General features: G+C 71.2%; 208 protein-coding genes, 1 tRNA gene and 1 pseudogene. 83 read left to right on the top strand and 127 right to left on the bottom strand.

Going from position 1 to position 229,360, the window contains the following annotated elements:
- Positions 1-148 precede the first annotated feature (148 nt).
- Positions 149-3,823, bottom strand: a complete 3,675-nt coding sequence (locus tag EDF53_RS10880) for a S8 family serine peptidase (RefSeq protein WP_185021012.1) — start codon at positions 3,821-3,823, stop codon at positions 149-151.
- Between the two features lie 161 nt (positions 3,824-3,984).
- Between EDF53_RS10880 and EDF53_RS10875 the strand changes: the two genes are divergently transcribed.
- The 3 genes from EDF53_RS10875 to EDF53_RS10865 are packed head-to-tail and all read left to right on the top strand — an operon-like array spanning position 3,985 to position 7,639.
- Complete coding sequence (locus tag EDF53_RS10875) at positions 3,985-4,650, top strand: TetR/AcrR family transcriptional regulator (RefSeq protein WP_123293842.1); 666 nt, start codon at positions 3,985-3,987, stop codon at positions 4,648-4,650.
- Complete coding sequence (locus tag EDF53_RS10870) at positions 4,647-5,408, top strand: hypothetical protein (RefSeq protein ID WP_123293588.1); 762 nt, start codon at positions 4,647-4,649, stop codon at positions 5,406-5,408. Before EDF53_RS10875 ends, EDF53_RS10870 begins: the two co-directional genes overlap by 4 nt.
- Positions 5,405-7,639, top strand: a complete 2,235-nt coding sequence (locus EDF53_RS10865; RefSeq protein WP_123293587.1) for a YhgE/Pip family protein — start codon at positions 5,405-5,407, stop codon at positions 7,637-7,639. Before EDF53_RS10870 ends, EDF53_RS10865 begins: the two co-directional genes overlap by 4 nt.
- A 92-nt stretch (positions 7,640-7,731) precedes the next feature.
- Here EDF53_RS10865 and EDF53_RS10860 read toward each other — a convergent pair whose 3' ends face one another.
- Complete coding sequence (locus EDF53_RS10860; RefSeq protein WP_173169786.1) at positions 7,732-8,412, bottom strand: endonuclease domain-containing protein; 681 nt, start codon at positions 8,410-8,412, stop codon at positions 7,732-7,734.
- A gap of 472 nt (positions 8,413-8,884) precedes the next feature.
- Between EDF53_RS10860 and EDF53_RS10855 the strand changes: the two genes are divergently transcribed.
- Positions 8,885-9,880, top strand: a complete 996-nt coding sequence (locus EDF53_RS10855; protein ID WP_123293585.1) for a LacI family DNA-binding transcriptional regulator — start codon at positions 8,885-8,887, stop codon at positions 9,878-9,880.
- Positions 9,881-9,971: 91 nt separating this feature from the next.
- Here EDF53_RS10855 and EDF53_RS10850 read toward each other — a convergent pair whose 3' ends face one another.
- The 4 genes from EDF53_RS10850 to EDF53_RS10835 all read right to left on the bottom strand — a co-directional run bounded on the left by EDF53_RS10850 (position 9,972) and on the right by EDF53_RS10835 (position 12,635).
- Positions 9,972-10,619, bottom strand: a complete 648-nt coding sequence (locus tag EDF53_RS10850) for a TrmH family RNA methyltransferase (RefSeq protein ID WP_123293584.1) — start codon at positions 10,617-10,619, stop codon at positions 9,972-9,974.
- A gap of 87 nt (positions 10,620-10,706) precedes the next feature.
- Positions 10,707-11,573 carry a hypothetical protein gene (locus EDF53_RS10845; RefSeq protein ID WP_123293583.1) on the bottom strand — a complete coding sequence of 289 codons (867 nt, stop codon included), beginning with the start codon at positions 11,571-11,573 and terminating at the stop codon, positions 10,707-10,709.
- Between the two features lie 19 nt (positions 11,574-11,592).
- On the bottom strand, positions 11,593-11,889 hold the full coding sequence (locus EDF53_RS10840) for a DUF4190 domain-containing protein (protein ID WP_123293582.1): 297 nt from the start codon (positions 11,887-11,889) through the stop codon (positions 11,593-11,595).
- A gap of 50 nt (positions 11,890-11,939) precedes the next feature.
- Positions 11,940-12,635, bottom strand: a complete 696-nt coding sequence (locus EDF53_RS10835; protein WP_123293581.1) for a TetR/AcrR family transcriptional regulator C-terminal domain-containing protein — start codon at positions 12,633-12,635, stop codon at positions 11,940-11,942.
- A gap of 182 nt (positions 12,636-12,817) precedes the next feature.
- Between EDF53_RS10835 and EDF53_RS10830 the strand changes: the two genes are divergently transcribed.
- Together EDF53_RS10830 and EDF53_RS10825 are read left to right on the top strand one after the other, a co-directional pair.
- Positions 12,818-13,615 (top strand): HAD-IIA family hydrolase, encoded by a 798-nt coding sequence (locus EDF53_RS10830; protein WP_111086157.1) that lies wholly within the window; start codon positions 12,818-12,820, stop codon positions 13,613-13,615.
- Positions 13,616-13,617: 2 nt separating this feature from the next.
- Positions 13,618-14,430: a methyltransferase domain-containing protein gene (locus EDF53_RS10825; RefSeq protein WP_123293580.1), complete on the top strand. Its 813-nt coding sequence runs from the start codon at positions 13,618-13,620 to the stop codon at positions 14,428-14,430.
- Between the two features lie 76 nt (positions 14,431-14,506).
- On the opposite strand, the gene EDF53_RS10820 is transcribed toward EDF53_RS10825, so the two are convergent.
- A complete protein-coding gene (locus tag EDF53_RS10820) occupies positions 14,507-15,385 on the bottom strand; it encodes a CPBP family intramembrane glutamic endopeptidase (protein ID WP_185021011.1) in 879 nt (292 codons plus the stop codon).
- 37 nt (positions 15,386-15,422) lie between these two features.
- On the opposite strand from EDF53_RS10820, the gene EDF53_RS10815 reads away from it, so the two are divergent.
- Complete coding sequence (locus EDF53_RS10815; RefSeq protein ID WP_123293578.1) at positions 15,423-16,112, top strand: metal-dependent transcriptional regulator; 690 nt, start codon at positions 15,423-15,425, stop codon at positions 16,110-16,112.
- A 407-nt stretch (positions 16,113-16,519) separates the two neighbouring features.
- On the opposite strand, the gene EDF53_RS10810 is transcribed toward EDF53_RS10815, so the two are convergent.
- Entirely contained in the window at positions 16,520-17,164 is a 645-nt protein-coding gene (locus tag EDF53_RS10810; RefSeq protein ID WP_123293577.1) for a HEAT repeat domain-containing protein, read from the bottom strand.
- Positions 17,165-17,274: 110 nt separating this feature from the next.
- Between EDF53_RS10810 and EDF53_RS10805 the strand changes: the two genes are divergently transcribed.
- Complete coding sequence (locus tag EDF53_RS10805; RefSeq protein WP_123293576.1) at positions 17,275-18,228, top strand: aldo/keto reductase; 954 nt, start codon at positions 17,275-17,277, stop codon at positions 18,226-18,228.
- Between the two features lie 229 nt (positions 18,229-18,457).
- On the opposite strand, the gene EDF53_RS10800 is transcribed toward EDF53_RS10805, so the two are convergent.
- Together EDF53_RS10800 and pyrE are read right to left on the bottom strand one after the other, a co-directional pair.
- Positions 18,458-20,776 (bottom strand): septum formation family protein, encoded by a 2,319-nt coding sequence (locus EDF53_RS10800; RefSeq protein WP_123293575.1) that lies wholly within the window; start codon positions 20,774-20,776, stop codon positions 18,458-18,460.
- Entirely contained in the window at positions 20,773-21,324 is a 552-nt protein-coding gene (gene pyrE, locus EDF53_RS10795) for an orotate phosphoribosyltransferase (protein WP_071404348.1), read from the bottom strand. Before pyrE ends, EDF53_RS10800 begins: the two co-directional genes overlap by 4 nt.
- Positions 21,325-21,410: 86 nt before the next feature.
- Between pyrE and EDF53_RS10790 the strand changes: the two genes are divergently transcribed.
- From EDF53_RS10790 to EDF53_RS10765, 6 genes are all read left to right on the top strand, one after another.
- Positions 21,411-23,078, top strand: coding sequence for a hypothetical protein (locus tag EDF53_RS10790; protein WP_148058323.1), 1,668 nt, complete (start codon positions 21,411-21,413; stop codon positions 23,076-23,078).
- A gap of 64 nt (positions 23,079-23,142) precedes the next feature.
- On the top strand, positions 23,143-24,489 hold the full coding sequence (locus EDF53_RS10785; protein ID WP_123293573.1) for a M23 family metallopeptidase: 1,347 nt from the start codon (positions 23,143-23,145) through the stop codon (positions 24,487-24,489).
- A gap of 142 nt (positions 24,490-24,631) precedes the next feature.
- The gene (locus EDF53_RS10780) at positions 24,632-26,455 is read left to right on the top strand and encodes an alpha/beta hydrolase (protein ID WP_123293572.1); all 1,824 of its coding nucleotides are present in this window, start codon (positions 24,632-24,634) and stop codon (positions 26,453-26,455) included.
- Between the two features lie 17 nt (positions 26,456-26,472).
- On the top strand, positions 26,473-27,132 hold the full coding sequence (locus EDF53_RS10775; RefSeq protein ID WP_173169797.1) for a hypothetical protein: 660 nt from the start codon (positions 26,473-26,475) through the stop codon (positions 27,130-27,132).
- A 73-nt stretch (positions 27,133-27,205) separates the two neighbouring features.
- Positions 27,206-27,793, top strand: a complete 588-nt coding sequence (locus EDF53_RS10770; RefSeq protein WP_148058321.1) for a hypothetical protein — start codon at positions 27,206-27,208, stop codon at positions 27,791-27,793.
- A 3-nt stretch (positions 27,794-27,796) separates the two neighbouring features.
- Positions 27,797-28,465 carry a hypothetical protein gene (locus EDF53_RS10765; RefSeq protein WP_123293569.1) on the top strand — a complete coding sequence of 223 codons (669 nt, stop codon included), beginning with the start codon at positions 27,797-27,799 and terminating at the stop codon, positions 28,463-28,465.
- Between the two features lie 29 nt (positions 28,466-28,494).
- Here EDF53_RS10765 and EDF53_RS10760 read toward each other — a convergent pair whose 3' ends face one another.
- Genes EDF53_RS10760 through EDF53_RS10735 form a run of 6 tightly spaced genes read right to left on the bottom strand, consistent with a single transcriptional unit; the run spans position 28,495 to position 31,497 of the window.
- The gene (locus tag EDF53_RS10760) at positions 28,495-29,259 is read right to left on the bottom strand and encodes an aminoglycoside 3'-phosphotransferase (RefSeq protein WP_260215428.1); all 765 of its coding nucleotides are present in this window, start codon (positions 29,257-29,259) and stop codon (positions 28,495-28,497) included.
- Between the two features lie 10 nt (positions 29,260-29,269).
- Positions 29,270-29,872 carry a hypothetical protein gene (locus EDF53_RS10755; protein ID WP_123293567.1) on the bottom strand — a complete coding sequence of 201 codons (603 nt, stop codon included), beginning with the start codon at positions 29,870-29,872 and terminating at the stop codon, positions 29,270-29,272.
- Complete coding sequence (locus tag EDF53_RS10750; protein ID WP_123293566.1) at positions 29,869-30,471, bottom strand: hypothetical protein; 603 nt, start codon at positions 30,469-30,471, stop codon at positions 29,869-29,871. Before EDF53_RS10750 ends, EDF53_RS10755 begins: the two co-directional genes overlap by 4 nt.
- The gene (locus EDF53_RS10745; RefSeq protein WP_123293565.1) at positions 30,468-30,839 is read right to left on the bottom strand and encodes a hypothetical protein; all 372 of its coding nucleotides are present in this window, start codon (positions 30,837-30,839) and stop codon (positions 30,468-30,470) included. Before EDF53_RS10745 ends, EDF53_RS10750 begins: the two co-directional genes overlap by 4 nt.
- Positions 30,836-31,027, bottom strand: coding sequence for a DUF2273 domain-containing protein (locus EDF53_RS10740; RefSeq protein ID WP_123293564.1), 192 nt, complete (start codon positions 31,025-31,027; stop codon positions 30,836-30,838). Before EDF53_RS10740 ends, EDF53_RS10745 begins: the two co-directional genes overlap by 4 nt.
- Complete coding sequence (locus EDF53_RS10735; RefSeq protein WP_123293563.1) at positions 31,024-31,497, bottom strand: Asp23/Gls24 family envelope stress response protein; 474 nt, start codon at positions 31,495-31,497, stop codon at positions 31,024-31,026. The genes EDF53_RS10740 and EDF53_RS10735 overlap by 4 nt, the downstream gene beginning before the upstream one ends.
- 120 nt (positions 31,498-31,617) lie before the next feature.
- On the opposite strand from EDF53_RS10735, the gene EDF53_RS10730 reads away from it, so the two are divergent.
- Positions 31,618-32,457, top strand: coding sequence for an exodeoxyribonuclease III (locus EDF53_RS10730; RefSeq protein ID WP_123293562.1), 840 nt, complete (start codon positions 31,618-31,620; stop codon positions 32,455-32,457).
- Between the two features lie 113 nt (positions 32,458-32,570).
- Positions 32,571-32,819, top strand: coding sequence for a nuclease (locus tag EDF53_RS10725; protein WP_123293561.1), 249 nt, complete (start codon positions 32,571-32,573; stop codon positions 32,817-32,819).
- 9 nt (positions 32,820-32,828) lie between these two features.
- On the opposite strand, the gene EDF53_RS10720 is transcribed toward EDF53_RS10725, so the two are convergent.
- Both EDF53_RS10720 and EDF53_RS10715 read right to left on the bottom strand, forming a co-directional pair.
- Complete coding sequence (locus tag EDF53_RS10720; protein ID WP_123293560.1) at positions 32,829-33,236, bottom strand: aldehyde dehydrogenase; 408 nt, start codon at positions 33,234-33,236, stop codon at positions 32,829-32,831.
- 222 nt (positions 33,237-33,458) lie between these two features.
- Positions 33,459-34,382: an AEC family transporter gene (locus EDF53_RS10715; RefSeq protein ID WP_123293559.1), complete on the bottom strand. Its 924-nt coding sequence runs from the start codon at positions 34,380-34,382 to the stop codon at positions 33,459-33,461.
- A gap of 73 nt (positions 34,383-34,455) precedes the next feature.
- On the opposite strand from EDF53_RS10715, the gene EDF53_RS10710 reads away from it, so the two are divergent.
- From EDF53_RS10710 to EDF53_RS10700, 3 genes are all read left to right on the top strand, one after another.
- On the top strand, positions 34,456-35,052 hold the full coding sequence (locus EDF53_RS10710; RefSeq protein WP_111086179.1) for a nitroreductase family protein: 597 nt from the start codon (positions 34,456-34,458) through the stop codon (positions 35,050-35,052).
- Between the two features lie 70 nt (positions 35,053-35,122).
- The gene (locus EDF53_RS10705) at positions 35,123-35,536 is read left to right on the top strand and encodes an acyl-CoA thioesterase (RefSeq protein WP_123293558.1); all 414 of its coding nucleotides are present in this window, start codon (positions 35,123-35,125) and stop codon (positions 35,534-35,536) included.
- Between the two features lie 100 nt (positions 35,537-35,636).
- Positions 35,637-36,395 (top strand): HAD-IIB family hydrolase, encoded by a 759-nt coding sequence (locus EDF53_RS10700; RefSeq protein WP_111086181.1) that lies wholly within the window; start codon positions 35,637-35,639, stop codon positions 36,393-36,395.
- 37 nt (positions 36,396-36,432) lie between these two features.
- Here the strand turns inward: EDF53_RS10700 and EDF53_RS10695 are convergent, their stop codons facing one another.
- Together EDF53_RS10695 and EDF53_RS10690 are read right to left on the bottom strand one after the other, a co-directional pair.
- Positions 36,433-37,056 carry a phosphoribosylanthranilate isomerase gene (locus tag EDF53_RS10695; RefSeq protein WP_123293557.1) on the bottom strand — a complete coding sequence of 208 codons (624 nt, stop codon included), beginning with the start codon at positions 37,054-37,056 and terminating at the stop codon, positions 36,433-36,435.
- Between the two features lie 49 nt (positions 37,057-37,105).
- A complete protein-coding gene (locus tag EDF53_RS10690; protein WP_123293556.1) occupies positions 37,106-38,158 on the bottom strand; it encodes a serine/threonine-protein kinase in 1,053 nt (350 codons plus the stop codon).
- Between the two features lie 201 nt (positions 38,159-38,359).
- Between EDF53_RS10690 and EDF53_RS10685 the strand changes: the two genes are divergently transcribed.
- Positions 38,360-38,563: a DUF2945 domain-containing protein gene (locus tag EDF53_RS10685; RefSeq protein ID WP_123293555.1), complete on the top strand. Its 204-nt coding sequence runs from the start codon at positions 38,360-38,362 to the stop codon at positions 38,561-38,563.
- An 11-nt stretch (positions 38,564-38,574) separates the two neighbouring features.
- Here EDF53_RS10685 and EDF53_RS10680 read toward each other — a convergent pair whose 3' ends face one another.
- Both EDF53_RS10680 and EDF53_RS10675 read right to left on the bottom strand, forming a co-directional pair.
- A complete protein-coding gene (locus EDF53_RS10680; RefSeq protein ID WP_248704974.1) occupies positions 38,575-39,333 on the bottom strand; it encodes a DedA family protein in 759 nt (252 codons plus the stop codon).
- A gap of 51 nt (positions 39,334-39,384) precedes the next feature.
- Positions 39,385-40,560 (bottom strand): ROK family transcriptional regulator, encoded by a 1,176-nt coding sequence (locus EDF53_RS10675; RefSeq protein WP_185021010.1) that lies wholly within the window; start codon positions 40,558-40,560, stop codon positions 39,385-39,387.
- Positions 40,561-40,596: 36 nt separating this feature from the next.
- Between EDF53_RS10675 and EDF53_RS10670 the strand changes: the two genes are divergently transcribed.
- Both EDF53_RS10670 and EDF53_RS10665 read left to right on the top strand, forming a co-directional pair.
- Positions 40,597-42,342, top strand: coding sequence for a beta-N-acetylhexosaminidase (locus EDF53_RS10670; RefSeq protein WP_123293553.1), 1,746 nt, complete (start codon positions 40,597-40,599; stop codon positions 42,340-42,342).
- 62 nt (positions 42,343-42,404) lie between these two features.
- Entirely contained in the window at positions 42,405-43,439 is a 1,035-nt protein-coding gene (locus EDF53_RS10665) for a UDP-N-acetylglucosamine 4,6-dehydratase family protein (RefSeq protein WP_123293552.1), read from the top strand.
- Between the two features lie 308 nt (positions 43,440-43,747).
- Here the strand turns inward: EDF53_RS10665 and EDF53_RS10660 are convergent, their stop codons facing one another.
- The 18 genes from EDF53_RS10660 to EDF53_RS10580 all read right to left on the bottom strand — a co-directional run bounded on the left by EDF53_RS10660 (position 43,748) and on the right by EDF53_RS10580 (position 64,761).
- Positions 43,748-45,814, bottom strand: coding sequence for a fructose-specific PTS transporter subunit EIIC (locus tag EDF53_RS10660; RefSeq protein WP_123293551.1), 2,067 nt, complete (start codon positions 45,812-45,814; stop codon positions 43,748-43,750).
- An 81-nt stretch (positions 45,815-45,895) separates the two neighbouring features.
- Positions 45,896-46,891, bottom strand: a complete 996-nt coding sequence (locus EDF53_RS10655) for a 1-phosphofructokinase family hexose kinase (RefSeq protein WP_123293550.1) — start codon at positions 46,889-46,891, stop codon at positions 45,896-45,898.
- Positions 46,888-47,676: a DeoR/GlpR family DNA-binding transcription regulator gene (locus tag EDF53_RS10650; RefSeq protein ID WP_123293549.1), complete on the bottom strand. Its 789-nt coding sequence runs from the start codon at positions 47,674-47,676 to the stop codon at positions 46,888-46,890. Before EDF53_RS10650 ends, EDF53_RS10655 begins: the two co-directional genes overlap by 4 nt.
- Positions 47,677-47,967: 291 nt before the next feature.
- Positions 47,968-48,771 (bottom strand): carbohydrate ABC transporter permease, encoded by an 804-nt coding sequence (locus tag EDF53_RS10645; protein WP_260215420.1) that lies wholly within the window; start codon positions 48,769-48,771, stop codon positions 47,968-47,970.
- 122 nt (positions 48,772-48,893) lie between these two features.
- The gene (locus EDF53_RS10640; RefSeq protein WP_123293548.1) at positions 48,894-49,937 is read right to left on the bottom strand and encodes a carbohydrate ABC transporter permease; all 1,044 of its coding nucleotides are present in this window, start codon (positions 49,935-49,937) and stop codon (positions 48,894-48,896) included.
- Positions 49,938-49,940: 3 nt separating this feature from the next.
- A complete protein-coding gene (locus EDF53_RS10635) occupies positions 49,941-51,266 on the bottom strand; it encodes a sugar ABC transporter substrate-binding protein (protein ID WP_123293547.1) in 1,326 nt (441 codons plus the stop codon).
- A 283-nt stretch (positions 51,267-51,549) separates the two neighbouring features.
- Positions 51,550-52,749 (bottom strand): ABC transporter permease, encoded by a 1,200-nt coding sequence (locus EDF53_RS10630; RefSeq protein WP_221181208.1) that lies wholly within the window; start codon positions 52,747-52,749, stop codon positions 51,550-51,552.
- Entirely contained in the window at positions 52,746-53,489 is a 744-nt protein-coding gene (locus tag EDF53_RS10625; RefSeq protein WP_123293546.1) for an ABC transporter ATP-binding protein, read from the bottom strand. The genes EDF53_RS10630 and EDF53_RS10625 overlap by 4 nt, the downstream gene beginning before the upstream one ends.
- The gene (locus tag EDF53_RS10620) at positions 53,486-54,547 is read right to left on the bottom strand and encodes a peptidoglycan-binding protein (RefSeq protein WP_148058320.1); all 1,062 of its coding nucleotides are present in this window, start codon (positions 54,545-54,547) and stop codon (positions 53,486-53,488) included. Before EDF53_RS10620 ends, EDF53_RS10625 begins: the two co-directional genes overlap by 4 nt.
- Entirely contained in the window at positions 54,544-55,053 is a 510-nt protein-coding gene (locus tag EDF53_RS10615) for a hypothetical protein (protein WP_148058319.1), read from the bottom strand. The genes EDF53_RS10620 and EDF53_RS10615 overlap by 4 nt, the downstream gene beginning before the upstream one ends.
- Positions 55,054-55,156: 103 nt before the next feature.
- A complete protein-coding gene (locus EDF53_RS10610) occupies positions 55,157-56,314 on the bottom strand; it encodes a HAMP domain-containing sensor histidine kinase (RefSeq protein ID WP_123293543.1) in 1,158 nt (385 codons plus the stop codon).
- A complete protein-coding gene (locus EDF53_RS10605) occupies positions 56,311-56,964 on the bottom strand; it encodes a response regulator transcription factor (RefSeq protein ID WP_123293542.1) in 654 nt (217 codons plus the stop codon). The genes EDF53_RS10610 and EDF53_RS10605 overlap by 4 nt, the downstream gene beginning before the upstream one ends.
- A 7-nt stretch (positions 56,965-56,971) precedes the next feature.
- Positions 56,972-57,109, bottom strand: coding sequence for a hypothetical protein (locus EDF53_RS19350; protein ID WP_173169830.1), 138 nt, complete (start codon positions 57,107-57,109; stop codon positions 56,972-56,974).
- Positions 57,110-57,168: 59 nt separating this feature from the next.
- The gene (locus tag EDF53_RS10600) at positions 57,169-57,729 is read right to left on the bottom strand and encodes a DUF2231 domain-containing protein (protein ID WP_123293541.1); all 561 of its coding nucleotides are present in this window, start codon (positions 57,727-57,729) and stop codon (positions 57,169-57,171) included.
- Positions 57,730-57,818: 89 nt separating this feature from the next.
- On the bottom strand, positions 57,819-59,987 hold the full coding sequence (locus EDF53_RS10595; RefSeq protein ID WP_123293540.1) for an ATP-dependent Clp protease ATP-binding subunit: 2,169 nt from the start codon (positions 59,985-59,987) through the stop codon (positions 57,819-57,821).
- Positions 59,988-60,040: 53 nt separating this feature from the next.
- On the bottom strand, positions 60,041-61,441 hold the full coding sequence (locus EDF53_RS10590; protein ID WP_123293539.1) for an MFS transporter: 1,401 nt from the start codon (positions 61,439-61,441) through the stop codon (positions 60,041-60,043).
- 115 nt (positions 61,442-61,556) lie between these two features.
- A complete protein-coding gene (gene tatA, locus EDF53_RS10585; RefSeq protein ID WP_123293839.1) occupies positions 61,557-61,844 on the bottom strand; it encodes a twin-arginine translocase TatA/TatE family subunit in 288 nt (95 codons plus the stop codon).
- Between the two features lie 172 nt (positions 61,845-62,016).
- Positions 62,017-64,761, bottom strand: coding sequence for a glycoside hydrolase family 2 protein (locus EDF53_RS10580; protein WP_123293538.1), 2,745 nt, complete (start codon positions 64,759-64,761; stop codon positions 62,017-62,019).
- Between the two features lie 313 nt (positions 64,762-65,074).
- Here EDF53_RS10580 and EDF53_RS10575 point away from each other — a divergent pair, with 313 nt between their 5' ends.
- Together EDF53_RS10575 and EDF53_RS10570 are read left to right on the top strand one after the other, a co-directional pair.
- Positions 65,075-65,494, top strand: a complete 420-nt coding sequence (locus tag EDF53_RS10575; protein ID WP_123293838.1) for a pilus assembly protein CpaE — start codon at positions 65,075-65,077, stop codon at positions 65,492-65,494.
- Positions 65,495-65,567: 73 nt separating this feature from the next.
- A complete protein-coding gene (locus EDF53_RS10570; protein WP_123293537.1) occupies positions 65,568-66,398 on the top strand; it encodes an aldo/keto reductase in 831 nt (276 codons plus the stop codon).
- A gap of 102 nt (positions 66,399-66,500) precedes the next feature.
- Here the strand turns inward: EDF53_RS10570 and EDF53_RS10565 are convergent, their stop codons facing one another.
- Positions 66,501-68,903: a M60 family metallopeptidase gene (locus EDF53_RS10565; RefSeq protein ID WP_123293536.1), complete on the bottom strand. Its 2,403-nt coding sequence runs from the start codon at positions 68,901-68,903 to the stop codon at positions 66,501-66,503.
- 107 nt (positions 68,904-69,010) lie between these two features.
- A complete protein-coding gene (locus EDF53_RS10560; RefSeq protein ID WP_248704963.1) occupies positions 69,011-70,159 on the bottom strand; it encodes a class I SAM-dependent methyltransferase in 1,149 nt (382 codons plus the stop codon).
- A 107-nt stretch (positions 70,160-70,266) separates the two neighbouring features.
- Between EDF53_RS10560 and EDF53_RS10555 the strand changes: the two genes are divergently transcribed.
- Entirely contained in the window at positions 70,267-72,297 is a 2,031-nt protein-coding gene (locus EDF53_RS10555; RefSeq protein WP_123293534.1) for a hypothetical protein, read from the top strand.
- A 138-nt stretch (positions 72,298-72,435) separates the two neighbouring features.
- On the opposite strand, the gene EDF53_RS10550 is transcribed toward EDF53_RS10555, so the two are convergent.
- Positions 72,436-73,794 carry a right-handed parallel beta-helix repeat-containing protein gene (locus tag EDF53_RS10550; RefSeq protein ID WP_185021009.1) on the bottom strand — a complete coding sequence of 453 codons (1,359 nt, stop codon included), beginning with the start codon at positions 73,792-73,794 and terminating at the stop codon, positions 72,436-72,438.
- Between the two features lie 224 nt (positions 73,795-74,018).
- Here EDF53_RS10550 and EDF53_RS10545 point away from each other — a divergent pair, with 224 nt between their 5' ends.
- Positions 74,019-75,944, top strand: a complete 1,926-nt coding sequence (locus tag EDF53_RS10545; RefSeq protein ID WP_148058318.1) for a hypothetical protein — start codon at positions 74,019-74,021, stop codon at positions 75,942-75,944.
- A 73-nt stretch (positions 75,945-76,017) separates the two neighbouring features.
- Here EDF53_RS10545 and EDF53_RS10540 read toward each other — a convergent pair whose 3' ends face one another.
- The 4 genes from EDF53_RS10540 to dnaK form a co-directional block, all read right to left on the bottom strand.
- The gene (locus EDF53_RS10540) at positions 76,018-76,428 is read right to left on the bottom strand and encodes a heat shock protein transcriptional repressor HspR (protein ID WP_123293837.1); all 411 of its coding nucleotides are present in this window, start codon (positions 76,426-76,428) and stop codon (positions 76,018-76,020) included.
- Between the two features lie 124 nt (positions 76,429-76,552).
- Positions 76,553-77,563 (bottom strand): DnaJ C-terminal domain-containing protein, encoded by a 1,011-nt coding sequence (locus EDF53_RS10535; RefSeq protein WP_123293531.1) that lies wholly within the window; start codon positions 77,561-77,563, stop codon positions 76,553-76,555.
- Positions 77,564-77,586: 23 nt separating this feature from the next.
- The gene (locus tag EDF53_RS10530; protein ID WP_123293530.1) at positions 77,587-78,246 is read right to left on the bottom strand and encodes a nucleotide exchange factor GrpE; all 660 of its coding nucleotides are present in this window, start codon (positions 78,244-78,246) and stop codon (positions 77,587-77,589) included.
- 2 nt (positions 78,247-78,248) lie between these two features.
- A complete protein-coding gene (gene dnaK / locus EDF53_RS10525; RefSeq protein WP_123293529.1) occupies positions 78,249-80,114 on the bottom strand; it encodes a molecular chaperone DnaK in 1,866 nt (621 codons plus the stop codon).
- A 646-nt stretch (positions 80,115-80,760) separates the two neighbouring features.
- Between dnaK and EDF53_RS10520 the strand changes: the two genes are divergently transcribed.
- From EDF53_RS10520 to EDF53_RS10490, 7 genes are all read left to right on the top strand, one after another.
- Positions 80,761-83,271, top strand: a complete 2,511-nt coding sequence (locus EDF53_RS10520) for a hypothetical protein (RefSeq protein ID WP_148058317.1) — start codon at positions 80,761-80,763, stop codon at positions 83,269-83,271.
- A 75-nt stretch (positions 83,272-83,346) separates the two neighbouring features.
- Positions 83,347-83,775 (top strand): DUF3060 domain-containing protein, encoded by a 429-nt coding sequence (locus EDF53_RS10515; RefSeq protein ID WP_123293527.1) that lies wholly within the window; start codon positions 83,347-83,349, stop codon positions 83,773-83,775.
- A gap of 146 nt (positions 83,776-83,921) precedes the next feature.
- Positions 83,922-85,751: a hypothetical protein gene (locus EDF53_RS10510; protein ID WP_148058316.1), complete on the top strand. Its 1,830-nt coding sequence runs from the start codon at positions 83,922-83,924 to the stop codon at positions 85,749-85,751.
- A 119-nt stretch (positions 85,752-85,870) separates the two neighbouring features.
- Positions 85,871-87,229: a polysaccharide biosynthesis tyrosine autokinase gene (locus tag EDF53_RS10505; protein WP_148058315.1), complete on the top strand. Its 1,359-nt coding sequence runs from the start codon at positions 85,871-85,873 to the stop codon at positions 87,227-87,229.
- Positions 87,230-87,250: 21 nt separating this feature from the next.
- On the top strand, positions 87,251-87,928 hold the full coding sequence (locus tag EDF53_RS10500) for a sugar transferase (protein ID WP_123293524.1): 678 nt from the start codon (positions 87,251-87,253) through the stop codon (positions 87,926-87,928).
- Positions 87,925-89,205 carry a glycosyltransferase family 4 protein gene (locus EDF53_RS10495; protein ID WP_123293523.1) on the top strand — a complete coding sequence of 427 codons (1,281 nt, stop codon included), beginning with the start codon at positions 87,925-87,927 and terminating at the stop codon, positions 89,203-89,205. Before EDF53_RS10500 ends, EDF53_RS10495 begins: the two co-directional genes overlap by 4 nt.
- 41 nt (positions 89,206-89,246) lie before the next feature.
- Positions 89,247-90,389 carry a glycosyltransferase family 4 protein gene (locus EDF53_RS10490; RefSeq protein WP_123293522.1) on the top strand — a complete coding sequence of 381 codons (1,143 nt, stop codon included), beginning with the start codon at positions 89,247-89,249 and terminating at the stop codon, positions 90,387-90,389.
- Positions 90,390-91,773: 1,384 nt separating this feature from the next.
- Here EDF53_RS10490 and EDF53_RS10485 read toward each other — a convergent pair.
- Genes EDF53_RS10485 through EDF53_RS10455 form a run of 7 tightly spaced genes read right to left on the bottom strand, consistent with a single transcriptional unit; the run spans position 91,774 to position 99,725 of the window.
- Positions 91,774-93,183, bottom strand: a complete 1,410-nt coding sequence (locus EDF53_RS10485) for a right-handed parallel beta-helix repeat-containing protein (RefSeq protein ID WP_185021008.1) — start codon at positions 93,181-93,183, stop codon at positions 91,774-91,776.
- Complete coding sequence (locus tag EDF53_RS10480) at positions 93,180-94,358, bottom strand: glycosyltransferase (protein ID WP_123293520.1); 1,179 nt, start codon at positions 94,356-94,358, stop codon at positions 93,180-93,182. The genes EDF53_RS10485 and EDF53_RS10480 overlap by 4 nt, the downstream gene beginning before the upstream one ends.
- Positions 94,359-94,399: 41 nt before the next feature.
- Positions 94,400-95,689, bottom strand: coding sequence for a lipopolysaccharide biosynthesis protein (locus EDF53_RS10475; RefSeq protein WP_185021007.1), 1,290 nt, complete (start codon positions 95,687-95,689; stop codon positions 94,400-94,402).
- A 4-nt stretch (positions 95,690-95,693) separates the two neighbouring features.
- Positions 95,694-97,001 carry a nucleotide sugar dehydrogenase gene (locus EDF53_RS10470; RefSeq protein ID WP_123293518.1) on the bottom strand — a complete coding sequence of 436 codons (1,308 nt, stop codon included), beginning with the start codon at positions 96,999-97,001 and terminating at the stop codon, positions 95,694-95,696.
- Positions 96,998-98,014, bottom strand: coding sequence for a Gfo/Idh/MocA family protein (locus tag EDF53_RS10465; protein ID WP_123293517.1), 1,017 nt, complete (start codon positions 98,012-98,014; stop codon positions 96,998-97,000). Before EDF53_RS10465 ends, EDF53_RS10470 begins: the two co-directional genes overlap by 4 nt.
- The gene (locus EDF53_RS10460; protein WP_123293516.1) at positions 98,011-99,108 is read right to left on the bottom strand and encodes a DegT/DnrJ/EryC1/StrS aminotransferase family protein; all 1,098 of its coding nucleotides are present in this window, start codon (positions 99,106-99,108) and stop codon (positions 98,011-98,013) included. Before EDF53_RS10460 ends, EDF53_RS10465 begins: the two co-directional genes overlap by 4 nt.
- Positions 99,105-99,725: an acyltransferase gene (locus EDF53_RS10455; RefSeq protein WP_123293515.1), complete on the bottom strand. Its 621-nt coding sequence runs from the start codon at positions 99,723-99,725 to the stop codon at positions 99,105-99,107. Before EDF53_RS10455 ends, EDF53_RS10460 begins: the two co-directional genes overlap by 4 nt.
- 157 nt (positions 99,726-99,882) lie before the next feature.
- Here EDF53_RS10455 and EDF53_RS10450 point away from each other — a divergent pair, with 157 nt between their 5' ends.
- Positions 99,883-101,097: an ankyrin repeat domain-containing protein gene (locus EDF53_RS10450; RefSeq protein WP_148058314.1), complete on the top strand. Its 1,215-nt coding sequence runs from the start codon at positions 99,883-99,885 to the stop codon at positions 101,095-101,097.
- Between the two features lie 13 nt (positions 101,098-101,110).
- On the opposite strand, the gene EDF53_RS10445 is transcribed toward EDF53_RS10450, so the two are convergent.
- The 7 genes from EDF53_RS10445 to EDF53_RS10415 all read right to left on the bottom strand — a co-directional run bounded on the left by EDF53_RS10445 (position 101,111) and on the right by EDF53_RS10415 (position 110,098).
- On the bottom strand, positions 101,111-102,301 hold the full coding sequence (locus EDF53_RS10445; RefSeq protein WP_123293513.1) for a glycoside hydrolase family 1 protein: 1,191 nt from the start codon (positions 102,299-102,301) through the stop codon (positions 101,111-101,113).
- Between the two features lie 12 nt (positions 102,302-102,313).
- Complete coding sequence (locus EDF53_RS10440; RefSeq protein WP_123293512.1) at positions 102,314-103,183, bottom strand: alpha/beta fold hydrolase; 870 nt, start codon at positions 103,181-103,183, stop codon at positions 102,314-102,316.
- Complete coding sequence (locus tag EDF53_RS10435; protein WP_243692485.1) at positions 103,180-104,973, bottom strand: ABC transporter ATP-binding protein; 1,794 nt, start codon at positions 104,971-104,973, stop codon at positions 103,180-103,182. Before EDF53_RS10435 ends, EDF53_RS10440 begins: the two co-directional genes overlap by 4 nt.
- Complete coding sequence (locus EDF53_RS10430) at positions 104,970-105,914, bottom strand: ABC transporter permease (protein WP_123293511.1); 945 nt, start codon at positions 105,912-105,914, stop codon at positions 104,970-104,972. Before EDF53_RS10430 ends, EDF53_RS10435 begins: the two co-directional genes overlap by 4 nt.
- Complete coding sequence (locus EDF53_RS10425) at positions 105,911-106,891, bottom strand: ABC transporter permease (RefSeq protein WP_111085432.1); 981 nt, start codon at positions 106,889-106,891, stop codon at positions 105,911-105,913. The genes EDF53_RS10430 and EDF53_RS10425 overlap by 4 nt, the downstream gene beginning before the upstream one ends.
- Entirely contained in the window at positions 106,888-108,645 is a 1,758-nt protein-coding gene (locus EDF53_RS10420) for an ABC transporter substrate-binding protein (protein WP_228505606.1), read from the bottom strand. The genes EDF53_RS10425 and EDF53_RS10420 overlap by 4 nt, the downstream gene beginning before the upstream one ends.
- Positions 108,646-108,997: 352 nt before the next feature.
- Positions 108,998-110,098 (bottom strand): LacI family DNA-binding transcriptional regulator, encoded by a 1,101-nt coding sequence (locus tag EDF53_RS10415; protein WP_254067118.1) that lies wholly within the window; start codon positions 110,096-110,098, stop codon positions 108,998-109,000.
- 227 nt (positions 110,099-110,325) lie between these two features.
- Between EDF53_RS10415 and EDF53_RS19345 the strand changes: the two genes are divergently transcribed.
- Positions 110,326-110,478 (top strand): hypothetical protein, encoded by a 153-nt coding sequence (locus tag EDF53_RS19345; protein ID WP_159570996.1) that lies wholly within the window; start codon positions 110,326-110,328, stop codon positions 110,476-110,478.
- Between the two features lie 194 nt (positions 110,479-110,672).
- Here EDF53_RS19345 and EDF53_RS10405 read toward each other — a convergent pair whose 3' ends face one another.
- On the bottom strand, positions 110,673-111,374 hold the full coding sequence (locus tag EDF53_RS10405; RefSeq protein ID WP_235035805.1) for a GntR family transcriptional regulator: 702 nt from the start codon (positions 111,372-111,374) through the stop codon (positions 110,673-110,675).
- A 90-nt stretch (positions 111,375-111,464) separates the two neighbouring features.
- Between EDF53_RS10405 and EDF53_RS10400 the strand changes: the two genes are divergently transcribed.
- On the top strand, positions 111,465-112,667 hold the full coding sequence (locus tag EDF53_RS10400) for an MFS transporter (protein ID WP_123293508.1): 1,203 nt from the start codon (positions 111,465-111,467) through the stop codon (positions 112,665-112,667).
- Positions 112,668-112,753: 86 nt separating this feature from the next.
- On the opposite strand, the gene EDF53_RS10395 is transcribed toward EDF53_RS10400, so the two are convergent.
- Positions 112,754-113,917: a hypothetical protein gene (locus EDF53_RS10395; protein WP_123293507.1), complete on the bottom strand. Its 1,164-nt coding sequence runs from the start codon at positions 113,915-113,917 to the stop codon at positions 112,754-112,756.
- Positions 113,918-114,104: 187 nt separating this feature from the next.
- On the opposite strand from EDF53_RS10395, the gene EDF53_RS10390 reads away from it, so the two are divergent.
- The 4 genes and pseudogenes from EDF53_RS10390 to EDF53_RS10375 all read left to right on the top strand — a co-directional run bounded on the left by EDF53_RS10390 (position 114,105) and on the right by EDF53_RS10375 (position 120,524).
- Complete coding sequence (locus tag EDF53_RS10390; RefSeq protein WP_123293506.1) at positions 114,105-115,463, top strand: sugar ABC transporter substrate-binding protein; 1,359 nt, start codon at positions 114,105-114,107, stop codon at positions 115,461-115,463.
- Positions 115,460-116,380: pseudogene (locus EDF53_RS10385) on the top strand (carbohydrate ABC transporter permease); the annotation flags it as partial. The gene EDF53_RS10390 and the pseudogene EDF53_RS10385, both read left to right, overlap by 4 nt.
- Positions 116,381-116,547: 167 nt before the next feature.
- Positions 116,548-117,483, top strand: coding sequence for a carbohydrate ABC transporter permease (locus tag EDF53_RS10380; RefSeq protein WP_111085425.1), 936 nt, complete (start codon positions 116,548-116,550; stop codon positions 117,481-117,483).
- A complete protein-coding gene (locus EDF53_RS10375; protein ID WP_123293504.1) occupies positions 117,480-120,524 on the top strand; it encodes a glycoside hydrolase family 2 TIM barrel-domain containing protein in 3,045 nt (1,014 codons plus the stop codon). Before EDF53_RS10380 ends, EDF53_RS10375 begins: the two co-directional genes overlap by 4 nt.
- An 86-nt stretch (positions 120,525-120,610) precedes the next feature.
- On the opposite strand, the gene EDF53_RS10370 is transcribed toward EDF53_RS10375, so the two are convergent.
- On the bottom strand, positions 120,611-121,036 hold the full coding sequence (locus EDF53_RS10370) for a DUF3151 domain-containing protein (RefSeq protein ID WP_123293503.1): 426 nt from the start codon (positions 121,034-121,036) through the stop codon (positions 120,611-120,613).
- A gap of 272 nt (positions 121,037-121,308) precedes the next feature.
- On the opposite strand from EDF53_RS10370, the gene EDF53_RS10365 reads away from it, so the two are divergent.
- The gene (locus EDF53_RS10365; protein ID WP_123293502.1) at positions 121,309-122,880 is read left to right on the top strand and encodes an ABC-F family ATP-binding cassette domain-containing protein; all 1,572 of its coding nucleotides are present in this window, start codon (positions 121,309-121,311) and stop codon (positions 122,878-122,880) included.
- A gap of 7 nt (positions 122,881-122,887) precedes the next feature.
- Here EDF53_RS10365 and EDF53_RS10360 read toward each other — a convergent pair whose 3' ends face one another.
- The 11 genes from EDF53_RS10360 to EDF53_RS10315 all read right to left on the bottom strand — a co-directional run bounded on the left by EDF53_RS10360 (position 122,888) and on the right by EDF53_RS10315 (position 132,437).
- On the bottom strand, positions 122,888-123,583 hold the full coding sequence (locus EDF53_RS10360) for an SDR family oxidoreductase (protein ID WP_123293501.1): 696 nt from the start codon (positions 123,581-123,583) through the stop codon (positions 122,888-122,890).
- Between the two features lie 10 nt (positions 123,584-123,593).
- Entirely contained in the window at positions 123,594-124,085 is a 492-nt protein-coding gene (locus EDF53_RS10355) for a DedA family protein (RefSeq protein WP_123293500.1), read from the bottom strand.
- Between the two features lie 42 nt (positions 124,086-124,127).
- On the bottom strand, positions 124,128-125,159 hold the full coding sequence (locus EDF53_RS10350) for a YihY/virulence factor BrkB family protein (protein ID WP_123293499.1): 1,032 nt from the start codon (positions 125,157-125,159) through the stop codon (positions 124,128-124,130).
- A gap of 4 nt (positions 125,160-125,163) precedes the next feature.
- Complete coding sequence (locus tag EDF53_RS10345) at positions 125,164-125,679, bottom strand: hypothetical protein (protein ID WP_123293498.1); 516 nt, start codon at positions 125,677-125,679, stop codon at positions 125,164-125,166.
- A 157-nt stretch (positions 125,680-125,836) separates the two neighbouring features.
- Positions 125,837-126,880, bottom strand: coding sequence for a Gfo/Idh/MocA family protein (locus EDF53_RS10340; protein ID WP_123293497.1), 1,044 nt, complete (start codon positions 126,878-126,880; stop codon positions 125,837-125,839).
- 246 nt (positions 126,881-127,126) lie between these two features.
- Positions 127,127-128,065, bottom strand: coding sequence for a prenyltransferase (locus EDF53_RS10335; RefSeq protein WP_123293496.1), 939 nt, complete (start codon positions 128,063-128,065; stop codon positions 127,127-127,129).
- Entirely contained in the window at positions 128,062-128,478 is a 417-nt protein-coding gene (locus EDF53_RS10330) for a lycopene cyclase domain-containing protein (RefSeq protein ID WP_185021006.1), read from the bottom strand. The genes EDF53_RS10335 and EDF53_RS10330 overlap by 4 nt, the downstream gene beginning before the upstream one ends.
- Positions 128,475-128,807 (bottom strand): lycopene cyclase domain-containing protein, encoded by a 333-nt coding sequence (locus EDF53_RS10325; RefSeq protein WP_111085416.1) that lies wholly within the window; start codon positions 128,805-128,807, stop codon positions 128,475-128,477. Before EDF53_RS10325 ends, EDF53_RS10330 begins: the two co-directional genes overlap by 4 nt.
- Complete coding sequence (gene crtI / locus EDF53_RS19340) at positions 128,807-130,447, bottom strand: phytoene desaturase family protein (RefSeq protein ID WP_243692360.1); 1,641 nt, start codon at positions 130,445-130,447, stop codon at positions 128,807-128,809. Before crtI ends, EDF53_RS10325 begins: the two co-directional genes overlap by 1 nt.
- On the bottom strand, positions 130,444-131,382 hold the full coding sequence (locus tag EDF53_RS19335) for a squalene/phytoene synthase family protein (protein ID WP_260215394.1): 939 nt from the start codon (positions 131,380-131,382) through the stop codon (positions 130,444-130,446). The genes crtI and EDF53_RS19335 overlap by 4 nt, the downstream gene beginning before the upstream one ends.
- A complete protein-coding gene (locus EDF53_RS10315; RefSeq protein ID WP_123293494.1) occupies positions 131,379-132,437 on the bottom strand; it encodes a polyprenyl synthetase family protein in 1,059 nt (352 codons plus the stop codon). The genes EDF53_RS19335 and EDF53_RS10315 overlap by 4 nt, the downstream gene beginning before the upstream one ends.
- 21 nt (positions 132,438-132,458) lie before the next feature.
- Between EDF53_RS10315 and idi the strand changes: the two genes are divergently transcribed.
- From idi to EDF53_RS10285, 6 genes are all read left to right on the top strand, one after another.
- A complete protein-coding gene (gene idi / locus EDF53_RS10310) occupies positions 132,459-133,001 on the top strand; it encodes an isopentenyl-diphosphate Delta-isomerase (RefSeq protein ID WP_111085474.1) in 543 nt (180 codons plus the stop codon).
- Between the two features lie 337 nt (positions 133,002-133,338).
- Positions 133,339-134,403, top strand: a complete 1,065-nt coding sequence (locus EDF53_RS10305; protein ID WP_123293493.1) for a magnesium and cobalt transport protein CorA — start codon at positions 133,339-133,341, stop codon at positions 134,401-134,403.
- A gap of 161 nt (positions 134,404-134,564) precedes the next feature.
- Complete coding sequence (locus EDF53_RS10300) at positions 134,565-135,584, top strand: LacI family DNA-binding transcriptional regulator (protein ID WP_123293492.1); 1,020 nt, start codon at positions 134,565-134,567, stop codon at positions 135,582-135,584.
- Positions 135,585-135,951: 367 nt separating this feature from the next.
- Complete coding sequence (gene mmsA, locus EDF53_RS10295; protein WP_123293834.1) at positions 135,952-137,475, top strand: multiple monosaccharide ABC transporter ATP-binding protein; 1,524 nt, start codon at positions 135,952-135,954, stop codon at positions 137,473-137,475.
- Positions 137,472-138,764 carry a multiple monosaccharide ABC transporter permease gene (mmsB, locus tag EDF53_RS10290; RefSeq protein WP_123293491.1) on the top strand — a complete coding sequence of 431 codons (1,293 nt, stop codon included), beginning with the start codon at positions 137,472-137,474 and terminating at the stop codon, positions 138,762-138,764. Before mmsA ends, mmsB begins: the two co-directional genes overlap by 4 nt.
- 52 nt (positions 138,765-138,816) lie before the next feature.
- A complete protein-coding gene (locus EDF53_RS10285; protein ID WP_123293490.1) occupies positions 138,817-139,920 on the top strand; it encodes a sugar-binding protein in 1,104 nt (367 codons plus the stop codon).
- 163 nt (positions 139,921-140,083) lie between these two features.
- On the opposite strand, the gene EDF53_RS10280 is transcribed toward EDF53_RS10285, so the two are convergent.
- The 3 genes from EDF53_RS10280 to dcd form a co-directional block, all read right to left on the bottom strand.
- Positions 140,084-140,431 carry a DUF86 domain-containing protein gene (locus tag EDF53_RS10280; RefSeq protein WP_123293489.1) on the bottom strand — a complete coding sequence of 116 codons (348 nt, stop codon included), beginning with the start codon at positions 140,429-140,431 and terminating at the stop codon, positions 140,084-140,086.
- Positions 140,428-140,943 carry a helix-turn-helix domain-containing protein gene (locus EDF53_RS10275; protein WP_165932432.1) on the bottom strand — a complete coding sequence of 172 codons (516 nt, stop codon included), beginning with the start codon at positions 140,941-140,943 and terminating at the stop codon, positions 140,428-140,430. Before EDF53_RS10275 ends, EDF53_RS10280 begins: the two co-directional genes overlap by 4 nt.
- 121 nt (positions 140,944-141,064) lie before the next feature.
- Complete coding sequence (gene dcd, locus EDF53_RS10270) at positions 141,065-141,652, bottom strand: dCTP deaminase (RefSeq protein ID WP_111085408.1); 588 nt, start codon at positions 141,650-141,652, stop codon at positions 141,065-141,067.
- Between the two features lie 89 nt (positions 141,653-141,741).
- Between dcd and EDF53_RS10265 the strand changes: the two genes are divergently transcribed.
- The 3 genes from EDF53_RS10265 (at position 141,742) to EDF53_RS10255 (ending at position 145,712) form a co-directional block, all read left to right on the top strand.
- The gene (locus EDF53_RS10265; protein WP_123293487.1) at positions 141,742-142,836 is read left to right on the top strand and encodes a GNAT family N-acetyltransferase; all 1,095 of its coding nucleotides are present in this window, start codon (positions 141,742-141,744) and stop codon (positions 142,834-142,836) included.
- A gap of 9 nt (positions 142,837-142,845) precedes the next feature.
- Positions 142,846-143,544, top strand: a complete 699-nt coding sequence (locus tag EDF53_RS10260; protein ID WP_148058313.1) for a DUF6882 domain-containing protein — start codon at positions 142,846-142,848, stop codon at positions 143,542-143,544.
- Positions 143,545-143,651: 107 nt separating this feature from the next.
- Complete coding sequence (locus EDF53_RS10255; protein WP_123293485.1) at positions 143,652-145,712, top strand: cytochrome c oxidase assembly protein; 2,061 nt, start codon at positions 143,652-143,654, stop codon at positions 145,710-145,712.
- A 73-nt stretch (positions 145,713-145,785) separates the two neighbouring features.
- Here EDF53_RS10255 and EDF53_RS10250 read toward each other — a convergent pair whose 3' ends face one another.
- From EDF53_RS10250 to EDF53_RS10240, 3 genes are all read right to left on the bottom strand, one after another.
- Entirely contained in the window at positions 145,786-148,770 is a 2,985-nt protein-coding gene (locus tag EDF53_RS10250; RefSeq protein WP_123293484.1) for an Ig-like domain repeat protein, read from the bottom strand.
- 232 nt (positions 148,771-149,002) lie between these two features.
- Positions 149,003-149,350, bottom strand: a complete 348-nt coding sequence (locus EDF53_RS10245) for a hypothetical protein (protein ID WP_123293483.1) — start codon at positions 149,348-149,350, stop codon at positions 149,003-149,005.
- The gene (locus tag EDF53_RS10240; RefSeq protein WP_123293482.1) at positions 149,340-150,488 is read right to left on the bottom strand and encodes a DUF6177 family protein; all 1,149 of its coding nucleotides are present in this window, start codon (positions 150,486-150,488) and stop codon (positions 149,340-149,342) included. Before EDF53_RS10240 ends, EDF53_RS10245 begins: the two co-directional genes overlap by 11 nt.
- Before the next feature lie 198 nt (positions 150,489-150,686).
- On the opposite strand from EDF53_RS10240, the gene EDF53_RS10235 reads away from it, so the two are divergent.
- The 10 genes from EDF53_RS10235 (at position 150,687) to EDF53_RS10190 (ending at position 161,436) form a co-directional block, all read left to right on the top strand.
- A tRNA-Gly gene (locus EDF53_RS10235) sits at positions 150,687-150,760 on the top strand.
- 14 nt (positions 150,761-150,774) lie between these two features.
- On the top strand, positions 150,775-151,392 hold the full coding sequence (locus tag EDF53_RS10230; RefSeq protein ID WP_123293481.1) for a GntR family transcriptional regulator: 618 nt from the start codon (positions 150,775-150,777) through the stop codon (positions 151,390-151,392).
- A gap of 181 nt (positions 151,393-151,573) precedes the next feature.
- Positions 151,574-153,022, top strand: coding sequence for an MFS transporter (locus EDF53_RS10225; protein WP_260215385.1), 1,449 nt, complete (start codon positions 151,574-151,576; stop codon positions 153,020-153,022).
- Positions 153,023-153,102: 80 nt separating this feature from the next.
- The gene (locus tag EDF53_RS10220; RefSeq protein WP_123293480.1) at positions 153,103-154,005 is read left to right on the top strand and encodes an ABC transporter substrate-binding protein; all 903 of its coding nucleotides are present in this window, start codon (positions 153,103-153,105) and stop codon (positions 154,003-154,005) included.
- The gene (locus EDF53_RS10215) at positions 154,002-155,012 is read left to right on the top strand and encodes an ornithine cyclodeaminase family protein (protein WP_123293479.1); all 1,011 of its coding nucleotides are present in this window, start codon (positions 154,002-154,004) and stop codon (positions 155,010-155,012) included. Before EDF53_RS10220 ends, EDF53_RS10215 begins: the two co-directional genes overlap by 4 nt.
- A 26-nt stretch (positions 155,013-155,038) precedes the next feature.
- Positions 155,039-156,013 (top strand): class A beta-lactamase, encoded by a 975-nt coding sequence (gene bla / locus EDF53_RS10210; RefSeq protein ID WP_123293478.1) that lies wholly within the window; start codon positions 155,039-155,041, stop codon positions 156,011-156,013.
- 101 nt (positions 156,014-156,114) lie between these two features.
- Positions 156,115-157,383, top strand: coding sequence for an FAD-binding oxidoreductase (locus tag EDF53_RS10205; protein WP_123293477.1), 1,269 nt, complete (start codon positions 156,115-156,117; stop codon positions 157,381-157,383).
- Positions 157,380-158,516 carry an FAD-dependent oxidoreductase gene (locus EDF53_RS10200; protein WP_123293476.1) on the top strand — a complete coding sequence of 379 codons (1,137 nt, stop codon included), beginning with the start codon at positions 157,380-157,382 and terminating at the stop codon, positions 158,514-158,516. Before EDF53_RS10205 ends, EDF53_RS10200 begins: the two co-directional genes overlap by 4 nt.
- Positions 158,513-160,072, top strand: a complete 1,560-nt coding sequence (locus tag EDF53_RS10195; protein ID WP_165918715.1) for an ABC transporter substrate-binding protein — start codon at positions 158,513-158,515, stop codon at positions 160,070-160,072. The genes EDF53_RS10200 and EDF53_RS10195 overlap by 4 nt, the downstream gene beginning before the upstream one ends.
- Entirely contained in the window at positions 160,069-161,436 is a 1,368-nt protein-coding gene (locus tag EDF53_RS10190; protein WP_260215380.1) for a M20/M25/M40 family metallo-hydrolase, read from the top strand. The genes EDF53_RS10195 and EDF53_RS10190 overlap by 4 nt, the downstream gene beginning before the upstream one ends.
- 18 nt (positions 161,437-161,454) lie before the next feature.
- On the opposite strand, the gene EDF53_RS10185 is transcribed toward EDF53_RS10190, so the two are convergent.
- From EDF53_RS10185 to EDF53_RS10160, 6 genes are all read right to left on the bottom strand, one after another.
- On the bottom strand, positions 161,455-165,060 hold the full coding sequence (locus tag EDF53_RS10185; RefSeq protein ID WP_123293474.1) for an HtaA domain-containing protein: 3,606 nt from the start codon (positions 165,058-165,060) through the stop codon (positions 161,455-161,457).
- A gap of 70 nt (positions 165,061-165,130) precedes the next feature.
- Entirely contained in the window at positions 165,131-165,706 is a 576-nt protein-coding gene (locus tag EDF53_RS10180) for a hypothetical protein (protein WP_111085395.1), read from the bottom strand.
- 56 nt (positions 165,707-165,762) lie between these two features.
- Positions 165,763-166,758, bottom strand: a complete 996-nt coding sequence (locus EDF53_RS10175) for a hypothetical protein (RefSeq protein ID WP_123293473.1) — start codon at positions 166,756-166,758, stop codon at positions 165,763-165,765.
- The gene (locus EDF53_RS10170; RefSeq protein ID WP_123293472.1) at positions 166,755-167,558 is read right to left on the bottom strand and encodes a heme ABC transporter ATP-binding protein; all 804 of its coding nucleotides are present in this window, start codon (positions 167,556-167,558) and stop codon (positions 166,755-166,757) included. Before EDF53_RS10170 ends, EDF53_RS10175 begins: the two co-directional genes overlap by 4 nt.
- Positions 167,555-168,658 carry an iron ABC transporter permease gene (locus tag EDF53_RS10165; RefSeq protein ID WP_395873461.1) on the bottom strand — a complete coding sequence of 368 codons (1,104 nt, stop codon included), beginning with the start codon at positions 168,656-168,658 and terminating at the stop codon, positions 167,555-167,557. Before EDF53_RS10165 ends, EDF53_RS10170 begins: the two co-directional genes overlap by 4 nt.
- Positions 168,655-169,782 (bottom strand): hemin ABC transporter substrate-binding protein, encoded by a 1,128-nt coding sequence (locus EDF53_RS10160; protein WP_123293471.1) that lies wholly within the window; start codon positions 169,780-169,782, stop codon positions 168,655-168,657. Before EDF53_RS10160 ends, EDF53_RS10165 begins: the two co-directional genes overlap by 4 nt.
- Before the next feature lie 118 nt (positions 169,783-169,900).
- Here EDF53_RS10160 and EDF53_RS10155 point away from each other — a divergent pair, with 118 nt between their 5' ends.
- Positions 169,901-170,938, top strand: coding sequence for a glycerate kinase (locus EDF53_RS10155; RefSeq protein ID WP_123293470.1), 1,038 nt, complete (start codon positions 169,901-169,903; stop codon positions 170,936-170,938).
- 114 nt (positions 170,939-171,052) lie between these two features.
- Positions 171,053-172,099 (top strand): NAD(P)-dependent alcohol dehydrogenase, encoded by a 1,047-nt coding sequence (locus EDF53_RS10150; RefSeq protein ID WP_123293469.1) that lies wholly within the window; start codon positions 171,053-171,055, stop codon positions 172,097-172,099.
- Between the two features lie 78 nt (positions 172,100-172,177).
- On the opposite strand, the gene EDF53_RS10145 is transcribed toward EDF53_RS10150, so the two are convergent.
- From EDF53_RS10145 to EDF53_RS10130, 4 genes are all read right to left on the bottom strand, one after another.
- Positions 172,178-173,620, bottom strand: a complete 1,443-nt coding sequence (locus EDF53_RS10145) for a hypothetical protein (RefSeq protein ID WP_148058312.1) — start codon at positions 173,618-173,620, stop codon at positions 172,178-172,180.
- Positions 173,610-174,464 (bottom strand): TIGR03943 family putative permease subunit, encoded by an 855-nt coding sequence (locus EDF53_RS10140; RefSeq protein WP_123293467.1) that lies wholly within the window; start codon positions 174,462-174,464, stop codon positions 173,610-173,612. The genes EDF53_RS10145 and EDF53_RS10140 overlap by 11 nt, the downstream gene beginning before the upstream one ends.
- On the bottom strand, positions 174,451-175,470 hold the full coding sequence (locus tag EDF53_RS10135) for a permease (RefSeq protein ID WP_123293466.1): 1,020 nt from the start codon (positions 175,468-175,470) through the stop codon (positions 174,451-174,453). The genes EDF53_RS10140 and EDF53_RS10135 overlap by 14 nt, the downstream gene beginning before the upstream one ends.
- 221 nt (positions 175,471-175,691) lie before the next feature.
- Positions 175,692-176,270 (bottom strand): TetR/AcrR family transcriptional regulator, encoded by a 579-nt coding sequence (locus EDF53_RS10130; RefSeq protein WP_165901146.1) that lies wholly within the window; start codon positions 176,268-176,270, stop codon positions 175,692-175,694.
- Between the two features lie 96 nt (positions 176,271-176,366).
- On the opposite strand from EDF53_RS10130, the gene EDF53_RS10125 reads away from it, so the two are divergent.
- Together EDF53_RS10125 and EDF53_RS10120 are read left to right on the top strand one after the other, a co-directional pair.
- The gene (locus tag EDF53_RS10125) at positions 176,367-176,681 is read left to right on the top strand and encodes a multidrug efflux SMR transporter (RefSeq protein ID WP_123293830.1); all 315 of its coding nucleotides are present in this window, start codon (positions 176,367-176,369) and stop codon (positions 176,679-176,681) included.
- A 1-nt stretch (position 176,682) separates the two neighbouring features.
- The gene (locus EDF53_RS10120) at positions 176,683-177,054 is read left to right on the top strand and encodes a multidrug efflux SMR transporter (RefSeq protein ID WP_123293464.1); all 372 of its coding nucleotides are present in this window, start codon (positions 176,683-176,685) and stop codon (positions 177,052-177,054) included.
- A gap of 231 nt (positions 177,055-177,285) precedes the next feature.
- On the opposite strand, the gene EDF53_RS10115 is transcribed toward EDF53_RS10120, so the two are convergent.
- Positions 177,286-178,425, bottom strand: coding sequence for a CE1758 family FMN-dependent luciferase-like monooxygenase (locus tag EDF53_RS10115; protein WP_123293463.1), 1,140 nt, complete (start codon positions 178,423-178,425; stop codon positions 177,286-177,288).
- 85 nt (positions 178,426-178,510) lie between these two features.
- A complete protein-coding gene (locus EDF53_RS10110; protein WP_131844768.1) occupies positions 178,511-179,410 on the bottom strand; it encodes a phosphatase PAP2 family protein in 900 nt (299 codons plus the stop codon).
- A gap of 238 nt (positions 179,411-179,648) precedes the next feature.
- On the opposite strand from EDF53_RS10110, the gene EDF53_RS19330 reads away from it, so the two are divergent.
- A complete protein-coding gene (locus tag EDF53_RS19330; protein ID WP_173169927.1) occupies positions 179,649-180,098 on the top strand; it encodes a DUF4383 domain-containing protein in 450 nt (149 codons plus the stop codon).
- Positions 180,099-180,161: 63 nt separating this feature from the next.
- On the opposite strand, the gene EDF53_RS10100 is transcribed toward EDF53_RS19330, so the two are convergent.
- From EDF53_RS10100 to EDF53_RS10045, 12 genes are all read right to left on the bottom strand, one after another.
- Positions 180,162-181,487, bottom strand: coding sequence for an ATP-dependent RecD-like DNA helicase (locus tag EDF53_RS10100; RefSeq protein ID WP_123293460.1), 1,326 nt, complete (start codon positions 181,485-181,487; stop codon positions 180,162-180,164).
- On the bottom strand, positions 181,484-183,421 hold the full coding sequence (locus tag EDF53_RS10095) for a cytochrome c oxidase assembly protein (protein ID WP_123293459.1): 1,938 nt from the start codon (positions 183,419-183,421) through the stop codon (positions 181,484-181,486). Before EDF53_RS10095 ends, EDF53_RS10100 begins: the two co-directional genes overlap by 4 nt.
- Before the next feature lie 175 nt (positions 183,422-183,596).
- A complete protein-coding gene (locus tag EDF53_RS10090; protein WP_111085379.1) occupies positions 183,597-183,884 on the bottom strand; it encodes an HU family DNA-binding protein in 288 nt (95 codons plus the stop codon).
- A gap of 289 nt (positions 183,885-184,173) precedes the next feature.
- Positions 184,174-184,479 (bottom strand): 30S ribosomal protein S14, encoded by a 306-nt coding sequence (gene rpsN, locus EDF53_RS10085; RefSeq protein ID WP_111085378.1) that lies wholly within the window; start codon positions 184,477-184,479, stop codon positions 184,174-184,176.
- Between the two features lie 2 nt (positions 184,480-184,481).
- Positions 184,482-184,652 carry a 50S ribosomal protein L33 gene (rpmG, locus tag EDF53_RS10080; protein WP_017886456.1) on the bottom strand — a complete coding sequence of 57 codons (171 nt, stop codon included), beginning with the start codon at positions 184,650-184,652 and terminating at the stop codon, positions 184,482-184,484.
- Positions 184,652-184,888, bottom strand: a complete 237-nt coding sequence (rpmB, locus tag EDF53_RS10075; protein ID WP_111085377.1) for a 50S ribosomal protein L28 — start codon at positions 184,886-184,888, stop codon at positions 184,652-184,654. Before rpmB ends, rpmG begins: the two co-directional genes overlap by 1 nt.
- 230 nt (positions 184,889-185,118) lie before the next feature.
- Entirely contained in the window at positions 185,119-185,811 is a 693-nt protein-coding gene (locus EDF53_RS10070) for an alpha/beta fold hydrolase (protein ID WP_123293458.1), read from the bottom strand.
- A gap of 10 nt (positions 185,812-185,821) precedes the next feature.
- Positions 185,822-186,265 (bottom strand): Fur family transcriptional regulator, encoded by a 444-nt coding sequence (locus tag EDF53_RS10065; protein WP_123293457.1) that lies wholly within the window; start codon positions 186,263-186,265, stop codon positions 185,822-185,824.
- Positions 186,262-187,233 (bottom strand): metal ABC transporter permease, encoded by a 972-nt coding sequence (locus tag EDF53_RS10060; protein WP_260215371.1) that lies wholly within the window; start codon positions 187,231-187,233, stop codon positions 186,262-186,264. The genes EDF53_RS10065 and EDF53_RS10060 overlap by 4 nt, the downstream gene beginning before the upstream one ends.
- Positions 187,233-188,078 carry a metal ABC transporter ATP-binding protein gene (locus EDF53_RS10055; protein ID WP_123293829.1) on the bottom strand — a complete coding sequence of 282 codons (846 nt, stop codon included), beginning with the start codon at positions 188,076-188,078 and terminating at the stop codon, positions 187,233-187,235. The genes EDF53_RS10060 and EDF53_RS10055 overlap by 1 nt, the downstream gene beginning before the upstream one ends.
- 47 nt (positions 188,079-188,125) lie before the next feature.
- Positions 188,126-189,037, bottom strand: coding sequence for a metal ABC transporter solute-binding protein, Zn/Mn family (locus EDF53_RS10050; RefSeq protein WP_123293456.1), 912 nt, complete (start codon positions 189,035-189,037; stop codon positions 188,126-188,128).
- Between the two features lie 187 nt (positions 189,038-189,224).
- Positions 189,225-190,493 carry a PTS transporter subunit EIIC gene (locus EDF53_RS10045; RefSeq protein WP_123293455.1) on the bottom strand — a complete coding sequence of 423 codons (1,269 nt, stop codon included), beginning with the start codon at positions 190,491-190,493 and terminating at the stop codon, positions 189,225-189,227.
- A 178-nt stretch (positions 190,494-190,671) separates the two neighbouring features.
- On the opposite strand from EDF53_RS10045, the gene EDF53_RS10040 reads away from it, so the two are divergent.
- Positions 190,672-190,908: a PTS transporter subunit EIIB gene (locus EDF53_RS10040; RefSeq protein WP_071253138.1), complete on the top strand. Its 237-nt coding sequence runs from the start codon at positions 190,672-190,674 to the stop codon at positions 190,906-190,908.
- On the top strand, positions 190,905-191,357 hold the full coding sequence (locus EDF53_RS10035) for a glucose PTS transporter subunit IIA (RefSeq protein WP_123293454.1): 453 nt from the start codon (positions 190,905-190,907) through the stop codon (positions 191,355-191,357). Before EDF53_RS10040 ends, EDF53_RS10035 begins: the two co-directional genes overlap by 4 nt.
- Positions 191,358-191,455: 98 nt before the next feature.
- On the opposite strand, the gene EDF53_RS10030 is transcribed toward EDF53_RS10035, so the two are convergent.
- The 6 genes from EDF53_RS10030 to EDF53_RS10005 form a co-directional block, all read right to left on the bottom strand.
- Complete coding sequence (locus EDF53_RS10030; RefSeq protein WP_123293453.1) at positions 191,456-192,190, bottom strand: GntR family transcriptional regulator; 735 nt, start codon at positions 192,188-192,190, stop codon at positions 191,456-191,458.
- 129 nt (positions 192,191-192,319) lie between these two features.
- On the bottom strand, positions 192,320-192,901 hold the full coding sequence (locus EDF53_RS10025; RefSeq protein ID WP_123293452.1) for a GNAT family N-acetyltransferase: 582 nt from the start codon (positions 192,899-192,901) through the stop codon (positions 192,320-192,322).
- A 71-nt stretch (positions 192,902-192,972) separates the two neighbouring features.
- Positions 192,973-194,583, bottom strand: coding sequence for a dihydrolipoamide acetyltransferase family protein (locus EDF53_RS10020; protein WP_123293451.1), 1,611 nt, complete (start codon positions 194,581-194,583; stop codon positions 192,973-192,975).
- Between the two features lie 46 nt (positions 194,584-194,629).
- A complete protein-coding gene (locus tag EDF53_RS10015; protein ID WP_111087054.1) occupies positions 194,630-195,589 on the bottom strand; it encodes an alpha-ketoacid dehydrogenase subunit beta in 960 nt (319 codons plus the stop codon).
- A gap of 86 nt (positions 195,590-195,675) precedes the next feature.
- The gene (locus tag EDF53_RS10010; protein WP_111087051.1) at positions 195,676-196,812 is read right to left on the bottom strand and encodes a thiamine pyrophosphate-dependent dehydrogenase E1 component subunit alpha; all 1,137 of its coding nucleotides are present in this window, start codon (positions 196,810-196,812) and stop codon (positions 195,676-195,678) included.
- A gap of 23 nt (positions 196,813-196,835) precedes the next feature.
- Complete coding sequence (locus EDF53_RS10005; RefSeq protein WP_123293828.1) at positions 196,836-197,915, bottom strand: histidinol-phosphate transaminase; 1,080 nt, start codon at positions 197,913-197,915, stop codon at positions 196,836-196,838.
- Positions 197,916-197,987: 72 nt separating this feature from the next.
- On the opposite strand from EDF53_RS10005, the gene EDF53_RS10000 reads away from it, so the two are divergent.
- The 5 genes from EDF53_RS10000 to EDF53_RS09980 all read left to right on the top strand — a co-directional run bounded on the left by EDF53_RS10000 (position 197,988) and on the right by EDF53_RS09980 (position 202,537).
- Entirely contained in the window at positions 197,988-198,386 is a 399-nt protein-coding gene (locus EDF53_RS10000; RefSeq protein ID WP_123293450.1) for a phage holin family protein, read from the top strand.
- 47 nt (positions 198,387-198,433) lie between these two features.
- On the top strand, positions 198,434-198,946 hold the full coding sequence (locus tag EDF53_RS09995; protein ID WP_123293449.1) for a low molecular weight protein-tyrosine-phosphatase: 513 nt from the start codon (positions 198,434-198,436) through the stop codon (positions 198,944-198,946).
- The gene (purB, locus tag EDF53_RS09990; protein ID WP_123293448.1) at positions 198,943-200,328 is read left to right on the top strand and encodes an adenylosuccinate lyase; all 1,386 of its coding nucleotides are present in this window, start codon (positions 198,943-198,945) and stop codon (positions 200,326-200,328) included. The genes EDF53_RS09995 and purB overlap by 4 nt, the downstream gene beginning before the upstream one ends.
- 134 nt (positions 200,329-200,462) lie before the next feature.
- On the top strand, positions 200,463-201,725 hold the full coding sequence (locus EDF53_RS09985; RefSeq protein ID WP_123293447.1) for a hypothetical protein: 1,263 nt from the start codon (positions 200,463-200,465) through the stop codon (positions 201,723-201,725).
- Between the two features lie 2 nt (positions 201,726-201,727).
- Positions 201,728-202,537, top strand: coding sequence for a L,D-transpeptidase family protein (locus tag EDF53_RS09980; protein WP_260215364.1), 810 nt, complete (start codon positions 201,728-201,730; stop codon positions 202,535-202,537).
- Positions 202,538-202,623: 86 nt separating this feature from the next.
- Here the strand turns inward: EDF53_RS09980 and EDF53_RS09975 are convergent, their stop codons facing one another.
- Entirely contained in the window at positions 202,624-203,538 is a 915-nt protein-coding gene (locus tag EDF53_RS09975) for a LysR family transcriptional regulator (RefSeq protein ID WP_123293446.1), read from the bottom strand.
- Positions 203,539-203,609: 71 nt separating this feature from the next.
- On the opposite strand from EDF53_RS09975, the gene EDF53_RS09970 reads away from it, so the two are divergent.
- Positions 203,610-204,557 (top strand): EamA family transporter, encoded by a 948-nt coding sequence (locus tag EDF53_RS09970; protein ID WP_123293445.1) that lies wholly within the window; start codon positions 203,610-203,612, stop codon positions 204,555-204,557.
- Here the strand turns inward: EDF53_RS09970 and EDF53_RS09965 are convergent.
- Together EDF53_RS09965 and EDF53_RS09960 are read right to left on the bottom strand one after the other, a co-directional pair.
- A complete protein-coding gene (locus tag EDF53_RS09965) occupies positions 204,526-205,503 on the bottom strand; it encodes an epimerase (protein ID WP_123293444.1) in 978 nt (325 codons plus the stop codon). The two genes, EDF53_RS09970 and EDF53_RS09965, sit on opposite strands and share 32 nt — an antisense overlap.
- 1 nt (position 205,504) lies before the next feature.
- On the bottom strand, positions 205,505-206,170 hold the full coding sequence (locus EDF53_RS09960; protein ID WP_123293443.1) for a DUF4166 domain-containing protein: 666 nt from the start codon (positions 206,168-206,170) through the stop codon (positions 205,505-205,507).
- Positions 206,171-206,217: 47 nt separating this feature from the next.
- Between EDF53_RS09960 and EDF53_RS09955 the strand changes: the two genes are divergently transcribed.
- Positions 206,218-207,138, top strand: a complete 921-nt coding sequence (locus EDF53_RS09955) for a cation diffusion facilitator family transporter (protein ID WP_111086907.1) — start codon at positions 206,218-206,220, stop codon at positions 207,136-207,138.
- Between the two features lie 195 nt (positions 207,139-207,333).
- Here EDF53_RS09955 and EDF53_RS09950 read toward each other — a convergent pair whose 3' ends face one another.
- Together EDF53_RS09950 and EDF53_RS09945 are read right to left on the bottom strand one after the other, a co-directional pair.
- On the bottom strand, positions 207,334-207,939 hold the full coding sequence (locus EDF53_RS09950) for a hypothetical protein (RefSeq protein ID WP_123293442.1): 606 nt from the start codon (positions 207,937-207,939) through the stop codon (positions 207,334-207,336).
- A gap of 130 nt (positions 207,940-208,069) precedes the next feature.
- Positions 208,070-209,353, bottom strand: coding sequence for an MFS transporter (locus EDF53_RS09945; RefSeq protein ID WP_123293441.1), 1,284 nt, complete (start codon positions 209,351-209,353; stop codon positions 208,070-208,072).
- An 81-nt stretch (positions 209,354-209,434) separates the two neighbouring features.
- On the opposite strand from EDF53_RS09945, the gene EDF53_RS09940 reads away from it, so the two are divergent.
- Positions 209,435-210,313: a LysR family transcriptional regulator gene (locus EDF53_RS09940; RefSeq protein ID WP_185021005.1), complete on the top strand. Its 879-nt coding sequence runs from the start codon at positions 209,435-209,437 to the stop codon at positions 210,311-210,313.
- A 72-nt stretch (positions 210,314-210,385) separates the two neighbouring features.
- Here the strand turns inward: EDF53_RS09940 and EDF53_RS09935 are convergent, their stop codons facing one another.
- The 6 genes from EDF53_RS09935 to EDF53_RS09910 form a co-directional block, all read right to left on the bottom strand.
- Positions 210,386-211,153 (bottom strand): hypothetical protein, encoded by a 768-nt coding sequence (locus EDF53_RS09935; RefSeq protein ID WP_131844783.1) that lies wholly within the window; start codon positions 211,151-211,153, stop codon positions 210,386-210,388.
- A complete protein-coding gene (locus EDF53_RS09930; RefSeq protein ID WP_111086929.1) occupies positions 211,143-211,682 on the bottom strand; it encodes an RNA polymerase sigma factor in 540 nt (179 codons plus the stop codon). Before EDF53_RS09930 ends, EDF53_RS09935 begins: the two co-directional genes overlap by 11 nt.
- A 123-nt stretch (positions 211,683-211,805) precedes the next feature.
- On the bottom strand, positions 211,806-212,069 hold the full coding sequence (locus EDF53_RS09925; protein ID WP_111086912.1) for a hypothetical protein: 264 nt from the start codon (positions 212,067-212,069) through the stop codon (positions 211,806-211,808).
- Positions 212,066-212,725, bottom strand: coding sequence for a DUF308 domain-containing protein (locus tag EDF53_RS09920; protein ID WP_123293438.1), 660 nt, complete (start codon positions 212,723-212,725; stop codon positions 212,066-212,068). The genes EDF53_RS09925 and EDF53_RS09920 overlap by 4 nt, the downstream gene beginning before the upstream one ends.
- Positions 212,726-212,871: 146 nt before the next feature.
- A complete protein-coding gene (locus tag EDF53_RS09915; RefSeq protein ID WP_123293437.1) occupies positions 212,872-214,842 on the bottom strand; it encodes a lectin-like domain-containing protein in 1,971 nt (656 codons plus the stop codon).
- 110 nt (positions 214,843-214,952) lie between these two features.
- Positions 214,953-216,608, bottom strand: coding sequence for a glycoside hydrolase family 13 protein (locus tag EDF53_RS09910; RefSeq protein WP_260215357.1), 1,656 nt, complete (start codon positions 216,606-216,608; stop codon positions 214,953-214,955).
- A gap of 106 nt (positions 216,609-216,714) precedes the next feature.
- Between EDF53_RS09910 and EDF53_RS09905 the strand changes: the two genes are divergently transcribed.
- The 5 genes from EDF53_RS09905 (at position 216,715) to EDF53_RS09885 (ending at position 220,572) form a co-directional block, all read left to right on the top strand.
- A complete protein-coding gene (locus tag EDF53_RS09905) occupies positions 216,715-217,272 on the top strand; it encodes an NADPH-dependent FMN reductase (RefSeq protein ID WP_111086916.1) in 558 nt (185 codons plus the stop codon).
- A 152-nt stretch (positions 217,273-217,424) separates the two neighbouring features.
- Positions 217,425-217,937: a MarR family winged helix-turn-helix transcriptional regulator gene (locus EDF53_RS09900; protein ID WP_123293435.1), complete on the top strand. Its 513-nt coding sequence runs from the start codon at positions 217,425-217,427 to the stop codon at positions 217,935-217,937.
- Positions 217,938-218,048: 111 nt separating this feature from the next.
- Positions 218,049-218,555 carry a Dps family protein gene (locus EDF53_RS09895; RefSeq protein WP_123293434.1) on the top strand — a complete coding sequence of 169 codons (507 nt, stop codon included), beginning with the start codon at positions 218,049-218,051 and terminating at the stop codon, positions 218,553-218,555.
- 8 nt (positions 218,556-218,563) lie between these two features.
- Positions 218,564-219,364, top strand: a complete 801-nt coding sequence (locus EDF53_RS09890) for an SDR family NAD(P)-dependent oxidoreductase (protein WP_111086919.1) — start codon at positions 218,564-218,566, stop codon at positions 219,362-219,364.
- Positions 219,365-219,378: 14 nt separating this feature from the next.
- Entirely contained in the window at positions 219,379-220,572 is a 1,194-nt protein-coding gene (locus EDF53_RS09885; protein ID WP_123293433.1) for an NAD(P)/FAD-dependent oxidoreductase, read from the top strand.
- Between the two features lie 99 nt (positions 220,573-220,671).
- Here the strand turns inward: EDF53_RS09885 and EDF53_RS09880 are convergent, their stop codons facing one another.
- Positions 220,672-221,751, bottom strand: a complete 1,080-nt coding sequence (locus tag EDF53_RS09880) for an alpha/beta fold hydrolase (RefSeq protein WP_185021004.1) — start codon at positions 221,749-221,751, stop codon at positions 220,672-220,674.
- A 71-nt stretch (positions 221,752-221,822) separates the two neighbouring features.
- Positions 221,823-222,698: an SMP-30/gluconolactonase/LRE family protein gene (locus EDF53_RS09875; protein ID WP_123293431.1), complete on the bottom strand. Its 876-nt coding sequence runs from the start codon at positions 222,696-222,698 to the stop codon at positions 221,823-221,825.
- Between the two features lie 89 nt (positions 222,699-222,787).
- Between EDF53_RS09875 and EDF53_RS09870 the strand changes: the two genes are divergently transcribed.
- Positions 222,788-223,360 (top strand): hypothetical protein, encoded by a 573-nt coding sequence (locus EDF53_RS09870; protein WP_123293430.1) that lies wholly within the window; start codon positions 222,788-222,790, stop codon positions 223,358-223,360.
- Positions 223,361-223,459: 99 nt separating this feature from the next.
- Here the strand turns inward: EDF53_RS09870 and EDF53_RS09865 are convergent, their stop codons facing one another.
- From EDF53_RS09865 to EDF53_RS09855, 3 genes are all read right to left on the bottom strand, one after another.
- Positions 223,460-224,293, bottom strand: coding sequence for a DUF1206 domain-containing protein (locus EDF53_RS09865; RefSeq protein ID WP_123293429.1), 834 nt, complete (start codon positions 224,291-224,293; stop codon positions 223,460-223,462).
- Positions 224,294-224,413: 120 nt separating this feature from the next.
- Complete coding sequence (locus EDF53_RS09860; protein ID WP_123293428.1) at positions 224,414-225,031, bottom strand: DUF6226 family protein; 618 nt, start codon at positions 225,029-225,031, stop codon at positions 224,414-224,416.
- Position 225,032: 1 nt separating this feature from the next.
- Positions 225,033-226,199 carry an RtcB family protein gene (locus EDF53_RS09855; RefSeq protein ID WP_123293427.1) on the bottom strand — a complete coding sequence of 389 codons (1,167 nt, stop codon included), beginning with the start codon at positions 226,197-226,199 and terminating at the stop codon, positions 225,033-225,035.
- A gap of 551 nt (positions 226,200-226,750) precedes the next feature.
- On the opposite strand from EDF53_RS09855, the gene EDF53_RS09850 reads away from it, so the two are divergent.
- A complete protein-coding gene (locus tag EDF53_RS09850; protein WP_123293426.1) occupies positions 226,751-228,580 on the top strand; it encodes a glycoside hydrolase family 15 protein in 1,830 nt (609 codons plus the stop codon).
- Between the two features lie 13 nt (positions 228,581-228,593).
- Complete coding sequence (locus EDF53_RS09845) at positions 228,594-229,196, top strand: DUF1992 domain-containing protein (protein WP_123293425.1); 603 nt, start codon at positions 228,594-228,596, stop codon at positions 229,194-229,196.
- Positions 229,197-229,360 lie beyond the last annotated feature (164 nt).

Here is a 229,360-nt window from a genome sequence, read left to right as displayed (position 1 = left end):
TTTGTCTAACTACCTGTCCCGATTCCGCGTTCCCGGGGTCCCGGTCCCCGGCCCCGGCCCTGCTTCGTGAGCAGAAGATGTCGGGTCCGAACGCGGGACCCGACATCTTCTGCTCACCATGTGCGGCGCGCGGAAGCGCTCGCGGCGACTACTTCCGCGACACCTTCGCGGTCGACTTGGACGTCGCGGTGCCGTCCTTGTAGCCCGAGGCGTGCGCGGTCACCTTGACGGAGAACTTGTGTCCCGCGTCGGACGTGCCGAGCTTGTACGTCGCACCGGTGGCCTTCTTCACGACCTTGCCGTCGCGGAGCCACTGGTACTTGTACGTCGCCTTCGTCGTGCTCCACTTGCCGTGGTTCGCCGACAGCTTCGAGCCGACCTTCGCCGTCCCGCTGACCGTCACCTTGCTGCCCGCGGCGAGCGCGAGCGTGGGCGGGGTCACCGAGATGGTCGACGTGCCGGCCTGCTTGCCCGACGCGTTGCCGAGGTGCAGGAGCAGCACGGTGGCCTTCGTGACACCCGACGCTCGGGTGACCCGGAGGGCGCCGGAGTCGGCGAACAGGACGCCGGTGTTGCGGCCCTGCGCGAAGGACAGTGCCGGCTTCGACGGGTCGAACGAGGCGCTCTTCGTCTCGTCCACCACGGAGGAACCCGTGGTCGCGGCACCCGGGGCGTACGCCGACTCGGTCAGGACCGAGTAGGTGAACTTGCCCTTCGCGCCGATCAGCGCACCCGTGGTCGTGAGCACCTTCACCGAGCTGTCGAAGGTGTTGACGTCCTGGCCGGGTGCCCCGCCGTTCAGCGGCTGGACGTCGACGACCGGGTCGACGTCCGGGTCGTTCAGAGCAGCCTTGGCCAGGTCGATCGTCGTCGCGAACGTCGCGTCCACCGCGGCGGACTTGGCGTTGTAGACCAGGTAGTCGGGCTCGCCGTCACGGTTCGTGTCGATGAGCACCTCGACGTTGGTCACGGCGCCGGGGTTGGCGTCGGGACCGGCCGTCTGGATGCCGAACGCGATCGTGTCCGAGGCCTTGTCGTAGCTCGCGCCGTAGGAGCGGATGTCCGCTGCCTGCAGCGAGCGCTTCGCCGAGCCGGCCGGGAACGACTCGACCGGGTCGGTCCCGCCGAGTACGAACGGTGCGACGGCGGCGTGGTAGCCGGTCGTCAGGCCGCCCTGGTCGACCGTGCGCCCCTTGAGCGTCAGGTCGGCCGACTTGCCCGGGCCGGTGAAGGCGACGGTGGAGCGACCCTGCACGGAGCTGACGGGCTTCGGTGCGAGGTACGCACCGACGCGCAGCGGCACCGCGGTCGTGTCGGTCGGCGTGAACGCCACGATGCCCGAGGCGGCGGTGACGAACTCGCGCTGGTAGCCCTGCTGCACCGCCTCCTGGGTGGGGTCGATGACGCGGCGGAGCTTCGTCGGGTCGGCGATCGTGAAGGTGAGCTTCACCGTCGCGGTGCGGTTCGCCGGGACGGTGACCCGCTTCGTGTTGAGCGCGAACGTCACGCCGGGCTGCGACACCTGCGGCTGGTAGGCCACGTCGTAGGTGTGCGCGACGCCGTCGGTGTTCGCGATCTGCAGGGTGCGGCTCTCGGTCGTCGCGCTCGAGACCTCGACGACACCGAACGAGGCGGTGACGAGCAGGTCGTTCTCGACGCTCCGCACGGTGGTGCCGGCGGTCACGGCCTGCAGGGCGTCGACGCGGCCGGTGCCCTGCCGGAGCAGGGTCGCCGATCGCGAGCCGTCCTTGACGTCGTGCGTCGCCGTGTTCATGAGCGCCGCCTTGACCTGCGGTGCGCTCCACTCCGGGTGCGCCTGGAAGGTCAGCGCCGCGATGCCCGCGACGTCCGGCGTGGCCATCGAGGTGCCGCTCATCGACATGCGGCCGTCACCGGTGCCGTTGGCCGCCGAGATCACGTTGACCCCGGGGCCGGCGATGTCCGGCTTGACGATGTCGTTGAACGACCCGTGGACGCCCCGGCTGGTGAACGCGGCGAGCGTGTTCACGGCCTCCGGGTCGGTGGCGAGTTCGAAGCCCTTGAGCTCGTCCGCGAGGCGCACGTGCAGGGTCCCCGCCTTGGCAGCTGCCTGGAGGCTCGTGGCGGCGTCCAGCGTCAGCTCGGCTCCGGGGATGGTCGCGTTTCCGGCGATGCCCGAGTCGAAGGTGTTGATCGTGCCCGCGAGCAGGACGCCGATGCCGCCGGCGGCCTGGACGTTGCTGAAGCGCACGCCGGAGCCGCACTCGAGCGCGCCGTCCGTCCACTTCAGCCAGACGACCTTGCCCGCGATCTTCGCGGCGTCGGCGGCGCTGAACGCGGCGCAGCCGTCGATGTTGCTGGTCGGGACGACGACGTCACCCTCGACCGGCAGCGTGCCCGTGAAGTTCTGCGAGTACTGCGACCGGTAGGTCTTCGCGACGTTCGCGGGGGCCGTGGCCTGCACGCCGTCGTACAGCGATTGACCGGTGGCGCTCGCGGCGACGGTGAGCGCACCCTCGGCGTTGCCCGGCGAGCCACCGATGTCGGTGAAGTCGTCGGCGTTGCCCGAGGCGATCACGGGGAGCACCCCGCGGGCGGTCAGCGCGTCGATCTTGGCGTTGTCGGGGTCGTCCGGTGCGCCGTAGTCGGAGCCGAGCGACAGGTTCAGGACGTTGATGTCCTTGCCCTCGGTGAGCGCCTGGCCCACCCAGTCGAGCGCGGCGCCCGTGACGTCGGTCGAACCGCCGCCGTCACCGAACACCTTGAGGGCGTAGAGGCCGGCCTCGGGCGCGGTGCCCGGACCGATCCACATGTCCTGCACCTGCTGCGTGGTGAGCTTGGTGTAGTCGCCGTCGAACTGCTGCTTGTCGGCAGTCAGGCCGTAGCCCGCGATCGAGCCGGACACGTGCGTGCCGTGGTCGCCGCCCTTGCCGTCGATGGGGTTGTCGTCCGGAGCCGGCACCGGGTCGTAGGCCGGGTCGGTCGGGTCGGCGTTGTAGGTCGCACCGGCGAAGTCGTACCCGCCGAGGAACTTCGACGCGTCGTACAGGCTGGGGTCCGGGGCGCCGGAGCTCGCGTTCGCCAGGGCCTGCTGGTAGGCCGCGGTGGTGCCGGGTCCGCCGAAGTCGGCCTGCGTGTAGTCGAGGCCGGTGTCGAGGACGGCGACGTTGACGTCCTTGCCGGTGTGGCCGGTCTGCTGCCAGGCGTTGAGCGAGCGCGTGTAGACGTCGCTCGCGGCGTTCTTCGGCGAGACGCCGTCGGCGCCCGGCTTCACGAGGCTCGGGTCCACACCGGACGGTGCGGCGCTCGCGTCGGCGTTGACCGTCGGCTCGACGATCTTCTTCGGCGTGAGCGGGATGATGCTCTCGACGTCGGAGCGCTTCGCGATGTCCTGCAGCGCGGAGACGTCGGCGACGACCGCGACACCGGGGACGGTGTACTCGGTCGAGTAGAGCTCGGTGGAGTCGGCGTCGGCGCGCTTGACGGCTGCGCGGACGGCCGCGGTGGTCGACTCGATCGCCTTGACGCGGCTCTTCGCTGCCGAGGACTGCGTCTTGGACTTGGTCAGGTCACCGCCCTTCGCGTTCGCGTCCACCTCGAGGGCACCCTGGCCGGTCGTGCGCACGAAGGCGGCGACGGTCTTGGTGGGCTTGGCGTCGCGCAGTGGTGCGGAGAGCTTCAGGTCGGCCACCGACACCCCGGCCGGAGCTGCGGAGGCCGCGCCCCCGACTGCGAGGCCGCCGCACGTCAGGGCCACGGCGGCGATGCCGGCGGTCAGGACGCGTGCGATGCGATGGGAGTTCGGGGTCGGGTTCGGGTCGTGGTTCGGTGTTGCACGGTTCAAAGAGGGCACTCCAGGCTCAGTCCGTGGTTCGCATGAGATTGCTGTGAAGTTATGCGCTTACATTCAGAAAGGGCAGTCCGCACTTTGGGGGACACCCCCGTTCGAGGGCCGGTCTTCCTGTTAAGTTGCACACACGTGTGCACGTTATTACGATGGGGTTCGTGACCACTGCTTCCCACCCCGCACGCGCCCCCCGCCGCGACGCGACCGAGAACCGGGCAGCCCTCCTCGACGCAGCACGGACATGCCTGCAGCGCGATCCGGACGCCTCCATCGAGACGATCGCCGCGGCCGCCGGACTCTCGCGCCGCGCGGTGTACGGACATTTCCCGTCACGTGACGACCTCGTGCGCGAGGTCGTGACCTCCGGCGCCGCTCGCATCGCCGCGGCCATGCCGACCACCTCGGACCTGCAGGAGCTGCCGCCGGCCGCCCGGCTCGCCGCGATCGCCGTGACCCTCTGGACCGAGGTCTCGCACGTCCGGTCCATGGCCCGGGTCGCCGTGCGCAGCCCGTTCGCCGAGCCCGTCGCCGAGGTGTTCGCACCCCTGCGCGCCCAGGTCCGTCAGGCGTGCACGCTCGGGATCGCCGAGGGCGCCATGCGCGACGACGTCGACCCGGCCACCCTCGGGCGTCTGGTCGAGGGTGCGTGCATCGCCGTCCTCGACGAGGCGACCCGGTCGGGCACCCCGGACGAGGCCGGACGGCGCATGGTGGTGCTGTCGGCGCTCGGCATGGCCGGCATCGACTGGCGCACCGCACTGCTGTCCGAACCCGCGGCCCCGGCCACCGGCTCCGCTGTCTCCCCCGTGAAGGACCCCGCATGACGCTCGAACTCGACCACGTCGGCATCGGCGAGCAGCCCGGCGCGGCACTGCCCGTCGTCTCCGCCGTCGCCGCACCCGGACACCCCGGGGTCGTCGCCGTCGAGACTGAGCAGGCCCCAGTGCTCGCCTCGCTCGTCGCCGGCGGCCGGATGCAGCCCGACACCGGGCGGCTGCTGCTCGACGGGAACGAGGACGCCGCCGCCGTGCGCCGCGCCTTCGCCCTCGTCGACACCCCGGGCGTCGCCGAGCCCTTCCCCGTGATGACCGTCAAGCAGATCGTGCGCGAGGAGCTCGCGTTCGCCGCCCAGCGCCCCTCGCGCGACCACGTCGACACCGTGCTCGAGGAACTCGGCCTGGGGCACTACGCGGACACCCCGGTCCAGCGGGTGCCGACCGCCGTGCGCGTGCGGCTGCTCGTCGAGCTCGCCCTGCTCCGCGACGGCGTCACCGGCCTCGTCGTCACCGCGCCCGAGCGGCACGGCGGCGCCGTCGAGGAGTGGTTCGCGGTCCTCCGCGACGTCGCCCGACGCGGCGTGACCGTCGTGCTCGTCACCTCGAAGGCCGCAGCCGCGACCGTCGAGACGCTGCTCGACACGACCGAAACCGTCCAGACGCGCGACGACGCCGCGACGCACGTCGCGCCCCAGACCGAGGGTCCCGACGACGCGGCCCTGTCCGGCGGAACCGAGCCGGGCCTCCCGTCCGGCCCTTCCGTCACCGCAGAATCCGCAACCGTCCCGACGGAGGCAACCCCGTGACCACCACCTCGCTCGTCCGCGCCGAACTGGCGCGACTCACCGCGACCCCGCTCGCACGACTGGCGTTCATCGCCCTGATGATCGTGCCGCTGCTGTACGGCGGCGCGTACCTGTGGGCGAACCGCGACCCGTACGCCAAGCTCGACCAGATCCCCGCGGCGATCGTCAACCTCGACGCCGGGGCCACCCTCGACGGCGACCAGGTCGACTACGGCACCGACGTCACCAAGGAGGCGATCGACGGCGCCGACTTCAAGTGGACGAAGACCAGCGCCGCCGACGCCCGCTCCGGTGTGCGGAACGGCACCTACGACTTCGTGGTCACGATCCCGCACGACTTCTCCGAGCACCTGGTGTCCGCGCAGTCGGACGACCCGACGCAGGCGAAGCTCGTCATGACGACGGCCGACACGAACTCGTACCTGGCCTCGACCATCGCGGAGCAGGCCGGCAAGACCATGCGCACCGCCGTCGCCGAGCGCGTCGGCAAGCAGGCGGCGAAGACCCTGCTCGTCGGGCTCGCCGACGTCCGCGACAGCCTCGGCGACGCCGTCGACGGGGCCGACCAGCTCGCCTCCGGCACCGCGAAGGCGGACTCGGGGGCTCGCAAGCTGGCGGACGGCACCGGCAAGCTGTCGTCCGGTGCGGCGGAGCTCGCGTCCGGCACGGCGTCGTTGCCGTCCCAGACCGCGCAGCTGGACAGCGGGGCGCAGCAGGTTGCCTCGGGTGCTTCCACGCTCGCCTCGGGCCTGGCGAGTGCGCAGCAGCAGACGGCGGCGCTGCCGTCGCAGACGCAGCAGTTGGACAGTGGGGCGCAGCAGCTGCAGACCGGGCTGCACCAGCTCCGTGACCAGACGTCGACCCTGCCTGCGGACTCGGCGACGCTCGCGGCCGGTGCATCGAAGGTCGCCAGCGGCAACGCCGAGCTCGCCGACAAGGCCGCGCCGTTCATCGCGGGTGTCCAGCAGCTCTCGGCGCAGTCGCCGGAACTCGTCGCGTCGCTGAAGCCCGTCGTACAGGCGTCCACGGTGCTCAACGCTGACCAGAAGACCGAGCTGCTCGCCGGGCTCGACGACCTGCAGACCGGCAGTGCCGATCTCGGCACCGGTGCCGGAGCGCTGTCCGGCAACCTGCAGAAGCTCAAGACCGGCAGCGCGCAGGTGTCCGCCGGAGCATCGCAGCTCGCCGAGAAGGCTCCGTCGCTGACGAGTGGCATCCAGCAGCTCTCCGACGGCTCGGACACGCTCGCCGCCGGGACGTCGAAGCTGGCTGCAGCGGCGCCGACGTTGACCTCGGGCATCGCGTCGGCGGCGGACGGGGCGTCGACGCTCGCAACGGGTGCCTCGAAGGTCGCAGACGGCACGTCTGCGCTCGCGTCCGCCGCACCCACGCTGTCGTCAGGTGCTTCGTCGCTCGCGACTGGCGCAGCGTCCGCCGACAAGGGTGCTTCGTCGCTCGTCTCCGGCTTGGACAAGCTCAAGACCGGGTCCTCGAAGCTCGCCGCGTCGCTCGACGAGGGCCGCACGAAGATCCCCGCGTCGAACGCCTCGGAGCGCGAGTCGCAGGCCTCGGTCATCTCCGACCCGGTGAAGGTCGGGGACGACAACGTCGCCGCGGCGTCGAACTACGGCGCCGGCCTCGCGCCGTTCTTCATCTCGCTCGCAGCCTGGATCGGCATGTACGCGCTGTTCCTCATCCTCAAGCCGATCTCGAAGCGGGCGATCACCGCGGTGCGGAAGCCCCTCGCGGTGGTGTTCGGCGGCTGGCTGACCCCGGCGCTGCTCGGCCTGGTGCAGATGGTCGCGCTGTTCTTCATCGTGCGCTTCGCCCTCGACCTGAACGTGGTGCACGTCGGCGGCACGATCGGGATCATGGTGCTCGCCTCGGCGACGTTCGCGGCGGTCATCATGGCGCTCAACGTGCTGCTCGGGTCGGTGGGACAGTTCCTCGGCCTGGTGCTCATGCTCGTGCAGCTCGTCACCGCCGGCGGCACGTTCCCGTGGCAGACGCTGCCGGGGCCGTTGGCGGCGCTGCACTTCGCGCTGCCGATGACGTACTCGGTCGACGCGATCCGGCAGACGATGTACGGCGGGAACCTCGGCGCCGCGTGGTCCGACGCGGGCGTGCTGCTCTGCTGGCTGCTCGGAGCGCTCCTGGTGTCCTTCGTGGTGACGGCACGGCAGACCCGCTCCCGCACGCTGCGCGACCTGCGCCCGAGCCTGATCGGGTAGCGGGGGCGCGGGGCAGCGTCGCGTCGCGCGCCCCGCGTTCGCCGAGTGAGCAGAAGACGACGAGTGGCCCGAGGCGACCCGTCGTCTTCTGCTCACTCGGTGCGACCGGAGCGAGGAGCGAGACGAGTCCGATGCGCAAGCAGCTCCCTCAGGTGGTCGACGGCGCCGGACACGTGCACGCCCAGGTCCGACTTCGTCCACCGCACGACCGCCCAGCCGAGCCGCTCCATCTCGCGGTAGCGCCGCAGATCACGACCCCACTGCTCGGCGTCGGTCCGGTGCTGGTCCCCCTCGTACTCGATGACGATGCGCTGCTCCGGGTACGCCATGTCGACGCGCCCCACGAACCGCCCTGCCTCGTCGAGCACGTCGACCTGCAGCTCCGGCTCGGGCAATCCGGCGCGCACGATCGTCAGTCGCGCCCGGGTCTCCTGCGGTGAGCCAGCACCGACCCGCACGAGTTCGAGTGCCGTCCGCAGCTTGCGGACGCCACGGCGGGTGCCGGCTGCGGCGAGCGCGACGGCGAGGTCGCCCGGAGTCGTCGCACAGCGGCGCTCGGTGACGATCGCGTCGCCGAGCACGACCAGCTCGTCGGCGTCGAGCATCGCGCCGCACTCGACCCAGACCGCGTCAGGCGCGCTCGCCGGCATGCCGCGACGAAGTCGGACCGACGCGCGCTCTGCCGCGATGCGGTGCCCGACCACCCCGCTCCGACGGGCTTGGGTCTGCGGCAGCACGCTCGTGATGTGGACCGGATCGTCGTCAGAGCACATGATCGGGAGCCCCCACAGGACTGCGGCCGACAGGTGGCTGATGAACTGGCCAGGCAACAGGACCGGTCGCAGTGCCTGGATTCGCTGGACTTGGTCCGGCTGACGGTCACGCGCCCAGCGGATGGACCGCGTCGGGCAGACGAGGTCTCGGCGCTGGAGCCGTTCACGCGGAACACCCGCACGGTCAGCGGCTCCGACGTCGAACGCTCGCCCGCGGAGCGATGGCGGAAGTGCGCGTGGTTGCATGCGCACCACGCTCGCGCCCCGCGCCCCGCCTCCGCAGGCCGAACGTTTGTTCGGTGCACAACGCACACCGCGCCTCCCGTGTGGAGGACTCGCACCGCGCACCGAGTGAGCAGAAGAAGACGGGTGAGCATCCAGCACCCGTCGTCTTCTGCTCACTCGACGCACCGAACGGAACCCCGCCGCCCGCTACGATCGACGGACGAACCAACGGAGGTCGAAGCGCATCATGGGAGACGGCAAACCCGCGACCATCTACGACGTCGCCGCGCGCGCCGGGGTCTCGAAGTCCCTCGTCTCCCTGGTGCTGCAGCGCTCCCCCCGGGTCAGTGACCAGCGCCGGGCCGCCGTGCTCACGGCGATCCAGGAGCTCGACTACCGGCCCTCCACCGCCGCGGTGTCCCTCGCCGGCACCCGCAGCCGCACCGTCGGCGTGGTCCTCGACGACTTCCGGAACCAGTGGTTCGTCGACCTGCTCACCGGGCTGCGCGAGGCCCTGCAGGACCAGGGCCACCGTCTCGTCGTCGCGGACCGGTTCCTGAACACGGGGCTCGACGCCTCGCCGGTCGAGGGCTTCCTGTCCATGCGCGTCGAGGGCATCGTCATCGCCGGCGAACCCGACACCGACCTGGCGATCCCGGCGTCGATGCCGGTCGTCATCGCCGGCGGGCGCGTGTCGATCCCCCGCGCGGACACCGTGGCGAACGACGACCGGGCTGGCGGCGGGATGGCCGCGGAGCACCTGCTCGCACTCGGCCACACGCGGCTCGGCTTCGTGGGGGCGAGCTCGGCGGCGTCGAAGGAACGCCGCGCAGGGTTCGAGGGCACCGTCGCGGCCAGTGCGGGTGCAAGTCCCGCCGTCGTGGTCCTGCCCGGCGAACCCACCGAAGAGGCCGGATCCCGCGCCCTCGGCGCCCTGATCGACGAGCACCCCGACGTCACCGCGGTGTTCGCCGCCAACGACGTGATGGCCCTCGGAGCACTGTCCGAACTCGCCGAACGCGGACTCCGGGTCCCCGAGGACGTCTCCGTCATCGGCTACGACGACACCCCCGTCGCCGCCACGCGCTACGTCGGCCTGACGAGCATCGACGACCGCAGCGTCGAGATCGGCCGCGGCGCCGGCGAGCGCCTGCTCGCCCGCATCGCCGACCCGGGGCTGGCCGCCACCGAGTCCCTGGTCGAGCCCCGCCTGGTCGCTCGCCGCACGACCGCCCCGCGCTGACGCGGCTGCCGGGAGGCCCGTCCCGCGTCCGCCCCGCCCGCTTCGTGAGCAGAAATGGTCGGGTCCAGGGCCCGTACCCGACCATTTCTGCTCACGAAGTCGCGTCGGCAGGCGCCGCGTGCTGCACGATCCACGAGTGCATGACGATCGCAGCCGCCGCCGAGGCGTTGATGCTCCGCGTCGAACCGAACTGCGTGATCTCCAGGTGCCCGGACGCCCCGGCCACCGCGGCGTCGGTGAGCCCGGGGCCCTCCTGGCCGAACAGGAACACGCACCGCTCCGGGATCGCCGCGGTCTCGATGCGATCGGCGCCAGGGGTGTTGTCGATCGCGATCACCGGGCGCTGCTCCTCGGCCATCGCGGCCAGGAACGCCTGCACGTCGGGGTGGTACCGGACGTGCTGGTACCGGTCGGTCACCATCGCGCCGCGCTTGTTCCAGCGCCGCCGCCCGATGATGTGCACCGTGCCGGCCAGGAACGCGTTGGCGCTCCGCACGATCGACCCGATGTTCAGGTCGTGCTGCCAGTTCTCGATCGCCACGTCGAACGCGTGCCGGCGGGTGTCGAGCTCGGCGACGATGGCGTCCATCGACCAGTACCGGAAGTGGTCGAGCACGTTCCGCGAGTCCCCCGCCGCCAGCAGCTCCGGGTCGAGCCGTGGGTCGTCCGGCCAGGGCTCCGGGTGCGGGCCGACGCCGTTCGTCGTCAGTTCGTGCGTCGGGGCGGGCTCGTCGGTCACGCCTCCAGGGTAGAGCCGCGGCGAACCGGGCCGGTCGGCGCGAGTCCGACGAACGTGGTCCAGCCGAACGCCCGCCGCGTCACGGTGTCACTGCGTACCCGGGCGGAGGAAGTCCTCCGGCACGGCACCGGCGTTCGTCGCCGCGAAGATGCGCTTCCGATCACTCGGACGGGTCGGGTCGAACACGACGACGACGGTCGCTCCGAGCACCGGGCCGGTTCCGTCGCCGAACCCCTCGGTCCGGTCGACCCAGCGCTGTTGTCCCTGGAGGTCCGTGAACGTGAAGGTCCAGCGCAGCAGCGTGAAGGAGGCGTCGTGGGCGGTCGAGCCGCTGACCGCGGTGACGATCCCGTCGACCCGGCGCCCCGCACGCAGCAGCTGTTCGAGCCGACCGCGTCGGCCGCCCTGCCCGCGGCGTGCAACCGTCCCGCCGATCAGGGCGACCAGCGCCAGCGCGGTGACCAGTGCGGGGATCCACCACGCAGCGGCGTACCAGATCCAGCCGCCGATGCCCCAGACTTCGTCGCGGCCGAACGCCGGGTCGACGGTGGTCCCGACGCGGTCGACGGGCGCCCACTGCGTCGCGGTCGTCCACCAGAGCCCGGCTGCGGCGCCGACGAGCCAGATGCTCACCGGTCCCACCCCGACGAACTCCGACGCCCGGCCTGCGAAGCGGTGGTTCCACTTCGAGTACATGCCCAGCGTGACGATCGACCCCGTGACCGCGACGGGCATCGCCCACCACGGGTACTCCGGGTCCGGCGTGTCCGAGAACACGCTGTTGACGGTCATGTCCCGGATGGTGCCGAGGACGGACCCGAGCGCGTACCCGGCGACGACGCCGACGGCGAGCAGGAGCGCCGCCCACACGATCGTCAGGACGAGTGCACGGGCGCTGCCCTGCTGCGCGGCGGCCTTCGCACGGAGGGCGGCGGCCGGATCGGTGGTGCTCATGATCGACGTGCGTGGTCGGTCAGTACGAGTACGTCGGATCGGGGGTGTTCGCCGCGAGGACCGCGATCGTCACGAACAGCCCGATGTACAGCAGCGTGACCACCCCACCGACGATGACCGCGGCGAGCGCGAGGCCGCGGCCCCCCTCGGATCGTCTGCGCGCCTGCGACATCGCGACGAGACCGAGGATGAACCCGATCAGCGGTGCGACGAACGCCGCGACGAGCGAGATGATCGCGAGGGTGTTCGTGCGGTGCGGGACGGAACCGTAGGGCTGCGGAACGGAAGACTGTGGGGATTGGTACTGAGTGGACATCGTGAAAGACGGTATCTCACATCTTTTTTTGTTGAGAAGCGTACCGAAATTCAGCGGACGCGCGATTCGATCCCGGCGACGAGGACGTCGAGCCCGAGCGCGAAGCGTGCGTCGTACGAGTGCTCCCCCAGGAGCTCTCCGACGAGCGCATGCCGCTCGGGACGCCCGGCCTCGGCATCTCCACGCCCGATCTCCACCGAGGTGTGCCCCACCACGAAGTCGTACACGACGAAGAACGCGTACATCGCCTCGGCATCGGCCAGCCCGGCGGAGCGGAGCGCCCCGACGACCTTCGCCACGACGGCGTCGGACTCGGTGGACACCAGGGCCCCGCGCCGGCTGTGCGACTCGAGCACCAGGGGGTGGGTGCGCATCAGGTCGCGGAACGTCGTGGCGAAGGTGCGCACCACGGCGTGCCACTCGTCCGGCCAGACGAAGGTGGCGGTGAACTCGTCGACGGTGCGACGGACGAGTTCACCGTGCAGGTCGTCGAGGCCGCCGATGGTCCGGTGCACGGTCATCGGTGCGACGCCGAGCCGCACCCCGAGTGCACGGAACGACAGGCGGTCGAGGCCGTCCTCGTTCGCGATCGCCGTCGCGGCGTCGATCACCTGCTCGCGGCTCAGGACGTTGGGCCGGCCCCGTCGTCGTCGCGGTGTCGCCTCGACCAGATCGGGAGCCGCTTCCAGGTCCGGCACCGCAGCGGGGCGGGGCGTGGCGGTCGGGGATCCGGGTTCGACGAGCACGGCGGGTTCTCCTTGATTCGGTACGTGTCCCGAAAAGCCTAGGGCAAAGCCGAGTGGCGTTCGGTGACTCGACCATCTCGGGTCCGGAGCCGACGCGCAAGAGCCGATCCGCGTCTCCCGGCCCCTTCGAAGGAACCCGTCTGACGGGCCGGCCCGTCGGCCGTGCGCAGTAGGGTGAGGCCATGGCGACCCGCGACGACGTCGAGTGCTGGCTGACCGACATGGACGGCGTGCTCGTCCACGAGAACCAGGCCCTCCCCGGTGCCCCCGAGCTCATCCAGCAGTGGCTCGACGAGGGCACCGAGTTCCTCGTCCTGACGAACAACTCGATCTTCACGCCGCGTGATCTCAGCGCCCGGCTCCGGAGCTCGGGCCTGCACGTCCCCGAGGAGCGCATCTGGACGAGCGCCCTCGCCACCGCCGACTTCTGCAAGTCCCAGATGCCCGGCGGCTCCGCGTTCGTCATCGGCGAGGCCGGCATGACCACCGCCCTGCACGAAGCCGGGTTCATCATGACCGAGACCGCCCCCGACTACGTCGTCGTCGGCGAGACCCGCAACTACTCGTTCGAGGCGATCACCAAGGCCGTCCGCCTGATCCGCGACGGCGCCCGCTTCATCGTCACCAACCCCGACGCCACCGGCCCGTCGGCCGAGGGCGTCCTGCCCGCCACGGGCGCGATCGCCGCGATGATCGAGAAGGCGACCGGCAAGCAGCCGTACGTGGTCGGCAAGCCGAACCCGATGATGTTCCGCTCGGCGATGAACCGCATCGGCGCGCACTCCGAGAACACCGGCATGATCGGCGACCGGATGGACACCGACGTGCAGGCCGGCATCGAGGCGGGGCTGCACACCGTCCTCGTGATGACGGGCATCAGCGACCAGGCCGAGATCGACCGCTACCCGTTCCGTCCGAGCGAGGTCATCTCCGGCGTGCACGAACTCGTGCGCACCGCCCCCTTCGAGGTCGAACTGTAGCGATGCGCTGGGACCCGTCGCGGTACGCCGCGTTCGCGGACGACCGCGGGCGTCCGTTCCACGACCTGGTCGCGCAGGTCGCGTGGCCAGCGGACGATGGACGGGAGGCCCCGCGTCGCGTCGTCGACCTGGGCTGCGGTCCCGGGTCCCTCACCGCCACGCTGGCAGCGCGGTGGCCTTCGTCGCCGGTGGTCGGGATCGACAGCTCGGCGGAGATGCTCGCGTCGGCTGCGGCCGACCCCGCTCTGGCGGGCCTGCCGAACCTGTCGTTCGAGCTCGGTGCGATCGAGGACTGGACGCCCGGGCCCACCGACGACGTCGTCGTGACGAACGCGGCGCTGCAGTGGGTACCGTCGCACGTGGAGCTGCTGCCGCGGTGGCTCGACGCGATGCCGTCCGGATCGTGGTTCGCGATGCAGGTGCCGGGCAACTTCGGGTCCCCGTCGCACGCCTTGATGCGGTCGATCGGGGCCTCCGGTCCCTGGGCGTCAGCGCTCGACGGCGTCCTGCGCGAGGACCCGGTGCTCGACCCCGCCGGCTACCTCGGCATCATGCTCGACGCCGGGTTCGCGGCCCGCGCCTGGGAGACGACCTACGCGCAGCTGCTGCCGGGCGAGGACCCGGTGCTCGACTGGGTGCGCGGCACCGGGCTGCGACCGGCACTGGCGGCCCTCGACGCCACCGACCCGACCGGTGCGCTGACGACGGAGTACGTCGACCGGTACCGGGCGGCGCTGCGCGAGGCGTACCCGGCGAGCACCCACGGCACCGTGTACCCGTTCCGCCGGGTCTTCGCCGTCGGTCGCAAGCCCTGACGGACGGCTCCCCACCGGGCGCTGCTGCGGACGCCGGGCCGGGCGCGGAAGCGCGCCGGGCTCTGGAGCCGGGCGGCTACCGGGCCGGAGCCGGCGCTGCCAGGTCGCCACGGGCCTCCAGGGCGAAGGCCGCCATCGGCGGGACGGAACGCCACCGCTTCGCCAGGCGACGCGGACGGTCGTCGCGCCACGCGACCATGCCGCCCGCGACGATCCCGAAGCCCAGCACGGCGAACGAGAACAGTCCGATCAGACCGAGCACGACGACGCGACCCGTGTCCGATGGGTCAGCGGTCGCGGAGTACCCGATCGACCCGAAGTCCCAGAACGCGTGCAGCAGCACCGGGACGAGCAGCGAACCAGTCACCCGTCGTGCGACGTACAGCGTGGAGCCGAACGACGCCGCGAACACGACCTGGATCATCGTCGGTCCGATCCCGGCCCCGGCGAGCGCGTTGAGCAGGTGCAGCAGCCCGAACAGCACGCACGACAGCGCCCACACCCCGAACTCGGGCACCCGGCGACGCAACCCGACCAGGAGCATGCCCCGGGCCATCAGCTCCTCGAACACCCCGACGAGCAGCACCCCGACGGTGAGCAGCAGGAAGTAGTGCGCGGGCAGCGCCGTCCAGTCGATCAGGGGCAGCCGCACCAGGCACACCACGAGCACCAGCGCCGGTGCGAGCGCGGACCAGCGCAGCGGCGTCCGGGTGCGGTCGACGGTCGCGATCCGCCACCACCCGAGCCCGGTGACGACCACGGCGAGCGCGACGGCGGCGATGCCCTCGGGGATCACCAGGGCGCGGACGACACTGTCGACGGTCTGGCCGAGTGTCGGGTAGTCGTCGCTCGGCCGTGACCGCCACGCGCTGATCGCCGCGAAGACCACGAGCGGCGCGAGGCCGATGAGCAGCGAGGGTGGGACCGGCCAGCGGCGACGACGGGGTTGGTGCACGTCCCGGTTGTACCAGTGCAGCCGTACGATTGGCGGTATGCGCCTGCCCTCGTTGTCGACCATGGCCGAGGACTACGTCAAGCTCATCTGGAAGGCCGGGGAGCGCGGCGGCGCCGGACTGGCCACGCGGGACATCGCGGCGACGCTGAAGGTGTCGGCCTCGACGGTGTCCGGCAACCTCAAGAAGCTCGACCGCGACGGCCTCATCGAGCACACCCCCTACTACGGCGTCGTGCTCACCCCGCTCGGGCAGCAGGTCGCGGTCGCGATGGTCCGGCGGCACCGGCTGATCGAGTCGTTCCTGGTGTCCCGCCTCGGCTACACGTGGGACGAGGTCCACACCGAGGCCGAGGCACTCGAGCACGCGGTGTCGGAGCGGTTCCTCGACCGGGTCGACGCCGACCTCGGGCACCCGACCCACGACCCGCACGGCGACCCGATCCCCGCCGCGGACGGCACCGTGCCCGCCACGCTCGGCACGCTGCTCGGTGCGATCGAGCCCGGTGCGTGCGGCACCGTCGACCGGGTGTCCGACGACGACCCCTCGCTGCTGCGGTACTTCGACGAGCTCGGGGTCGGTCTCGGCACCCACCTGCGGGTCGAGCGGGTGCGGGACTACGCCGGCGTCATCGCGGTCTCCCGACGTGGGGCCGACGGCGCCGAGGCGCTCGTCGACCTGCCCGCCGCCGCCGCGACCGCGATCTGGCTGGCTCCCGACGCCGACTGAGCGGGCCCGCGCCCCTCGCCCGCCCGCACCCGCCCGCGCCCGCGTCCGCCGAGCGGTCACCATCTGTCGCCCGGCAGCCCCGCAACCGACGGTTCACGACCACTCGGCAGCCCGGCCACGGGGCGTCGCGACCGCACCGCGGCCCGCGAACGCGCGTGGTGTCGGACGGGAGGCCCGGTGCGCGGCCGCCACGCGCCTCCCGTCCGTCGCCCCCATTGGTCACGACACCCCGCTCACGTCCGCCGAGCGGTCACCATCTGTCGCCAGGCAGCCCCGCAACCGACGGTTCACGACCACTCGGCAGCCCGGCCACGGGGTTTCGTGACCGCGCGACGCGCCCGTCCCACCACCGCGACGCCGACGGTTCTCGACCACTCGACCCGCCCAGCCGGGCGCGCCCGACGGCCCTAGCCCTTGGCGGACCGGGTGCGGCCGAGCGCCACCTCGCGCCGAGCCCGCTCGAGGGCGAGCGCGGACGCAGCGTCCGGGTCGCGCAACAGCCGCTCCGTGTCGGCGACGTGGTCCCGCACGGCGTCGGAGCCCCGGCCGGCAGCCGCCGCGAGCACCGGCGCCACCGTCTCCTCGCCGAGCCCGACCAGTGCCCGCGACAGGCTGAGCCGCCGTTCGCGCGGACCGACCCCGAGCTGCACCGCCAACGTCCGGGCGAGGTCGCCGCGCTCGTCGTCGGGCACGAGTGCGACGGCGGTCCGCCAGGCCGCGCGGAGCACTTCGTCGTCGTGGTCCGCGAGCAGCGGTCGCACCGACAGCCACGCCGACGGATCGCCGACCTTCGACAGGGTGTGCAACGCCTGGCTACGGGCCTGCGGCTCGGAACGGGTGAGCGACGGGACCACCCGCGCGACGACGTCGGCCGACGGGTGCCGGGTCAGCGCCCAGGTGAGCATGTCGCGGACGAAGAAGTCCGGCTCGACGGCGCACTGCTCGACGAGCACGTCGAGGTCGGCCGCGTCCGGGGTGGTCCCGGCGGCCATCACTGCCTGCAGCCGCACCGAGGAACGGGGGTCGGCGAGGGCATCGGTGAGTGCGGTCATGGGTCCATGCAACCCGCTGCCACCGGGGCCGTGTCAAGCCTCGGGGCATAGCGTCGGCCGAGGAGCGGTTCGCATCGAGGACCGCTCGCCCGACCACGAAAGGACCCCGTATGCCCCGCATCGGTACCAGCGACCTCCACGTGTTCCCCCTCGCCCTCGGCGGCAACGTCTTCGGGTGGACGGCGGACGAGTCGACCTCACACCAGGTCCTCAACGCCTACACCGCGGCGGGCGGCGACTTCATCGACACCGCCGACGTGTACTCCGCGTGGGCCCCCGGCAACGAGGGCGGCGAGTCCGAGCGGGTCACCGGTTCGTGGCTCGCGGCCTCGGGCAAGCGTGACGACGTCGTCATCGCCACGAAGGGCTCGCAGCACCCGCAGTTCCAGGGCCTCGGCGCGGACACCGTCGCCGCTGCCGCCCGTGCCAGCCTGCAGCGCCTCGGCACCGACCGGATCGACCTGTACTACGCGCACTTCGACGACCAGTCGACCCCGCTCGAGGAGACCGTCCGCGCCTTCGACCAGCTCGTCACGGACGGCATCGTCCGCTACACCGCGATCTCGAACTACTCGAAGGACCGCGCCGAGGAGTGGATCCGCATCGCGACGGAGAACGGCCTCGCGCAGCCGGTCGCGATCCAGCCGCACTACAACCTGGTCACCCGCGAGCCGTACGAGTCCGACATCGCACCGCTCGCCCACGCGCACGGCCTCGGCGTCGTGCCGTACTTCGCTCTCGCCGCCGGGTTCCTGACCGGCAAGTACCGCTCGAAGGAGGACTTCGCCGGCAAGGACCGCGAGGGCCAGGTCTCGGGCTACTTCAACGACGAGGGACTCGCCGTGGTCGACGCCCTGTCCACCATCGCCGAGGCCCGCGACACGGAGCTCGCGACCGTCGCCCTGGCATGGCTGCAGGCACAGCCGGACGTCGTCGCGCCGATCGCCAGCGCCCGCAACACCGAGCAGCTGCCGGCGCTGTTGGCCTCGGCGGAGCTCGAGCTCAGCGCCGACGAGTTGCAGACCCTGTCCGACGTGTCGGCGAAGGTCCCCGCGGCCGCCTGACCCGGCGACCACCGACCGCGGCCTGGCTCGCGCGCCACGGATGCGTGTGCATGTTCCGACGATCCACCAGACGATCGACTCGTGGAACGTCGCTCATTGCACACGCATCCGATGCGTGCGCATGTGCCGACAGAACACGCGTCGATCACGTCGTGGATCGTCGGAAGATGCGCCCGCACGCACCCCGTCCAGCCGGCACCCGCTGCCGCAGCAGTAGCAGCAGCCGCCCCTACGCCCCCGGCGCCAACGACGCCGTGAGCTCCTGCCCCGACGACCGCGTCACGAAGCACGAGATGAACCGGTCGCCCTGGTCCCACGTCGCCTGGTCCGGCGCGTACGACCCCTGCACCTGCACGTCCCCGACGGCCGCAGCCGCCGACGCGTTGAGCGCCGCGTCCGACTGGCACTGGTCGGCCGCCTGCGTCGCGAGGGCCTCGGCCCCCGGGTACGCGTCCCCGTCGACGGCGATCCGTGCGGTGAGCTGCCCGATGTGCGGCGTTGCGCAGTCGACGACCGTGAAGCTCTGCGCCCAGGCGTTGGTGAACGGCGACAGGCACTCCCCGCCGGCCAGGTCGGTCCAGGCGTGCTCGCCCGGCAGCGCGGGCGTGGTGGCGAACTGGAGCGTGGCAGCCGGAGCAGCGGCCTCGTCCGAGGGAGCGGCAGACGCCGCAGTCGAGGGAGTCGCCGGAGCCGATGACGCTGCCGCCGGGGACTTCGTCGGCGCGATCTCCTGGTCGGAGATGTTGTTGCCGAGGATCCACTTCGACAGCAGGAACACCAGGACGATGAGCACGACGATCAGGGCGATCGAGCCGTAGACGAGCAGCTGCTTGCCGCGCTTGCCCTCGCTCCGCAGGCGCGCCGCACCCTGGTTGATGAAGTTGTCGCGCTCGACCGGCGGGCTGGATGACACGGGCGCAGGCGACGACGCCCCGGCACCGGCACCGGCACCGGCACCGGCACCGGCAGCAGCCGACGGCACCGCGGCCGCCGGCATCATCCGCGTCCCGGTGTCCTCCGGGTCGTACCCCGTGCCACCGAGCTGCCCGACGGCCTCGGTGCCGAACAAGTCCTTGATCGCACTCGTGTCGCTGGTCTCGCGGCCGTCCCACTCGGACTGGTCCAGCTCCTCCGGCGCAGCGGCCGGCAACGCCGTGGGCTGCGCCCCCGTGTCGTCCCGGCGCAGGCCGAGGACGGCGTCCAGGTCCTGGCCCACCGCGGGCGGCAGGTGCGCCGGGTACGCGGGCGACGCAGCGGGCTCGACGAGGGGCGGCGCAGCGGTCGGCGGCACGGTCGCGTCGGGTTCGGACCACCAGGGCGTCCCGGCGACCGGCAGTGCGGTGGTCGCGGCGTCCGGGAGGCCCGTGGCCGCGTCCGCCCCGTCACCCTCGGCAGCGGAGCGGGTCGCGTCCGGGGCCTCGGTCGGCTCCGCGGGAGCCACCGGCCCGGCATCGGGAACCGCCGTCGGCACAGCAGCTGGCGGCACGGCAGCCGCCGGTGGCACAGCCGCAGGCGGCACGGCAGCAGCCGCAGCAGCCGCAGCAGTCGGCACCGCCGGGGGCACCGGGAACGTCCGAAGCGCCTGCGGCACCCCGTCGACCGGGGTGTCGACCTCGCCGGAGACGACCTCGGCATCGGCATCGGTCTCGTCCGCCAACGACCACGAACCGCCGCCACCGAACGCCGTCGTGTCGAACGAGTCGCCGGTCAGGGCCGTCGGGACCTCGCCGGTCTCGTCGTCGCGGATGGCCCAGTCGAACGGCCGGTCCGGTCCGGCGCCCTGCGTGGGCACGGACCCCGTGCCGGCGATCCGGAGCAGGTCGGTGAAGCTCGGCGGCTCCTCGGACGGGGGCAGCACGTTCTCGACGCCGAGCGGCTGGTGTGCCACGGGCCCGGAGGGCGGGACGGGTGCGCCGGAACCGGTCGCACGGCCGAGCCAGTCGACGTCGGCACGGCCCTCGCCGAACGGGTCGACGCGGCGACGTTCGTCCTCGATAGCCTGCGACGCCGCGGCGCGCTCGTCGCGGTGGGTCTGCGCGGTCGGGAGCACGATCGACGAGGGGTGCGGCGCGGTGGGGTTCGGTGGCACGACGGCGGCCGGCGGGATGCGGTCGTGCAGGGTGGAGCGCTCGTGCTCGGCGGCGGCGTCCGGGCTCTCGGACGGCGCCGACAGCTGCTCGGGCATCGAGATGGCCTGCGTCGCGCCGTCGTCCAGCGCCGGAGCAGCAGGCGCGGCGGGCGCCTCGGGCGCCGGCGCCTCGGAGGCCGAGGCCTCAGGGGTCGCAGCCTCGAACGGCTCCGGCAACGGTGCGCCCGTCTCGCGTGCGGTGCGCTCGGCCTCGCGGCGCTCCCGTCGCGAGGGCCAGTCCTCCTCGCCCCGCGGGGCGCCGAAGATGTCCGCGGCGCTGCGGAGACCGTGGAACGGAGCGTCCGGGTCGGACGCGCGCCGGGCCTCCTGGCCGTCCACCCCGTCGGCACCGTCGGCCGCCGCTGCGGGGCCGGCCGTGTCCTCGGGGTCGCGCGCGTCGTCCGGACGCTCCCCGCTCACGCGGTCAGCCCCAGATCAGCCAACCCGATGGCCGCGAAGTAGGGGTACCCGGCTGCCTCGATGGTCTCCTTGGCGCCGGTGTCGCGGTCGACGACGACCGCGACGGCGGCGATGATCGCGCCCTCACGCTCGAGCGCTTCGGCCGCCTTGAGCGGCGAGCCGCCCGTGGTGGAGGTGTCCTCGAGCACGACGACGCGCTTGCCTTTGAGGTCAGGACCCTCGACCTGCTTGCCGCGGCCGTGGTCCTTGGGCTCCTTGCGGACGACGAAGGCGTCGTAGGTCAGGCCCTGTGCGGCGGCCTGGTGCAGCACGGCGCTGGCGATGGGGTCTGCACCCATGGTGAGTCCGCCGACGGCCGAGACGTCCGGCACCTGCTGCACGAGCTCGGTCATGACCTGGCCGATCAGCGGCGCGACCCGGTGGTCCAGGCTGACCTTCCGCAGGTCGATGTAGTACGTCGCCTTCTTCCCGCTGGTCAGGGTGAAGTCGCCGTGGAACACCGCTTCGGAGGAGATGTACTGGATCAACTGTTCGCGCGCGTCGGTCACAGCGCACAAGGGTAGCCGGTCGGACTCACAGCGCGCTCCCCCGTCCTGTGGGGTCGTCCCGAGCAGCCCTCGGTACGCTCCGGGACATGCCCCGAGCACCGCGTCGCTCCGCCGTGGCGCCGGCTCCGCCCGGCGGCCGTCGGTCCGGCGGTGTGGCCGGGGCGATCGGACGGGAGGCCCTGGGCGCCCTGGTCGCGCTGGCTCTGTCCGTCATCGCCCTCCGCCACGTCGTCGCCACGGAACGGGTCGCCCTGCTCTGGTACGACGGCGACTCGGTGCTGCTGCCCCTGGTGCACCGGTCGCTGCAGCTCGGGCAGCCGTTCGAGTGGGCGATGTCCCCGGCGCTGTTCTTCTTCCCCGAGTTGCCGGTCTACCTGCTCTGCGCCCTCGTCACGGGTACCCCGCAGCAGGCCCTGGCGCTGAACGGGGTGCTCGTCCTGCTGGCCGTGTACGCGCTGGTGCGGGCTGCCGCGAACGAGCTCATGCCGTCGGCCGGACGAGCGGCTCGCATCACGGTGTCGGCGGTGAGCGTGGCGTTCGTGACCCTGCTGGTGCTGACGGAGTCGTCGGGCACCGCGACGTCGCTCGAGCTGGCGTCCCTGCTGCTGACCACCACCTACTACTACGGCGTGGTGCTGGCGATGCTCGGCACCGCGGTGCTCGTGCTCCGCGCCGTGCGGGTCGGGCGGGCGTCGGTCGTCGTGCTCGTGGTGCTCGGACTGGTGGCGCTCTGCACGACCGCGTCGAACCCGCTGTACGTGCCGTGGTCCGCCGCACCCGTGGTGGTCGCGCTCGTGCTGCTGGCGGCGGTGCGCCGGGTGCCGTGGCGTCCCGCACTGCTGCTGTCCGGCACCGTGACGGTCGGGTCGCTGCTCGGGTACCTGGTGCGGATCCCGCTGCAGCCCTTCGTGTCGCTCGACCCGTCCACCTACGTCCGGCCGTCGCGCGCGGTGGAGACCCTGCAGTTCTTCGCGGCGCTGACCGACGTGCGAGCCGGCACGGCGGCGGGCGACGCCGGGCTGTTCCTGATGTTCGTCGGGGTGCTCGTCACCGTCGGCGGCACGGTGTGGGCCTGGCGGGTCCGGACCGCGCGCACCGTGCTCGTCGCGACCGCGTTGCCCCTGGTGACCGTCGTCGCGGCGTCGATCGGGGTCGTCCTCGTCGGGTCGGAGACGCCGCGGTACCTCGAGCCCGTCGTCACCGCACCGCTGCTGGCCCTCGTCGCGGTGGCCGAGCTCACGCGCACCGCCGTTCGCCGCACCCGCGTGCACCGGCCGTTCCGCGGGGTCCGCGCCACCGTCGCGATCACCGCCGTCGCCGTCCTCGCCGCCGGGGTCGCCACCGCCCCGAGCACCGCGCACGCCGTCGCCACCGCCCGGTACACGCCGTCGTCCTGCCTGGACCGCTGGGCCGACGGACGATCGGTCACCGGGGTCGGCCAGTTCTGGACGGTGCGGCCGCTCGCCACGTACTCCGCGACGAACGTGCAGCTGCTGCAGGTCCGCGACACCTTCGACACGTACCCGTGGCTCGTCGACCTCGGGGCCTACCGGGACGCCGACCCGACGTTCGTGGTGGTCGGGTCGCACGACCTGTGGACCACCGCGGTCGAGGACTCCCTCGGTGCCCCGGCGACGATCACGCACTGCACGGGGTTCGACGTCTACGACTACGCGGGGACCTCCGGCGCGGACGTCCTCCGGCGCGACGTGGTCGGCAGTGCGGACGAGATCCGGCAGGAGCGCGGGTTCTAGGAGTTGTCCACAGCGGCGCGTCGGCGCCCGATCTTCTCTGTACGGATGTATAGGCTCGTGGTCGATGTCTCGCCCCACCAGCCACCGCACCCCTCGTGCCTCCGTGCGCCTCCGCCTCGCCGTCACCGGACTGGCACTCGCGGGCCTCGTCGGCACGGTCGTCGTCGATGCACCCACTGCCCAGGCGGTGACCTACCCCACGTGGGACGAGGTCAAGAACGCCCGTGGCAAGGAATCCGCGAAGCAGGGGCAGATCACCGAGATCAAGGGCATCATCAGCGACCTCGACGCCAAGGTCGAGGCCGCACAGGCGAAGGCGAAGGAACTCGGCGACGTCTTCTACGAGGCACAGAACGTCTCGCAGAAGAAGGCGGAAGAAGAGCAGAAGCTCCGCGCGAAGGCGGACGAACACGCGAAGGTCGCCGAGCAGAGCGCCGCGCAGGCCGGCCAGTTCGCCGCGCAGATGGCCCGCTCGGGCGGTGCCGACGTCACGACCTCGGTGCTCACCAAGGGTGACGACGCGCGCGACCTGCTCTACGACCTCGGCGCATTGAGCAAGCTGTCCGAACAGGCCGAACGGGTGCAGGCCGCCGCGGCCGTCGACGCCGGCGTCACCCGGTCGCTCGAGGCCCAAGCCGACCGCGCTGCTGGGGAGCTCGAGCGGCTCGCCGCGAAGGCCGAGGCCCGCATGCAAGAGGCACAGGCCGCCTCCGACGCCGTGCAGACCGCGTACGACGAACAGCAGTCGAACAAGGCCCGGCTCGACGCCCAGCTCGCGACCCTGGTCTCCGGCCGTGTCCGGACCGAGGCCGAGTTCGCCAAGGGTGAGCGCGTCCGCAAGGCAGCTGAGGCGAAGGCCGCGCGCGAGGCCGAAGCCCGTGCCGCCCGAGAACTGGCCGCGGCGGCAGCGGCAGCGAACGCCGGCGGCGGATCGTCCGGCGGCGGTGGCGGCTCCGGCAGCAGCGGCTCGGGCAGTGGCGGCTCCGCCGGCTCGGGTGGCGGTCAGGGCTGGGTCCGTCCGGCCAGCGGCTACGTCATCAGCCCGTACGGCTACCGCGTGCACCCGATCTACGGCACCGTCATCAAGCACGACGGCACCGACCTGGCCAGCGGCTGCTCGACGCCCATCGTCGCCGCGTCGGCCGGCACTGTCGACTACGTCGGCTGGTACGGCGGCTACGGCAACTACGTCCGCATCAACCACGGCAACGGCGTGCAGACGGCCTACGGTCACATCGTCAACGGCGGCTTCCGGGTCGGTATCGGCCAGCAGGTCTCCGCGGGGCAGCTCATCGCGCTCGTCGGGTCGACCGGCCAGTCGACCGGGTGCCACAGCCACATCGAGGTGCACATCAACGGCGCCACGACCGACCCGGTGCCGTTCATGTCCGCGCGGGGCGTCGCCTTCTAGCCTGCCCGATCGCACACCGACCGCCGTCCGCTCCACGCGGGCGGCGGTTCGTCGTTTCCCACAGTCGCGTTGTTGCAGTTCCACACTGCACCGCTGAAATGCTACGTTTCCCCCATCGGTCGGTTCGGATGGTGGGGGGACGATGGGGATCGAGTTCGACGACGCAGCGGCGTCCCGGCTGGTCGACTGCGCGGTCGAGGTGGCGCTGACGCTGCGAGCCAGCGCCGGACCGCGACGGAGCACCGCAGAGGCCGCGCTGCTCGACTTCGACGGGGCGTACTCGCGGCTGTTCGAGGCGGCCCGTGTGACGGAGTCCACCGACCGCGTCCGGCTGGCGAAGGAGCTCGAGGGCTTGGCCGATCAGCTCCGCGTCGTGCAACGGCAGGCGGACGAGGAACGGCAGCGCTCGGCGGACCTGGCCGCATGGCAGCGGCGCGAAGCCGACCGTGAGCTCGTGCGCACCGCTGGCGGCGTGCCGATGCAGCCCGTGCTCGACTGGACCAGTGCGGTCTTCGACCCGAAGCCGTCGAGCACACCGAAGCGCCCGTCCCCGGTGTCCGCGACCTTCAGCGCCCGGACACGCCAGCGCACCGGCGGTGGTCGATCCGGCGGACGCAGCAGTGCCGACCCGACCAGGCTGCGGCAGTTCAGCGCGACGGCCCGCGCACAGGATTCCTCGACGGAACAGGACCTGGTCCGGGTGCGCAACGCCTGGACCGCGTTCACGAGCCGCTGCAGCTGGGTCCCCATCGACGGTGCCACGCTGCCGGGCGGGTTCGGCGACTACCTCGCCGAGAACGCTGAGGACGCGTCCTGGGTCGACCGGATCGCGGACGCCTTCAGTGCTGCCGGCGGCGGCTCTCTGGCGAACACCGCGCTCGACGCTGCCGCGGCCTCGACGCTCCGACTCGGGCTGCAGCGGCTGCTCGATCCTTCCCTGACACCGGCGGAGGTCGCAGCGATCTGGGCTGCACTCGGATTCACCGACGCCGACGTCCGCGCGCTGCCGCTCACCACGCAGCTGCAGTTCGCGGGGCTCGACGGGGTCCCGGCCGCGCAGCGCGACATCGCGTCCCGTGCGGTCCTCTCCGCAGCCGTGCGGGATCCGGAGCGGCTGTACCGGCTGATGGGGTTGGCGTACACGTACGGGGCGATCAGCCTCGACGAGTTCACGGAGCAGGTCATCGCGCTCCGCGACGGACTCAACCGTGCTGATCAGCTCGCGGGTCGCCTGAAGGCACCCTCGGCAGCGGTCGCACAGCTGGTCGGGTTCGGCGTCTCGAACGGGGCCCTCGTCGCTGCAGTCGTCCTCGGCGATCTGGACACGGCGTCCAACGTGACCGTGAACGTGCCGGGTGCGATGACCACGCTCGACAGCATGGGTGAGAAGGTCCGCGCCGCCAACGAGCTCCTCTTCGCGGCTGGGCAGAGAGGATCCGCGGAAGACTCCTTCGCGGTCGTGTCCTGGCTCGGGTACCGCGCCCCGGGTGTCATCGAGGTCCCGCGGCAGGACCGCGCGCACGCGGGCGGGGCGAACCTCGCGTCCTTCCTCGACGGCATCCACGACAGCCGCGGCACAGCACCGCGGTCCGTCACGGTCCTCGGGCACTCGTACGGCTCCACGACCGCGGCCGAGGCGCTCGCGCAGACCCGGCACCGCGTGGACTCGTTCGTCACGTACGGCTCAGTCGGGTTCACCGACACCACGCTGCCCGAGCACCTCAACGTGGGCCGTGTCTACGCCACCGAAGGCGCCAACGACCACACCGCGATCCTCGGCCGGATCGGGCGCAGCGATCCCCGCGATCTGCCCGACGTGGACACGTTCAGTGCGGAATCCGCCCGGGACACGAAAGCGGTCACCGGCCACGACATGTACCCGGAAGCCGGCGGTGTCGGCTACTTGTCCCCCGATGCGACTTCACAGCGGACGATCGCGAAGATCATCGCCACCGGGAAGCCATGATGAACACCATGCAATCGATGCTCCGCACCATCGCGACGGCAGCCCTGACCCTCGGGCTGTTGTCAGGGTGCGCAGCAGGAGGAGACCAGATGCCCACCGACGCAGCCGACCTGACACAGGACGACGTCGCGGAGATGTCGCTCCACCAAGAGTTCGACGCCTTCGGGGACCACTACGAACACATGCAACGGCTCCTCAAGGATGCCCAGCTCCAGGTCCACGACGGCGAGTGGGAGTGGGGCGGCGGCGACGACCTGCCGCTGATCGGAGGGGACGGCGTCGCCCCGCTGCCGGGCGCGGACACGAAGAACAGCTACTACATGCGCAGCGGACGGCTCTGGTCACCCCCCGGCGCCGCAGGCGAGCAACGCGACCTGAAACCAATGCTCGACTACTTCACCGATCAGGGGTGGACCATCGAGCAACGCGACATCACGGGCGACCACGAGCTCCGGGGGTACACCGGCGATGGCTGGCAACTCATCTACACCGCTCAAGAGAACGGCCGCTACACCCTCGAGGTCTACAGCGAACTGTTCTGGACCAACGACGGCAACGCGCTTTCGGATGCCATCTACGGACGCTCGACCGTCACGTTTCCCGACCGGTCCCGCCCGGGTGTGTACCCAGATTTCCCGGAGTGGGACGACCCCATCGTCAACAAGCCCAAGATCTGAGATGCTCCGCACCATCGCGACGGCAGTCCTGGCCCTGGGACTGCTGACCGGGTGCGCGGCAGGAGGAAACCAGATGCCCACCGACGCAGCCGGCCTGACCCAGGACGACGTCGCGGAGATGTCGCTCCACCAGGAGTTCGACGCCTACCGCGACCACTACGACCACATGCAACGGCTCCTCAAGGATGCGCAGCTCCAGGTCCACGACGGCGAATGGGAGTGGGCTGGCGGCGACGACCTGCCGTTGATCGGCGGGGACGGCGTCGCTCCGCTGCCGGGCGCGGACACGAAGAACAGCTACTACATGCGCAGCGGACGACTCCGGTCACCCCCCGGCGCCACCGGCGATCAGCACGACCTGCAACCGATGCTCGACTACTTCACCGACCAGGGCTGGGCCATCGAGCAACGCGACATCACCGGCGACCACGAGCTCTGGGGGCACACCGGCGACGGCTGGCAACTCATCTACACCGCTCAAGAGAACGGCCGCTACACCCTCGAGGTCTACAGCGAACTGTTCTGGACCAACGACGGCCACAAGCTCCGGCGAGCCGTCGCCGGCCGTTCCCTGGCTGACTTCCCCGACCAGTCGTTGCCGGGCGTGTACCCCGATCTCCCCTCGTGGGACGACCCCATCGTCAATCCGCCGAAGATCTGAACGGTGCCTCGCATCCCCGCCGCTGCGGCCCTGGCGCTGACCCTGCTGACCGTAGTGACCGGGTGCGCAGCAGGAGGAGACCAGAAGCCCACCGACGCAGCCGGACTGACCCAGGACGACGTCGCGGAGATGTCGCTCCACCAAGAGTTCGACGCCTTGCGCGACCACTACGACCACATGCAACGGCTCCTCAAGGATGCGCAGCTCCAGGTCCACGACGGCGAATGGGAGTGGGGCGGCGGCGACGATCTGCCCGGGATAGGGGGTGATGGTGTCGCGCCGTTGCCGGGCTCAGATACGAAGAACAGCTACGACATGAGCAGCACCAGACTCTGGTCCCCACCCGACACGATCGACCAGGAACGCGACCTGCAACCGATGATCGACTACTTCACCGAACAGGGCTGGACCATCGAACGCCGCACCATCACCGGCGACGAAGAAGTCTGGGCCACCACCGGCGACGGCTGGCAGATCCAGTACACCGCCCAGGAGAACGGCGACTACCCCATCACCGTCTACAGCGAGCCGTTCTGGACCAACGACGGCAACGCCCTTTCGGATGCCATCTACGGACGCTCGACTGTCACGTTCCCCGACCGGTCCCGCCCCGGCGAGTACCCCGACTTCCCCGACTGGGGCGACCCCATCGTCAACAAGCCCAAGATCTGACCCCGCCGACACAGCACGCCCCTGGGCACTCAGACGTCATCAACATCGACGTTCCACAACGCCCGGTACCACGCCGTCCGCTCCGGATCGTCGGGAAGCCCGTACGCCTCGTGGAACAGCGGCTCCCACCCGGGCCCGTAGTTCCACCCGAGCGCCATCGTCGCCACCGCCAGGTCCGCCCAGCGGTCCGCGACACCCGTGGCGTCCAGGTCGACGTGCCCGCTCCACCGACCGTCGGCACCGATGAGCGTGTTCGGCGTGCACGGGTCTCCGTGACACACCACGACGCGGTCACCGGGCGGCTCCGGGCCCAGGCGATCCGTGTCGGCACCCGCCGCACGAGCACGGTCGAGCCGCGCCGCCGTCGACCACGCGAAGGGGCAGTCGTCCACCGGCAGGGTGTCGTGGAACGCACGGAGCCCCTCGCCGACCGCGACCACCGCGGTCCGGGGTTCGTCGTGCCACCGCGGGTCGACGGCACTCCACCCGGGGACGGCACGGGTGTGCAGCCACACGCCGTCGTCGTCCGCACCGTGGTCGAGCACCTCGGGCACCCGCACGTACCGTGACGCCCACTCCAGTCGCGCGGCCTCATTGCCGATCCACCGGCCGTAGGCGTGCGGCAGGACCTTGACGAACTCGTCGGCGTGCTCGTCGGGGCCGATCCGGAACGTCGTGCCGCCGATCTCGTTGTGCCAGACCAGGGCGACCTCGCGGCCCCGGGCGGCCTCCACGACCACCCGCGGCACGGGGACGACGGAGTCCGGCCCCGGCAGCCCGCCGATCGACCGCACCACGACGGCCCTAGTGCACGCGGTCCGGGCGCGAGGACCCGGCCCCACCGCGTGCGATCTCGAGCAGGACCGGCAGGCGTTCGCCGAGCAGGGCGTCCAGGTCGGCCACGACGGCCTCGACCCGTTCGGTGACCTCGCGCGGTGAGGCACCCCGGCGCGGACGGACCCGCACCCGGATCGCCCGGCCGCCGCGGACGCGGTAGACGTCGACCGCGAGCGAGGCCACCTGCGGCAGCTCCCCGATCGCCGATGACAGCGCGTGCTGCACGGCCGTGGACTCGACGCGCACCGAACCGGCGACGCGGTCGGCTGAGCCGTCGCTCTCGACGACGGTGCCCGCACGGCCACCGCCGAGCGTCGTCAGCACCACGATCGCCAGGACGCCGACGACGACTCCGCCGCCGAGCACCCACGTCCACGACAGCAGGGAGTCATCGCGCGACGTGTCCGTGCCGAGGACCGCGAGTGCGTCGCCGGCCGTACGCCACCAGGACGCCACGAGCGGCAGGCCCTGGGCCGTCTGCACCAGGATCGCGCCGACCCCGGCGACGAACAGGACGAGCCCGACGATGACGATTGCCGTCCGGCCGAGCCCACGGTTGGTCGCGTTCATCCGTCCACCCGTCCGGTCGGCTGGACGCGCACCCGTGCAGCGAGGGCGGGCAGCGCGTCGATCCCCGCGAACTCGTGCTCGACGGCCTCGGTCGCGGCCACTGCGGGAACGTCGACGCCGGCGGCGGGACGCAGCACCACCTCGACGGTCCGGCGGCCCACGGTGCCGACGGCGGCATCCGGCCCGAGCCGCGTGACGGAACGGGCGGCACGTGCCGCGGCGGAGGCGAGCACCTCGTCGTCGACCACGACGGCGAGCCGGTCGGATGCCATCGCGTGGCGCGGACGCCGCTGCGGCAGGAACCCCTGCAGCAGGAGCACCAGGCCGACGAGGGCGACGATCGCCGCGATCCCGACGACGAGCGTGGTGTCGAGGCCGTCCGGCGCGGCGAGGGCGGCGTCCACCACGGCGCGCGGGTCGACGCCGAGGACGTTCTGGTCGAGCAGCACGAGGGCACCGGCGAAGACGGCAGCGGCGGCGAGCACGAGGGTGATGAGCATCGCGATGACGACGGCGCCCGACCGGGACACGTGGGTCTCGCGGCGGAGCAGACGGCGGTACGTGGCGGCGTGCTCGCCGCGCGACGGAGCGGCGGTCACCGGACCCTCCGCGGGACGTCGACGACCGACGACGCGAACGTCACGGTCACCCGGGACACCTGTCGGCCGGTGATGGTCCGGAGGCGCTCGGCGATCGTGCCGCGGGCCCGGTGCGCGCTCGTGACGACGGGTTCGTCGGGGACCGCGTGGCTCCCCAGCACGGGCAGGGTGAGCGGGGCGGTGATCTCGACCGCCAGCGCGCCGCGGCCGTCGTCGGCGACCCGGGCACGGACCTCCCGGAAGGCCACGCGCAGCGCTTCGGCGGCGACCGCCTGGGCGGTGTGGACGAGCGCCGACGTGCCGATGCGGTCGGAGCCGCGGAGCCGGACGCCGCTGTCGCCGACCGTGGCGACGGCGGCGTCGGTCACGACGAGCTCCGGCGTCCGCGCAGCACGTCGACCAGGCGACGCACGTCGACGTCACCGGCGACGATGCGGGCGATCAGCCCGCCGACGGCCATGCAGACGGCGACGACCACGAACGCCCAGAACCCGAGGGTCACCGCGACGATCGCGAGGAGGGCGCCGACGCCCATCCCGACGACGGAGGCGTTCACCGGACCCGGCCCTCGCGGACGTCGCCGTCGAGGTCGTCGGCGGTACCGTTCAGTGCCGGGATGTTCACGTCGTTGATCGCGATGTTGACCTCGGTGACCTCGAGCCCGACGAGCTCGGTGACGGCGCTCGTGACGGCGGCGCGCACGGCGGACGCGACGTCCATCATCGGGATCGGGTAGTCCACGACGATCGTCAGGTCGACGGCGACCTGGGTCTCGCCGACCTCGACGCGGACGCCCTGGCCGAGCGCGCTCGAGCCGATCGCGTCACGGATGGCGCCGAAGGCCCGTGAGGCGTTCCCGCCGAGGGCGTAGACGCCGGGGACGTCACGCGCGGCGATGCCCGCGACCTTCGCGACGACGGTGTCGTCGATGATCGTCTTGCCCTTGGCCGTGACCTGCGTGGTGGTGGTGCCGGTCGTGGTGCCGGTCGTCGCGGTCCCGTCGACGCGGTTCGTCGTCGATGCCATCAGTGCCTCCTGCGTTCGCTTGCTGGACTTCCAGCGAACACCATCGTGCCGCGCTGCGCCCGAGAGCGGCAGGCGGCGCGCTGCACGGCGGGGTCGGTCGTCCCCGGTAGGTTCGATCCCATGCGCGTGGCGACCTGGAACGTGAACTCCGTCCGCACCCGAGTGGGGCGGATCGTCGACTGGCTCGTGCGCGAGGACGTCGACGTCCTCGGCATGCAGGAGATCAAGTGCAAGCCGGAGCAGTTCCCGGTGCAGGCGTTCGAGGACGCCGGCTACCACGTCGAGGCGCACGGCCTGAACCAGTGGAACGGTGTCGCGTTCGCCAGCCGGCTGCCGATGGAGGACGTGACCCGCGACTTCCCCGGCCAGCCCGGCTTCCTCAAGGGGCACGAGGGGCCGGACCTGCCCGTCGAGGCCCGGGCCATCGGCGTCACCGTCGACGGCGTGCGGCTCTGGAGCCTGTACGTGCCGAACGGGCGCGAGGTCGGCGACCCGCACTACACGTACAAGCTCGACTGGCTCGCGCAGCTGGCCGACCGCACCGCCGAGTGGATCGCCGCGTCGCCGGAGACCCCGCTCGCGCTGATGGGCGACTGGAACGTGGCACCGCTCGACACCGACGTGTGGGACGTCCGCGTGTTCGAGGGGCACACCCACGTCAGCGAACCGGAGCGCGACGCCTTCCGGGCGTTCGAGGCAGCGGGGCTCCTGCAGGACGTCGTGCGGCCGATCGTCCCCGACGGCTACACCTACTGGGACTACAAGCAGCTGCGGTTCCCGCGCAACGAGGGCATGCGCATCGACTTCGTGATGGGCTCGCAGGCCTTCGCCGACGTCGTCACCGACGCCTCGATCCACCGCAACGAGCGGAAAGGCGACGCCCCGAGCGACCACGTCCCCGTGGTGGTCGACCTCGACCTGGACACGTCGCTCGACGACGACCGCCCGATGATCTTCTGAGCGGTCACGCGGCCGTGACGCGTTCTGTTACGCCCGGCGTCCACCCTCGTTGAGCAGGTGACGGCGCCGACGTAGATTTCCTGCACCGAACCCCTTCGAGAGCAGGTGAAGCCATGTCCCGCACGACGATCCTTCCCATCCAGCGCGTCATGGCGAACGCGGCCCCCGGCGCCTGGCGCGACGGAATCGTCGTCGAGACCCGTCCCGCCGACGCCGTCGTGGTGTTCCTGGACGGCGGCGTGACCCAGCTCCGGGTGGCGGACGCCGACGCCTTCCTGTCGGTCGGCGACCCGATCGCCCACCACCCGGTGGCGGAGATCCTCAACGCCGGCGGTCGTCAGACCACGGCACGCAGCGCGTAGCCCGTCGGCTCAGGCAGACATCGAGGCGAGCATCGCCTCGCACTTCGCGACCATCTCGTCGCAGGCCATGGCGCAGTAGCGGCACGACTCGTCCATGTCCATGTGCTTCCGGCACTCGGCAGCACACATCGTGCCCATCGTCATCACGGCCATGAGCATCGCCTGCATGCTCGGCAGGTCCATGCCGGCCGGACGCATCATCATCCGCATGCCGGTGTCGGCCATCATCGCCGTGTTGGAGCACATCGCGGCGCACGTGGCCATCTCGCCGCCCATGCGCATGTCGCTCGCGGAGCACATCGTGGCGGCCATCGACGCGGCGTTCATCGCCATCATCGTGTCCTGCATCACGTCCATGTCCATCTCCATGGGCATGTCCGTCATCGACATGTTCTTCATCATCGCCATCGTGTCCATCGGAGGTCTCCGTCCGTCGTGGTCCCGAGGCGGGTCCGCCCCGTGGGTGTCAGCGTACGCGCGCCCCCGATGCGCTTCGTGAGCAGCAATGGTCGGGTCCGTGACCGCGACCCGACCATTCCTGCTCACCATCCGCGGTGCACGCGACCCCACGGCGGACGGGAGGCACGAGGCGGCCCCGCCACGGGCCTCCCGTCCGCCTCGCGGTGCGTCCAGGGCGCGCTACGGGTGCAGCAGCGCGGCGATCGCGACCAGGACGGGGACCGAGCCGATCGTCGAGATGAGCACCACGTCGCGGGCGACCGGGACCGCCGCGTCGTAGCGCTGCGCGTAGTTGAACACGTTCTGTGCCGCCGGCAACGCCGCCAGGGTGGTGAGCACGAACACGTCCTGGTCGTCGAGCCCGAACACGAACCGTGCGAACACGTACGCGACCGCCGGCATCACCACGAGCTTGATCGACGACGCCACGATGACGTCCGTCCGGATCGCCGGGTCCCGCAACGGCGCGGCACCGTGCAGGCTCATCCCGAACGACAGCAAGACGACGGGCACGGCTGCCGCACCGACCAGCGAGAACGGCTCGAGCACCGGGTCGGGCAGCGTGATGCCGGTCGCCGAGAACACCAGGCCGACCAGCGAGGCGATGATGATCGGGTTCCGGAACGGCCCGGAGATCCGGCGTCCCCAGCCGCCGGCGCCCGAGGTCGCGGCGTCGAGGATCGTCAACGCGACCGGCGCGATGACGATGAGCTGCAGCAGGATCACCGGCACCACCGCGGTCGCCTGCCCGAGCACGTAGACGGCCACCGGCAGGCCGATGTTGTTCGCGTTGACGTAGCTCGCGGCCAGGGCCCCGACCGTCGTGGTGGTGACGGGACGCCGCAGCACGAACCGGAAGACGGCCGCTGCTCCGAGTGCGACGACGACGGCGCTCAGCAGCGAGACCCAGAGCATCGGGGACAGCAGCGACTCGATGTCGGCCGAGGCGATGGTGTGGAAGAGCAGGCAGGGCATGAGCACGAAGAACGCGAGGCGACTCATCACGAACTGTGCGTGCGGGCCGAGCAGTCCGATGCGCCCGACGACGTACCCACCGGCGATGATCGCGCCGATGATCGCGAAGCCGGTCAACACGCCACCCATCGCGTCCATCCTTGCACCATGTGACGTCGCTCAGGTCGGAAATGCGTTCGCATCGAATACCGTTGCAGGCACCATGACCTCGACGAACGCCGACACCCTCACCCGGTCCACCGACTCCAGCCAGCCCCTCGTACCCCTGCTCGAAGAGCGCTGGAGCCCCCGTTCCTACGACGAGACCGCGACGATCTCGGACGAGCAGTTCGACGCCGTCCTCGAGGCCGCCCGCTGGGCCGCGTCGGCCATGAACTTCCAGCCCCGCCGCTTCATCGCGGGCCGTCGTGGCACCGAGACGTTCCGCAAGATCAACGAGAACCTGCTCGGCTTCAACGCCGCCTGGGCCTTCCGTGCCAGCGCCCTCGTCGTCGGCGTGCTCGAGACCGTGACCGAGGACGGCGACGAGCGTCCCTTCGCGCAGTACGACCTCGGCCAGTCGCTCGCGGCGCTCACCGTCCAGGCGCACGCCGAGGGCCTGCACGTGCACCAGATGGCGGGCATCGACGCCGCCGGCCTGCGCGCCGCGTTCGACCTGCCGGAGCGCTTCCTGCCCTTCACCGTGACCGCCATCGGCACCGTCGCGCACCCGTCGCAGCTCGACGAGAAGGCGGCCGAGCGCGAGGTCGCACCGCGCACCCGCCTGCCCCTCGACGAGGTCGTGCTCGTCAAGGAGTAGTCCTCGCGACATCCGCGGCGGCGCCCGCTCCCGTCCAGGGAGCGGGCGCCGCCGCGTAATATGTCGTGACATGCAGCCCGAGATGAACTTCTACACCCGCAAGTGGGTCCGCCCCGAGGACCTCAACGCCAACGGCACCCTGTTCGGCGGCAGCCTGCTCCGCTGGATCGACGAAGAGGCCGCGGTCTACGCGATCATCCAGCTCGGCAACGGCAAGGTCGTCACGAAGTACATGTCGGAGATCGAGTTCGTGTCCTCGGCGACGGAGGGCGACATCGTCGAGATCGGCCTCGTCGCCACCCGCTTCGGCCGCAGCTCGCTCACGATGCGGGCCGAGGCGCGGAACCTCTTCACGCACCGCAGCATCCTCACCATCGACGAGGTCGTGTTCGTGAACCTCGACGACGACGGCAACCCGGCGCCGCACGGCTACACGGACATCACGTACGACCGCGACCGCGTCCCCGCGACGCACCGCGCCTGACCCGCGTGACCGCGCGTGACCCCGCAGACATCGCGCACGTGCCGGGCGCTGTGAGCACGGCACCCGGCACGTGATCGGTGGCCTCTGGCAGGATCGGGGCATGACCACGCCCCGCCTCGTCGCCTTCGACCTGGACGACACCCTCGCCCCGTCGAAGTCCTCCCTCGACCCCCGCATGCTCGAGACCTTCGCGTCCCTGCTCGAGGTCGTGCCGGTCGCGGTCATCTCCGGCGGCAACTTCACGCAGTTCGAGCAGCAACTCGTCACCCCGCTCCGCCACCGCGACGGCCTGACCCTCGACGACCTGCACCTGCTGCCGACGTGCGGCACGCGGTACTACCGCTGGTCCGACGACGACTGGGCCCTGCAGTACGCCGAGGACCTCACCGACGACCAGAAGGCGCGCGCTCTCGCAGCGGTCGAGTCCGTCGCGAAGGACGCCGGCTACTGGGAGTCCGAGACCTGGGGTGACATCCTCGAGGACCGCGGGTCGCAGATCACGTTCTCCGCGCTCGGCCAGGCCGCTCCGGTCGACGTCAAGAAGCAGTGGGACCCGACCGGCGCGAAGAAGGACGACCTCCGTCGACGCGTGCAGGCGGAGCTCCCCGACCTCGAGGTGCGATCCGGCGGCTCGACCAGCGTCGACATCACCCGCAAGGGCATCGACAAGGCGTACGGCATGCAGCGTCTCGCCGAGATCACCGGCATCGCGCTCGACGACATGCTCTTCGTCGGCGACCGGCTCGATCCCGAGGGCAACGACTACCCGGTGAAGGCCCTCGGTGTGCCGTGCCACGCGGTCGAGGGCTGGGAGGACACCGACGCCTTCCTGACCGAGCTCATCCCGACCCTGCGCTGACCGCGCGGCAGCCGACGGCGCGGCAGCCGACCCCGCGTCAGCCCAGGCTGCGGACGGCCTCGACGAAGGCGCGGATCTTGGCCGGGTCCTTCACGCCGCGCTCCGACTCGACGCCGCTCGACACGTCGACACCGTCGGGGTCGAGCGCCTCGACCGCGGCGACGACGTTGGCGGGGGTGAGGCCGCCCGCGAGGATCCAGGCCTCGTCGATCCCGCCCTCGATCACGGCGGGGTCGATCAGCCGACCGCTGCCCGGCACGGCGGCGTCGAGCAGCAGCAGGTCGTGGTCGTACGAGGCGCGCTGCTCGGCGGTCTCGCGCAGGTAGTCCTCGGCCGCGAGTGCCCGGATGGTGAAGAAGCCGGCGTCGCGGGCTCGGGCGAAGTCGGTCGCGGCCTCGCCACCGTGCAGCTGCAGGGTGGTGAGCCCGACCTCGGACGCGATGCCGACGATCTCGTCGATCTTCTGGTCGCGGAAGACCCCGACAGCGTCGATGCCGTCCGGCAGCCGTTCGACGAGTTCCTTCGCCAGGTCGGCCGTCACGGTGCGGGGGCTGTTCGCGGCGAAGACGAACCCGACCGCGTCGGCGCCCGCGTCGACGGCGGCGTCCACGGTGTCGGGCGTCGACAGGCCGCAGATCTTGATCCAGCGCTGGTCGGTCATGCTGTCCATCCTGCCAGGGACCACGGACGAACGGGACGCGCGGGCGACGTCAGTGCAGCATGCCCGCGACGTAGGCGGAGCCGCACGCGACCAGCACGCCGAACGCCGCGAACGAGCCGACGAGCACGTTCCGCCGACGCCAGCGGCGGACGGCCGAGAAGGTGCCGCGCTTCGCGTGCCGGTGGGCCGCCCGGTGCATCCGGTGATCGCGCTGGTGCTTGACCCGCTCGGGTCCGAGCGGCACCGGGCCGGTGACCTGCGTGGAGCCGCCCCGCAGGGCGTTCGCGATCGCGACCGCGGTCGGGCGACGCTCCGGGTCGCGGGCGGTCATCCGGCTGAGCAGTTCACGCCACTCCGAGGCGACGTCGTCCGGGATCTCGGGGTCGTGCCGCAGGCGGGCCAGTGCCGCCTCGATCAGGGTGCCGGAGTACTCCTGCTTGCCGGTCAGGGACTCGAGCAGCACCAGCCCGAGCGAGTACACGTCGGTGGCGAAGCTGATCGGCTCACCGGCGACCTGCTCGGGGCTCAGGTACGCCGCCGTGCCGATGATCGTGCCGTCGTTCGTCAGGCGGGAGCCGTCGACGAAGTGCGCGACACCGAAGTCGGTGAGCTTCACGGTCCGGGCGAAGCCGGACGAGCCCTCGTCGCTGATCAGGATGTTGGCGGGCTTGACGTCCCGGTGCACGATGCCGCGCGAGTGCACGTAGGCCAGGGCGTCGGCGAGCTGGGCGCCGAGGTCGGCCACCTCGTAGTTGTGCAGGGCCCCCTCGGACAGCCGGCGGAGCAGCGTCGTGTCGGCGATGAGCTCCATCACGATGAACCGGTGCGGGCCGTCGGGGAAGTCGTGCGTGCCGGCGTCGTAGAGCGGGATGAGCCCGGGGTGCGACAGCATGCTGAGGAGCCGGATCTCGCGCTCCTGCCGGACGCGGTCGGCCGTCGTCATCTTGTCCGGCGTCGCGAAGAGCTTCACGGCGACGGCGCGGTAGGTGTGCTCGTCGCGGGCTTCGTAGACGGTCCCCATGCCACCCGTGCCGATGAGCTTCACCAGCCGGTACCGGCCCGACAGGACCGTCTCCGTCCGCAAGCCGTCGAGCAGGGTCATGGTGTCCGTCGTTCCGTCGGGAGCCGCAGGTTCCGCGGCTGCTGCCGGCGTGTTGGCTCACGAGAAACGGTACGCGTCCGACCCCGTTTTTGGGCGGGTGTTATGACATCGTGATCGGCGTACTTCCCTGTGTTCATGCGGATGCATCAGGGTACCGTTCGACCTCCGACCAGGGTGAGCGATCACGCAAGGAGGACAGCGATGGCACTGACGAAGGGTGACGAGGTGCACTGGAACACCTCGCAAGGGAAGACGACCGGAAAACTCGTGCGGAAGCGCACGAGCGACTTCGAGTTCGACGGTCAGACGTTCAAGCCGACCGACGACGATCCGTACTGGATCGTCGAGTCGGAGAAGAGCGGGAAGCAGGCCGCGCACAAGGAGTCGGCGCTGACCAAGGCCTGACGACGACCGACTCAGTCGCGGGCGGGCTCGGCGCGACGACGACCTCGTGCGCCCCCGCTCGCGGCACCGTCGCCGTTGCCACCTCCGTCCGCGCGGCGGTCTGCCCGCCACCGTCGGACCCGCCGGACCACGAACGTGACCACGACGACCGCGATCGCGACGTAGAGCACCCGGTCGATCCACTCGGTGTACTGCTCGACGCGGTCGTACTGGGAGCCGAAGGCAGCACCGAGCAGCACCAGGGCGCTGTTCCAGATGCCGCTCGCGATGATCGTGAACACCGAGAACGTGCCGAGGTGCATGCGGTCAGCGCCCGCGGGCAAGGAGATGAGGCTCCGCACGATCGGGACGAAGCGGCCGAAGAACACGGCGCTCTTGCCGTGCCGGTGGAACCACGCGGCGGCCTTGCGGAAGTCGTCCTCGTCGACCAGGGGGAGCTTGCCGAACCACCGCGTCGTGCGCTCGAACCCGATCTTCGCGCCGAGCCAGTAGAGCACCAGCGCACCGAGGTAGGACCCGAGCGTCGCCAGCACGAGGACGAGGACGAGGTTCATCTGGCCGGCGCCCGCCAGGAACCCGGCCAGCGGCAGGATGAGCTCGGACGGGATCGGCGGGAACACCGTCTCGACGAAGAGCATGAGCGCGACGCCCCACTCCCCCAGGGCGTCGATGATCTGGAGCACGAGGCCGGAGAGTCCGCCGAGGTCCGAGGGAGCGGTGGAGTCGCCGGTGGCGACGGTCATGGCACGGGCGGTCACGGCAGTCGTCATGCCCCCAGCATCCCTGAGCGCCCTGTCAGGACCCGGCGCGGTACCTGAACGTCAGCCGAGTCCCATGTGCGAGGTCCGCACGTGCGTCAGCGACCGCGCGAGGGCACCGCGGGCGACGGCGTCGCGACCCACCGTCGACGGCACGATCTCGACGGGGTGCCGGAGCTGGGGCATGACCACCGCGGCGAGCGCCTCGGCGAACACCGACGCCGCCGGCAGGACCTCGCCCCCGACGACCACGACCTCGGGGTCGATCGTCGTGACGAGCTGCACGACGCCCGGTGCCACGTCGTCCGCGAAGGCGCGGACGACGTGGACCGCCGCCGGATCCGGAACGCCATCGCCGACGTGACCCGGCACTGCGCCCCCGCGCCCGGCCGCGGCGAAGACCGACTCGAGGTCCGTGTCGGACGCGATCCGGGCCTCCAGGCGGGCCGGCGCACCGGGCCACCCGGTCGAGGCCAGGCCGCCCATCTCGCCAGCCGCACCGCGCGCCCCGCGCGCCAACGCCCCGTCGATGACGTAGGCCGCACCGATCTGCCGACCCATCACCAGGTACAGGCCGTCCTGGACGCCCCGGAAGCGCCCCCACATCGCCTCGGCGGTGGCGGCGAGCTTGGCGTCGTTGTCGAAGAACGTCGCGATGCCGGGGAAGAGGTCCTGGATCCGGCCGGGCACGCGGCGCTCGACCCACTCGGGCACCGCAACCGTGTAGTCGATCTCGCCGGCGCGGTCGACGACGGCGGGGACGCCGAACGTGGCGGCGAGGACCGGGGACGCCTCCGAGTCGGCCGTCAGGCGGCGGACGACGTCCTGCACGCTCGTCCAGGCCTGCTCCGCGTCGGCGAGGTCGGCATAGCGCTCCTCGACCCGGGTGAGGGTGTTCCCGCGCAGGTCGGCGCGGATGCCGACGATGCCGTGCAGTCCGAGGTCGACGCCGAGCACGGAACCGGCGGTGGCGTCCGCGGCGAAGCGCTTGGCCCGGCGGCCGGCCTTGTTCGGGGTGGCGATCGCCTCGGCCTCGGTCACCCAGCCCTCGTCGACCAGGTCTGCGAGCGCCGCCTCGACCGTGGGGCGGGAGAGCCCGACGGTGCGGCTGAGCTCGGTCACGGTGCGCGACGCGTCGTCGCGCAGGAGCTCGTCGAGGATGGCGCGGGAGTTCATGAGTCGGAGCACGCCCGGCGTCGTCCCCACGACACTCGGGATCGTTGACACGGTCTCGTCCACGGCCATAGCCTCCACATTACGAAAGATCATTGAGGAATGGTGGACTCCGACATGCTCATCCCACGACCGCGCCGCGCCGTCCCCGGTACCGGCGCCTTCGAGATCACCCCGTCGACCCGCATCGCAGCGGACGCAGCGAGCGGATCGGTCCGACTGTACCTGCAGCAGACGCTCCGGGCGTCGACCGGCCAGCCGGTCCGCGACGCAGCGGAGGACGTGGCCGTCGACGGGGCGGCCTCCGCCGACGGGCCGGTGCGGACGGGCGTCATCTCGCTGCGCGTCACCGACGATCCCTCCCTGCCCGCCGGTCCGCCGTCGCCCGAGGGCGAGCGCGCCGAGTCCTTCCGCCTGACCGTCACACCCGACGGTGTCGACGTCGCGGGCGGCTCGGCCGCCGGCGTGTTCTACGGCGTCCAGGCGCTCCTCCAACTGCTGCCCGCCGACGTGTACCGGAGCGGCCGCGTCGGCACCGGGCCGTGGTCCGTCCCGTCCACCATCGTCGAGGACGCCCCCGCCTTCGCCTGGCGCGGCGTCATGCTCGACGTCGCGCGGCACTTCCGCACCAAGCACGAGGTCATGCGCGTCGTCGACCAGCTCGCGGCGCACCGGATCAACCGGCTGCACTTCCACCTGACGGAGGACCAGGGCTGGCGCATCGAGATCCGGAAGTACCCGCGCCTGACCGAGGTCGGGTCCTGGCGCCGCGAGTCCCAGGTGGGCGCGCACGTCCCCGACGCCGACGGTGTGCTGCACCCCGCAGCGTTCGACGGCCGCCCGCACGGCGGGTACTACACGCAGGACGACATCCGCGAGATCGTCGCCTACGCAGCGGACCGGTTCGTCACCGTCGTCCCCGAGATCGAGACGCCCGGACACGTCCGTGCCGCCTTGGCCGCCTACCCGTCGCTCGGCGTGCACCCCGAGACGCCGGTGGAGGTCTGGACCGAGTGGGGCATCGCCGACGACGTCCTGAACGCCGACGACAGCACCGTCGACTTCTTCAAGGACGTCCTCGACGAGGTCATCGCGCTCTTCCCCTCGCGCTACATCGGCATCGGCGGCGACGAGTGCCCGAAGGTGCAGTGGGTCGAGGACCCCCGCACGCAGGAGCGCATGCGTTCACTCGGGCTCGAGGATGAAGAGCAGCTGCAGGCCTGGATCATCGGGCAGCTCGCGGCGCACGTCGCCTCGCACGGGCGGCAGGCGTTCGGCTGGGACGAGATCCTCGAGGGCGGCACGCTCGACCCCTCGGCGACCATCGTGTCGTGGCGTGGTCTGACCGGCGCCCGGACGGCGGCGAAGCGCGGGCACGACGTCATCTCGTCGCCCGACGACCAGGCCTACCTCGACTACCGCCAGAGCGACCTGGCGACCGAACCGATCCCGGTGTCCATCGTGCTGACGGTCGACGACGTCTTCGGGTTCGACCCGGTGCCGTCCGGCCTGACCGAGTCCGAGCGTGCCCACGTCATCGGCGGCCAGGGCAACATGTGGACGGAGCACGTCGACACCGCCCGGAAGCTCGACTACCAGCTGTTCCCGCGGGTGGCCGCGTTGGCCGAGGCGCTCTGGTCGGCGGACGTCACCGGACCGCGCGACGTCGCCGAGTTCCGCGGGCGGTTGGCCGAGCACACCGCGCGGCTCGAGGCGATGGGGATCGAGTACCGGCACGAGGCCGGGCCGTTCCCGTGGGAGCAGCGTCCGGGCGTCCCGGGGCGGCCGCACTCGCGCGAGGACCGTGCCGCCTACATCGACGCGATCACCGCGAACATCGCGGAATGACGTATTGACATTTCACATGCTCAGGGTTCACACTGTGGGGAGAATTCCCGGAGGAGACCCCCATGCCAACGCGCCACATCCCCGGCCTCGAAGGCCTCGACATCGCCGAACTCATCGGGGGTCGCCAGCCGGCGGCTGAACTCGAGGTCGCCGTCGACTTCATCCGCGGGCGGTCCGTGTTGATCACGGGCGCCGGCGGTTCGATCGGCAGTGAGCTCTGCCGGCAGCTCGTCCGGTTCGAGCCGGCGGAGATCATCATGCTCGACCGCGACGAGACCGCGTTGCAGCAGGTGCAGGTCTCGGTGGACGGGCACGGTCTGCTCGACACGAAGAACGTCGTCCTCGCCGACATCCGCGACGCCGACGCCATCCGGGACATCATGATGGACCGCCGTCCCGACGTCGTCTTCCACGCAGCGGCGCTGAAGCACCTGCCGATGCTCGAGCAGTACCCGGACGAAGGCTGGAAGACGAACGTCCTCGGCACGCTGAACGTCCTGCGCGCCGCCGCGGCAGCCGGGGTGCAGACGCTCGTGAACATCTCGACGGACAAGGCTGCGAACCCGACGAGCGTGCTCGGCTCGACCAAGCGGATCGCCGAGCGGTTGACCGCCTGGACCGCTGCCGACACCGGCCGCGACTACGTGTCCGTCCGGTTCGGCAACGTCCTCGGCAGCCGTGGTTCGATGCTCCCGCTCTTCGCGGAGTTGATCCGCGCCGGACGGCCCCTGACCGTCACCCACCCGGACGCCACCCGGTACTTCATGTCCATCCCGGAGGCGTGCCACCTCGTGATCCAGTCCGCGGCGATCGCCCATCCCGGCGAGGTCCTGGTCCTCGACATGGGTGCCCCGGTACGGATCCTCGACATCGCACGCCGCATGCTCGCCGCGACGGGGAGTCCGTCCGACATCGTGTTCACGGGCCTGCGATCGGGCGAGAAGCTGCACGAGGACCTCATCGGACGGGGTGAGACCGAACGTCGCCCGGTGCACCCGAAGATCACCCACACCTCGGTTGCGCCGATCGCGCCGTGCGATGTCGACGACCGCGTCGCCGGCACCGTCGACCCGTCGGCGCTCGCGATGGCCGCCTGACGCTGCTGCCTGCTGTCTGCCTGGCTGGCTGGCTGGCGTCTGTCTGCCTGCCTGCCTGGCTGTCTGCCTGGCTGGCGCGCCGAGGTTCCACGACTCGCCGCTCACTTCCGCCGAGGTTCCACGCACGGCCCCGCATGCCCCCGAGGTTCCGAGATCTCGGAACCCCGCGGGGTGGGCGCGACCACGGACGGACGGGAGGCCCGGTGCCAGCTGGCACCCCTCCCTCGCAAGCTCGGTCGGCGCGCCCCGCGCAACGCTTCGCGTTGCCGCTGAGCGGGGCGCGCCCTTCCGTCACGCGGTGACGTCGACTACACGGCGACGGCCACGCGGTCGTCTGCCGTCTCGGACACGGCGGCGTCCGCCGCCGGGGCCCGGCGCACGAACTTCTTCAGCCCGACGAGCACCAGCGCGGACACGATCGTGCCGGCCAGGATCGCGACGATGAACATCGCGACGTCCCCGATGGCGAAGAACACGAAGATCCCACCGTGCGGCGCCCGCGAGGTCACACCGGCCGCCATCGAGATCGCACCCGTGACCGCGGCACCGACCATCGACGCCGGGATGACGCGCAGCGGGTCGGCTGCGGCGAACGGGATCGCGCCCTCGGAGATGAAGGACGCCCCGAGCAGCCAGGCGGCCTTGCCGTTCTCGCGCTCGGGCTTCGTGAAGCCCTTGCGGTACAGGACGGTCGACGCGAGTGCCAGGGCGAGCGGCGGCACCATGCCGGCAGCCATCACGGCGGCCATGATCTCGAACGGCACGACGTTGGTGGCGGTCCCGGCGCCGAGCCCGGCGACGGCGAACGCGTAGGCGACCTTGTTGACCGGGCCGCCGAGGTCGAAGGCCATCATCAGGCCGAGGATGATGCCGAGCAGGATCGCCGAGGCGCCGGACAGCGAGTTGAGGAACTCGGTCAGCTGGGTCATGAGCCAGGCGATCGGTCCACCGAGCACGAGCAGCATGAGGCCGGAGGCGATGATCGAGGCGAACAGCGGGATGATCACGACGGGCATCAGGCCACGCAGCCAGCGCCAGGTCGGGATGCGACCGATCCAGTACGCCGCGGCACCGGCGATGAGGCCACCGATCAGGCCACCGAGGAACCCGGCGTTCATGAAGACGGCGATGGAACCGGCGACGAAGCCGGGCGCGATGCCGGGTCGGTCGGCCATGGCGTAGGCGATGTACCCGGCGAGCGCTGCGACGAGGAAGCCGAGCGACACGGAGCCGATCTGGAACGCGGCGGCACCGAGGTAGTAGCGCAGCCCCTCCGGAGGCAGGTCGACCAGGTTGTAGTGCTGGAGCGCGAAGACCGCGTTGTTCACGCCGTCGTCACCGTGGGTGAGCGCGATGCCGTACCCGGCGAGCAGGAAGCCGAGCGCGATGAGGAGCCCGCCGCCCGCGACGAACGGGATCATGTAGCTGACGCCGGTGAGCAGCCAGCGCTTGAGCGCCTGGCCGAAGTGCTCGTTCTTGGCGGTGGACGCACCGTCGACGGCTGCACCGCCCTGGACGCGTGCGGCGTTCGGGTCGTCCGAGGCACGGATGGCCTCGGCGATCATCTTGTCGGGCTCGTCGACGCCGCGCTTGACGGGTCCGGAGACGAGCGGCTTGCCGGCGAAGCGACCACGGTCGCGGACGTCGACGTCGACCGCGAACACGACGGCGTCGGCACGGGCGATGAGGGCCGGGTCGAGGGGCTCGACCTGCGAGGACCCCTGGGTCTCGACGTGCATCTCGGCACCGGCGCGCTGCGCCGCGGCGACGAGCGCGTCGGCCGCCATGTAGGTGTGCGCGATGCCGGTCGGGCAGGCGGTGACGCCGACGAAGACCTTGCGGCCCGGCTCGGGTGCGGCGGTCGGACTGGAGGCGCTGCTCGCCTTCCCGACGCCGGCTTCGGACACCTCGCCGCTCACCTCGCGGTCGACGAGCTGGACGATCTCGTCGGGGGTGGCTGCGGCGCGCAGGGCGGCGGTGAAGTCGTCGCGGATGAGCGCACGGGCAAGGGTCGAGAGGACCGTCAGGTGGTCCTTGTCGGCCCCTTCGGGCACGGCGATCATGAACACGATGTCGGCGTCGCCGTCCGGGGCTCCGAACGACACCTTCCGGGCGAGACGCGCGAACGCCAGGGTCGGCTCGGACACCGATGCCGAACGGGCGTGCGGGATCGCGATGCCGCCGGGCACCCCGGTGCCGACGCTGGCCTCGCGCTTGATGGCGTCCTCGGCCAGGACCCGGCCGTCGGCGGCGCGGCCGGTCGCGGCGACGCGGTCGGCGAGGACGCGGATGACGTCGGCCGAGGTGGCACCGAGGTCCTCGTCGAGGCCGACGAGCTGGGCGCTGATGAGGCGCGGACTCGAGTCTGCGGACATGTGCTTGCTCCTTCGCAATGGCGCTGATCGCGCGGGTCGTGCAGGTGTTCGGGGAGTGGGGGTGTTCGAGCTGGGGCGGGGTCAGGCGGGCTCGGGTGCCGGGTGCGTCGTGAGCACCCGGACCGAGATCGCCGTCGGGTCGGTGTGGTCGAGGGCGGGCACGTCGCTGCCGGGCAGGGCTGCTGCGGCGGCTCCGGTCGCGACGGCCTGGGCGAGGCGCTGCTCGGGCGACGCTCCGGCCACCTCGGCGAGCAGGTAGCCCGCGAGCGAGGAGTCCCCCGCGCCGACGGTGGAGCGGGCGACGATCCGCGGTGCTGCGGCGGCGAAGGCACCCTCGTCCGACACCAGCACGGCGCCGGCACTGCCGAGGGTCAGCAGGACCGAGCCGACGTTCCGGTCGCGCAACCGCTCGGCAGCGGCCACGGCGGCGTCGAGGTCCTGCTCGTAGGTGTCGGGGTCGCCGCCGACGACCTCGGCGAGCTCCTCGGCGTTCGGCTTGACCAGGTCGATCCGCTCACCGGACTGCAGCAGTGCGGTGAACGGGACGCCGGACGAGTCGACCGCGATCCGGACGTCCTCACCATGGCGTGCACGGACGGCGCGGACGAGCACGGCGAGCGCGTCGTCGGGGAGTCCGGGCGGGAGCGATCCGGCGAAGACCACCCAGCGGGCGACGGGTCCGGTGGCGGTCGCCGCGGCCGTGTCGGCGACCAGGTCGGCCAGGTCGTCCAGCCGGCCGGCGAGCGAGGGACCGGGCTCGTTGAGCTTCGTGGTGGTGCCGGTCGGCTCGGTCACGGTGACGTTCGAGCGGAGCGGCGCACCGATCGGCAGGGCGGCGGTCGGGATGCCGCGCGTGGCGAGCCCGAGCAGCACAGGGTCGAGCTCGTCGCCGGGCAGCACGGCGATGGTGTCCCCACCGCTCGCGACGACGACGCGGGACACGTTGACGCCCTTGCCGCCGGGCTCCGCGGTGGAGCGGATGGCGCGCTGGACGGCGCCGCGCTGCAGTTCGCCGGAGAGCTCGATGGTGCGGTCGAGGCTCGGGTTCGGCGTGACGGTGACGATGCGGCGGCTCATGCGACGACGACCTCGACGTCGGCGTCGGTCAGGGCGCCGGCGAGGTCGGCCGGCGGCTCCTGGTCGGTGACCACGGTGTCGATCTCGTCGAGCCGGGCGAAGCGCATCAGGGCCTCGACCCCGTGCTTCGCGGCGTCGGCGAGCACGACGGCTCGGCGGGCGGCGAGGACGTAGGCGCCCTTGACCGCGGCCTCGTACTCGTCCGGGGTGCTCAGCCCGAAGCCGGCGGACAGGCCGTTCGTGCCGACGAAGGCGATGTCGGGCCGCAGGGCGCTGATCTGCTCGACGGTGGCGGTCCCGACGGCGGCGCTCGTGACCCCGCGCACCCGGCCACCGAGCAGGTGCAGCTCGACGTGCTCGCTGTGCTGCAGGGTCGCGGCGATCGGGACGGAGTTCGTGATGACGGTGAGGGTCGCGCCAGCGGTGGCGGGTTCCCACCGTGCGAGTTCGGCGGCGACGGCGGCGCAGGTGGTGCCGGCGTCGATCGCGATCGAGCCCGTGAACGTCGAGGGCACCAGGCGCATCGCGGCGCGGGCGATGTCGGACTTCGCGGAACCGTGCTGCCCTTCGCGCTCGGCGACGGAGAGTTCGACGACGCTCGAGCGACCGATCGGCACCGCTCCCCCGTGCACGCGGCGTAGGACCCCGGCGGACTCGAGGGTGTCGAGGTCACGGCGCACGGTCTCGGTGGTGACGTCGAAGTGCTCGGCCAGATCGGCGACGGAGACCCGGCCGGCGTCCTGCAGCGCTGCTGCGATCGCGTCGTGCCGCTCGGTTGCGTACATGCCCGAACTCCTTCGTTCCCGTGGGTTTCAGGAACCATAAGCCACAAACCCACACAAACACAACCACCCGCACTCGTCCCGCTCCCCGCTCCGTCCCCGCCCCCTCCCCCGAGGTTCCGAAATCTCGGCATCTCGCGGCGCCCACAGCCCGTCCGTGGAACCTCGGCGTCCAGTACGCGGCATGTCGTGGAACCTCGACGGACGGCACACGCACGACCACCCCACACGCACGAACACCCCACACGCACGAACACCCCGCCGCGTGTGCGACGGGGTGTTCGGTCGAGCACGTCAGCCCTTGACGGCTCCCGCGGTCAGGCCACTGACCAGGCGGCGCTGCACGATGAGGAAGAAGACGACCACGGGGATCGAGAACAGCACGCTCGCCGCCATCAGCCCGCCGAAGTCCGTGCCCTTGTTCGTCGAGAAGCCCGCGAGCCAGACCGGCAGCGTGTACATCCCCTGGTCCTTGAGCATCACGTACGCGATCAGGTAGTCGTTCCACGCCGCGATGAACGCGAACACGCTCGTGGCGATGACTCCCGGCATCACGAGCGGGAACAGCACGCTCCACAGGATCCGGAAGGTGCCGGCCCCGTCGACCTTCGCGGCCTCCTCGATCTCGACGGGTACAGCTACGAAGAACCCGCGCATCACCCAGATCGAGAACGGCAGCACGCTCGCGACGTACGCCAGGATCAGCCCGACGTAGCTGTTGAGCAGACCGAGCGTCTGGAACGACAGGAACAGCGGGATGAGCAGTGCGCCCGACGGGATCATCTGCACGAACAGGATGCCGACCAGGATCGCCCGCCGCCCGCGGAACCGGAACCGCGACAGCGCCGCCGACGCCAGGAACCCGACCACGATCGACAGCAGCACGGCGGCCACCACGACGATGGTCGAGTTCCGCAGGTAGACCAGGAAGCCCTCTTGCGTGAGCGCGCGGGTGAAGTTGTCGAGCGTGGGGTGCAGTGGTGCCCAGATCGGGGTCATGGTGGTGACCTCGTCCGCTGGCTTGAAGGCGGTGTTCACCATCCAGTAGATCGGGAACACCCACACCAGGCAGAACACCACCGCGATGGTGTTCGCCACCACGCGCGGCTTCCGCTTCCGCTTCCGCACGGGCGCGGAAGCGGGCGCGGGCGCCGGCGCAGGCGCAGGCGCGGAACCAGCAACTGGTGCGACACCCGCGCCAGGTGCTGCGTTCGAGACGGTCACAGGTCCTCCTCCCCGCTGCGGACGAGCCGGCGGATGTAGTAGCTGGTGAGCGCGCCGAGGATCACGGTCGAGATGACGGCGATCGCGGCGCCCTGGCCGTACGCGTTGGAGACGAACGACTTCACGAACGTCCAGATGCCGAGCGTCAGGGTGGCCTCTTCCGGACCACCCCTCGTGAGCAACCAGATCTGGTTGAAGACGTTGAAGTCCCAGATCACCGACAAGATCGACACGAGCAGCAGCGTCGGGGCGAGTGCCGGCAGCGTGATCGCGCGGTACATCGTCCACGTCGAGGCACCGTCGAGCGCCCCGGCCTCGTAGTACTCCGGCGCGATCTGGGACTGTGCGGCGTAGAGCGTCAGGGCGACGAACGGCACGGCCTGCCAGATCACGAGCGTGAGCACGATCGTGTACGCCTGCCCGGGGTGCGACGCCCAGTTGTCCTGCGTGTGGTCGCCGAACACCCGCAGCTGCGTGATGAGCCAGTTGAGGACCCCGTAGAAGGGCTGGAACAGCCACTGCCACACCAGGCTCGAGGCGACGTTCGGCATCGCCCAGGCCAGCACGAGCACGACGCTGACCACGGTGCGCATCGCGACGCCCAACCGGGTGAGCAGCTGCGCGACGCCCATCCCGATGACGATCGTGCCGAGCACCATCGCCCCGGTGACCAGGACGGTGCGCAGGATGACCGGCCAGAACGACGCGTCGGTCAGGACGTTCTTGTAGTTCGAGACCCCCGCGAACCCGGCTTCCCCGGTGAAGATCGCCCGGAGCCCGTAGTCCTGGAACGAGATGACGACGAGCCGGACGAGCGGGTAGACGACGAGCGCGAGCAGCAGGATCGCCGCGGGCGCCAGCAGGACGAGCGGTGCGCGCGACGCGACCGCCGACCGACGACGCGCGCCGCGGCCGGGACGAACCGGCCGCCCCGACCCGGCACCGCCGCTGCCCCCGGTGCCCGCGCCCCCGGTCCCCCCGCCGCCGGCGACCGGCTCGGACTGCTCCGAACCGGTCGCCTGCTCTGCAGTGGAGGTCATCGACTACTGCTGCGCGTTCAGCGCGGTCGTGAGGTGCTTCGAGAAGCCCTCGGCGGCCTGCTCCGGCGACTTCCGCCCGGTGGCGATGTCCGCGAACATCGACTGGAACGACGCGTCGCCCTCGATGGTCGCCCAGCCCGGCGTCGCCGGGGTCGGACGACTCGTGCCCGCTGCCGCGAAGTACGGCTTGTGCAGGGTGTCGACGTCGTCGGCCACGGCGTCGAGCAGCTCGGTCGAGTTCGGCTCCCAGCCGTCCACACCGAACACCTGGTCCTGCTGGAACTCCTTCGAGGTCAGGATCTTCAGGTAGTACAGCGCGAGGTCCTGGTTGGCGGCCTTCGCCGGGATCCCGAGGTCGGAGCCGCCGAGGAACACCGGCTGCGTCTTGCCGTCCGTCTGCGAGGGCATCGGGAACGTGCCGATCTGGTCGGCGAGCGCCGGCTTCGCGGTGGTGATCGAACCGATCTCCCACGCCGAGCCGAGGAACGCCGAGGTGTTGCCCTGCGCGAAGACGTCGCTCTGCGAGGGCTTGTCGGTGTTGATGTCCTGCGTCGACTTCGCGGAGTAGTCGTTCTGGAACTCCTTCCACGCCGTCAGGCCCTTGACCGCATCGGCCGAGTCGAGCTTCCCGGTCCACTTGCCGTCCTTGTCGGAGGCGATCTCGCCGCCGGCGTCCCAGACCCACTGCAGCCCGCCGTACCAGTACTGGCCGGGCATGTAGAAGGCGGAGAAGTCGCTCTTCGCGTTGGCGGCCTTGACCTTGTCGAGGTCGGCGGTGAGCTCGTCGTAGGTGGTCGGCACGTCGGTGACGCCGGCGTCCTTCCAGACCTTCTTGTTGTAGACGACGGCGCGGTTGCCCGCGAAGAGCGGTGCGCCGTACAGCTTGTCGTCGACCGTGGCCGGCCCCTCGAGCCCGGTGAGCCAGGTCTGGCCGTCCTTGAGCTCGTCGCGGTACGGCGTGAGGTCCATGAGACCGCCGGCCGCTGCGTAGACCGGTACCTGGGTGTTGCCGAGGTCGACCACGTCCGGGGCGTCGTCCTGGGCGAGCGCCGTGGTGAGCTTCGTGGTGATCCCGTCCCACTGCTGGGTCTGGATCTTCACCTTCGCCCCGGTGTCCTTCGTGAACTGCTCCTGGGCTGCGTCGAGGACCTTGTCGCTCAGGTCGCCGTTCATCATCCAGACGGTGATGGTCTTGCCCTTGCCATCGGGTGTGCCGATGGCCTTCGTGCCACCGTCGGAAGCTCCGTTGCTTCCGGCGGAGCACCCGGTGAGGGCGAGCGCGGCCGCCAGGCCGAGCGCACCGAGTGCGGCGAAACGCGTGCGTGTCACGTTGACTCCCTTGGTCCGGCCTTTATGAAAGGTCGTTGCGTATTCGCAATAGAAGACCTTCCGAGAGCCCTTGTCAACCGTTGGATCGGTCCCTGTGAGCGGGTTCGATCCGCGTGTTTCCGGGGGATCACGGATGGCGAACAGATCGTCGCCAATGCTTGACACGACTGGTCATGACCAGCCATGATCTGCGCCTCGCGTCGACGGGGTGGACGGAACGACCGGGAGGCCCGGTGCCGGTCCCGCAGACCGGCACCGGGCCTCCCGGATCACCACCACGGCCTCAGACGGCCGCCAGGGCGGACGTCGGTGGGATGCGCGCTGCGCGCGCGGCCGGGTACCACCCGGACGCACCGCCGATCACGACGGTCGCGCCGAGCCCGCCGCCGACGGCCCACAGCGGGATCGCCACCGGCCACCCCTGCGCCAGGGCGAAGGCGACCGTCACCCCGACCCCGATCACCACACCGGCCACCCCGCCCAGGAACGACAGCAGCAGCGACTCGACGAGGAACTGGTCGCGGATGTTCCGCCGCCGCGCTCCGAGGGCTCGCCGCACCCCGACCTCGGCACGACGTTCCAGCACGGTGATCACCATCGTGTTCGCGACGCCGATGCCGCCGACGAGCAGGGCCACGCCGCCGATGCCGACGAGCAACCCGGTGAACGAGTCGTCGGTGGCGTCCTTCGCGGCGAGCGCGTCGGACGGTCGGGTCACGCCGACGTCCTGCGGCGCTCCGGGGCGGATCGCGTTCGCCAGGACGTCGCGAGCCGGTGCCACGCGCGTCGGGTCGACCCGGGTGTAGACGGCGGTCGGCGCCCCGTCGGAGCCGAGCTGCCGGCCGAGCTCCTCGGGGACGAAGACCTGGCTGTCCAGGTCGTCGGCGAGCGCGATCGGCTCCAGGATCCCGACCACCTGCACCCACTGCCCGCCGATCCAGACGCGGCTGTCGGCACGGACCCGGTCGATGCCGAGTGCCGCTGCGGCGTCCGCTCCCAGCACCATCTGGGGTGGTGCGTCCGCGGCGGGGTCCAGCCAGCGGCCGTCGGCGAGTCCGGCACCGAGCACCTCCGGCACGTCGCCCCACGCGGTCATCACCCCGATGCCCTTGCTCTCCGCGGCCGGGATGTACGGGCTGCGGTACACGGCGGCCTCGGGGACCGCGCCCACGGCAGCCGCCGCCTCGACGTCGTCCTGACGACGCGCGGAGTCGAGCGCCGTCGACGGGAGCGGCGGCACGTCGCCGATGCCGTCGGCCTGCGTGATCGTCAGGACGTTGGTGCCGAGCGCGTCGAGCACCCGGTCGAGCTCCGCCTTGCTCGACGACGAGATCCCGACGACGGCGATCATCGCGGCGATGCCGATCGCGATGCCGAGCGCCGACAGGACCACGCGCGTCGGCCGGGTCCGGAGCCCGAAGAGTCCGAGCCGCAGCAGCTCGCCCGCGGTGACCGCAGACCGGAGGCGGCGCCGGGCGTTCACGCAGCACCCCGGATCGCGGAGGCGAGCGCGGCGGCGGGGACGGTGCCGCCGTCCGTCCCGGAGTCGTGCTGCACCTGGCCGTCGCGCATCCGCACCCGGCGCGGCAGCGACGCGGCGAGCTCGAGGTCGTGCGTGATGACGACCACCGTCGTCCCGCCGGCGTTGAGTTCACGCAGCAGCGCGAGGATCGCCGCCCCGGACGCCGTGTCGAGGGCACCGGTCGGCTCGTCGGCGAGCAGGATCGTCGGCTCCCCGACCAGTGCCCGGGCGATCGCCACCCGTTGCTTCTCGCCGCCCGACAGCTGGTTCGGCCGGTGGTCCAGACGATGCCCCAGCCCGACGCGACGGAGGGCGTCGACCGCGCGTCGGTGTCGCTCCCGTCGGCTCGTCCACGCGTAGAGCAGGCCGTCCGCGACGTTCTCGGTGGCGGTCGCCCCGTCCTGCAGGTGGAAGTGCTGGAACACGAACCCGATGTGGTCGGCCCGGAGCAGGGACAGTTCGTCGTCGGTCATGGTGTCCACGTCGTTGCCGGCGATCGTCACGGTGCCGGACGTGGGGCGGTCCAGGGTGCCGATGACGTTGAGCATCGTCGACTTGCCGGAACCCGACGGCCCGACGACCGCGACGAGTTCGCCCGCTCCGATGTCGAGCGAGACCCCGCGGAGGGCGCCGACGTCGCCGTAGGCCTTCACGACGTCCCGGAGGGCGAGCACCCGGCCGTCGGTGGGCTGCGCGCTCATCCCGGCACCACCACACGGTCGCCCTCGGTCACGTTGCCCGTGACGGCGACCCGGCCGGCCGCGGTGAAGCCGGGCGTGACGGGCACGCGCTTCGTCGTGCCGTCCTTCCGGACCACCTCGACGGCGTACTTCCCACCGGCCCCGGCGACCAGGGCAGCCACCGGCACCGACAGCACGTCCTGCTCGGTCGCTCCCTTCGCGTCGACCTGTGCCGAGGCGGCGGCGGGGAGCTTCCGGTCGCCCGACTCGAACGCGACGGACACGTCGACCTTCGTGCTGCCCTCGTCGCTCGTGTCCGGTGCGACGTCGGTGACCTCACCCGCCATCGGGGCGCCGGCGCCGTTCACCCGCACCGCGACCTCCGTCCCGACCGCGAGCCGTTCGGCGTCGGCCTGCGACACCGTGGCGACCACGATGCGCTTCGTGCTCGTCACGTGCAGGACGTCGCCGCCCTCCCCGGCCGCCGGCTGCCCGAGCTGGCCGTCGACGGACGCCACCCGGACGTCACCGTCGACGAACACGACGTCGTCGGCCGTCAGCACCCCGGTCACCCGGTGGCCCCGGTCGCGCTGCCACTGCTCGACCCCACGCTGGGTCCTCGGTCCGAAGGTGTCGTCCTGGGCGACGTCGTACCCGAGCGCCGCCAGGTTGTCGTTGAGCTGCTGCACGTCGGTGCCGCGCAGCCCGCGTGCGAGCGACCGCCAGAGTGGCACCGTGCCGTGCATCGAGCGGACCCCGCGCTCGTCGACCGCGTACACGAAGTCGTCTCGGCGCAGGACCTGCCCGGGCTTCGGCAGCCAGGTCAGCGTCCCCTCCGCCGCCCCGGGCACGCCGGTGGCCGACCCGTAGCCGAGGGTGCCCGCGAACACCTTCGAGTCGGTCAGGTCGCCGCGTTCGACGGTGACGGTCGTCCGGGCCTTCGTCGGAGCGTCGGCGGCGGATGCACTGGTCGCACCGGACGTCACGTCCACGATCGCCCAGGTGCCGATGCCCGCGGCGAGGACGGCCACGAGGACGACGCCGACGATCACCGCCCGCCGTGGTCGGGACCGGGTCACTTGCCGGCCTCGGCGCCCAGCCCGTCGAACGCCGTGCGCTCGCACTCCTGCGCCACCTCGGCGAACGCGTCGGGATCCGACGGCTCGTACGCCGACTGGTCGTCATCGGGGTAGTCCGCGAACCCGTGCTCGCGGATGCACTTCGCCGCCTTCCGCGCGGCTTCGGCGCCGCCGGGGATCGACTCGGCCGACCCGACAGCGTCGCCCGCCGTGCCGGAACCCTTCGCGCAGGCCGCCAGGTCGCTCTGCCACTGGTCGGGGTCCACGCCCTCGGGGACGCCGACCGAGCTCGTCGTGTCGGCTCCGGCGGGATCGGGCATGTCGTAGCCCTTCTCGCGCATGCACGCGGCCAGCGAGACCGCCTTGTCCTTGCCGCCGGCCGCCGTCGTGGCGTCGTCCTTCGGCGCCCCCGAGCACGCGGTGAGCAGTGCGGGCAGCAGCAGGGCCGCTGCGGCGACGGCGATGAACGCGCGCGGGCGGCGGACCGAGGTGGTGGTGGTCGTCATGGTGGTCTCCTTCGTGGCGTGGACGGAGCGAGACCGGTGGTCCGCTCCGTGTTCGTGCCACCAGGACACCAAGCGCGGTGTTTCGCGCCAGGTACGCCGACGGTTACGTCGGCGAAACGTCGACCCGCACCCGCAGCCCACCGCCGTCGCGCGCCGCGATCGAGAGCCGCCATCCGTGCGCCTGCGCGACGGCTGCGACGATCGACAGCCCGAGGCCGCTGTGCCGGTACGCGGCGGCGCTGTCCGGGCACCGTCGGAACGGCTCGACCAGACCCGGCGCGACGCTGTCGGGGACCACCGGCCCGGAGTTCTCGACGGTGAACCCGCCCACGTCGGTGGTCACGCGCACGAACCCACCGGGCACGTTGTACTCGACGGCGTTCCCGACCAGGTTGACGAGGAGCTGGCGGACGAGCGTCGGCTCGCCGCGCACCCCGACGGGAGGCCCGTGGCGGCGTGCACGGGTGAGGGTCACGCCCGCCTCGTGGACGGCGTCCGCCACCCCGCTCACCACGTCGTCGACCGTGCCGTCCAGGTCGACGGGCTCGGTCGCGCCCGCCAGGCCACGGTCGGCCTCGGCGAGCAGGAGCAACGACCCCACCAATCGCTCGGTCCGGCGGTTCTGCTCGAGCAGCTCGTCGCGGGTACGGCGGACGTCGTCGGGGCCGGCGTCGTCGGGCAGCCCGATCTGCATCGCGGCACGTTGGACGGCCAGCGGGGTCCGGAGTTCGTGCGAGGCGTGGGCCACGAAGCGTCGCTGGCTCTCGAACGCGGTCTCCAGGCGGCCGAGCAGGTCGTCGACGGTCCGGGACAGGCGTCGGAGTTCGTCGTCGGGGCCGCCCAACCCGATGCGTTCGTGCAGGTTCGACGCCGAGATCCGCTGCGTCGTCGCGGTGATCCGGTCGATCGGCCGGAGCATGCGCCGGCTGACGAACCACCCGACACCGCCGGCGAGCACACCGGCGCCCGCGATGCCGACCGCCGACCACTGCCACTGCTGCGTCGCCACGACGGCGACGAGCATCGTGCTCTGCGCCTGCGCGGTGGACGACGGATCCGGCTCGCTCGGGCTCTGCGGGGACACCGGTGCCGGCAGCGCCTGTCCGGTCGAAGTGTCCGACCCCGGCATCCGTGTCGAGATGGAGCTGATCGACGTCACGTTGACGAACACGAGCACCGCAGCGGTCAGTGCCATCGACGCGAGCGCGAACACCAGGGCGGTGCGCGCCCGGATGCTCCAGGTCCGCCGGAGCCGTCTCACAGCGCGTAGCCCTCGCCCGGAACCGTCCGGATCGGATCGGGGCGGCCGAGCTTCTTGCGGAGCTTCGACATCGTCACCCGTACGGCAGCGGTGAACGGGTCGATGTTCATGTCCCAGACCTTCTCGAGCAGTTCCTCGGCGGAGACGATGCGACCATCGGCTCGCAGGAGCGCCTCGAGCACCCCGAGTTCCTTCGAGGTCAGGTCGAGCGGTCGGCCGTCACGGGTGGCCATCCGGCGGTTCGTGTCGAGGACGATCCCGGCGCGTTCGAGCACGGGCGCGACCGGGGCGACGCTGCGGCGGCCGAGCGCCCGGACGCGGGCGACGAGCTCGGGGTACTCGAACGGCTTGGCCAGGTAGTCGTCGGCGCCGAGCTCGAGGCCGTGCACGCGGTCCGTCAGGGTCGTCGCCGCGGTGAGCATGAGGATGCGGGTCAGGCTGCCGCGCGACGCCAGCCGACGTGCGACCTCGTCGCCGTGCACCCCCGGGACGTCACGGTCGAGCACCACGACGTCGTAGTCGTTCACCGCCAGCAGTTCGTCGGCGTGGTCGCCGCGGTAGGCGACGTCGACGGCCATGTCCTGCCGCGACAGGCCCTTCGCGACGAGGTCGGCGAGGGCTGCTTCGTCATCCACCACGAGTACACGCATCCGGACATTACATGCGATATACCTCGGCATCCGCTGGGTCGAGGTGGACGACCCCGGTCTGCTCGTCGATGCGGACCCGGAACCCGCCCGTCGGGGCGCCGGGAACGGCGGTGAGCGGCAGGCTGTCGGTGGTGAGGTGCTCCATACCCCCAGCCTGTGACGTCGTCTGTTTCGTCGCCGTAACGCGCGTGCCAGCCGTGACCGTCAGTGCGACGCGTCGAACGGCACCTCACCGTGGTCGCTCACGCCGGCGCGCTGCCGGTAGGCCAGGTGTCCGCCGAGGTACCCGCCCACCCCCACGACACCGAGCGCGGCGAACCCGAGCAGCTTGCCGGCGCCGTGGTTGCCGTTCTTGCGCTGCCACCACGACAGGCCGTACAACGAGATGCCGACCCAGTTGACGGCCTGGTGCACCCATCCCGTGCGCAGCTGCTCGCGGTCGAGTTCGGACCAGTCCACGTACCCGGCGAGGCTCGCACTGCCGGACGACACCAGGCCGACGCCGACGAGGGTCTTCGCGGCCTTCGCGTTGCCCTTCCCGCCGAACACGTCGAGCACGGCGGCCGAGATCCACGCCCCGAGCGGCACCTGCACCATGAGCGGGTGCAGCGGGTGCCCGAACGGCACCCCGTGCAGCAGTTGCCGCAGGGCCTTCGGCCGGGCGAGGGCGTTCACGACCGAACGGTCGATGTCGACGGCCTTGTCGAGCACGCTCGCGTGCTCGACGGTGTCGGTGAGGCGACGGATCGCGCGGATCTCAGGCATGCCCTGCAGCCAACCCGGGAGGCCCGTGCCGGGTCCCAGGAACCGGCACCGGGCCTCCCGTCGGTCACCCCACCCACCGCGGCCGCCGCCTACTCCTCGACGACCTCCGCCAGCTGGAACGGCTCGACGGTCAGACCGTCGCCGTCCTCGGCGACGTCGACCCGGACGGTGTCGCCGTCTCGGACGTCACCGGACAGGATCGCGCGCGCCAGCTTGTCGTCGATCTGCCGCTGCATGAGGCGGCGGAGCGGCCGTGCGCCGTAGAGCGGGTCGTACCCGCGCTCGGCCAGCCACCCGCGCGCCTCGGGCGTGACCGCGAGTTCGAGCCGGCGGTCGGTCAGGCGTCGGGCGAGCCGGTCGACGTAGAGCGACACGATCTGACCGAGGTCGTCGGCCGTCAGGGCCTGGAACACCACGATGTCGTCGAGGCGGTTGATGAACTCCGGCCGGAACGCCTGCTGCACGAGCTCGCGCACGGCGTCGTCGCGCTGCTCGTCCGTCAGCGTCAGGTCGGTCATGAACTGCGAGCCGAGGTTCGACGTCAGCACGAGGATCGTGTTCCGGAAGTCGACCGTGCGCCCCTGCCCGTCCGTCAGCCGGCCGTCGTCGAGCACCTGGAGCAGCACGTCGAACACCTCGGGGTGCGCCTTCTCGATCTCGTCGAGCAGGATGACGGAGTACGGGCGACGCCGGACGGCCTCGGTGAGCTGCCCGCCGGACTCGTAGCCGACGTACCCGGGCGGGGCGCCGATCAGCCGCGAGACCGAGTGCTTCTCGCCGTACTCGCTCATATCGATGCGGACGAGGGCCTTCTCGTCGTCGAACAGGAACTCCGCGAGTGCCTTGGCCAGCTCGGTCTTGCCGACGCCGGTCGGTCCGAGGAACAGGAACGATCCGGTCGGACGGTCCGGGTCGGAGATGCCGGCGCGGGTGCGACGGACGGCCTCGGACACGGTATTCACGGCGGTGCGCTGCCCGATGATCCGGCGCCCGAGCTCGTTCTCCAGGTGCAGGAGCTTCTCGGTCTCGCCCTGCAGCAGCCGCCCGAGGGGGATGCCCGTCCACTGCGCGATCACGGCGGCGATGTCCTCGTCGGTGACGCTGTCGTTCACCATGCGGTCGGCGGACTCGGCCTGTTCGGCGGCGGCGAGCTCAGCTGCGATCCGGGGCTTCTCGCTGTACCGGATGCGGGACACCGTCTCGAAGTCGTTGTCCCGCTCAGCGCGGGATTCGCGGACACCCAGGTCGTCGAGCTGCTGCTTCAGCTCACCGATGCGGTTCAGGCTCGCCCGCTCGGCCTGCCAGCGCTGCTCGAGCTCGCCCAGTCGTTCCTCGCGCGTGCGCAGCTCGTTCCGCAGGGTCTCCAGCCGGGCCTTCGAGGCGTCGTCCTTCTCCTGCTTGAGCGCGAACTCCTCGACACGCAGCCGGTCGACGTTCCGCTTCAGTTCGTCGATCTCGACCGGGCTGGAGTCGATCTCCATGCGGAGCCGGCTGGCGGCCTCGTCGATCAGGTCGATCGCCTTGTCGGGCAGCTGGCGGCCGGAGATGTACCGGTTCGACAGGCTGGCCGCTGCGACGAGTGCGGAGTCGTTGATCGTGACCTTGTGGTGCGCCTCGTAGCGCTCCTTGAGCCCGCGGAGGATCGCCACGGCGTCCTCGACGCTGGGCTCCCCCACGTAGACCTGCTGGAAGCGGCGCTCGAGGGCGGCGTCCTTCTCGATGTACTCGCGGTACTCGTCGAGCGTCGTCGCCCCGATGAGCCGCAGTTCGCCGCGCGCGAGCATCGGCTTGAGCATGTTCGAGGCCGCGACGGACCCTTCGCCGCCGCCGGCACCCATCAGCGTGTGCAGCTCGTCGATGAACGTGATGACCTGGCCGTCGGAGTCGTTGATCTCCTTGAGCACGGCCTTGAGGCGCTCCTCGAACTCGCCGCGGTACTTCGCGCCCGCGATGAGCGAGGAGATGTCGAGCGAGACGAGCCGCTTGTCCTTCAGTGAGTCGGCGACGTCCCCGGCGACGATGCGCTGCGCCAGCCCCTCGACGACGGCGGTCTTGCCGACGCCGGGCTCGCCGATGAGCACGGGGTTGTTCTTGGTGCGGCGGGTGAGCACCTGGCTGACGCGTCGGATCTCGGAGTCGCGTCCGATGACCGGGTCCAGCTTGCCGCTGCGAGCGATCGCCGTCAGGTCGACGCCGTACTGCTCGAGGGCGGTCTTCTGTCGCTCTTGCGAGTCAGGAGCACCCTGGAGGTTCGCCATGCGTTCCGTCCTTTCGTTGCGGTGGTGTTGTACTTGAGTCTACTGCACTCAACTTACGTCGGCGCCGGGAGATTCCGGATCCCGACGGCGCTGACGACCGCGCCGGCCAGCAGGAGGACCGCCATCACGACGACCGCCCGGTGCAGGCCGGCGACGCTCATCTCGCCGCCGAGGACCACGCCCGCGAGCGCGACCATCACCAGGCCGGCGATCCGCGCGATCGCGTTGTTCACGGCCGACCCGACGCCCGCCTCGGACTGCGGAACAGACCCGAGCACGGCGCTGGTCAGCGGTGTCACCATGAGCGCGATCCCGAACCCGATGAGCACGAGCCCGGGGAACACGGCAACCCAGTAGCCGTCCGGCTGCGCACCGACCAGCAGCATCAGGAGCGCACCGACCGCTGCCACCGCCGGGCCCGCGGCCATGAACCAGCGCGGCCCGAACCGTCCCGCCAACCCACCCACGGCCGAGGACACCAGCAGCAGGACCACCGTCGGGGGCAGCGTCGCCAGGCCGGCGAGCCAGGCGGGGAACCCCCAGACCTCCTGCAGGAACAGAGTGACCACGAAGAAGACCATGCTCAGGGCGCCGTAGATCGACAGGGTGGCGAGGTTGCCCACCGCGAAGTTGCGGGCCCGGAACAACGCGAGCGGCACCAGCGGCGAACCGGTCGTCCGGGTCACGTGGAGCTCCCACGGCACGAACGCCCCGAGTGCCAGGGCACCGAGCACGAGCGCGGTGACCACCACCGGGGCACCCCACCCGAGCCGCTCCTGCTCGATGAGCCCGAGCACCGCCCCACCGACCCCGACGACCGCCAGCACGGCGCCGACCACGTCGATGCGCGGTCGGAGCGCTGGGTGCACGTCACCGGTGATCCGCAGCACGAGCGGGATCGTCACCGCGATCGGGACAGCGGTCAGCACGAAGATCCACCGCCAGCCGATGCTGTCGACCACCAGCCCGCCGACCACGGGTCCGAGGATCGTCGACGCGCTCGACCAGGCGGTCCACGTGCCGATCGCCTTCGACTGCGCGGCCCCACGGAACGCCGCCACGATGAGGGCGAGCGCGCTCGGGGTCACCAGGGCGCCGCCGACGCCCTGGAACGCCCGCGAGACGATCAGGAACTCCCCCGTCGGGGCGATCGCACACGCGACCGAGGCGATCCCGAACACGACGAGCCCCCACGTGATGATGCGCACCCGGCCGAACACGTCCGACAGTGATCCGGCGACGAGGATGAGCGAGCCGAGCGTCACCAGGTACGCGTCCACGGTCCACTGCTGCACGACGAGTCCGCCGCCGAGCTCCTGCCGGATCGCGGGGAGCGCCACGTTCACCACGCTCGAGTCGAGCCCGACGACGAACGACGAGAGGATCGCCACCACGAGCACGGTGCGCCGGTCGTCCCGGAGCGGCGCGGTCGCGCGCGGTGCAGCAGTGGTCATGTGCTCATCCTGCGCCCCCTCGGACCGCTGCGCGCCCCGCACGACGAAGCCCCCGCGACCGGATTGGTCGCGGGGGCTGCCGACAGGACGGGGCTGGGTGTCCTGAGCTGGGGTTCTAGCGCCGGGAGTCGGTGTTCGGCTGCGCGCTCGGGCCGGGGTTCAGGATCGGACCGGCAGCGGGCTCGGCGGGAGCGTTCGGCACGGTGCTGGTCGGGGCCGCGGTGTTCTGCACCGTGGTGTCGCCTGCCTGAGCCTTCTTCTCGTCGTCGGTCATCTCCTTCTTGAAGATGTTGATCGACTGCCCGAGGCCCTTGGCGAGCGCCGGGAGCTTCGTCGCGCCGAACAGCAGGATGACGATCCCGAGGATGATCAGCAGGTGTACGCCGCCGAGGTTTCCGAGCATCATGACTCCTTGATCTGGAACTGGTCGCCGTCCGCAGGTCTTCTTCGACCCACGCGGCGGAAGTCCGTGTTCCCCCCATCGTAACTCTCCCGATCCCCGATGCCCAGGCCGAGGACCGGAACGGACACCGTTCGCACAGGGAAGCGCACCCGCTCGAGCGCGCCGCTCGCCGCTAGTCGGTCGCCAGCGCCCGGTCCAGGCTCCACAGGACGGGTTCGGCACGGAGCGCCGGGATGTCGGCCTCGGTCACACCGGTGAGCCGGAAGGTCACCCGCTCCCCGGGCAGCAGGGTCATGAACCCGCGGTCCACCACCCCGGCCGCGGTCACCCGGTCGGGCTGCACGAGCAGGTCGCGCACGAGCGTCTCGGCCTCGACGGTCAGGTCGAGCCCGCCGTCGACGGGCGTGAACGAGGTGCGGTACCGCGCGGGTTCCCACCGCACGTCGACGTCGGGGCCCGGTGTCCAGACCGCCCGACGCCAGTCCATGTCCGCCACGATGAGCTCCCGCGCGGGGTCGTCGACCACGCCGACGGACTCGGGCAGGGCGACGACGGCGACCCCGGCGGACGACAACCGGACGGGCAACGACGCCTCGGCCAGGATCGTGCCGGCCGTGGTGACCCGTCGCACGCGCACCACGCTGTCGTGGCCGCCGCGCGTGGACCGGACAGCGACCTCGACGGGCGAGGACCCGAACGCACCGGGCGAGACGCCGAGGGACAGGGTGTCCGCCACGTCGCCCAGATCAGCCGTCTCACCGGCGGAGGCCGAGTGGCCGGGGTGATCCGGGCCTCCCGTCCCGTCCGCGCCGGACGCGACCGGCGAGGCGGGCGCGACCGCTCCGGAGACCGGTGAGACGGGCGACGACGCCGGCGACGCAGCCGGCCCGGAGACGGCGGACGGCGCGACCGCCACCCGCGACACCGGACGGATCGTCAGCAGGACGTCGTCGTACAACCGACGCAGCTCGTGCGCGAGCGGCTTCAGCCGCCCCGCCGAGTCGATCGCCGACCACGACGACACCGGCCACAGGTCGTTGAGCTGCCACATCACCACGCCCGTGTTGCGCGGCCAGTGCGTGCGCCAGTGCTCGACGCCCGTCGCGATGGCCCGGGCCTGCTGCAGCTGCGTCAGGTAGTGCCACGCATCGAACGAGAAGGGCCCCGTGCCGAACCGGGGCTCGATGCCGCGGGCCAGCTTGCCCATCCCGTCGGCAGCCTTCTGGTGGTGCACGACCCCGGGTGCGTCCTGCGACAGCACCTCGTCCGCGACCCCGTCCCGCAGCGTCCGCCACGCGGGCGGCGCCTGCCAGCCGAACTCGGACACGAACCGCGGCACCGAGCCGCGGTAGGCGGTGTCGGGCAGGCGGTTCCAGGCATCCCACGAGTGGTGCGTCTCGTGGTCGACGTCGTTCGCGGGCAGCGACTCGGCGCCCGACCACGGCGACGCCACGGTGTAGAAGCGCGACGGGTCGACCGCGTCGACGATCGTCGGCAGCAGGTCGAGGTAGTAGTCGAGGCCCCACCCGCGGTCACCGAGCGAGGCCGCCCAGCCGTCCACGTCGTGCAGCCAGATGTTCTCGTTGTTGCCGTTCCACAGCACCAGCGAGGGGTGCCGGGCGAGGCGGGCGACGTTGTCCCGCGCCTCGGCGATGACCTCGCTGCGGATCGGTTCGACCTCGGGGTACGCCGAGCACGCGAACGGGAAGTCCTGCCAGACGAGCAGGCCCAGCTCGTCGCAGACCTCGTAGAAGTCGCGCGACTCGTACACACCGCCGCCCCACACGCGCACGAGGTTCGTGCCGAGCGAGGCCGCCGCGGTCAGACGGGACTGCAGGCGCGCGCGGTCGACGCGGGAGATGATCACGTCGTCGGGGATCCAGTTCACCCCGCGCACGTCGATCAGGGTCCCGTTGACGTGGATGCCGAAGGGACGACCCATGTCGTCGACCTGCGTGTCGATCCGCGTCGACCGGAAGCCGGTGCGGAACGTGTCGCGGTCGAGCACCTCGCCGTCGACCGTCTGCAGCTCCACGACCACGTCGTACTGCGCCTGCGCACCGTAGCCGCGGGGCCACCAGCGCAGCGCCTCGGGCACGCGCACCGTGACGACGGTCTCGTCGTCCTTCGGCGTCAGCTGCGCCCGCGACCGCTGCCGCGTCGGCGTGCCGTCCTCCTTGAGACCACTCACGGTCACGACGAGCACCAGGTCGTCGTCCTCGCCGTCCTGGTCCAGGTCGTTGAGGCCGGAGCGCTCGACGGTGATGTGGGCGTCGAGCACGCCCTCGCCGGCCTCGACGTCGACGAGCGGGCGGACCTCGCGCAGCCGCGCGGTCGACCACCGCTCGATCGCGACCGGTCGCCAGGGACCGCTCGTGACGGCGGTGAGCCCCCAGTCCCAGCCGAAGTTCGAGGCGTTCTTGCGGATGTACGGGAACGGCTCGTCGTACGGGCCCGGCATGCTGCCGGCCTTCGCGGCGACACGGCCGGCCTCGCGGTACGGCGACTCGAACAGGATCTCGAGGTCCTTCGTCGTCGCGCCGGACCCGGTCTGCACGCGCGCGTCGAAGCGGTAGCGGCGGTGCATGTTCCGGGTCGTGCCCACGACGACGCCGTCCAGGCTCAGTTCGGACACCGTGTCCAGGCCGTCGCAGACCAGGTCGACACGCTCGTGGCCGCGCGGGTCGACGTCGACCGCGGTGCGGTAGGCCCAGTCGGCCCGGCCGACCCACTTCGCCGCCTGCTCGTTCAGGTGGAAGGTCGGGTCCGGCAGCAGGCCCTCCCGCTCCAGGTCGGTGTGCACCTGCCCCGGCACCGTCGCCGGGATGCTGCGTCCCGCGACGCCGTCCGGCGCGCCGGTTCCTCCGGCCATGGTCACGGTCCAGCCGTCGCGGAGTTCCTCGCGTTCGAGGGTCATGCGGGTCCTTCTCTTCGGCGGACGGGGTGTCCGTCGCCTCGGTCGGGACGCCGGCCGGCGGCCCGCCCCGTGGCCGGTTGGTCGGCCTGGAGGCGCGGCACCGGTTGCCCGGGCGTCGTCACGTCGCGCGCGCGATCGGGTGGCGCTCGCGCGTGGGGGTGCTCGGCGATGCTAGTACGGGATGCTTTCGGCAACCTACGTGGTGACAGGGCGACTTCGTGGTGACAGGGCGACTTCGTGGTGACAGGGCGACTTCGTGGTGACAGCGCGACTTCGTGGTGACAGCGCGGTCTCGCGCGTGCAGGGTGGGGAGGTGATCACCGTTGCACTCGCCAGGACCCTCCGCGACGCCGGCCTGCGCTGGCACCCCGAGACGGGCGACCGGTTCGTCATCGACAAGCCCGAGGTGGACGAGGACGTCTACACCGTGTCCGAGATGACCGTCGAACGACACGACTCCCCCACCGGCACGATCCTCGGCTTCAACGGGACGACCGAGTGGGCGCTCGACTCCGTGACCGCGTCGGAGTCGCTGTGGCTGCCGCGTGAGGACCAGTTGCGTGAGCTCCTCGGGCCGTCGTTCATCGGGTTGACCCGGGTGTCGGTGAACGGCCGGATCGTCTACACGGTCACCGCGACGATCGGCGGTGCTGACCGCAGCTTCGCGTCCGAGGTCCCCGCGATCGCCTACGGCCAGGCGCTGCAGGCGTACATCGCCGCTGCGCTGTCCTGAGGGGCACGCCCGGGGTCGCTGATCCTGGGCGTTGCCGGAATGGCTGCTGGGGGTCGTTTGGTTGCATGACACCATGACCGTTCCGAACATCACCCTGAACGACGGCAAGACCATCCCGCAGCTCGGCTTCGGCGTCTTCCAGATCGACCCCTCGTCGACCAAGGAAGCGACGCTCACGGCGCTCGAGGTCGGCTACCGCCACATCGACACCGCCGAGATGTACGGCAACGAGAAGGAGGTCGGCGAGGCCATCGCGTCGTCCGGCATCCCTCGTGACGAGATCTTCGTCACCTCGAAGCTCAACAACGGCTTCCACGACCCTTCGGCAGCTGCCGAGAACGGCAAGAAGTCGGCCGACCTGCTCGGCGGCTACACCGACCTGTTCCTCATCCACTGGCCGCTGCCCACCGTCTCGGACTTCGTGCCGACGTGGAAGGCGCTCGAGGAGCTCTACGCCGCCGGCACCTCCCGCTCGATCGGCGTCAGCAACTTCCAGGCGCACCACCTGCGCCGCCTGCGTGCCGAGACGGACGTCCCGCCGGCCGTGAACCAGATCGAGGTGCACCCGTACCTGGCCCAGGACGAGCTCCGCGCCGTGAACAGCGAGCTCGGCATCGCGACCGAGGCGTGGTCCCCGATCGCCCAGGGCCTCGTGCTCGACGACGAGACCATCACCCGCATCGCCGGCGCCACGGGCAAGAGCCCGGCGCAGGTCGTGCTCCGCTGGCACATCCAGCGCGGCGACATCGTGTTCCCGAAGTCGGTCACGCGTGCCCGTGTCGAGGAGAACTTCGCGATCTTCGACTTCGAGCTCTCCGACGAGGACATGACGGACATCACGACCCTCGACAAGGGCCACCGAACGGGTCCGGACCCCGACACGTTCGACTACGTCCCGGAGTAGTCAGCAGTTCCACGGAGGGCGGTCGCGCGGTGCGCGGCCGCCCTTCGTCCGTCGGTGGCGCGGCTCGGCGTGTGCGCGGCGGCGCTCAGCGTGCGTGCGGCGTCACTCGGCGTTGCCGGTCGCGAGGATGCCGAGCGCCGAGTCGCCGGGCCGGGCGTCTGCCGGTGTGCTGATCACCGGCGACCACCGCAACAGAGCACCTGGCTCCTGCCGGAACCCGGAACCCGTCGCCAGTCCGTACGTCATCGTCGTGCCGTCGGCACTCCGCACGCCGCCACGCAGCACCAGGTTCGCGCTGGACGTCCACGTGCCGCCGGGAGCCCGGTAGGAGCCGGGGAGTGTCGTCTGGCCAGCGGCGAACGTCGTCCCCTCGGGCGCCGTCACGGTCACGGTTCCCGAGATGCGGGTGATCCGGGCGTGGACCGAGAGCGTCGTCGGCACCGCAGTGTCCGCACCCCGGTTCAGATCCGTCGCCGGCGACTCGGCCGGCCGGATGGGCTGCCAACCCGGGACGTCCTCGCGGTCGATCGGCTCGAGTCGGCCGTCCACGAGCCGGAAGGCCTGCGGGACGCCGCCGTCCTGGACTGATGCGCTGTCATGGTACGCCGCGAGCAACGCCGGTTCCTGGTGCGCGACGAGCAGGAACTGCCCGTCTCGGTAGGGGCGGTCCCCGAAGACGTCGTTGAGCACCGCACCGGTCTGATCGCCTCGGACCGAAGCAGCGGCGATCTCGGAGCCGTCCGTGTCCAGGTGCGCGATCGTCAGGTAGTCCCGCTCCGCCCACGACGTGTGCGACTTGTACGAGGTGACCGCCCGCCAGCGCAACCGCTCCTCCGCACCGTCGACGGCCAGGGACCCGACCACCCGGTTCCCCTGCCCCCGTGCAAGGACCGCGTTCCCGCCGACGGAGTCCGCCCGGACGACGATCGCGTCCTCGCTGCCGCTCGAGCTCCGGAGCACCACGGCCAGCTGCGCGGCTCCGGCTCCGACCGTGTCCGCGATGCCGATGGCCCCCGCAGCGGTCGCCGTGCCCCGCCCGCTGACGGTCCCGAGCCCGCCGACCGCGGGTGCCGGCAGGTTCCAGCGACCGAGCGGCACGTCCGGTACGGAGTCGCTCACCACCCCGACGGGTGGGTCGTAGGCCGGGATCTCGTGCTCGATGACCCGTTCCCGGGAGTCGACGTTGTCCCAGATGCGCTGGTCGAGATCGGGGTACACCGCGATGGTCGACCGGGTGGCGTCCGACATGGGGAACCCGAGGGCGTCGTAGAACGGCTCCAGATTCCGGTCCGCGATGCGCGATGCCGTCCGGACGAAGAGCGCGTGCTTGTCCTCGGTGGTGAGGACGTTGAGGTTCGTCAACGCCGCCTCGACCCGCAGCGCCTGGAAGAAACGAGGCATGTAGCCGTCGCCGAACGCTCGTCGGAGCTGCTCCCATGCGAGCAGTCGGATCCGATCGTGCGCGGTGAGCCAGTCGCGATCGTCCGACGCGAAGTACGCCTCGAAGTCCCGGACGCTCTCGTCCCACCGGCTCCCGAAGCCCAGACCGTCCTGGACGGCGAGGGAGGACAGGTTGGTGACGGTCTCCGACGTCCCCGGGAACAGGTTGATCGGCGCTTCGTAGGTGTGGCCGATCTCGTGCCACAGGGCCCACTGCGCAGCAGGTGCCTCGGCGAACAGCTCCCTGGCGGCGCCGGTGTCGACCTGGAACATGATGCGGGTGCTCGTCGCGTTGGCGAAGCCTGCGCCCGTGTCGGGCGAGACGATGTGGATCCGGTGCGGGTGCTTCCGGGACGAGCCGACCGCTCCGTCGACCAATCCGTACGTGGCGTTCGTCAGCTCCACGACCCGATCCCAGTTCGCCGTCCGCGCCTCGAGGTCATCGGCTGCGATCGCGGCCCCGGTCTTCGGCTTCTGGAAGTCGCCGAACATCCGCTCCGCGACGACCTCGACGAACGGCGCGTCGCCGAACCGACGCATCTGCTCCGCGAACGACGCGTTCGTGGATTCGCCGCGGACGAAGACGGGGACGGCGGTGCCGCCGGTGAGCGTGGCCGTCACGTGCCCAGCAGCAGCGGTGCTGACCAGCGAGACCATGCCGTCGTGGGGTGCGGTGACGACGTTCGTCCCCGCCGAGAGCGCCGTGCGGTGGTACCCGACCTCGCGACCGTCGTTGTGCGCGGCGTACGGACCCATCAGCCCGATGGCGACCTCCATCGCCGGGGCACCCGCGGGCACGTCCACCCTGATGTCCTGACCGCGCGCGACGAACCGCGCGGCCGGCTGCAGGTCGCTGTGGGTGTACTTCCTGCCCTCGAGCTCGGCGGCTGCGGCCGCCGTGCCGATCCCGTGCACCAGGACGCGCGTCGAGGAGCCGTCGTCCGAGTGCCGGATCGAGGTCTCGTGCGGATCGCCCACAGCGGATGCAGTGGGCGCGTTCACGGCGTACGTGATGCCGAGCAGGGAGACGGCGGTGACCGCGAGCGCGATCTTGAGTCGGGACATATTCGGTATTTTACATGTCTCCGACCGACGACTCCCGAACGGCGGCTACCAGTCCTGGGCCGGGCGCTCCACGCGGGGCGGCAAGGTCGAGGTCGTCGGCATCGACGTCACGCTCGATCGCTCCGACGCGACGCGGTGACCGTGAACCGGTCGGTGCGCGTGATCTGCCGGGTCGGCCCGACGACACGTTCCAGCACCGACCGGTACCGCAGGTGCGAGTTCCAGACACACCACAGTTCACCGCCGGACTGGAGGATCGTGGCCGCGTTCCGGAACATCGCTTCGGCCGCGTCGGTGGTCACCGTGGTGTCCGCGTGGAACGGCGGGTTGCAGAGCACCAGCTGGGCGGACCCGGCTGCGAGCTCGTCGCCGGCGTCGGTTCGCAGTGCCGTCACCCGGTCCGCGACGCCGTTCGCCTCAGCCGTGGCCCGCGTCGAGGCCACCGCGATCCGGGACACGTCGGTCGCGACGACCTGGACGTTCGGTCGACGCAGCGCGATCGCCGCTGCGATGACGCCGTTGCCGGAGCCGAGGTCGACGACGGTCCGCGCGGTCGGCACGGCACCGTCCATCGCTTCGAGCAGCACCCGGGTGCCCTGGTCGAGCGAGGCGCCGGCGAACACCCCACCGTGTGCGACGAGGGTCATCCCGAGGTCGTCGACGTGCACCGAGCGAGGCCACGGGTTGGTCGCGGCCGCGCGGTTCGCCTGGGCGCGCAGCGGATCCTGCGCGATGAGCAGCCGTGACTTCCCCCGTCCCCGCGACGCCGTGACCTCGCCGAACGAGCGGCGCAGCACGTCGTTCTGCGACACGTGCATGTACTTCACGTTGCCGCCGCACAGCAGCACGACGTCGGGAGCGGCGAACCGAGCAACTGCTCGGGCGATCTCGTCGAGCCGGTCGTGCGACTTCGACAACCGCAGCACGACGAGCCGGACGTCGCGGAAGGCATCCTCGAGCGAGTCGGGGTGGTGGAAGCCGCGCAGCCCGAACGTGCCGGCGTTCGCTTCGAGGGCCCGCTCCCCCACGAGCGAGTCCTGCACGACCCGGATGTCCGAAGCGCCGTACTGGGTGATGAGTCCGAGCGTCAGGACCCCGAGCCGATCGTCGACGACGGCGACCTCACCGGGCTGTCGCAGTGCATCGCCGTGCACGTTCGGCGCCTCGTCGATGAGGAACCGGTCGGTGCCGTCGATCGCGATGAGATCCGGGGCGGAGTCGTCGCGGCGGCGGAAGAGGTCGGCGAAGTCTGGCACCGCGTCAGCGTACCGACCCGACATCCGTTTTCCTGTCGCTCGACATACCTGCAGGTTGATATACAACATATGGATATCCTGACAACTCCCCCACATCAGGAGTCCTCATGGCACCCTCCCCCTTCCGCGCGACGGCGCTCACCTGCACGGTCCTCGTCGCCACCCTCGGCGCCGGTCTCGCCGTTCCCCTCGCCGCCACGGCCGCCCCGGCCACGACGCCCTCGACTTCGTCCGCGGTCACCGCCTCGCCCGTCGACGACATCCCGGTCGACGCCGCACTCGCCGCACCGCGCGTCCTCTCGATCACGAACACGACGGTCGGGTCGTCGTCGGTGATGGGCACCGCGGGCGGCGACGACGTCTACCTGCTCGTCGGCGACGAGATCGTCGACCGATCGATCGGCGACGGCGGCCTGTTCCAACTGTTCGCGCAGGACCGCCACAAGGACGCACAGCTCGACCTGGTGCGCGTCCACCGCGCTCCCGACGGCCGATCGTCCAGGACCGAGCGCATCGCGATGCCGCGCACGCTGCAGGTCGACGGTCTCCGCGAGACGAACCGGTTCACACCGGGAACCAACCGTTTCACCGGCTCGGCGACGGCCGGCGCGACGATCACCGCGACCGACGCCTCGGGTGCCGTGCTGTTCACCACCTCGGCCGGTCCGGCACGCGGAGCGCTCGGTTCGTGGACGGCGAGCACTGCTCTCGCGCCGGACGCCACCTACGACATCACCTTCCGCCAGACGACGACGGATGGTCGCACGACGTCGATCGACCACGTCGCCTTCGAGTCGTCCGCTGCACCCGCCCCGGTCCTGCGCGCCCTCGACCGTCGGCTGAGCGGTGAGTACCTGCTCCGCGGCTCCGTCCACACACGCGCGACGGCGGTCGAGGTGCAGACCGAGGACGGCACTCCGATCGCGTCGACCACACCGGCCAACGGGAGCTTCAGCATCCTGGTCCCCGCGGACCGCGTCGGCGAGACCGTGCTGCTCGTCGCGAAGTCCGGCGCTGTGCCGTCCGCGACGACCGCGGTCGACCTCGGCCCGCTCGGCGAAGACCGCACCACCCCGCCGCCGGTCGTCCGCGACGTGCACGTGCACCCGGACGGCCGGGTCCAGGTGATCGGCGAGCGTCAGAAGACGAACGGCATCTGGGTGCTCGACGGCGACCGCGTCGTCGCGGGCTACCCGGGCGACGACGGCGGGTGGTCCTTCACCATCGGCAAGGAGTCCACCGGCAAGCAGCTCGACCTGGTCACGCTCGCGTTCAACGGCCAGCAGTACAGCGGCGTCTCCGAGCGCGTGGCCCTCCCGCGCCTGCTCGAGGTCGACGGCGTTCAGGACACGAACACCTACGTGCCCGGTCAGCGTGCGTTCTCGGGCACGGCCGAGGCGGGCGCGACGATCACAGCGACCGACCAGGACGGCAAGCCGCTGTTCACCACCACGGCGAAGGCTGCCCGGTCGGGCATCGCCACCTGGCGGGCCACTGCCGACCTCTCCGCCCACGACGGCTACACCCTCGCCTTCACGCAGACGACCGCCGACGGCCGCACCTCCGCCATGCGGGACATCGCGTTCACCGCCGAGGTGCAGGAGACCGTTCCGGTCACGGTGACGACGAAGACCGTCGTCCCCGGCATCTCGAACCACATCACGGGCACCGCCACCCCCGGTGCCACGTTCCGTGTCCTGAACCCCAGCGGCACGCAGATCGTCCCGGGTACGCACCCGGTCGCCGACGACGGCACCTGGTCCTTCGACCGCGTCGTGTCCAAGGGCGCCACCAAGCTCGACATCGTGATCGAACAGACCGTCAACGGCACCGCGACGAAGTCCGGCACCTTCTCCCTCGCCGCCGCCACCGAGCGCGAGGTCACGGTGACGACGAAGACCGTGGTCCCCGGCATCTCGAACCACATCACGGGCACCGCCACCCCCGGCGCCACGTTCCGTGTCCTGAACCCCAGCGGCACGCAGATCGTCCCGGGTACGCACCCGGTCGCCGACGACGGCACCTGGTCCTTCGACCGCGTCGTGTCCAAGGGCGCCACCAAGCTCGACATCGTGATCGAGCAGACCGTCAACGGCACCGCGAAGAAGTCCGGCACCTTCTCCCTCGCCGCGAGCTGAGCACACCACGCGGCACGCACCACGCACCACGCACCACGACGACAGCACCACGACGACAGCACCCCCGAGGCCCAGCAGCCTCGGGGGTGCTGCGGCTCCGGGCCCCGTACGTCGGCGCCCTGACCCCGCACCTCGGCGTCAGCCCGTCGTCACCCTCGCCCCGCCACTCGCGATCCGGACCCGTGCCGTCCCCCAGGTGTTGCCCCGGACGGCGAAGTGGTTGTCAGCGCTCCCGAAGCGGACCGCGACGACGAGCGCACGCCGCGCGGAGTCGAAGTGGTTCCCCGTGATCGCCCCGTCGTTCGCGCCTGCAGGCACGTTCACCCCCACCCCGGCCCCACCGACACCGACGACCCGGTTCCCACGGATCGTGACGGCCGCGTTCGAGTGCGCGAGACAGACGCCGTTGTCGACGCTCGCCTCGATCCGGTTCCCGTCGATGGTCATGCCCCGGGTCAGCTTCAGGAGGATGCCACCCTCGCCCGGAGCACCACCGCCACCCGTCAGGACGTTGTCCGACACGGTCCCCGTCGCGCGCGGCCGGGTGGAGCCGACCGTCGTCCCCGCCCCGCTCACGACGATCGCGGAACCCGGTGCGAGGTCGGACGACCTGGTCACGGTGTTGCCCGCGATCACGATGCCGATCGGAGCGACGCTCGTCTGTTCGCGGTCGTGCGGGTCCTTCGACGGCACGGCGGCGATGCCGACCCGGCACCCCGACACGACGTTGCCACGGATCTGGATGTCCTCACCCGCGTGGGTGTCGATGCCCTCCCACTCGGGGACGTCGGTGATGCGGTTGCCCGTCACGCGGACCCGCGCCGATCGCCGAGCGTGCACGGGGTCCCACCGCGCATCACGCGTGAGGGTGATGCCGTAGGAGTTCACCCGGTCGCCGGGTTGCCGGACATCCCGAACTGCGTTGCCGTCGATCAGCCCGTCGACGACTCCGACACCGACGATGCCTGCGTACCCCAACCGTTCCATGGTCGTGCCGGTGACCCGGAACCGGTCGCAGTACTCGAGGTGCACGCCGTCGTGCGGGATGTCGTGGAAGCGGCCGCGACGCACCGTGATGCCGCGCAAGGGCGCCCCACGACTGCCCACGACCGCGATGCCGTGTCCGGCGCCGCCGGTGTCGGCACCGGTGCCCGTGACCACGGCGTCGACGATCTCGACGTCGGACGCCTCGATCACGATCGCGGTCGCGTCCGTCACCATCGTGATCGCACCGGTACCGGTGAACCGCATCCGGAGCGGCCGCCGGAGCACGAGGCTCCGCGAGCGTCTCCAGGCACGGTCCACGACGAAGTCCCCTCCGGAGGGCACGGCATCGACCGAAGCCTGCAGGGCATCGGTGCCGACGTCGTCAGCTGCCTCGGTCGCAGCCGGACGCCGCAGTGCGACCACCGCGGTCAGTCCGACGCCACCGGCCGCCGCCGCGAACAGTGTCCGGCGACGGAGCCGTCCGGCCGGGCCCCTCTGGTCATCCACCACGTTCACTCCCTCGGCGGGGCGGTCACTCACCCCTGCAGGCGCGACCCTACGGCGCTCCCCGCACACTGTCCACTCGTTGGTATTCCAGCATACGAGGCACATTCTGTATCTCTCGTTGCCGGATAGGCGATGGGTTTTCACGCCTGATATGTTGCGTGCCATCCGGACCCTCCGGACACCGACGGGCCTGCCCGTCCGCCCTCAGAGACGAGAGAGACACATCGATGAAGAGACACCCCCGCAGGAGCGTGGCACTCACCGCCACCGGCCTGACCGCCCTGACGATCGCTGCGACCGCCGGGCTCTCCCCGGCGAACGCGGCGGCAGCGGACGAGTCGGGCCGAACCCTGGTCGGCCCCCTCGTGACCGAGACCTCGGCCTTCGCCGGTGACGCGTCGATCCCGACGTTCAGTGCACCGTCGGCGGCACCGGCCGGCGCGGAGATCCCGGCGAACCGGGCGAACACCCTCGCCGCGGCGCGGGCTGCCGCCGTCCGGTGGAGCATCCCCGCCCCCGGGGCGGTCACCACCGTCCGGCCGCTCTCCGATCCGGACCTGTGCCTCACGGCGGCGACGGCCTCGATCACGAGCTACTCGCCGGTCACGCTCGAGACCTGCGTCGACGGCGAGGCGAAGCAGCGGTTCCGCACCGCGGCGAACACCGGCTCGAACAACCCGATCGGCACCGGTCTGCAGTCGACCTACAACCGTGGCTTCCTCGGCCTGTTCAACACCGACCGCGTCATGCGCCTGCAGTCCCAGAACGTCGCCGACCGGCTGCCGAACACCGAGGACTTCACGCCGAACTTCAGCGCCCGCGTCGACTCGACCGACGTCTCGACGCGGAGCGCCCAGATCTCCGGCACGGGGACGCCGGACGCGACCGTCCTCATCGACGGCCGGAACCCGCAGGCGGTCGACGAGCACGGGCAGTGGACGGCACGCGTCACGAACCTCCCGCTCGGCACGAGCACCATCGCACTCGAGCAGTACGAGGGCACGGAGCGGACCGGGTCGACCGAACTCGAGGTGACGCTGACCACCGCGCCGCTGACGTTCGAGGCGGCGTTCACCCCCGGCGACCTGACGGCTCCGGTGACGGCGAGCGGCACGGCGCAGGCCGGTGCCGAGGTCCGGCTGTACGACGCCGCGGGGAAGCAGCTGGGCGAGTCGGTCACGGCCAGCCGCAGCGGCGACTGGGAGACCACCATCCCGGCACCTGACGCCGGCGGTGTGATCGCAGTCACGGCTGCGCAGTTCATCGACGGGGCCCGCGACACCGAGCACGAGGTGACGCGCGAGGTCGACTACGGCACCGCGGTCAGCCTCACCACCCCGGGGGACGGCGACGCACACAGCGGCGGCTCGGTCGCGATGTCCGGCAGTGGCGAAGCAGGGTCGGCCATCCACGTGGTCGAGGTGACCGCGGACGGCGAGCGTGTCGTCGGTCGCAGCGCCGAGGGCGTCCTGCCCACCGGCCGCTGGTTCGTCGACACGGAGGACCTCGACCGCGCTGAGCACGTCCTGCGGGTCGTCCAGGGTTCGAAGGGCGCCAACACCACCACCGCCGAGGTCACGATCAACCCCGGCGAGACCGGCCGTCTGACCGCGGTCCGACTCTCGGGCCCGCAGACCGTCACCCCCGGGGTGTCGAACCACATCTCCGGAACCGGTGAACCCGGCGCGACCTTCCGCGTCCTGAACGCCTCGGGCACGCAGATCGTCCCCGGCGAGCACCAGGTCGACGACGCGGGCAACTGGTCGTTCGACCGGGTCGTGACCAACGGTGCGACGAGCTTCGAGTTCATCATCGAGCAGACCAAGGGCGACCAGGGGCCGGAGCCGTCCGAGCTGTTCAGCATCGCCGCCAACCAGGGCTTCGCGCCCATCGAGACCAGCACCCGGGCCGTCGACCCGGGCGAGGTGAACACCTTCGAGGGCACCGGTCCCGCCGGGGCGACGCTCCTCGTGCTCAACGCCTCGGGCAACCAGATCGTGGCGGACCCGGTGACGGTCAGCGACGAGGGCACCTGGAGCTTCGAACGGGCCGTCTCGCGCGGTGCCAAGAAGTTCGACTTCAAGTTCGCGGTGTCGGTCTCCGGATCGGAGTTCACGACGTCGCTGTTCACCGTCCACGCAAACACCCGGTGACACCCCGTTGACGTCCCTTTGATACGACGATGCCCCGGACCGATCGGTCCGGGGCATCGTCGCACGCCCAGGGTCAGCGCGGCCCGCGGTACAGCACGATCTGGGTGTTCCGCTGCGGCCGCGCTCCGGCCCGCAGCGAAACCGCGGCACCCGTCGTCGTCGCCGCGAACACGCGCGCGCCGGGCCGGTTGATGAGCTGGTCGGCCAACGCGGTCTCGAGCTCGCGGACCCGGTCGCGCAGGTCCTTGTTCTCGTTCTCCAGGTCGAGCACGCGCCGGATCCCCTCCAGCGACACCCCCTCGGAGCCGAGGCGCGCGATCTCGCGCAGCTGCGCGACATCGCGCATCGAGTAGCGGCGGGAACCGCCGCGGGTCCGGCCGGGCACGACCAGGCCGAGCCGGTCGTACTGCCGCAGCGTCTGCGGGTGCATCTCCGACAGCTCCGCAGCGACCGCGATCGCGAAGACGGGTGAGTTCTCGTCCATGTCGGTCATGGCGTGTTCCTTCCGTCGTTCGCGTGGGGTGAAAACCAGCCTGGAGGCTCGGTGCGGCTTCCTGACGGAGCCGCGCCGTTCCTCCAGGCCGGTCTACTGCTGTGGTTGCGTGACGCTAGTCGCGCGCCTTGGCGAGGATGTCCTCGCGCGGGTTCTCGTCGGGCAGGGTCGCCGCGAGTGCCTCGACGGCCTCGCGCTGCTTGTCCGACAGGTGCGACGGCACCGCGACCTGGACGGTCGCGAGCAGGTCGCCCGTGCCGTTCTTCGTCGCGACGCCACGGCCCTTGACGCGCAGGACGCGACCCGACGGCGTGCCGGGAGCGACCTTCAGCTTGACGGGCGAACCGCCGAGCGTCGGGACCTCGATCGTCGCGCCGAGGGCTGCCTCGACGAACGTCACGGGGACGTCCACCCGCAGGTTCAGACCATCGCGCTCGAAGACCGGGTGCTTGCGGACCGAGACGGCGACCACCAGGTCACCAGCCTCGCCGCCGTCGGGCGAGGGTTCGCCCCGACCGCGGAGCCGGATCTTCTGGCCGTCCGCGACCCCCGCGGGGATGCGGACGTTCACCGGTCGACCGTTGCCCTGCGACAGCTTGACGGTGTCGCCGGCGATCGCCGTGGTGAAGTCGAGCGTCGTCGACGCCGTGACGTCGCGACCCTTCGTCGGTCCACCGAAGCCGCGGTAGCCGCCGGAGGTCTGCCCGAAGCCACCACCGCCGCCGAACATCCCGCCGAGGATGTCCTCGAAGCCGCCCGCACCGCCCGGGCCGCCCTGGCCGAAGCGGACGCGCTGTCCGCCCCCGCCCTGCTGCTGCCCGAACATCCCGCCGAAGACGTCCTCGAAGCCGCCGCCCTGGCCCCCGCCGCCCGCTGTGAAGCGGGCGCCGGAGCCCATGGCGCGGACCTGGTCGTACTCCTGGCGCTGCTCCTTGTCGGAGAGCACCGAGTAGGCCTCGCTGATCTCCTTGAAGCGGTTCTCCGCCGCGGCGTCACCCGGGTTGGAGTCCGGGTGGAACTGCCGCGCGAGCTTCCGGTAGGTCTTCTTCAGCTCGGCCTCCGACGCGTCCTTCGACACTCCGAGGACCTTGTAGAAGTCCTTGTCGAACCAGTCCTGACTGGCCACTGGTACCTACCTTCCGTTCCGGCTCAGGCCGGGACCGCCACCGCGACCTTGGCCGCACGCAGGACGCGCTCACCGAGCTTGTAGCCCGGCTCGACGACGTCCGCCACGGTCTGGCCGGTGGCACCCGGGGTCGGGAGCTGGACGATCGCCTCGTGGATGTTCGGGTCGAAGGCTTCACCCTTCTCGCCGATCTGCACGAGCTTGAACTTGTCGAAGCCCCCGCGGATCTTCTGGCCGATGACCTGCATCGGACCCTCGGCGAGGTCACCGTGGGCCTCGGCCCGGGTGAGGTCGTCGAGTGCCGGCAGCAGGGCCCGCACCACCTCGGCGATGGCGACCTCACGGTTGGCCTCACGGTCGCGCTCGACGCGCTTCCGGAAGTTCACCAGCTCGGCCTGCGCACGGAGCATGTCCGCGCGCATCTCGGCGACGAGGTCGCGGTCCGTGTCGGACAGCTTGTCCTCCTGGATACCGCGGGCTGCGTCGTCGAGCAGGGCCTGGTCCTCCGGGGAGAGGTCGTTCGCCGCGTCCGTTGCCGGGCCGCCGGCGGCGGGGCCGTCGGTCGGTACTTCGACGTCGGGCCCCTCCGCCTCGATGAGGTCCTCGGGCTCGGCCGCGTTCGTGGCGTCGCCCTCGACCTGGGGTTCGTCTTCGTTGGGCGCGTTGTCCTTGGGGTCCGTCATCGTTACTTCTTGTCCTTGTCGTCCTCGTCGTCCACGACCTCGGCGTCGACGATGTCCTCGTCGTCCGCCGGCTGCTCACCAGCGGGCTGCTCGCCACCGGCTGCACCGGCTGCTGCGTCCTGCTGGCTGTAGATGGCCTGACCGAGCTTGCCCTGCGACTCGTTGAGCTTGTCGAAGGCCGTCTTCACGGCGTCCTCGTCCTCGCCCGCGAGCGCGGACTTGAGCGCGTCGACGTCGGCCTGCACCTCGGACTTGACGTCCTCGGGGAGCTTGTCGTCGTTCTCCTTGATGAGCTTCTCGATCGAGTAGACGAGCTGCTCGGCCTGGTTGCGACGCTCGTTTGCCTCCCGACGGGCCTTGTCCTCGGCCGCGTGCTCCTCAGCTTCGCGGACCATGCGCTCGATGTCCTCCTTCGGCAGCGACGAGCCGCCGGAGATGACCATCGACTGCTCCTTGCCGGTGCCCTTGTCCTTGGCGGACACGTGCACGATGCCGTTGGCGTCGATGTCGAAGGTGACCTCGACCTGCGGGACGCCACGGGGAGCCGGCGCGATGCCGGTGAGCTCGAACGTGCCGAGCGGCTTGTTGTCGCGGGTGAACTCGCGCTCGCCCTGGAAGACCTGGATCGCGACCGACGGCTGGTTGTCGTCAGCGGTCGTGAAGGTCTCGCTCCGCTTGGTCGGGATCGCGGTGTTGCGGTCGATGAGCTTCGTCATCAGGCCACCCTTGGTCTCGATGCCGAGCGACAGCGGCGTGACGTCGATGAGCAGGACGTCCTTGCGCTCGCCCTTCAGCACGCCGGCCTGCAGTGCCGCGCCGACGGCGACGACCTCGTCCGGGTTCACACCCTGGTTCGGCGACTTGCCACCGGTGAGCTGCTTGACGACCTCGGCCACGGCGGGCATGCGGGTCGAGCCACCGACGAGCACCACGTGCGCGATGTCGTTGACCGAGACACCGGCTTCCTTGATCACGTCGTTGAACGGCTTCTTGGTGCGGTCGAGCAGGTCGGAGGTCATCTGCTCGAACTGTGCGCGCGAGATGGTCTCGTCGAGGTTGAGCGGGCCCTCGGCCGTGAGCGTCAGGTACGGCAGCTGGATGTTCGCCGACATCTGCGACGACAGCTCCTTCTTGGCCTGCTCAGCGGCTTCCTTGAGGCGCTGCTTGGCGATCTTGTCCGTGGACAGGTCGACGCCGTGCTCGTCCTTGAACTTCTTGATCAGGTAGTCGACGATGCGCTGGTCCCAGTCGTCGCCACCGAGGCGGTTGTCACCGGAGGTCGCGCGGACCTGGATCGTCGAGAAGTCGTCGTCCTTGCCCACCTCGAGCAGGGAGACGTCGAACGTGCCGCCACCGAGGTCGAAGACCAGGATGAGCTCGTCTTCCTTGCCCTTGTCGAGGCCGTAGGCCAGGGCAGCCGCGGTCGGCTCGTTGATGATGCGGAGGACGTTGAGGCCGGCGATCTCACCGGCGTCCTTCGTGGCCTGGCGCTCGGCGTCGTTGAAGTACGCCGGCACGGTGATGACCGCGTCGGTGACGTCTTCACCGAGGTACTGCTCGGCGTCGCGCTTGAGCTTGCCGAGGGTGCGGGCCGAGATCTCCTGCGGCGTGTACTTCTTGCCGTCGATCTCGGTGGTCCAGTCGGTGCCGACGTGACGCTTGACCGACGCGATGGTGCGGTCGACGTTCGTCACGGCCTGGCGCTTGGCGGTCTCGCCGACCAGGACCTCGCCGTCCTTGGTGAAGGCGACGATCGACGGCGTGGTGCGGAGGCCCTCGGCGTTCGCGATGACGGTGGGCTCGCCACCCTCGAGAACGCTGACGACCGAGTTGGTGGTTCCGAGGTCGATGCCTACTGCACGTCCCATGTGTGGTGCTCCTTCTTGCTCGAGGTAAGTCGTTGGACTTGCGTCCGATGGACTCAACTCTACTCAGGACTGGGTTGGCGTCAACTCCGGGAGGCCGAAGTTGCGTCGATCCCACTCAACTCCCAGGTCGCGCTTATCAGCAGGCCGGATCGTTCTGTGAATATTTCACATGCTAGTATTGGCACATCATGTGCGGCACGAGCCGCTGCATGGACATCCTCCCGAGTGCCGCGTGAGCGGCCCGTCCTGAAAGATGCACATGTCAAGCAAGAAGAGGGCGACCACCGCCCTGAAGTCCTTCGGCGCAGCGGGTCTCGCTGTCGCCACCATCGTGAGCGGGCTGTCCTTCGGGCCCGCCGCCGCTTCCGCCGTGCCCGGAACGTCGTCACCGGGCAACCAGATCAATGCCGTATCGGTTACGCCGCCGACCAATTACGGCGTGCGAAACGCCGATGCCGGTGGTTTCACGACCTATGGCACCCCTCATTGCGAAGGCAACTTCACTCGTTGCCTACTAACCGTGCACTTGAGCCCAAATCCCAGTATTCCGAGCCTCATCGGCAACGACGGGACTCGATACAACTACTGGAACTGGGCAGAGGGAGAGACGAAAACCCTCTACTTCACCTCGGCCGCGGCCCAGGGAATGTCGGATTCTGTGTACTCCGCGAGCCGATCCATCCAGGTCACCCGGCCGCTGAGTACCGCGCTCACGGCGAAGGTCGACTCCGTCGACCACATCGCCAAGACCGCCACCGTCTCCGGCAAGGCGACCCCCGGCGCGAAGGTCTCCATCGGAAGCCAGGAAACCACCGCGAACGCTTCGACCGGCGCGTGGACCCTCACGGTCACCGGCCTGAAGAACGGCGCGAACTCCCTCACCGCCATCCAGAAGGTCAACAACACCGAGATCGACCGCCAGACGCTGACGGTCAACATCCAGGACCTCTCCACCACCCTCGGGTTCCACGGCATCACCGCGGCCCCCGACGCAGGCACGGTCTTCACCAACGGCACCGAAGGCACCGTCACGTGGAAGTCGCAGCCCGCCTCCGGGAACACCGGCGTCGACATCAAGAACGGCGATTCGTTCTCCTGGGCCCTCACCCTGCCGAAGGGATACCGCGCCAACGGTCTCCCCGCCAAGGACGAGAGTGCGACGTGGAAGCACGAGTGGACCGCCGCCGACAACAGCAACGGTGAACAGGTCATCACGTTCCGGATCACGAACGTCTCCGGCAGGACCCTCACCGGCCAGGCAGCGGCGCAGCCCGACCGTTCGTTCAAGATCAAGGCGACTGCAGCACCCGCTGCCGACACCACCATCACCGGTCTGTTCACCCCGCCGCCGTCCTACAGCTCCTCGAGCCCGCAGGGCACCGCGACGCTGAAGGCAGCAACCGCCCTCACCGCCAAGGTCGACTCCGTCGACAACATCGCCAAGACCGCGGTCGTGTCCGGTAAGGCGACCCCCGGCGCGAAGGTCTCCATCGGAAGCCAGGAAACCGACGTCAAGTCCGCCGGCGACTGGACCCTCACGGTCACCGGCCTGAAGAACGGCGCGAACTCCCTCACCGCCATCCAGAAGGTCAACAACACCGAGATCGACCGCCAGACGCTGACGGTCAACATCCAGGACCTCTCCACCACCCTCGGGTTCCACGGCATCACCGCGGCCCCCGACGCAGGCACGGTCTTCACCAACGGCACCGAAGGCACCGTCACGTGGAAGTCGCAGCCCGCCTCCGGGAACACCGGCATCGACATCAAGAACGGCGATTCGTTCTCCTGGGCCCTCACCCTGCCGAAGGGATACCGCGCCAACGGTCTCCCCGCCAAGGACGAGAGTGCGACGTGGAAGCACGAGTGGACCGCCGCCGACAACAGCAACGGTGAACAGGTCATCACGTTCCGGATCACGAACGTCTCCGGCAAGACCCTCACCGGCCAGGCAGCGGCGCAGCCCGACCGTTCGTTCAAGATCAAGGCGACTGCAGCACCCGCTGCCGACACCACCATCACCGGTCTGTTCACCCCGCCGCCGTCCTACAGCTCCTCGAGCCCGCAGGGCACCGCGACGCTGAAGGCAGCAACCGCCCTCACCGCCAAGGTCGACTCCGTCGACAGCATCGCCAAGACGGCGGTCGTGTCCGGCACGGCCACCAAGGGCGCGGCGATCTCCATCGGCGACGAATCGACCACCGCCAACGCTGAAACCGGCGCCTGGTCCCTCACCGTCGGTGGCCTCGAAGTCGGGGACAACGAGCTCGTCGTGATCCAGAAGGTCAATGACCGCGAGATCGACCGGGTGACCGTGACCGCGACTGTCGAGGGCCGTGCCGAACTGGCACCCATCACGCTGTCCGGTCCGGCCTCGGTCACCCCGGGGCGCTCGAACACTTTCACGGGCAAGGCGGAGCCGGGCGCGACCTACCGGGTGCTCAACGTCTCCGGCAACCAGATCGTCCCCGACATCCGCGACGTCGACGACCAGGGCAATTGGACGTTCGACCGCGTCGTCTCCAACGGCGCATCGAACTTCCGGTTCGTGATCGAGCAGACCAAGAACGGCCAGGTCGCCAAGTCCGAGCTGTTCACCATCAACGCCACGGCACTCGCCCCGGTGAAGGTCCTCACACCGGAACGGGTCACCCCGGGCCGCTCGAACACCTTCACGGGTACCGGTGAGCCCGGCGCCACCTACCGGGTGCTCAACATCTCCGGCAGCCAGATCGTCCCCAACATCCGCAATGTGGACAACGCGGGCAACTGGACGTTCGACCGCGTCGTCTCCAACGGCGCACCGAACTTCCGGTTCGTGATCGAGCAGACCAAGAACGGCCAGATCGAGAAGTCGGAGCTGTTCACCATCGACGCGGCGGGCTTGGCTCCGGTGACCGTCGACAACCGTGCGGTCACGCCCGGCGTCGTGAACACCTTCACCGGCACCGGTGAGCCCGGCGCCACCTACCGCGTGCTGAACATCAGCGGCACGCAGATCGTCCCCGGCATCTTCGAGGTCGACTCCGAGGGCGAATGGCGCTTCGACCGTGCCGTTTCGCGCGGTGCGACCGAGTTCCGGTTCGCCCTGGAGCAGACCAAGAACGGCAAGACGGAGCTCAGCGAGCTCTTCACCCTGCCGGCCGACACCAAGTAGCACCCTCCGGCGGCCCCTCCTCACGCAGTATGCGAGAGGAGGGGCCGCCCCCACGCTCACCAGAGAGGAAACCCGATGAACACCACGATCTCCCGCGGTCTCGCGGCCGCATCCATCGCCCTCGTCGCCGCACTCGGCATGACGGCGTGCAGCCCCTCCGATGCCAAGGACCCCGCGCCGACGGCTTCCAGCACCGCGAAGGCCGCCCAGACCACCTACAACGAGTGCATCGATGGCGCCGTGCAGCTCTGGGACGACAACGCCGACTCGAAGAAGACGATCACGACGGACGACTGCGCCGCAGCGAACCTCATCAGCTCGGACCGCACTTACGAACTCGGCACGATCGGCACCATCACCGTCGAGGCGAGCAACGCCACGATCTCGGTCGCCTCGACGAAGAAGGTCTTCTTCAGCGGGTCGAACAACACCATCACCTACACGGGCGAAGCACCGAAGGTCGACGACCAGGGCGAGCAGAACACCATCAAGGCAGCCGACTGACACCAGCCCACCCTGCAGGGCCCCATCACCACCGTGACCTCCGAGAGGCCGAGGGCCAGATCGGCCTCGGCCTCTCGGACTCGCGACGCAGCGAGACCTTGCGATCGGTGGATCCAGCACCTCCCGCGAAAGAGAGTCACATCTCCATGCCCAGAACCAAGTGCACCTTCACCACAGTGGGTGCGACGACGCTCACAGCAGCGGTCGTCATCGCCGGCCTCGGCTTCGGCCCGGGCGCAGCGGTCGCCGCACCGTCCGAGGAGGCTCAGTCGTCGGCTTCCTCCGCGTCCGAGGTGCCGACGACCGATGCCACCACGATCCCGGGGTCCGCGGGGGCCGAGGTCGTCACGTCCGAGCTCCCCGCGCCGGTCGTCACGAACCCGCTCCGCCATGCCGCGAACGCCGTTGGCGGCGGCGTCCGGTTCCAGTACACGGTCGCCGGTACGCTCGGCGCCGAGGTCTGGATCGAGGACCGCACCCCCGGTTTCGCCAAGGTCGGGACCATCGGCGCGAGCGGCACCGTGGTGATCGACACCCAACGCGGCCACGGAGGGGCAACCCTCCAGCTGCGCGACGGCTCGCAGGTCTCCGGGAACACTCGCGTCGAGACCGCGGACATCCCAGCGACACTTCCAGCCCCCGAGGTGAGCAGCGCGTACCGGTACACCGACGCGTTCCGTGACACGAAGTTCGAGTACACGATCTCCGGGACCGCCGGCGCGGAGGTCTGGCTCAACGACAGGGACCCCGACGACGCCCACGTGGGCACGATCGGCGAGGACGGAACCGCCGTCATCACGACCGATCGTGGGCACGGAGGCGCAACCGTGCTGCTCCGGCTCGCGGCACAGCAGTCCGAACGCGTGTCGATCGCGGTCGAGGACATCAAGAACCAGCTCCCCGCTCCGACCGTCACCGGGGCGACCCGGTACATCGACTCGAACGGCGACACGAAGTACACCTACACGATCACCGGCATCACGGGTGCGACGGCGCAGTACCGCACCCAGGTCGGCGACTTCACCAGGCTCGGCACCATCGTCGCCAACGGCGCCACCACCTTCACCGGCGCCGACGGCAAGAACGACGGCGAGATCGAGTTCCGCCAGCAGCTCAGCAGCAACGGGGACTCCCCGATCGTGGCGTTCCGAGCCAGCGACATCGTGGGCACGCTGGCGCCGGTGACGGTGACGACGAAGACCTACAACGCCGGCACCACGAACAGGTTCGAGGGCACGGCGCATCCCGGCGCGCAGCTGCAGATCGTCAACAACTCCGGAACCGTCCTGGTCGACGGCATCTCCGTCGGCGCCGACCGCAAGTGGTCCTTCAGCCGTGCCATGTCGGCGAGCGCCACCGGCTTCGAGTTCAAGGTCGTCCAGGCGATGGACGGGAAGACCGCGACCTCGGAGCTCTTCCGCGTCGAGGCCGTGAAGGACTGGAAGCCCGGCGCGGTCGACAACCAGTACGTGTCCTCGGGCGTGGTGAACACCTTCACCGGTACCGCGACGCCCGGTGCGACGATCCGCGTCCTGAACGTGTCGAACACCCAGATCGTGAACAACACCATCCGCGCGGACCAGAACGGCCGGTGGGCGTTCACGCGGGGCATCAGCAACGACGCCACGAACTTCCGCATGAAGATCGAGCAGCGGCTCGGTGACGACGTCCGCACGAGTGCAGTGTTCACGATCGATGCTGCCCCGATCACGCAGGCGCGGATCACCGGTCCGTCGCGCCTGGTTCCGGGGGTCGCGAACACGTTCACCGGCACCGTCGACCCGGATGCCACGATCCGGATCCTGAACGGCTCCGGAACCCGGATCGTCGCACCGGACGACATCACCGTCGACGCGAACGGCACCATGGCCTTCGACCGCGTGGTCTCCCGCACCGCGACCGAGTTCCGCTTCAAGGTCGAGCAGACCAAGGACGGGTACATCCGCACGTCGAACGTCTTCACGGTCCGGCCGTAGCTCCGCCACCGGCGAGTGACGAAGGGGACGGGGGCTGACCCCGTCCCCTTCTGCGTGCCGTATTGTTCTTTCACATGTAATGTTTTAGACTGGTGCTGCAACCCGACCGGAGGCCCTCCTTGAACTACCTTGCCGTCATCCGCGCCCTGCTCTCGGGCTGGTGGATCATCGCCGGCGCCACGCTCATCGGGGCTGGCGCTTCCCTCGTCGTCACCACCATCACGCCGCCGACGTACCAGTCGTCGACCTCGTACTACGTGTCCGTCGCCGGGGTCACCTCGGCGACAGCCGGTGAGATCGCGCAGGGGTCGACGGCCGCGCAGCAGAAGATCAAGTCCTACATGCAGCTCGCAGCCTCTCCCCGGGTCCTGCAGGGCGTGATCGACGAGCTCGACCTGGACACCACGCCAGCTGCCCTCGCGTCCCAGGTCACCACGTCGGTCGACACGGGCAGCGTCATCATCAAGATCGCCGTGCAGGACGACTCCGCGAAGGCGTCGGCCACCATCGCCGAACGGATCGGGAAGAGCCTCGCCACCGTGGTGCAGCAGATCGAGCCGACCGGCGCCGACCGGAAGCCGTCGGTCACGCTCGAAGAAGTCACACCGGCCTCCGTGCCGACGAGCCCCATCGCTCCGCGGAAGGCCGCGGACATCGCACTCGGCCTGTTCGGCGGCCTCGCTGTCGGTGCAGCCCTCGCCCTGCTCCGCGCCGCCGTCGACACGCGGATCCGCTCGGGCGAGGACCTCGACGTCGACGTGCCCGTGGTCGGCGACATCGCGTTCGACACCGACGCTGCCCGTCAGCCGCTGATCATCCGCGACGAGGTCAACTCCGCCCGGTCCGAGGCCTTCCGCAGCCTCCGCACCAACATCCAGTTCCTGCGGACGAGCGGCGCCCCGACCATCGCCCTGACGAGCGCTCGCCCGTCCGAAGGCAAGACGACCACCACCGCCAACCTCGGGATCGCGTTGAGCAAGAGCGGCATCCGGACGGTCATCATCGACGCCGACCTCCGTCGACCGAACGTGGCCGCCCTGATGAACATCGAGGGTGCCGCCGGACTGACCGACCTGCTCGTCGGTCGTGTCGAGCTCGAGGACGTCCTGCAGGACTGGGGCGTCGACGGTCTCGCTGTCCTGCCCGCCGGCACGGTCCCGCCGAACCCCAGCGAGCTCATCGGGTCCGAGGCGATGTCCCGGGTCCTCGCCGAGCTGGCGTCGCGCTTCGACGTCGTGCTGGTCGACACGCCCCCGGTGCTCGCCGTCACCGACTCGGCGCTCGTCAGCACCCTCGTGTCGACGACCCTGCTGGTCACCGCCGCGAACCAGACGAAGACGTCCGACGTGCGTCTGGCGATCGAGGCGCTGTCGCGCGTCGGTCAGCAGGTCGCCGGCGTCGTCCTCACCAAGACGAAGCACAAGGCGTCCCGCAGCGCCTACTACCGCTCGGAGTACACGAGCGCCCGTCCCGCCTGACCGATGACAAGGACCCGATCGATGCTCCGCCCACGACCCCTCCGCCCACACACCCTCCGTCCACGCACCCTCCGCACACACACCCTCCGCACGAAGCGCCTCCTCGACGTCGTCGGCGCCGCTGTCGCACTCGTCGCACTCGCTCCGGTGCTCGCCGCTGTCGCCGCCCTGGTCGCCGCGAAGCTCGGCCGCCCGGTGCTGTTCCGCCAGCGCCGCCCCGGACTCCACGGTGAGCCGTTCACGATCCTGAAGTTCCGCACGATGCTCGAACCCGATCCGGAACGCGGCCGCGTCTCGGACGCCGACCGACTCACCCCGTTCGGCGAGTTCCTGCGGTCCACGAGCCTCGACGAGCTCCCCAGCCTCTGCAACATCCTGCGCGGCGACATGAGCTTCGTCGGTCCCCGCCCGACCCTCTGCCGGTACCTCGACCTGTACACCGCCGAGGAAGCCCGCCGACACGACGTCCTGCCCGGCCTGACCGGTCTGGCCCAGGTCCGCGGTCGCAACGCGCTGCCGTGGCCCGAGCGGCTCCGGTCGGACGTCGAGTACGTCGACACCCTGACCCTCGGCCTCGACCTGCGCATCCTGCTCCGCACGGTGGGCATCGTGCTCCGTCGAGAGGGCATCGCAGCGCCGGGCCACGTCAGCTCCGACGTCTTCGAGGGCACGGCCGCGATGACGGGTGGCTCCCGGTGAAGACCGCCTGGATCGTCAACCACTACGCGCACCACCACGAGCGCGACGGGCGCGCGACCCGGCACCAGCACCTGGCCGACGGCCTCCGCGAGCACGGGTGGCACACGGTGGTCATCGCCGCCGGCACGGACCACCCGTCCGGCCGCTCGCACCTCCGCGGCACGACGCTGCGCGAGCGCTGGTCCGGCGACGGCTACGAGTTCTGCTGGCTCCGCGGAGTCGACCACCGCGGGTCCGGCGTACGCCGCGCGATCCGCCGCGTCGCCGACATCGGCCTGTTCACCGCGCTGCTCCTGGCTCCGCGCACGCTCCGGGGCCTCCCCCGCCCGGACGTCGTGATCGGTGGGTCGTTCCACCCACTGGCGGCGTGGGCGGCTTCGATACTCGCTCGACGGCTGGACGTGCCGTTCGTCTTCGAGCCGCGCGACCTCTGGCCGGAGTCGGCACTCGGGCTCGCGGGGATGACCGAGCGGCACCCGGTGATCCGCGTCCTCCGACGACTGGAGCGGGCCGTCGTCCGTCGGGCAGCGCACATCGTCTCCCCACTCGAGGGCGTCGGGCGGTACTACGCCGACCGCGGTCAGCCCACCCCCTTCACGTGGATCCCGAACGGCGTGGCGATCGACGAGCAGACGGACCAGCCAGACACCACGGCCGCCGAAACGACGAGCACCGACACCGACACCGACACCGACCGCTTCACGGTCACCTACATCGGTTCGATGGGCCCGGCCAACGCCCTCGAGGCCGTGCTCGACGGCTTCGCGCTCGCCAGCCGTCGGTCCGCCGCTCGCGGCGGACCGCACCTGGTGCTCCGCATGGTCGGGGACGGATCGGACGTCACCGCGCTCCGGGAACGCGCGTCGCGCCTCCCGGCCGGTACCGCCGTGATCTGGGACGGACGCGTGCCGCAGGACCACGCGCGTCGCATCGGCCGACAGGCCGACTGCCTGGTCGTCAACATGCACGACCTGCCGCTGTACCGACACGGCGTCTCGATGAACAAGCAGTACGAGTACATGCTGCTCGGCCGCCCGTTGCTCGTCGGCGCACCCGTCACGCTCGAACCGGTGGCCGCGTCCGGCTCGGGCATCCACGTCCGACCCGACGACCCCGAGGCGATCGCCGAGGGCATCGAGACCCTCGCGGCGATGCCGGCTGACGAACGCGCCGCGATGGGCGCCCGAGGCCGCGACCACGTCATCCGCGAGCACGACTACCGCCGGCTCGCCGGCGTCCTGGCGGGCGTCCTCGACGACACCGTCGCCTCCCGCTGACCTCCCCACGACCACCGCGCACCACCCGAGGAAACCCGAGCATGAACCCCGACATCGTCCACGTCTCCAGCGCCCACCCCTGGGTCGACAACCGCGTCCACCTGCGCGAGGCCGCCGCAGCGGCCGCCGCCGGCTACCGCGTCCGGCTCATCGCCGTCGCGTCCGACCTCAGCGCGCCAACGACGGCCGTCGAGGTGGTGCGGATCCCGCGGCGAGCGCGCGTCCGACGCATGGTCGTGTCGACGACACAGGCACTCGTCCTCGCGCTGCGCTCGCGCGCACAGGTGGTGCACCTGCACGATCCCGAGCTGATCTGGACGATCCCGGTGCTCCGGCTCGCCGGTCGCACCGTCGTCTACGACGCCCACGAGGACCTGCCCGACCAGGTCTGGGGCAAGGACTACCTGACGCACCGGCAGCGCGCCGTGTTCGCGTGGCTGTCGCACGGCCTGCTGCGGGTCGCCGGGACGGCGCACCGCGTCGTCACGGCGACCGAGTGGACGGGGCGCCGGTTCCCGGCATCGCGCCGCATCGCGATCCACAACTTCCCCTTCGCGCGTCCGGAGGACGACGCCCAGCTCGGACTGGAGGCCCGCCCCGCCCTGGTCGCGCACGTCGGGGTCCTGAGTCGCGACCGTGGGATCGACGTGCTCGCGTCCGTGGTCGAGGAACCGTCGTTCCCGGCGGACTGGCGGATCGAGATGGTCGGTTCGATCGACCGGGCGACGTCGACGGATCGGCTGCGAGCCGCCGAGGCGACCGGCTCGGCCGTGCACGGCGGTGTCGTCGGTCCGATGGAGGCACGCGACCTGCTCCTCCGCGCCCGCATCGGGGTCGTCCCGTTCCGACGGACCCCCGTCACCGACCAGATCTTCCCGACGAAGCTGTTCGAGTACCTGGCAGCCGGGCTCGCCGTCATCGCCACCGACATCCCGTTGTGGCGACACCTGCTGCGCGGCGTCGAGTGCGTGACGTTCGTCCCCGCCGACGACCCGGCGGCCATCGCCGAGGCGATCCGCCGGTACGCCGACGACCCTGCCCTGCTCCGTCGGCACGGTGCCGAGGCCCGGCGCGCCGCAGCACGCTTCACGTGGGCCCCGGAGGCCGAGCGGCTCGTCGCGATGTACGACGAGCTCCTGCCCGGCGTCCGCACCGCGCGCCTGAGCGCGACGGCCACCCGGTGACGCAGGCGACGATCGACCGGGCCGCCCTCGCCCGGCCGGTGGGGCGTGCGGCCGGGGTGTTCGCCGCGGTCGGGCTCCTCGGCCTGACGATGAACTGGATCTCGGCGAACCTCGTCGCGCCGCTGTTCTCGTACCTCGGGTACGGCTTCGTGCCCGCCTCGTGGCAGGCGGTGCTCGTCGTGATCACGCTCACGGCCACCGTGGCGCTGACGCTGCCGCGGGTGCTCGTCCGGCCGTCGCACGTCGTGCTCTGGACCATCTTCGTCGTCTGCGTCAGCCCGACGATGATCATGAGCGTCTCGACCGGGTACGTGTCCACCGCCACCGCGATCGGGTTGAGTGCAGCCGTCGGCACGGCGTTCTCGCTGGTCAGTCTGGCCACCCCGCGCAGCGCGACGGCGCCGGCGGCGCAGCTCGACCCAGCGGACGACGTGCTCGTCGTCGGTCCGCGCAGGATCGACCGCGGCATGCTCACGTGGACGGTGTGCTGGGTGTACTCGCTCGTCACGTACGGGCTGATGGCGGCCACGGTCGGCATCCACATCCGGTTCCTGGCGCTCGACGACATCTACGAAGTCCGCGCCGACTACTCGTCGGACGTCGGCAGTGGCGGTGCCCTCGGCTACCTGCTGACCGGTCAGGCGTACGTGATCAACCCGCTCCTCCTCGCACGGGGCATCTTCCGTCGGCGTCCGTCGCTGGTGGTCCTCGCCCTGGTCGGGCAGTTCCTGCTGTACTCGAGCACCGGCTTCAAGGCAGTCCTGTTCTCGTTCGTCGCCGTCCTCGGCATGGCGGTGCTGTTCCGGGGGACGAAGCCGGCGCGGTCGGTCGCCTTCCTCGGTGCCCCGCTCGCGATCATGGTGGTCTCCGCCGTCGCTGACGAGGTGCAGGGGGGCATCACGTGGACGTCGGTGTTCACGCGCCGCTTCATGCTGACGCCGGGGCTGCTGTCCTCGGTGTACGTCGACTACTTCTCCGACAACCCCGTCGCGAAGTACGGCTACTCGTTCCTCAGTACCTGGGTCGACTACCCCTACGACCTGCCGCCACCCAAACGGATCTCCGACTACCTGGTGCCCGGCTCGGTGGGCTACGCGAACGCCAACCTGTTCGCCGACGGGTTCGCGAACCTCGGGTGGATCGGGATCTTCGTCGCTGCGGCTGCGCTGTTCGTCTGGCTGCGGTTCCTCGACGGTGCGAGCCGGGGGCTCCCGATGCGCGTCGCGGCGATGGCGGTGGTGATGCCGAGCATCATGCTGTCGAACACGTCGATCTTCACGGCGATGCTCTCGCACGGGCTGCTGATGGGGACGCTGATCCTGCTGATCGCACCCCGCAGCGGCTGGGAGCGGGCGCCGCGGAACGGTTCCGACCGCCGCGCAGCTCAGCCTTCGCGGACGCGGACCACCGCTCCGGCACCGGCCACGACCGCAGTCGTCGTCGCTCCCCAGTCGTTGTCCACGAGCACCAGGTCGTTCGCCGTCTGCCGGCACAGCACCCCGTAGACGGCGCCCTGCTCGACACTGCCGTCGTAGCGGTTGCCCATCAGGTGCCCGCGGTTCTCCGTGGCGCGGACGTCGATCGCGACCGACGTCGCCGTTCCCTGCTTCCGCAGCCCGGCGATGCGGTTGCCGACGAGGGCGATCGCGTCGTTCGAGTGGTACAGCGAGAGGCCGCGCCGGACCCCGCTCGGCAGGTGGTTGTGTGCGACCAGCAGGTCCCTGGTGAGGTACACGAGGACCGCGCCGTCACGGTCGCCGTCCCCGTACCCCGTCACGGTGTTGCCCCGGACGATGCCGTTCGCCCGTTCGGCATCGTCGCCGACGGTCTCCCCGGCACCCCGGACGACGATGCCGGAACCCGGTCCTGGGGTCGTCCGCCGGATGACGTTGTCGATGACGGAACAGTCGAGCGGCGCGTACTTCGTAGCACTCGCGTCCGACTCGTCCTTCGAGGGGACGACGGCGATGCCCACCCGGCAGTCCTCGACCAGGTTGCGCAAGATCGCGATGGACTGCCCGCCGTGCGTGTCGATGCCCTCCCAGGCGGGGACGTCGGACACGTGGTTGTCGGCGATGACGACACGGGCGGACCGCGGCGCCTCGACGAGCCCGGTGGTCGTGGCCCGCACGGCCTCGATCCCGTAGGAGTTCGGGTAGGGCGCCGGCTGGGTGATCCGAGCGATCCGGTTGCGCAGCACGGAGCCGTCCGTGCACGAGAACATGAGGACCCCGGCGTACCCGATGTCCGCGATCACGCTGTCGGCGACGCTGAAGACCCCGCAGTGCTCGAGCAACACCCCGTCGTGCGGGAAGTCACGGATGTCCGCGCCCTGGACGTGCACGTCCCGCAGCGGTCGCGCCGACGTCCCGGCGATGTGCACCCCGCGGCCGAGGCCGGCGTGGTCCGACCCCGATCCGCGGAGGACAGCGTCGACGATGGTCACACCCGAGGCCGTGACGACCACCAGATCGATGTCGCGCGAGGTGGAGAGCGACCCGCCCACGAAGCGGATCGTCAGTGGCCGGTCGACCACCACGGGCGCTGAGAGCACCCAGTGCCGGGTCACGACGAGGACGCCGTCCGGGTCTGCGGCGGCAACGGCGTCCTGCAGCCGCGCGACGCCGATGTCGGACCGCGGCTGCGGCTGCGACTGCGGCTGCGGCTGCGGCTGCGGCTGCGACGCCTGCGCGCGCCCGGCGGGGGCGAGCAGCGCGACCGGGATCGCGCTGGCCGCACCGAGCAGTGCGTCACGACGACTGATGTGCGGACGCGACGACGTGCCGCGGGTCACCGTCCGGTCGCTTCCGGCATCGGTGCCACACCGGACAACGACCGGTACAGGTCGAGGAGCACCTGTTCCTCGCGGTCCCAGCGGAAGCGCTCGCGTACCAGGGCTCGCCCGGAAGTCGCGTGACGCAGGAGGAGCTCGGGGTCCTCGTCGTACCGGCGGATCGCCGCGACCACGGCCTCTGGGTCGCCCGGCGGGACCCACGTCGCGCAGTCGGCGCCGGCGAGGAGTTCCCGCCAGAGGGGGACGTCCGTCGCGACGACCGCGAGGCCTGCTGCCAAGTACTCGAACAGCTTGGTCGGGATCGAGGCTGCGTACGCCGGAGTGGGGAAGAGCGGGAGGAGCCCGATGCGCGCGGACACCAGCAGGTCGCGGGCGGCGTTCGGGAGCAGGACGCCACGGTGGTCGATCCGGCGCGCGCGGACGAGGTCGTCGAAGGCTCGGCGGTCGACCGCGCCGTCGATGGGTCCGGCCGTCCGCACACGCCAGCCGTCGGGGAGCTTCCGGGACGACGCGACACCGGTCAGCACGTCGAGGCCCCGGTCGCGGCTCATCGACCCGATGTAGACGACGGTCTTGTCGCGGTCGATCACCGACCGCACCGCCGTGTCCTCGGCTCGCAGCTGCGGGACGTTCCGGACCAGCACCGTGCGGTCGACGGGGAACCGGCGCGCGATGGTCGGGGTCGCCGCCACCACCGTCCGTGCTCGCCGCGCGACGACGAGCACCGCGTGCGCTGCGACCGTGCTGACACGGCGGGCGGCCGGGCCCAGGTACTCCTTGCCCCGCACCTGTGCCGGCAGGTCTTCGTGCGCGTCGTAGACGACCGTCCGGTGGAGGCCGCGGAGCACGGGGACGGCCCACACGAGCTCGGGGTCGTGCAGGTGCACGATCGGGGCCCGCGAAGACAGTGCCGCGCGGACGGCCTGGACGGACGACACCAGGACGCGTCGCCCGCGGCGTCGTGCCGGGAGCCTGCGGACGTACACCCCGGTCTCGGGGTCGGGCTGGTCCCAATCGCGATCGGCGCCGACGCCCGCGGCTGCGACGGCGATCAGGGCGGTGCGGTACCCGGCCTTCGCCGCGCTCCCTGCAGCGCGGAGGTGCACGCGGTTGTCGGTCCACGGGTGTGCACTCGAGACGTGCACGATGTCGAACGGGCGGGGACGAAGGGGCATGCCCCGAAGCTAGGGGTCTCCTCGCCCACGAAGCGAGTTATCTACATGTCGCATTTCACGGATCGGTTGTCCAGAGCGGCGTGTGCGGTTCGGTCGTGGATCCGGGCGGCCCGGAGGACGAGGAGGAGCACCGCCGCGTACGAGATCGCCATCGCGGAGGCGAGCGACACGAGCACGACGGGCATCGGCGCACCGAGCAGCGACGGCACGAGCACTGCCGAGGCGGACAGCGCGAGCCGTGCTCCGTCCCAGACCAGTTGCGCTCCCTGCCGCTGCAGCATCGAGAGCAACTGCGTGACCGGCGACACCGCGACCTGGATCGCGAAGGCCGGGACGAGCACCTGCGCGTACGTCCCCGAGACGGCCCACTCCGGGCCGAACACCGTCGAGAACACCGCCGGGCCGAGGAGCACGACCACCAACGCGGCCACCGCCCCGGCGAGCGCCAACCGCACGACGAGGCGGACCAGCAGCCCGCGGACCGGATCGGCCGAGCGGATGCCGAGGCCGAACGCCCCGGCGGCGTACTGCGCGGTGGCGTCGGCGACCATGCCGACCGGAGCGCCGAGCACCCGCATCGTGAGGGCGACGAAGCCGGCGGCGACGCTGCCGTGCAGGGCGGCGATGAGCAGCGACGGTGCCTGCTGCCCGACGACGTTGAGCATGGAGGACCACGGCGTGATGAGGAGGAACCGCCGGTGGTCCCGAGCGGCGGCCGAGAGCGTCCGCGGGGTGGTCCGCGCGGCGTCGCCCCGCCGGAACCGGACCATCCCGAGCAGGGCTGCGATCCGTCCCACGGCGAGGCCGCCCACCAGACCGATCGGACCGGCGACGGCCATCGTCAGGTTCCAGACGGACTGACCGACGCCCTGACAGGCGTTGCGCACGGCGATCGAACCGTGCCGTTGCTGACGCGCGAGCACGGCCGAGGCGATCCGTTGCGCTCCCACGGCGACGACGGTCACCGAGACGACCCACCACAGTTCTGCGAGGGCCGGGGCGGCGAACCACCGCGCCGCATCGTGCCGGAGGACCCAGGACGCCCAGGTCGTCCCGGCGCCGACGGTCAGTGTCGAGAGGAGCCCCAGGACGACCAGCGCCCGTGCCGTCGCCGTGTCGTGCGCGACGACCAGGGCGCGGTCGGTGCCGAGTGTCGCGCCGGCACCGAGGATGCTCGCGACCGCCGTGACCACTGCGAGGGTGCCGAAGTCGGCTGGCGTGTACAGCCGGGTGAGGAGCGGCGAGATCGCCACGACGAGCCCCTGCCCGAGGACGGTGCCGAGGAGGATCGTGGCGATCGCCGGGAGACGCCGTCGGGGCGTGGAGCGCACTGCGTCAGGCCGACGGGGCGACGGCAGGAGCGCCGATCGCCGTCACGGTGGTCGATGCCCACCGAGCGACGTCCAGCACGCGCCGGCCGTCGACGACGGTCCGGACACCGGGCAGACGGGACTCGTCCCACGTCGCGTACTCGGCGTGGTCGGCCTGCACGACCGCGGCGTCGACGGGCTCGCCGTCGGTGTGGGGCTCGAAGCCGAGACGGCGGAGTTCGTCGGCGGAGTACAGCGGGTCGGAGACCGTCACGAGCGCGCCGTGTGCCCGGAGTGCGTCGACCGTGCCGAACACTCCGGAGAAGGCGGTCTCCTTCACCCCGCCGCGGTACGCCGCGCCGAGGACGACGACGCGCTGGTCACGCAGGTCGCCGTGCAGGCGCTCGAGGAGGTCGACCGCGTGCGACGGCATCGCGGCGTTCCGGGCACGCGCAGCACGGACCACCGTCGCCTCCGGGTCGTTCCAGAGGTACAGCCGGGGGTAGACCGGGATGCAGTGCCCGCCGACGGCGATCCCGGGCCGGTGGATGTGGCTGTACGGCTGGGAGTTGCACGCCTCGATGACGGCGGCGATGTCGATGGCCTGTCGTTCGGCGAACCGTGCGAACTCGTTCGCCAGGGCGATGTTGACGTCGCGGTAGGTGGTCTCGGCGAGCTTCGCGAGCTCGGCGGACTCGGCGGTGCGGAGGTCCCAGACGCCGTTCGGGCGGTCGAGGTCGTCGCGCTCGTCGAACTGCAGGACGGCTTCGTAGAAGGCGCGTCCGCGTGCGGAACCCTGGTCGGACAGCCCGCCGACGAGCTTCGGGTAGCGGCGGAGATCCGCGAACACCCGCCCCGTCAGCACGCGCTCGGGCGAGAACACGACGTGGAAGTCCCGCCCCTCGACGAGTCCGGACCGCTGCTCGAGCCGAGGCGCCCAGCGGCCACGGGTGGTCCCGACCGGGAGCGTGGTCTCGTAGGCGACCAGGGTGCCGGGTCGCAGGTGGTGCCCGATCGTGTCGGTGGCGGCGTCCATCCAGCCGAAGTCCGGGATGCCGTCCGAGTCGACGAACAACGGGACGACGACCACGACGACGTCGGCCTCGGGGATCGCGGTGGCGGCGTCCGTGGTCGCCCGGAGCCGACCTGCGGACACGACCTCGCGCATCCCCTCGGCGAGCCCGTGCTCGCCGGGGAAGGGTTCGATGGCCGCGTTCACCGCATCGACCACCCCGCTCGCCACGTCGAGGCCCGTGACGCGGGCACCGGACCGGGCGTACTGCACGGCGAGCGGGAGTCCGATCTTGCCGAGACCGACGACGACGACGTTCATGCTGCTGCTCCTTCGGGCTCCGTGCCGAGCTGCACGGTCTGCTGGATCCGCGAGGACTCGAGGACTGCCTCGGCGACCAGCACCGTGCGCAGCCCGTCGCGGAGGGTGACGATGTCGGACGGGCGCCCGAGCACGGCGTCGCGGAACGCCTCGTGCTCGACGAGCAGGGGCTCGCGCTTGGTGATGGCGAACCGGGTGCTCGCCCCCTCGGACACACCCCGGAAGGCGGCCACCTGGTCCCACTCGGTCCGGACGGTGCCGTTCTCGTGGAAGGTCAGGTCGGCGGTGAGCGTGTCCGCGACGAAGGTGCCGCGTTCGCCGGTGACGATCATCAGTCGTTCCTTGAACGGCGTCAGCCAGTTCACGAGGTGGGACGTCAGTGTGCCGTCAGCCAGGCGACCGGTGACGGTCACCAGGTCTTCGTGCGGCCGCCCGCTCTTCGTCCCCGCGAGCGCCCCGACGTGGGCGAACGGCGACCGGGTGATCCACGAGGTCGAGTCGATGTCGTGGGTGGCGAGGTCCTTCACCACGCCGACGTCGGCGATCCGGGCGGGGAAGGGCCCCTGGCGACGCGTGACGATCTGGTAGACGTCGCCCAGTTCTCCGGCGTCGAGTCGCTGCCGCAGCGCCTGCAGTGCGGGGTTGTACCGCTCGATGTGTCCGACCGCACCGACGAGTCCGGCGTCGTCGAAGGCGGCCACGAGCCGCGCGGCAGCAGGACCGTCGACCGCGACGGGCTTCTCGATCAGGGCGTGCACCCCCGCCTCGGCGAGCTCCACGCCGACGGCTTCGTGCAGTGCGGTGGGGACTGCGACGACCGCCGTGTCGATGCCGATGGCGAGCAGCTCGCTGACGGAACGGACGACCGGCACCCCCTGAGCGACGTCGTGCCGGTCGCCGAGCGCATCGGCGACACCGACCAGTTCGACCCCGTCGATCGAGCGCAGGACCCGGGCGTGGTGCCGCCCCATCATCCCGAGGCCGATCACGCCGGCCCGCAGCACGCGGCTCATCGGCCGGCCCCGGCGAGGGTGTTGACGGCCTCGACGACGCGGTCGAGCTGGGACAGGGTCAGGGTCGGGTACACCGGCAGCGCGAGGACCTCGGTGGCTGCACGCTCGGTCTCGGGCAGGTCGGCCTCGTGGCCGAACGACGGCAGCCGGTGCACGGGCGTCGGGTAGTAGACCCCCGTGCCGATGCCGAACTCGGACCGCAGGGCGGCCGCGAAGCCATCGCGGTCGGACGGCACCCGGACGACGTACTGGTGGAAGACGTGCTCGGCTCGCGGGTCGGTCGTCGGGGTGACGACGCCGTCGAGTTCACGGGTGAAGTAGGCGGCGTTCGCTTGGCGTTGCGCGGTCCACCCGAGCACCTTGCGGAGCTGGACCCGTCCGATCGCCGCGTGGATGTCGGACATCCGCGCGTTGAAGCCGACGACCTCGTTCGCGTAGCGCTGCTCCATGCCCTGGTTGCGGAGGAGCCGGAGCATGCGGTCGACGTCCGGGGTCCGGGTGGAGACCATGCCCCCTTCGCCCGCCGTCATGTTCTTGGTCGGGTAGAGGCTGAACGCGGCGGCGTCGGACCCGCTGCCGACGCGCGCACCCGCCCACCGGGCACCGTGTGCCTGCGCCGCGTCCTCGATGACCAGCAGGTCGTGCTCTCGGGCGATCTCGGCGATCTCGGTCATGTCGGCCGGGTGCCCGTAGAGGTGGACCGGCATGACCGCGCGGGTGGCCGGTGTGACGGCGGCGCGCACGGCAGCGGGATCGACGCAGTACGTCAGGGGGTCGATGTCGACGAACACGGGGGCGGCGCCGACGAGTCGAACGGCGTTCGCGGTGGCGGCGAAGGTGAACGAGGGGACGATGACCTCGTCGCCCGGGCCGACGCCGAGGGCGACCAGTGCGAGGTGCAGCGCCGCCGTGCCGCTGTTCACCGCGGTGACCGCTGCGCCCTCGACGAGGACCGCACCGAACTCGCGCTCGAAGGCAGCGACTTCCGGACCCTGCGCGAGGCCGCCGCCTTCGAGGACGGCGTCGACGGCGCGGCGTTCCTCGATGCCGATGAGCGGCTTCGCCGCCGGGATGAGTTCGAGCGTGGTGGTCATCGGATGGCCTCGATCGTGTCGGTGGTCTCGGAAAGGCGGAAGCGGTCACCGGTCTCGGTGCAGACCAGGGTTCGGTCGTCGACCTGCGCGAGGCGTCGGCCGGTGCGGCTCACCCAGCCGATGCGGCGGGCGGGAACCCCGGCGACGAGGGCGTGGTCCGGGACGTCGTGGACGACGACGGCACCGGCAGCGACCAGCGCCCACCGGCCGATGCGCACCGGCGCCACGCAGAGGGCTCCGGCGCCGAGGGAGGCGCCGTGCTCGACCACGACGGCGGTCGGTCGCCAGTCGTCGGCGTCCTGCAGGGTGCCGTCCGGGTTGATCGCCCGGGGCGTGTTGTCGTTGGTCAGGACGACGCCGGGCCCGACGAAGACGCCGTCGCCGATGACGGCCGGCCCGTAGACGAGTGCCCCGTTCTGGATCTTGCAGCGGGCGCCGACCTGGACGCCGGCCCCGACGGTGACACCGCGGCCGAGCAGTGTCTCGCTGCCGACGGACGCTCCGGCTTCGACGTGGGAGTCGTCCCAGACGCGGACGCCGCGCGCGATCACCGCCGAGGGCGACACGACGGCGGTCGGGGCGACGAACGCGTTCGGGAGGATGGTGCTCGGGCTCATGGGTGCGCTTCCTGATCAGGCGCGGCGGTCCCTCCGCTGCATGCCCAGCGTACGATATACCGGTACGACATATCAAGTGTCATCATTGCAGCCGTGATGCATTCGTGCGACGACCGCCGCGGACCGGTTCCCGGAGGCCGCCGGGTAGTGTCGACCCGTGCGATGGAGTCGAGTGAACTGGCCGTCCGTGGGCTACGTCTCCCTCGAGGACTTCGACGGGCAGCGGGAGCACGTCGCCCGCGTGCTCGAGGACGCTCCCCCGGCCGTCGCCGCACTCCTGACCGTCAAGTGGACGGACTCCCGCATCGCACGGTGGGACGTCGAGCACCCGGATCTCGCGCACCCGGACCCCGCGCACCCGGACGACGAGGACGACGACGACACCGCGACGACCGTCGACCTGCCGGGCCACGGCGTCCCCGACCCGGTCGTCGTGCACACCGAGGTCATCGTCCGCAACGACGAGGTGCTCGACACCCCCGACGGCCTGTGGCGCCGGTGGAACCACGCCAGGGTCACGCTCCGACTCCGCGACGCGGTGGTGGACCCACCCCACACCGATCCCGCAGCACTGCTCGCCGGGGACGCCCACGTCGTGCGCGGTGAGCTCGAGTACCTGCACGAGCTCGACCAGTGGGAGCTCCGCCTGCTCGTCTCCCCCGTCGGCGAGGTCGCGATCCGCTTCCGGGGCGTCCGGGTCGCGATCCGCAGCGTGCCCGAGTCCGTCTACACGGAGCTCGACGCACGGCCGGCGCGCGGCTGGCACGGTCCGGTGCCGGACGGCTGGGTCGAGTACGCCACCGAGGTGGTGCGTGCCGCCGCGTACGGCGACCTGGGCGGACTGCACCTGGCCGACGACGCGAGTGACGTCGACGACGTCGACCCGCGCTGGGGCTTCGCCCCGCTGCACGCCGCCGCGTGGTTCGACCGGCCCGAGATGCTCGAGGAGCTCCTGCGCCGCGGCGCGTCGCTGCAGCTCACCGACACCGAGGGGCGGACGCCGCTGACGCTGGCGATCGACCGCGACGCACGTCGGGCGATCGCCGTGCTCGTGGCTGCGGGCGCCGACCTGGAGGCCCGGGACACCGACGGCAACACCCCGATCGTCCGCGCCGCCTGGGGTGGCCACGGTGCGATCGTGCGGTCGCTCGCCGCCGCGGGTGCGGACACCAGGGCGCTCGGCTCACGGGGCGCGTCCCTGCTGATCGCCGCGGTCGACTCCGGTGACCTGGACACGGTGCGGTCCGTGCTCGCCCTGGACGTCGACGTGAACGCCGAGGACGACGAGGGCTCGACCGCCACCGCTCGCGCAGAACTGCTCCGCGACCGAGCGGTCGCGGAGCAGTTGGCGCACTACTACTCGGGGAGCTGATCGAGCCGGCGGGCTACTCCGCCGTCTCGATGGCGTTCGCCTGGGCGACCTTCCCGTACCAGTGCGCGGACGGCTTCGGCGTGCGCTCGAACGTCTCCGGGTCCCACGACACGAGGCCGAAGGTCGGACGGAAGCCGGACGCCCACTCGTAGTTGTCCAGGAGCGACCAGTGCTGGTAGCCGAGGACCTCGATGCCGTCGTCGATGCAGCGGTGGATGCCCTCGAGGGCACCCTGCGTGTAGGCCTGGCGACGGGTGTCGTCGGCGGTGGCGATGCCGTTCTCGGTGATCATCAGCGGGACACCGCCGGACAGCTCCCACGCGCTGCGCAGCCCGTCGGCCGAGGCCTCCGGGTAGAACTCCCAGCCGGTCAGGGTCGTCTCGACGTCGTCCGCCACGGGCAACGGACCGGAAGCGCCGATGAACGTCCGGGTGTACGCCTGCACGCCGAGGAAGTCGTCGCCGGCGGCGTTCTCGAGGTACCAGTCGTCGCGCGGGTACCCGTACTCGCGGAGCATCGCGTCCGCGCCGGGCTCACCGTTGGACTTGAACGCCTGCGTCGCGACGGTCCAGCCGCTCTGGATGCCATCCACCTGGGAGAGCACCTCTCGCGATCGCTTGTGGCTGGCCAGCAGGGCGTCGGCGACGCCCAGGTCCGGGTTCGGCAGGCCGTACGCCACCAGGTTCGACGCGTCCTCGCCGCCGGCGAGCATCGCGGCGATGTTCGGCTCGTTGATCGTGCACACGTACCGGACACCGTCGGACACCACGGGCAGCGCGGCTTCGGTGTAGCGGGCGAACAGGTCGGCCGCGTCGGGTGCGCGCCAGAAGCCGTCGCGTTCGAACCAGCGGGGCACCGTGAAGTGCATGAGCGTGACGATCGGCTCGATGCCGAACTCGTGGCAGGCGTCGACCATGCGCCGGTAGTGGTCGATCTCGGCGCGGCTGACGAACCCGCGTTCCGGCTCGATGCGCGCCCACTCGATGCTGAACCGGTACGAGTTCAGGCCGAGCTCGGCGGCGATCCGGATGTCCTCGCGGTACCGGTGGTAGCTGTCCGCGGCGTCGCCGGACGGCTCGACGATGGTGGTGTCCGGCTCGTGCTCGTGCACCCACCAGTTCGAGTTGACGTTGTTGCCCTCGATCTGGTGCGCGGCGGTGGCGGCGCCCCAGAGGAAGCCCTTCGGGAAGTCGAGCGTGCTGATGACGGGGTCCTTTCAGTGGGCGTTCATGAACGCATCGAAGACGGCGACCGTGCCGAGCGGGTTCTCGATCTGGGGGCCGTGGTAGCTCTCGGCGATCACCTCGTACGACGCACCGAGACGCGACGCCATGTCCGCCTGCCACGGGATCGGCCAGGCGCCGTCCCAGACGCCGTGCGCGACGAGGACCGGCAGTCCGGTCGCGCGGAGTTCCTCGGTGGTGTCGGCGCGGTCCTCGAGGATCGCTGCGCCGCCGAGCACACTGAGGACGCTCGTGTGGTCGAAGCGTTCGCGGACCATCCGGGCGTCGTCGGGCAGCTCCGCGTCGGGGCGGCCGGCCCAGAGCGGATTCTGCGCGTCGAACAGCGCACGGTTGGAGCACGTCTCGGCGACGATCGTCTTCTCGGCGGCCTTGCGGTACGACCAGCCGTGCGGGCCGGAGCAGAACATCGTCACGTCGCGGAACGACGTCGGCGAGGCGATCGCTGCGGCGCGGACGATCACGCCGCCGAGCGAGTGGCCGACGAGGTGGACCGGAGCGCCGTCGTCGAGCAGTCCGGCGACGCGGACGACGTCGGCGGCCTCCTGCTCGAGCGTGTACGCCGTGCGGTCGTCGGGCGAGACCGAGTCGGCCTGTCCACGACGGCTGATCGCCACCGCCGACCACCCGGCGTCGCGGAGGAGCGGCAGGAACGTCCGCCAGTCCTCCTTCGAGCCGGTGTACCCCGGGACGATGAGCACGACACCCTTCGACACCCCGGACGGCACGATCCGGTACGCCGTGAGGCGGCCGATCGGCAGGTCGATCCCGACGACGTCGACACCGTCCGGCGTCGGCAGGTGGCCGAACGCCGGCACCGCCGGGAAGTCGTGCAGCGTGGTCACAGCCGGCCCTCCGCGAGGGCGCGGCGGGGGTTCGGCACGGCGTCGAGCAGGGCGATCGTGTACGGGTCCTGCGGGTTCTGCAGCACCTCGGCCGTCCGTCCCCGCTCGACCACGGCACCCTCGTGGAGCACCATGATGTCGTCGGTGATGAGCCGCGCGCTGAGCAGGTCGTGCGTGATGTAGAGGAGCGAGACGCCCCACTGCTCGCGCAGGTCCTCGAGCAGGGCGAGCACGCCGGCGCGCAACGTCACGTCGAGCATCGAGACCGGCTCGTCGGCGATGATCACCTGCGGGTCGGACGCGAGTGCCCGGGCGATGACGACGCGCTGCCGCTGCCCACCGGAGAGCTGGTGCGGGAGCTTCTGCGCGAACTGCTCGACCGGGGTCAGGCCCACGGTCTCGAGGAGCTCGAGCACGCGGCGCCGGGCGTCCTGCCCCGTCAGGTCCGTGTAGTTCGCGATCGGGCGGGACAGCGTGTACTCCACGGTGTGCAGCGGGTTGAGCGCCGCGTACGGGTCCTGGAACACCATCTGCACCTCGGAGCGGAGGTCCCGCAGGCCGCGCTTGCCCAGGCGTGCGACGTCGAGGTCGCCGAACCGGACGGTGCCGGTCGTCGGCTTCTCGACCCCGGTCAGGAGCTTCGCGATGGTCGACTTGCCCGAACCGGACTGGCCGACCAGGGCGAGCGACTGCCCCGGCTCGAGGGTGAACGACACGTCGCGCACCGCCTGCACGGGCTGCTCGCCGCGGCGCGGCGCCGGGTAGGTCTTCACGATGTTCGAGACGACGATCGGGTTCTTCGCCGCCGAGCGCTCACGCGACCCGACGGTGCTGAACGACGACGTGGCCTCCTGCCGCTTCTCGCCGGACGTCGCGCGCTGCGACCGGTCCGGGAACCCGGGCAGGGACACGATCTCGGCCCGCGGGTCGGCGTAGTGCGACAAGAGCATCTGCGTGTACTCGTCCTGCGGGTTGCGCAGGAGCTCCTTCGAGCCGCCGTCCTCGACGATGCGGCCCTCGTGCATGACGAGCACGCGCTCGGTGGCCTCGAGCACGATGCCGAGGTCGTGGCTGATCAGGATCGCCGTGAAGCCCTCGGCCTGCTGCAGCTCGATGATCGTGTCCATGACGGCGTGCTGCACGAGCACGTCGAGTGCCGTGGTCGGCTCGTCGAACACCATGAGCTGCGGTTCGAGCGACAGGGCCAGGGCGATCGAGACACGCTGCCGCATGCCGCCGGAGAGCTCCCCGGGGAACCGGGCGAGCATCGACGTCGGCAGCTTCACCTTCTCGATGAGCTCCTTCATCCGGGCGTCCCACCGGTCGCGCGACACGTGGCCGTGCGCCTTGAAGATGTCGATGAAGTGGTTCCGGACGGTGCGCACCGGGTTGAGCGCGTTCATGCCGGACTGCAGCACCATCGCGAAGCCGCCCTGGCGCTGCTGCCGGAGCGCTTCCTCGTCGAGGTCACGGATGTCGTGGCCGTTGAAGACGATGCTGCCGCCGTTCGTCCGCGCCGGCGGCTTCTGCAGACGCGTCAGCGCGTAGCCGAGCGTCGACTTGCCCGAACCGGACTCGCCCACCAGGCCGACGAACTCGCCTTTCCGCAAGCTGAACGACACGTGGTCGACCGCCTGCACGGCCGTCTGGCCGGCCGATTCGTACACGACCGACAGGTCGCGGACGTCCAGCAGGACGCCCTGGGCGTCACCACCGTCGGACGGGAGGCCCGTGGCGGCGCCGTCCCGCGCCTCCAGGCCGTCATCTGCGTACGTTCGCGAGCCGCTCATGCGGTCGCCTCCTTGCGCTTCGGGCGCGCGCCTTCGCGCAGCCGCGGGTTGGACACGGCGTCGACGCCGAAGTTGATCAGGGTGAGGCTCATCGCGAGCAGCGCGATGCAGAGACCGGGGGCGAAGAGCAGGATCCACTGGCCGGTGAGCAGCGCGTTGGAGTTCTGCGCCCAGTAGAGGATCGTGCCCCAGCTGACGATCGACGAGTCGCCGAGCCCGAGGAACTCGAGGCCCGCCTCGGCCAGGATCGCGCTCGTGGCCGCTCCGAAGAACGAACCGACGATGAGCGAGGTCATGTTCGGCAGGATCTCGCGGAACACGATGCGGGTCGCACCGTCACCGGAGAACTGCGCGGCCGTCACGAAGTCCCGACCGCGCAGGGACTGCGTCTGGCTGCGCAGGACGCGTGCGCCCCAGGCCCAACCGGTGACCACGATCACCGCGATGATGACCGCGATGCCGCCGTTCTGCAGGTACGCCGCGATGACGATCATCAGGGGCAGGCCCGGGATGACCAGGAACAGGTTCACGATGAAGCCGATGACCTCGCCGATCCACCCGCGGACGTAGCCCCAGCTGAGGCCGATCGCCACGGCGACGAGCGTCGACAGGATGCCGGCGACGGCACCCACCATCACGGAGATCCGTGCGCCGTAGATGATCTGGGACAGGACGTCCTCGCCGGCGGCGGTGGTGCCCATCCAGTGGTCGGCGGTCGCGTCGGCGGACCGGGCGAAGCCGTTCTGGCTGGCACCGTACGGGGCCAGGAGCGGCGCGAAGATCGCGACCAGCACGAACACCGCGAGGATGATGATGCCGATCCGGGCCTTCGAGTTCGACCAGACGACGCCGAACTGGCGGGCGATGCTCTTCCACTTGGAAGGAGCCTGTTGTTCGTCGGTGTCCTGGGTCCGGACAGCGACAGTGGCGTTGTTGGTCATCGGCGCGTCCTCGGGTCCAGGACGCCGTACATGACGTCCACGATGAAGTTGGCGATGAGCACCGACACGGTGATCATCAGGAAGAGGGCCTGCATCAGCGGGTAGTCCTGCCCGATGACGGCGTTGAACAGCAGGTAGCCGATGCCGGGGTAGCCGAAGACCTGCTCGACCAGCACCGAACCGCCGACCACGCCACCGAGTGCCAGACCGAAGCCGGTCAGGTTCGGCAGGATCGCGTTCCGCGCCGCGTACCGGACGGCCACGGTGCGGCCGCGCAGACCGTTCGCCTCGGCGAAGGTCACGTAGTCGTCACCGAGCGTGTTGATCATCGCGTTGCGCATGCCGATGATCCAGCCGCCGAGGCTCGTCACCAGGATCGTCACCGCGGGCAGAACCGCGTGCTGCAGGGCATCGGCCGCGAACGCTCCGTTGAGCCCCGGGGTGGTGGTCGCCGAGTAGGCGCCCGTCGTCGGGAACCAGTGCAGGACGTAGCCGAGGAAGAACAGCAGGAGCAGGGCGGTCCAGAAGTACGGGAACGTCGACATGAACGACCCCGACAGCGTCGGGAGCGAGTCCAGCCAGGTGCCGCGCTTCCACGCCGCCGCGACGCCGATCAGGGTGCCGAGGACGAACGCGAGGATCGTCACGACGCCGACCAGGATGAGCGTGTACGGCAGGGCCTTCGACACCAGGTCGCCGACCGGCTGCGGGTAGAACGTGTAGCTCACCCCGAAGTCGAGCGTGACGACCTGGTGCAGGTAGTTGACGTACTGGTCCCACAGGTTGCCCGTGGGGACGCCGAGCTGGGCCTCGATGGCCTTCTTGGTGGCTTCGGTGACGGGTCCGTTCTGGCTGAGCTTCGCCAGCGCGGCGTCCGACGGGCTGCCCGGCATGAGGCGCGGGAGCACGAAGTTCAGCGTGACCGCGGCCCAGAGGGTCAGGACGAAGAGGACGAGTTTCTGGAGGATGTACTTCACTTCTGGTCCTCTTGCTGCTTCAGGATCTCCTGGCCGGCTGCGCTGTCCCGGAGCCGGAGCTTCGAGAAGATGAGCAGCGGTGCGGAGTCGTAGTTCTGCGGGGCCATGTACGGGTCCTCGGCGCTGGGCCAACCGACGAACTTGCCGGTGTTGAACAGCCCCCAGAGCCCGCCGTAGTACATGCCGATCACGGGCAGCTCGTCGTACACGATCTCCTGCAGCTGGTTCAGGATCTCCTGCTGCTTCGCCGTGTCCGTCGTCGCCTTGTACTCGTCGAGGAGCTTCTGGGTGTCGGCGTTCTTGTAGCGCTCGTAGTTGTTCACCGTCGACTTGCCGACCGGCTGGTAGAAGTCGCTGCTGAGCAGGGAGTTGAACGCCTGGTAGACGTCACCGTTGCCCATGCCGCCCATCGCCATGTCGAACGTGCCGTTGTTGATGTTCTGCTGGTACCCGGCGGGCTGTGGTGCCTGGATCGTCACCTTCACGCCGATGGCCGTCAGGTCGCGACGGACCTCCTGCGCGGCACGGAGCCAGTCCGAGTAGCCGTTCGCGGTCATGATGGTGATGGACAGCTGCTTGCCGTCCTTCATGATCTTCCCGCCCTGCTCGGTCCAGCCGGACTTCGCGAACGCGGCCTTCGCAGCGTCGACGTCCTGCGTGATCATGCCCTTGTCCGGGATGTCCGGGTTGAGGTACTTCTCCTGGTTCGGCAGGATCAGGCCGGTCTGGCCCGCTGCCGCCAGGTTGCCCTCGGACGCGGTCTCGGCGATGTCGTCACGGTTCAGCGCGAGCGAGATGCCCTTGCGGACGTTGACGTCGTTGTACGGGGCCTTCGTCAGGTTCGGGATGAGGCCGATCACGCCACCGGCCGGGAACCACCACTGGTTCGTCTTCGACGCGGCACCCCAGGTGCCCTTGACGTCCGAGATGAACGAGTACGCCCAGTCGTAGCCGCGGGTGACGGTGTCGAGCTGCGTGTTCGTCGCCGGCAGGATGAGGTGCTTGATGGCGATCTTGTCGGCCTGCCAGTACGTCGGGTTCTTGTCCATCGAGTACTGCTGGTCGGTGTAGTTGCCGAGCACGAACGGACCGGTGCCGACCGGGTTCGGGTCGCGGAACGTCGTGGGGTCCTTCACGCCGCCCCAGTGCTGCTCCCCGAGGATGTACGTCGCGCCGATGATGTTCAGGCTGGGCACGTCGTCGCTCTTGAGGTGGAAGACGACGTGGTCGCCGTCCACCTCGATGCTCTTGATGTGCTGCCAGGCGCCCTTGACGTCCATCGCCGGGAACTTCTTCAGCAGGTCGAACGTGAAGACGACGTCCTTCGCCGAGAACGGCGAGCCGTCGGACCACTCGACGCCCTGGCGGATCGTCATGTCGATCGTGCTGGCGTCCGGCTGGCTCCACTTGCTGGCGAGCCACGGGGTGCCCTTGCCGTCGAGGGGGTTGATCTCGATGAGCGGCTCGTACATCCACTTGGAGGCCGTGCGGGCGTTCGCGATGTACGGGTTGAAGTTGCGGTCGAACAGCGGGTTGCCGTGGTCCGCGTTGATGAGCATCGTGTCCTTGCCGATCGTGGGATCGGGTTCGGACCGGACCTGGATGCTGCAGCCGGTGGCCATGAGGGCCACGGCTGCGAGCCCGGCGATCGCCGCGACGAGGCGTCCGCGTCGTCGGGTGCTGCCGGGGCGCGTTCCGGGAGCGCGGGTCCCGGGGTCGCGCTTGCCGCGCGTGCGCTGTGGGGGAAGCGTCATTGCTCGGTCGACCTCCGTGTCGAATCGGTACTGGGTCAATGTATGCGCTTACATCGCGTCGCGCAACACCGGGGTTCCGTGCCGGGGTGGTACGCAGGCGCGGGCGGAAGCAGCGAGCGTCGGAGCGAGGGTCGGAGCGAGGGTCGGAGCGAGGGTCGGAGCGAGGGTCGCTGCGCACGGTGCGCGTTCCGTCGCCGGGTGCGAGGCTGCCCGCTCCGTGCGCGGTTGCAGGCCCGCACCGGGCGGTCAACGTCGCACGGGATGAGCAAAGCCGCACGGTGCGGACGCATCGCCGCGCCGCTCGCCGCCTCGCTCGCCGCGCCGCTCGCCGCGCCGCTCGCCGCGCCGCTCGTCACAACGCCGGCGGGCAGCTTTCGCGCAGCAGCACCTCGACCGGCAGCCGGACGGCGCGCGGCGGTCCCTCGCGACGGTCCAGCCGGTCGACGATCGCCCGCACCGCTGCACGCCCGAGTTCCCCCATCGGCTGGTGCACCGTGGTGAGCCGCGGCGACGAGAACCGCCCGGCGTCGATGCCGTCGAACCCGGTGACGACGACGTCCTCGGGCACGCGCAGGCCCCGGGCGGTGGCGGCGTCGAGCACCCCGAGCGCCGACTGGTCGTTCGAGCACACGATGGCCCGGGGCACCTCGTCCGCCAGCAGCGTCGCCGCCAGCTCGCGCGCCCGCGCCCGGCCGAAGTCACCGTGCACCACCCGGACCGACGACGCCGGCACCCCGTGGTCCGCCAACGCCGACCGGAAGCCCGTCGAGCGCTCCATGTCGTCCGGTGAGTCGATCGGGCCTGCGACGTACGCGAGCGACCGGATGCCGAGCCGCCCGATCACGTGCGATGCGAGCGTCCGCATGCCGGCGCTGTTGTCCACGCTCACGGAGTCGAACCCGTGCGACCGCCGGTCGTCGGCGAGCACCACGACCGGGATCCGACGGGCGACGTGCTCGAGCAGGTCGTCCGGCACGGTCTGCGCGAGCACGGCGAGGCCGTCCACCCGGCCGGCGACGTCGTTGACGATCACGTCGCGCGAGGACCCCCGACCGGCGGCGACCATGAGCGCGAGTCCGCGCTGCCAGGCCTCGGTCTCGGCGCCGCGCAGGACCTCGTCGAAGTACAGGTTCGAGGAGAACGGCTGCGTCACGTGGCGGCGGTCGTCGACCACGCGGACGCCCCCGTCGGTGACCAGGTCCGGCCGTTCGTCGGGCACCACGTCGAACCCGGGCAGCAGCAGTCCGACGACGCCGGTGCGCTTGCCGGCGAGGGCTCGGGCGTTGCCGGAGGGGACGTAGCCGAGGCTGCGGATCGCCGCTTGGACGCGGTCCCGGGTGCCCTCGCGGACGGCGTCCGGCGTGCGGAGCACGCGCGAGACGGTCGCGATCGAGACGTTCGCGGCACTGGCGACGTCGTAGACCGTGGGAGGTGCGGTACGTGGTGCAGCCAAGCCGTGCCTCCCGTCCGACGTCCGCTGGTGCGCACCGGGGCGGCGCGGCCGCACCATCCTAGGCACGGTCCGTGACGGCACTTCTCCACATGTGACGAAAGCCCTTGCGGCGGCCGGAGCGACCGCGCGACACTGTCACGACCTCAGTACGTCCCGTGAGGAAGCGCACCGGCGGGCAGGATGCCCGCGCACACCACGATGCCCACACGCAGGGGAAGGACACCGACATGTCACAGGCGACACGATCCGGAAGCAAGCTGGCGAACCGCGCGAGCCACGACGAGGCCGAGGTGCGCGACGCGCTGCTCGAGCGCACCGACGGCGGCGGTTCGACGTTCGACCAGCTCGACGCGACGGAGGAGCGCGCGGACCGCCCGTAGCGGGTCACGTCCGGCGTCGACCGGGCGACGGCCAGGAGGCGCGGACCGGCAGCTGCTGTCGGGTCGCGTCTCCGGCACGGTCGCGTCCAGTGCCCTGCTCGCGCCACGGCGGACCGGGTCACGCGCCGCGCGCCACGCGCCGCGCGTCACGCCGGGCCCCGGGGTTCGTGCTCCGTCAGGTCACGCGGTTCGCGTCAGCGCTCGGTGGCCCCGACGATCGTCATGCCCGCGCCGCGCAGTCGGCGGCGCTCCTGTGCGATCCAGCCGAGCAACCGGTCGTTCGTCCCGGCGACGTGCGCTGCGACGAGCCCGGCCGCACGGTCGGCGTCGCCGTCGCGCACGGCGTCGATGATGGCGCTGTGCTCGTCCCACGCGGCGTCGCGAGCCTCGGGCGTGCGCACCTCGATCCACCGGGTCCGCTCGAGACGGGTCAGGGCATCGGCGATCGCGTCGGTGATGAACCGGTTGCCGCCGAGCGCCGCCAGGTCGAGGTGGAACGTCGAACCCATCCGGATGCCGGCCTGCTGGTCGGGCGTCGGGCGCAGGGCGTCGAGGTGCCCGCGGACCTCGGCGAGCTGTTCGGCGCTCGCCCGCTCGACCGCGAGTCGGGTGGCGGCGGGTTCGAGCACGCCCCGGAGTTCGGCGAGCGAGGCGATCTCGTCGAGGTCGATCGGGGTGACCGTCCACGAGCGCCCCTCGTGCAGGATGAGGCCTTCGCGCTCGAGCCGCGACAGTGCGGCACGGACGGGGGTCCGCGAGGCGTGGAACCGCGCTTCGAGACCGCGCTCCGAGATGCGCTCACCCGGCGCGATGTCGAGCGTCAGGATCGCGGCACGCAGGTTGTCGTAGAGCTGGGCCGTCTGCGACACCGGGGTTGCATCGGTCGTGTCGGTCACGGCCAACAACTCTAGCGGGGACACCGTCGGAATGGTATACCGTTGTGGTATACCAATTACTTCCGACATGAAACGATGCGAGCCACCACGATGACCGCGACCGCCGCACCCCCGACGCCCACCACGATCGGCCGCCGAGCGTGGACGATGCTCGCACTCGGGGTCGCCGCGCAGGCCGCCGGGACCCTGGTGGTGACGGCTCCCGCTCTGCTCATCCCGTACCTGCACGCGAACGGTACGTCCCTGACCGTGGCGGGCGTGCTCGCCGCCGCGCCGACGTTCGGCATGGTCCTGACGCTCATCGCCTGGGGCGCGATCACCGACCGGATCGGCGAACGGATCGTGATCGCGGGCGGACTCGTGCTGACGACCCTCGCGGTGGTCGGGGCATGGCTCGCCGCGGGCGACCCGGTCCTGCTCGGTCTGGCGTTCCTGCTGGGCGGCATGACGAGCGCGTCGACGAACGCCGCGAGCGGCCGGGTCGTCGTCGGCTGGTTCCCGAAGGAGCGGCGCGGGCTCGCGATGGGCATCCGGCAGATGTCGCAGCCGCTCGGCGTGACACTCGCGGCGGTCACCGTGCCGCAACTCGCCGAGGGGTCCGGGATCCGCACGGCCCTCGTCCTGCCGATCGTCCTCTGCGCCGTGCTCGCGGTGCTCTGCGCCGTCGGCATCCAGAACCCGCCACGACCGGCCCGGCACACGGCACCGGCCGAGACGACGGCGAACCCGTACCGGGCGAGCGGGTTCCTCTGGCGGATCCACGCGGTGTCGATCCTGCTCGTGGTGCCGCAGTTCACCCTGTCGACCTACGGGCTGGTGTGGCTCGTCGGGCTGGGCTGGTCGACGGCCGCAGCAGGGCTGCTCGTCGGGGCGTCGCAGTTCGTCGGGGCGATCGGGCGGATCCTGGTCGGGGTGTGGAGCGACCGGGCCGGCTCACGCGTCGGACCGCTGCGGATCGTCGTCGTGAGCGCCGCCGTCGTGATGGGGCTGCTCGCGCTGGTCGACGTCACGCACCTGGCGGCCGGCGCCGTGTTCCTGGTGATCGCGACGAGCGTCACCGTGGCGGACAACGGGCTGGCCTACACGTCGGTCGCCGAGGCGGCCGGGCCGTTCTGGTCCGGTCGCGCCCTCGGCACGCAGAACACCGGGCAGTTCATCGCGGCGAGCGCCGTCGGCCCGGGCATCGGCGCGTTGGTGACGGCGCTCGGGTTCGCGGCGTCGTTCGGCATCGTAGCTGTGCTGCCGCTGCTGGCCCTGCCGCTGGTCCCGCGTGCGGACCGGTCGCACGACTGACCGCGCGATGCACTGCAGGAACGGGCGTACCTGGTCGAAAGAACTGACCAGGTACGCCCGTTTCGATAAGGTACGCGCGCGGCTCGCTAGGCGGGGACGACCGGACCCACGGGCCAGCGGAGCAGCGCGGCGGCGGGAGCACCACCGGGCAGCGACGCGGCGTTGACGAGCACGAGCTCGGCGTCGGTCAGCACCGCGGCCCGCACCAGCGCGCACACCGCCGGCACCGCCCCGATGACCGGCGTCCCCGCGGCCTGCTCCGGTGCTGTGGCGACCCACGGCGCCCCGGCGAGCGCGAGCAGCGTCCGGTCGCCGATGGCCACGGCGTCGAGGGCGACGGTCGCACCCTGTGCCTGCTGCAGCGCCTCGACGACGGGTCCGAGGCCGGTGACGACCTGGTTGTCACCACGGCCGACGTGCGTGCGGAGCGAGTCCTCGAGGTCGTGACGGCGGGTGGCGACGACGCGGGCGAGTGCGGTCTCGACGTGCTCGACGAACGCCTGCTTCGAACCGGCGTCGGCTCGAGGGTCGCCCGGGAACACCGAGACGAGTGCACGGGTCTCGGACGAGAGTGCCTTCACCAGCAGCTCGCGGGCGGTGACGTCACCGGCGACGACGACGAGTCCGGGGCGGATCGTCCGCACGGCCTCGTCGACGGCAGCAGCGGTCTCCGAGGAGTTCTGCTTCCAGATCTCCTCGGTGTGCTGCTGCCAGTGCGGCTGCTTCCACCCGGTGCCGGCCTTGGCGTAGTGCAGGGTGTCGTTCCGGCCCGCCACCTGCTGCTCGGACGCGTCGGCCGCGACCGGAGCGTGCCCGAGGCGGTAGGCACGGAAGGCCCCGCCCTCCTTGCCGGCGTGGACCACCAGGAACGGCAGGTCGACGGGACGGTGGGCGACGAGCGGCACCAGGTCCGGTACGGCTCCGACGCCGACGGACTCCGATCCGTGCAGCGGCCCGGGCAGGACCTCGCTCAGCACGACCTCGCCGTCGTGCACGAGCACGTACCGGGTGACGGGCGAGGGGACGCCGGGCTCCTGCTCGAACTCGGTGGCGACGGCGTCGACGACCTCGTCGGACGCACCCTGTGCCCGGAGCCCCTCCTCGACACCGCGGAGCTTGAGCGCCGCCTGTCGTCGGGGATCCTCGACGTTGCCGGAGACGTCGGCGTAGGCCCAGGCCCAGGTGCCGCCGCCCTCCAGTCGCTCTCCCAGGATCCGGTGCAGTTCGCTCGTCGCGTTGGTCGACGTCATGGCAGCTCCTCTCGGACGGTTGCCGGAGCCGATGAGCCCCGGCGCTCTCACGTGCGACCACACTCCACCTCGCCGCCACCGGGCGTCCACAGTCGGGAGCGAACACCCAGGCGCGAATCTGCAACGACGCTCGGTTTTGTGGTTGGCTGAGCTGGACCCCGAATCGACGACGAACCGGAGTGCGGCAATGACGCCACGACCACGACCCATCTCCAGACGACAACTCCTGGGCTTCGGCATCGGCACGGCGGCGGCAGGGCTGCTCGCCGGCTGCGCGGTCCCCGGTTCCACCAACGTGAACAAGGCCGCCCTCGTGCCGGCCGCCGCGTCGGGCGAGACCGTCCAGCTCACCTACTGGGCCTGGTTGAAGGACCTGCAGAAGGTCTGCGACGTCTGGAACAAGACGCACCCGAACATCCAGGTGTCGGCGAACTGGATCCCCGGTGGCAACAGCGGCGGGTACCAGAAGATGTACTCCGCGCTGGCGGCTGGCGGCGGTCCGGACATCGGTCAGGTCGAGCTCCGGCAGATCCCCGAGTTCATGCTCGCCAACGGTCTCGTCGACCTCGCCCGCTACGGCGCGAAGGACTTCGAGTCGAAGTACGACGAGGCGGCGTGGGCGCAGGTGTCCTTCGTCGACGGCATCTACGGCATCCCGCAGGACACCGGCCCCATGGGGTTCTACTACCAGACCGCCCTGCTCGAGCAGGCCGGCGGCGAACCCCCGACGACGTGGGACGAGTGGCGGGACCTGGCCGAGAAGGTCCGGAAGACGGGCAAGCAGAACTACCTCGAGGTGTTCCCGGTCTCGGACGCGTCACCGTTCGCCGCGTACGCACAGCAGGCCGGCGCCCGCTGGTTCAAGGTCGACGGTGACGAGTGGGTCGTCGACATGACCGACGACAAGACCCTGATGGTCGCGGACTTCTTCGACGGGGTCATCGACGACAAGCTCGTCGACACCAGCGCCGGTGCATACTCCCCCGGCTGGTACGCCTCGGCCGCGAGCGGCAAGATCGCCGCGGTCACGAGCGCGAGCTGGGGCGATGCCCTGATCGAGTCCGTGCAGGGCGGCGAGGGCAAGTGGAAGGTCGCCCCGATGCAGAAGTGGGGCGCCGACGGCTTCGGCTCGAGCGCCATCGGCGGGTCGACGGCGGCGGTCCTGGCGAACGCGAAGCACCCGAGGGAAGCGCTCGAGTTCATCACCTGGATGACCACCTCGAAGGAGGGCATCGACGCGATGATCAAGCACTGCGGCATCGGTTGGTCGCCCGCGGTCGACTACATCGGCAAGCAGCGTGAGCAGCCGTCGAAGTGGTTCTCCGGCCAGAACTACAACGAGGACGTCTTCGTGCCGGCCTCGAAGGAGCAGAACATCGACTGGTCCTGGTCCCCGGTGACCCAGTCGGCGTTCACGAGCCTGCAGAACCAGTTCCGCCGCAAGCTCACCTCCGGCCTCAAGCTCTCCGACGCGGTGGAACTCGCGCAGCGGGAGATCGTCCAGTCCTTCAAGGACAAGGGCCTCAGCGTCAGGACGGCACGATGAGCCAGCAGACCAGCACGCGACCCGCCTTCCGCACGAGCACGAAGGCCACGAGTGCGCAGAAGCGTGCCCCGTGGATCCTGCTCGCGCCGTTCCTGGCCCTGTTCCTGCTGACGTTCATCATCCCGATCATCAGCGCCCTGTTCCAGTCGTTCACGACCGTCGACCGTGAGGGCCTGTTCGGCGAGGACGGCGTCGTCGGCAAGTTCGCCGGCTTCGACAACTACGCGATCGCCCTGCAGGACTCCGGTTTCGTCGCCTCGATCGGCCGCATGCTGCTATTCGGCATCGTGCAGGTCCCGGTGATGATCATCGCCTGCACGATCCTGGCGCTGCTGCTCGAGTCGGCGAGCGCCCGCTGGCCGGGCTTCTTCCGCGCGATCTACTTCATGCCGTACGGCGTCCCCGGCGTCATCGCGACGATCCTGTGGTCGTTCCTGTACGTGCCCGGCCTGTCGCCGATCGTGTCCCTGCTGCAGTCGATGGGGCTGCAGCCGGACTTCCTCGGCGCCAACAGCGTGCTGTGGTCGATCGCGAACATCGTCACGTGGACCTACACGGGCTACAACATGCTCATCATCGTGGCGCAGCTCAAGTCGATCCCCGGCGAGGTCTACGAGGCCGCCAAGATGGACGGCGCCGGCCCGTTCCAGGTCGCGTGGCGGATCCAGATCCCGCTCATCGCGCCGGCCCTGGTGCTCACCACGGTGTTCTCGATCATCGGCACGCTGCAGCTCTTCGCGGAGCCGCAGATCCTGTCCACGGTCGCCCCGGCGATCGACACCGAGTACACGCCGAACTACGCCGCGTACACGAACGCGTTCGCGTTCAACGAGTACGGCGTCGCGAGTGCGCAGGCGGTGATCATCGCGCTGGCCGCGTTCATCCTGTCGTTCGCGTTCCTCGCGTTGACGAACCGCGCGCCGAAGGACGAACGCGACCGGCGCAAGCGCGCCAAGCGTGACGGCCTGGAGGCCCGCACCGCGCTCCAGACGCGCGCTGCGGCGGGCAGCACCGGTACTTCCCAAGCCGCACCGGGCCTCCAGGCCAGGTCCGGTCTGCAGAACGGAACGAAGGGGGCGGACGCATGACCAGCGAAGCCATCGAAGCGCCGGCCACGGCGAAGACCGCCGTCCCCGTGGACACCACGTCGATCTCGGCGCACCAGCGCCGCAAGCTCGACCGGTCTCCCCGCTCGCAGATCGTCGTGACGGGCATCCTCGTCATCGTCGCGCTGTACTTCCTCGTCCCGCTGTACTGGGTGGTCATCGCCGCGACGAAGACCACCGGCGCGCTGTTCTCGACGAACGGGTTCTGGTTCGGCGGCGAGTTCGCACTGTGGAGCAACCTGCAGCAGGTGTTCACCTACGACGGCGGCATCTTCGTCCGGTGGATCGCGAACAGCATCCTGTACTCCGGCGTCGGTGCGGTCCTGGCGACCTACTTCGCCGCGGCCGGCGGGTACGCGCTGGCGAAGTACGACTTCAAGGGTCGGCAGTTCGTGTTCGGCACGATCCTCGGCGGCGTGCTCGTGCCCGGGACCGCGACGGCGCTGCCGCTGTTCCTGCTGTTCTCGACCCTCGGCCTGACCGACACGTACTGGAGCGTGCTCATCCCGAGCCTCGTCTCCCCGTTCGGCCTGTTCCTGTGCCGGGTGTACGCGGCGGCGTCGGTGGACACCACGCTGCTCGAACAGGCACGCATCGACGGTGCCAGCGAGCTCCGGATCTTCCACACCGTCGTGCTCCGCCAGATGACCCCGGCCCTGGTGACCGTGTTCCTGTTCCAGGTCGTCGGCATCTGGAACAACTTCTTCCTGCCGCTCATCATGCTGGCAGACCAGAAGCTGTACCCGATCACACTGGGGTTGAACAACTGGCGCTCGCAGGTCGACCGCCTGCCGGAGTTCTACCAGCTCACCACCGGCGGGGTGCTCGTCTCGGTCATCCCGCTCGTCATCGCCATCATCGTCCTGCAGCGCTTCTGGCGCGGGGGCCTCACGGAAGGATCGGTCAAGGGTTGACCAACTCCGCACTCGACGACCTCCACTCGACCTCGCCGGGTTCGGCATCACGGCTCCCTCCGCGGGCCGCGCTCCACACCGACGCACCCTCGCTGTCACTGAACGGCGACTGGCGCTTCCGGTGGTCGCCGGTCGCATCGGTGTCCGACGCGTTCGCGACCGACGCCGCCGTGGAGGACGACCCCGCGTGGGGCGAGCTCCCGGTGCCGTCGCACTGGGTGCTGCACGGGCACGGGTCGCCGAGCTACACGAACCTGCAGTACCCGTTCCCGATCGACCCGCCGCACCCGCCGGACGAGAACCCCACCGGCGACCACCGGCGCACGTTCGAGCTGCCGGCATCCTTCGCGGCGGCCGGTCGGGTGCTGCTGCGGTTCGACGGGGTCGAGTCGCACTTCCGGGTGTGGCTGAACGGCACGCTCGTGGGCTGGTCGACCGGGTCCCGTCTGGCGACCGAGTTCGACGTCACGCAGCTGCTCCGTCCGGGGTCGAACGACCTGGCCGTGCGGGTGCACCAGTGGTCGGCGGCCTCCTACCTGGAGGACCAGGACCAGTGGTGGCTGCCCGGGATCTTCCGCGACGTCACACTGCTCGCCCGTCCGACGGCGCCGATCGACGACGTGTTCGTGCGCGCCGGGTGGGCACCGACGCTCGGCAGCGCCGCGACGGCCGGGACCGCTGCGTCCGGACGCCCGGCGACCGGCAGCGGGACCATCACGTTCCCGACGCTGGACGCTGGCTTCCCGGTGCGGTTCGCGGTGCCCGCCCTGGGCGTCGACGTGACGTGGGCGACGGCCGACGAGGTCGCGCCGCTCGAGGTCGAGGGCGTCGAGCCGTGGAGCGCGGAGCTGCCGAAGCTGTACGACGCCACGCTGTCGACCGGCACGGACGCCGGCGGCGCCGACGGCGGTGAGACCGTGTCGCTCCGGCTCGGCTTCCGCACCGTGTTGATCGAGGGCGACCGGTTCCTGGTGAACGGCGAGCGCGTGGTGTTCCACGGCGTGAACCGGCACGAGACCCACCCCGTCCGCGGCCGCGTCTTCGACGAGGAGCACGCCCGCGCGGACATGGCGCTCATGAAGCGCAACAACGTCAACGCGATCCGCACCTCGCACTACCCGCCGCACCCCCGCGTGCTGGACCTCGCCGACGAGCTCGGCTTCTGGGTGATCCTGGAGACCGACCTCGAGACCCACGGGTTCATCTTCACCGGCTGGGTCGGCAACCCGTCGGACGACCCGGCCTGGGCGGACGCCTACCTCGACCGCGTCGCACGGACCGTCGAGCGGGACAAGAACCACCCGTCCATCGTGATGTGGTCGCTCGGCAACGAGTCCGGCACCGGCCGGAACCTGGCGGCGATGTCGCAGTGGGTGCACGACCGCGACGCCGAGCGGCCCGTGCACTACGAGGGCGACTACACGGGCGAGTACACCGACGTGTACTCGCGGATGTACCCGTCGCTGCAGGAGACCGAGTCCATCGGAGGCGGCACCCCGACGCCCCTGCTCGGCTGCGGCCCGGCCGAGGCCGCACGGCAACGCTCGAAGCCGTTCATCCACTGCGAGTACGTCCACGCGATGGGCAACGGCCCCGGCCAGATCGCCGAGTACGAGGCCCTGGTCGACCGGTACCCGCGCCTGCACGGCGGGTTCGTGTGGGAGTGGCGCGACCACGGGCTCCTGGCGCAGACGGCGTCCGGCCAGGACTACTACGCCTACGGCGGCGACTTCCACGAGGTCGTGCACGACGGCAACTTCGTGATGGACGGCCTGGTGCTGCCCGACGACTCCCCGACCCCGGGGCTCGCCGAGTTCGCGGCCGTCGTCGCCCCGATCCGCCTGGCGGTGTCGGACACCACGATCCTGGTCGAGAACCGGTACCACTCGGCCTCGACCGCCGGGCTGCGGTTCTGCTGGACCCTGTCGCGGAACGGCGTCGTCGAGGCCTCCGGTCGGTTCGCCGCCGGCGTGGTGGCAGCCCGCGAGTCGGCGACCGTCCCGGTGCCGTCCGAGGTGCTCGACGCGGCCACGGCCGAACTCACACCCGGCGACGAACTCTGGCTCGACCTGACCGCCGAACTGGCGGGCCCGACCGCGTGGGCGGACACCGGCCACGTCGTCGCACGCACCCAGCGGCTCGTCGCGAGCCGTGTGGCGGACGCACCACGGGCCTCCCGGCAGGGGTGGGACGGCGACCGTCTCGGCGACGGGACGTTCTCGGACCGCGGCGACCTGGTGTCCTGGAAGGGACACGAGATCGCAGGGCCCCGCCTGGAGCTCTGGCGCGCCCCGACCGACAACGACCGCTTGGCGTCGCAGGGCGGCTACGAGACGGCGGACCCGGTGCTGACGCACGGTGTCGGTGACCCGGACGCTCCCCCGTCGGCCTCGCGCTGGCGGGACCGTGGACTGGACCGGCTGACCCACCGCCTGGTGTCGGTGGCACGGACCGACTCCGGCCTGGAACAGCGGGTGCGGGTGGCGGCGGCGAACAGCGGGTGGGGCCTCGAGGTCACGCACCGCTGGACCCTGACGTCCGACGGGCTGGTGCTGCAGACCGACGCGGTGCCGTTCGGGGCGTGGGACGTCACCTGGCCGCGGATCGGGGTGCGGTTCGACCTGCCGGCCGGGTTGGCCGACGAGACGGCCACGTGGTTCGGCACCGGACCGCTCGAGTCGTACGCCGACTCGTCGCACGCTGCCCGGGTCGGTCGGTTCACCGCTCCGGTGCGGTCGCTCGGGGTCGAGTACTCGCGGCCGCAGGAGACCGGGCACCGGCCTGCTCTGCGCTCGTTGTCCGTCGGGCCGTTCACGGTGTCGACCGTGGGGTCGCACCGTGCGGGCTTCACCCTGTCACCGTGGACCGCGCAGCAGATCGACCGCGCCGAGCACCCGTACGAGCTGCCGGCGTCGGACCACCTGTACCTGTACCTCGACGCGGCGCAGCACGGGCTCGGCAGCCGGGCGTGCGGCCTCGACGTGCTGCCGGAGCACCAGCTCTGGCCGCAGGCGTTCAGTTGGAGCGTGGCGCTGGCGTAGGGCGGGTCGCTCTGCACAACCAAAGTCACCCCGAACCACGGATCGCCGCGGTTCGGGGTGACTTTGGTTGTGCGGCGTCCGGCTGCCTACGCGCCGGCGGACAGGGCGCGCAGGGCCTCGGGGTCGCTCGCGTTCAGGAAGTCGGTCAGGCGCTCGGGCTCGCCGGGCTCGTCGATCGCCTCGGCCGCACGGCGCAGCGCGAACAGCGCACGGAGCACGCCCCGGTTCGGCTCGTGCGCCCACGGCACCGGACCGGCACCGCGCCACCCGGCCTTGCGCAGGGCGTCGAGCCCGCGGTGGTACCCGACACGGGCGTAGGCGTACGACTCGAGCGCCGCGCCACGCTCCCAGGCCTCGTCGGCGAGCAGGGCCCACGCCAGGCTCGACGACGGGTGCGACACCACCACGCTGGCGACGGGGGCGTCGGCGGCGAGTGCCGCGGTCACCTCGGGTTCGGCGGGGAGCAGGGTCTCGGGGTTCGTCGACGGGTTCGGCAACAGGTTCTCCGGCATGCCCCCAGCCTGTCATCCCTTGCGCGTCCCCGTGGCCGGGATTACCGTGGGAGGCACCTCGTCGTCATCACGAGGCCCCCGGGGCGGGAGACCGACCGGCGCCACGGATGGCGGACACGGGGGTCCCCGACGGAAGAAGACGGATTGCTGTCGATCACCGGTTCTGCTCAGCCCACGCGCTGACACCGTGATCGCGCGCCCCGTCGGGCGCTCCACCGCACAGCGGTGGGTTCGGTGTCGTGCGCCCAGCATCGACACCGGGAGGCATCCCCATGCCCAGCAGTCCATCCGTCGTCCTGCACGACGTCACCTTTGCCTGGCCCGACGGCACCGTCGCGCTCGACCACCTCACCGCCGCCTTCGGGCGTGGCCGGACCGGCCTGGTCGGGAGGAACGGGGCCGGCAAGTCCACGCTGGTCCGGCTCGCGACCGGTCGGCTCCACCCCACGTCGGGCACCATCTCGACGTCCGGCCCCGTCGACCACCTGCCGCAGCGCCTCGCAACGGGGATCGACGACGCCGTCGCCGACCTGCTCGGCATCCGGTCGACGCTCACCGCCCTCCGGGCCGTCCTGTCCGGTGACGCGTCGCCCGAGCACTTCGAGGCGGTCGGCGACGACTGGGACCTCGAAGAGCGCGCTGCCGCAGCGATCGCGAGCGTCGGACTCGACGGCGCCGACCTGGAACGCCCGGTGTCGACGCTGTCCGGCGGGCAGTCCGTGCTCGTCGCCGTCGCCGGGGTGCGGTTGCGCGGCCGTCCGATCGCGTTCCTCGACGAACCGACGAACAACCTCGACCGTCGGGCACGAGGGCTCCTGCTCGACCTGGTCGACGACTGGCGCGGCACCCTCGTGGTGGTCAGTCACGACCGGGAGCTCCTCGAGCACGTCGACGAGACGTGCGAGCTCCGCGCCGGTGCGATGACCGTGTTCGGCGGGACGTTCAGTGCGTTCGAGGAGCACGTGGCCGTGCAGCAGGCGGCCGTCGAACGGGAGGTCCGGGTCGCCGAACAGCGACACCGCACCGAGAAGCGGCAGCGCATCGAGGCCGAGACGAAGATCGCCCGACGGGCTCGCGCCGGGGTGAAGGCCGTCGAGAACATGCCGAAGGGCTACGCGAACGAGCTGCGGAAGAAGGGCGAGCAGACCGCCGGCCGGCTGCGCGTCGGGTACGCGGACGACGAGGCCGCTGCCCTCGAGACGAAGCGGGAGGCACAGCTCCGGCTCCGCGACGACGAGTCCATTCACGTGACCCTGCCCGACCCGGACGTCCCGGCGTCACGACAGATCGCGACCGTCACGGTTCGCGGGCGGGACGTGATCGTGCAGGGGCCGGAGCGGATCGCCGTCACCGGGGACAACGGCGTCGGCAAGTCCACCCTGCTCGAACAGCTCGTCGGTGCGCCGGAGGCCCGGGAGCACCCGCTCCCCGACACCGGTGCCGTCGCCCACGTCGAGCGGATCGCCTACCTGCCGCAGCGGAAGGACACCCTCGACGACTCCGCCACGGTGCTCGACAACGTGCGACGGGACGCCCCGCACGTCGCCGCCGCCGAGGTCCGGAACCGCCTCGCGAAGTTCCTGGTGCGCGGCGACACCGTCGACCGGCTCGCCGGGGCTCTGTCCGGCGGGGAGCGCTTCCGGGTTGCGTTGGCGAGCCTGGTGCTGGCGGACCCGCCGCCGCAGTTGCTGGTGCTCGACGAGCCGACGAACGACCTCGACCTGACGAGTGTCGACCAGCTCGTCGACGCGTTGCGGGCCTACCGCGGCGCGCTCGTCGTGGTCAGCCACGACGAGACGTTCCTCGACCGGCTCGAGCTCGACGCGCGCATCGAGCTGTCGTAGCCCGCTGTCAGCGCCGTCGGGTCGGTCGGATCGCGAGCGACTCGACGGTGCCGCGCTCCGGCAGGTCGACGACCGTCCGGACGGCGGCGGCCACGTCCTCCGGCGCCAGGTAGTACGCGGTGTCGTAGTCCTCGCCGAGCTTCTCGGTCAGCGCCCGCTGCATGTCCGAGTCCGTCCGGCCCGGGTGCACGCTCGAGACCCGGACGCCGTTCGCCCGCTCTTCTTCGCGCAGGGCATCGGCGAAGGCCCGCAGTGCGAACTTCGACGCCGCGTACACACCACCGCCGGGGCCGGAGTGGAACCCCGAGCCGCTGTTGATCGGCACGACGATGCCCCGAGCCGCCCGGAGTGCCGGCAGCGCCACCCGGGTGAGCTCGGCGACCGCGAACAGGTTCGTGGCGAAGACCTGCTCCCACACGGCACGCGCGGTGTCGGCGATGGTCGTGCCCTGCTCGACACCGGCCGAGTGCACGAGCACGTCGAGCCGGTCGGGCAGCGCCGGCAGGTCCCCCGCGCCGAGGTCGCCGACGAACGGCACGGCGCTCGGCAGCTCGGCGACGAGGGCGTCCACTGCCTCGGCGTTCCGCCCGCCCACGAACACGTGGTGGGTGCGACCGAGGTCGGTCGCGATCGCGCGGCCGATGCCGCGGGTGGCACCGGTCACCAGGGCGACCGGACGGTTCTGGAGCTGTTCTGTCGTCACGTGGGCCAGCCTACGGAAGCCGGGCCGGGCCTCCTGTCCGGTTCCGCGATCTGTGGAGAACCGTCACCGCGACGACCATCGCGACCACCAGGACGGCCACCGCCGCGATGCCCCAGGGCGAGCCGGCCAGCGCGGCGACGACCGCCCAGAACACCGCGAGCCCGACGGTGGCGTAGAGGAAGGCCCACGCGACGCACCCCGGCACCATCGCGATCGTGTACCGCCACCACGCCACACGGGCGAGCCCCGCGGCCGCGTTCATCACCGTCTGCAGCCCGACCACCACGAAGCTCACCGTCACCACCGGCAGGCCCCATCGTTCGAGGAGCACTGAGCCGCGGCGGACCGCCGGCGAGTGCAACCAGCGACCCCAGCGGGAGCGCGAGGCACCCGTCACCGCGAGACGCGCGACCCAGTACGTGGCCTGCGCACGGCAGAACACGATCACGAAGAGCGCGAGGACGAGCTGCCAGAACGGCAGCCCCTCGAGGAAGTCGGGCACGGTCGCACCGTAGCGCCTCCGTCCGGAGGAACGCCGCGGGTGTCAGTCGCCGTCGGCGCCCTGCCGGATCCTGATCCCCTCGAGCACGTCCTGCGCCCGCTTCTCGTCCTGCTTCTCGATCTGGCGGGTGTCGCGCTCAGGGAGCTGGATGTCCTCCTCCGCCCGGATGCCCGCCTGCAGCTGCCGGCCGCGCTCGAGCTCGGCGTCGAACTCGGCACCGAACAGCAGCGCGTTGTTCGTGATCCAGAGCCACAGCAGGAACACGATGACGCCACCGAGGGAGCCGTAGGTGGCGTTGTAGTTCGAGAAGTTGGCGACGTAGAACCCGAAGCCGACGCTCGCGATGATCAGGATGAGGATCGCCAGGATCGACCCACCGCTCACCCACCGGAACTTCGGCTGCTTGACGTTCGGCGCCCAGTAGTAGAGCACCGCGACGACGATGATCGCGACGACGAGCAGGATCGGCCACTGCACGATCAGCAGGACCGTCGCGGCGGCGTCGCCGAGTCCGATGACGTCGCCGAAGCTCCGGGCGAGCGGACCCGAGACGAGCACGAGCAGGCCGACGACGAGCATGACGACGGTGAACACGGTCACGCCGAGCATGGTCGGACGGAGCTTCCAGATCGGTCGGCCCTCGCGGACGTTGTAGATCCGGTTCATCGCCCGGCCGAAGGCGCCGACGTACCCGGAAGCCGACCAGATCGCGCCGACGATGCCGACGACGAACGTGATGCCGGCGGCGGGCGACCGGACGAGACCCTCGATCGGGTCCCTCAGCAGGTCGACGACGCTCTGCGACCCGACGTTGCCGATGATCGTCAGCAGGGAGTCGATGGTCTTCTGCGGGTCGGACACGAGGCCCAGGATCGAGACGATCGCCAGCAGTCCGGGGAAGAGCGCGAGGACCGTGTAGTACGTCAGGCTCGCGGCGAGGTCGGTGCACTGGTCGCTGGAGAACTCACGCAGGGTCTTCTTCAGCGTGTAGACGAGCGTGGGCTTGGTGAGGTCGGTGGGACTGTCCGGCTTCCGGGAGTCGTCCGGGTCCGGCTTCTGCTGCTCCTGCGCCATCGGACTACCCCCGCGCCTTCAGGGCCTGCTTCGACCGCTTCACGGCGGCCTTGCGGTTCTTGTTCGCTCGTCGCTGCACCGCGGCGATGCCGGTCTGCTGCTTCACGCGGGCCTTGTGGGCCGGGTCACGGTCCAGCGCCTGCTCGGCGGCCTTGGCCCGGGCCTTCCGACCCTTGCGGCCGGACTGTGCCTGCTCCTTCGCCGAGGGGCCGTCGCCGCGCGCGCCGAACGGCAGCAGCGCGGTGAACGCCGAACTGGCCGGCGGCGTCGCCAGGTGGCCTGCGGGGCGGTTGCGCAGCGCGATGCCGAGGACGATCGCCGCGACACCGGTCAGCCCGGTGATGCCCATCGCCACGAGCGGGGTCGGGTCACGGTGCCAGCGCTGGCGGGTCTTCGCGGCTGCGAGCCGTGCCCGCGCCGGGAGGTTCGCACGGCGCTTGAGCTCGGTGACGGTGTCGGTCATGCGCTCACGCGTGCGGACGTTCGCGAGTTCGAGCTCGGGGAGACTGTCCTTGGCCATTCCCCAGTTTCTACACGGCTGGGCCGGGGGCGCGCCCAGATGGCCGCGGCGCGGCCGCCCGGTCCGTGTCGCCCCCGGGGCAGTGGACGCGACCCCAGGGCGGACGGGAGGCCCGTGGCGGGCCCGCCACGGGCCTCCCGTCCGACGGTCACAGCGTTCAGGACGGGACGACGACGTCCTCGGGTTGGCCGCTGGCAGCCGAACGACCAGCTGCCTCCATGAGTGCGAGGCTGCGCAGGTTGTCGCGGCCGCTCGTCGCCGGCGCCGGTCCGCCCTCGACCGAACGGGCGAAGGCCTGCAGCCCGCCCTGGCGGTCGGTGTGCTCGAGCACGGGCAGTTCGACGGGCCCGGCCTCGTCGTCCTGGGTGCGGCGGAGGGTGACCACGTCGCCGTCGACCGCGTTCGGTGCTCCGTCGCGGCTGGTGAACCAGAGTTCGCCGTCCTCGCCCTGGATGCTCCACTCGCCGGCCCACGCCGTGCGGGGGCCGCGGCTCAGCCAGCTGCCGCGGTAGCTGACGACCAGGCCACCGTCGAGCTCGATGAGCATCGAGGCGATCGCTTCGTCCTGGTACTTGCTGTACGACGGGAAGGTCGCCTTGGCGAAGACCCGGACGGCCTCTTGTCCGGTGACCATCCGGAGCAGGTCGAAGTGGTGGATGGCCATGTCGTTGATCATGGCGTGCGGGAACTTGTAGTGCGGGTGTTCCTCGAACGCGAGGTCGTTGTCCCACTGCCGGAAGTCGATGTTGATCGCGGAGAGCTCGCCCACGGCGTTCGCAGCGAGCAGGTCCTGCACGGCGCGCGGTGCCGGGTACCAGCGGTAGTTCTGGCTGACCTGCAGCACGAGGCCGAGCTCCTCGGCACGGCGCACGGCGGTGACGGCCTCGTCCGTGGTGTTGGCGAACGGCTTCTCGACCAGGACGTGCTTGCCGGCGTCCAGGGCCTCGAGTGCGAGCGGCACGTGGGTGACGGCGGGGGCGGTGATGACGACGGCGTCGGCCTCGACCCCGGCGAGCGCCTCGGTGAGGGACGCGAACGCGGCGGACGCGGGCAGCCCGAGGTCCTGCTGCACGGCGGTCAGCGTCGCCGGCACCGGGTCGACGATCCCGACCACCTCCACTTCGGAGACCTCTGGGATGGCGGTGCGGGCCCAGTTGCCGCCCCACCCTCCGAGACCGACGTGGATGATCCGGACCGTCATGCGTGCACTCCTTCGTGGCTGCCGCGTCACGACTCCCGTGACGCGTCCGTCCAGTCTGTCAGTGCTGCGCGCGCCGGGCGGCGTCGGTGCCGCGCGCGGCGGGCGCCGGGCGCCGAGGTTCCACGACATGCCGTGTGCGCGGCGCCGAGGTTCCACGGATCGCGCCGGGCGACGTCGAGATGCCGAGAATTCGGAACCTCGACGGGACGCCGACGGGACCGGCGGGACGGGACGCGACCCGCGCGCTCAGTGCGTGAAGGCGTAGGCGATGAGCGCCATCGTCACGATGAACCCCGCCAAGTAGTTGATCCAGAGGAACCGCTTCCACCCGGCGTTCGCGGCCTCGGCGCCCTGGTCGGTGATGTTCCACCACGGCAGCACGTTGAGCGCGTACGGGATCACGACGACGGCGGCGATCGGCCCGGGGAACGCCGAGAACAGCAGCGCGACGCCGGCGACCAGGTACGCGACGAACGCGAGTCGCACGGTCGCCCGCGCACCGATGACGGTCGCGACGGACCCGATGCCGCCGGCCCGGTCGGCCAGGACGTCCTGCACCGCGCCGAACGCGTGCGAGGCGACCCCCCACAGGAAGAACGCGATGCAGACGGCGACGAGCTGGCCGGTCCAGTGCGGTCCGGCGAGCGCCAGGCCGTAGATCGCGGGCGAGACGAAGTGGGTCGACGAGGTCAGGGAGTCGAGGAACGGCTTCTCCTTGAACCGCAGCCCCGGCGCCGAGTACGCGATGACGGCGAACACGCTGATCGCGAGGACGAGCCACGACCACGGCCCGTTCCCGCTCACCGCCCCGAGCACGACGAGCGCGACCAGGAACGGCACGTTCGTGGCGACGACGGCCCAGAGCGTGGTGCGGTGGACGCTCTTGTCGAGCAGCGCCCCCTCGACGCCGCCCTTGCGCGGGTTGCGCAGGTCGGATTCGTAGTCGAAGACGTCGTTGATGCCGTACATCGCCAGGTTGTAGGGCACCAGGAAGTACACGACGCCGACCAGGAACGCGACGAGCGAGAACCCGCCGCCGCCGCTGTCGTCAACGCTGACGCCGACCCCGCTGCCGAGCAGGTACGCGGCACCGAACGGGTAGGCGGTGTTCACCCAGCTGATCGGGCGCGACGAGACGAACAGTGCTCGCAGGGTCGACGGCCTGGAGGCGGTGCTGGCGTTCACGGGGTGTCCTCCGGTGGTGCGGTGGTCGGGTCGGGCGCGGGGCGCGCGGCGGCCGGGTCGCGCGTGCCCGTCCGGTCGAACAGGACCCACAGGCTCGGCAGCAGCACGATCGCCGCCATCGCGTACGCGAGGTCCTCGACCGGGATCGCCCCGATCTTCGCGCCGCTGATGAGCGAGGGGTCGTAGGCGACGATGCGCAGGGTCACGATGACGTTGTCGAACACGATCGTCATCACGAGCAGCGCGATCCCGGCGACGAGCGACGTGACCAGTGCGACCCGACGCCCGGGCCCCGGTGCGCGTCCCGCCGATCGTGCACGGCGCGCGGCCACGATGCCGGCGACGACCGCCGCCACCGCCACGACGGCGAAGAACGGCAGGGCCAGGAGGGCGTAGGCGCCGGAGCCGGTCACGGGCGCCGCCGTCCGAGCGACCGCTGCACGACGGGCCGGACGAAGCCGACCAGGTCCATCGTCGAGTAGCAGAGCAGCAGCAGGAAGAAGAGTTCCTCGAGCGGGACCTCGGGGGCGAGGAGCACCCCGGTCAGCAGGTGCTGCGGGCCGATGAAGAAGATGCCGTACGCGACCCCGGCGACGTCCCACACCATGAAGAACGCGACGCCGACGACCATCACCGCAGCCGCACGCCACGGCGCTCGCCAGAAGAACAGCCGGAAGCGGGCGTCGAGCACGGTCATGCCGATCAGCGACACGACCAGGCCGGCGAGGTACAGCCCGGGCATCAGACGGTGCCGGCCTGGTTCCGCGGGGTGCCGAGCGGCGTCGGCAGCGGTTCGGTGCTCGTGTCGCCGTGGATCCGCTTGAGCAGGACCTCGGCGCTGATCAGGCACATCGGCAGACCGATGCCCGGGATCGTGGACGCCCCGGCGTAGTACAGGCCCTCGACCTTGGCCGACGCGTTCTTCTCGCGGAAGAACGCACTCTGCTTGAGCGTGTGCGCGGGACCGAGCATCGACCCGTTCCACGCGTTGAGGTCGTCGGCGAAGTCGCGCGGGCCGATCGTCCGACGGACCCGGATGCGGTCCCGCAGGTCGGGGACGCCCGAGCGCTCGGCGACGACGTCGATGGCGCGGTCGGCGATCTGCTCGACCTCGTAGTCGCCGGCGCCGTCGATCCCGCCCTTGCCGATGGACAGGTCGGCGGGCAGCGGCACCAGGATGAAGAGGTTGCTCGAGCCGCGGGGGGCGACGGAGGGGTCGGTCTCGGACGGCGCGCAGACGTAGATCGACGCGGGGTCCGGGACGTGCCGGTCCTTGCCGAAGATCGCGCCGAAGTTCGCCTTCCAGTCCTCGGTGAACACCAGGGTGTGGTGCAGCAGGCCGGGCGTCGGCCCGTCGATGCCGAGGTAGACGAGCACGGCGCTCGGCCCGGGGTCGCGGGTCTTCCAGTGCTCGGCGCCGTGGGTGCGGTGCTCGCGGTCGAGCAGCTGCATCTCGGTGTGCTGCAGGTCGGCGGCGCTCACGACCAGGTCGGCCGGGGCGGTGTGCTGCACGCCGTCGCGGTCGCGGTGCACGACCCCGGTGGCGACGCCGTCCTCGACGACGATCCGTTCGACCTTCGCGCCGGCGATGATCTTCGCGCCCTCGGCACGGGCAACCCGCTCGACCGCGGCGATCACCTCGGTGATGCCGCCCTTCGGGTAGAGCACCCCGTCGGCGAGGTCGAGGTGGCTCATCAGGTGGTACATGCTCGGTGCGGCGTACGGGCTCGTGCCCAGGAAGACGGCCGGGTAGCCCAGGATCTGCCAGAGCCGCCGGTCCTTGACCGCCGAGGCAGCGCGGGACGACAGCGGCTGCAGCAGGAGCCGGGCGAGCTTCGGCAAGCGACGGAGCACGTCGGGGGCAGCGAGCTTCGTGAGGTCCTGGAACGTCGTGTACAGGAACCGGCGGATCGCCATCGCGTAGGTGTCCTCGGCCGAGGCGAGGTACTTCCGGATCCGCTTGCCGGCTCCGGGCTCGACGGACTCGAACAGCGCGATGTTCGCCTCGGCGTCGGCGCGCAGGTCGATCGGCTCGTCGTTGCCCTCGCTGTAGACGCGGTACCCGGGGTCGAGCTTCACGAGGTCGAGTTCGGCGTCGGCCGAGGTGCCGAGTAGCTGGAAGAAGTGGTCGAACACCTCGGGCATGAGGTACCACGACGGCCCGGTGTCGAACCGGAAGCCGTCGCGCTCCCACGAACCGGCACGGCCGCCGAGCTGCGACCGCTGCTCGAGCACGGTCACGGCGAAGCCGTCCCGCGCGAGCAGCGCCGCGGACGCCAGTCCGCTGATGCCGCCGCCGATCACGACGGCGCGTCGGGCGGGCACCTTGCGCCGGGTGGTGGCGGCGACGGCCGTCGGACGGGAGGCGCGGGGCGGGGTCATGACGTGCCTCCTGGCCGACGGGTGGCCACCTTCGACCGCACGGGGGCGCGTCCGGCGAGCACCTGTGCGGCCAGGCGTGCCTTCACCGGGTTCGGGACGCGCACGCGCGTCGTCACCAGGCGCGTCGCCGGTGTGCGGGCGATGCGGTCGTTGAGTTCCTGGAACAGGGCGTGCGCGAGTCCGACGGCGTTCCGGGCGTCGGCCGGCAGCAGCCGGATCGTCCGGGCCGCGTTGTCGAGGTCAGCCTGCACGTCGGCGACCAGGCGCTGCTTCGTGGCCTCGTCGAACGAGCGGATGTCGACCCCCGGGAAGTACGAGCGGCCGAGCACCTCGAAGTCGGCGTGCAGGTCGCGCAGGAAGTTCACCTTCTGGAACGCGGCGCCGAGCGCCCGGGCTCCCGCGACGAGCTCAGCCTGGTCGAAGGTCGGGCGGCCGGCGCGGTACACGAACGCACGCAGGCACATCAGCCCCACGACCTCGGCCGAGCCGTACACGTACGCAGCGAACGAGGCGTCGTCGTGCTCGGTGCGCTCCAGGTCCATCCGCATCGACGCGAAGAACGGCTTCGTGAGCTCCGCGCCGAAGCCCGTGACCCGTGCACTCCGGGCGAATGCGTGCACGACCGGGTTCACCGAGAAGCCGAGGGCGATCGCGCGCTCGGTGTCGGCCTCGAGCTCGTCGAGGACCGTCCGTGCCAGGTCGGGGTCGAGACCCGCCTCGGTCGCGGGACCGTCGACGACCTCGTCGGCGACGCGCACCAGCGCGTAGACGTTGCGGATGTGCTCGCGGGTGTCCTTGGCGAGCAACCGGCTCGCCAGGCCGAACGACGTCGAGTAGCGGTCGATGACGACGCTCGACGCTGCCTCGGCCGTGGCGTCGTACAGGGGGAGCCGACCGGACGGCGCACTGCCGGTCCGGGTGGTGTCGGTCGTCACCGGGCGCGCTCCACGAGTTCGGTCACGAGGCCCTCCAGGCGGTCGGCGAGGTCGTACGGCAGTCCGGAGAGCTCGGCACGGGCGAGTGCGACGTGGTCGGCGATCCGGGACTCGGCTGCGACACGGGCGCCGCAGGTGACCAGGGTCGCACGGAGTTCGGCCGCGCGTTCCTCGGTCAGGTCGGGGTCGCCCAGGTAGGGAGCGATGTCCGGCCAGCAGTCGGTCGTCGCCGCGTACGCGATGAGCATGGTCCGCTTGCCCTCGCGCAGGTCCCCCAGCACGCTCTTGCCGGTGGTCGTCTCGTCGCCGAACACCCCGAGCAGGTCGTCGACGATCTGGTACGCGATGCCGATCTCGCGGCCGAAGGCGCCGAGCGCGGTGACGACGGTCTCGGGCGCGCCGGCGAGCACGGCACCGGACTGCAGCGGTGCCTCGAACGAGTACACGCTCGTCTTCGCCCGTTCCATCGCCAGGACCTCGTCCACCGTCGGCATCACGCCCAGGGCCAGGTCGACGTCGGTCATCTCACCGGCGGCGCTGGCGAACACGGCTTCGTCGAGCAGTTCGAGCAGACGCCCACGACGCTCGCCCGTCACGCCGGAGGACTCGATGAACCGCGGGGCGCCGGAGAGTGCGAGGTCGCCCGCGATCACGGCGGCGCTCATCCCGCGGTGCTCGGCGGTCGGCAGCGGCAGCCCACCGGTGGTGCCGGCGTCGCGGTAGGAGCCCGCGACGTTCGGCTGGCCGCGGCGCGCCCAGTCACGGTCGATGACGTCGTCGTGCACCACCAGCGCGGTGTGCAGGAGTTCGTAGGCCGCGGCGACGTGCGCGGCAGCGTGCACGTCGTCCCCGCCGAGGCCGAGGTACGCGGTCAGCACCATGCGCGGTCGGAAGCGCTTGCCGCCCAGGCTCGCCTTGCGGAGCACCCGCCAGAGTTCCTCGGACGGACGGCCGTAACGCGCGGCACGAGCCGAGGACACGACGAAGAAGCGCTCGAGACAGTCGTCGACGAGCGCGAGGTCGATGTGCGCCACGGTGGCCGCTTCCTCGCTCATTGGCCTAACCTATCGGTGCAGATGAGCGCTTTCCCGGAAACCGTGGTCCTGCTGGCCGACGACCGTACCCCGATCGGCACAGCGGACAAGTTCACGGTGCACACAGACCACACGCCCCTCCACCTGGCCTTCTCGTGCCACGTCCGCAACACCGACGGGGACGTCCTGGTGACCCGTCGCGCCCTGTCGAAGAAGACGTGGCCCGGTGTCTGGACCAACACGTTCTGCGGGCACCCCGGCCCCGACGAGTCGTTCGAGGACGCCATCGCCCGCCGGGCATCGCGCGAACTCGGCATCACCGTGCGCGACGTCGAGCTCGTGCTGCCGGACTTCCGGTACCGCGCGGTCGACGCCTCGGGCATCGTCGAGAACGAGGTCTGCCCGGTGTTCCGCGCCGTCACCGACGACCTGCCCGCCCCCGCGGACGACGAGGTCGCCGAGTACGCCTGGGTCTCCGAGGACTCGCTGCGGGCCGCCGTCGCCGGTGCGCCGTTCGGCTGGAGCCCCTGGCTGGGCTGGCAGCTGACCGAGCTCGAGGCCGCGGGCCTGCACATCACCCGCTGACCCTGGCGGCCGCCTGGGCCGAGACTCGCGCTCCGCGACACTCCTCGTGCCGGCGAGCACGAGAACCGTCGCCCAGGCCGAGTCTCGGACGAGCGCTTGGCTCCCTCGTGCGTCCGGAGTAGGGTCGGACGTCGGCCACGGTTGTGGCCACGAGGCTGCGCACCGCGGCCGCACGACCAGGAGAAGGGCAGGTGAGGCGCGATGTCGGGTGACCATCCTCGCGCGGGCCGGCAGCCCCTCCCCCTCGCCGCCGCGCCCGTGTCCTAGATCTCCTCCGCCCGCTGCGGCCCGCCCGCGGCATCGCGCCTGCCTGCTCCCGACCACGAGGAGCACGCGCATGGCAATGATCGACAACGCGATCTACGTCGAAGGACGTCGCATCGATTCTCCGTCGACTCTGTCGCTCGGCGCGCGCCACGAGGTCGCACGGTGCGACCTGGCGTGGATCGGACTCCTCCGCCCGGACCCGAAGGAACTCGACGCCGTCGCGACCGAGTTCGACCTGCACGAGAACGCGGTGGAGGACGCCCGCAAGGGGCACCAGCGCGCGAAGCTCGAGAGGTACGGCGACACGCTCTTCCTGGTGCTCCGCCCGGCCTGGTTCGACCGCGACGAGGGCACGGTCGAGTTCGGCGAGGTGCACCTGTTCGTCGGCGACCGGTTCGTGGTGAGCGTCCGGCACGCCGAGCGCCCCGACCTCGCTGCGCTCCGCGCCCAGGTCGAGGCCGACCCCGAGTTCCTGGCGCTGGGCTCCGAGGCCGTGACCGCCGCAGTGCTCGACGAGGTCGTGGACGGCTACGCCCCGGTGGTCGAGGTGCTGCAGGACGGCATCGACGCCATCGAGGACCAGCTCTTCGCCGGGCAGGTCGACCCCGGTGTCTCGAAGCGCATCTACCAGCTGCTCAGCGAGGTGCTGTCCTTCCAGCGCGCCACGAAGCCGGTGCCCGCGATGGTGAAGGGTCTGCTGCGCGGGGCCGACAAGTACGGCGTCGACGACGAGGTACAGCACCGACTGCGCAACGTGCTCGACCACGCCCTGCGCGTGACGGAGCGGGTGGACTCGTTCCGGTCCCTGCTCGAGAACGCCCTGACACTGCACGCGACCCTGGTGTCGCAGGAGCAGAACGAGGCGATGCGGCGGATGACCAGCGCGAGCCTGGCGCAGGGCGAGGAGAGCCGGCAGCTCGCCCGCGCCGCGCACCGACAGGGCGAGGAGGTCAAGAAGATCTCGTCGTGGGCGGCGATCCTGTTCGCCCCCGGGCTGATCGCCGGTGTCTACGGGATGAACTTCGACCACATGCCCGAGCTGCACTGGCGGTACGGCTACCCGGTCGCGATCCTCGGCATGCTCGCCCTGATGGGTGTGTTGTGGGCGATCTTCCGCAAGCGCAACTGGCTCTGACGCGCCGCGAGAGCGCAGCGAGGCTGCGGCCCGGCACGCCGCCGGGCCGCAGCCTCGAGCACGTTCAGGTGGCGTCGATCCGCCGGACGTGCATAATGATCTGGCCCGGAATGTGAACGTGCACATCGACGTGCCACGGCCCCGGGCGGAAACGAGCAGCAATGGCGTCATCGCGGGCACAGCAACCGCGTTCGCCCAGCATCCGTGACGTCGCACGGATCGCGGGCGTCTCCCACCAGACCGTGTCGCGGGTGCTGAACAACTCCGACGCCATCCGCGACGCCACACGCGACAAGGTGCTGGCGGCGATGGAGCAGCTGCAGTACCGGCCGAACCGTGCGGCGCGGGCCCTCGTCACGAGCAGGACCCACACGATCGGCGTCCTGACCGCCCGGCGCGCCCACTACGGCCCGGCGGTCGCACTGCAGGCGATCGAGGACGCGGCGATGCTGCGCGGGTACTCGGTGACGACGGCGAACATCGCCGAGGCGACCGACACCGCCGTGCGCGAGGGGCTCGGGCACCTGCTCGACCTGGACGTCGAGGGCATCGTGGTCATCGCACCCCAGCAGCGGGTGTTCGACCTGATCGAGGAACTCGGCATCCGCACGCCGTACGTGACGATGCGGGCCAGTGTCGGCGAGGACCCGACGGCCCTGTGGGTCGACCAGATGGAGGGTGCGAGACTCGCGACCGAGCACCTGCTCGACCTGGGTCACGAGTACATCCGGCACATCGCCGGCCCGCAGGACTGGATCGAGGCCGACGCCCGCATGCAGGGCTTCCTGCGCGCCATGTCGGACCGCGACATGTCCGTCGTCCCGCCGATCCTGGGCGACTGGACGGCGGACTTCGGTTACCACGCCGGCCGCGAACTCCTGCGGTGGCGGGACTGCACGGCGGTGTTCTGCTCGAACGACCAGATGGCCCTGGGCGTCATGCACGCGGCGCGCTCCTACGGGCTCGACGTGCCGGGCGACCTGTCGGTGGTCGGCTACGACGACATCCCCGAGGCGAAGCACTTCTGGCCACCGCTCACCACGGTGCAGGTCGACTTCGCCGAGCTCGGCCGCCGCTGCGTCGACCTGCTCCTGCCCGGCGACGACGAGCTCCTCCGCCCGATCGACATCGTCCCGCAGCTCGTCGTGCGCGCGTCCACGGGGGCCCCGCGCGGTCGGTGACGCGACCACCGTCGATCCGCAGGACGCGGGTCGGACCGGCACCGTGCCTCCCGTCCGGGGGACGTTCGTGCGGGATCACGCAGGCCGTTACGAAAACGCGACCAATCCGAATTGACAGCCGCACCGGGGCTGTGCGTAAATTACCTCCGTCCAGCCGATGTGACCGTTCACATGAGCGTCACACCAGCGGGGCACCGGACGCGACAACGAAGTCCACGCAGGCCACCTGCGCCCTTTCGCTGCCGCAGCAGAACCACCCGAACAACTGCCGCATCGCAGCGGCAGAAGGAGATGCACTGTGGCGTCAACCCCGATCGACACCGGCCTCGAGACCCGGTCGATCACCGCACCCGAGACCATCCTCGAGATGCGCTCGATCACCAAGGAGTTCCCTGGTGTCAAGGCGCTGTCCGAGGTCTCCCTCAACGTCCGTGCCGGCGAGATCCACGCGATCTGCGGCGAGAACGGCGCCGGCAAGTCGACCCTGATGAAGGTCCTGTCGGGCGTCTACCCCTACGGCACCTACGACGGCGAGATCGTCTACGAGGGCGAAGAGGTCCGCTTCAAGGACATCAAGCAGTCCGAGCAGGCCGGCATCGTGATCATCCACCAGGAGCTCGCGCTGATCCCGGAGCTCTCGATCACCGAGAACCTGTTCCTCGGCAACGAGCCCGGCAAGTTCGGCGTGATCGACTGGACGAGCGCCCAGCTCCGTGCGCAGGACCTGCTCGCCCGCGTCGGCCTGGCCGACGATCCGGACACCCAGATCAAGAACATCGGTGTCGGCAAGCAGCAGCTGGTCGAGATCGCGAAGGCCCTGCACAAGGACGTCAAGCTCCTCATCCTCGACGAGCCGACCGCGGCCCTGAACGAGAACGACTCGCAGCACCTGCTCGACCTGATCGTCGGGCTGAAGGCCAAGGGCATCTCGAGCATCATCATCAGCCACAAGCTCAACGAGATCGAGCAGATCGCCGACGAGATCACGATCATCCGTGACGGCAAGACCATCGAGACGCTGAACGTCAAGGGCGACGGCGTCAACGAGGACCGCATCATCCGCGGCATGGTCGGCCGGTCGCTCGAGAGCCGGTTCCCGGACCGCACCCCGAAGATCGGCGAGACCTTCTTCGAGGTCCGCGACTGGACCGTGCAGCACCCGCTCGACGCCAGCCGCCTGGTCTGCAAGGGCTCGAACTTCCACGTCAAGCGTGGCGAGATCGTCGGCTTCGCGGGCCTGATGGGCGCCGGCCGCACCGAGCTCGCGATGAGCCTGTTCGGTCGCTCCTACGGCACCTGGCTCGGCGGCGAGATCATCAAGGACGGCCACGAGATCAAGGTCACGAACGTCCAGCAGGCGATCCAGAACGGCATGGGCTACGTCTCCGAGGACCGCAAGGCCCTCGGCCTCAACCTGCTCGACACCGTCAAGCGGTCCACCGTCTCCGCCGATCTGCAGAAGATCTCGAAGGGCGGCGTCGTCGACTCCATCGAGGAGTACGACGTCGCCGAGAAGTACCGGAAGATGCTCCGCACCAAGGTGCCGAGCGTCGAGGAGAACGTCGGGAAGCTCTCCGGCGGGAACCAGCAGAAGGTCGTCCTGTCCAAGTGGATGTTCACCGACCCGGACATCCTGATCCTCGACGAACCGACCCGCGGCATCGACGTGGGCGCGAAGTTCGAGATCTACGGCATCATCCAGCAGCTCGCAGCACAGGGGAAGGGCATCATCCTGATCTCCTCCGAGCTCCCCGAACTCCTCGGCCTCTCCGATCGCATCTACACGATCTTCGAGGGCCAGATCACGGCCGACGTCCCCGCGGACCAGGCCGATCCAGAAACGCTCATGCGCAGCATGACCTCCGCGCGGAAGGGCGCTCCCGTCTCATGAACAACCTGAAACTGCTCTTCGGCAAGGGCAACTCGATCGGCCAGTACGGCATGATCATCGCCCTCGTCGCGATCGTCATCTTCTTCTGGTTCACGACGGACGGGCTCATCCTCGAGCCCACCAACGTCATCAACCTGTTCCTGCAGTACTCCTACATCCTCATCCTCGCGCTGGGGATGGTCATGGTGATCATCGCGGGCCACATCGACCTGTCCGTCGGATCGGTGGCGGCGTTCGTCGGCATCATCGTCGCCCAGTCGATGTCGGTCTGGCACTTCCCGGTCTGGCTGGCGATCGTGCTCGGCCTGGTCGTCGGTGCGCTCGTCGGTGCCTGGCAGGGCTTCTGGGTGGCGTTCGTGAAGGTCCCGGCCTTCATCGTGACCCTGGCCGGCCAGCTCATCTTCCGCGGTGCGAACCAGATCATCGGTGCGTCCACCTCGGTCCCGACGCCGGACGGCTACAACACCATCGGCTCCGGCTTCCTCGGTGACTTCGGCCCCGACTTCGGGTTCTCGAACGGCACGCTGCTGATCGGCGCCGTGACCATCGCCGTCCTGATCATCGTCGAGGTCCGCGGTCGTGCCCGTCGCCGCAAGATGCAGGCCGAGGTCCCGCCGCTGTGGGTCTCCGTCGTCCGCACCGGCATCCTGGTCGCCGTCACCCTCGTCGCCACGTACCTGTTCGGCGCCGGCCCGGTCGGCACGTCGATCCCGATCGTCGCGATCATCCTCGGTGTCCTGACCATCGTCTACGGCTTCATCACGAAGAACACCATCTTCGGTCGCCAGGTCTACGCGGTCGGTGGCAACTCCAGCGCCGCCGTCCTGTCCGGCGTCAGCGCCCGCAAGGTGAACTTCTTCGTCATGGCGAACATGTCGGTCCTCGCCGCGATCGCCGGCATGGTGTTCGTCGGGTACTCGAACGCCTCGGGCCCCGCGGACGGCACCGGCTGGGAGCTCGACGCGATCGCCGCCGTGTTCGTCGGTGGTGCAGCGGTCGCCGGTGGCATCGGCACCATCTCCGGCTCCATCATCGGTGGCCTCGTGATGGCGCTGCTGTCGAACGGTCTGCAGCTGATGGGCATCGAGTCCAACAAGGTCCAGATCATCCGTGGTCTCGTGCTCCTCATCGCCGTCGCCTTCGACGTCTACTCGAAGTCGCAGGGCCGCCCATCGCTCATCGGCGGCATGATGCGGCAGTTCCAGCGCAAGGACGCAGCCGAGGTCCCCGCGGCCCAGCAGCAGCCGCGCTCGATCGAGGACCAGCCCGACAAGATCACCCTCCCCTAGTCCAACCCTTCCCCTCACAGCACCACCACCTCAACGAAGAGAAAGCACTCTCATGCGCAAGAAGCTCATCGCCGGCATCGGTCTGGCACTCGTCGCGGGCCTGGCCCTCAGCGGCTGCTCGGCTCGTGGCACCTCCGACTCGGGCGACGGCTCCGGCTCGTCCATCAAGAAGGGCGACCTCATCGGCGTCGCCCTGCCGGCCAAGACCTCGCAGAACTGGGTGCTCGCGGGCGCCGCGTTCAAGAAGTCGATCGAGGACGCCGGCTTCAAGGCCGACATCCAGTACGCCAACGCCGGCAACCCGGTCCCCGACCAGCAGTCGCAGATCTCGGGCATGGTCACCAAGGGTGCGAAGGCGATCATCATCGGTGCTGCCGACGGTTCGCAGCTCGGCTCGCAGGTCAAGGCCGCCAAGGCCCAGGGCACGACCGTCATCGCCTGGGACCGCAACATCCTGAACACGAAGAACGTCGACTACTACGTCGCGTTCAACAACTTCAAGGTCGGCCAGCTGCAGGCCCAGGCACTGCTCAAGGGCCTCGAGGAGAAGAAGGGCGACGGACCGTACAACGTCGAGCTCTTCGCCGGTTCGCCGGACGACGCCAACGCCACCGTGTTCTTCAACGGTGCGATGGACGTCCTGCAGCCGAAGATCGACGACGGCACGCTGAAGGTCGTCTCGGGTCAGACCACGTTCGCCAAGGTGAACACGCAGGGCTGGCTCGCGCAGAAGGCCCAGTCGCGCATGACCGACCTGCTGGCCCAGTACTACACGGGTGACACCAAGCTCGACGGCGTCCTGTCGCCGAACGACACCCTCGCCCGTGCGATCCTCACCGCGACCAAGGCCGCCGGCAAGGACAACCCCGTCGTGACCGGGCAGGACTCGGAGACCGCTTCGATCCCGCTCATCATGAAGGGCACGCAGTACTCGACGATCTACAAGAACACCACCGAAGAGGCCCAGGCGGCCATCGACCTGGTGTCCGACCTCGCCGACGGCAAGACCCCGAAGACGACCAAGGACAAGAACAACGACAACGGTGCGAAGGTCGTCCCGGCCGTCGAGCTGACGCCGATCCTGGTCACGAAGGACAACGCGGTCGAGGCCTACAAGGGCAACGACACCCTCGAGGAGCTCGCCAAGAAGGGCTGATCTCCCCCGCTCACACGGACGGCCCCGTCTCGCCTCGGCGAGACGGGGCCGTCCTGCGTCGTCGTGGGGCCGGCCACGGTCGGACGGGAGGCCCGGGGCACGTCGTGATCCGTGCCTCCCGTCCGCCGTGCACGCACGTCCGGTGCCCGCGCGACCCGCCGGGTCAGGGCCGGGTCGCGCGCAACCGCCGCGCCGCGTCGGCCAGGTGCGGCACGTCCGTGTGGGCCGTGCCGAACACCACCGCGCGGGTGGTGTCGAAGTAGCGCCGCGTCAGCCGGTCGCCGAGGTCGGACACCCGCGACCACGGGATGTCCGGCTCGCTCGCGGTGACGGTGCTCGGTAGGACACGGACCGCCTCGCCGATCTCGACCAACCGCATCCGGACGGCGTCGTGCACCAGGTCCTCGGGCAGCCGCTCGTCGCCGACGTACCGGCCGATGGCCTCGCACGCACCGATGACGTCGTCGAGTCGATCGCCGACCAGCCGGGGCGTCACCGGTTCCTGGCTCACAGCGGCACCGCGCGTCGGACGACCTCGGGGCTCATGCCGGCCGCGTCCACGACATCGACGCGCACGCCGAGCAGTCGCTCGGCGCCGTCCTGGATGCGCATGAGCGCGAAGATGCCGAGCCCGGCGTCGACGTCGATCATCAGGTCGACGTCGCTGCCCGGGCCGTCGTCCCCACGGGCGACGCTGCCGAACAACCGGGGGTTCCGGCCACCGAACCGCTCGACGACGGCGATCAGGTCCTGCCGCGCGGCGGCGACGCGTTCACGCAGCGGCGGTGGGTCCTCGACCGGCAGCAGGTCGATCGACGTGGTGAAGCCCGCGGCCCGGAGCATGCGCTGGAGTGCGGCGAGCGAGGGTTCGCGGCGACCGTTCTCGTACGTGCTGATGACGCTCTGCGTGACGCCCGCGCGACGGGCGAGCTGGACCTGCGTCAGTTCGGCTCGATCGCGGGCGTCACGGATGAGCGCGGCCGCCGACACCGTCGGCATCGGACGTGGAGGGACTGCGGACATGCTGCAACGATACACAGCATGCGACATTTCGTCCGCTGGATGACGCGAGTCCTCGGCCCGGAACGACGTCATCGATGTCGCACGACGTCGAGGACGTCGTTCCGGGTCGGACGGACCGCGGTCAGGGGCGCGCTGAGACGTCCGCGCGGTGGAAGTTCTGCGCCGAGCGGGACGGGGTCGGCCCGCGCTGGCCCTGGTACCGCGACTGGTACTCGGCCGAGCCGTACGGCTTGTCGGCGGGACTGGACAGCTGGAAGAAGCACAGCTGCCCGATCTTCATGCCGGGCCAGAGCTTGATCGGCAGCGTCGCGACGTTCGACAGCTCGAGCGTCACGTGGCCGGAGAACCCGGGGTCGATGAACCCCGCGGTCGAGTGGGTCAGCAGGCCGAGGCGTCCGAGCGAGCTCTTGCCCTCGAGCCGTGCGGCGATGTCGTCGGGCAACGTGACGACCTCGTACGTCGAGCCGAGCACGAACTCGCCGGGGTGCAGCACGAACGCCTCGTCCGGGTCGGTCTCGACCAGCCGGGTCAGGTCGGGCTGGTCGACCGCCGGGTCGATGTGCGGGTACTTGTGGTTGTCGAACAGCCGGAAGAACTTGTCGAGCCGGACGTCGATGCTCGACGGCTGGACGAGCGAGGCGTCGTGGGGGTCGAGACCGATCCGGCCCTCGGCGAGCTGGGCGGTGATGTCGCGATCGGAGAGCAGCACGCCGTGCAGCCTAGCGGCAGCGGACCCCCGCCGATATGCTGCGAGGCTGTCCGGGGCCGGGCGGCGTCGCACCGCTGGGAGGAACCGACATGACCGCGTACACCGTCCACGAACTCGTGGTCCCCGCCACGATGGACGACGACCCGGGGACCGTGCGGGCGTTCCGCGAGTGGGTCGACGTGCAGAACCGCGCCGAGGTGTCGATCACCGGACTGCCGGAACTGCTCTGGACGCCCGAGGAACAACTGCCGTACCTGATCGACCCCGACGCGCCCAGCCGACTGTTCCTGGTCCGTGACGACGAGGGGGCCGCGGTGGGGGCCGGCTCGTACGAATCGAAGGCGGTCGCGGACGCCCCGAACTGCTGGATGGCGGTCAGCGTGGCGCCCGAGCACCGGCGCCGTGGCATCGGCACGCTCCTGGCCGAGCACGTCGAAGCGGTCGCGAGGCAGCAGGGCCGCACGCAGTGGAAGACGTACGCCGTGTCACGGCAGGTCGGCCCCGCAGCGGGCCCCGGCTACCTCCGAGCACCCACCGGGTTCGGCGCCGTGCCCGAGGACGACCCCGGAGCCCGGTTCCTGACGGGCCGGGGGTGGCGGTTCGGCCAGGTGAACCGGATCAGCCGTCTGGAGCTCCCAGCCGCCCCCGATGCACTCGCCGGCATCCGCGCGGCGGCGACGCGGGCGGCGGCCGACCGGTACCGCGTGCACACCTGGGCCGGGCCGACTCCGCCCCGCTGGCAGACGGACGTCGCACTCCTCCTGACCCGGATGAGCACCGATGCCCCGGCCGGCGACATGGCCGAGCCCGAGGACGCCTGGACGGTCGATCGGCTCCGGACGCACGAGCAGCACCTCGACGACGGCCCACGCACCATGCGCACCGTCGCCGTGGAGGACGTGTCGTCCGGCGGACTCGTCGGCTTCACCCAACTCGCCGTCCCCGGGCCCGTGGCCCAGCCCGTGATGCAGGGCGACACCCTCGTGCTGCGCGAGCACCGCGGCCACCGGCTCGGCTGGCTGCTCAAGGTCGTCGGGATCGAGACGATCGAGCGCGACCACCCGGGGCACCCCTCGATCATCACGTTCAACGCCGAGGAGAACCGACCGATGCTCGACGTGAACGAGGCCGTCGGGTTCGTGGGCGTCGGCAGCGAGGGGATCTGGGAACACCGCCCGGCGTAGGGTTCCCCCATGGCGCGCTCACGGGGGATGGACGATCTGGTCAGCGACGGGGTCTTCCTGGCCTGGGAGGCGCAGCTGCAGCTCGCCGACCTGTACGACGACCACGAACGCTGGAACGTCGACCTCGCCGCCGGCACCCTGCAGTTCGTCGGGCCGCACCCGGGCGAGTTCCGGATCCAGCTCCTGGGGTCGGCCGCACCGGGGCCGCGCAGCTGGCTCTGGGGCTGGGCGAACCCGTCGCAGTACCCCGCGTCGGTGCTCGCCGCCGCGAACGCCACCCGCGCGCTGGGCGAACGGCTCGGCATCCCGGAACTCGTGCAGGGCGAGGTCCCGTTCGGCGAGCACCGGCAGGCCGACGCCGCAGACGCCGGGTACGAGTTCGCGTGGGACATGTCGATCGCGGCACGGCTGGCGACGGGTTCGTGGTTCGGCTTCGGCGGGCACGTCGGCGGAGGCTCCCGCCTCTGGGTGCTGTTCGAGGGCCTGCTGTTCGCGCCACCGACGGTGCCCCGGATGGTCCGCGTCTTCGGTGAGGGCCTGCAGACGACCGAGGTGCACGACCACCGCCGCGCCGTGGGGAGCTGGGCGTCGCTCCGCGGTGTCCCCTGGGACGGGCGCACGCTGACGTTGGCGGACGGGACCATCACGGTCGACTTCGACGAGCTGGGCCGGATCCGCGACCTGCAGGGGTCGTCGGCGCGAGCCTGAGGCGGGCCGCAGCCGATTCCGGCGACTCGCGCCGTGCCTCCAGACCGACCCGCTTACCATGGAGGGTCCGCGGTCTCGCGGACGCACGCGTCCCTGGAACAAGGTTGATGACCGTCACGTCCCCCGCAACCCAGCCTGGAGGCCCGGCGCCGGAATCCGCGCCCGTCACCGCGCGCACGTCCACCGTCGCGACCGTGCTGGTCGTCGCCATCCCGCTCGCGGTCGCGTGCTCGATCCTCGGCCTGACGATCACCGGGGCGTTCACCGCGAACCAGCAGCTGGTGTCCGCCGGCGACGTGGTCGAGTACGGCCTGCCGATCGCCCGCGTGGTGCACGACACCATGGCGGCGCTGACCGTCGGCCTGCTCATCGTCGCCGCGTTCGCGCTGCCGGCACAGAAGAAGGACCACCGGGCACTGTCGAGCGTGCAGCACCGCGCCACGCGCTGGGCGGCGGCGACCGGATCGATCTGGTTCCTCGCCGCGGCCGTCACCGTCGTGTTGACCGGCGCCAACACCCTCGGCGTCCCGCTCACCAGTCCGGTGTTCGCCCGCAACTTCATGCTGTTCGCGTTCCAGGTCGAGATCGGTCAGGCGCTCGTGGTCTCCGCGGCGGCGATCCTCATCGCGACCGTGCTCGCCGCGTTCGCCACCCGGGTCACGACGCTCGCCGTCGCCACCGTGTTCGGCCTCTTCGCCCTGCTCCCCCTGGCACTGTCCGGCCACGCCGCCGGCTCGCTCGAGCACGCCAACGCCGTGAACTCCCTCGCGATCCACCTGATCGGGGTGTGCGTCTGGGCCGGCGGGCTCGTCGCCGTCGTGCTCCTGCGCACCCGCACGAAGGGCGCGACCGGTCGGGTGGTCTCCCGCTACTCCACGCTGGCCGGGTGGTCGTTCGGCGCCGTCGCGTTCTCCGGCATCGTCAACGCCTCGCTGCGGCTGACCGGTCCGCTCGACCTGGTCACGACCCCCTACGGCGCACTCATCACGGTCAAGGCCGTCATCCTGGTGCTGCTCGGGATCGCCGGCGTCGTGCAGCGCCGCAAGCTGGTGCCCGGGCTGCTCCGCGCGCCGCTCGACCGCCGTCGGTTCACCCGGTTCGCGCTCGCCGAGATCGTGTTCATGGCCGTCGCGATCGGCGTCTCGGTGGCCGTGTCCCGCTCGCAGCCGCCGATCCCGCAGACACCCGAGACCGGTGAGGACACCCGCTCCGGCCTGATCGGGTTCCCGTTCCCGCCGGCCCAGACGATGCACACGTACCTGACGCAGTGGCACATCGACTGGGTGTGGCTCGGGCTCGCCGTCGTCGGTGCGGTCTGGTACCTGCTCGCCGTGCGGAAGCTCCGGAAGCGCGGCGACAAGTGGCCCGTCGGGCGCACCATCGCGTGGGTCATCGGCTGCGCCCTGTTCATCTGGACCACGTCGGCCGGACCGGCCGTGTACGGCATGATCCACTTCTCGTCGCACATGGTCCAGCACATGCTGCTCATGATGTTCGTGCCGCTGCCGCTCGTGCTCGGCGGCCCGGTGCTGCTCGCCATGCGCACCCTGCCGGTCCGCAACGACGGTTCCCGCGGGGCCCGCGAGTGGCTCATGCTCTTCGTGCACTCCCGGTACATGCAGTTCATGGGGAAGCCCGCCGTCGCCGGTGTGATCTTCGCCGGGTCGCTCGTGGTGTTCTACTTCACGCCGGCGTACCAGGCGGCGATGCAGTCGCACGAGTGGCACGTCGCGATGGTCGTCCACTTCGTGCTGAGCGGGTACCTGTTCTTCTGGGTGTTCGTCGGCGTCGACCCGGGGCCGAAGCGTCCGCCGTACCCGATCCTGATCATCGCGCTGCTGGCCACCCTGGCCTTCCACGCGTTCTTCGGCGTCGCCGTGATGACCTCGCAGTCGGTGTTCGCGATCGACTGGTTCCACGCACTCGGCCAGACGAACGACGCCGCGCTGCTCGACGACCAGCACACCGGTGGCGGCATCGCGTGGGGCGCGTCCGAACTGCCGATGGTGTTCGTGGCGCTGCTCGTGGTGCGGAACTGGATCCGCACCGACAAGCGCGACGCGAAGCGGCTCGACCGCAAGGCCGAACGCGACGGCGACGCCGACCTGAAGGCGTACAACGAACGTCTGGCGGCGATCAACGCGTCCGACACCGCGCGCCGCGACTGACGGACACCAGGCGCACGAACAGGACGGCGCCCCGGGCATCTGCCCGGGGCGCCGTCCTCGTCCGTGCGGTCGGTCACTCCGCGGTGGTGTCAGCGACCGTGCCGCGAGCAGCTCGGGTGCGACGGACCATCAGGAGCACCAGGCCCGCGATGAGCAGCGCTGCCGCCAGTGCCATCGCGGTGCCCACGGCCACTGGCGAGCCCGTGAACGCGAGCGCACCGGTGGTGGTCGGCGCAGGCGTGGCGGACGCGGTGGCCGATGCCGACGGGGCGATCGGTGCGGCCGTCGCCGAGGGGTCGGCGGAGTCCGACGGTCCCGGGGCGGGCGCCGAGGTCTCCGGCGTGGTCGGCTCGTCGGTCGGCTCCGGCGTCGGCTCGACGGCGGGGAGCGCCGCGACGACGACCTCGAGCGCGCTGCTCGACGCGGCGAACGACGCGTCACCGCTGTAGGCAGCCGTGACCGTGTTCGTGCCGACCGGCAGGGCGTCGGTCTCGCAGGTCGTCTCGGGCAGCGTGACGGTGCACAGGACGGAGCCGTCCGCTGCCGTGAAGGTCACGGTGCCGGTCGCGCCGGCGGGCAGGCCGGATGCGGTCAGGCGGACCTTCGAGCCGACGACCGGAGCCGTCGCGTCGGTGCTCGCCACGAGCGCCGTCGACTGCGCGGTCACGACCAGCTCGAACGGCGCACCGTCGGCGGCCTCGTAGTTGTCGTCGCCGCTGTAGTGGGCGTGCACGGTGTACTTGCCACCCGGCAGGTCGGACGGGATCGCGCACGTGGTGTCGGGCAGCGTCGCGGTGCACAGGACGGTGCCGTCGTCGGTGACGTACTCGATGGTGCCGGTGGCGTCCTCGGGCACGTTCGGGGTGTCGAGCGTGGTGGTCTCGCCGTGCGTGACCGTCACCGTGGTGTCGGGTGCGGTCGGGTCGCCGCCGTCGCTCGGGTCACCGCCGTCGCTCGGGTCGCCACCACCGGTACCGGGCTGGGTGCCGATGGTCGTCGAGGCCTTCCGGACCGTCAGGTCCACTGCGACCGAGGTCGAGCCGGCGTGCAGCGCGTCGCCGGAGTAGACAGCGGTCACCGTGTGCGTGCCGGCACCGAGGCCCTCGGCCACGCAGCTCGTGTCGGGGAGCGTCGCCGTGCACAGGACGGTGGAGCCCTCGCGGTACTCGACCGTGCCGGTCGGCGCGGCGACCGTCTCCGAGCCGGAGCCCAGGCCGGTGACGTCGAGCGTGATCTGCTCGCCGTACGCAGCGGACGTCGGGGTCGACTCGACCGCGACGGCCGTCGGCACCTTGGTCGCGGTGAGCGCACCCGTGCCGGACGCAGCGGTGTGGTCCGCGTCACCCTCGTAGGTCGCGGTGACCCCGCTGGTGCCGACCGTCGACGTCGTCGTGTCGCACGAGGCCGCACCGTCGACGATCGTCGCCGTGCAGAGCACCGCGCCGGTCTCGGTGTCGGTGAACGTGACGGTGCCGGTCGGCGCGGTCGCACCGGTCTTCGCGGACGACGCGACCTGGGCGGTCAGCGTGACCGTGTCGCCCACGGTCGCGGTGGCGTCGGCGACCGTGAGCGTCGTGCCCTGCGGCTCGACGGTCAGGCCGCGGGTGACGGTGACCGCCTCGGCGTCGGTCGACGCCACGACGGTGGAGATCGTCGCGGTACGCGCTGCGCCCGTGACCGAGTACGGGATGGAGAGGGTGGGCAGCTCGGCGCCCGGGGCGAGGGGCGATCCGGCGTCGACGGCCTGGTCGCACGTGACGACCTGCCCGACGGGCGGCTGGCAGGTCCAGCCCGCACCGGTCACACCGGAGACGTCGGGCGTGACGCCCGCCGGGAACGTGGTGGTCGTGCGCACGAGCTGCGACTCGGAGCCACCGTCAGCGGAGACGGTGGGGGTGACCGTGTACGCGCCGGAACCGGCGTGCGCGACGGTGGCCGTGCCTCCCGTGCTGGCGGTCAGCACCGGCACCGGACCGGCAGCCGTCGTGGTGCGGAGGTAGTTGACCTCGTGGATGTCGTTCTGTCCGCCGGTACCCGCGACCCAGCCGTAGGTGAGCTTGTAGGGGTAGCCGGTGGCGGGGTCGACCCACGACGGGTCGACGTTCGCGGCGTTGCCGGTGGTGAGCTTCGGCAGCGCCCCGGTCACGATCTGCTGCGTGCCACCGATCGAGGTGAAGATGACGGCGTAGTTGCCTGCCGCGACCGTCACGGACTTGTTCTCCTGCGCGGCGAGCGCCGACGACGTCGGGTTGATCACGATCTCGACGGGCACCTTGGCCTGCGCACGGTCGGTGACGCCGGTCTTGTTGAGCGACCCGTTGACCACGGTGCGGGACTGCACGCAGTAGCCGGTGCCGCCGTCGCCGGGGCCACGGACCGTGACGGCGTTGGCCGTGAGGCTGCCGTTGGTCGCTTGGTCGGACTCGCACCCGGTGCCACCGAACTGGCGGTTGCCGAAGTTGCCGTAGCGGTCGAGGCCGATGCCGAGGTACGCGTGGGACAGACCCTGCGCGTTGTTCGTCGTGCTCGCGCTGTAGCCGAGCGAACCGCCCAGGTAGCCGATCTTCGCCGGCACGGTCGGGTTGTACGGGTCGGTCGCAGCGAGGTAGAAGACGATGCCGTCGGCCGAGGATCCGTTGTACTGGTAGCTGTCGAAGACCGCGTCGATGCCCTTCGTGATCGGCACGGACTGCTTCGCACCGAGGCCACCGGCCTGGTTGTTCACCGCACCGGTCAGGCGGAGCGCGCCGCTGCCGTCGGCGTCCGTCGCGCCCGCACAGGTCGGGATCGAGCCGGTGTTCGCCGAACCTGCTGCGGGCTTCGCCGTGAGGCACGCGACGTTCGCGGCACCGGACTGCGTCGACGGCAGGATGTAGGCGTCGCCGGCGCTCGCGCCGGTGAACCCCTCGTTCACGAAGGTGGTCTGCGCGGGTGCCGCGGCGGACGCGGTGGTCGCGCCGACCCCGACGAGCGCGACGCCCGCGAGACCGGCGACGACCACGCCGGTGAGGATCTTGCGAGCGCGCGCGACGGCGCGCCCCTGGTGGTGTGTACGCACTGGAGCCCTGTTCAGTGAGAAGGGTGCCGACGAGGAGCGTGCTCGCCCGGCTCGTCGGCTCGGGTCTTCACACCGTAGAGCGGCGCTGGGTACTCGCGGGTCTCGAAACGTGAGTTCGCACCACAACTGGGGGCACAGCGTGGCCGATCAGCGCGACGAGTCGCTCCGGCAGGCGTGGCGTCCGGCAGTCGTCGCGTCCGGCGGACGTCGCCGGCAGGCCGCGTCGGCTCTGTCAGTCGCCGTGGACGATGCAGACCGCGTCGAGGTCGAGCGCGGCCTCGAGCGCCGCCGAGATCCCGGACTCGCCGTCGGCCCCCGCCGGGGTGACGGTGTCGACCCACCACAGCGGCGTCGCGATCGTGGGAGCGTCCGGCAGGATCCGCTCGACCTCGTCGAACGAGTCCACCCGCCGCACCCCGAGCACGGTGATCACCGGGTGCGTGGCGTCGCGGCAGACCTGCAGCATCGGGCCGTCGTCGAGTGCTCGGACGCCCCAGGACTCGTCGTGCAGGAGCAGCGCCTCGGCGACCTCCCGCGGCTCGACCGGCTGGCGGCAGAGGATGGTGACGTCACGCGGCACCGTGACCGCCTGCCACCCGGGCGTCCCGCACGTGTCCGTCGAGCGTGCCCTCGTCGTGGGCCGGGTCGAGGGGCGCTCCGCCGACGAGCTGCAGGAAGCGGTCCTCGTCGATGCGGTCGAGGAAGGACTCGAGGGCTTCCCAGCCGTCCTCGAAGCGGACGATCATGCCGCCGTCGACGATGACGCTGTCAGCGGCACCGGTGTCGCCTGCTCCGAACGGGCCGCCCGCCCCGGACCGGTCGCCTGCCCCGGACCGGGTGCCGAACGTCGCCGTCGTGGTGCGCGGTGGCGGCCAGACCCCGTCGCGGTCCAGGAACTCGGAGGCTTCGGGTCCGACGACGACGGCGAGCGGCGACGGCTCGCCGTGCGACACCGCGCGGATCAGTTGGTCGGCGTCCCCCCGGCGCTGCATCACCACACCGAAGACGGGCACGACCTGGTCGGCGACCTGCTGCACGGCGTCGAACAGGCGGTTCGCGAGCTCCGGGTCGGTGTTCTCCTCGGGCACGGTCAAGACGGCGGACATCGTCTCGACGACGACACCACCGACCAGGTGGGCGGTCATCGTGGCAGAGAAGCCCTCGCCGACGGCGTACGAGGTCGACACCCCGGGTGCCTCGTGCTTGGCGTACTGCGTGACGACCCATCGGTCCCACGGAACGGTGAGCGGTTCCGCGGTGCCCCAGCGGGTGGGGCAGGTGCCGACGGTGTGGCACAGGGCCTCGATCGCGGACCCCATGTCCACGGCACGCTCGGCGTGGTGGCGGAGCGTCAGGTCGATGCTGATCTGGCGGACGGAGTCGGCTGCGACCGGGTGCTCGGGCGACGGTGTGCCGACGAGTTCGGGGCCGCGGTGCACGAAGTCCTCGATGCCCGAGGCTGCCGCACCCGTCCGGCCGTCGCGCAGTGTCCCGTCGAAGTCGGCGACGGCCCACGCGGCACCGTAGGCACCGAGCGCGTGCCGCAGGGCGGGGGTGATCGCGGATTCGCGCCCGGTCCGCAGCACGACCATGCGGCCGGCGTCCGCCGAACGACGGAGCAGTGAGGCGAGCGCGTCCGTCAGCCACACGACCGGCGAGGCGGACTCGACCACGATGGCGGGACCGACCACGTCGTCGATGAGGGGATGCCTGACCATCCGGTCCTCCTCGGGTTCTTCGGCGCTGGAACTCCCTGGACGGTACACACGAGGACGACACCTGTCCGTCAGGCTGGCGTGCTCACAGCGGAGACTCGGGAGGCACGACACACGCCCGACAGGAGGCGTACGGTGCGCGGTCGGCTGGCTTCCAGGCGAGAATCCGATAGGCTTGCCGAGTCCCGTTCTGCGGGGTGCGCGAGTGTAGTTCAATGGTAGAACTCCAGCTTCCCAAGCTGGTAGCGCGGGTTCGATTCCCGTCACTCGCTCCAACTAGCATCGTGCTGTGGAGTCCAAGCCGGCATCTGTCCTCAAGGCGATCAGGGCCGAGATCATCGCCGGCACGCTCGCGCGTGGCTCCCGACTGAAGGAAGACGCCCTCGCCGAACGCTTCGGCGTCTCGCGGGTCCCCGTGCGCGAAGCACTCCGGCAGCTCGAGACCGAGGGGTTCGTCGAGTCCGAGAAGTTCAAGGGCGTCCGGGTCGCCGACTCCTCGACCGAGGTGGTCATCGAGCTCATGCAGATCCGCCGAGGACTCGAGGTCCTCGCCGCCGAGCTCGCCGCCCGTCGCCAGGGTGGCGAGTGCGCCGACCTGCTCCGTGCCGTCGGTCGCGAGCAACGGTCCGACCAAGAGGTCGAGGCCGCGCAGTCACCGCGGTTCGCGTTCCACGGGCTGGTGGCACGAGCCTCGGGGAACAGCCGGCTCGAGACGATGATCGACCACCTCATCCACCAGACGGCGTGGGCGTTCGAGCGGGTCACGCAGGACGAGGTGGCATCGAGCAGCGATGACCACACCGCCGTCGCCGGCGCGATCCTGCGCGGCGCCTCGGTGCAGGCAGGGCTGCTGATGGACGAGCACCTGCGCCGCGACGAAGCGATCTACCGGGCCCTGAACCCGTAAGAACGTATACAAAACTGCCCGCGAGCTTGGCGTGGCCCCGTCTGGATGCTTGAATATCCAGGTGATTCAGGCAGCCGTAACGAACCGTCTCGTGTTCGAAACCAGCCCGAAACAGCTTTTCGTATACAAAAGAGTGACCGCACGGTGCACCCACCTCACTCTTCCCCCGCTGGAGTTACGAATGACTGCTGTAACCCGCTCCACCGCACCAACCCGAACCGCTTCCGCCACCCCGTCCTCCGGCGGCGTCGGATCCGCCCTCGACTCGATCGGCTTCACCCGGGCCCAGTTCTGGGTCCTCATGCTCATCCTCGCCGGGGAGTTCTTCGACACGCTCGAACAGAACTCCATCGGCGCGATGGCCACCAACATCAAGGCCTCGCTCGCCATCGGCGACGTCCAGCTCTCCACGATCAACACCGCCACCGTCCTGGGTGGCCTGGTCGGCCGGTTCCTGGCCGGCTGGCTCGCCGACAAGTACGGTCGGCGGTTCTCGCTCGGGCTCAACCTGCTCGTCTACACGCTCGGCGGCCTCCTCAGCGCCGTCTCCTTCAACTTCGACATGCTGCTCGTCAGCCGGTTCATCGTCGGGATCGGCGTCGGCGGCGAGTTCATGATCGGCATCGCGATGCTGTCCGAGATGGTGGCCACCAAGTACCGCGGCGGCCTCATTGCGACCATCAACGTCGGCGCCGGCGGCATCGGCAACTTCATCTCCTACGGCCTCTTCCTGCTGCTGCTCGGCCCGCTGGCCGCCCCGCTCGGTGGTGACGACCACGTCTGGCGCTGGACGTTCGTGATCCTCGCGATCCCCGCCCTGTTCGTCGTCCTGTACCGCCGCAAGCTGCCCGAGACGCCTCGCTGGCTGCTGTCGAAGGGCCGGGTCGACGAAGCGAACCGTTCGCTCGCGGTCCTCGCCTCGAACACGCTCACCCCGCCCGCCGACGCCGCTCCCCCGGTGCGCCTGACGCCGGCCGACCTGCCCCCGGTCGCTCTGCACTCGTCGCCCGCAGCGGTGTTCCACAAGCTGGTGCTCCGCCGGACGATCGCGATCGGGGTCGCCTCCTGGATGGCCTTCGGTGTGCAGGTCACGCTGAACTTCCTGATGCCGACCCTGCTCGTCGAGCGTGGGTACACCGTGTCGCAGAGCCTGCTCTACACGATGATCATGAACATCGGATCGCTCCTCGGGTGCACGGCAGCGGCGCTCCTCGCGAACCGCGTCGGACGACGGCCCCTCATCGCCGTCGCGGGCATCCTCGGCTGCCTCACCGCCCTGGCGTTCGCGGCCTTCGGCAACGACACCGCCGCGATCCTCATGCTCGGTGCCCTGTTCCAGTTCTTCACGATGCTGACGAACACCACCCTCGCGGCGTGGACCGCCGAGGTCTACCCGACCGCGATCCGTGCTTCCGGCGCCTCGATCGTCAACGGCATCGGCAACATCGCCGGAGCGGTCATGCCGTTCGCCGCGATCGCGCTGTACGGCTCGTGGGCCTTCGCAGGCGTCTTCGGACTCGCCGCCGTCATGTACGCGGTCCTCGTGGTCGCGTCACGCTTCGCCCCGGAGACCCGCGGCCGGTCGCTCGAGGACGTCAACGAGAACGCCCTCTCGACCACCACCGCCTGACCCACCTGACCACCCGCACCAACCGCACCACCCCGGTGGGCCGGACACCCCGGCCCACCACCCCACGATCGGAGAACACCATGGACACCCTGAAGATCTCGGCGACCGCGAACGGCCTCAACTACCTGCCCGAGTACGTCGCCGACGTGGGCGGTCTGTTCGCCGAGCGCGGCCTGTCCGTCACCGCGAAGGCCTGCGACCCGTGGACCGGCGTCCTCGACGACATCGACTCGCACGAGGCCGACCTCGCCCTCGGCGGTCTCTGGGTCCCCGCGATGTACGCCGGGACCCCGCGGAAGCTCTCCGTCGTGGGCCAGCTCAATCACGGGTTCCCGATGACCATCGTCGCCCGCGACGAGACGACCCCGATCACCCTGGACTGGCTCGCCGGCAAGGTCGTCCTGGCGCCCGGCGCCGGCGGCAGCGCCCCGTACGAGTTCACGGCCGGACTCGTCCGCGAGGCCGGGTTCGACGTCGCGGCGACCCGCTTCGTCCGCGACCTGTCGACCGCCATGCTCATCGAGCTGTACCAGGGCGGGCTCGGTGACGCGATCGTCCTCGACCTCGTCTCCGCCCAGGAACTCGTCGCCGCCGGTGGGGGCACGATCGTCTTCCGGCACCTCGACGCCGGTGGCGTGATGCCGAACAGCGTCTACTACACGCGCACGGACCGCATCGACGAACTCGGCGACCGGGTCGACCGGTTCATGGACGGCATCGCCGCCGCGATGGCCAAGATCACCGCGGGCGACGCCGACACCGAGATCGCGGCCGTGCTCGCCGCCCGGTGGCCGGAGAAGGACGCCGCCCTGCTGCGACGGGCCGCCGACGAGATGGCTGCCGGGGGCGTCTGGGACTCCGCGGTCGTCGACCGCGATGCCTCCGACCGCTGGATGCGCATCCTGTTCGACGGTGGCCTCACGACCCACACCCCGTCGCTCGAGGAGCTGCTCGGCGCCTCGACCGCCGTCACCGCGTCGTGACCGTCGTCCTCGGCGCCGCCGACGTCGCCGGTCTCATCGACGCCGTCGACGTCGTCGGGGCCGTGGAGGCCGTCCACGCCGACCTCGGGACCGGCGCGATGCAGCAGCCGGCCCCGGTCGCCCTGACCGGCGCCGACGACGCGCTCTTCCTGCCGATGGCCGTGCGCTCCGACCGGCTCGGGCTCGTCGCCGTCAAGCTGATGGCCGACATCCCCGACAACGGTGCGCGAGGGCTGCCGTCGCAGCGCTCCACGATCCTGGTGTCCTCCTCGGTCACCGGCGAGTGCGTCGCCGTGCTCGACGGCATGACGATCACCCGGGCGCGGACCGCGGCGACGACCGTCGTCGCGACGAAGCACCTCGCCCGCTCGGGCAGCCGGACCCTCGGGATCCTCGGCGCGGGCAACCTCGCCGTCGAGCACGTCCGTGCCTTCGAGGCGACGCGACCGTTCGAGCGGATCGTCCTGTGGTCACGGTCGTCGGGGACGGTCACCCGGTTCCTCGAGGCCGTCGGACCGGACGTGGCCCGGCGGTGCGTGGTCGCGCCGGAGGTCCGTCGCGTGGTCGAGGAAGCCGACGTGCTCTGCACCCTGACGCCCTCGGTCGACCCGATCGTCCGCGGCGCCTGGTTGCACGCCGGCCAGCACGTGAACGCGGTCGGGGCCCGTCCCCGCCCGACGCACCGGGAGCTCGACGGCGCGGCGATGGCACGCGGCACGCTCTTCGTCGACAGCCGGGCCACCGCCTGGACGAAGTCGGGTGACCTGCTCGAGGCCGTGGTCGAGGGGGCGGTCCCGCAGGACCTCCACCCGGCGGAACTCGGCGAGGTCGTCGCCGGACGCGCACCCGGCCGGACCGGGGACGACGAGATCACCGTGTTCGACTCGGTCGGGCTCGGCGCGCAGGACCTCGCCGTCGCTGCCCGGCTGATCGACCTCGCCCGCGAGCGGGGCGTCGGGACGCAGGTCTCCGTCGCCCGGGTCGGGGTGCCGGTTCCCGGCGTGTGACCAGGGTCGAGCGGCAGGGTGCTCCCATGCGCCGTGCTCTCCCCCTGGTCGTCGGCGGCACCGTCGCCGTGCTCGTCCTCGCCGGGTGCTCCGGTGGCGGCTCCGGTGGACCGACCGCGTCGGCCACGTCGTCCGCACGGTCCACGAGCACACCGACGAGCACCCCTGCGACGAGGACGCCGCCGCCGCCGAGGACGGACGCCGCGACCACCGCCACGGTCCGCCGAGCACTCGCAGGCCTCGAACGCGAGTACGACGCGACGGTCGGCGTCGTCGCGACCGACACCGTCACGGGTGAGACGGTCGCCTACAACAGCGACCGACGCTTCGGCTACGCCTCGACCATCAAGGCGTTCGCCGCGGCACAGTTCCTGCGCTCGGTACCCGCGGACGCCCGGAACGAGGTCGTGCGCTGGACGGCCGCGGACGTCGCCGCTGCCGGGTACTCCCCCGTGACGGAACAGCACGTGGCCGACGGGCTGTCGTACGAGCAGCTGGCCGAGGCAGCCGTCCGGATGAGCGACAACACGGCCCTGAACCTCGTGCTCACGCGCATCGGCGGTCCGAGCGGCCTGGACGCCGCGTTGACCGAGCTCGGCGACACCACCACCGAGGTGGTCCACGGCGAGCCGGACCTCAACACCATCGAGCCGGGCAGCACCGAGGACACCACGACCCCGGCGGCGTTCACCGCGGCCCTGACGACCGTGCTCGACGGCAGCACCCTGGACCGCGCCGACACCGCGCTGCTGGTCGACTGGATGGGCGGCAACGCGACCGGCGACGCGCTCATCCGGGCCGGCGCACCGGACGGCTGGGTCGTGGTCGACAAGTCCGGGGGCGCCGGGCCGATCCGGAACGACGTGGCGCGGGTGACCCCGCCCGGCGGTGACCCGATCGTGCTCTCGGTCCTGACCACGCGGAACGACCCCGACGCCGCCTACGACGACGCCCTGGTGGCCCGGTCGGCATCGGCGGTGCTCGACGCGTTCGACCGCTGATCGACCGCTGATCGACCGGGGCGGCGATCGCCGTTCTGCACCGCGTCACACGGCGTCATGAACGACACCTGTCGGGGACCCCGGGACACTACGCTCGCTCCATGTCCTCCTCCGGATCCCCCGTGGTCGTCGTCGGCGCCGGCATCATCGGACTGAGCGCCGCGTGGCACCTCGCCGGGCTCGGGCAGCGGGTCCTGCTCCTCGACAGCGGGACGGTCGCCGGGGGCACGACCACCGCGGGTGCCGGGTTCGTCGGCCAGTGGGCAGCCGGGTACGCCTGGTACTGGAACGAGTCCGAACGCGACGTCGAGCAGTACGGCATCGACTTCTACCGCGACCTCGCCGGCGCCGGCCACGGCCCGACCGGGTACCGGCAGAACGGCAACGTCTGGCTGACCGTCACCGAGCAGGGCCAGGCCGACCACCTGCCGCCGTTCGAGCAGCACCCGCTCCGGCCGGCCGGGGCGCGGACGCTCACCCCGGCCGAGGCGGCCGACCTCGTGCCCGGGCTCGACCCGACCGCGGTCACCGCGGGCTTCCTCCATCCGGACGGCATCCAGATCAGTGCGCCGGACACGGCCGCAGCGCTGGTGCACGCGGTCCGTGCGCGGGGCGTCGAGATCCGCGAGCACACGCCGGTCGCCGGTCTGGAGGCCCGTGGGGGCTCCGTCACGGGCGTCCGGACCGCGAACGGCGAGGTCATCGACGCCGCGAAGGTCGTGCTCGCCGCCGGCAGCTGGACGAACGCCCTCCTCGCCCCCTTCGGGCGCGAGCTGCCGACGGTCCGGGTCGTCGCCAGCCGGCTCGTGACGACGCCGTTCGGTCTGCCGGGCACCCTGCCGACCCTGATGCTGCCGGAGCTGCACGGCCTGTGGATCCGTGAGCACCGCGGCGGCCTGACGTACGGTGCCGGGCCCGGGTACGAGCCGCTGCACGTCGGCGGTGCGGACCGGAGCGACGAACCCGACCGCCGACCGGTTCGCACGGACCTGCTCGACGCCATGCGGACGTACCTGCACCCGATCGTCGCCCGGCTGCTCCCCGCCGCGGCGAGCGTGCTCGGGGTCAACGAGACCCCCACGCAGGGCGTCGTCTCGATGACCGCCGACCGGAACTTCATCGTCGGCGCGGTCCCCGAGCTGGACGGGCTCGTGGTGGCCGGTGGCGACAACGAGTCCGGCGTCACGCACGGCCCGGGTCTCGGGCGGATCGCGGCGGAACTGAGCGTCACGGGCACGACCACCCTCGGCGACGCGAGCCGCTACGCCCCGGCACGGTTCCCGGCGGCGGCCCCGACCGAGGCCGAGGTGGTGGCGATGATGCCGGCGCGACGCGAGGCCGACGCCCGACGAGCCGGAGCCGTGGCATGAGCGACGTGCTGAGCGACCGGGCCCAGACGCACGTCGTGATCGGCGGCGGGGTCGTCGGCGCCGCCACCGCGTACGCCCTGACACTCCGCGGCGAGCGCGTCCTGCTCGTCGAGCAGCACGAGCGCGGGCACCACAACGGCTCGTCCCACGGCGCGACCCGGATCTTCCGGCAGGGCTACGCCGACCCCGAGTACGTCGCCCTGACCTCCCGCGCGCTGGCGCTGTGGGAAGCGCTCGAGGGCGCTGCGGAGGAGGAGCTCATCGTCCGCACCGGGGCCGTCGACCACGGCCGCGCCGAGGTCGTCGACGCCATCGCCGCCGCGCTGACGGACGCCGGCATCCCGTACGAGACCCTCACCCCGGACGCCGCGGCCGCACGCTGGCCGGGGATCGCGTTCGAGGGCCACGTGCTCGCACACGCCACGGCCGGTCGCATCCGGTCCGACCGCGCCATCGAGGTGTTCCTCACCCTGGCGGAACGGACGGGGCTCGCCGAGCTGCGCTTCGACACGGGGGTGACGGGGCTCGACGACCACGGCGACGACGTGACCGTGACGCTGTCCGACGGGTCCACCCACCGCAGCTCGTCCGTGGTGGCGGCCGTGGGGTCGTGGGCACCCGCGCTGGTCGGCGACCTGCTCGCCGGACGCGGGGCGGGCCTCCCGGCCATCCGCGTCACCCAGGAGCAGCCCGCGCACTTCCCCAGCCGTCTGCCGGACCAGGCGTGGCCGAGCTTCGTGCACTGGGCGGCCGACGACGACGTGTACGGCCTGCTCACCCCGGGCGAGGGCGTCAAGGTCGGGTTCCACGGCACCGGCCCCGTCGTCGATCCGGACCACCGCGACTTCACGCCCGTGCCGGCCGAGGCCGAGCGGTTGCAGGCCTACGTCGCGCGGTACGTGCCCGGTGTCGACGCGACGAAGCCGACCTTCATCAGCTGCCTGTACGACAACTCCCCCGACGAGGACTTCGTGATCGACCGACGTGGTCCCGTCACCGTCGCGACCGGGTTCTCCGGCCACGGCTTCAAGTTCGCACCGCTGCTCGGCGACATGATCGCCGACCTCGCGACCGGCGGGGCCGCACATCCCCGTTTCTCCCTCTCGAAACCATCCCCCTCAGGAACCCCGTGACGACCCGACTCCTCTCCGCGCTCGCGCTCTCCGCTGCCGTCGCCGCCGTGCTCACCGGCTGCGCCTCGACCGGGGCGTCCACCGACGTCTCCGACGGCCTGGTGATCGGGACGACCGATCCCGTCACGTCCCTCGACCCGGCCGGCGCCTGGGACCGCGGCAGCTACACGGTGCAGACGCAGCTGTACCAGCACCTGCTCACCTACCCGGCCGGTGAGACCACGACGAGTCCCGAGGTCGCCGAGTCGTGCGACTTCACCGACGGCACCCACTACGTGTGCCGGATCCGTGACGGGCTCACGTTCTCGAACGGTGACGCCCTGACGGCGAAGGACGTCGTGTTCTCGTTCGAGCGCCAGGTCGGCATCGGCTCCGAGAACGGTCCGGGGTCGCTGCTCGCCAACATGGCGTCCGTGGCGGCCGACGGTGACGAGGTCACGTTCACCCTGAAGCAGGCGAACGACCAGACGTTCCCGTACGTCCTGGCGAGCATGGCCGGGGCGATCGTCGACAGCAGTGTGTTCTCGGGGACGAAGGTCCACGCGGACGACGGGGTCGTCGGGTCCGGTCCGTACGCGCTGCAGCAGTCCGCCGACGGCGGGGCGACCATCGCGTTGACGGCGAACAAGGAGTACGACGGCACCGCGCCGGAGTCGTCGAGCGTGACGATCAAGCAGTACACGAAGTCCGCCGACCTCAAGCTCGCGGTGCAGGAGGGTGACGCCGATGTGGCGTACCGCCAGCTCACACCGACCGAGGTCACCTCGTTGTCCGAGGACGACGGCCTGCAGCGGGTCCAGGGCTCGTCGGGCGAGGTCCGGTTCCTCGGCTTCAACCTCGACACGATGCCCGGTGACGACACCGCGCAGAAGACCGCGATCCGCCAGGCCGTCGCCGCGACCGTCGACCGCGCGGCGATCGCGAAGGACGTCTACCAGGGCACCTACGCTCCGGCGTACTCGATCGTGCCGTCCGACTTCACCGGCGCGACCGATGCGTTCCAGACGGAGTACGACGGCGCCGACCCCGCGGCCATCCTCGAGAAGGCCGGCGTGCGCACGCCCGTCACGCTGCCGATCGAGTACACGACCGACCACTACGGCTCCGGGTCGGACGACGAGTACGCACTGATCAAGCAGCAGCTCGAGGACACCGGCCTGTTCACGGTCGACCTGCAGTCGGCGAGCTGGGACACCTACGTCGGGAACGTCGGCAAGGGCGAGTACCCGGTCTTCCAGCTCGGGTTCTTCCAGGACTACCCCGACGCCTCGTCGTACCTGACGCCGGCGTACGGTTCCGAGGACGTCAACCTGCTCGCGAACCACTTCGACGACCGGGCCGTGCAGCAACTGGTCGCCGCGCAGGCGGTCGAGGCCGACGCGACCGAGCGGACGAAGCAGATCGAGGAGATCCAGCAGGACACCGCCGAGTCCGTGCCGCTCATCCCGTTGCTCGCCGGGCAGGAGAACGTCATCGGGCAGAAGTCGCTCACCGGGCTGACGAAGTCGGTCGACGCCTCTGGTGAGTTCCGCATCTGGGAGATCGGGCGCTCGTGAGCACCGGCGACGCAGCGCTGCGCGACGCGGTCCGCGCCGGGATGCCCGCGGGGCTCGACGAGCTCGCGGCGCTCGTCGCCATCCCGTCGGTCCACGACCCGGCCGTGCAGTCGCTCGACGACTGCCGCCGCGTCGCCGAGCGCGTGCGGGGTGCGTTCGACGGCCTCGGCCTGACCTCGCGCCTCGTCACGACGTCGGACGGCTCGCAGGCGGTCCTCGCGACCCACCCCGCGCCGCCCGGCGCCCCGACGGTCCTGCTCTACGCCCACCACGACGTCCAGCCCGCGGGCGACCTCGCAGCGTGGACGAGCGACCCGTGGACCCTGACCGAGCGACAGGGTCGCCTGTACGGTCGCGGCGCTGCTGACTGCAAGGGCGGGGTCGTCACCCACCTCGTGGCGCTGCGGGCCCTGCTCGACGGGCACGGATCGTTCCCGGTCGGACTCGTCGTGGTCGTCGAGGGGTCCGAGGAGCAGGGCACCGACGGTCTCGAGCAGTACGTGTCCGCCCACGCAGCGGACTTCGCCGACGTCGACACAGCCGTCGTGATGGACGCCGGCAACGCCGCCGTCGGGGTCCCCGCGCTCGTGACCACCCTGCGCGGCACGGCGTTCGTCGAGCTGCGCGTCCGAGCGCTGCACGGCAACGTGCACTCGGGGATGTTCGGCGGTGCGGCGCCCGATGCCATCGCGACCCTGGTGGCCCTGCTCGCCACGCTGCGCGACGACGCCGGGGACACCACCGTCGACGGACTCGAGGCCTCGCAGACCTGGGACGGCCTGCCCTACGACGCCGACCGGTTCGCCGCCGACGCCGGGCTGCTCGACGGCGCGGTGCCGATCGGGTCCGGGGACCCGGCATCCCAGGTCTGGGCACGGCCGGCGCTGACCGTCGTCGGCATCGATGCGCCGGCGGTCGCCGGGTCGTCGCCGTCCGTGCAGTCGACCGCCGGTGCCGCGCTGAACCTCCGGGTCCCGCCGGGCGTCGACCCCGCTGCCGCTGGCGAGCTGCTCGTGGCGCACCTGCTGCGGCGAGCGCCCTCCGGGGTCGAAATCACCGCGCGGGTCACGGGCACGGGCGACGGTTTCCGGGCGACGGCGGGGCAGTACTCGTCGGCGTTCCGGAGCGCACTGGCGTCGTCGTACCGGGTGTCGTCGGTGGGCTCCCTCGGCGGCGGCGGATCGATCCCGCTCTGCGCGACACTCGAGCGGGCGATCCCGGGGGTCGAGGTCATCCTGGCCGGGGTGTCCGAGCCGGCTGCGAACGTGCACGCGCCGGACGAGAGCGTCGATCCGTCCGAGATCGAGCACATGGCCCTGGCCGAAGCGCTGTTCCTCGACGAGCTCGGGTGTGCCCGCGCCTGACGTCACACGACGCCGTCGTCAGACGCCCGCCGCAGCCGATGCCCCCCGCGGCGTGCGACGGGTCCGCACCTGCAGCACCCCGGTCAGCAGCAGCACCACGAGCCCGATCGCCAGCACGACGAGCCCGGCGAGGAACCCGATCACGACGAGCAGCAGCGTCTCGGTGGACATCCCCCCGCCGCTGCTCCCGTCGGACGCGGCCGCGGCGGCGACCGACCCGTCGGCCTGCTGCGTGACCGCCTCGACGCCGTCGGTCACCGAGAACGGCACCGCGACGACCGATCCCTGGTCACCGACGAGCACGACGTGGTGGTCGCCGACCTCCAGGCCCGTGGTGTCGACCGTGGCGGTGGCCGTGCCGTCCTCGACGGTGAAGTCGTCGCCCTGCACCGGTTCGGAGTAGGTCCACACGCTCCCGCCCTCGTCGTCGCCCGTCCACGGCAGGCGGAGCTCGAGCTGGTCACCGGCGGTGACCTCGTCGGGGATCCCGGCGTCGGCGGCCGCGACGGTCGTGATGTCGCCGGCGTCGATCTTGCGTGCCAGCTCGTCGGAGTCCGCGGCGGGGGCCGTGGGTGGCTCGGCGGCCGAGGGGGCCTTCGCGCTGTTCCGGGGCTGGGCGGCGGTGTTCCGCGGCGCTGCGGTCGGCGCGGCCGTCGGCGCCGTGTCCGAGGCGTTCGTGATGGTCGGTGCTGTGGCGGCCGGCGGCAGCTGCACGACGGGCGGCTGGATCACCGTGCCGCCGTTGCCGCCGGCACCACCACCCGTGGTCGGACCGGTCGGCAGGGTGCCGGGGACCGTCTGTCCGGCGAAGTACACCGGCGTGAAGGTCTCGAGCGCGGCGTCGGCGGCGCCGTGCGCACCGATGGTCAGGACCCCGCACTGCACGGCCCCGGACAGGCAGTCGACACGCTTCGTCGACTGGCCGGTGAAGGTGGAGCGCGCGATGACGCCGCCCTGCGTGAAGCCGGCGTTCTTGGTGCCGCTGAACTTCGCGGTCGCTGCGGCGCCGGTGCCGGTGTTGTCGGGCCAGGCGACGAAGCCCTGGCCGTCCTGCCCGGTGCCGCCGGACCCGGGGACGTAGTCGTAGCCCGCACCGGCGGCTCCCCCGGCGCTCGGGTGCTTCGTGACGTACCCGAACAGCACGTACAGCCCGGAGCCGTTGGTGTTCTTCGTGAAGCCGGTGCCCGTCACGGTGAGCTTCGTTCCCGCCGCGGCGGTCGAGAGGCCGGTGGCCGGCCGCACGTTCGTCGAGGCACCCCGGGCGTTCTTCGCCCCGCTGATCGATCCGTCCGCCCCGACCACGGTCGACCCGCCGCCGGTACCGCCGCCGCCCGTTCCCCCGCCGCCGTTCCCGCCACCCGGGTTCGTCGGCGCCTGCACGGTGACGCGCAGGGTCGCGGTGTCCGAGGCGACCCGACCGACGACGGTCGTACCGAGGGCGTTCGTGGCGACCGCGCGGTACCGGTCGCCGTCCAGCCCCTCGGTGGCCGTGATGCGGAGTGTGCTGGTCGTCGCGCCGGCGACCGAGGGACCGTCCTGCAGGTCGGCCCAGCCGGACGGGGTGTGCTGCTGCCACTGCACGGTGGGCGTCGGGGTCCCGGTCGTGGTGACCGCGAAGGACACCTGCTGCGGCGTGGCGGGGGTCGTGCTGCCGTCGGTTCCGGTGGTCGCGCCGGTCAGCGTCACGGCGACGTCGGCCGGCTGCGCCGTGATGGTCGGGGTGGTCACGACCGTGAACGTGCGGAGCCCCTGGTCCGCGGCGTCGGTCGCGGCGTTCACGACGCCGACCACCGCGCGGCCGTCGGCGGCGACCACGATCGGGTCGCCGGTGTAGGTGGTGCCGGGCTGGTACTCGGCACCGAGCGTGGGCGCGGTTCTGCCCTCGATCGCGTAGGCGCGGACGACGTTGCCGGTGTCGGTGCTGCCGGCGGCGGACACCCAGAGGCGCTTCGCGGACTCGTCGACGGCCAGGTACGCGGCACCGCCGACCCGGTCGATCGAGGTCGTCACGGCCGGGGTCCCGCGCAACGAGACGGCTCGGAGCGTGGCGTCGCCGTCGTTGCTCCACCACGCCCGGCCTCGGGAGTCGACGACGGTCCCGCCGGTGGCCCCGGACGTCGCGGTGGCGCCGATCGACACGTCGGCGACCGAGGCCCCGGTGTCGAGGGCGACGACGCGGGCGAGGGCGGCGGCCTGGTCGAAGACGACGGCGCGCTTGCCGGTCCAGTCGACGCCGACCGAGGAGATCGTCCCGGTGACCGAGCCGATCAGGGTGGCCGTGCGGGTGACGGCGCGGACGGTCCCGCCAGCGGGGCTGGTGCCGACCTCGGTGACCGCACCCGAACCAGAAGCGGAACCAGAACCAGAGCCACCCGAACCAGAACCAGCACCCGCTCCCACTCCCGCCCCGCCGGCGGCCACCCGCAGCAACCCCGCGGACCCGCCGTTCGCGGCCGGGGCGACCTGCGCGACGACCGAGCCGTCGGCGGGGTCGATCGCGAACGCCTTCGCGGCGGGCACCGCGACGGAGGGCTTCACGTGCACGACGTCCCGGTAGGCGGCATCCGTGCCGCGTTCGACGACGACCCAGCCCTGGACGTTCGCGCCGGTGCCGCCGAACTCCGCGGCGGGCAACGACGCGGTCGCGACGATGTTCCCGGTCGACGGGTCGACGCTCGGCTTCGAGGTGGCGACACCGGCGTCGATCGGCCCGGCGACGCGCTTGCCCTCGTCGTCCACGACGAAGTAACTTGCCTTGGCGGTTCCGGCAGCCGGTACCTGCACGACGTTCAGGGCGCGTGCTGCGTCCCGCGCCACCGTGGTGACCCGGCCGATCGTGCGGTCACCGACCGTGGTCTGCACGCCGGTGCTCACGACTCCCTGGACGCCGGGGTCGCTGAACCCCTGGTCACCGTCGGCGCCGCCGTCACCGTCCGTGCCCTCGGCGGCCCAGTCGCCCGTCACGGCGACCGAGAGCGGGTCCAGGGCGGTGCCCGCGGCGTAGAACTGGGTCGGGTTGCCGCCGCCGGTGACGTCGGCTGCGAAGGCCGCTGCACCCGCCGCGGTGATCGTGGTGGGCAGACCGGTCCACGAGTACTTCCCGTCGGTGACCGATCGGGTGCCCTTGGTGACGTCGATCGTCGCGAACGCGATGCGCTTCGTCCCCGGGTCGGACGTCGTGGCACCGGTCGTCGGGTCCACCAGCCGCACGTCGACCCCGGCGGTCAGGGTGCCGGTGGTCGGCGTGAGCTCGATCGCAGGGTCGCGCAGCGAGATGACGAACGTGTGCGCCCGGTAGTCGAACACCGCGGCGCCGGAACCCGTGACGGTGAGCTTCCGCGTGCCGGGGTCGTAGCTGCCGCCCGACGCGGCGAACCGGAACGTGCCGTCGGCGTTCTTCGACGCACCGCCGGACACCGACTGCCCTGCGGCCGGCACGTAGTTCCGGAACGACTGCTTGAACCCCCAGTCGAGCGTGCCGCCCGTGACGGACGTGCTCGGACCCGAGGCCGCGGTGGCGGCGGTGGGCACGGTGCCGGCGACGGCCGCGGTCAGGCCGATGATCGCGGCGACGGTGGCGCTGAGCGCGCGGAGGCGACGGGCCGGTCTGGTCTGGGTGTGCATCGGTTCCTCGGGTCGGGTGGTGCGCGTGTGGGGAGGCGGTGCCCCGGGCGGACCCGGGGCACCGCGTGGGTCACCAGGTGACGGGGACCTGGACCTCGTCGAGGTCGACCGGGTCGTTCGCGACGCCGTGCGCCGAGAACGTCTGGACGAAGCACTCGTACTGCCCGAGGGCAGCGTTGGCGGTCGCGGTCTTCGTGGCGTCGTAGTCGCAACTGACGGTCGCGGCCGCGTCGCCGGTGTGGTGCGGGTCCGCGGTGTAGGACTTCGCGACGTCGATCGTCGTGGTGAAGCCGCCGCCGGCCGTGAACGCGCTCTTCGACACCCACTGGGCGGAGCCGAACCAGCCGGAGTTGGTGGCGTAGTCCGCCTGCTTGGGCCCGTAGACGACGTAGACGCCGAAGCCGCGCCCCTGCGCGTCTCCGTCGAAGCCGCTGCCGGTGACCGTGACGCTGCCGTCCGAGACGCCGTGGAGCGCCCCCGGGCCGTCGGTGACGACCGAGGCCGGACCGCTGACGGACAGGCTGGCACCGTAGTCGTTCGTGACCGCGGTGGCCGCGGACGCGCTGACCGCGGGCAGGACGGCGATCCCGACCGCGGCGACCCCTGCCGCCAGCGTGATCCCGAACGAGCGTGCGATTCGTGTCATGTTCGTGTTTCCCTCTCGATGTGGGCGCCCCCTGTGAGCACCCGGGTCCGGTGGTCCTACGGCGCGACGTCGGTCGCGGTGCGTCGTGCGGTGCGACGGGAGTGCACGATCGCGAAGACGACGAGCGCCGCGACGGCCACGACGAGCGCGGACAGGCCGCCGAGGACGATCCGCAGCACGCCCGGGTCGATCCCGCCCGAGGAGCCGTCGGCAGCCGCGGCCGCCACCGCCGAGGGGGTCGCCCCGGTCGGCGTGGTGGGGGTCGCCGACGCGGTCGGCTCCGCGGTGGCAGTCGGCTTCGCCGATCGCGCGGACGGCTTCGTGGTCGCGCGGGTGTCGGCGCTCGCCTCGGACGACGGCGCGGCGGACGGACGGGAGGCACTGCCCGCGTCCGTCGTGTCGGCCGGCGCCTGCCCGGTGGTCGCCCTGGTGCCGCCACCGGCCAGCGTGCCGCCGCTGCCGTACAGGTTCTGCACGGAGACGGGTGTGAACGACTCGTTGTTCGCGTTCGCGACGCCGTGCGCACCGATCGTGATGATCCCGCACTGCACGACCGTGCAGTCGACGGTCTTCGCGGCACCGTTCCGGTCGAGCGCCTGGAACGTCGAACCGGGGACCTTGAGGGTCGCGGACCAGGTGCCCGTGGCGGAGTCGACCGTGCCGCCGTTCGCCGCCGACGCGGTGGTGCTGCCCTCGAAGGCCACGAAGTCGAGGTACCCGGTGGGCTTCGACTCGTCGTCGGGCACGTAGCTGTAGTCCGCGCCCGTCGCCCCGCCCTTGCTCGGCTGCCAGGTGCCGTTCACGGTGCCGAACGCCACGTAGATGCCGCCGTACCCGTTCTTGATGCCCTGGAACCCGGAACCGCTCAGGCGCAGCGTCGTCAGGTACGTCGAGTCGACCTGGTTCGTGACCTCGGGGTGCCCATCGATCGCGACGCTGACACGGCCGGCTGCCGATGCGGGGGCGACGCCCACCAGGGCGGCTCCCCCGGCACTGAGCGCGACGAGCAGTCCGGCGAGCGCGAGCCGCAGCGGGCGGGTGCGGGTGGTCACGAGGAGGCCTCCTGGAGGGTTCGGGACGGCACGACGACGGGCGTACCGGTGTTCGGGTCGGGCACGACGGTGACCGGGTGCCGGTAGACGGTGCCGATGCGGTCGGCGGTCAGGACGTCGGTGGGGGTGCCGTCGGCGACGATCCGACCGCCGGCGAGCATGGCGACGCGATCGGCGTACGCCCCGGCGAGGCTCAGGTCGTGGAGCACCACGACGACGGCGCCGCCGGCCCGGGCGTGTGCGCGGGAGACAGCCAGCACGGCCTCCTGGTGCCGCAGGTCGAGGGCCGCGGTCGGTTCGTCGAGCAGGAGCACCGGGGTCGACTGCGCCAGGACCCGGGCGAACGAGGCCCGGGCGCGCTCCCCTCCCGACAACGAGGGGAACGCCTGGTCGATCCGGTCGGCGAGTTCGACCTGGTCGAGCACCCGCGCGACCACGGTGTCGTCGTCGACCGCTCGCGGGGTCCCCCGCCACGGAGCACGGCCCATCCGGACGACCTCGCCGACGCGGAACCCGAAGGCCACCGCGGTGTCCTGCTCGAGCACGGCACGCCGACGAGCGGTCGCGAGCGGTGCTTCGCCGCCGGTGCGCACGCCGTCGATCGCGACCGTGCCGCTGTGGGCGAGGTCACCGGCGATCGCCCGGAGCAGGGTCGACTTGCCGGCACCGTTCGGACCGACGAGCGCCAGGACCTCGCCCGCGCGCACGGTCAGGTCGACGTCGGCGAGCAGCGGTCGTCCGTCGATGACGACGCCGATCCCGGAGACGACCACGGCGCCGACAGCACTCGTCTCGATCATGCCCAGCCTCCCGACCGTCGGCGTGCACGGCGCAGGAGCCAGAAGAAGAAGGGTCCGCCGACGAGCGAGGTCAGCATGCCGATCGGCAGGTCCGCGTACGGCACCAGGGTGCGCGCGAGCAGGTCGGCGATCGTCAGGAGCAGGGCGCCGCCGAGCGTCGAGACGAGCAGCAGCGGGCCGTGCGCCGGGCCGATGACCATCCGCATCAGGTGCGGGACGACGAGCCCGACGAACGCGATGATGCCGGCGAACGCGACCGCTGCGCCGACGAGCAGGGCGACCACGACGATCGCGACGACCCGGACGGCCTCGACCCGCACCCCGACGTGCCGCGCGGCCCGGTCACCGAGGGCGAGCAGGTCGAGCGAACGCGTCAGCACGACGGCGCCGACGAGGCCCGCACCGATGACGGGGGCGATCGCTGCTGCCTGGTCCCACATCGAGCCGTTCAGGGACCCGAGCTGCCAGAACACGATCTGCTCGCGCGCCTGCTGGTCACCGAGGAACGTCAGGAAGGCGAGCCCCGCGCCGGTGAACGCGTTGACCGCGATGCCGGTGAGCAGGAGCGTGACGACCTCGGTGCGGCCGCCGGCACGGGACAGCCCGTAGACGAGCAGCGTCGCGACCAGCCCAGCGGCGAAGGCCATCAGCGGCGTCGTCCAGTACCCGGCGAACTGCAGGCCGAACACGATCGAGGCGCAGGCCCCGAACGCCGCGCCTCCGGACACCCCGACGACGCCGGGGTCGGCCAGGGGGTTCGCGAACACGGCCTGCATGAGCACACCGGCTGCGGCGAGCGCGGCTCCGATCAGCAGCGCCATCACGACCCGCGGGAACCGGATCGTCCACAGCGCCTGGGTGACGAGGTCGTCGGCGGGGCCGTGCACGGGCAGCCCGAGCGACCGGCCCACGGTCCGGAGCACCTCGGCGGGCGAGATCCCGAGCTGCCCGACGCTCGCCGACACCAGCGTCGCGACGACGAGCGCCACCACGAGCCCGGCGGTGAGCAGTGCGATGCGGCCGACCCGCGACCTGGACGTGACCGCCGGTGCTGCGGGGACGTGCGTGGCGGGCGCGATCCGTTCCTCCCGGATGGTCACGAGGCGTCCGCCGGACCGTAGATCGCCGCGGCCAACGCGGCCACGATCTCGGGCGTGCGCGGCCCGAAGCTCATCACCGTCGTGTCCGCCATGTCCACGATGCGGCGGTGCTCGCCCGCGGGCGTCTTCGCGATCGCGGGGACCCGCTGGAGCAGTCCGTCGACGCCGTCGACGGACTCGAGGCCCTTGGTCATCATGATGACGAGGTCCGGCTGCATCGCGACGAGCGCCTCGGCGTTGACGGGGCGCATGCCCGTCCAGTCCTGTTCCGTCGCGACGTCCCGCCCGCCGACGGCGTCGATGAGCGAGTCGGCGCCGGACTCGCTGCCGAACAGGTAGTAGATCCCGGCGTTCCCCCGCACGTACAGGAACACCATCTTCAGCTTGTCGGCCCGAGCCGACGGCGCGATCCGGGCCACCTGCGCGGCGACGGCCTGCTCCTGCGCGTGCACCTCGGCGGCCAGGCGGTCGCCGGTCGCCGGGACGCCGAGCGCGGTCGCGACCTGCTCGATGATCGCGTCGGTGTTCGTGGTGTCCCGGTGCGGGTCCAGGACGACGACGGGGACGCCGGCCTTCCGGATCTGCAGGACGACGTCCCACGGTCCGAGTGAGGTGTCGGTCAGCAGCACGGTCGGGCGGAGCGCGAGGATCGCCTCGGCGGCGAGTTCGTGGCCGTTCTGGGTGACGAGCGGCAGGTCCTCGGTGCCCGCGAAGCCGGTCGAGACGTCCCGTCCGACCAGGTGGTCCCCCAGGCCGAGGCCGTACACGGTGGACGACAGCGTGCCGGAGATGTCGAGCGCGAGGATCCGGTCCGCGCTCGTGACGGTCACCTCGGTGTCCTGGTTGTCGGTGACGGTGACGGGCAGCTCGGGCTCGTCCACCGTGCTCGCCGTCGGCGGCAGGTCCGTCGCCAGGGTCGCGGTGCGCTCGCCGGTCACGTCCTTCGCATCGGTCACCGGGGCGATGGCCTGGAGGCCCGCGGCCGGGTCCGTCGCGCTCGTCCCGCGACCCGCCGCATGCGTCGCACCCGCGGTGCCGGTGCCGCCGCCGGTGCAGCCGGTCGCCACGGCGAGGACGACGAGGGCGGACGCTGCGGCCGTGAGGGCGCGACGGAGTGACGACATGGAGATGATCCCGAGTGCTGGTTGGTGAAGTTAGGTGAGCCTCACCTAACCGTTAACTTAGGTGAGCCTTGCCTATCTTGTCCAGCGCGTGTCGCCGTCTCCCCACTACGGTGGTCCCGTGCGCATCGTGGTGGCTCCGGACTCGTTCAAGGGCACCGCGACCGCGGCGTCCGTCGCCCAGGCGGTCCGCGACGGCTGGCTGACCGAACGCCCCGACGACGACGTGGTGCTCGTGCCGATGGCCGACGGCGGCGAGGGCACCCTCGAGGCGTTCGAGACCGCGGTCCCCGGTGCGGTCCGGGTCCCCGTCACCGTGACCGGGCCCGCCGGCACCCCCGTCGAGACGTTCTGGCTCATGTTGCCCGACGGCCGTGCCGTGGTGGAGCTCGCGGCGACGAGCGGTCTCCCGCTGCTCGACGAACTCCTGCCGGACACCGCGACGAGCCGGGGGTTCGGCGAGGCGATCGCCGCCGCGCTCGACGCCGGCGCCACGGGGCTCGTGCTCGGCATCGGCGGCAGCGCCTCGACCGACGGCGGCCGGCCCGTGCTCGAGGCGCTCGGTTACAACGGTCACCGCGGCGCGCTGCGTGCCCTGCCCCCGCTCGGCGTCACCGTCCTGACCGACGTGACCTCTCCCCTGCTCGGCCCGACCGGCGCCGCCGCGGTCTTCGGGCCGCAGAAGGGGATCGAGCCCTCGCGGGTCGCATTCTTCGACGAGCAGCTGGCCGCCTGGGCCGCCCGCTTCCCTTCGGTGGACCCCGCGACCCCCGGCGCCGGCGCCGCGGGTGGCGTCGGCTTCGGCCTGCTCGTCTGGGGTGCGACCCTGGCCCGCGGCGCGGACGGCATCGCCGAGGTACTCGGGCTGGCCGATCGGCTCACCGGCGCCGACGTCGTGATCAGCGGCGAGGGCCGGTACGACGGCCAGTCCGCCGCCGGCAAGGTCCCGTCGGTGGTGCGGTCGCTCACGGCGACGCACGCCCCCGGCGCCCGGTCGATGCTCGTCGCCGGCGCGATCGAGGCCTCCCTCGACGACTACGCCGCCGCTGCCTCGCTCACCGTCCTCGCCACGCAGACCACCGGGGAACCGGACGACGCCCTGGCCGACCCGCTGCGCTTCGCCACGATCGCGGGCCAGCGCCTCGCACGGCTGGCCTGACCACTCCGATTCCCGCACTGGGGAGCCCCATTGGAACCTCCCACGCTGTGGCGCGCTCCATCAGACTGGTTCCGGGCCGGAACCGGCCCGCAACGCACCCCCACGAGGAGATCATTGCGCACCGTCAACGCGTACGCGGCACCGTCAGCGACCGAGCCGCTCGTCAAGACCACCATCACCCGTCGTGACGTCGGAGCGAACGACGTCGAGATCGACATCGCCTACGCCGGCATCTGCCACTCGGACATCCACACCGTCCGCGGTGAGTGGGGCCAGATCCAGTACCCGCAGGTCGTCGGCCACGAGATCGTCGGCCACGTCTCCGCCGTCGGCGAGAACGTCACCAAGCACCAGGTCGGCGACCGCGTCGGCGTCGGCTGCATGGTGAACTCGTGCGGCGAGTGCGAGAACTGCGTCGCCGGCGAGGAGCAGTACTGCCTCAAGGGCAACATCCAGACCTACGCTGGCGTCGACCCGGCCGACGGCTCGATCACCCAGGGCGGCTACTCGCAGGCGGTCGTCGTGAACGAGGACTTCGTCCTCCGCGTCCCCGAGTCGCTCGACATCGAGAAGGTCGCGCCGCTGCTCTGCGCCGGCATCACCACCTACTCGCCGCTGCACCACTGGAAGGCCGGCCCCGGCACGAAGGTCGCCGTCGTCGGCATGGGTGGCCTCGGCCACATGGCCGTCAAGATCGCGGTCGCCCTCGGCGCCGAGGTCACCGTCCTGTCGCAGACCACGTCGAAGGAAGCCGACTCGCTCCGCTACGGCGCGAAGGCCCACTACGCGACGAAGGACCCGGAGACGTTCGAGAAGCTCGCGAACTCCTTCGAGCTCATCATCAACACCGTGTCGGCGAAGATCCCGATGGGCTCGTACCTCGGCCTGCTCAAGGTCGACGGCACGCTCGTCAACGTCGGCGCTCCGTCCGAGCCGCTCGAGGTCCCGGCGTTCGCCCTGATCCCGCGCCGGCTCAGCTGGGCCGGGTCCGCCATCGGCGGCATCCGCGAGACCCAGGAGATGCTGGACTTCTGCGCCGAGCACGACATCCTGCCGGAGACCGAGCTCATCAGCGCCGACCAGATCAACGAGGCCTACGAGCGCGTGCTGTCCTCGGACGTCCGCTACCGCTTTGTGATCGACGCGGCCACGCTGGCGTAGTCGTCACCACTTGCGAGACGGGAGGCCCGGTACCAGCTGGTACCGGGCCTCCCGTCTGTCCGCCTGTCCGTCGGGCCGTCAGCCGACCTCGTCGCCGGACGGCAGCGCGCCGCACCAGTCGACGGAACCCGCGTCGATGCTCGCCTCGAGCGCACCGGAGGTCGCGTCGACGATGCTCACCAGCTCGTCGGTCGCCGACTTCGTCGCGACCGCCACGAACTGGCCGTTCGGGGACGGGCAGACCGCCGTGACGCTCGCGTCGTCGGGGACGGTCACCGGCAGCCGGGAGGCCCGCCCACCGTCCACGCGCACGATCCGTGCCGAGACGGTCCCGTCCGACCGCACGTCCCCCAGCACGCGCAGGTACGTGTCGTCCGTCAGCGGGGCGATCCTGCCGAGCACCGCCGCGTCGGTGCTCGCGGCCGGCGCCCGCAGCGCCGTCTTCGCGCCGTCGGTCAGGTCGAGGCGCTCGATGCCCGTGCCGGTCTCGACGACGGCCGTGGTGCCCGAGCCGACGAACCCGTGCAGGTACGTGGCGCTGCCGAGCCGGACGGGGTCGGCGCGGCCACTCATGTCGACGAGCACCAGGTCGTCGCTGCCCGTCCGCACCAGGGCGCTCTCGGTCCGGGGCACGTAGGCCCACTGCCCGACCGTCATCGGCACGGCGCCCGTCTGCGGCTTCCCGTCCTCGGCGATCGCGGTGGGCAGGTGCGTGCCCGTCATGTCGACCACGTACAGACCGGTGTTCCGCGACTGCCCGGTGGACGTGTCGGCGTACTCGAACCCGAACGAGGCCGCGTCGTCGGCGACGTGCAGCGCGGTGACCCGCCCCTGCGAGGACGGCAGGGTGAGGTGCTCGACGGGGGCGTCCGGGTCCTGCACCCCGCCGGACAACGCGACCACGTCGACCGAGGAGCTCGCGTCGCTGCCGCTGACCACCACCAGCGACCGTCCGAGCCGGGCGTACTCCGAGATGTCGGCGCCCTGGTACACGGTCGTCGCACCGCCTGCGTCGAGGGAGCGGCGCACGATGCGGTCCTTCGCGCCGTCGGCTCCGGGCACGAGGGCGAGGACGTCGGTGCTGCCGGTCCGGATCGCGGCGGTCAGGTCCGCGGTGGCACGCTGCCCCGGAGCCCGGACGTTCGCGACCGTCACCGTGTAGTCGCGGTCGTAGGCCAGGGGTCCGGCGAACTCGACCGCGATCGTGTTGCCGCTCGAGGTCACGGTGTGCGCGGCCGCCGGGGTGACCCGGACGTCGGCGGCGGACACCTGCTGCAGCGCCTGGTTCGCCGTCAGGATCACCCGCTGCGCCGGACGGGACACCAGACCGGTGGCGTCGTACGACACGTCACGCAGGCGCGGCCCCTGCTGCGACCCGACGACGGCGGCGAGCGCGGCGACGACCGCCAGGACGAGCACGACGGCGAGGTACCGGCGGTGGAACCGGTGCGCGACCGGGCGGCGGTCCGTGCGCTCAGTACTCGTGCCCGTTTCAGTACTCGTGCGCGTCTCAGTACTCATACGGGTCCTTCGGCTGCGCGATCTCGGTGACCTTCGCGGCTTTGATGACGATGCGGGCGTCGGCGGACTGGTCCGGGTTCGCCGCGAGTGCGCCGGTCACCGTGACCCACTGCCCTTCGTCGGGCTCCGCCTCGGTACGGTCGCCGCCCTCGGTCACCACGCCGAGGCCGACTGGCTGGGCGTCCACGGCGCAGCAGCTGATCACGAACCGGGTCAGGGTGAACGAGCCGTCCTGGCCGGGCACGACGAAGCCGGACAGCCGCACCTGCTTGCCGACCAGGGCCGTGGTGTCGGTGGTCTGCCGGATCAGCGCCGCCCAGTCCTTGACGCCGTACTCCGAGGTGTCGACGCCCTCGCTGCCGAGCAGGGAGACCGCCGCCTCGGAGCCCGTCGCGTTCGACAGGGTCGCCGAGTCCACGCTCCGCTGCTGCGCGGTGCGGGCGGACAGCGTCGTCGGGGGCAGGACCAGCATCGACACGGTGACCCCGACCGTGACGATCGCGGCCGCTCCGCCGAGGGCGAGGCTGACGGCGCGACCACGGCCGGGCCCGCGCCGCCCGTGGTCGTGGTCCGGCTCGTGCTCATGCTCGTGCTCGTGCTCGTGCTCGTGCTCGTCGTCACCGTGCGTGTGGCCGTGGCCGCGTGCGATGACCACCAGGCCCGCGATCGAGGCGGGTACCGCGACGGCGGCGAGCACGATCGTGAACACCGAGTACCGCGGGTTGATGTACAGGTCGAGGTGGCCCACCAGTGCGAGCCAGAGCGTGCACAGGGCGACCGCCAGCACGGACCCGAGCCCGAGGTAGGCCGGAGCATTGCTGCTGCGTGCGTCAGACGAGGACATTCATCACCAATCCCACGGCGCCGGCGAACAGCACGCACACGACGGCGAGCAGCACCAGGAACCGGACCCGGAACGTCGTGCGGAGCAGGGCGATCATCTTGACGTCGATGATCGGCCCGATGATCAGGAAGGCCGTGATCGACCCGGGCAGGAACGTCGAGGCGAACGACAGTGCGAAGAACGCGTCGACGTTCGAGCAGAGCGACACCGTCATGGCGAGCAGCATCATCGCCGCGACGGAGAGCACCGGGTTCGAGCCGATCGCGACGAGCGTGGAACGGGGCACGGCGACCTGGATCGCCGCAGCCAGGCCGGCGCCGACGAACAGGGCCGGCATCATGGTTGCGGTCTCGCCGCCGAACTGCGCGGCGCTCTCCCGCCAGCGGTTCCGGCTCCGCGGTGCGCCGATCGCAGCGCGGCAGCGGGCCTCGAACGCGGGCAGCAGCAGGTCGGCCGGGCGGCGGTGCGCGGCGACGATCCAGCCGACCAGGTTCGCGATCACGAAGCCGCCGACGATCCGGACCGGCAGGATCCAGCCGGACCAGCCGAACGCCTGCGCGGTGCTGATGATCACGAGCGGGTTGAGGATGGGGGCGGCGACCAGGAACGTGACGGCCTCGGCAGGGGTGAACCCGCGCATCATCAGGCCGCGGGCGAGGGGCACGTTCCCGCACTCGCACACCGGGAACAGCATGCCGATCAGCGAGATCACGGCGCGGCGGCCGAAGGCGTTCTGCGGCAGGACCTTCTCGAGCGCACCGACGGGCACCCACACCTCGACGACGATCGACAGCACGATGCCGAGCACCACGAACGGCAGCGACTCGACCACCACGCTGATCGCCAGGGTCAGGAAGTCCTGCACGACGTCCGGCAGGCCGGCGGTCCCGATGCTCGGGGACAGCAGCCGGGTCCCCAGGAGCACGACGACGGCGAGCAGCACGAGGCCCGGGCCCGTCAGGGAACGGGAGCGGGAGCGCTGCTGCGGCGGCGTGGTCGTCGTCACCCGGAAAGGATAGGCGACGCGTGCTGCGTGGCGGTCCGCGCGCGGCCGCCTGCGCACCGTGCGAGTTCGTTCACCCCGTGCAGGGTTGCTCGCTCGGTGCAGGCCTGGAGCGCCGCACGGAGCCACCAACGACGCACGGGTTCGCGAACCCGGCACCGTGCACGTGCTCCACCGCCAGCCACAACGCCGCACCGGCCCGCGAACCCGGCACCGGGCCGCAGTCAGACCCGGGCGATGCCCGCCACGTGCCGGTCGAGCGTGTCGATCGCCCACGAGGCGTCACCCCCGGGATCGACCCGCACGATGTGCATCGCGAGCCCGTCCACCAGGGCGTGCAGGCGGCGGGTCTCGTAGGGCACGTCGGCGTCCGGCACCCCGAGCGCCCGCAGGATCCGCCCGCACCACTCCCGCATCTCGTCGACGACCCGGTCGTGGAACGGCCGGAGCTCGGCGTCGGTCAGCGCCGCCGTGCCGAGGCCCAGGTAGACGTCGAGCTCGATGCGTCGCTCCTCGTCGAGGGGCAGGAGCTCGAGCAGGACCGCGTGCGCGTACGCCGTGCCCCGCAGGTCCGCGGGCACGGCGTCGATCCGGGCCGCGGTCGCGTCGAACACGAGCTCGAGCGCGTGCGACCGGACGCTCGCCTGGGTCGGGAAGGTGTAGCGGACGGTGCTCGGCGGCAGTCCGGCCTCCGCCGCGACGTTCCGGACGCTGAGCGCCCCGAGTCCGTCGCGGGCGAGCACCCGGCACGCCGCCTCGGACACGGTGCGGCGCCGCTGCTCGACGTCCATGCTCCTGGCCACGACGCCATACTCGCACAGTCGTACGAACTCGTGCTACCGTCGAAGTCATAGTCGCACAGTCGTGCGACTATGCCACCGAAGGAAGGGAACATCGTCATGGCCTGGGTCATCCTCGTGCTGAGCGGCGTGCTCGAGGCCGTCTGGGCCACCGCCCTGAGCGCCTCGAACGGCTTCAAGAAGGTCGTGCCGACGATCGTGTTCATCGCCGGCATGGCGCTGAGCATGGTCGGGCTCGCGTTCGCGATGAAGTCGATCCCGGTGGGCACCGCCTACGCCGTCTGGGTCGGCATCGGCGCCTCGCTGACGGTCGTCGTGTCGATCCTGCGCCGGCAGGAAGCCGCGTCGCTCGCACGCCTCGGCCTCGTGTTCGGCCTGGTCGCCTGCGTCGTCGGCCTCAAGGTGGTGAGCTGAGGTGGCCTGGATCGTCCTGTTCCTCAGCGCCACGCTCGAGACCGTGTGGGCGACCGCCCTCGGCGAGAGCGACGGCTTCACCCGACCCGGCCCGACCGTCGTGTTCGCGATCACGATCGTGATCAGCCTCGTCGCGTTCGGCTACGTCCTCAAGCACATCCCGATCAGCACCGCGTACGCCGTGTGGACCGGCACCGGTGCAGCCCTGACGGTGCTGTGGGGCATGGCCACCGGCGCCGAGCCCGTCACCCTGCTGCGCGTGCTGTTCATCGCCGGGATCGTCGGCTGCGTCGTCGGCCTGAAGCTCGTGCCGGCCCGTCCGGTCACCGAGCCGGCCGCCCCGCTCGCGAAAGCGACAGATCTCCGCCGATGATCGGCGGGCAACTGTCGCTTTCGCGAAGGTGACGGCAGTGCCATCCGCAGGACTGTCGCTTTCGCGACTCGCGCCGTGGACGTGCGCCGGGGCGGACGGGAGGCACGGTGCCAGCCGGCGCCGTGCCTCCCGTCCGCCTGTGGTCGCGCCCACCCCGCATGGTGAGCAGAAAAGGTCGGGTCACCTCGCGGGACCCGACCATTCCTGCTCACGAACCGAGCGCTGGGAGCGTCAGACGGAGGCACCCGTCCACTCGTCCTCGGCGGCGACGTGGTCGCTGCCGACCGTGCCGGCGGCGAGCGCCGCGGCGGCGCGCTCCGTGTGGCTCGGCGGGTTCGACGGCACGTCGGACGGACGGCCCTCGTCGTTCAGCTTGCGGAGCTCGGGGACGATGTCCGTGGCCAGGATGTCGATCTGCTCGAGCACGGTCTTGAGCGGCAGCCCGGCGTGGTCGACCAGGAACAGCTGGCGCTGGTAGTGGCCGACGTGGTCCTTCATGGCCGCGTACCGGTCGATGACCTGCTGCGGCGAACCGACCGTGAGCGGGGTCTGGGCGGCGAAGTCCTCCATCGAGGGGCCGTGGCCGTAGACCGGGGCGTTGTCGAAGTAGGGCCGGAACTCGTTGACCGCGTCCTGCGAGTTCTTGCGGGCGAAGAACTGCCCACCCAGACCGACGATCGCCTGGTCCGCACGGCCGTGCCCGTAGTGCTCGAAGCGCTGGCGGTACAGCCCGACCATCTGCTCGGTGTGCTGGATCGGCCAGAAGATGTTGTTGTGGAAGAAGCCGTCACCGTAGTACGCGGCCTGTTCCGCGATCTCGGGCGTGCGGATCGAGCCGTGCCAGACGAACGGCGGCACGCCGTCGAGGGGGCGCGGCGTCGAGGTGAAGCCCTGCAGTGGCGTGCGGAACTTGCCCTGCCAGTTGACGACGTCGTTCCCCCAGAGCTGGCGGACGAGCGCGTAGTTCTCGATGGCCAGGTTGACGCCCTGGCGGATGTCCTGCCCGAACCACGGGTAGACCGGGCCGGTGTTGCCGCGACCCATCATGAGGTCCATGCGGCCGTCGGAGATCACCTGGAGCATCGCGTACTCCTCGGCGATGCGCACCGGGTCGTTCGTGGTGATGAGCGTGGTGCTCGTCGAGAGCGTGATGTCCTTCGTCTTCGCCGCGAGGTAGGCCAGCAACGTGGTCGGCGACGAGGCGACGAACGGCGGGTTGTGGTGCTCGCCGGTGGCGAAGACGTCGAGTCCGGCCTGGTCGGCGTGCTGCGCGATCGTGAGGATGTCGCGGACGCGCTGGGTGTCGTCCGGCGTGGTGCCGGTCGTGGGGTCGGTCGTCACGTCACTGACCGTGAAGATGCCGAACTGCATGATGCGCCGCCTTTCGCGATATCGATGCGTTTGCATCGACTTGCTGGGTACAACGTAGCGTACGCCGGTGCATTCCCACCAGGCGTCAGCGCGCTGCGGGCAGTGCTGCGGGGTCGGTCCGGGCCGCGTGGTGCATGCCGTCGAGGAACCACACCGCGGTCACCACCGCCAGGACGCTCGCGCTCGAGGCCAGTCGTCCGGCCATCAGGATCGCGGCGTGGTCGTGAGCGCCGTCCCCCGTCAGGCCGACGACGAGCGCGGCGACGCCGACGGCCAGCGTGACCCCGGTGGCGACGAGCAGGACGACGCTGACCACCCGGCGCGGACCCCGACGGCCGTCCCGGTCACCTCGGAGGCCCCGGTCGACCCTCGGACCGAACGCCCGGACGACGCCGAGCCAGAACATCGCGATCGCGCACGCCCCGATGATGTCGCTCACCCGGTGCCAGCCGTAGACGACCGTCTGGTTGGCGACGAAGACCGCGTAGGCGGCACCGAGCAGCGTGACGATCGGCCGGAAGCGACGGGGCGTGACCATCAGGACGGCGAACAGTGCGGCCAGCGCGATGGTCGCGTGGCCCGAGGGGAACGAGTTCGGCGTCGTCGACTGGGCGATCTCCGGGCGCTCGGCGATACGCTTGACGAGCGTCGAGGTGGCCGCCGACGCGAGCACCACTGCACCCGCGCCGAGCCCCACCGAGAGCCGTCGCCTGGCGAACGCCACCGCGACGATCACGACAACGAGCAACAGGATCACCGGCACCGAGATGACGTTGAGCGCAGTGTCCGAGCTGAACAGGTCGGACTCACGGACCCCGCCGAGCGCGGCGTCCTCCATGCGCTGCCCCACCGGCGTCAGCACCGCGGCCGCGTAGACGGAAGGCACGATCACGAACCCCAGAGCCGCCAGCACACCCCACCGCAACCGCCGCGAGACGCTCGGTCCACGCGACTCCGGTGCATTGCGCTCGGGTGTCAAGGTCACCGGGCTGGTCCTCCTCGGAGTGGTCGTCGTCGGTCTCGTCGCACGCCTGGTGACGGCGCTGCGATTCGGACGGTCGGGGTCGGACACGATACCGTTGGCTCACCGGCCGGAGGCTGGGAACCGCGCGGCCGTCACCCGCGGATCCCGCGCTGTGCCGCTCAGTGCCGCGCCGCTCAGTCCGGCGGGCACCGCCGGACTGACGCACGTCGCGTCGGCAGTGTACGAGGAGGAGACCGAAGTGGCCATCAAGGAACCGGGCATCACCGCCTCACCGAACCGCGGGCTCGCGCTCACGGTCGGTGGCGTCCTCGCACTCTGGGGCATCCTGGGCTTCTTCTTCGCCGCCGACGGCGACCCCGGCTTCTTCAGCCGCCAGGGCGGGATGCTCTGGAACGCCTTCGGGGTGAACCCGCCGCTCGCCCTCATCTGGGTGCTGCTCGCCGCGGTCCTGCTCATCACCGGGCTCGGCACCACCATCGGTTCGCGGAACGGCAACCTGGTCGTCGGCGCCGTGCTCGTGGTGCTGGCCGTCTACGGCTTCGTCTTCGTGAACACCTCGGCGAACATCTTCGCGCTGAACACCACCGACAACGTGTTCCACGCGATCGTCGGGGTCGTCCTGCTGCTGACGGCGCTCGGTGCCGACAAGGAGAACCTCCGCGCGCTGCGTGCGGCGGCTCGCGCCTGACGCACCGACACGCTCCCCGACGCCCGTCTGCCGCTCCGGCAGGCGGGCGTCGTCGTGTGTGCGTCAGGCGTCGTCGTCGGAGTCGTCGTCCGGTTTCGGCTTCCGGGCTTCGAGTGCCGTCGCGACGATGCGTGGCGCCTCGGACATGAAGCGTCGGACGTCCGTGTCGACGATGATGTCCTGCGGCCGCAGTGGCCGGGTCAGGTACAGCCCCTCGAGCGACGTCAGCCGTGACAACGCGACGTACGTCTGTCCGGCGCTGAACACCCGGTTGCCCAGGTCGACCACCGCGCGGTCGTAGGTGCTGCCCTGCGACTTGTGGATCGTCACCGCCCAGGCGAGCCGCAACGGGAACTGCTGGAACTCACCGACGGTGTCCTTCTTGAGCTCCTTCTTGTCGGCGTCGTAGGAGTACTTGAACTTCTCCCACACCGACGGCTGGACCTCGAAGGACTCTCCGTCGACGTCGACCCAGACCGTGTCACGGATCGCCGTGACGATGCCGAGCGTCCCGTTCACCCATCGCTGGTCGGCGTCGTTGCGCAGGAACATCACGTGCGCGCCGGGCTTGAGCTCGAGGGCTTCGTCGGCCGGGAAGTTCCGCCCGCCGAAGTCGCCGTTGACGTCGGCCTTCGCGGTCTTCACCTTGCCGGGCAACCGTTCGAGCGCCGCCTTGTTGATGCGCGCGACGGTGTCGTTCCGGGTGGCGAGGGTGATGGCGTCGTCGGGCGAGGGCCGTGCGCCCGCGGTGTTCAGCTGGTCGGCGATCTCGGCGGTCACCCGGCCGTGCCGCACCGCCGTGAGCATGGCGGCGAAGGCGTCGTCGCGCTGGCGGTGCACGGTGGCGAGCTCGATGATGTTCAGCTCCGCCTCGAGCCACACCTTGGCGTCGAAGAACCACATCGACCGGTAGTGGTCGGTGAAGTAGGCGCGTTCGTCGGCACCACCCGGGACCGGCGGCAACTGGTACGGGTCGCCGAACATGACCACCTGCACTCCGCCGAACGCCTCGAACTGCCGCCCGCGGGCCTTGCGCAGCGAGCGGTCCATCCCGTCGAGCAGGTCGGCGTTCACCATCGAGACCTCGTCGATCACCAGGGTGTCGATGGTGTTCAGGAGCTTGCGGGTGTCCGGTCCCTGGCGCAGCTCGGCATCGGCGATGAGGCCGATCGGCAGGCGGAACAACGAGTGGATCGTCTGGCCACCGACGTTCAGGGCTGCAACCCCGGTCGGTGCGCAGATCACGACCTGCTTCTCGGTGTTCCACGACAGGTGGTTGAGCAGGGTCGACTTGCCCGTGCCGGCACGACCGGTGATGAAGACGTGGTCGCGGGTGTGCTCGATGTACTCGAAGACGGCCCGCTGCTCGTCGCTGAGCTCGACGCTCATCGTGCGTCCTGCTCGAGGGTGCGCGCGTCCGCTCCGAGCGTGCGCGCAGGCGATCCAGCCCGCCGAAGCTGCACGAGCACCACCACGACGACCGCCACCAGGAGCAGCACCCCGGCGACCACGAGCACGAGCCCGCCACGGGCCTGGTCGACGAGCGGATCGGGGCCCCACGTCCGCCCCATCGCCCCGAACCACGACGCCTGCAGGAGTCCGAGCGGCCCGCGCATCGCGATGCCGAGCGACACCGCTCCGGCGGCGACAACCGCGGCCCCGACGATCCGCACGACCGCCGCTCCGCGGGTCGGGTGTCGCTGGCCGGCCGCGACCGGCGTGAAGAGCGTCGGCATCGCCAGGAGTCCGACGAGCAGGAAGCCCACGTCGATGACCGTGCGCCCCGTGGAGTCGCTCACCGACCAGCGGACGGCATCGGTGGCGGAGTACGCCCACCACACCGCTGCGGCGAGCAGGAACGCCGGGAAGGGCTGCACCAGGTAACGGACCGCGGCGTTGTCGACCAGCACACCGGTCCACTCGCGCACGCCGGTGCTGTCGTCGTCGCGCGGGTGCACCGCGGCCCGGATGAGCACGACGGGGGCCGCCGCCCACACCAGCGCCGGCACCACCAGGCCGAGCAGCACGTGCGCGCCGACGTTCGCCGACACCAGGAACCGGTCGTACTGGTGCAGCGAACCGGACGTCGCGACCACGAGCGAGATGATCGCGAGGGCCGCCGCCACCGAACGGCGCACCGGCCAGTGGACGCCGGCACGGCGCAGGCGCACGACACCGGCCGCGTAGGTCGCAGCGAGCAGCACGGCGGCCATCAACCAGAACAGGTCGATGTTCCACTGCGTCAGCCAGCCCCAGGCCCCGGGCGCGTGCGGCAGCAGGTCGTCGGTGAGCAGCTCGGCGGGGCTCGGGTCGGTCGTCTTGCTCAGCGCGATCTGGTCGACCGGGGTGGCCGTTCGGCCGAGCGCCGCGGCGAAGCCCGATGCGACACCCATCACGGCGAGCTCGACCACGATCAGGGTCCAGAACGGGCGGTGCCGTGCCGGCGCCTCGGTCAGGGAACGGATCGCACGCCGACGCTGCACGGCACCGAGGACCCCGATGACGACGATCGCGCCGATCTTGACCAGCACGAGAGTGCCGTACGGCGTGAACAGGTTCGACAGGGCACCCACGCGGATCTGTGCCGAGGCGACACCCGACACCGCCACGAGCACGAAGCACCCGAGCGCGATGCTCGAGTACCGCGCGACGACCACGGCCAGGCGGTCACCGGGCAGCACGCCGCGCAGGAGCACGAGCATGGTCAGGCCACCGACCCAGAGCGCGGCGCCGACCAGGTGCAGTCCGAGGGCGGTCACGGCGGCGTCGTGGCTCGCGGTGCCGGCGGCGTGGCCCTGCTGCGCGAGCGGGATGAGGCCGATCATCGAGACACCGGCGGTCAGGGCGACCATGCCCCGGGAACGGACGGCGAAGCAGAGCACCGTGACGGCAGCGGCGACGAGCACCGTCACGAGCCAGGCGAGCCCGAGGTCCGTGCCGGTGAGGAACACGCCCATCGACTGGCCGAACTGCTCGTCGATGCTGATCTTCGAGCCGGCGACGCTCAGGAACGTGAAGAAGGTGGTGACCGCGGACGACACCGTCCAGAGCCCGCTGGCGGCGGCCGCGACGTCGATGGCGCGGTTCCACTCCGGGCCGGAGCGCGAGAGTCCGACGGTGGCCAACGCGAGGCCGCCGATCGTCGCAGCGGCAGACAGGTCCACGACCAACCGGGAGATCGGCAGACCGAAACGGACCAGGGCACCGGGGTCGGCGATCAGCGCTGCGTTCGCACCACCGCCGATGACGAGTGCCGTGAGCAGCGCCACGAACCCGACGAGCAGGAGCACGGCGGGACCGGCGATGCGCGCGATCCGATTCACCCGTCAAGCCTAGGCGGTGCCCACCCGGCCACCGAACCGGCCGGGCCGACCTGTGGGAACCGGCACGGGCCTCCCGGTCGACGCAGCGCGACGAACGCGACCCGACGCACCGAACGCACCCCGGAAACGACGAAAGGGACGGCCGAAGCCGTCCCTCCCGATGCGCGGAACAGTCTTACTTGACCGCAGCCTTGAGCTTCGAGCCGGCGCTGACCTTGACCGAGTCGCTCGCGGCGATCTCGATGGCCTCACCCGTCTGCGGGTTGCGGCCGGTGCGGGCGGCGCGGTGCGTCTTCTCGAAGGCGATCCAACCGGGGATCGTGACCTTCGTGCCGTCCGCGACGGACGACGAGACGACGCTGAAGAGCGCGTCGACGACGCCGTTGACGGTGGCCTGGCTCTGGCCGGACTCGGCGGCGACGGCAGCGACGAGCTCGGTGCGGTTCAGTGACTTGTCAGCCATGGATGTCCTCCTCGGACTTCTTGCAGTATCGGTCGGACGGACGTGCCGTCCGGCGCCCGGAGCGGTTGCCCCGTGCCACGGTGCCAGTGGGCCGAGGGCCCGGCGGAACCGGAGTTGAACCTACCAGCCACAAGGGGTGAAAACCGCCGACTCGCCCGGATTTCCGGGCTTGTCGGGCTCCGAGACGGGTGCTAGAGGGGCAGATGTGACCACTGAGGCGCCCTTGTACCCCGGACACAGCGAACGCCCCGCCACCAAGAGGTGACGGGGCGTCGGGTACTGCGAGTGCTTACCAGGAGCTCTTCGTGATGCCGGGGAGCTCTCCACGGTGGGCCATGTCGCGGAAGCGGACACGGCTGATGCCGAACTCACCCAGGTGGCCACGGGGGCGGCCGTCGATCGCGTCGCGGTTGCGGTAGCGGATCGGGGATGCGTCGCGGGGCAGCTTCTGCAGGCCCACGCGAGCGGCCTCACGCGACTCGTCGGAGCCGTTCGGGTCCACGAGGGCCTTCTTCAGCTCGAGACGACGCTCGGCGTAGCGCGCGATGATGACGGCACGCTGGTTGTTCTTCGCGATCTTGCTCTTCTTCGCCATGCTTAGCGCTCCTCACGGAAGTCGACGTGCTTGCGGATCACCGGGTCGTACTTCTTCAGCACGAGACGGTCGGGGTTGTTCCGACGGTTCTTCTTGGTCACGTACGTGAACCCGGTGCCCGCCGTCGAGCGGAGCTTGATGATCGGACGGATGTCCTGACCCTTTTTCGCCATCAGATCTTCTCCCCACGGGCGAGGACGTCCTTGACGACGGACTCGATGCCCCGCGCGTCGATGACCTTGATGCCCTTAGCGCTGACGTTGAGCGTCACGTTGCGACGCAGCGACGGCACGTAGTACGTCTTCTTCTGCACGTTCGGGTCGAAGCGGCGCTTCGTCCGGCGGTGCGAGTGCGAGATGTTGTGACCGAAGCCGGGAACGGCGCCGGTCACCTGGCACACTGCTGCCATGGTTTCCTCCTGAGGTACCGTGCGACCGGACGGCCGCACCCAAGTTCACTTGCCTGGTGCGCACGCGCAGGACCACCGGAGTGGTGCATGCGAGGGGGTTGTGCGCACCGCCCAGGCCCGCAGCCCCTGTCGAAGGGGGAACGGACACCACGCGACCGCGGCGTTCGCGACGGTCGGAGGGCTTGGAACAACGGGTCCACCACGCGGACGTGGAGGACCAAGGGAAGAGCTTACGCGAGCTCCGGGCGTGTCGCAAGCGCACGCACCATGAGTTCCCCGAGTTCGAGCGGCGCCGTGAACATCGGCCAGTGTCCGGTCTCGAGTCCGACGATGCTGAGTTCCTCGGTCGCGACGAGTTCCGCGGCCCAGGTCTGGTGGTCGGCCACCATCGTCGCGAGCTCGGTCGCCGGGATCTCACAGGTGATCACCGTCGCGGGGATCGTGTGCCGGGCGGCGTCGGCGTAGTGGAACCGGTCGGACGGCACGGCGGCCGGCTCCGGGATCGCGCGGTGCTCGAAGGACTCCCGCAACGCCGGCGTCATCCCGCGCACCGTGGCCGGCTCCCAGACGTCCCACGAGGGCAGCGGCACCACACCGTCGACCACGGGCAGCTCGTCGTTCACGCAGCCGCCGGCGGGACCGGGGAACGTGTCGACGTAGAGCAGGTGCGCGACGAGCGAGGGCCGCTGATCGGCGGCCATGTACGCGATCGGTCCGGCGCCGGAGTGTCCGGCGAGCACGACGGGCTCGTCCGGGCTGGCGACGTCGTCCAGGCGCTCCACGAGCGCCGCGACCTGCTCGTCGAGCGTGTCGCCGTCGCGGGTGATCGCCTCGACCGTGTGGCCCGCCTGCAGCAGCACCGAGGCGACGTCGTCCCACGCGCTCGCATCGAGCCAGAACCCGGGGACCAGGATGACGTGCATGGCGCGGACGCTACTCGCCGTCGGCGTCGCCGGTCCGCGGTCCGGCTGCAGCGGCAGATGCCGTGCACACCGCGCACTCGCCGAAGATGTCGACGACGTGGCTGGCGTTCGTGAACCCGTTGGCGGCGGCGACGTCCTGCGCCCACTGCTCGACGGGGTCCGCCTCGATCTCGACGGTCCGGCCGCAGTTCCGGCAGATCAGGTGGTGGTGGTGCGCGTCCGTCGTGCACGCCCGGTACAGCGATTCGCCGTCCTGCTGCAACGAGTCGGCGTCACCCTCGGTCGCCAGGTCGGCGAGCGCCCGGTAGACGGTGGCGAGGCCGATGGTCGAGCCCTCGTCCCGCAGGTGCTGGTGCAGCGCCTGCGCGCTGACGAACCCCTCGGTGGAGTCGAGGGCACCGCGCACCGCTTCGCGCTGCCACGTGTTCCGCTTGACCTTCTGCACGGCGTTCATGCTGGTGCACCCACCTTCGTTTCGGCTGACGTTCCGGAACCGGTTCCGGCTCCGGTTCCGGTTCCGTTCGTTCCGGACGGGAGGCCCGGTGTGCCCCCGCCACGCTGGTCGCGGCGGACGACCCGGTCGCGTCCACGGCGGTCGCGCCGGGCCCCGACGATCCGACAGACCACCCAGATCGCGAACGAGATGGTCGTCACGTAGGGACTGATCGGCAGGCCGCCGCCGAGTGCCAGCAGGATGCCACCGACGACCGACACCACGGCGAACACCGTGGAGAGCACCGGCACGACGACCGGGTGCGAGCTGAGCCGCAGTGCCGCAGCGGCCGGGGTGACGAGCAGCGACAGCACGAGCAGGGCGCCGACGATCTGCACCGACACCGCGGTGGCCAGGCCGAGGACGAGCATGAACACGATCGCGAGCGTCCGCACCGGGACACCGGCGGCCGCGGCGACGTCGGGGTCGACGGACGCGAACATCAGCGGCCGCCAGATGACGAGCAGGGTCGCGACCACGATGGCGGCGATGACGATGAGGAACGTCAGCTGCGGGTTGTCCACCGACACGATCTGGCCGGTGAGCAGCCCGAACTTGTTGGCCGCACGTCCCTTGTAGAGCGCCAGGCAGAGAATGCCGAGCCCGAGACCGAACGGCATGAGCACGGCGATGATCGAGTTGCGGTCACGCGCCCTCGAGCCGAGCACCCCGATGAGCAGCGCCGCGATCACCGACCCGACGAGCGAGCCCGTGACGACGTTGACACCGAGCAGCAGGGACGCGCTCGCGCCGGCGAAGGACAGCTCCGAGATGCCGTGCACCGCGAAGGGCATGTTCCGGGCGACGACGAACGGGCCGATGAGCCCGCCGACGATGCCGAGCACCGCGCCGGCCCAGATCGAGTTCTGCACCAGGGTCACGAGCTCGCCGTAGTCCTGGAACGAGAAGACCGTCGACAGGACGTCCATCAGATCCGCCCTTCGTCCGACGCCGGGGCGTGCGGGTCGACCTCGCCGTGGTGGTGGTCGTGCGCGTCGTTCGCGCCGACGATGACGATGCGGCCCATCGTGCGGACGACATCGACGGGGGTGCCGTACAGGTCGCTCAGCACGTCGGCGCGCAGGACCTCGTCGGGGGAACCGATCCGGAACCGGCCGCCGGCAATGTAGAGAACCCGGTCGACGACGTCGAGGATCGGGTTCACGTCGTGCGTCACGAAGAGCACCGCGGCACCCTGCTGCCGACGCTGCCGGTCGATGAGCTCGGTGACGCCCCGCTGGTGCCGCAGATCGAGTGAGATGAGGGGTTCGTCGCACAGCAGCAGTGCCGGGTCGGCGGCGATGGCCTGACCGACGCGGGTGCGCTGCTGCTCGCCGCCGGACAGCTCGGCCACCGGGGCGTCCGCGAACGCGGTGGCGCCGACCTCGTCGAGGATGCGGTCGATGCGGGCGCGGTCGGCCTTCGACGTCGGCAGGACGCCCCACCGGTGCCCCGTCACACCCTGCGCGATCATGTCCCGCGCGCGCAGGGGGGTGCCGGCCTCCATGAGCCGCTGCTGCGGGATGTAGCCGATCTTCCGGTGCCCACGACGGACGGGCTGGCCGAGGAACGACATCGTGCCGCTCGTCAGGCGCTGCTGCCCGAGCACCGTGCGCAGGAGCGAGGTCTTGCCGGCGCCGTTCGGGCCGAGGACCGCGACGAACTCCCCCGGCGCGATGTCCAGGTCCAGGTGTCCCCAGAGCTTCCGTTCGCCGAAGGACAGCCCGGCGTCGCGCAGGGCCAGGACCGGACGGGCCGCAGCCCGGTCGTCCACCGAGGTGGTCGCCGGGTTGTCGGTCGTCGCTGCTGCGGTCGAGGTCGTCACTTCTGGAGCGCCGCCTGCACCGCGTCGATGTTCGCCTGCTGCCACGAGACGTAATCCTGCCCCTTGGGGAGCGTCTCCGTGACACCGACCACCGGGACGTCGCCCTGGTCGGCGGCCTTCTTGACCTGTTCGGTCTCGGCGCTCGAGGTCTGGTCGTTGTAGGCGAGCAGCTCCACGCTCTTGTTCGAGAACAGCGCGAGGGTGTCCTTGAGTGCTGCCGGCGGGACGTCGTCGCCCTCCTCGATCGCCTCGGAGAACGCTTCGGGGGTGACGTTGTCGAGACCGATCGCGTCGAAGAGGTAGCCCGGCACCGGCTCGGTGTACGCCACCTTCTCGCCGTCGTACGTCTTCTTCAGGTCGGCGGTCTGGGATTCGAGGTCCTCGAGCTTCGTCGTGAGCGCGTCGGCGTTCTGCTCGAACGTGGCCTCGTCGCCCGCATCGAGCGCGGACAGGCGCTTCGTGACGTCGTCGACGAGCTTCACCATCGTCGGGTAGCTGTAGAACACGTGCTCGTTGAACTCGGCGTCGCCGCCCTTGTCCAAGCCGGAGAGCTTCACCACGTTGATGGTGTCGGCCTTCGTGTCCGAGGCGTCGGCGAGCGTGGTCATGAAGTCGTCGTACCCGCCGCCGTTCTCGATGAGCAGGTCGGCCTTCGACACCGCGAGCTGGGTGCGGGCGCTCGACTCGAACGAGTGCGGGTCCTGCGAGGGGTCGTTCAGGATGCTCGTGACCGACACCTGGTCGCCACCGATCGACTGGACGATCGAGCCGTAGACGTTGGTCGAGGCGACGACGGCGATCTTCCCGTCGCTGCTGGCGTCGCCCGAGGCCGAGGAGGTCGCGCAGCCCGTCAGGGCGAGCGCGGCGGCGCCGACGACGAGCGGGAGGGCGAGGAGGCGGTTGTGCATGCTCCGACGGTAGCGCTTGCTGATAACGATTGTCAAAACCGGTATCAGGGCACTGGTGGTGGCGACAGACGGCCAGGAGGCGCGGTGCCAGCTGGCACCGCCTCCCTCGCAGGCTCGGTCGGCGCGCCCCGCGCAACGCTTCGCGTTGCCGCTGAGCGGGGCGCGCCTGTCCGTCACGTGGTGACGTCTACGGCTTGGTGGCCGCGTCGATCGTGTTCTCGGCGATCGTGTCCTCTTCACGCCCGGGCGTGCGGAGGTTCCACTTCTTGATCACGAAACTGAACAGGAAGTAGTACACGACCGCGTAGCCGAGGCCGATCGGGATGAGCCAGATCGCCCCGTCCGCCTTGCCGAAGTTCAGCACGTAGTCGATCGCACCGGCCGAGAACGAGAACCCGTCGTGGATCCCGAGTGCGTTGACCAGCGCCAGCGACGTCCCGGTGAGCACCGCGTGGATGATGTACAGCGGGAACGCCACGAACATGAACGAATACTCGAGCGGCTCGGTGATGCCGGTCACGAACGAGGTGAGCGCGGCCGAGATCATGATGCCGCCGACGAGCTTGCGGTTCTGCGGCTTGGCGTTGCGCCAGATCGCGAGCGCACCGGCCGGCAGCGCGAACATCATGATCGGGAAGAAGCCGGTCTGGAAGATACCAGCGGTCGGGTCGCCGGCGAGGAAGCGCGGGATGTCGCCGTGCACGATGTCGCCGGCCGCGTTCGTGAAGCTGCCGAGCTGGAACCACGGGAAGAAGTTGAGCAGCTGGTGCAGGCCGATCGGGATGAGCATGCGGTTCGCGAACCCGAAGATGCCGCCACCGATCACGGCGTTGTCCGCAACGGCGGTACCGGCTGCCGTGAGCGCGATGTCGAAGTAGCGGTAGACGAATGCCATGAGCACGGCGATGACGAGACCAGCCGCAGCGGTCAGGATCGGGACGAGGCGACGACCGGAGAAGAAGCCCAGGAAGTCGGGCATCTTCGTGCGGTGGAACTTCTCCCACATGACCGCCGAGACGAGCCCCATCACGATGCCGCCGAGGACACCGAAGTTGATGGTCGCCTGGTCACCGTTCGCGTCCTTGACCCCCGCGAGTACAACCGGGGACATGACTGCGAACACCTGGTACATGACCATGTAGCCGACGACGGCGGCCAGAGCGGTCGTGCCGTCCGACTTCTTCGCCCACCCGATCGCGATGCCGACCGCGAAGAGGAGCGGCAGCCAGGTGAAGATGGCCTGTCCGGCAGCCGAGATGACTCCCGCTCCCGTCTCGAAGCCGGGGATCGCGCCGAGCAGATCGGGCTGCCCGATGCGGTTCAGGATGCCCGCAGCGGGCATGACCGCGATCGGCAGGAGCAGGCTCCGTCCGAGGCGCTGGGCGTTGGCGAAGAGCCGGGACTGCTTCTTCGGCTTCTTCTTCTCCGGCACGTCCGTGGCAGTGGTGGCGCTCATCGGAGGTCCTCTCGTCATTGGGTGGAGCTGTCGGGGTGAGTTGAGTCGTGCAGCCAGCGCAGGTAACCTCGGCGGTGTCGCCAGGTCCGGTCCTGTCCGGTCATGACCAGTTCCGTAGTCTGAACCGAGACCGGTCCCGTGTCAACCTGGTACGAAAACCCTTAACGAGGAGGAAACGATGGCCGACATCAAGGCAGCCGACATCATCGCCGCGCTCGGCGGTGCCGACAACATCGAAGAGGTCGAGGGCTGCATCACGCGCCTCCGTGTCGAGGTCGAGGACGGCGACCTCGTCGACAAGGCCGCGCTGCAGGCTGCGGGCGCCCAGGCCGTCGTCGGCGGCGGCACCGGCTGGCAGGTCATCGTCGGCACGGTCGCCGACAACCTCGCGCAGGACATCCAGGACGAACTGTGACGGCGGTCCGCACGCCGTTCGCCGGCCCGGTCGTCGCCCTCGCTGACGTGCCGGACCCGGTGTTCGCCGGCCAGCTCGTCGGCGCCGGTGTGGCCGTGGACCCGACGGGCGTCGAGGGCGCGGTCACCGCGGTGGCCCCGGTCGACGGCACCATCGTGAAGCTGCACCCGCACGCGTTCGCGCTGCAGGGCTCGGCGGGCACGGACGTCCTCGTGCACGTCGGCATCGACACCGTGAAGCTGTCGGGCGAGGGCTTCGAGCTCCTCGCCACCGAGGGCTCGACGGTCACGGCCGGCGACCCCGTCGTCCGGTTCACCCCGTCGGTGATCTCGGCCGCCGGCTACTCGCCGATCTGCCCCGTCGTGGTGCTCGGCTCCGCGCCGGACACCGTCGACCAGGGCACGGTGGGCACCTCGGTGCTCGACGGTGACACCCTGTTCGAGGTCTGACCCGGGCGCACCCCGGTTCTTCCCCGGTCCTTCCCGCCGAAGCGACTGTGTACCACGAACTGCTCGCGGCACACAGTCGCTTTCGCGTTCGTGCCGGACTACGCGACCGCCGGGGTCGCGGTGACCTCCATCTGCACCCGGTAGCGGTCCGAGCGGTACCAGCTGCGGGTGTGCTCCACGGGGCGCTCCCCCGCGTACGACACCCGGTCGAACTCGAGCACCGGGGCCCCGGTCTTCGTGCCGAGCAGGGTCGCGACGTCGTCGGCGGCCGGGTTCGCGGCCACCGTCTGCTGTGCCCGGTCGATCGGCGTGCCGTACTCGTTCGCGATGATCGAGTACACCGACCCGGACAGGTCGTGGTCGAGCAGCCCCGGGAACGCATCGGCCACGAGCCAGGCGTCGTCGATCGACACCGGAGCGCCGTCCGCCATCCGGAGTCGCTTCACGTGGAAGGCCGACACCTCGGCGTCGAGCCGCAGCGCCGCCACGGTGTCACTCGGCGGCACACGTTCCTCGCGCACCAGGACCACCGTGGTCGGGACGTGGCCCATCGCGCGCATCTCCTCGGTGAACGAGGCGAGGTGCAGCGTCGACTGCACGGGGCGGTGCGCCACGAAGGTGCCCTTGCCGCGCACACGCTCGAGGTAGCCCTCGTTGACGAGCTGCCCGAGTGCCTCGCGCACGGTGATCCGTGAGACGCCGTACTCGGCGATGAGCTGGCGTTCGGACGGGATCGCGGCGCCGGGGGCCAGACGGGCGGTAGCGAGGTCGAGCAGGATGCGCCGCAGCTGCTGGTGCTTCGGTTCGGCACCCTCGGTGATGCGGCTCGTCATGCGTCCCTCGTGCTCCGTTGCTGGTCCTGGGTGGTGGTCATGCGCGGACATGACCAGTTCCCATCACAGTAGCGAGTCGACCTCGGAACGCCAACGTGCGTGACGTTCCGCGTGGACCGGCGGGAGGGTTCAGGCGTTGCGGACGAGCCAGGCGAACTGTTCGTCGGAGAGCAGCCGGTCGGTCCAGACCTGCCCCTCGACCCCCGCGGCGGACGACGTCTGCACCCCGGGAGCCCCCTGCCACACGAGTGACAGCCCGGCACGACGGAGCACCGCGGCGGACGCGGGGTTGTTCGTGAGCACGCGACCCGTCACGGGGACGTCCGGCGCGGTCTCGCCGGCGGCTCGCACGGCAGCGAGGGCGATCTCGGACGCGAAGCCCTGCCCCCAGGCCGCGGGAGCCAACCGGTACCCGAGGTTCCAGACCCCACCGGCGGTCATGTCGACCCCGCCGACCCCGACGAACGCGTGGTCTGCAGCCGTGCGGACGGCCCACGAACCGAGTCCGTGTCGGGCACGACCACCGATCTTCCGCTGCACCAGGTCCACGCTCGAGCTCCGGGCGACGTGCCGTCCGCTCGGCAGGTGCTGCCAGGTGCGGGCGTCGGCGAACACCGCGTGCACGTCGTCGATGTCGGCCGGCGTGAGCGGGGTGAGCAGGAGGCGATCCGTTCGGATCTCCTGCGAGGGGGTCAGGAGCTGGTGGACCATGCCCCGATCATCCCCCGCACCACCGACATCCGTGTGAACACCACGCGACGATTGCGGAAGGCCGCACGCACTCAGTCGAGCAGGAGCGCCGGCTCCTCGAGCACCGAGGCCACGTCGTGCACGAACCGCGACGCCACGTCGCCGTCGACGACGCGGTGGTCGAACGAGGCGCCGATGGTCGTCACCATGCGCGACCGGACCTCGCCGTCGACGACCCACGGCTTCGGCTTGATCGTGCCCATGGCGACGATGGCGACCTCGCCCGGGTTGAGGATGGGGGTTCCGGTGTCCATGCCGAACACGCCGATGTTCGTGATCGAGACGGTGCCGTTCGCCATCTGCTTCGGCGTCGTCTTGCCGTCACGAGCGGTGAGGGTGAGCTCCTCGAGCGCCTGCGCCAGCTCGAGCAGCGACATGTCCTGCGCGTCCTTGATGTTCGGCACGATGAGCCCACGAGGGGTCGCCGCGGCGATGCCGAGGTTCACGAAGTGGTGGACGATGATCTCGCGATCGGTCCAGGTGGAGTTCACCGAACGGTTGCGGCGGACGGCCCAGATGACGGCCTTCGCCACGATCAGCAGTGGCGAGACCTTGACGCCGGCGAACGTCGGCGACGCCTTCAGCCGCTTGACGAACTCCATCGTGTGGGTCGCGTCGACGTCGACGAACAGCGACACGTGCGGTGCGGTGAACGCCGAGGTGGTCATCGCGGTCGCGATGGCCTTGCGGACGCCCTTGACCGGGATCGTCTCGCTGCGCACCTCGCCCCACTCGGGCGTCTCGATGTTGCGGAAGACGCTGGCCTGCTTCGCGTGCCGGATGACGTCGTCGCGGGTGACCTCGCCGGCGAACCCGGTCGCGACGATCTCGGTCAGCTCGACACCGAGGTCCTTCGCGAGCTTCCGGATCGGCGGCTTCGCGAGCACGTTGGTCGCGAGGGTCTGCTTGCGCGCGGGCGCGGAGGCCAGACCGGCGATCGCCTCGGCGGTGGTGTCCTCACCGGGATCGCTGGCCGCTTCGGCCGCTGCTTGCGCATCCACACTGGAGGCACGGCTCGCCTCGGCCGCGAGGGCTGCGGCCCGGCGGGCGCCCGGCTTGCGACGCGACGGCGACGAGGTCGCCGAGCCGTAGCCGACGAGGACGGCGCCGGAGGACTCGTCCGTCCCGACGACGGAAGCGCCGTCGGCGACGGGCTGCACCGGTGCTGCCGGTGCAGCCGTGGGCGCGGCAGCGACGACGGGAGCAGGTGCAGCAGCAGGTGCCGGGGCCGCCGCGGGGGCGGGCTGGGTCTGCGCGACCGGAGCCACCGGGGCGGGCGCTGCCGGCGGGGTCGGGGCGACCACGGGCGAGGTCGGGACGCTGTCGGCGACCGGTGCCGGGCCTCCCGGCCGAACCGCCGGCGCGGCCGGAGCGGCGACTGGTGCACCGGACGCGACCGACGCGTCGGACTCGACACGGATGATCGGCTTGCCGACCTCGACCGTGTCACCCTCGGACACGAGCAGCCCCGTGACGGTGCCGGCGAACGGCGACGGCAGCTCGACGAGCGACTTCGCGGTCTCGATCTCGACCAGGACCTGGTCGACGGTGATCTCGTCCCCGATCGCGACGCGCCACTGCACGATCTCGGCCTCGGTGAGGCCTTCGCCCACGTCGGGCAGGGGGAATTCGGCGACGGCCACTTACGGCTCCTTCGGCGTTCGGACGAGTTGGGTCAGTCGAGCTGGATCAGTACGCGAGGGCGCGGTCGACGGCCTCGAGGACGCGGTCGGCGTCCGGCAGATGCAGGTGCTCCAGCTTCGAGACCGGGAACGGGATGTCGAACCCGGACACCCGCAGCGGCGGCGCCTGCATCGTGTAGAACGCCTTCTCGGCGACGGTGGCGGCGATCTCGCTGCCGACACTGACGAAGCCGGACGCCTCTTGCGCGATGACGAGGCGACCGGTCTTGCGGACCGAGGTGAGGATCGGGTCCCAGTCGATGGGCGAGATCGAGCGGAGGTCGATGACCTCGCAGCTCGTGCCCTCGGACTCGGCGAGCTCGGCGGCCTGCATGAGGGTCGCGACCATCGCACCGTGACCGACGAGGGTGACCTCGGTGCCGGTGCGTGCCACGCGCGTGGTGTGCATCGGGACGTGCCCGTCGACGAGGTCGACCTGGCCCTTGGGCCAGTATCGCGACTTCGGCTCGAGGAAGACGACCGGGTCCTTCGAGGCGATGGCCTCTTGGATCATCCAGTAGGCGTCGTTCGGGGTGCTCGGGCTGACCACGCGCAGACCGGGGGTGTGCGCGAAGTACGCCTCGGGCGACTCCTGGTGGTGCTCCACGGCACCGATGTGGCCGCCGTAGGGGATCCGGATGACGACGGGCAGCGACATGTGCGCCGGCAGCCGGTTCGCCATCTTCGCGAGCTGCGAGGTGATCTGGTCGAAGCCGGGCCACACGAAGCCGTCGAACTGGATCTCGACGACCGGGCGGTAGCCGCGCAAGGCGAGGCCGATCGCGGTGCCGATGATGCCGGCCTCGGCGAGCGGGGTGTCCCGCACGCGCTCGGGGCCGAAGCGGTCCTGCAGGCCCTCGGTGATGCGGAAGACACCGCCGAGCTGGCCGATGTCCTCGCCCATCAGCAGGACCTTGTCGTCCGCCTGCATCGCCGCAGCGAGCCCGGCGTTGAGGGCCTTCGCCATCGGCAGGGTCGGGGTGGGGTCGCTCGGGACCTCGCCAGCGCCCGGGTGGGAGCGCAGCGTGTAGTCGAAGAGCTGCTCGGTGGTGCTCATGCGTGGGCGCCCCCTTCGAAGCCGGCCTCGTACTGTTCGAGCCAGGCCTTCTGCTCGGCGACCAGCGGGTGCGGCTCGCGGTAGACGTTGTCGAACATGACGTCGACGGACGGCGGGGTCAGCGCCACGGTGCGCCGGCGGACGTCGGCGGCGATGTCCTCGCCCTCTTCGTCGAACGCGGCGAACTGCTCGTCCGTCGCGCCCTTCGAGCGCAGGTACGCCTCGGAGCGGACGATCGGGTCGCGGCGGACCCAGTCCTCGAGCTCGCCGTCCGCTCGGTACCGACTCGGGTCGTCCGAGCTGGTGTGCGCGCCGATGCGGTAGGTGTCGGCCTCGATGAAGGCCGGACCCTGGCCGCTGCGGGCGTGGTCGGTGGCGACGACCGAGGCCGTGTACGAGGCGAGGATGTCGTTGCCGTCGATCAGGACGCTCGGGATCCCGAAGCCGCGCGGGCGGTCGACGAGCGGCGTCGGCGACTGCACCGAAACGGGCACCGAGATCGCCCAGTGGTTGTTCTGCAGGAAGAAGACGACGGGGGCCTTCGTCGACGCCGAGAACACGTACGCCTCGTTCACGTCGCCCTGGCTCGTCGCTCCGTCGCCGAAGTAGACGATGGAGCACGCGTCACGGTCGGGGTCGCCCGTGCCGACGTCACCGTCGAGCTTCTGGCCGAGCGCGTAGCCCGTGGCGTGCAGGGTCTGCGAGCCGATCACCAGGGTGGAGATGTGGGTGTTGCCGCGCTGGTCCGGGTCCCATCCACCGTGGGTCTGCCCGCGGTACATCGCGATGATCTCCATCGGCTCGACACCGCGCTGCATCGTGACGGCGTGCTCGCGGTACGAAGGGAAGACGTGGTCCTGGGCGCGCAGGGCGAACGCGGAACCGGTCTGCGCCGCTTCCTGCCCGTGACTCGGGACCCAGAGGCCGAGCTGGCCGGTGCGCTGCAGGTTGTGGCCGGCGTGGTCGAACCGTCGGGTGAGGACCATGCGGCGGTGCATCGCCAGCAGGGTCTCGTCGGGGATCGCCCGCGCGGCGGCGGCGAACTCGGCGTTCTCGTCGGACTCCACGAACCGACCCTCGGGGTCGAGGAGCCGGACGGTGGTCGTCGCGGGAGCCGCGGCGCGGAATGACATGCGGGCCAGCGTAGCGGCAGGCATCAGTCGGCCACCTGGAGGTCCCCCACAAGCGAGCGGGCCGTTTCGAGGAGCGTTTCCACAGCCTCGTGCTCGCCGATCGAGATGCGGATGCCCTCCGGCGGGAAGGCCCGCACGATGATGCCGGCCTCCTCGAAGGCGGCGGCCGCGGCGACCGTGCGGTCCCCCGTCGGCAGCCAGACGAAGTTGCCCTGGGCGTCCGGCACGGCCCACCCCTGCTCGCGGAGCTCGGTGACGATGCGGTCGCGGAGCGCGGCGATCTCGGAGACCCGCTCGAGCAGTTCGCCCTCGCGTTCCAGGCTGGCCAGTGCGGCCGCCTGCCCCTGGGCCGTGACGGAGAGGGGGATCGCGCACGCGCGGACCGCCTCGAGCACGTACACCGGGCCGAGGGCGTAGCCGACGCGCAGCCCGGCGAGCCCGTACGCCTTCGAGAAGGTCCGGAGGACGACCAGGTTCGGGTAGCGGGCCAGCAACGGGTGCCCGTGCACGGCGGCCTCGTCGGTGGCGAACTCGGCGTATGCCTCGTCGAGCACGACCAGCACGGACTGCGGCACCGCGGCCATGAAGGACGCGAACTCGGACTCGGTCACGATCGGGCCGGTCGGGTTGTTCGGCGTGCACACGATCACCATGCGGGTGCGGTCGGTGACGGCGGCGGCCATCGCGTCGAGGTCGTGGCCGCCGTCCGGCCGGTTCGGCACCTGCACGCTCGTGGCACCCGCGACGGTGACGACGCCGGGGTAGGCCTCGAACGACCGCCAGGCGTAGACGATCTCGTCGCCCGGGCCGGAGGTCGCGCGGGCGAGCTCGTGCAGGATCGCGACGCTGCCGGGGGCGACGTGCACCTCGTCGGCGGTCAGTCCGAAGCGGTTCGCGAGCGCGGCACGGACGGCCAGGGCGGTGGCGTCGGGGTAGCGGTTGAACGCGGTCTGCGCCTGCACGGCCTGGACCACCCCGGGGAGCGGGGGGAACGGGTTCTCGTTGCTCGACAGCTTGAAGGCGTCGTCGGCGGCCTGGCGTCCCTGCTTGTAGGCGGGGAGGACGGCGATCTCGGGCCGGATGTGCACACGCTCGTCAGTCACCTGCACAGGCTAACCCGCGGCCGTGCGGGCGGTGTCGGTGACTGCGCGGGTGTCGGAGGGCATCATGGGTGCATGCGATTCCTCGTCCGCCTCGTCGTCAACGCCGTGGCCCTCTGGCTCACCACGCTCATCGTCAGCGGCGTCTCCGTCACCGCGTTCGGCGACGGCGGGACCACGGCGACCGTGCTCACCTACCTGCTCGTGGCCTTCGTGTTCGGGCTCGTCAACGCCGTGATCGGCACGCTGATCCGGATCGTGGCGTTCCCGATCTACATCCTGACCCTCGGGCTGATCTCCTTCATCGTGAACGCGGTCCTGCTGCTCATCGTCGCGGGCATCTCGGACGCGTTCGGCTTCGGGCTCGAGGTCGAGTCGTTCGGCTGGGGCATCGTCGGGGCCTTCGTGCTCGCCGTCTTCGCCTGGCTGATCGGGCTGTTCGTCCGCCCGGTGCTGAACCGCCAGCGGGCGTGACGCGGACGGACCTCGCGGAGGACACCTCCCTGCGTCATGATGTGACCATGGCCCCGGACGTCGACGCCCCGTTCCGCGTCTCGTTCGTCTGCAGTGGCAACATCTGCCGGTCCCCGATGGCCGGCGTCGTCTTCGCGCAGATCGCCGCGGACGCCGGGCTCGCCGAGCGCTTCCACGTCGAGTCGGCCGGCACCGGTGACTGGCACGTCGGCGAACCGGCCGACGAGCGCACGATCGCAGCCCTCGCGGCACGCGGATACGATGGCAGCAGGCATCGCGCCCGTCAGTTCGACCCGGACCGGTTCCCGGACCTCGATCTGGTGGTCGCACTCGACCGCTCCCACGAACGCGTCCTGCGATCGTGGGCACCGACCATGGACGACTCCGCCAAGGTGACGCTCCTGCTGCGGTACGACGACGCCTGGCCCCAGCAGACCGACGTGCCGGACCCGTACTACGCGGACCGGCACGAGTTCGACCGAGTGCTCTCGACCGTCGAACGGGCCTGCCGGGCGCTCTTCCACCAGCTCGAGCCGGCCGTCCGTCAGGGAGCCCCATGACCCCCCTTCCCCCGCAGCCGATCAGCCCGCTCGACGGGCGCTACTACCCGATCGTGCACACGGTGGGCGAGCACCTCTCCGAGGCCGGGCTCAACCGCGCGCGCATCGTGGTCGAGGTCGAGTGGCTGGTCTTCCTGACCGACCACGCGATGTTCACCACCTCGCCGCTCAGCGTCGACGACAAGGCCGCGCTCCGGCGCATCGTGGAGACCTTCGGCCACGACCAGATCGCCGAACTCGCCGAGATCGAGGCGACGACCCGCCACGACGTCAAGGCCGTCGAGTACTTCGTCCGCCGCCGGCTCTCGGAGCTCGGGCTGGACGCCATCGCCGAGCTGACCCACTTCGCCGCCACGAGCGAGGACGTCAACAACCTGTCGTACGCCCTGACCGTGCGCGACACCGTCGACCAGGTCTGGCTGCCGGCGTACCGTGCCGTGCTCGAGAAGCTGCGGACGCTCGCCGTCGAGCTGCGCGCCGTCCCGATGCTCTCGCACACGCACGGGCAGCCCGCGACCCCGTCGACGCTCGGCAAGGAGCTCGCGGTCGTCGTCTACCGGCTCGAGCGCGTCCTGGCCCAGATCGAGGGCGGCGAGTACCTCGGCAAGTTCTCCGGCGCGACCGGCACCTTCTCGGCCCACCTCGCCGCCGACCCCGAGGCCGACTGGCCGACGCTGTCGCGCGATTTCGTCGAGGGCCTCGGACTCACCTGGAACCCGCTCACCACGCAGATCGAGTCGCACGACTGGCAGGCCGAGCTGTACGACCGGATCCGGCACGCCAACCGCATCCTGCACAACCTGGCGACCGACGTGTGGACCTACATCTCGATGGGGTACTTCACGCAGATCCCGGTCGCCGGTGCCACCGGGTCGTCGACGATGCCGCACAAGATCAACCCGATCAAGTTCGAGAACGCCGAGGCGAACCTCGAGATCTCGTCGGCGCTGTTCTCCACGCTGTCCGAGACCCTCGTGACCAGCCGGCTGCAGCGCGACCTGACCGACTCCACCACGCAGCGGAACATCGGCGTCGCGTTCGGGCACTCGCTGCTCGCGCTCGACAACCTGCGCCGGGGCCTCGGGGAGATCTCGGTGAACGAGGCCAAGCTCGCCGACGACCTCGACCACAACTGGGAGGTGCTCGCCGAGGCCATCCAGACGGTCATCCGTGCCGAGGTCACCGCCGGGCAGTCGAACATCGAGGACCCCTACGCGATGCTCAAGGACCTCACCCGCGGCAAGCGGGTGACCCAGCAGGACCTCATCGTGTTCGTGAACGGTCTGGACATCTCGGACGGCGCGAAGGCCCGGCTGACGAACCTGACGCCGGCGACGTACACGGGCCTGGCGGACGAACTGGTCGACCACCTCGACGTCTGACGCTGTTCACCTGCACGATGTGAACACTGTGCTCCAAAGGGGTGCGGAATCCTCATGAAGTCGGTAGATTCGTTCCGCTGAGCATCGTCTCAGCACGGGGGCGTCACAGAGGACGACCCCTGTCCTCTGACCGGATGGATCTCCACACCGTGCTTCGTTCCCGCATCACCGCGGCCGCCGTCGGCGCCACCGTGCTCGGCGTCACCGCTGCGCTCGTCCCCACCGTCTCCACCGCGAACCAGACGACCACCGCCGCGTCGGCGATCGTGACCTGGACCGACTCGGCCGCCGACTTCACTGCGGCACCCGAGGGCACCGTCCCGCTGAACGACAAGTGGTACTGGGCGGCGCTGTCCGACCCGACCGCCGGCGGGGAGATCACCGACTTCGCGACGCTCGACGAGGACGGCCTGTCGGTCTCCGACGGCGAGGCCGTCGGCCTGGTCCGCGGCCTGACGAAGCCGGTGCCCGGCGGCGAGGTCGGGGCGCTCGCCTCCGGCCTCAGCACCACGACGACCGGGGCGACGAGCTTCGGCCTCGCGATCCAGGAGGGCGGCGACACCAGCGCGCAGACCGTCGTCTTCGCCACCGACGCCCGCAACACCGACGGTGTCAGCGACGGCCTCACCCGGTGGATCGACCCCGCCACCGGCGAGGTCGAGTCGACCTCGAAGCTCGCCACCGACCTGAAGGCAGCAGACGCCGAGGTCGTCGGCTACGTCGTCTACGTCGGCATCGACATCACCGCCGAGGTCCCCGCACCGCCCGCGACCGACGAGCCGACCGAGACGCCGGCCCCGACCGAGACGCCCGCCCCGACCGAGACGCCCGCCCCGACCGACGAGCCCACGGTCGCACCGACCACGGCGCCGACCGACGAGCCCACGGCACCGACCACCCCGGTCGAGGAGGCACCCGGCGCTGAGCTGAAGAGCCTCGCCTCGCCGCTCGAGTCCGACGCCCAGGCCCTCGCCGCCGACGCCAGCGGTTCGATCTCGGCCCTGCGCATCGACGACACCACGACGTACTTCACGCCGCAGCCCACCGCGGCAGCACGTCTGCTCACCACCTCCGCCACGCTGACCGAGGCCACCACCACCGGTGTCCGCGTGCAGGGCTCGGGCTTCGCCCCGAACGAGGTCGTCACCGCTGCGGTCGGCGACGCAGCCGACGCCGTCGCGATCCCCGGCGTCCAGTTCCGCGCCGACGCTGACGGCAACGTCTCCGGGACCATCGTCCTGCCCGCCGACCTCGTCGACTCCGCCGGCACCTACGTGCTCGGTCTCGTCGGCCTGTCGTCGGGGCAGACGGCCGCGACGACGCTCACCGTGACGGCTGACGCCGCCACGGCGCCGGTCGCCGTGCCGGTGCCCGGAACGGCGACCTTCACGGGCTGATCTTGCCGATCCTCCCGACCGAGCCACGGCGGCGCGCGACACTGATCGCCGCCGCCGTGGCCGTCGTCTGCGCCGGGGCGGTGGCGTTCGTCGCCCTCGGCCCCCTGTCGGCGGCCCCCGCGCCGACCCCGACACGGTCCGTCGCCGCGAGCGCGACGCCGCCCCCCACGGCGACACCGGGCCCGACGCGCTCCGCGGGCCCCACCGATGCGGTCGACGCGCCCGCGAGCACCACCGTCGCCGCAGTCCGCGGTGACAGCGTGCCGGTCAGCAGTACGCCCGGTGGTACGGCCACGACCACCCTGTCGAACCCGCAGCAGTCCGGCGCACCACTCGTGTTCCGCGTGGTCGACCAGCAGGACGGCTGGGCGCAGGTACAGCTCGCGCAGCGTCCGAACGGCAGCACCGGGTGGGTCCCGACGAGCGCGGTCACCCTCACCGAAGACCCGTACGCCATCGTGGTCACCCGCGAGGAGAACACGCTCGACCTGTACAAGGACGGCGAGGTCGTCGACAGCTACCCGGTGGCCACCGGCACCGGCGGCACCCCGTCACCGACCGGCCGCTTCGCCCTGACCGAGCTGCTCGCCCCGACGAACAGCGGCTACGGCCCGTACGCGTACGGCACGACGGCGTTCTCGGACGTGCTCAACTCGTTCGGTGGCGGCCCGGGCCAGATCGGCCTGCACGGCACCGACGACAGCTCGAGCATCGGCACCGCTGCCTCGCACGGCTGCATCCGCATGCACAACGCCGACATCAGCGCCCTGGCCGAGCTCCTGCCGCTCGGCACACCGTTCCAGGTGCGCTGAGCGCGTTTCCGCGCACGAAGCGGGTCTGCCGTGGCGCACACCCGGACTGGAGGCACGGCGTGCGCCCGGCAGTGGGCGCGACCGTCTCAGGTGGTGACGTCCAGTGCCTCGGCGACCAGCGCCTCCAGGACGGTGCGCACCACGGGGCGGACCGCACGGTCGGGGCGGACCAGCGCCTCGATCCGGCGCCCCGCACGCACGTCGGCCAGCTCGGCCAGGTGGAACCGGCCGGACGCCCGGGTGCCCGAGGTGTACCGCGGCACGAGCGCGACCCCGTGCCCCGCGGCGACCAGGTTCTCGATGACGGGCAGGTGGATCGTCCGGAAGGCGACGCTCGGCGGGGCGTCCGACGCCGCCGCCATCGCCTGCAGGACCCGGTCGATCGGGTAGCCCTCGGGCACGCCGATCCAGGTCTCGCCGACGACCTCGTCGATCCCGACCCGCTCACGACCGGCGAGCCGGTGCCCCGGTGGCACCGCGACGTCGAGCGGTTCGCGCAGGAGCGGCACCGTCTCGACCGATCCCTGGTCCGCCGGCCGCACCCCGTCCGACCGGTGGCCGACGACGATGTCGTGGTCGGCGGCCAGGGGTGCGAACTCCCCCTCGCTGACGTCCAAGTCGACGAGGGCCAGCTCGATGCCGGGGTGCGCGCGCATCCGGGTGAGGACTCCGGGCAGCAGCAGTTCGGCCGCCGACGGGAAGATCGCGAGGTCGACGCGGCCCGTCGCGCCACCCAGGTGCTCCTGCCACGCGGCGTCGACCCGGGCGATCGCCGTGGCGACGCCGGCGGACAGGCCGGCCAGCACCTCGCCGTGGGCGGTGAGCCGGACGCCGCGTCCGATGCGCTCGATGAGCGGGACGCCCACCTGCCGCTGCAGCGTCTGCAGTTGCTGCGACACCGCGCTGGGCGTGCGGTGGGTGGCCTCGGCGACGGCGGTGACGCTGCCGCGCTCGGCGAGTTCGCGGAGGACGGCGAGCAGGTGCACGTCGAAGTCGACCATGCAGGGAGGCTACAACGTCGGTTGCGAACAATTCGCTGGTCCTACACCTTCGGAGCCACCACGATCGGAGCATGACCACCCGTGACCGCCTCCTCGCCCTGGTCGTCGCCGTCGTCTGGGGCCTGAACTTCCCCGCGACCGCGCTCGCCCTCGAGCACTTCCCGCCGTTCCTGCTCGCGGCCCTGCGGTTCACGATCCTGGCGGTCCCCACGCTGCTGTTCGTCCCGCGGCCGAAGATCCCGTTCGGACGGCTGCTGCTCGTCGGGTTCGGGCTCGGGGTGCTGCAGTTCTCGTTCCTGTACCTGAGCATGGCGTCGGGGATGCCGTCCGGGCTCGCCTCGCTCGTGCTGCAGGCCTCGGCACCGTTCACCGTGGTGCTCGCCGGGGTGTTCCTGCGCGAACGGCTCACCGGGCGACAGGTCATCGGCGTGACGATCGCGGTCGCCGCCCTCGGCCTGATCGCCCTGCACCGGTCGCAGACGGCGGCGTTGCTCCCGGTGGTGCTGGCGCTCTGCGGCGCGCTCGGGTGGGCGATCGGCAACGTGGCGACCCGACGAGCAGGAGCCGCGAACCCGCTGCACCTGACGCTCTGGTGGTCGGTCGTGCCGCCGATCCCGATGGCCGTGCTGTCGTTCGTGGTCGAGGGGCCGGACCGCATCGGCGCCGCACTCGGCACGGCCTTCACCACCGAGGCCCTGCCGGCGGACCTCGGCCTGCTCTACATCGTGCTCGTCGCGACCCTGGTCGGCTACGGGATCTGGTCGCGGCTGATGGCGACCTACCCGTCGAGCACGGTCGCGCCGTTCTCCATGCTCGTGCCGGTCGTCGGCGTCCTCGCGTCGTGGGCGGCCTTCGGCGAGGTGCCCGACCTGGTCGAGGTGCTCGCCGGCGCCGTCGTGGTCGGGGCGGTGCTGTGGTCGTCGCGACCGGCACGGCTGGCACACGAGCCGGTCCCCGCGCCGGTCGACGGGGTCCCGGTGCCGGTGCTCAGCCCCGGTGCTGGCGACGCTCCGCGATGATCCCGGCGAGCGCACCGCGCAGGTGCGGGTACCGGAACTCGTAACCCGCCTGGGTCAACCGCGTCGGCACCACCCACCGGCTCTTGAGCACCAGTTCGGTCTCGGTGCGGATCGCGAAGGAGCCGACCTCGAGCATCCACCGCGGCGTCGGCAGTCCGAACCGGCGGCCCACGGCGTCGCGGATCGTCGCCATCACGGTCCGGTTGTCGGACGGGTTCGGGCTCGACACGTTGACCGGCCCCTCGAGCTCCGGGTGGTCGCGGACGAACCGGATCGAGCCGAGGACGTCGGCGATGTGCACCCAGCTGAACCGCTGTCGGCCGCGGGTCGGTCGGTGGTGGTGGTACGTTCCCGCCCGCAGTCGGGAACGCGTCGGCACCCAGGCGCCGTCGTACTGCGGCCCGCCGAGGCCCGTCTGCGCCAGCCGGAGGAGCGGCACGAGTGCGCTGCCGTCGCCGAACACGATCGCCATCCGGAGTGCCACCCGGCGGGTCGACGGCAGGTCCGCGCCGAAGAAGGCGTCCTCCCACGCGCGTGCCACCGAGACCGAGAAGCCCTCTCCGAGCTCGCCGGTCAGTTCGTCCTGTGGGCGGTCGTCGGCGTGCCGGTAGATCGTCGCGGTCGAGGCGTTCAGCCACAGCGGTGGCGGCTGCTCGGCGGTGCGGATGGCCTCGGCGAGCTCGAGCGTGGTGTCCACCCGCGAGCGCGTGATCTCGGCGCGGTTCCGGCGGCCGTACCGGCAGTTGACGCTCTTGCCCGCCATGTTCACGACGAGGGCCGCACCGTCGACGAGCTCGCGGATGCGCAGGGTGTTGCCCCACACCGCATCACCGGTCCGGCCCACCGTGACGACCTCGTAGCCCTCTTCGGTGAAGGCATCGCGCAGGTACTGCCCCACGAACCCGCTCGCTCCCGCGATCACGACGCGGCCCTTCTGGTCGCTCATCTCATCCCCGTCCTGTGTCCGGCGCGATCTCGTACCGGAACGCCCCCTCGTACCGGTACAGCGTGCCGAGCACCGGCGCCGAGAGCACCAGGGACACGCGCTGGAGGTCCGCTTCGTCATCGAATCGTTCCATCAGCGTCACACGTGGTGCGATGAGGGCCGGGAGGCGCACCTCGCGTCCCATCGCACGGAACGTCACGCGCGTGGAGACCAGGCGCAGGGCGCCCGCGTCCGGCCCGTGCGCGTCGACCTCCGCCCGGAGCCGGGCGCTGACGCGCCCGTGGCGACCGAGGTGGTCGACCAGGCCGTCCGGTTCGGCGGTGATGGCGTCCACCATCGTGCGGCTGCCGGAGCGGAACCGGAAGGTGCGGTGCGCGCGGACCGCGGGGTGGGCCTCCCGTCCGGCACGACCACGACGGACGTGAGCCGGCCGGTTCTCGACCGTGAAGGGGACGTCCCGTTCCCAGACCGGGAACATGACGGAATCGCGGGCGAACCAGGCGAGGAGGGGCCAGAGCCACCGGCGCGGTGTGCCGACGACGTCGAACACCCCTTCACCACGGCCGACGTGACCGGGCGGGATCGCGCCGAAGTACGCCGACAGCCGCGGGTGCAACCGGGCCAGCACGTCGGATGGTGTGGACAGCTCGTAGGGCGACCGGGTCACGTCCCGATCCTGGCATGTCGTCGGTGCCGATCCCTACGATGTGGCACATGGGTCACGACCACGGAGCAGGGCACTCGCACGGGCACGCGTCCGAGCGCGCACTGCTCATCGCGTTCTGCATCTCGGCGACGATCCTGCTGGCCGAGGTCGTCGGCGCCGTCGTCACGGGCTCCCTCGCGCTGCTGGTCGATGCCGGGCACATGGTCGTCGACACCGGTGGGCTCGGCATCGGACTCGTCGCGACGCGGCTCGCCCGCCGCAGCCCGACGACGCAGCGCACGTGGGGCTTCCAACGTGCCGAGGTGCTCGGTGCCACCGCCCAGGCGGCGATCCTGCTCGCGGTCGGCGTCTTCGTGATCATCTCCGCGATCCAACGGCTGTTCGTGCCCGCCGAGATCCACTCCGGGCCGCTCCTCGTGTTCGGCATCATCGGACTCGTCGGCAACCTGGTGGCCTACGGCGTGCTGCTGCGGGCCTCGGGCGAGGGCTTCACCTCGCGCGCCGCCCGGCTCGAGGTCCTCAACGACACCCTCGGCTCCGTCGCCGTGATCGCCGCCGCGGTCGTGCTCATGCTGACCGGGTGGGAGCGCGCGGACTCGGTCGCGGCGATCCTCATCGGGCTGCTCATCCTGCCGCGGGCGATCCGGCTGCTGCGCGAGACCGCGAACGTCCTGCTCGAGTCCACGCCGCCGGGGCTCGACCTCGATGACGTGCGGGGCCACATCCTCGAGCTCGAGCACGTCATCGCCGTGCACGACCTGCACGCGACCCTGGTGGCGACGGGGGTCCCGAACCTGACCGCCCACGTGGTGGTGGACGACGAGTGCTTCTCGACGGCGCACGCCCCGCGGATCCTCGACGAGCTGCAGCAGTGCGTGGCGGAGCACTTCGACGTGCCCGTGGAGCACTCGACCTTCCAGCTGGAGCCCGCGTCGCACCGGCGGCACGAGCACGAGGTGCACGCGTAGCGGTGCTGGCGCGGGTCCGTCGCTGGTGCGGCGGGCCACATCCGTTCTGCGACGGTGCACGAGTCGATCGACGCGTGTTCTGCCGGAAGGTGCGCACGCATCCGTTGCGTGCGCATGTTGCGACCGACCACGAGGTGATCGACGCGTGTTCTGTCGGAAGATGCGCACGCACTCACGCCCGCGACCGCGCCCGCGTCAGCAGTCGTCGGTGCGCGTCGGGTACGCCGTGATGACGCGGTCGGTGGTGGCGGAGACGATGACCTTCACGAACGGGTCCGCCTCCGGGCGCGACCCGTCGTCGAACCGGACCGGCGCCGCGTAGCAGACCTTGCCGTCGCCGGCGTCGACCGGGAACCCCGCTCGCGGTGCGACCAGCGCCGTCTGAACGGCCGTCAGCATCGCGTCGTCCCAGTCGCGGGAGCCGTGGCCCGCGACGACCCCCTGCCAGTCGGCGGTGTGCCGCTGCCGGATGTGCTCGTAGCCCTGTGCCGACGTGCCGCACTGCAGGGTGACCCGGCCGAGCGCCGCGGTGTCGTACTGGGCGACGGCCGCCTGGGTCGTGGAGTCGCACCGCGCCAGGGTGGTGTCGCCGGGCAGGTCCGGCCCGGTGCGGGTGATCGTGACGGTGCCGTCGCCGGAGGCGGTCGCAGCGTCGCTCGGCGTCCCGGAGCTCGATCCGGCGCCGATGGTCGGGTCGTCCGCGCCTTGCCTCGCCGTCAGGAACAGCCCGCCGGCGAGGAGACCGGCGGCCACCACGGCCGCGATCCCCGTGATCACGGGACGGTTGCGGTTCTGGGGCACGCGCCCAGTATGCCGGGAGTGCGACCCTCACGACGGAACCAGGTTCCGGACACGACACCGCGCGATCGCGTGGTTCGGTGTCCGGAACCAGGTTCCGGGATGCGACGGCGGACGGGAGGCCCGCCCCGCGTCAGGCGCGCGCGGCCAGTCGGGTGCCGGCGACGACGGCCAGGACGGCGACGAGCACCACGTACCCGATCAGGACGGGCAGGGTCGGGATCACCAGGAGCGCCGCCCCGACGGCCACGACCGGCACCGTCAGCCCGGCGTACGCGATGAGGAACGTGGCCGCGAGCACCCCGCCCCGACGCTCGGGACCGACCAGGGCTCCGGCGCTCGCGATGCTGGCCCGGAAGAGCAGCCCGACCCCGGCGCCCGCCACGACGCCACCGCCGATGAAGCCGGCGACCTGCAGCAGGACCGCGGCGACGGCGAGCACCGCCAGACCGCCGACCAGGAGCACCATGCCGAGTCGGATCTGCGTGCGCTGCGTGAGTCGGGCGAACACGATCTGCGAGACGGCACTCGCGGCGAACACCCCGAAGGTCGTCGCACCGGCCGCCAGTCGGTCGGTGACGTGGAAGGTGGTGCCCAGGAACGTCGGGGCGACCGAGGTGAAGAGCCCCTGGACCGCGAGGGCCGCGAACGCTGCGGCACCGGCTGCCCAGAACGCGGCGGCCTTGCCCTCCGGTGCCTGCATGCGCTGCGGGCGGTAGGGCACACGGGTCTCGGGGCGGGCGACGGTCTCCGGCACGACGAGGACGAGCACGAAGGCCACGGTCAGCGCGACGACGAACACGACGTACGGCACCATGAGCGGCGCTCCGACGAACTCGGCGAGCGCACCCCCGACGAGGGCGCCGAGCGACAGCCCGCCGAGGTTCACGGCACCGGCGGCGACGCTCGCGCCCTTCGCCGAGTCGGACGAACCGGTCGCACGGACCCGCAGCTCACCGAGGTGGGCGGTCGCCGTGGCGGTGAGCGTGCCGACGCCGAAGCCGGTCACGAGCCGCGCGACGATCAGGCCGGTGACGTCGTTCCAGACCAGGAACAGCACGGCGGCGACGAGCTCGAGCGCGATCGACACGAGGATGAGCGGCTTCCGCCCGTGCACGTCGCTGAGGTGCCCGGCCAGGTACAGGGACCCGACGACCCCGACGCCGTACGCGGCGAAGATGATCGTGGTGGTGAACGTCGGGAAGCCGTCCCGTGCCTGGTAGATGACGTACAGCGGTGCGGGGACGGTTGCGAAGGCCATCACCGACAGGAACGCGAAGGCGACGGCCCAGAAGCCGAAGCCGTGGCGCCGACGGGTGTGCGCACGACGACCGCGCGGGGCCGGGACACGCTCGCTCGCGGGTGCGGATGCGGTGGCGGGGAGAGCGCCCGTCGGGGTGTCGGTCACGGTTGACATGCTCCGATGATCGCGCGCACCGACCATCGAGTCCAACGGATGCTCTTGATACGGTCCATCGATCGGATCGATGATGGGGAGATGGAGACCCGCCTGCTCGAACAGTTCGTCACCGTCGCCGCCGAGGGCAGCGTGACCCGCGCGGCCGAACGGCTCTGGGCGGCGCAGTCAACGGTGTCGGCCGGGATCGCCTCGCTCGAGCGGACCTTCGGCGTGCGGCTGTTCGACCGCACCGGACGGCACCTCGTGCTCACGACCGCCGGCGAGGACCTGCTCCCACACGCCCGCGCCGTGCTGGAGTCGCTCGACCGGATGCGCGACCTGGCGACCGTGGACGACGCCGACCTGCGCGGACGGGTGCGGCTCGGCATCTTCACGAGCATGGACATCGTCGACCTGACCGGCGTGCTGCAGCGGTTCCGGCGGCGGCACCCGCTCGTCACCGTGGAGCTCATGACCTCGCCGTCCGGCACGACCGGGCTCGTGCAGGACCTCGTCGCCGGGCGCCTCGACCTCGCGTACACGGGACTGCCGACGGTGCCGGCGGGAGTGGTGGTCGAACCGTTGCGCGAGATGCCGTTCCGGGTCTTCACGGCGTCGGACCACCCGTTGGCGGGGCGCGCCTCGGTGTCGCTCGCCGAGCTCGCGGACGAGCCCTTCGTCGATACCGCGCACGGGTTCGGCAACCGGATCATCCTGGACGGCGCACTCGAGCGGCTCGGGATCCGGCGGCGGATCGTCGCCGAGATGAACGACATGCCCGCGGTGATCCGGTTCGCTTCGGCGGGGCTGGGGGTCGGGGTCGTGCCGGACTCCGGGGTGCGGCACGACGGCGCGGTCCTCGAGCTCGAGGACGCGGTCGAACCGCTCCGCATCGGCCTGGCGATCCGCACGAGTCCGGAGCCGAACCGTGCCGTCCGGACGCTGGCGCGCGACCTCGTCGCCGCGCGCGTCGTGTGACGCGGCGCCGGTTGGTGGGTCCCACCGACGGACGGGAGGCGCGGGGCGGGTCCGCCACGGGCCTCCCGGCCGTCAGTCCCCCCAGATCGTCGCGATGAGAGCGGGCAGGAGCCCGTCGGTCGGGACGTTGGTCTGCTCGATGGTGATCCAGGTGTCACCTCGGGCGAAGTACGTGTACGCCTTCTCCACGCCGTAGGGCTCCACGATCCCGCGGGACTGGCAGAACGTCCCGCCGTCGCGCTCGGTGCACGTCCCCCCGCCGTCGTGCGCCGGGAACTCGTCGATCTCCTGCTGGATGGCGGCCTCGGTGGCGGTCCCGACCCGGACCTCGATCCCCGAGACGTCCGCGCGCGGGTCACGCCACGTGCAGGAGACCTTCGACTCGACGCCTGCCGGGTCCTGGCCGTCGGGGACCCGATCGGTTCCCGACGGCGGATCGGCCTGCGTCAACGGAGTGTCCCCGAAGAAGCGGTCGTAGTCCGCTGCCGAGACGAGCGCGCGACAGTCCGTCGGTATCGTCGCCACGTCCACCGGGGCGCTCGGGGTCGACGTCGGGGTCGGTGCGCCGGTGATCGGCGCGGAGCTCGGGGTCGTCGCGGTGGGCGAGGGCTCGGGCGCCTGCGTCTGGGTGGGCGCGGCGACCGGGGTGTCCTGCTGGGAGAGCGTCAGGGCGACGGCTCCGGTCGCGGTGCCCACGGCCAGGAGCGCCACGACACCGATGACGATGCCGGATCGGCCACGCCGCCGTGCGGCCCGCGGGGTGGCGCGCTCGAGGACGTTCTGCTTCATCGAGACGAGCATGCGCTGCAGGTCGTCTCCCTCGGGAGGTTCAGTGTTCATCGTGCGTCACCACCTTCTTGAGTCGGCGTCGGCTGCGGGAGACCCGCTGCGTGACCGCTCCGACACTGAGTCCGAGCATCTCGGCGGCCTCGGCGTACGAGTACCCCTCGAGCAGGCAGAGCTCGCAGATGCGGCGGTCGGTGGCGGGGAGTGCGGCGATCTCGTCGCGGACCCAGCGCAGGAGGTCACGGGCCTCGTCCTGGTCGGTGGGAGCGGCCAGGTGTTCGGGCAGCTCGTCAGCGCGCCGACGCGCCTGCTTCCGGCCGGTGTTGAAGGCGTGGTTCCGGCAGACGACGAGCAGCCACGGCAGCACGGTGTCGGCCGGGAGCTCGAGCGTCACCGCTCGCTGCCAGAGCGTCAGGAACGTGTCCTGCACGATCTCCTCGACGTCGGACCGGTCGTCGACGAGTGCCCAGGCGTACCGGGTGAGCGTGGCGGCGTAGCGGTCGAACACCCGTGCGAGCGCACCGGTGTCCCCCTGCGCGATCGCACGGACGAGTCCTTCGTCCGTGTCGGTGCCGGTCGTCACGTCCACATCCCACCTCCTTCACCCAGAGGTGTCGGCAGGATGCGCGATCCTGACAGGACCGTGGCGGAAACGTGATCCCGGGCGTGTCCGCACAGCGATGCGCGCGACGGCGCCCGCAGTGGATCAGTGGAAGTCGTCGCCCTCGCCGTCGCCGGGCGTCTTGTGCCCGCCGAGCATGTCGTTGTCGTCCTGGTCGCTGGTCGACGCGAGCTGGAGCATCGCGAGCACGACGACCACCACGATGAACGCGACGCCGAGGAAGATCACGGCCAGCTGCAGTTCCCGCGTCGAGAACAGCACGACGAGCCCGGTGAACACCGCGATGATCGCGGAGATCCCGAGGAGCTCGACCGGGCGCAGACGGTCACGACGGCTGGGGGTGGTCATGCGTGTGGTGCTCCGTCCGGGGCGACGGCCGGCGTGGCCGTGCCCCACTTGTGCGAGAGGCCGGCGATCACGTGGAAGACCGCCGTGATGGCGAGGTAGGCGCCGAGCAGGCCGACCAGGACGATCGAGGCGTCCAGCGTGCCGGTGACCTGCTCCACACCACCGAGCTGCTGCGAGTAGTCCGGCGGGGTGATGAGGAACGCGATCGCGAGCAGCAGGGTGAGTGCGCCGATCGTGGTCCAGTCCCGCGCGAAGGGGGAACGACGACGTGCCCGCAGCCCCTGTGCCAGCTCGAGGGCCCCGGTGAGCACCGCGAAGGCGACGATGACCGAGATGAACGCCGGCAGCCCGAGACCGTTGCCGGCGAACCCGGCGACGGCGGCGAGCAGGGTGATGACGGCCTGCAGCAACGTGGTGCGGCGGGACCGACCGTCGAGCGGGAGCCGCGCGACGCCCGCCCACAGGAGCACGAGTCCCTCGACCAGGGCGAAGCCGGCGAACAGCAGCAGGCCGTAGCCGGCGGCGTGGTTCGTCGAGAAGGTGATGACGAGCGCGACGACCGCGGCGGGCACGGCCCGGAGGATCGGGATCGGCCAGTACCGCGCGCGTTGGGTCGCCTCGTTCACGGTGGTGGCGTCGTCCACGGTGTCGGACACGGGACCTCTTTCAGGCATGCGGATCGTGAGATCGATCCTACCGCCGCGGTGGCAGCCGACCGACCGCCGGGGGTTCCGCAGCACTGAGGATGCTCGAATGCCCGGCCGGGGTGGCGTCGCCCGAGCGACGCCACCCCGGCACCGGATCAGGACCGCCGCTGCTCGTCCGTCACCACTGACCGCCGTCCACGCCGACGAGCGAGCCACCAGCACGTCGAACCGGCCGCGACGCCCACGGCGGCGAGCGCGGCGAGCAGCCCGAGGTCGTCGACGCCGGTGTAGGCGAGGGCGCCGCGTGCGACCTGCGGTCCCGCGTCGGCGACCGGGCCACGGGGATCCCGGTCGCCGTCGTCGTTGCCGTCGTCATCGCGGGGAGCATCCGGCACCGATGCCTCGTCGTCGTCGTCGGGTCCGGGCGCCGGGGACGGGGACGGGGACGGCGCGGGCCCATCGTCGTCCTGCTCGACGACGATCGCGATCTCGGTCGACGGGTCGCCGCCGTCCGGGTCCGTCGGGGAGGTCGCCGTGGCCACGTTCACCACGTCGGACCCGTCCCCCTGGTACTCCGGGTCGAGGACGGCACGGAGCCGGAAGTCGTGGGTCTCCCCCACGGCGAGCGCCACGTCCGACCGGCAGGTCACCCGCTGCCCCTCGGCCGTGCAGCCGTCGTCGGACCCGACGAAGCGCATCGCCTCGGGCAGGTCGTCCACCGCGCCGACCTGCTGGGCGACCGACGGTCCGCGGTTCCGTGCGGTCACGGTGTACTCCACCTCGTCGCCGGGTTCGACGGTGGACGGCGACACCGTCTTGTCCGTCTCGACGTGGGCGACGACCGGCGGCGTGGTGACGGTCGTGCTCGCCCGCGAGGTGTTGTCGGACTCGTTCGTGTCGGACAACGACGTCGGTGGTGCGATGGTGGCGACGCTCTCGAACGACCCCTCGACGCCGTCGGCGATGCGCCCCTCGACCGTCACCACCGCCGAACCACCGCGGGGCAGGTCGAGGTCGGTCGCCACGTCACCCTGCCCGGACGGGGTGGCGCAGCCGGAGCCCTCCGCCGCCTCGCACGTCCAGGAAGCGCCCTCGATCGCGTCCGGGACGTCCACCTGCAGCGGGCTGGGGTCGGCGGCGTTCGGTCCGGGGTTTTGCGCCGTGACGGTGTACCGGACGGGCGCTCCGGCGACGGCGGTGGCGGGCAGGTCGTGCTCGACGGACAGGTCGGCGGGCTTCCACACCCTGAGGGCGTCGACCTCGTGGTTGTTCACGTGGCTGCCGGTGGCCCCGGCGAACCCGAGGCGGAGGGTGCTCGGCAGCGGTGCCTGGTCGTCCCCGTGCAGGGGGACCGCGTCGAGCACGGTGCGCATCGTCGAACCGACCTGCAGCCGGACGGTCATCGAGAGCTCGCCGGCGTCCCCCGGCAGCAGGGTGATGCGCACCGTGCGCGGCGTCGACCCGTTCGTCACCGTGCCGCCGGGAGCGGGAGCCCCGGCGACGTACCGGTAGCCCTCGAGCCCGTTGCCGGAGCCGCGGACGACGACGTGGTCCTGCTGGGCTCCCGGTCCGGAGGCGTTGATGCGCGACGAGAAGTTGCCGTAGTGGTCGATCGCGATCCCGGCGAAGCCACCGGGCACCCCCGGCAGGTCGCACAGCCGCCCGCCGCCCTCGGTTGCCTCCTTGCGGCAGGCGTACCCGAGCCCGGCGCCGAACGACCCCACGCCCTGCGCCGCTGCACCGTCGGCGAGGTACAGCAGCAGGCCGTCGGCCCCGGGGTCGTCCTTCGCGGTGTGCATCGCGTAGGTGAACTCGATCTCGAGCCCGGTGTCCGAGGGGAACGTGTCGTTCGTCGACCAGGCGCCGGCCTGGTTGCGGATGTCCGCGGTCAGCCGGAGTCGTCCGCCGGAGACCGCGGCGTCACCGTGCAGGGCACCGCCGGACGCACTGGAGAACTGGTTGACGTAGGGGAAGTCGAGCGTCGCCGCACTCGACCCCGTGGGCAGGATCGTCGGTGCCGCGAGCACGGCGAGCGCGGTCAGCGCGGTGCACGCCGCTGCGAGGCGACGGGCCACCCGCGACCGGACCGGACGTGGGACGGATGCTGGAGCAGTGGGTTCTGTCATGCCCCGATCGTCGCGATCCGGGCGTCACCGGACGGCGGGCCGGAACCGATCTGTGGAACGCGGCCACGGGCCTCCTGGCTGTGGAGGAAGAACGGACGGAGCTGGTCCGCTCAGGCCAACCAGACCGTCGTCTCGCCGGGGAGGACACCCGGCAGCACGCCGGCCGCGTCGCCGAGCGGCCCGGACGCGACCACGACGTCACCCGACGGCAGCGGAACGGGCGTCGTGCCGAAGTTCGTGACCGACCGCCACCCGTCGTGCCGGGCGAAGGCCACGACGCCGTCGCCGGACTCCAGCCAGGTGAGCTCCTCGCCCTGCTGCAGCCGGCGACGGGCGTCCAGCGCTGCCCGGTACAGCGTCAGGGTGGACGCGGGATCCCCGTCCTCCGCCTGCACCGACGACGAGCCGAAGTCCGCCGGCTGCGGCAGCAGCGGCGCGACGTCCCCGAAGCCGAACGACGGCCCGGAGGCCGTCCACGGGATCGGCACACGGCACCCGTCCCGGCCCTTGACGGTGTGCCCCGAGCGGAGCCACTTCGGGTCCTGCAGCTGGTCTCGCGGGATCGCGGCGGCTTCGTGCAGGCCGAGTTCCTCGCCCTGGTAGACGTACGACGACCCGGGCAGCGCGAGCATCAGCAGGGTCGCGGCGCGGGCTCGGCGCAGGCCCCGCTCCCGGTCGAGCTCGGGCGTGGTGCCGTCCGTCAGCAGCCAGGCGTCGGTGTCGGTGTCGTCCGGCAGGCCGTACCGGCTGGCGTGCCGCACGACGTCGTGGTTCGACAGCACCCAGGTGCTCGACGCACCGGACTGCTCGGACGCCGCGAGGTTCCGCTCGATGATGCTCCGGAACGCAGCGGATTCGAACGGCGCCTCGAGCAGGTCGAAGTTGAACGCCTGCCCGAGTTCGGTGGGCCGGGCGTACAGGACGCGTCGCGGTGCCGGCGCCCAGGCCTCGGCGACCGCTGCCCGGGGCGGGTCGTACTCGTCGAGCACGGTGCGCCAGGACGCGAAGACCTCGTGCACCTCGTCGCGGTCGTACAGCGGGTCGGAACCGTCGAGCGGCAGCGCGTGCTCGTTCGATGCGCGGTACGGCGTCGACAGGTCCTTCGCCAGGCCGTGTGCGACGTCGACCCGGAAGCCGTCGACCCCGCGGTCCGACCAGAAGCGCAGCGTGTCCTCGAAGTCCGCACGGACGGACGGGTTCGACCAGTCCAGGTCGGGCTGCTCGGGCGCGAAGAGGTGCAGGTACCACTGGCCGTCGGGGACCCTCGTCCAGGCGCTCCCGCCGAAGTTCGACACCCAGTCGCTCGGCGGCAGCTCCCCGGCGGGACCGCTTCCGTCGCGGAACACGTACCGCGCCCGTTCCGGCGAGCCCGGCGCGGACGCGAGTGCCGCCCGGAACCACTCGTGTTCGTCCGAGGTGTGGTTCGGCACGATGTCGACGATCACCCGCAGCTCGTGCTCGTGCGCGGCCCGGAGCAGGGCGTCCAGGTCCTCGAGCGAGCCGAGTCGTGGGTCGACCGCCCGGTAGTCGGCCACGTCGTACCCGCCGTCGGCGAGGGGCGACGGGAAGAACGGTGAGAGCCAGAGGGCGTCGACGCCGAGCGCCGCCAGGTACGCCACGCGGCTGGTGATGCCCGCGACGTCGCCCAGGCCGTCGGCGTTCGAGTCCGCGAAGCTGCGTGGGTAGACCTGGTAGACGACGGCGTCGCGCCACCAGTCCGGGTTCGTCGTGCGGGGCGTACTGGCCGGCGTCCGAAGCGTGCTCACGTCGCCACCGTACCCAGCGGTCTGGGAATAGCACGCCGTAGGCTCGGATTGGTTGTCGCAGACACCTTTCCGTCCCAGAACAACGTCTCGAACCAGAAGGATCACCATGACGAACGTCCTCGCACTCGTCGGCAGCCTCCGCGCCGACTCCATCAACCGCAAGCTCGCCGAGGCCGCGGCGCACCACGCGCCGGAGGGCATCGAGGTCACCACGTTCGACGGCATCGTCGACCTGCCGTTCTACAACGAGGACATCGACGGCGACACCCCGCCGGCCGCCGCCGTCGCCTTCCGCGACGCGATCGCCGCCGCGGACGCCGTCCTGCTCGTCACCCCCGAGTACAACGGCACGATCCCGGCCGTGCTGAAGAACGCCCTCGACTGGGCATCGCGTCCGTTCGGCGCCTCGCCGCTGTCCGGCAAGCCGCTCGCCGCCATCGGTTCCGCGTTCGGGCAGTACGGCGGCGTGTGGGCCCACGACGACGCCCGCAAGGTCGCCGGCATCGCCGGTGCGAAGGTCCTCGAGGACGTCAAGGTCGCGATCCCGCAGTCGGTCGTCCGCTTCGCGGAGACCCACCCGCGCGAGGACGCCGAGGTCACCTCGCTCGTCCAGGGCGCGCTGAACGCACTCGCCGACGCCTCGACCGAGCAGGCCGCCGCGTAGAGCGACCGGGTGCGGTCGACCGCACCACAGGACGGACGGGAGGCCCGTGGCGACCCCGCCACGGGCCTCCAGTCCTGCATGCGGGAACGGAGCAGGCACACCCACAGGAAGTCGCTAGACGGCCTCCATACGAGACGGACTAGCCTGTGGCAATGGCAACGCAGGAGATCACCGAGGCGTCCGGGTACTGGTTCCCCGACGACGACGCGACCCAGCGCGGGGTCGCCGTGCTCAACGCCCTGCGTCGCTACCGGGCCGCCGAGACCGCGATGCGCCGCCGCACCCGCGACTCGATGGGCATGGGCGAGACCGACCTGCTCGCCGTGCGCTTCCTGCTGCAGTCGCAGCGCTCGGGCCGCAGCGTCAGCCCGAAGGACCTCGCCGCCTACCTCAAGATCTCGTCGGCCTCGACCACGATCCTGATCGACCGCCTGGTGAAGTCGAACCACGTGCGTCGCGACCCGCACCCCACCGACCGTCGAGCGCTCGTGATCACCCCGACGACCGAGACCGACGACGAGGTCCGCGCGACCCTCGGCATCATGCACCGCCGGATGATGTCGATCGCCGAGGGACTGCCAGCGGACGAGGCGCGCATCGTGGCGTCGTTCCTCGAGCAGATGCGCGGCGCCGTCGACCAGGTCGACCCGGCCCCCGCGCACTGAGCTCCGCCCCGCGGACACCCCGGGGGACAGTGCGGTTCCGTGCGCACTGAGAGTGGTCTCGGCCGCACCGCGTACACCGGAAGGGTCACCGACGCGAAAGGAGCCACCACCATGCACGCTTCGGACAAGATGGCCAAGAACCTCCAGGCGGTCCTCGTGGACCTCATCGACCTGCACCTCCAGGGCAAGCAGGCCCACTGGAACATCCTCGGCACGAACTTCCGCGACCTGCACCTGCAGCTCGACGAGATCGTCGACGCCGCACGCGAGTTCGCCGACGACACGGCAGAGCGCATGCGCGCCCTGTACGCCGTGCCGGACGGACGCTCGAGCACGGTCGCGGCGTCCAGCCACCTCGACCAGTTCCCCGAGGGCGAGATCACCACGCACGACGCGATCGACCAGGTGACGCTCCGCCTCTACCAGGCGACCGGCACCATGCGCGACGTCCACGACGAGGTCGACGACGAGGACCCGACGACCGCGGACCTGCTCCACGGCTTCATCGAGCGCCTCGAGCAGCTCGCGTGGATGGTCTCCGCCGAGAACCGCGCGCCGAGCACGCCGCTGGCCTCCGCCACGACGCCTGCCGTCGCCGACGCGTCGGCGCACGCCTAGGGGACCGAGTGGACCTCGGCATCCAGGGCAAGACCGCGCTCGTCTTCGGTGCCGACTCCGGCATCGGCTGGAACACGGCTCGCATCCTCCTGGCGGAGGGTGCGACCGTGGTCGTGAGCGACCTCGACCAGGCGCAGCTCGACAACAGCGCCGACCAGCTCGAGGCGCCGCTCGGCAAGCTGCACGCGTTCGCGGCCGACGTCACGAGCGCGGCGAGCCTGGCGGACCTGCACGGCAAGGTGCGGGACGCCGTCGGCGCGATCGACATCCTGGTGCAGTCCTCGGGCGTCACCGGCGCCCAGGGACTGTTCCACGAGATCGACGAGCAAGGTTGGGCCGACACCATCGACGTGGACCTGATGGGTCCTGTCCGCATCACGCGCGAGTTCATCGGCGACCTGCGGCAGGGCGGGTGGGGCCGGATCGTGTACCTCGTGTCCGAGGACGCCTCGCAGCCCTACGACGACGAACTGCCCTACTGCGCCGCGAAGGCCGGGGTCCTGTCGTTCGCGAAGGGCCTGTCGCGCACCTACGCGCAGGAGGGCGTGCTCGTGAACACCGTCAGCCCCGCGTTCATCCACACGCCCATGACGGACGCGATGATGAACAAGCGGGCGAAGGAAACGAACCAGAGCTTCGACGACGCGATCACGAGCTTCCTCGACGAGGAACGTCCGTACATGGAGCTGAAGCGCCGCGGTGAGCCGGAAGAGGTCGCGAACGTCATCGCGTTCCTCTGCTCCGACCTCGCGAGCTTCGTCAACGGCTCCAACTACCGGGTCGACTCCGGCTCGGTCGCCACGATCTGACGCCGGGAGGCACCGTGACCGACTACCGATACCTCATCATCGGCGGCGGGATGGTCGCCGACGCCGCCGCCCGCGGTGTCCGCGAGCTCGACGCCGACGGCACGATCGGCATCCTCAGCGAGGACGTCGACCGCCCCTACGCCCGCCCGGCCCTGTCGAAGAAGCTGTGGACCGACCCGGACTTCAGCTGGGACGAGAAGGTCGACCTGCACACCGAGGAGACCGGGGCGTCGTTCGTCCTCGGCACCGCGGTGACGGGGATCGACCGTGCATCGAAGACCGTGACCACGGCCGACGGCCAGACCCACGGCTACGAGCGGCTGCTCATCGCGACCGGCGGCAAGCCCCGCGGGCTGCCGGGCCTGGAGCCCTCCGACCGGGTGCTCGACTACCGCAGCGCCGACGACTACCGGAAGCTCCGCGAGCTCGCCGACGCCGGGGCGCACGTGGTCGTCGTCGGTGGCGGCTACATCGGCCAGGAGATCACCGCGGGGGTCGTGCAGAACGGCGCCCGCGTCACCCTGGTCGACCCCGACGACATCGTGGGCGGCCGGATGTTCCCGGACGACCTCGCGCGCGCGTTCCAACAGCGCTTCGTCGACGCCGGCGTGGACCTCCGACTCGGACGCCGGGTCGAGTCCGGCACGCAGACGGCCGACGGGGTCACGCTCACGCTCGACGACGGCTCCGTGCTCGAAGCAGACGCCGTGGTCGCCGGACTCGGCATCGAGCCCGCCACCCAGCTCGCCGCCGACGCCGGTCTGACCGTGCGCGACGGCATCGTGGTCTCGTCGACGCTGCTCACCGACGACGACTCGGTATTCGCGGCCGGCGACGTCGCCGAGTACCCGGACCGGATCCTCGGGACCCGCCGGGTCGAACACGTCGACAACGCGCAGCAGCAGGGACGGCAGGCAGGCCGGAACCTCGCCGACGCCGACGAGACCTACGACCACACGCCGATGTTCTACTCCGACGTCTTCGACATGGGGTACGAAGCGGTGGGGCAGGTCTCCACGAAGCTCCGCACCGTCGAGGACTGGCAGGACCCGACCGTCACCGGCGTCGTCTACTACCTGGACGACGACGACACGGTGCGCGGCGTGCTGCTCTGGAACGTGTGGGACAAGACCGACGAGGCCCGCAAGGTCCTCGCCGAGGCGAATTCCCTGACGTCGGACATGCTGCCGGGCCGCATCACGGCCTGACCGGCGCACGGGTCGCCCTGGACGCGACCGACGGGAGGCCCGGTGCCGGTTCTCGGAACCGGCACCGGGCCTCCCGTACGTCGCCTGCAGTGCCCGGTGTCAGCGGTTCGGGTCGGCCTCGGGTGCGACGGCGTCGACCACCGCCTTGCGGTCGACCGGGTCGACCGGCAGGTCGTCCCCGTCGGCCATCGCGACCGCGTGGGCGGACTTCGCCGCCTCGAGCGTCTCGTCGTCGTTCTTCGCCATGCCGACCAGTTCGACGAAGCGCGACTTCACGAGCATCCACGCCTCGCTCGGGCTCAGACGCGACAAGTCGGACGCCGTCGAGTCGTCGCGCACCCGCTGCAGCGAACCGACACCGCGGTCCGGCAGACGGTGGTCGACGTGCGCGACCGCCAGCTGCGCGACCGCGTCGGCCTGGGCGTGCATCACGGAGTGTGCGCCGTCGACGACCTCGCGCAGCACCGCGTAGGGGAACACCCGCGCGAGCCGTCGGATCCAGTCCCGCGGGACCATCGCGTCGTGCTCGCCACGGACGATGAGGGTGCGCGCCTGCACGTGGGCCGCGCGCTCCTCGATCGGGAACGCGATCATCCGTGGCAGCACCTTCGAGAACCAGTGCCATCCGCACAGCGCGTACGCCGTGATGCCGTGCCACCGGACCGCCGAGGGCTCGTGCAGGGTCGACCGCAGGAACCGGAACGCGGACTGACGGACCGTGCGCGCGTGCGAGTCGACGACCGGGCTGATGAGCACGAGGTCCGAGATCTCCGGGTGACGCGCCGCGACCTCGGTCACGACCTGGGTGCCCATCGAGTGGCCGACCAGGACCGGGTCGACCAGGCCGAGGTCGTCGATGACCTTCTCGACGGCGGCGGCGTACCGCTCGATCGAGACCTTCCCGCGGAACCGGGGAACGCCCGCGAAGCCGGGCAGGTCGAGGGCGTGCACCGGGCCGTTCTCGTTGAGGTGCGGGGCGAGCCGCTCGTAGTAGGTGGCCGCGATGCCGAGGCCGGCGACGAGCAGGAAGGCGCGCTCCCCCGGCTCGCCGATCGAACTCACGCGGACGTACGTGCCGTCGACCGCGACCCGGTCCACCTCCACGGTGACGTCGGCGTTCTCGGCCTCCGCGAGTTCGCTGGCCGGGTCCGGGGTGGCTGCCGTGCGCTCGTCGTTCACGTGGGTCTCCTCGGGTCGGGCGAGCGCCCACGATACCCGCGGACACCGCCGCAGCGTGCGCTCCCGCCCGGTCAGCCGCTGAAGGTGTTCGCGGGGAACCCGTGCACCCGCGTCGGCACCGCCAGGATCGCTCCCGAGGACGGGTGCTGCTCCAGCTGATCCTCGGTGAGGTTCTCCCGTGCCGAGGCGACGAACAGCGTCGACATGTCGGGGCCACCGAAGGCCACCGACGTCACGTTCGGGGTGGGCAGCTCCACGGTCTCGAGGTGCGACCCGTCGGGGCCGTACCGCTCCACCCGGCCGCCGCCGTAGATCGCACTCCAGGAGCAGCCCTCGTCGTCGCGGACCAGACCGTCGTGGGCGTGGCCGACGACGAACGGTTCGAGCTCGCCGAGTTCGCCGTGCGGGCCGTACGACCCGCGGTAGATCGTCGACGCGCTCGTGTCGGTGATGTACATCACGGTGCCGTCGTCCGACCACTCGAAGCCGTTCGTCACGCCGAAGCCGCCACGGAGCAGTCGCGTCGTGCCGTCCGCCTCGACCGAGTACAGCGCACCGTCCGGCTCGCCCGTCGTCAGGTTCATGCTGCCGACCAGGAACCGGCCGAACGGGTCGCACTTCCCCTCGTTGAACCGGAGCCCGGCCGTGGCGTGCTCGACGCGGGTGAGTTCGCGCTCGACCACGCCGTGCTCGTCCGTCACGACGACGGTGTCCCCGAGCGCCACCACGAACCCGCCGGAGGCCCGCGGCTGGAAGCTCGCGAGCGGCGGCGGGAGCGGGATCGTCGACACCACGGTGCCGTCGGACTGCGCGGTGACGAGGGTGCCGAGGGTGATGTCGGTCCAGCGGAGGAGCTGCGCCGGCGGGTCCCACACGATGCTCTCGGCGAGGACCGCCCGGGCGTCGGAGAAGACGGTCACGGGCCCGGTCGTCGCGCTGGTGCTCATCGGACCGGTCTACCGGCGCCGGCTCCGTGCTCCCTCAGCGAAACACGGAATGTTCGGCGGTGGACTCTCCTCGCTGGCAGCGTGGCTCGATGATCTGTCCACTCCACGCCTGGGGCGACGAGAGCATCCGTTCCCACGGACTCGATGCACCCGCCTACCTGCTCGGCGCCTCGGTCGTCGACTCCGACGACGTCGAAGCCACCCGCGAGGTGCTCGAGTCGCTGCGGCCGACGAACGGGAAGCTCCACTGGCACGACCTCCGTCGGCGTGAGCGACGACGGGTCAGCGAGGCCGTCGAGGCACTCGAAGCCCTGCACCTCGTCGTGGTCGCCACACCCGTGGATCTCCGTCGGGAAGAACGAGCACGAGCGGTCTGCCTGGAACGTCTCGGATGGGAGCTCGCTCGCCATGACGTGTCACTGCTCACGCTCGAATCACGTGCGAGCGCGCTCATCGCCCGGGATCTGCGAGTCGTGGAAGCACTCCGCGGCCGACGCGTCATCCCGAAGACCCTGCGGGTCGAGCACGGTGACCCCAGGAACGAGCCGATGCTCTGGCTCCCAGATCAGCTGCTCGGGATGTTCGGCGAGGCCATGACCACGGGAAAGCCGCTCTCGGATTCGATCATCGACGGGCTCGAGACCTTCGAAGTCCGTCCGTGAGCGAACACCGGACGGCGCAAGAGCCGGGACCTGGTATACCCCAGGTGCACCGGCTCCGACTTCTCATCCCCCCAGCAGGAGGCGAGCAAGGTCAACATATCAGAGGCGGGCGTACCGCGCGCGGAAGAAGCTGTAGACGCCGAAGGCGAGGAACCCGATGCCGATCGCGACCAGGACGAACACGCCACCGGGCATCGAGCGCACCGCGTCGAACGCCGCGTCGAGGCCCGTCGCCTGCTCCGGGTCGCTCCGCAGTCCGGCCACACCGATGAGCACACCGACGATGACCACGGCGATGCCCTTGCCGACGTACCCGACGACCCCGAGCACCGTGACCACCCGGTCGAGCGTCCCGGACGGTCGGGTGATCTGCTTCCGGAACGTCCGCCGACACCCGATGACCACGAGCCCGATGCCGACCGCGACCGCGATCGCGCCGGCGAGGAGCAGCACGAACACCCCGCCGGGCGTCGCGAGGGTCTTCGCCGCGGCACTCTGCGACGAGCTGCTGGAACTCGACCCGGCGCCGAGGGCGTACGACGCCGACGAGTACGCGATGATGCCGTAGACCACGGCCTTCGCGACGTCCTTCGCCCGGGCGAGCCACCCACGCGTGCTGTCCGACCGGCCGCCGACGACGGCCTCGACGATCAGCCGCACGGTGAGTGCTGCCGTGCCGATCGCGATCAGCCAGAGCAGGAAGACCCCGCCCGGCACGGCAGCGATCTGCTGCAGTGCTCCGGACTGGTCGGTCTCACCGCCGGAGGACGCGTTGCCGATGCCGAGCAGGATCGCGAGGTACCCGATCAGCAGGTGGACGATGCCGCTGCCGACGAAGCCGGCGCGAGCGGTCAGCTCGAACCAGCGGCTGTCCGCCGCTCGTCGGACCTGTCGTCCGGTCTCCCGTGCTGCGTGCTCTGCTGTGTCGCTCATCCGGTCAAGCGTGCCCGACGCGGGCCGGTCTGTCCGGGCCGCGCCGGGCAGTGGGGCTGACCCGGAGCCGGACGGGCGGCGCGGGGCGGGCTGCACCCGCGCCTCCCGTCCGCACCGTCGTCAGCGCACCCACCAGGCCGCGCCGACCAGGGTGCGCCGCCCCCGACGGCGCTCGCCTCGCCGTGCGGCGGCGACCGCCGCCTCCGTGTCGCCGGTGTTGCCCGATGCACTCCAACCGTCTGCCGTCGCGATGATCGTCGAGCGTTTCGAGTTGATGAGGACGAACCCACCGCCGAGGGTCCCGACGAACATCTCGTCGACCGCCTCGCGCAGGCTCTCGGAGCCGTCGTCGCAGGCATCGCACCCGCAGTCCGGCTGGGTTCCGACCACGACGGCCGGATCCCCGACGAGCAGGTCGACGACCGTGCCCGACACCCCGTTGATCGACCGCACGGCGACGTCGAGCACCAGCGCGCCGTCGGCGGCCGGGACGAGCCGGAGGACGCCTTGGGGCCCTTCGGACCGTCGGGCCAGTCCGAGGGACGTGAGCGCCTCGACCCAGGCCTGGACGCGTGCACCGACCACGAGGTACCGCTCGGGGTCGGTGACGCGGGAGTACTCCTCGTCCAGCGGAGCGCGGTCCGGATGAGGGGCCGGCCACGAGACGTCACGCTCGGGCTGCGCCACCCACGCGGACTCGACGGCGCGCAGGACGTCGGGCAGGGTCGCGACCGTCACGTCAGTCGCCCTTCACGTTGACGACCTGCCGCAGCGTGTGCCGGACCGACACGAGGTCCGACGCGTCCGCCATGACCTGGTCGATCGGCTTGTACGCGCCCGGGATCTCGTCGAGGAACGCGTCGGTGTCGCGGTACTCGATGCCGACCATCGCCTCCCGCAGCTGGTCGTGCGTGAAGGTCCGCCGTGCCGCGCTCCGCGAGAACAGCCGGCCGGCTCCGTGCGGCGACGACTCGAGCGACGGCTTGTTGCCGAGGCCCTCGACGACGTACGACGCCGTGCCCATCGACCCGGGGATCAGGCCGGCCTGACCTGCCGTCGCCTGGATCGCACCCTTGCGGGACACCCACACGGACTTCCCCCAGTGCGTCTCGCGCTGCGTGAAGTTGTGGTGGCAGTTGATCCGCTCCTGCTCGTCGACGGGGGTACCGACGACCTCGGACAGCTGCCGCACGACGCGGTCCATCATCTCCTCGCGGTTGAGCAGGGCGAAGTGCTGTGCCCACCGCAGCTCGGCGATGTACCGGTCGAACTCCGGCGTGCCCTCGACCAGGTAGGCGAGGTCGGGGTCCGCCAGCTGGATCCACCAGCGCTCCATCAGCCGCTTGGCGACCTTGATGTGCCGCTGTGCGATCTTGTTGCCGACGCCCCGCGATCCGGAGTGCAGGAAGAGCCAGACCCTGTTCTCCTCGTCGAGGGAGACCTCGATGAAGTGGTTCCCGGAGCCGAGCGTGCCGAGCTGGTTGCGCCACCCGCCGTGCGCCTGTGCGGGGTCGAACCCGGCGGCGTCGGCCATCGCCTCGAGCTCGGCGATCCGCGGCTCGGCGGTCGCGACGATCTTGCGGTTCGACGCGCCGGCCGACAGCGGGATCGCGCGCTCGATCTGCTCACGCAGCTCCTGCAGGTCGTCGGGCAGGTCGGCCTCGGTGAACTGGGTCCGGACCGCGATCATGCCGCAGCCGATGTCGACGCCGACGGCAGCCGGCATGACCGCGCCGAGGGTCGGGATGACCGACCCGACGGTGGCGCCGAGGCCGAGGTGGGCGTCCGGCATCAGGGCCAGGTGCGGGAACACGAACGGCATGCGTGCGGTCGTGCGGGCCTGCTGCTCGGTGTTGTCCTCGAGCATCGAGGCCCAACTCAGCAGGCGGTCGTTGATCTTCTTCATTGCTTCGTCTCGCTTTCAGGACGGTCGTCTGGACGGTCGTCTGGACGGTCGTCTGGACGGTCTTCGATGACGGTCCGGGACGGTGTCCGGCCTGCGCTCCGGGCGACGTCGAGCGCGACGTGGCGAGGATGAGCAGGACGACGAACGCCCCGGGCCGGGTGGGCACGGGGCGTCGTGGGACGTTCCGTGCCTACGCGGGATAGCGGAGGGACCACTGCTGCTGCGGTTGGGGCAGCACGGCGGTCGCGTCGAGCTGGAGCTCGACGCGTTCCTCGTTGTGCTGCACGGCGCGCATGCGCGGTCCTTCCGGTGTGCCCGGGACGGGCGTTCCTGCCGGCGGCGTTGGTGCCGCTGGCGTTCCTGCCGGCGGCGTTGGTGCCGCTGGCGTTCCTGCCGTTGGGCAGGAGAGCGACAGTAGTGCGACACGCCCGGGATGCGCAACTCACCCGGGCGTGTCGCGGTCGTCCACAGCCGGGAGGTCCGTCCCGCGTCCTCCACGGCGGGGTACGTCCGCCTGATGGTCGCGCCTCGGGCGCGGGCAGTCTGGGTGCATGACGGAGCGCACCGAAGACACCCTCGACGCGGTCGACACCCACGCACGCACCGACGGCTACGCCCCGCTCCGCACCTACGGAGCGATCGGCGATGGTCGGACCGTCGCGCTCATCGCCCGCGACGGACAGATCGACTGGCTGCCGATCCCCTCGATGGACTCACCGCCCGTGTTCGCGGAGATCCTCGACGCCGAACACGGCGGCCACGTGGCGCTCCGCCCGGTGGACCGATCGGCCGAGGTCACCCGCGAGTACCTGCCCGGCACGAACGTGCTCGTCACCACGTGGACGACACCGTCCGGGCGGGCGACGGTGACGGACGCGATGGTCACCGGGGTCGCCGGCCGCCTGCCGTGGGCCGAGGTCGCGCGCTGCGTCCAGGGGGTCAACGGGTCCGTGGAGTTCGAGTGGGCCGTCGTGCCCGGCACACTGCTGGGGACCGCTGAACCGAAGCGCCTCGACACCGCGAACGGCGCCGTCATCGGCATCGACGGCATCACGATCGCGATCGTCGAGCAGGGGTTCGACCCGGTGGACGACGACCGCCCGCGCTTCTCCGGCCGGTTCACCACCGGCGACGGATCGAAGCACATCCTGACCATCGTCGGCACGCACGACGAGCCGATCTTCATGCCGCGGCCGGAGAGCGCACTCGCCGCGATGGACCGCACGATCGACAACTGGGCGACCTGGTCGGAGGAGTTCTCCTACGACGGCCCCTGGGCCGAAGCAGTGCAGCGCAGCGCCCTCGCCCTGAAGCTGCTCATCTTCTCGCCGACCGGAGCGATCGCGGCGGCGCCGACCACGAGCCTGCCCGAGGACCGGACCGGCGGCAAGAACTGGGACTACCGGTTCGCCTGGGTGCGCGACCTGTCGTACACCGTGCACGCCCTGACCCGGTTCGGCCTGCGCGAAGAGACCCACGCGGCGGTGTCGTGGGTGATGCGCACCATCGCCGAGCACGACGAGGACATGCCGATCTTCTACGAGCTCGACGGCACGAAGAGCGACGACGTCGAGGAGCGCGACGTCCCCGGGTGGAACGGCATCGGCCCGGTCACGGTGGGCAACCGCGCTGGCGACCAGCTGCAGCTCGGGGTCTGGGGTGACGTCTTCGAGATCCTGCGTCAGTACGTGAACGCCGGCAACGTCCTGGACCGGAAGACCGCGGCCGTCCTGCAACAACTCGCCGACGACGCCTGCCACCGGTGGGAGGAACCGGACTCCGGCATGTGGGAGCTCGAGGACACCCAGCACTACGTCACGAGCAAGATCGGCTGCTGGCAGGCCCTCGACGCCGCGGTGGACCTCCACGATGCTGGCATGATCGACGGGCCGCGCGCCAAGTGGGTCGAGAACCGCGAACTGATCACGCAGTGGGTCGCGGAACACGGCTGGGACGAGGAACGCGGTCACTACGTGATGTACCCGGGCTCGGACGCGCTCGACACGTCGATCCTGCTGCACGCGATGAGCTCCTTCGACCGCGGTCCACGCATGGCGTCGACCATCCTGGCGATCGAGGAGCAGCTGCAGCGCGGACCGCTGGTGTACCGCTACTCGGGCATCGAGGACGAGGAGTCGCCCTTCGTCGCGTGCTCGTTCTGGCTCGCTGCCGCGATGGCCTGCACGGGCCGGATCGACGACGCGCGGACCCTGATGGACGAGATGGTCGGCCAGGCGAACGACGTCGGGCTGTTCAGCGAGATGATCAGCGAGGACGGCTCGTTCATGGGCAACCTCCCCCAGGGGCTGTCGCACCTGGCGCTCATCCAGGCAGCGCTGACCATCGAGGAGCTGACTGGCGAGGACGACCACTCGGAGTGATCATGGAGGGGTCATGAACGACGTCGATGCACGGATGGACCGGCTCCGCAGGGCCGCTCGCTACCGTTACCAGCAGCTGGTCGACAGTGAGATCGAGCGGGGGTCGCTCGATCCGGACGAGGTGCGTGAGGAACGCCGGCTGCTGAAGGCGGCCGACGTCGCCGCCCACGCTCGGGCGCAGATCGAGGAGGCCGAGCGTCGCGGCGTCTTCGAGGGCAATCCGTACCACGGCAAGCCCCTGCCCGGGAACGACGGGCAGCACGACCCGGACTGGTGGATTCGCTCGAAGATCGAACGCGAGGACATCCGCGGTATCGCTCCGCCTGCCCTCGCACTCCGCACCGAGGACGCGGAACTCGACGATGCCCTCGACGCACTGTCGACGGAGGCCGACGTGCGCGATGTCCTGGTGGACTTCAACGCCCGGGTGAAGGAAGCCCGACGTCAGCTGCTCGGTGGGCCGCCGGTCGTGACGCCGCTGCGGGACGTCGACGGCGAGTTGGTCGCGTGGCATGCCCGCCGGGAGGCCCGACTCGCGTCCGCCGCGGCGGCTGCGGCTGCTCTGACGGCCGCGTCTGACGACCGTCGCCGCCGGTGGTGGCGCCGGCGTCACTGAACGTGGCGAAGGGCCGTCCCGGTTGCCCGGGGCGGCCCTTCACGAGTGGTGCGGTGGTGCGTGTGGTGCGGGGTGTTACTTGATCTGTGCGGTGATGGTGGCGGTGCCGACGAGCAGGCCACGCTTGACGGCGTCGGTGCCGAAGGTCTTGTTCAGCAGGCCGG

Source organism: Curtobacterium sp. PhB78, from assembly GCF_003751685.1.
Classification (GTDB): domain Bacteria; phylum Actinomycetota; class Actinomycetes; order Actinomycetales; family Microbacteriaceae; genus Curtobacterium.
The sequence above is the reverse complement of the archived record's forward strand: the minus strand, read 5'-3'. Positions and strand labels throughout refer to the sequence as shown.

Coding starts and splice junctions, on each gene's coding strand:
- EDF53_RS10600 (WP_123293541.1), bottom strand. CDS start 57,729: ATGCCTGAGATCCGCGCGATCCGTCGCCTCACCGACACCGTCGAGCAC.
- EDF53_RS10710 (WP_111086179.1), top strand. CDS start 34,456: ATGACCTCGACGAACGCCGACACCCTCACCCGGTCCACCGACTCCAGC.
- EDF53_RS10225 (WP_260215385.1), top strand. CDS start 151,574: ATGACTGCTGTAACCCGCTCCACCGCACCAACCCGAACCGCTTCCGCC.
- EDF53_RS10725 (WP_123293561.1), top strand. CDS start 32,571: ATGTCCCGCACGACGATCCTTCCCATCCAGCGCGTCATGGCGAACGCG.
- EDF53_RS10530 (WP_123293530.1), bottom strand. CDS start 78,246: ATGACGGACCCCAAGGACAACGCGCCCAACGAAGACGAACCCCAGGTC.
- EDF53_RS10100 (WP_123293460.1), bottom strand. CDS start 181,487: ATGAGCGTCGAGCTCAGCGACGAGCAGCGGGCCGTCTTCGAGTACATC.
- EDF53_RS10695 (WP_123293557.1), bottom strand. CDS start 37,056: ATGACCGACCAGCGCTGGATCAAGATCTGCGGCCTGTCGACGCCCGAC.
- EDF53_RS09905 (WP_111086916.1), top strand. CDS start 216,715: ATGACGAACGTCCTCGCACTCGTCGGCAGCCTCCGCGCCGACTCCATC.
- EDF53_RS10345 (WP_123293498.1), bottom strand. CDS start 125,679: ATGGCCAAGGACAGTCTCCCCGAGCTCGAACTCGCGAACGTCCGCACG.
- EDF53_RS10510 (WP_148058316.1), top strand. CDS start 83,922: ATGCCCAGAACCAAGTGCACCTTCACCACAGTGGGTGCGACGACGCTC.
- EDF53_RS10465 (WP_123293517.1), bottom strand. CDS start 98,014: ATGAGCCGCGTGCTGCGGGCCGGCGTGATCGGCCTCGGGATGATGGGG.
- EDF53_RS10670 (WP_123293553.1), top strand. CDS start 40,597: ATGGTGGACTCCGACATGCTCATCCCACGACCGCGCCGCGCCGTCCCC.
- EDF53_RS10815 (WP_123293578.1), top strand. CDS start 15,423: ATGCGCCTGCCCTCGTTGTCGACCATGGCCGAGGACTACGTCAAGCTC.
- EDF53_RS09955 (WP_111086907.1), top strand. CDS start 206,218: ATGGGTCACGACCACGGAGCAGGGCACTCGCACGGGCACGCGTCCGAG.
- EDF53_RS10805 (WP_123293576.1), top strand. CDS start 17,275: ATGCCCCGCATCGGTACCAGCGACCTCCACGTGTTCCCCCTCGCCCTC.
- EDF53_RS10595 (WP_123293540.1), bottom strand. CDS start 59,987: ATGGCGAACCTCCAGGGTGCTCCTGACTCGCAAGAGCGACAGAAGACC.
- EDF53_RS19345 (WP_159570996.1), top strand. CDS start 110,326: ATGTCACAGGCGACACGATCCGGAAGCAAGCTGGCGAACCGCGCGAGC.
- EDF53_RS10860 (WP_173169786.1), bottom strand. CDS start 8,412: ATGTGCTCTGACGACGATCCGGTCCACATCACGAGCGTGCTGCCGCAG.
- EDF53_RS09970 (WP_123293445.1), top strand. CDS start 203,610: ATGACCACCCGTGACCGCCTCCTCGCCCTGGTCGTCGCCGTCGTCTGG.
- EDF53_RS09995 (WP_123293449.1), top strand. CDS start 198,434: ATGGCCCCGGACGTCGACGCCCCGTTCCGCGTCTCGTTCGTCTGCAGT.
- EDF53_RS10260 (WP_148058313.1), top strand. CDS start 142,846: ATGGCGCGCTCACGGGGGATGGACGATCTGGTCAGCGACGGGGTCTTC.
- EDF53_RS09935 (WP_131844783.1), bottom strand. CDS start 211,153: ATGAACACTGAACCTCCCGAGGGAGACGACCTGCAGCGCATGCTCGTC.
- EDF53_RS10430 (WP_123293511.1), bottom strand. CDS start 105,914: ATGACCAACAACGCCACTGTCGCTGTCCGGACCCAGGACACCGACGAA.
- EDF53_RS10145 (WP_148058312.1), bottom strand. CDS start 173,620: ATGAGTACTGAGACGCGCACGAGTACTGAAACGGGCACGAGTACTGAG.
- EDF53_RS10775 (WP_173169797.1), top strand. CDS start 26,473: ATGCTCCGCACCATCGCGACGGCAGCCCTGACCCTCGGGCTGTTGTCA.
- EDF53_RS10170 (WP_123293472.1), bottom strand. CDS start 167,558: ATGATCGAGACGAGTGCTGTCGGCGCCGTGGTCGTCTCCGGGATCGGC.
- EDF53_RS10515 (WP_123293527.1), top strand. CDS start 83,347: ATGAACACCACGATCTCCCGCGGTCTCGCGGCCGCATCCATCGCCCTC.
- EDF53_RS10045 (WP_123293455.1), bottom strand. CDS start 190,493: ATGAGCGCCACCACTGCCACGGACGTGCCGGAGAAGAAGAAGCCGAAG.
- EDF53_RS10300 (WP_123293492.1), top strand. CDS start 134,565: ATGGCGTCATCGCGGGCACAGCAACCGCGTTCGCCCAGCATCCGTGAC.
- EDF53_RS10365 (WP_123293502.1), top strand. CDS start 121,309: ATGCCCAGCAGTCCATCCGTCGTCCTGCACGACGTCACCTTTGCCTGG.
- EDF53_RS10040 (WP_071253138.1), top strand. CDS start 190,672: ATGGCCGACATCAAGGCAGCCGACATCATCGCCGCGCTCGGCGGTGCC.
- rpsN (WP_111085378.1), bottom strand. CDS start 184,479: ATGGCGAAGAAGAGCAAGATCGCGAAGAACAACCAGCGTGCCGTCATC.
- EDF53_RS10715 (WP_123293559.1), bottom strand. CDS start 34,382: ATGGGTGGCGTGTTGACCGGCTTCGCGATCATCGGCGCGATCATCGCC.
- EDF53_RS10000 (WP_123293450.1), top strand. CDS start 197,988: ATGCGATTCCTCGTCCGCCTCGTCGTCAACGCCGTGGCCCTCTGGCTC.
- EDF53_RS10200 (WP_123293476.1), top strand. CDS start 157,380: ATGAGCGACGTGCTGAGCGACCGGGCCCAGACGCACGTCGTGATCGGC.
- EDF53_RS10615 (WP_148058319.1), bottom strand. CDS start 55,053: ATGACGACCACCACCACCTCGGTCCGCCGCCCGCGCGCGTTCATCGCC.
- EDF53_RS10220 (WP_123293480.1), top strand. CDS start 153,103: ATGGACACCCTGAAGATCTCGGCGACCGCGAACGGCCTCAACTACCTG.
- EDF53_RS09965 (WP_123293444.1), bottom strand. CDS start 205,503: ATGAGCGACCAGAAGGGCCGCGTCGTGATCGCGGGAGCGAGCGGGTTC.
- EDF53_RS10570 (WP_123293537.1), top strand. CDS start 65,568: ATGACCGTTCCGAACATCACCCTGAACGACGGCAAGACCATCCCGCAG.
- EDF53_RS10140 (WP_123293467.1), bottom strand. CDS start 174,464: ATGTCCTCGTCTGACGCACGCAGCAGCAATGCTCCGGCCTACCTCGGG.
- EDF53_RS10580 (WP_123293538.1), bottom strand. CDS start 64,761: ATGACCCTCGAACGCGAGGAACTCCGCGACGGCTGGACCGTGACCATG.
- EDF53_RS10400 (WP_123293508.1), top strand. CDS start 111,465: ATGACCGCGACCGCCGCACCCCCGACGCCCACCACGATCGGCCGCCGA.
- EDF53_RS10855 (WP_123293585.1), top strand. CDS start 8,885: ATGGGAGACGGCAAACCCGCGACCATCTACGACGTCGCCGCGCGCGCC.
- EDF53_RS10370 (WP_123293503.1), bottom strand. CDS start 121,036: ATGCCGGAGAACCTGTTGCCGAACCCGTCGACGAACCCCGAGACCCTG.
- EDF53_RS10125 (WP_123293830.1), top strand. CDS start 176,367: ATGGCCTGGGTCATCCTCGTGCTGAGCGGCGTGCTCGAGGCCGTCTGG.
- EDF53_RS10010 (WP_111087051.1), bottom strand. CDS start 196,812: ATGTCATTCCGCGCCGCGGCTCCCGCGACGACCACCGTCCGGCTCCTC.
- EDF53_RS10285 (WP_123293490.1), top strand. CDS start 138,817: ATGCGCAAGAAGCTCATCGCCGGCATCGGTCTGGCACTCGTCGCGGGC.
- EDF53_RS10470 (WP_123293518.1), bottom strand. CDS start 97,001: ATGAACGTCGTCGTCGTCGGTCTCGGCAAGATCGGACTCCCGCTCGCC.
- mmsA (WP_123293834.1), top strand. CDS start 135,952: ATGCGCTCGATCACCAAGGAGTTCCCTGGTGTCAAGGCGCTGTCCGAG.
- EDF53_RS10545 (WP_148058318.1), top strand. CDS start 74,019: ATGAAGAGACACCCCCGCAGGAGCGTGGCACTCACCGCCACCGGCCTG.
- EDF53_RS09915 (WP_123293437.1), bottom strand. CDS start 214,842: ATGACAGAACCCACTGCTCCAGCATCCGTCCCACGTCCGGTCCGGTCG.
- EDF53_RS10555 (WP_123293534.1), top strand. CDS start 70,267: ATGGCACCCTCCCCCTTCCGCGCGACGGCGCTCACCTGCACGGTCCTC.
- EDF53_RS09985 (WP_123293447.1), top strand. CDS start 200,463: ATGGATCTCCACACCGTGCTTCGTTCCCGCATCACCGCGGCCGCCGTC.
- EDF53_RS10690 (WP_123293556.1), bottom strand. CDS start 38,158: ATGACCCTGCTCGACGGCTTGCGGACGGAGACGGTCCTGTCGGGCCGG.
- EDF53_RS10655 (WP_123293550.1), bottom strand. CDS start 46,891: ATGAGCCGCCGCATCGTCACCGTCACGCCGAACCCGAGCCTCGACCGC.
- EDF53_RS09900 (WP_123293435.1), top strand. CDS start 217,425: ATGGCAACGCAGGAGATCACCGAGGCGTCCGGGTACTGGTTCCCCGAC.
- EDF53_RS10650 (WP_123293549.1), bottom strand. CDS start 47,676: ATGTACGCAACCGAGCGGCACGACGCGATCGCAGCAGCGCTGCAGGAC.
- EDF53_RS10265 (WP_123293487.1), top strand. CDS start 141,742: ATGACCGCGTACACCGTCCACGAACTCGTGGTCCCCGCCACGATGGAC.
- EDF53_RS10825 (WP_123293580.1), top strand. CDS start 13,618: ATGCGCTGGGACCCGTCGCGGTACGCCGCGTTCGCGGACGACCGCGGG.
- EDF53_RS09925 (WP_111086912.1), bottom strand. CDS start 212,069: ATGACCACCCCCAGCCGTCGTGACCGTCTGCGCCCGGTCGAGCTCCTC.
- EDF53_RS10500 (WP_123293524.1), top strand. CDS start 87,251: ATGCTCCGCCCACGACCCCTCCGCCCACACACCCTCCGTCCACGCACC.
- EDF53_RS10025 (WP_123293452.1), bottom strand. CDS start 192,901: ATGGTCCACCAGCTCCTGACCCCCTCGCAGGAGATCCGAACGGATCGC.
- EDF53_RS10305 (WP_123293493.1), top strand. CDS start 133,339: ATGGCAATGATCGACAACGCGATCTACGTCGAAGGACGTCGCATCGAT.
- EDF53_RS10870 (WP_123293588.1), top strand. CDS start 4,647: ATGACGCTCGAACTCGACCACGTCGGCATCGGCGAGCAGCCCGGCGCG.
- EDF53_RS10065 (WP_123293457.1), bottom strand. CDS start 186,265: ATGAACGCCGTGCAGAAGGTCAAGCGGAACACGTGGCAGCGCGAAGCG.
- EDF53_RS10435 (WP_243692485.1), bottom strand. CDS start 104,973: ATGAGCGGCTCGCGAACGTACGCAGATGACGGCCTGGAGGCGCGGGAC.
- EDF53_RS10480 (WP_123293520.1), bottom strand. CDS start 94,358: ATGCCCCTTCGTCCCCGCCCGTTCGACATCGTGCACGTCTCGAGTGCA.
- EDF53_RS10665 (WP_123293552.1), top strand. CDS start 42,405: ATGCCAACGCGCCACATCCCCGGCCTCGAAGGCCTCGACATCGCCGAA.
- EDF53_RS10240 (WP_123293482.1), bottom strand. CDS start 150,488: ATGGTCAGGCATCCCCTCATCGACGACGTGGTCGGTCCCGCCATCGTG.
- EDF53_RS10015 (WP_111087054.1), bottom strand. CDS start 195,589: ATGGCGAAGGCCCTCAACGCCGGGCTCGCTGCGGCGATGCAGGCGGAC.
- EDF53_RS10780 (WP_123293572.1), top strand. CDS start 24,632: ATGGGGATCGAGTTCGACGACGCAGCGGCGTCCCGGCTGGTCGACTGC.
- EDF53_RS10460 (WP_123293516.1), bottom strand. CDS start 99,108: ATGACCACCACGCTCGAACTCATCCCGGCGGCGAAGCCGCTCATCGGC.
- idi (WP_111085474.1), top strand. CDS start 132,459: ATGAGCGCTTTCCCGGAAACCGTGGTCCTGCTGGCCGACGACCGTACC.
- EDF53_RS10275 (WP_165932432.1), bottom strand. CDS start 140,943: ATGTCCGCAGTCCCTCCACGTCCGATGCCGACGGTGTCGGCGGCCGCG.
- rpmG (WP_017886456.1), bottom strand. CDS start 184,652: ATGGCGAAAAAGGGTCAGGACATCCGTCCGATCATCAAGCTCCGCTCG.
- EDF53_RS09845 (WP_123293425.1), top strand. CDS start 228,594: ATGAACGACGTCGATGCACGGATGGACCGGCTCCGCAGGGCCGCTCGC.
- tatA (WP_123293839.1), bottom strand. CDS start 61,844: ATGCTCGGAAACCTCGGCGGCGTACACCTGCTGATCATCCTCGGGATC.
- rpmB (WP_111085377.1), bottom strand. CDS start 184,888: ATGGCAGCAGTGTGCCAGGTGACCGGCGCCGTTCCCGGCTTCGGTCAC.
- EDF53_RS10255 (WP_123293485.1), top strand. CDS start 143,652: ATGACCGTCACGTCCCCCGCAACCCAGCCTGGAGGCCCGGCGCCGGAA.
- EDF53_RS10490 (WP_123293522.1), top strand. CDS start 89,247: ATGAACCCCGACATCGTCCACGTCTCCAGCGCCCACCCCTGGGTCGAC.
- EDF53_RS10185 (WP_123293474.1), bottom strand. CDS start 165,060: ATGCACACCCAGACCAGACCGGCCCGTCGCCTCCGCGCGCTCAGCGCC.
- EDF53_RS10205 (WP_123293477.1), top strand. CDS start 156,115: ATGTCCTCCTCCGGATCCCCCGTGGTCGTCGTCGGCGCCGGCATCATC.
- EDF53_RS10680 (WP_248704974.1), bottom strand. CDS start 39,333: ATGACGACTGCCGTGACCGCCCGTGCCATGACCGTCGCCACCGGCGAC.
- EDF53_RS10840 (WP_123293582.1), bottom strand. CDS start 11,889: ATGTCCACTCAGTACCAATCCCCACAGTCTTCCGTTCCGCAGCCCTAC.
- EDF53_RS10325 (WP_111085416.1), bottom strand. CDS start 128,807: ATGCCCGGGCTGTACCTCGCCGGCCTGGTCGTGTCGCTGATCGGCATG.
- EDF53_RS09895 (WP_123293434.1), top strand. CDS start 218,049: ATGCACGCTTCGGACAAGATGGCCAAGAACCTCCAGGCGGTCCTCGTG.
- EDF53_RS10755 (WP_123293567.1), bottom strand. CDS start 29,872: ATGAACGCGACCAACCGTGGGCTCGGCCGGACGGCAATCGTCATCGTC.
- EDF53_RS10455 (WP_123293515.1), bottom strand. CDS start 99,725: ATGAGCCCGAGCACCATCCTCCCGAACGCGTTCGTCGCCCCGACCGCC.
- EDF53_RS10540 (WP_123293837.1), bottom strand. CDS start 76,428: ATGGACGAGAACTCACCCGTCTTCGCGATCGCGGTCGCTGCGGAGCTG.
- EDF53_RS09940 (WP_185021005.1), top strand. CDS start 209,435: ATGGAGACCCGCCTGCTCGAACAGTTCGTCACCGTCGCCGCCGAGGGC.
- EDF53_RS09870 (WP_123293430.1), top strand. CDS start 222,788: ATGATCTGTCCACTCCACGCCTGGGGCGACGAGAGCATCCGTTCCCAC.
- EDF53_RS10735 (WP_123293563.1), bottom strand. CDS start 31,497: ATGGCATCGACGACGAACCGCGTCGACGGGACCGCGACGACCGGCACC.
- EDF53_RS09875 (WP_123293431.1), bottom strand. CDS start 222,698: ATGAGCACCAGCGCGACGACCGGGCCCGTGACCGTCTTCTCCGACGCC.
- EDF53_RS10315 (WP_123293494.1), bottom strand. CDS start 132,437: ATGAGCGAGGAAGCGGCCACCGTGGCGCACATCGACCTCGCGCTCGTC.
- EDF53_RS10050 (WP_123293456.1), bottom strand. CDS start 189,037: ATGCACAACCGCCTCCTCGCCCTCCCGCTCGTCGTCGGCGCCGCCGCG.
- purB (WP_123293448.1), top strand. CDS start 198,943: ATGACCCCCCTTCCCCCGCAGCCGATCAGCCCGCTCGACGGGCGCTAC.
- EDF53_RS10730 (WP_123293562.1), top strand. CDS start 31,618: ATGCGCGTGGCGACCTGGAACGTGAACTCCGTCCGCACCCGAGTGGGG.
- EDF53_RS10350 (WP_123293499.1), bottom strand. CDS start 125,159: ATGGCGCAGGAGCAGCAGAAGCCGGACCCGGACGACTCCCGGAAGCCG.
- EDF53_RS10720 (WP_123293560.1), bottom strand. CDS start 33,236: ATGGACACGATGGCGATGATGAAGAACATGTCGATGACGGACATGCCC.
- EDF53_RS10830 (WP_111086157.1), top strand. CDS start 12,818: ATGGCGACCCGCGACGACGTCGAGTGCTGGCTGACCGACATGGACGGC.
- EDF53_RS10660 (WP_123293551.1), bottom strand. CDS start 45,814: ATGTCCGCAGACTCGAGTCCGCGCCTCATCAGCGCCCAGCTCGTCGGC.
- EDF53_RS10590 (WP_123293539.1), bottom strand. CDS start 61,441: ATGACCACTGCTGCACCGCGCGCGACCGCGCCGCTCCGGGACGACCGG.
- EDF53_RS10845 (WP_123293583.1), bottom strand. CDS start 11,573: ATGAGCACCACCGATCCGGCCGCCGCCCTCCGTGCGAAGGCCGCCGCG.
- EDF53_RS10070 (WP_123293458.1), bottom strand. CDS start 185,811: ATGCACGTCATCCTGGTCCCCGGGTTCTGGCTCGATGCGAGCGCGTGG.
- EDF53_RS10770 (WP_148058321.1), top strand. CDS start 27,206: ATGCCCACCGACGCAGCCGGCCTGACCCAGGACGACGTCGCGGAGATG.
- EDF53_RS10340 (WP_123293497.1), bottom strand. CDS start 126,880: ATGACGGTCCGGATCATCCACGTCGGTCTCGGAGGGTGGGGCGGCAAC.
- EDF53_RS10685 (WP_123293555.1), top strand. CDS start 38,360: ATGGCACTGACGAAGGGTGACGAGGTGCACTGGAACACCTCGCAAGGG.
- EDF53_RS09975 (WP_123293446.1), bottom strand. CDS start 203,538: ATGGTCGACTTCGACGTGCACCTGCTCGCCGTCCTCCGCGAACTCGCC.
- EDF53_RS10785 (WP_123293573.1), top strand. CDS start 23,143: ATGTCTCGCCCCACCAGCCACCGCACCCCTCGTGCCTCCGTGCGCCTC.
- EDF53_RS09945 (WP_123293441.1), bottom strand. CDS start 209,353: ATGTCAACCGTGACCGACACCCCGACGGGCGCTCTCCCCGCCACCGCA.
- EDF53_RS10420 (WP_228505606.1), bottom strand. CDS start 108,645: ATGACGCTTCCCCCACAGCGCACGCGCGGCAAGCGCGACCCCGGGACC.
- EDF53_RS09850 (WP_123293426.1), top strand. CDS start 226,751: ATGACGGAGCGCACCGAAGACACCCTCGACGCGGTCGACACCCACGCA.
- dnaK (WP_123293529.1), bottom strand. CDS start 80,114: ATGGGACGTGCAGTAGGCATCGACCTCGGAACCACCAACTCGGTCGTC.
- EDF53_RS10115 (WP_123293463.1), bottom strand. CDS start 178,425: ATGCAGTTCGGCATCTTCACGGTCAGTGACGTGACGACCGACCCCACG.
- EDF53_RS09855 (WP_123293427.1), bottom strand. CDS start 226,199: ATGAAGAAGATCAACGACCGCCTGCTGAGTTGGGCCTCGATGCTCGAG.
- bla (WP_123293478.1), top strand. CDS start 155,039: ATGCGCCGTGCTCTCCCCCTGGTCGTCGGCGGCACCGTCGCCGTGCTC.
- EDF53_RS10160 (WP_123293471.1), bottom strand. CDS start 169,782: ATGTCGTCACTCCGTCGCGCCCTCACGGCCGCAGCGTCCGCCCTCGTC.
- mmsB (WP_123293491.1), top strand. CDS start 137,472: ATGAACAACCTGAAACTGCTCTTCGGCAAGGGCAACTCGATCGGCCAG.
- EDF53_RS10790 (WP_148058323.1), top strand. CDS start 21,411: ATGCCCCGAGCACCGCGTCGCTCCGCCGTGGCGCCGGCTCCGCCCGGC.
- EDF53_RS19350 (WP_173169830.1), bottom strand. CDS start 57,109: ATGGAGCACCTCACCACCGACAGCCTGCCGCTCACCGCCGTTCCCGGC.
- EDF53_RS10605 (WP_123293542.1), bottom strand. CDS start 56,964: ATGCGTGTACTCGTGGTGGATGACGAAGCAGCCCTCGCCGACCTCGTC.
- EDF53_RS10810 (WP_123293577.1), bottom strand. CDS start 17,164: ATGACCGCACTCACCGATGCCCTCGCCGACCCCCGTTCCTCGGTGCGG.
- EDF53_RS10565 (WP_123293536.1), bottom strand. CDS start 68,903: ATGTCCCGACTCAAGATCGCGCTCGCGGTCACCGCCGTCTCCCTGCTC.
- EDF53_RS10060 (WP_260215371.1), bottom strand. CDS start 187,233: ATGGACGTCCTGTCGACGGTCTTCTCGTTCCAGGACTACGGCGAGCTC.
- EDF53_RS10090 (WP_111085379.1), bottom strand. CDS start 183,884: ATGGCTGACAAGTCACTGAACCGCACCGAGCTCGTCGCTGCCGTCGCC.
- EDF53_RS10390 (WP_123293506.1), top strand. CDS start 114,105: ATGACGCCACGACCACGACCCATCTCCAGACGACAACTCCTGGGCTTC.
- EDF53_RS10700 (WP_111086181.1), top strand. CDS start 35,637: ATGACCACGCCCCGCCTCGTCGCCTTCGACCTGGACGACACCCTCGCC.
- EDF53_RS09865 (WP_123293429.1), bottom strand. CDS start 224,293: ATGAGCGACACAGCAGAGCACGCAGCACGGGAGACCGGACGACAGGTC.
- EDF53_RS10030 (WP_123293453.1), bottom strand. CDS start 192,190: ATGACGAGCCGCATCACCGAGGGTGCCGAACCGAAGCACCAGCAGCTG.
- crtI (WP_243692360.1), bottom strand. CDS start 130,447: ATGACCCCGCCCCGCGCCTCCCGTCCGACGGCCGTCGCCGCCACCACC.
- EDF53_RS10705 (WP_123293558.1), top strand. CDS start 35,123: ATGCAGCCCGAGATGAACTTCTACACCCGCAAGTGGGTCCGCCCCGAG.
- EDF53_RS10180 (WP_111085395.1), bottom strand. CDS start 165,706: ATGACACGAATCGCACGCTCGTTCGGGATCACGCTGGCGGCAGGGGTC.
- EDF53_RS10395 (WP_123293507.1), bottom strand. CDS start 113,917: ATGACGTCGACCAACGCGACGAGCGAACTGCACCGGATCCTGGGAGAG.
- EDF53_RS10380 (WP_111085425.1), top strand. CDS start 116,548: ATGACCAGCGAAGCCATCGAAGCGCCGGCCACGGCGAAGACCGCCGTC.
- EDF53_RS10640 (WP_123293548.1), bottom strand. CDS start 49,937: ATGACCTCCACTGCAGAGCAGGCGACCGGTTCGGAGCAGTCCGAGCCG.
- EDF53_RS10520 (WP_148058317.1), top strand. CDS start 80,761: ATGTCGGATTCTGTGTACTCCGCGAGCCGATCCATCCAGGTCACCCGG.
- EDF53_RS10625 (WP_123293546.1), bottom strand. CDS start 53,489: ATGAGCGCGCAGCCCACCGACGGCCGGGTGCTCGCCCTCCGGGACGTC.